209 protein-coding genes, 2 tRNA genes, 1 other RNA gene and 2 pseudogenes (2 of these 214 only partly in view) are annotated in these 230,686 nt (G+C 50.0%); 112 read left to right on the forward strand and 102 right to left on the reverse strand.

The features are described 5' to 3' along the window. The 4 genes in view from B0D95_RS00260 to B0D95_RS00275 are tightly spaced (each overlapping or abutting the next) and all read right to left on the reverse strand, a layout consistent with a single transcriptional unit that may run on beyond the window. Positions 1-37, reverse strand: partial view of a helix-turn-helix domain-containing protein gene (locus B0D95_RS00260; RefSeq protein WP_078042017.1) — the beginning only. The gene continues 278 nt to the left of window position 1, outside the view; only the first 37 of its 315 coding nucleotides appear in the window; it begins with the start codon at positions 35-37; the stop codon falls past the left edge of the window. Beyond that, positions 30-308: a hypothetical protein gene (locus B0D95_RS00265; RefSeq protein ID WP_078042018.1), complete on the reverse strand. Its 279-nt coding sequence runs from the start codon at positions 306-308 to the stop codon at positions 30-32. The genes B0D95_RS00260 and B0D95_RS00265 overlap by 8 nt, the downstream gene beginning before the upstream one ends. After that, positions 305-565 (reverse strand): hypothetical protein, encoded by a 261-nt coding sequence (locus B0D95_RS00270; RefSeq protein ID WP_078042019.1) that lies wholly within the window; start codon positions 563-565, stop codon positions 305-307. Before B0D95_RS00270 ends, B0D95_RS00265 begins: the two co-directional genes overlap by 4 nt. Then, entirely contained in the window at positions 558-1,040 is a 483-nt protein-coding gene (locus B0D95_RS00275; RefSeq protein ID WP_078042020.1) for a hypothetical protein, read from the reverse strand. The genes B0D95_RS00270 and B0D95_RS00275 overlap by 8 nt, the downstream gene beginning before the upstream one ends. A gap of 120 nt (positions 1,041-1,160) precedes the next feature. On the opposite strand from B0D95_RS00275, the gene B0D95_RS00280 reads away from it, so the two are divergent. Continuing rightward, the gene (locus tag B0D95_RS00280) at positions 1,161-1,394 is read left to right on the forward strand and encodes a hypothetical protein (protein WP_078042021.1); all 234 of its coding nucleotides are present in this window, start codon (positions 1,161-1,163) and stop codon (positions 1,392-1,394) included. Between the two features lie 240 nt (positions 1,395-1,634). Here B0D95_RS00280 and B0D95_RS00285 read toward each other — a convergent pair whose 3' ends face one another. After that, on the reverse strand, positions 1,635-1,862 hold the full coding sequence (locus B0D95_RS00285; RefSeq protein ID WP_078042022.1) for a DNA-binding protein: 228 nt from the start codon (positions 1,860-1,862) through the stop codon (positions 1,635-1,637). A gap of 28 nt (positions 1,863-1,890) precedes the next feature. On the opposite strand from B0D95_RS00285, the gene B0D95_RS00290 reads away from it, so the two are divergent. The 32 genes and pseudogenes from B0D95_RS00290 to B0D95_RS00450 all read left to right on the forward strand — a co-directional run bounded on the left by B0D95_RS00290 (position 1,891) and on the right by B0D95_RS00450 (position 29,896). Next, positions 1,891-2,349 (forward strand): helix-turn-helix domain-containing protein, encoded by a 459-nt coding sequence (locus tag B0D95_RS00290; protein ID WP_210403661.1) that lies wholly within the window; start codon positions 1,891-1,893, stop codon positions 2,347-2,349. Positions 2,350-2,426: 77 nt separating this feature from the next. Further along, positions 2,427-2,654: a hypothetical protein gene (locus B0D95_RS00295; RefSeq protein ID WP_149867830.1), complete on the forward strand. Its 228-nt coding sequence runs from the start codon at positions 2,427-2,429 to the stop codon at positions 2,652-2,654. Between the two features lie 44 nt (positions 2,655-2,698). After that, complete coding sequence (locus B0D95_RS00300) at positions 2,699-3,217, forward strand: DUF4124 domain-containing protein (protein WP_078042025.1); 519 nt, start codon at positions 2,699-2,701, stop codon at positions 3,215-3,217. A gap of 90 nt (positions 3,218-3,307) precedes the next feature. Beyond that, on the forward strand, positions 3,308-4,186 hold the full coding sequence (locus tag B0D95_RS00305) for a hypothetical protein (RefSeq protein ID WP_078042026.1): 879 nt from the start codon (positions 3,308-3,310) through the stop codon (positions 4,184-4,186). A gap of 417 nt (positions 4,187-4,603) precedes the next feature. Next, a complete protein-coding gene (locus B0D95_RS00315) occupies positions 4,604-5,035 on the forward strand; it encodes a putative holin (RefSeq protein WP_210403662.1) in 432 nt (143 codons plus the stop codon). Between the two features lie 2 nt (positions 5,036-5,037). Then, on the forward strand, positions 5,038-5,712 hold the full coding sequence (locus B0D95_RS00320; RefSeq protein ID WP_168172377.1) for a transglycosylase SLT domain-containing protein: 675 nt from the start codon (positions 5,038-5,040) through the stop codon (positions 5,710-5,712). Then, positions 5,712-6,104 carry a hypothetical protein gene (locus tag B0D95_RS00325; RefSeq protein WP_078042028.1) on the forward strand — a complete coding sequence of 131 codons (393 nt, stop codon included), beginning with the start codon at positions 5,712-5,714 and terminating at the stop codon, positions 6,102-6,104. The genes B0D95_RS00320 and B0D95_RS00325 overlap by 1 nt, the downstream gene beginning before the upstream one ends. Positions 6,105-6,200: 96 nt before the next feature. Continuing rightward, positions 6,201-6,389 (forward strand): hypothetical protein, encoded by a 189-nt coding sequence (locus B0D95_RS20315; RefSeq protein WP_149867831.1) that lies wholly within the window; start codon positions 6,201-6,203, stop codon positions 6,387-6,389. Then, positions 6,376-6,678 carry a hypothetical protein gene (locus B0D95_RS00330; RefSeq protein WP_078042029.1) on the forward strand — a complete coding sequence of 101 codons (303 nt, stop codon included), beginning with the start codon at positions 6,376-6,378 and terminating at the stop codon, positions 6,676-6,678. Before B0D95_RS20315 ends, B0D95_RS00330 begins: the two co-directional genes overlap by 14 nt. Positions 6,679-6,681: 3 nt before the next feature. After that, positions 6,682-6,975, forward strand: a complete 294-nt coding sequence (locus B0D95_RS00335; protein ID WP_078042030.1) for a hypothetical protein — start codon at positions 6,682-6,684, stop codon at positions 6,973-6,975. 1 nt (position 6,976) lies between these two features. After that, entirely contained in the window at positions 6,977-7,531 is a 555-nt protein-coding gene (locus B0D95_RS00340; RefSeq protein WP_078042031.1) for a phage protein Gp27 family protein, read from the forward strand. Then, a complete protein-coding gene (locus B0D95_RS00345) occupies positions 7,531-9,195 on the forward strand; it encodes a hypothetical protein (RefSeq protein ID WP_078042032.1) in 1,665 nt (554 codons plus the stop codon). The genes B0D95_RS00340 and B0D95_RS00345 overlap by 1 nt, the downstream gene beginning before the upstream one ends. Beyond that, entirely contained in the window at positions 9,195-10,952 is a 1,758-nt protein-coding gene (locus B0D95_RS00350) for a DUF935 domain-containing protein (protein WP_210403663.1), read from the forward strand. Before B0D95_RS00345 ends, B0D95_RS00350 begins: the two co-directional genes overlap by 1 nt. Next, positions 10,942-12,132 (forward strand): PBECR2 nuclease fold domain-containing protein, encoded by a 1,191-nt coding sequence (locus B0D95_RS00355; RefSeq protein WP_149867832.1) that lies wholly within the window; start codon positions 10,942-10,944, stop codon positions 12,130-12,132. The genes B0D95_RS00350 and B0D95_RS00355 overlap by 11 nt, the downstream gene beginning before the upstream one ends. Continuing rightward, positions 12,132-12,629 carry a phage virion morphogenesis protein gene (locus B0D95_RS00360; RefSeq protein ID WP_078042033.1) on the forward strand — a complete coding sequence of 166 codons (498 nt, stop codon included), beginning with the start codon at positions 12,132-12,134 and terminating at the stop codon, positions 12,627-12,629. The genes B0D95_RS00355 and B0D95_RS00360 overlap by 1 nt, the downstream gene beginning before the upstream one ends. 249 nt (positions 12,630-12,878) lie before the next feature. Next, positions 12,879-13,883 carry a hypothetical protein gene (locus B0D95_RS00370; protein WP_078042035.1) on the forward strand — a complete coding sequence of 335 codons (1,005 nt, stop codon included), beginning with the start codon at positions 12,879-12,881 and terminating at the stop codon, positions 13,881-13,883. A gap of 59 nt (positions 13,884-13,942) precedes the next feature. Further along, a complete protein-coding gene (locus tag B0D95_RS00375; RefSeq protein ID WP_078042036.1) occupies positions 13,943-14,293 on the forward strand; it encodes a capsid cement protein in 351 nt (116 codons plus the stop codon). A 63-nt stretch (positions 14,294-14,356) separates the two neighbouring features. Then, on the forward strand, positions 14,357-15,301 hold the full coding sequence (locus tag B0D95_RS00380) for a hypothetical protein (RefSeq protein ID WP_078042037.1): 945 nt from the start codon (positions 14,357-14,359) through the stop codon (positions 15,299-15,301). Between the two features lie 63 nt (positions 15,302-15,364). Next, positions 15,365-15,982 carry a Rho termination factor N-terminal domain-containing protein gene (locus B0D95_RS00385; RefSeq protein WP_078042038.1) on the forward strand — a complete coding sequence of 206 codons (618 nt, stop codon included), beginning with the start codon at positions 15,365-15,367 and terminating at the stop codon, positions 15,980-15,982. 95 nt (positions 15,983-16,077) lie between these two features. Next, positions 16,078-16,586: pseudogene (locus B0D95_RS00390) on the forward strand (gp436 family protein). A gap of 2 nt (positions 16,587-16,588) precedes the next feature. Then, positions 16,589-17,020 (forward strand): hypothetical protein, encoded by a 432-nt coding sequence (locus tag B0D95_RS00395; RefSeq protein WP_078042039.1) that lies wholly within the window; start codon positions 16,589-16,591, stop codon positions 17,018-17,020. Positions 17,021-17,065: 45 nt separating this feature from the next. Continuing rightward, on the forward strand, positions 17,066-17,824 hold the full coding sequence (locus B0D95_RS00400; RefSeq protein ID WP_078042040.1) for a hypothetical protein: 759 nt from the start codon (positions 17,066-17,068) through the stop codon (positions 17,822-17,824). Between the two features lie 88 nt (positions 17,825-17,912). Next, positions 17,913-20,201: a tape measure protein gene (locus B0D95_RS00405; RefSeq protein WP_078042041.1), complete on the forward strand. Its 2,289-nt coding sequence runs from the start codon at positions 17,913-17,915 to the stop codon at positions 20,199-20,201. Then, a complete protein-coding gene (locus B0D95_RS00410; protein ID WP_078042042.1) occupies positions 20,186-21,694 on the forward strand; it encodes a hypothetical protein in 1,509 nt (502 codons plus the stop codon). Before B0D95_RS00405 ends, B0D95_RS00410 begins: the two co-directional genes overlap by 16 nt. Continuing rightward, entirely contained in the window at positions 21,691-22,089 is a 399-nt protein-coding gene (locus tag B0D95_RS00415) for a hypothetical protein (protein ID WP_078042043.1), read from the forward strand. Before B0D95_RS00410 ends, B0D95_RS00415 begins: the two co-directional genes overlap by 4 nt. 2 nt (positions 22,090-22,091) lie before the next feature. After that, on the forward strand, positions 22,092-24,047 hold the full coding sequence (locus tag B0D95_RS00420) for a hypothetical protein (protein WP_078042044.1): 1,956 nt from the start codon (positions 22,092-22,094) through the stop codon (positions 24,045-24,047). Between the two features lie 7 nt (positions 24,048-24,054). Next, positions 24,055-25,608, forward strand: a complete 1,554-nt coding sequence (locus B0D95_RS00425) for a hypothetical protein (protein WP_078042045.1) — start codon at positions 24,055-24,057, stop codon at positions 25,606-25,608. Continuing rightward, complete coding sequence (locus B0D95_RS00430; protein ID WP_078042046.1) at positions 25,608-26,699, forward strand: hypothetical protein; 1,092 nt, start codon at positions 25,608-25,610, stop codon at positions 26,697-26,699. The genes B0D95_RS00425 and B0D95_RS00430 overlap by 1 nt, the downstream gene beginning before the upstream one ends. Next, positions 26,700-27,443 (forward strand): hypothetical protein, encoded by a 744-nt coding sequence (locus B0D95_RS00435; RefSeq protein ID WP_078042047.1) that lies wholly within the window; start codon positions 26,700-26,702, stop codon positions 27,441-27,443. Then, positions 27,443-29,329, forward strand: a complete 1,887-nt coding sequence (locus B0D95_RS00440; RefSeq protein ID WP_078042048.1) for a hypothetical protein — start codon at positions 27,443-27,445, stop codon at positions 29,327-29,329. The genes B0D95_RS00435 and B0D95_RS00440 overlap by 1 nt, the downstream gene beginning before the upstream one ends. Then, the gene (locus B0D95_RS00445) at positions 29,326-29,559 is read left to right on the forward strand and encodes a hypothetical protein (RefSeq protein ID WP_078042049.1); all 234 of its coding nucleotides are present in this window, start codon (positions 29,326-29,328) and stop codon (positions 29,557-29,559) included. The genes B0D95_RS00440 and B0D95_RS00445 overlap by 4 nt, the downstream gene beginning before the upstream one ends. Before the next feature lie 40 nt (positions 29,560-29,599). Beyond that, a complete protein-coding gene (locus B0D95_RS00450; RefSeq protein ID WP_078042050.1) occupies positions 29,600-29,896 on the forward strand; it encodes a hypothetical protein in 297 nt (98 codons plus the stop codon). A gap of 110 nt (positions 29,897-30,006) precedes the next feature. On the opposite strand, the gene B0D95_RS00455 is transcribed toward B0D95_RS00450, so the two are convergent. The 3 genes from B0D95_RS00455 to B0D95_RS00465 all read right to left on the reverse strand — a co-directional run bounded on the left by B0D95_RS00455 (position 30,007) and on the right by B0D95_RS00465 (position 34,198). Beyond that, on the reverse strand, positions 30,007-32,013 hold the full coding sequence (locus B0D95_RS00455) for a VWA domain-containing protein (RefSeq protein WP_246841688.1): 2,007 nt from the start codon (positions 32,011-32,013) through the stop codon (positions 30,007-30,009). Positions 32,014-32,113: 100 nt separating this feature from the next. Beyond that, the gene (locus tag B0D95_RS00460; RefSeq protein WP_149867833.1) at positions 32,114-32,671 is read right to left on the reverse strand and encodes an RNA polymerase sigma factor; all 558 of its coding nucleotides are present in this window, start codon (positions 32,669-32,671) and stop codon (positions 32,114-32,116) included. A gap of 99 nt (positions 32,672-32,770) precedes the next feature. Further along, entirely contained in the window at positions 32,771-34,198 is a 1,428-nt protein-coding gene (locus B0D95_RS00465) for an NAD(P)/FAD-dependent oxidoreductase (protein WP_078042052.1), read from the reverse strand. 329 nt (positions 34,199-34,527) lie between these two features. Here B0D95_RS00465 and B0D95_RS20500 point away from each other — a divergent pair, with 329 nt between their 5' ends. Beyond that, on the forward strand, positions 34,528-35,142 hold the full coding sequence (locus B0D95_RS20500) for a hypothetical protein (RefSeq protein ID WP_078042053.1): 615 nt from the start codon (positions 34,528-34,530) through the stop codon (positions 35,140-35,142). A gap of 126 nt (positions 35,143-35,268) precedes the next feature. On the opposite strand, the gene B0D95_RS00475 is transcribed toward B0D95_RS20500, so the two are convergent. The 7 genes from B0D95_RS00475 to B0D95_RS00505 all read right to left on the reverse strand — a co-directional run bounded on the left by B0D95_RS00475 (position 35,269) and on the right by B0D95_RS00505 (position 43,251). Further along, entirely contained in the window at positions 35,269-35,670 is a 402-nt protein-coding gene (locus tag B0D95_RS00475; RefSeq protein WP_078042054.1) for a hypothetical protein, read from the reverse strand. Between the two features lie 107 nt (positions 35,671-35,777). Then, positions 35,778-37,784: a DUF3488 and transglutaminase-like domain-containing protein gene (locus tag B0D95_RS00480; RefSeq protein ID WP_078042055.1), complete on the reverse strand. Its 2,007-nt coding sequence runs from the start codon at positions 37,782-37,784 to the stop codon at positions 35,778-35,780. After that, entirely contained in the window at positions 37,774-38,760 is a 987-nt protein-coding gene (locus tag B0D95_RS00485) for a DUF58 domain-containing protein (RefSeq protein WP_078042056.1), read from the reverse strand. The genes B0D95_RS00480 and B0D95_RS00485 overlap by 11 nt, the downstream gene beginning before the upstream one ends. Before the next feature lie 15 nt (positions 38,761-38,775). Next, complete coding sequence (locus tag B0D95_RS00490; protein ID WP_078042057.1) at positions 38,776-39,690, reverse strand: MoxR family ATPase; 915 nt, start codon at positions 39,688-39,690, stop codon at positions 38,776-38,778. A 197-nt stretch (positions 39,691-39,887) separates the two neighbouring features. After that, positions 39,888-40,874 carry a GGDEF domain-containing protein gene (locus B0D95_RS00495; RefSeq protein ID WP_246841689.1) on the reverse strand — a complete coding sequence of 329 codons (987 nt, stop codon included), beginning with the start codon at positions 40,872-40,874 and terminating at the stop codon, positions 39,888-39,890. A 104-nt stretch (positions 40,875-40,978) separates the two neighbouring features. After that, positions 40,979-42,439 (reverse strand): carboxylesterase, encoded by a 1,461-nt coding sequence (locus B0D95_RS00500; RefSeq protein ID WP_078042058.1) that lies wholly within the window; start codon positions 42,437-42,439, stop codon positions 40,979-40,981. A 23-nt stretch (positions 42,440-42,462) separates the two neighbouring features. Continuing rightward, entirely contained in the window at positions 42,463-43,251 is a 789-nt protein-coding gene (locus tag B0D95_RS00505) for an alpha/beta fold hydrolase (protein WP_078042059.1), read from the reverse strand. An 81-nt stretch (positions 43,252-43,332) separates the two neighbouring features. Here B0D95_RS00505 and B0D95_RS00510 point away from each other — a divergent pair, with 81 nt between their 5' ends. Next, positions 43,333-44,169 carry a TatD family hydrolase gene (locus tag B0D95_RS00510; RefSeq protein WP_078042060.1) on the forward strand — a complete coding sequence of 279 codons (837 nt, stop codon included), beginning with the start codon at positions 43,333-43,335 and terminating at the stop codon, positions 44,167-44,169. Positions 44,170-44,197: 28 nt separating this feature from the next. On the opposite strand, the gene B0D95_RS00515 is transcribed toward B0D95_RS00510, so the two are convergent. Continuing rightward, positions 44,198-45,487: a GGDEF domain-containing protein gene (locus B0D95_RS00515; RefSeq protein ID WP_168172378.1), complete on the reverse strand. Its 1,290-nt coding sequence runs from the start codon at positions 45,485-45,487 to the stop codon at positions 44,198-44,200. A gap of 187 nt (positions 45,488-45,674) precedes the next feature. Then, positions 45,675-46,832, reverse strand: coding sequence for a glycoside hydrolase family 18 protein (locus tag B0D95_RS00520; RefSeq protein ID WP_078042062.1), 1,158 nt, complete (start codon positions 46,830-46,832; stop codon positions 45,675-45,677). A gap of 238 nt (positions 46,833-47,070) precedes the next feature. On the opposite strand from B0D95_RS00520, the gene B0D95_RS00525 reads away from it, so the two are divergent. After that, entirely contained in the window at positions 47,071-47,487 is a 417-nt protein-coding gene (locus B0D95_RS00525; protein ID WP_078042063.1) for a SufE family protein, read from the forward strand. Positions 47,488-47,512: 25 nt separating this feature from the next. On the opposite strand, the gene tcdA is transcribed toward B0D95_RS00525, so the two are convergent. The 3 genes from tcdA to B0D95_RS00540 all read right to left on the reverse strand — a co-directional run bounded on the left by tcdA (position 47,513) and on the right by B0D95_RS00540 (position 50,265). Beyond that, positions 47,513-48,310, reverse strand: coding sequence for a tRNA cyclic N6-threonylcarbamoyladenosine(37) synthase TcdA (gene tcdA / locus B0D95_RS00530; RefSeq protein ID WP_078042064.1), 798 nt, complete (start codon positions 48,308-48,310; stop codon positions 47,513-47,515). Between the two features lie 114 nt (positions 48,311-48,424). Then, positions 48,425-49,153 carry a hypothetical protein gene (locus tag B0D95_RS00535; protein ID WP_078042065.1) on the reverse strand — a complete coding sequence of 243 codons (729 nt, stop codon included), beginning with the start codon at positions 49,151-49,153 and terminating at the stop codon, positions 48,425-48,427. Further along, positions 49,153-50,265, reverse strand: a complete 1,113-nt coding sequence (locus tag B0D95_RS00540; RefSeq protein ID WP_078045560.1) for an ATP/GTP-binding protein — start codon at positions 50,263-50,265, stop codon at positions 49,153-49,155. The genes B0D95_RS00535 and B0D95_RS00540 overlap by 1 nt, the downstream gene beginning before the upstream one ends. Before the next feature lie 227 nt (positions 50,266-50,492). Between B0D95_RS00540 and B0D95_RS00545 the strand changes: the two genes are divergently transcribed. From B0D95_RS00545 to B0D95_RS00560, 4 genes are all read left to right on the forward strand, one after another. Further along, positions 50,493-51,110 carry a response regulator transcription factor gene (locus tag B0D95_RS00545; protein ID WP_078042066.1) on the forward strand — a complete coding sequence of 206 codons (618 nt, stop codon included), beginning with the start codon at positions 50,493-50,495 and terminating at the stop codon, positions 51,108-51,110. A 118-nt stretch (positions 51,111-51,228) separates the two neighbouring features. Then, positions 51,229-52,068 carry a protein-glutamate O-methyltransferase CheR gene (locus tag B0D95_RS00550; protein WP_078042067.1) on the forward strand — a complete coding sequence of 280 codons (840 nt, stop codon included), beginning with the start codon at positions 51,229-51,231 and terminating at the stop codon, positions 52,066-52,068. A gap of 17 nt (positions 52,069-52,085) precedes the next feature. Then, complete coding sequence (locus B0D95_RS00555) at positions 52,086-53,369, forward strand: EAL domain-containing protein (protein ID WP_078042068.1); 1,284 nt, start codon at positions 52,086-52,088, stop codon at positions 53,367-53,369. Beyond that, positions 53,317-56,418, forward strand: a complete 3,102-nt coding sequence (locus B0D95_RS00560) for an ATP-binding protein (RefSeq protein WP_149867834.1) — start codon at positions 53,317-53,319, stop codon at positions 56,416-56,418. The genes B0D95_RS00555 and B0D95_RS00560 overlap by 53 nt, the downstream gene beginning before the upstream one ends. Here the strand turns inward: B0D95_RS00560 and B0D95_RS00565 are convergent. Together B0D95_RS00565 and B0D95_RS00570 are read right to left on the reverse strand one after the other, a co-directional pair. After that, on the reverse strand, positions 56,405-58,114 hold the full coding sequence (locus B0D95_RS00565; protein ID WP_168172379.1) for a diguanylate cyclase: 1,710 nt from the start codon (positions 58,112-58,114) through the stop codon (positions 56,405-56,407). The two genes, B0D95_RS00560 and B0D95_RS00565, sit on opposite strands and share 14 nt — an antisense overlap. A gap of 299 nt (positions 58,115-58,413) precedes the next feature. After that, a complete protein-coding gene (locus tag B0D95_RS00570) occupies positions 58,414-59,268 on the reverse strand; it encodes a YciI family protein (protein ID WP_078042071.1) in 855 nt (284 codons plus the stop codon). Between the two features lie 173 nt (positions 59,269-59,441). Between B0D95_RS00570 and B0D95_RS00575 the strand changes: the two genes are divergently transcribed. Next, the gene (locus tag B0D95_RS00575) at positions 59,442-60,263 is read left to right on the forward strand and encodes a sulfurtransferase (protein ID WP_078042072.1); all 822 of its coding nucleotides are present in this window, start codon (positions 59,442-59,444) and stop codon (positions 60,261-60,263) included. Here B0D95_RS00575 and B0D95_RS00580 read toward each other — a convergent pair. From B0D95_RS00580 to B0D95_RS20620, 11 genes are all read right to left on the reverse strand, one after another. Continuing rightward, the gene (locus tag B0D95_RS00580; RefSeq protein ID WP_078042073.1) at positions 60,260-60,883 is read right to left on the reverse strand and encodes a YigZ family protein; all 624 of its coding nucleotides are present in this window, start codon (positions 60,881-60,883) and stop codon (positions 60,260-60,262) included. The two genes, B0D95_RS00575 and B0D95_RS00580, sit on opposite strands and share 4 nt — an antisense overlap. 102 nt (positions 60,884-60,985) lie before the next feature. Then, the gene (locus B0D95_RS00585; protein ID WP_078042074.1) at positions 60,986-61,246 is read right to left on the reverse strand and encodes a hypothetical protein; all 261 of its coding nucleotides are present in this window, start codon (positions 61,244-61,246) and stop codon (positions 60,986-60,988) included. Between the two features lie 266 nt (positions 61,247-61,512). Continuing rightward, positions 61,513-62,247 (reverse strand): M48 family metallopeptidase, encoded by a 735-nt coding sequence (locus tag B0D95_RS00590; RefSeq protein ID WP_078042075.1) that lies wholly within the window; start codon positions 62,245-62,247, stop codon positions 61,513-61,515. Then, positions 62,244-65,339: a type I restriction endonuclease subunit R gene (locus tag B0D95_RS00595; protein WP_078042076.1), complete on the reverse strand. Its 3,096-nt coding sequence runs from the start codon at positions 65,337-65,339 to the stop codon at positions 62,244-62,246. The genes B0D95_RS00590 and B0D95_RS00595 overlap by 4 nt, the downstream gene beginning before the upstream one ends. Continuing rightward, the gene (locus B0D95_RS00600; protein ID WP_078042077.1) at positions 65,336-66,703 is read right to left on the reverse strand and encodes an ATP-binding protein; all 1,368 of its coding nucleotides are present in this window, start codon (positions 66,701-66,703) and stop codon (positions 65,336-65,338) included. The genes B0D95_RS00595 and B0D95_RS00600 overlap by 4 nt, the downstream gene beginning before the upstream one ends. Continuing rightward, positions 66,700-67,887: a restriction endonuclease subunit S gene (locus B0D95_RS00605; protein ID WP_078042078.1), complete on the reverse strand. Its 1,188-nt coding sequence runs from the start codon at positions 67,885-67,887 to the stop codon at positions 66,700-66,702. Before B0D95_RS00605 ends, B0D95_RS00600 begins: the two co-directional genes overlap by 4 nt. Next, positions 67,878-70,340 carry an N-6 DNA methylase gene (locus B0D95_RS00610; protein ID WP_078042079.1) on the reverse strand — a complete coding sequence of 821 codons (2,463 nt, stop codon included), beginning with the start codon at positions 70,338-70,340 and terminating at the stop codon, positions 67,878-67,880. Before B0D95_RS00610 ends, B0D95_RS00605 begins: the two co-directional genes overlap by 10 nt. 216 nt (positions 70,341-70,556) lie before the next feature. Further along, positions 70,557-70,911: a transfer-messenger RNA gene (ssrA, locus tag B0D95_RS00615) on the reverse strand. A gap of 81 nt (positions 70,912-70,992) precedes the next feature. After that, positions 70,993-72,009 carry a glycoside hydrolase family 43 protein gene (locus B0D95_RS00620; protein WP_078042080.1) on the reverse strand — a complete coding sequence of 339 codons (1,017 nt, stop codon included), beginning with the start codon at positions 72,007-72,009 and terminating at the stop codon, positions 70,993-70,995. A 57-nt stretch (positions 72,010-72,066) separates the two neighbouring features. Then, positions 72,067-73,569, reverse strand: coding sequence for an MFS transporter (locus tag B0D95_RS00625; RefSeq protein ID WP_078042081.1), 1,503 nt, complete (start codon positions 73,567-73,569; stop codon positions 72,067-72,069). Positions 73,570-73,894: 325 nt separating this feature from the next. After that, on the reverse strand, positions 73,895-74,269 hold the full coding sequence (locus B0D95_RS20620) for a hypothetical protein (protein ID WP_078042082.1): 375 nt from the start codon (positions 74,267-74,269) through the stop codon (positions 73,895-73,897). Here B0D95_RS20620 and B0D95_RS20505 point away from each other — a divergent pair. Continuing rightward, on the forward strand, positions 74,268-75,335 hold the full coding sequence (locus B0D95_RS20505; RefSeq protein WP_078042083.1) for a hypothetical protein: 1,068 nt from the start codon (positions 74,268-74,270) through the stop codon (positions 75,333-75,335). The two genes, B0D95_RS20620 and B0D95_RS20505, sit on opposite strands and share 2 nt — an antisense overlap. A gap of 85 nt (positions 75,336-75,420) precedes the next feature. Here the strand turns inward: B0D95_RS20505 and urtE are convergent, their stop codons facing one another. The 8 genes from urtE to atzF all read right to left on the reverse strand — a co-directional run bounded on the left by urtE (position 75,421) and on the right by atzF (position 87,992). Further along, positions 75,421-76,116, reverse strand: coding sequence for an urea ABC transporter ATP-binding subunit UrtE (gene urtE, locus B0D95_RS00640; protein WP_078042084.1), 696 nt, complete (start codon positions 76,114-76,116; stop codon positions 75,421-75,423). Positions 76,117-76,133: 17 nt separating this feature from the next. Continuing rightward, positions 76,134-76,946, reverse strand: a complete 813-nt coding sequence (urtD, locus tag B0D95_RS00645) for an urea ABC transporter ATP-binding protein UrtD (protein ID WP_078042085.1) — start codon at positions 76,944-76,946, stop codon at positions 76,134-76,136. Then, the gene (gene urtC, locus B0D95_RS00650) at positions 76,946-78,097 is read right to left on the reverse strand and encodes an urea ABC transporter permease subunit UrtC (protein WP_078042086.1); all 1,152 of its coding nucleotides are present in this window, start codon (positions 78,095-78,097) and stop codon (positions 76,946-76,948) included. Before urtC ends, urtD begins: the two co-directional genes overlap by 1 nt. A 143-nt stretch (positions 78,098-78,240) precedes the next feature. Further along, on the reverse strand, positions 78,241-79,929 hold the full coding sequence (urtB, locus tag B0D95_RS00655) for an urea ABC transporter permease subunit UrtB (protein ID WP_078045561.1): 1,689 nt from the start codon (positions 79,927-79,929) through the stop codon (positions 78,241-78,243). Positions 79,930-80,063: 134 nt separating this feature from the next. Next, a complete protein-coding gene (gene urtA, locus B0D95_RS00660) occupies positions 80,064-81,362 on the reverse strand; it encodes an urea ABC transporter substrate-binding protein (RefSeq protein WP_078042087.1) in 1,299 nt (432 codons plus the stop codon). Positions 81,363-81,565: 203 nt separating this feature from the next. Next, on the reverse strand, positions 81,566-82,288 hold the full coding sequence (locus B0D95_RS00665) for a GntR family transcriptional regulator (protein WP_078042088.1): 723 nt from the start codon (positions 82,286-82,288) through the stop codon (positions 81,566-81,568). Positions 82,289-82,405: 117 nt separating this feature from the next. Continuing rightward, on the reverse strand, positions 82,406-86,026 hold the full coding sequence (gene uca, locus B0D95_RS00670; RefSeq protein WP_078042089.1) for an urea carboxylase: 3,621 nt from the start codon (positions 86,024-86,026) through the stop codon (positions 82,406-82,408). A 163-nt stretch (positions 86,027-86,189) separates the two neighbouring features. Next, entirely contained in the window at positions 86,190-87,992 is a 1,803-nt protein-coding gene (atzF, locus tag B0D95_RS00675) for an allophanate hydrolase (RefSeq protein WP_078042090.1), read from the reverse strand. Positions 87,993-88,336: 344 nt separating this feature from the next. Here atzF and B0D95_RS00680 point away from each other — a divergent pair, with 344 nt between their 5' ends. Together B0D95_RS00680 and B0D95_RS00685 are read left to right on the forward strand one after the other, a co-directional pair. After that, on the forward strand, positions 88,337-89,749 hold the full coding sequence (locus B0D95_RS00680) for a deoxyguanosinetriphosphate triphosphohydrolase (RefSeq protein WP_244904633.1): 1,413 nt from the start codon (positions 88,337-88,339) through the stop codon (positions 89,747-89,749). A gap of 22 nt (positions 89,750-89,771) precedes the next feature. After that, on the forward strand, positions 89,772-90,728 hold the full coding sequence (locus B0D95_RS00685; RefSeq protein ID WP_078042091.1) for a hypothetical protein: 957 nt from the start codon (positions 89,772-89,774) through the stop codon (positions 90,726-90,728). A 60-nt stretch (positions 90,729-90,788) separates the two neighbouring features. Here the strand turns inward: B0D95_RS00685 and B0D95_RS00690 are convergent, their stop codons facing one another. Next, positions 90,789-90,992: a PA3496 family putative envelope integrity protein gene (locus B0D95_RS00690; RefSeq protein ID WP_078042092.1), complete on the reverse strand. Its 204-nt coding sequence runs from the start codon at positions 90,990-90,992 to the stop codon at positions 90,789-90,791. 237 nt (positions 90,993-91,229) lie between these two features. On the opposite strand from B0D95_RS00690, the gene B0D95_RS00695 reads away from it, so the two are divergent. Continuing rightward, on the forward strand, positions 91,230-91,694 hold the full coding sequence (locus tag B0D95_RS00695; protein WP_078042093.1) for an ATP-dependent zinc protease: 465 nt from the start codon (positions 91,230-91,232) through the stop codon (positions 91,692-91,694). A gap of 56 nt (positions 91,695-91,750) precedes the next feature. After that, the gene (rimK, locus tag B0D95_RS00700) at positions 91,751-92,656 is read left to right on the forward strand and encodes a 30S ribosomal protein S6--L-glutamate ligase (protein ID WP_078042094.1); all 906 of its coding nucleotides are present in this window, start codon (positions 91,751-91,753) and stop codon (positions 92,654-92,656) included. 27 nt (positions 92,657-92,683) lie between these two features. Here the strand turns inward: rimK and B0D95_RS00705 are convergent, their stop codons facing one another. Beyond that, positions 92,684-95,017, reverse strand: a complete 2,334-nt coding sequence (locus B0D95_RS00705) for a bifunctional diguanylate cyclase/phosphodiesterase (RefSeq protein ID WP_078042095.1) — start codon at positions 95,015-95,017, stop codon at positions 92,684-92,686. Between the two features lie 483 nt (positions 95,018-95,500). Here B0D95_RS00705 and B0D95_RS00710 point away from each other — a divergent pair, with 483 nt between their 5' ends. After that, complete coding sequence (locus B0D95_RS00710) at positions 95,501-96,190, forward strand: STAS domain-containing protein (protein WP_078042096.1); 690 nt, start codon at positions 95,501-95,503, stop codon at positions 96,188-96,190. Between the two features lie 112 nt (positions 96,191-96,302). Here B0D95_RS00710 and hisC read toward each other — a convergent pair whose 3' ends face one another. Together hisC and fabF are read right to left on the reverse strand one after the other, a co-directional pair. After that, positions 96,303-97,355: a histidinol-phosphate transaminase gene (gene hisC / locus B0D95_RS00715; RefSeq protein WP_078042097.1), complete on the reverse strand. Its 1,053-nt coding sequence runs from the start codon at positions 97,353-97,355 to the stop codon at positions 96,303-96,305. Positions 97,356-97,416: 61 nt separating this feature from the next. Continuing rightward, positions 97,417-98,691, reverse strand: coding sequence for a beta-ketoacyl-ACP synthase II (gene fabF / locus B0D95_RS00720; protein ID WP_078042098.1), 1,275 nt, complete (start codon positions 98,689-98,691; stop codon positions 97,417-97,419). A gap of 127 nt (positions 98,692-98,818) precedes the next feature. On the opposite strand from fabF, the gene B0D95_RS00725 reads away from it, so the two are divergent. The 3 genes from B0D95_RS00725 to katG (B0D95_RS00735) all read left to right on the forward strand — a co-directional run bounded on the left by B0D95_RS00725 (position 98,819) and on the right by katG (B0D95_RS00735) (position 102,821). Continuing rightward, positions 98,819-99,382, forward strand: coding sequence for a TetR/AcrR family transcriptional regulator (locus B0D95_RS00725; protein ID WP_078042099.1), 564 nt, complete (start codon positions 98,819-98,821; stop codon positions 99,380-99,382). Between the two features lie 43 nt (positions 99,383-99,425). After that, on the forward strand, positions 99,426-100,205 hold the full coding sequence (locus tag B0D95_RS00730) for a TIGR01458 family HAD-type hydrolase (RefSeq protein ID WP_078042100.1): 780 nt from the start codon (positions 99,426-99,428) through the stop codon (positions 100,203-100,205). A 375-nt stretch (positions 100,206-100,580) separates the two neighbouring features. Then, positions 100,581-102,821: a catalase/peroxidase HPI gene (gene katG / locus B0D95_RS00735; RefSeq protein WP_078045563.1), complete on the forward strand. Its 2,241-nt coding sequence runs from the start codon at positions 100,581-100,583 to the stop codon at positions 102,819-102,821. Positions 102,822-102,869: 48 nt separating this feature from the next. Here the strand turns inward: katG (B0D95_RS00735) and B0D95_RS00740 are convergent, their stop codons facing one another. The 5 genes from B0D95_RS00740 to cobT all read right to left on the reverse strand — a co-directional run bounded on the left by B0D95_RS00740 (position 102,870) and on the right by cobT (position 107,426). After that, on the reverse strand, positions 102,870-104,294 hold the full coding sequence (locus B0D95_RS00740; protein WP_078042101.1) for an MATE family efflux transporter: 1,425 nt from the start codon (positions 104,292-104,294) through the stop codon (positions 102,870-102,872). Positions 104,295-104,447: 153 nt separating this feature from the next. Then, complete coding sequence (gene cobC, locus B0D95_RS00745) at positions 104,448-105,068, reverse strand: alpha-ribazole phosphatase family protein (RefSeq protein WP_078042102.1); 621 nt, start codon at positions 105,066-105,068, stop codon at positions 104,448-104,450. Further along, complete coding sequence (gene cobU, locus B0D95_RS00750; protein WP_078042103.1) at positions 105,065-105,586, reverse strand: bifunctional adenosylcobinamide kinase/adenosylcobinamide-phosphate guanylyltransferase; 522 nt, start codon at positions 105,584-105,586, stop codon at positions 105,065-105,067. The genes cobC and cobU overlap by 4 nt, the downstream gene beginning before the upstream one ends. Further along, positions 105,583-106,353 (reverse strand): adenosylcobinamide-GDP ribazoletransferase, encoded by a 771-nt coding sequence (locus tag B0D95_RS00755; protein ID WP_078042104.1) that lies wholly within the window; start codon positions 106,351-106,353, stop codon positions 105,583-105,585. The genes cobU and B0D95_RS00755 overlap by 4 nt, the downstream gene beginning before the upstream one ends. Next, positions 106,350-107,426 carry a nicotinate-nucleotide--dimethylbenzimidazole phosphoribosyltransferase gene (cobT, locus tag B0D95_RS00760; RefSeq protein ID WP_246841690.1) on the reverse strand — a complete coding sequence of 359 codons (1,077 nt, stop codon included), beginning with the start codon at positions 107,424-107,426 and terminating at the stop codon, positions 106,350-106,352. Before cobT ends, B0D95_RS00755 begins: the two co-directional genes overlap by 4 nt. 132 nt (positions 107,427-107,558) lie before the next feature. On the opposite strand from cobT, the gene B0D95_RS00765 reads away from it, so the two are divergent. Further along, positions 107,559-108,749, forward strand: a complete 1,191-nt coding sequence (locus B0D95_RS00765; protein ID WP_078042105.1) for an amino acid aminotransferase — start codon at positions 107,559-107,561, stop codon at positions 108,747-108,749. A 79-nt stretch (positions 108,750-108,828) separates the two neighbouring features. Here B0D95_RS00765 and B0D95_RS00770 read toward each other — a convergent pair whose 3' ends face one another. Then, positions 108,829-109,473 carry a mechanosensitive ion channel domain-containing protein gene (locus tag B0D95_RS00770; RefSeq protein WP_078042106.1) on the reverse strand — a complete coding sequence of 215 codons (645 nt, stop codon included), beginning with the start codon at positions 109,471-109,473 and terminating at the stop codon, positions 108,829-108,831. An 84-nt stretch (positions 109,474-109,557) separates the two neighbouring features. Here B0D95_RS00770 and B0D95_RS00775 point away from each other — a divergent pair, with 84 nt between their 5' ends. Beyond that, complete coding sequence (locus B0D95_RS00775; RefSeq protein ID WP_078042107.1) at positions 109,558-110,277, forward strand: glycerophosphodiester phosphodiesterase; 720 nt, start codon at positions 109,558-109,560, stop codon at positions 110,275-110,277. 45 nt (positions 110,278-110,322) lie between these two features. Here B0D95_RS00775 and B0D95_RS00780 read toward each other — a convergent pair whose 3' ends face one another. Then, the gene (locus B0D95_RS00780; protein WP_078045565.1) at positions 110,323-111,315 is read right to left on the reverse strand and encodes an LLM class flavin-dependent oxidoreductase; all 993 of its coding nucleotides are present in this window, start codon (positions 111,313-111,315) and stop codon (positions 110,323-110,325) included. 333 nt (positions 111,316-111,648) lie between these two features. Between B0D95_RS00780 and katG (B0D95_RS00785) the strand changes: the two genes are divergently transcribed. Then, entirely contained in the window at positions 111,649-113,832 is a 2,184-nt protein-coding gene (gene katG, locus B0D95_RS00785; RefSeq protein WP_078042108.1) for a catalase/peroxidase HPI, read from the forward strand. A 133-nt stretch (positions 113,833-113,965) separates the two neighbouring features. On the opposite strand, the gene rnk is transcribed toward katG (B0D95_RS00785), so the two are convergent. Next, positions 113,966-114,355, reverse strand: a complete 390-nt coding sequence (gene rnk, locus B0D95_RS00790; RefSeq protein ID WP_078042109.1) for a nucleoside diphosphate kinase regulator — start codon at positions 114,353-114,355, stop codon at positions 113,966-113,968. Between the two features lie 255 nt (positions 114,356-114,610). Next, positions 114,611-115,207 (reverse strand): pentapeptide repeat-containing protein, encoded by a 597-nt coding sequence (locus B0D95_RS00795; protein WP_078042110.1) that lies wholly within the window; start codon positions 115,205-115,207, stop codon positions 114,611-114,613. 265 nt (positions 115,208-115,472) lie between these two features. On the opposite strand from B0D95_RS00795, the gene B0D95_RS00800 reads away from it, so the two are divergent. Next, positions 115,473-116,555, forward strand: a complete 1,083-nt coding sequence (locus B0D95_RS00800; RefSeq protein WP_078042111.1) for an SGNH/GDSL hydrolase family protein — start codon at positions 115,473-115,475, stop codon at positions 116,553-116,555. Positions 116,556-116,611: 56 nt separating this feature from the next. On the opposite strand, the gene B0D95_RS00805 is transcribed toward B0D95_RS00800, so the two are convergent. After that, the gene (locus B0D95_RS00805; protein ID WP_078042112.1) at positions 116,612-117,751 is read right to left on the reverse strand and encodes an endo-1,4-beta-xylanase; all 1,140 of its coding nucleotides are present in this window, start codon (positions 117,749-117,751) and stop codon (positions 116,612-116,614) included. Between the two features lie 164 nt (positions 117,752-117,915). Here B0D95_RS00805 and B0D95_RS00810 point away from each other — a divergent pair, with 164 nt between their 5' ends. Beyond that, positions 117,916-120,120 (forward strand): alpha-glucuronidase family glycosyl hydrolase, encoded by a 2,205-nt coding sequence (locus B0D95_RS00810; RefSeq protein WP_246841691.1) that lies wholly within the window; start codon positions 117,916-117,918, stop codon positions 120,118-120,120. A gap of 207 nt (positions 120,121-120,327) precedes the next feature. Here B0D95_RS00810 and B0D95_RS00815 read toward each other — a convergent pair whose 3' ends face one another. After that, a complete protein-coding gene (locus tag B0D95_RS00815; RefSeq protein ID WP_078042114.1) occupies positions 120,328-120,732 on the reverse strand; it encodes an NIPSNAP family protein in 405 nt (134 codons plus the stop codon). Positions 120,733-120,993: 261 nt separating this feature from the next. Here B0D95_RS00815 and B0D95_RS00820 point away from each other — a divergent pair, with 261 nt between their 5' ends. The 4 genes from B0D95_RS00820 to B0D95_RS00835 all read left to right on the forward strand — a co-directional run bounded on the left by B0D95_RS00820 (position 120,994) and on the right by B0D95_RS00835 (position 126,050). Next, positions 120,994-123,393, forward strand: coding sequence for a DNA polymerase II (locus B0D95_RS00820; RefSeq protein ID WP_078042115.1), 2,400 nt, complete (start codon positions 120,994-120,996; stop codon positions 123,391-123,393). 89 nt (positions 123,394-123,482) lie between these two features. Beyond that, complete coding sequence (locus B0D95_RS00825; RefSeq protein WP_078045566.1) at positions 123,483-123,884, forward strand: SMI1/KNR4 family protein; 402 nt, start codon at positions 123,483-123,485, stop codon at positions 123,882-123,884. A gap of 171 nt (positions 123,885-124,055) precedes the next feature. Then, positions 124,056-124,880, forward strand: a complete 825-nt coding sequence (locus B0D95_RS00830; RefSeq protein WP_078042116.1) for a lytic transglycosylase domain-containing protein — start codon at positions 124,056-124,058, stop codon at positions 124,878-124,880. 105 nt (positions 124,881-124,985) lie between these two features. Then, positions 124,986-126,050, forward strand: coding sequence for a hypothetical protein (locus B0D95_RS00835; protein WP_078042117.1), 1,065 nt, complete (start codon positions 124,986-124,988; stop codon positions 126,048-126,050). Positions 126,051-126,102: 52 nt separating this feature from the next. Here B0D95_RS00835 and argF read toward each other — a convergent pair whose 3' ends face one another. Both argF and B0D95_RS00845 read right to left on the reverse strand, forming a co-directional pair. Further along, positions 126,103-127,020, reverse strand: coding sequence for an ornithine carbamoyltransferase (gene argF, locus B0D95_RS00840; protein ID WP_078042118.1), 918 nt, complete (start codon positions 127,018-127,020; stop codon positions 126,103-126,105). Positions 127,021-127,066: 46 nt separating this feature from the next. Further along, positions 127,067-128,230: an aspartate aminotransferase family protein gene (locus tag B0D95_RS00845; protein ID WP_078042119.1), complete on the reverse strand. Its 1,164-nt coding sequence runs from the start codon at positions 128,228-128,230 to the stop codon at positions 127,067-127,069. On the opposite strand from B0D95_RS00845, the gene B0D95_RS20335 reads away from it, so the two are divergent. Next, positions 128,211-128,558 carry a hypothetical protein gene (locus B0D95_RS20335; protein ID WP_149867836.1) on the forward strand — a complete coding sequence of 116 codons (348 nt, stop codon included), beginning with the start codon at positions 128,211-128,213 and terminating at the stop codon, positions 128,556-128,558. The genes B0D95_RS00845 and B0D95_RS20335 overlap by 20 nt on opposite strands. Here the strand turns inward: B0D95_RS20335 and B0D95_RS00850 are convergent. Further along, positions 128,496-130,964 (reverse strand): response regulator, encoded by a 2,469-nt coding sequence (locus B0D95_RS00850; RefSeq protein ID WP_078042120.1) that lies wholly within the window; start codon positions 130,962-130,964, stop codon positions 128,496-128,498. The two genes, B0D95_RS20335 and B0D95_RS00850, sit on opposite strands and share 63 nt — an antisense overlap. Before the next feature lie 235 nt (positions 130,965-131,199). Here B0D95_RS00850 and B0D95_RS00855 point away from each other — a divergent pair, with 235 nt between their 5' ends. The 5 genes from B0D95_RS00855 to B0D95_RS00875 all read left to right on the forward strand — a co-directional run bounded on the left by B0D95_RS00855 (position 131,200) and on the right by B0D95_RS00875 (position 139,349). Next, positions 131,200-133,215: a TonB-dependent receptor domain-containing protein gene (locus B0D95_RS00855; RefSeq protein WP_078042121.1), complete on the forward strand. Its 2,016-nt coding sequence runs from the start codon at positions 131,200-131,202 to the stop codon at positions 133,213-133,215. A gap of 39 nt (positions 133,216-133,254) precedes the next feature. After that, positions 133,255-133,980: a DUF6445 family protein gene (locus B0D95_RS00860; RefSeq protein WP_078042122.1), complete on the forward strand. Its 726-nt coding sequence runs from the start codon at positions 133,255-133,257 to the stop codon at positions 133,978-133,980. Positions 133,981-133,983: 3 nt separating this feature from the next. Then, the gene (hrpB, locus tag B0D95_RS00865; RefSeq protein WP_078042123.1) at positions 133,984-136,422 is read left to right on the forward strand and encodes an ATP-dependent helicase HrpB; all 2,439 of its coding nucleotides are present in this window, start codon (positions 133,984-133,986) and stop codon (positions 136,420-136,422) included. A gap of 170 nt (positions 136,423-136,592) precedes the next feature. Continuing rightward, entirely contained in the window at positions 136,593-137,720 is a 1,128-nt protein-coding gene (locus B0D95_RS00870; RefSeq protein WP_078042124.1) for a carbohydrate porin, read from the forward strand. Between the two features lie 30 nt (positions 137,721-137,750). Beyond that, positions 137,751-139,349 carry a methyl-accepting chemotaxis protein gene (locus B0D95_RS00875; protein WP_078042125.1) on the forward strand — a complete coding sequence of 533 codons (1,599 nt, stop codon included), beginning with the start codon at positions 137,751-137,753 and terminating at the stop codon, positions 139,347-139,349. A 21-nt stretch (positions 139,350-139,370) separates the two neighbouring features. Here the strand turns inward: B0D95_RS00875 and B0D95_RS00880 are convergent, their stop codons facing one another. From B0D95_RS00880 to B0D95_RS00890, 3 genes are all read right to left on the reverse strand, one after another. After that, positions 139,371-140,237: a protocatechuate dioxygenase gene (locus B0D95_RS00880; protein WP_246841692.1), complete on the reverse strand. Its 867-nt coding sequence runs from the start codon at positions 140,235-140,237 to the stop codon at positions 139,371-139,373. Positions 140,238-140,493: 256 nt separating this feature from the next. Next, positions 140,494-141,156, reverse strand: coding sequence for a response regulator (locus B0D95_RS00885; RefSeq protein WP_078042126.1), 663 nt, complete (start codon positions 141,154-141,156; stop codon positions 140,494-140,496). Then, the gene (locus B0D95_RS00890) at positions 141,153-142,664 is read right to left on the reverse strand and encodes an ATP-binding protein (protein WP_246841693.1); all 1,512 of its coding nucleotides are present in this window, start codon (positions 142,662-142,664) and stop codon (positions 141,153-141,155) included. Before B0D95_RS00890 ends, B0D95_RS00885 begins: the two co-directional genes overlap by 4 nt. Positions 142,665-142,898: 234 nt before the next feature. Between B0D95_RS00890 and grxD the strand changes: the two genes are divergently transcribed. Continuing rightward, positions 142,899-143,216, forward strand: coding sequence for a Grx4 family monothiol glutaredoxin (grxD, locus tag B0D95_RS00895; protein ID WP_078042128.1), 318 nt, complete (start codon positions 142,899-142,901; stop codon positions 143,214-143,216). A gap of 55 nt (positions 143,217-143,271) precedes the next feature. Here the strand turns inward: grxD and B0D95_RS00900 are convergent, their stop codons facing one another. Next, positions 143,272-143,580, reverse strand: a complete 309-nt coding sequence (locus tag B0D95_RS00900) for a hypothetical protein (protein ID WP_078042129.1) — start codon at positions 143,578-143,580, stop codon at positions 143,272-143,274. 230 nt (positions 143,581-143,810) lie between these two features. Here B0D95_RS00900 and corA point away from each other — a divergent pair, with 230 nt between their 5' ends. Continuing rightward, positions 143,811-144,767 (forward strand): magnesium/cobalt transporter CorA, encoded by a 957-nt coding sequence (corA, locus tag B0D95_RS00905; RefSeq protein WP_078042130.1) that lies wholly within the window; start codon positions 143,811-143,813, stop codon positions 144,765-144,767. 6 nt (positions 144,768-144,773) lie between these two features. Here corA and B0D95_RS00910 read toward each other — a convergent pair whose 3' ends face one another. Then, a complete protein-coding gene (locus B0D95_RS00910; protein WP_078042131.1) occupies positions 144,774-145,091 on the reverse strand; it encodes a hypothetical protein in 318 nt (105 codons plus the stop codon). A 232-nt stretch (positions 145,092-145,323) separates the two neighbouring features. On the opposite strand from B0D95_RS00910, the gene queE reads away from it, so the two are divergent. Both queE and queC read left to right on the forward strand, forming a co-directional pair. Next, positions 145,324-145,992, forward strand: coding sequence for a 7-carboxy-7-deazaguanine synthase QueE (gene queE / locus B0D95_RS00915; protein ID WP_149867837.1), 669 nt, complete (start codon positions 145,324-145,326; stop codon positions 145,990-145,992). A 45-nt stretch (positions 145,993-146,037) separates the two neighbouring features. Further along, on the forward strand, positions 146,038-146,718 hold the full coding sequence (gene queC / locus B0D95_RS00920; RefSeq protein WP_078042132.1) for a 7-cyano-7-deazaguanine synthase QueC: 681 nt from the start codon (positions 146,038-146,040) through the stop codon (positions 146,716-146,718). 20 nt (positions 146,719-146,738) lie between these two features. Here queC and B0D95_RS00925 read toward each other — a convergent pair whose 3' ends face one another. Further along, positions 146,739-149,831 (reverse strand): EAL domain-containing protein, encoded by a 3,093-nt coding sequence (locus B0D95_RS00925; protein ID WP_078042133.1) that lies wholly within the window; start codon positions 149,829-149,831, stop codon positions 146,739-146,741. A 261-nt stretch (positions 149,832-150,092) separates the two neighbouring features. On the opposite strand from B0D95_RS00925, the gene B0D95_RS00930 reads away from it, so the two are divergent. The 8 genes from B0D95_RS00930 (at position 150,093) to B0D95_RS00965 (ending at position 155,726) form a co-directional block, all read left to right on the forward strand. Next, positions 150,093-150,168: transfer RNA gene (locus tag B0D95_RS00930), tRNA-Lys, on the forward strand. Between the two features lie 44 nt (positions 150,169-150,212). Continuing rightward, a tRNA-Lys gene (locus tag B0D95_RS00935) sits at positions 150,213-150,288 on the forward strand. A 181-nt stretch (positions 150,289-150,469) separates the two neighbouring features. Next, the gene (nadA, locus tag B0D95_RS00940) at positions 150,470-151,525 is read left to right on the forward strand and encodes a quinolinate synthase NadA (protein WP_078042134.1); all 1,056 of its coding nucleotides are present in this window, start codon (positions 150,470-150,472) and stop codon (positions 151,523-151,525) included. 142 nt (positions 151,526-151,667) lie between these two features. Continuing rightward, positions 151,668-152,540 (forward strand): 4-hydroxy-tetrahydrodipicolinate synthase, encoded by an 873-nt coding sequence (gene dapA / locus B0D95_RS00945; protein WP_078042135.1) that lies wholly within the window; start codon positions 151,668-151,670, stop codon positions 152,538-152,540. 38 nt (positions 152,541-152,578) lie between these two features. Continuing rightward, positions 152,579-153,790, forward strand: a complete 1,212-nt coding sequence (gene bamC / locus B0D95_RS00950; protein ID WP_246841694.1) for an outer membrane protein assembly factor BamC — start codon at positions 152,579-152,581, stop codon at positions 153,788-153,790. Further along, complete coding sequence (locus B0D95_RS00955; RefSeq protein ID WP_078042136.1) at positions 153,791-154,561, forward strand: MBL fold metallo-hydrolase; 771 nt, start codon at positions 153,791-153,793, stop codon at positions 154,559-154,561. Between the two features lie 43 nt (positions 154,562-154,604). After that, the gene (gene purC, locus B0D95_RS00960; RefSeq protein ID WP_078042137.1) at positions 154,605-155,315 is read left to right on the forward strand and encodes a phosphoribosylaminoimidazolesuccinocarboxamide synthase; all 711 of its coding nucleotides are present in this window, start codon (positions 154,605-154,607) and stop codon (positions 155,313-155,315) included. A gap of 141 nt (positions 155,316-155,456) precedes the next feature. After that, a complete protein-coding gene (locus tag B0D95_RS00965; RefSeq protein ID WP_078042138.1) occupies positions 155,457-155,726 on the forward strand; it encodes a PilZ domain-containing protein in 270 nt (89 codons plus the stop codon). Positions 155,727-155,766: 40 nt separating this feature from the next. On the opposite strand, the gene B0D95_RS00970 is transcribed toward B0D95_RS00965, so the two are convergent. Then, positions 155,767-156,309, reverse strand: coding sequence for a protein phosphatase 1 regulatory subunit 42 (locus tag B0D95_RS00970; RefSeq protein ID WP_244904648.1), 543 nt, complete (start codon positions 156,307-156,309; stop codon positions 155,767-155,769). A gap of 245 nt (positions 156,310-156,554) precedes the next feature. On the opposite strand from B0D95_RS00970, the gene B0D95_RS00975 reads away from it, so the two are divergent. The 5 genes from B0D95_RS00975 (at position 156,555) to B0D95_RS00995 (ending at position 161,121) form a co-directional block, all read left to right on the forward strand. After that, a complete protein-coding gene (locus B0D95_RS00975) occupies positions 156,555-157,211 on the forward strand; it encodes an OmpA family protein (protein WP_078042139.1) in 657 nt (218 codons plus the stop codon). Between the two features lie 201 nt (positions 157,212-157,412). Beyond that, positions 157,413-157,844, forward strand: coding sequence for a BlaI/MecI/CopY family transcriptional regulator (locus B0D95_RS00980; RefSeq protein ID WP_149867838.1), 432 nt, complete (start codon positions 157,413-157,415; stop codon positions 157,842-157,844). Between the two features lie 287 nt (positions 157,845-158,131). Further along, the gene (locus B0D95_RS00985; RefSeq protein ID WP_078042140.1) at positions 158,132-159,466 is read left to right on the forward strand and encodes a M56 family metallopeptidase; all 1,335 of its coding nucleotides are present in this window, start codon (positions 158,132-158,134) and stop codon (positions 159,464-159,466) included. Positions 159,467-159,568: 102 nt separating this feature from the next. Further along, on the forward strand, positions 159,569-160,219 hold the full coding sequence (locus B0D95_RS00990; RefSeq protein WP_078042141.1) for an energy transducer TonB: 651 nt from the start codon (positions 159,569-159,571) through the stop codon (positions 160,217-160,219). Between the two features lie 83 nt (positions 160,220-160,302). Then, the gene (locus B0D95_RS00995) at positions 160,303-161,121 is read left to right on the forward strand and encodes a class I SAM-dependent methyltransferase (RefSeq protein WP_078042142.1); all 819 of its coding nucleotides are present in this window, start codon (positions 160,303-160,305) and stop codon (positions 161,119-161,121) included. A gap of 11 nt (positions 161,122-161,132) precedes the next feature. Here the strand turns inward: B0D95_RS00995 and B0D95_RS01000 are convergent, their stop codons facing one another. Next, a complete protein-coding gene (locus B0D95_RS01000; protein ID WP_078042143.1) occupies positions 161,133-162,365 on the reverse strand; it encodes a sugar MFS transporter in 1,233 nt (410 codons plus the stop codon). Between the two features lie 222 nt (positions 162,366-162,587). Here B0D95_RS01000 and B0D95_RS01005 point away from each other — a divergent pair, with 222 nt between their 5' ends. The 3 genes from B0D95_RS01005 to B0D95_RS01015 all read left to right on the forward strand — a co-directional run bounded on the left by B0D95_RS01005 (position 162,588) and on the right by B0D95_RS01015 (position 165,926). Then, positions 162,588-163,808, forward strand: coding sequence for an ROK family transcriptional regulator (locus B0D95_RS01005; RefSeq protein WP_078042144.1), 1,221 nt, complete (start codon positions 162,588-162,590; stop codon positions 163,806-163,808). Between the two features lie 57 nt (positions 163,809-163,865). After that, entirely contained in the window at positions 163,866-164,834 is a 969-nt protein-coding gene (locus tag B0D95_RS01010; RefSeq protein ID WP_078042145.1) for a family 43 glycosylhydrolase, read from the forward strand. 147 nt (positions 164,835-164,981) lie between these two features. Then, positions 164,982-165,926, forward strand: a complete 945-nt coding sequence (locus B0D95_RS01015; protein WP_078042146.1) for an ROK family protein — start codon at positions 164,982-164,984, stop codon at positions 165,924-165,926. Positions 165,927-166,045: 119 nt separating this feature from the next. Here the strand turns inward: B0D95_RS01015 and hemN are convergent, their stop codons facing one another. Beyond that, complete coding sequence (gene hemN / locus B0D95_RS01020) at positions 166,046-167,449, reverse strand: oxygen-independent coproporphyrinogen III oxidase (RefSeq protein WP_078042147.1); 1,404 nt, start codon at positions 167,447-167,449, stop codon at positions 166,046-166,048. Between the two features lie 154 nt (positions 167,450-167,603). On the opposite strand from hemN, the gene B0D95_RS01025 reads away from it, so the two are divergent. From B0D95_RS01025 to B0D95_RS01035, 3 genes are all read left to right on the forward strand, one after another. After that, entirely contained in the window at positions 167,604-168,215 is a 612-nt protein-coding gene (locus B0D95_RS01025) for a 2OG-Fe(II) oxygenase (RefSeq protein ID WP_078042148.1), read from the forward strand. Positions 168,216-168,404: 189 nt separating this feature from the next. After that, a complete protein-coding gene (locus B0D95_RS01030; protein WP_078045574.1) occupies positions 168,405-169,850 on the forward strand; it encodes a circularly permuted type 2 ATP-grasp protein in 1,446 nt (481 codons plus the stop codon). A 3-nt stretch (positions 169,851-169,853) separates the two neighbouring features. Continuing rightward, the gene (locus B0D95_RS01035; RefSeq protein ID WP_078042149.1) at positions 169,854-170,831 is read left to right on the forward strand and encodes an alpha-E domain-containing protein; all 978 of its coding nucleotides are present in this window, start codon (positions 169,854-169,856) and stop codon (positions 170,829-170,831) included. A 174-nt stretch (positions 170,832-171,005) separates the two neighbouring features. Here B0D95_RS01035 and B0D95_RS01040 read toward each other — a convergent pair whose 3' ends face one another. From B0D95_RS01040 to B0D95_RS01155, 24 genes are all read right to left on the reverse strand, one after another. Further along, complete coding sequence (locus B0D95_RS01040) at positions 171,006-171,563, reverse strand: hypothetical protein (RefSeq protein WP_078042150.1); 558 nt, start codon at positions 171,561-171,563, stop codon at positions 171,006-171,008. 121 nt (positions 171,564-171,684) lie between these two features. Further along, positions 171,685-172,050, reverse strand: a complete 366-nt coding sequence (locus B0D95_RS20340) for a hypothetical protein (protein WP_149867839.1) — start codon at positions 172,048-172,050, stop codon at positions 171,685-171,687. Positions 172,051-172,201: 151 nt separating this feature from the next. Then, positions 172,202-172,585: a TIGR03067 domain-containing protein gene (locus B0D95_RS01050; protein WP_078042152.1), complete on the reverse strand. Its 384-nt coding sequence runs from the start codon at positions 172,583-172,585 to the stop codon at positions 172,202-172,204. 201 nt (positions 172,586-172,786) lie between these two features. After that, positions 172,787-173,122: a hypothetical protein gene (locus B0D95_RS01055; RefSeq protein ID WP_078042153.1), complete on the reverse strand. Its 336-nt coding sequence runs from the start codon at positions 173,120-173,122 to the stop codon at positions 172,787-172,789. A gap of 165 nt (positions 173,123-173,287) precedes the next feature. Continuing rightward, positions 173,288-173,635 (reverse strand): hypothetical protein, encoded by a 348-nt coding sequence (locus tag B0D95_RS20345; RefSeq protein WP_149867840.1) that lies wholly within the window; start codon positions 173,633-173,635, stop codon positions 173,288-173,290. Between the two features lie 50 nt (positions 173,636-173,685). Next, positions 173,686-174,105 carry an IS3 family transposase gene (locus tag B0D95_RS01065; RefSeq protein ID WP_149867841.1) on the reverse strand — a complete coding sequence of 140 codons (420 nt, stop codon included), beginning with the start codon at positions 174,103-174,105 and terminating at the stop codon, positions 173,686-173,688. A gap of 18 nt (positions 174,106-174,123) precedes the next feature. Next, the gene (locus tag B0D95_RS20350) at positions 174,124-174,552 is read right to left on the reverse strand and encodes an IS3 family transposase (protein WP_149867842.1); all 429 of its coding nucleotides are present in this window, start codon (positions 174,550-174,552) and stop codon (positions 174,124-174,126) included. Then, entirely contained in the window at positions 174,549-174,857 is a 309-nt protein-coding gene (locus B0D95_RS01070) for a transposase (protein WP_210403643.1), read from the reverse strand. The genes B0D95_RS20350 and B0D95_RS01070 overlap by 4 nt, the downstream gene beginning before the upstream one ends. 198 nt (positions 174,858-175,055) lie before the next feature. Further along, positions 175,056-175,358 carry a hypothetical protein gene (locus B0D95_RS01075; protein ID WP_078042155.1) on the reverse strand — a complete coding sequence of 101 codons (303 nt, stop codon included), beginning with the start codon at positions 175,356-175,358 and terminating at the stop codon, positions 175,056-175,058. A gap of 171 nt (positions 175,359-175,529) precedes the next feature. Then, entirely contained in the window at positions 175,530-176,021 is a 492-nt protein-coding gene (locus B0D95_RS01080; protein ID WP_078042156.1) for a DUF6438 domain-containing protein, read from the reverse strand. A 534-nt stretch (positions 176,022-176,555) separates the two neighbouring features. Continuing rightward, on the reverse strand, positions 176,556-177,479 hold the full coding sequence (locus B0D95_RS01090; protein ID WP_078042158.1) for a transglutaminase family protein: 924 nt from the start codon (positions 177,477-177,479) through the stop codon (positions 176,556-176,558). A gap of 10 nt (positions 177,480-177,489) precedes the next feature. Further along, positions 177,490-180,051, reverse strand: a complete 2,562-nt coding sequence (locus tag B0D95_RS01095) for a circularly permuted type 2 ATP-grasp protein (protein ID WP_078045575.1) — start codon at positions 180,049-180,051, stop codon at positions 177,490-177,492. Positions 180,052-180,106: 55 nt separating this feature from the next. Then, the gene (locus tag B0D95_RS01100; protein WP_078042159.1) at positions 180,107-183,523 is read right to left on the reverse strand and encodes a DUF2126 domain-containing protein; all 3,417 of its coding nucleotides are present in this window, start codon (positions 183,521-183,523) and stop codon (positions 180,107-180,109) included. A 314-nt stretch (positions 183,524-183,837) separates the two neighbouring features. Further along, on the reverse strand, positions 183,838-184,581 hold the full coding sequence (locus tag B0D95_RS01105) for a peptidase (protein ID WP_078042160.1): 744 nt from the start codon (positions 184,579-184,581) through the stop codon (positions 183,838-183,840). A gap of 187 nt (positions 184,582-184,768) precedes the next feature. After that, positions 184,769-185,599 (reverse strand): mechanosensitive ion channel family protein, encoded by an 831-nt coding sequence (locus tag B0D95_RS01110; RefSeq protein WP_078042161.1) that lies wholly within the window; start codon positions 185,597-185,599, stop codon positions 184,769-184,771. A 54-nt stretch (positions 185,600-185,653) separates the two neighbouring features. Beyond that, positions 185,654-186,373: an electron transport complex subunit E gene (locus B0D95_RS01115; protein ID WP_078042162.1), complete on the reverse strand. Its 720-nt coding sequence runs from the start codon at positions 186,371-186,373 to the stop codon at positions 185,654-185,656. Further along, positions 186,366-187,037, reverse strand: coding sequence for an electron transport complex subunit RsxG (gene rsxG / locus B0D95_RS01120; RefSeq protein ID WP_078042163.1), 672 nt, complete (start codon positions 187,035-187,037; stop codon positions 186,366-186,368). The genes B0D95_RS01115 and rsxG overlap by 8 nt, the downstream gene beginning before the upstream one ends. Continuing rightward, positions 187,037-188,113 (reverse strand): electron transport complex subunit RsxD, encoded by a 1,077-nt coding sequence (rsxD, locus tag B0D95_RS01125; RefSeq protein WP_078042164.1) that lies wholly within the window; start codon positions 188,111-188,113, stop codon positions 187,037-187,039. Before rsxD ends, rsxG begins: the two co-directional genes overlap by 1 nt. A 31-nt stretch (positions 188,114-188,144) precedes the next feature. Next, a complete protein-coding gene (gene rsxC / locus B0D95_RS01130) occupies positions 188,145-190,517 on the reverse strand; it encodes an electron transport complex subunit RsxC (protein ID WP_078042165.1) in 2,373 nt (790 codons plus the stop codon). A 31-nt stretch (positions 190,518-190,548) separates the two neighbouring features. Next, positions 190,549-191,259 (reverse strand): electron transport complex subunit RsxB, encoded by a 711-nt coding sequence (gene rsxB / locus B0D95_RS01135; protein ID WP_078042166.1) that lies wholly within the window; start codon positions 191,257-191,259, stop codon positions 190,549-190,551. Positions 191,260-191,277: 18 nt separating this feature from the next. Continuing rightward, positions 191,278-191,868: an electron transport complex subunit RsxA gene (gene rsxA / locus B0D95_RS01140; RefSeq protein ID WP_007644160.1), complete on the reverse strand. Its 591-nt coding sequence runs from the start codon at positions 191,866-191,868 to the stop codon at positions 191,278-191,280. 317 nt (positions 191,869-192,185) lie between these two features. Continuing rightward, positions 192,186-194,210, reverse strand: coding sequence for a methionine--tRNA ligase (gene metG, locus B0D95_RS01145; RefSeq protein ID WP_078042167.1), 2,025 nt, complete (start codon positions 194,208-194,210; stop codon positions 192,186-192,188). A gap of 96 nt (positions 194,211-194,306) precedes the next feature. After that, positions 194,307-194,819: a transcription elongation factor GreB gene (gene greB, locus B0D95_RS01150; protein ID WP_078042168.1), complete on the reverse strand. Its 513-nt coding sequence runs from the start codon at positions 194,817-194,819 to the stop codon at positions 194,307-194,309. After that, positions 194,819-196,699, reverse strand: coding sequence for a S9 family peptidase (locus tag B0D95_RS01155; protein WP_078042169.1), 1,881 nt, complete (start codon positions 196,697-196,699; stop codon positions 194,819-194,821). Before B0D95_RS01155 ends, greB begins: the two co-directional genes overlap by 1 nt. A 144-nt stretch (positions 196,700-196,843) precedes the next feature. On the opposite strand from B0D95_RS01155, the pseudogene tilS (B0D95_RS21080) reads away from it, so the two are divergent. Next, positions 196,844-197,403 (forward strand): annotated as a pseudogene (tilS, locus tag B0D95_RS21080) (tRNA lysidine(34) synthetase TilS); the annotation flags it as partial. Positions 197,404-197,490: 87 nt separating this feature from the next. Beyond that, positions 197,491-198,147: a tRNA lysidine(34) synthetase TilS gene (tilS, locus tag B0D95_RS21085; protein ID WP_371453608.1), complete on the forward strand. Its 657-nt coding sequence runs from the start codon at positions 197,491-197,493 to the stop codon at positions 198,145-198,147. Between the two features lie 89 nt (positions 198,148-198,236). On the opposite strand, the gene B0D95_RS01165 is transcribed toward tilS (B0D95_RS21085), so the two are convergent. Continuing rightward, positions 198,237-200,507: an FG-GAP repeat protein gene (locus B0D95_RS01165; RefSeq protein WP_078042170.1), complete on the reverse strand. Its 2,271-nt coding sequence runs from the start codon at positions 200,505-200,507 to the stop codon at positions 198,237-198,239. A 560-nt stretch (positions 200,508-201,067) separates the two neighbouring features. On the opposite strand from B0D95_RS01165, the gene B0D95_RS01170 reads away from it, so the two are divergent. Next, positions 201,068-201,448 carry a hypothetical protein gene (locus tag B0D95_RS01170; protein ID WP_078042171.1) on the forward strand — a complete coding sequence of 127 codons (381 nt, stop codon included), beginning with the start codon at positions 201,068-201,070 and terminating at the stop codon, positions 201,446-201,448. Positions 201,449-201,463: 15 nt separating this feature from the next. Here B0D95_RS01170 and B0D95_RS01175 read toward each other — a convergent pair whose 3' ends face one another. Both B0D95_RS01175 and B0D95_RS01180 read right to left on the reverse strand, forming a co-directional pair. Next, entirely contained in the window at positions 201,464-201,856 is a 393-nt protein-coding gene (locus B0D95_RS01175) for a hypothetical protein (protein ID WP_078042172.1), read from the reverse strand. Positions 201,857-201,872: 16 nt separating this feature from the next. Then, positions 201,873-203,207: a flavohemoglobin expression-modulating QEGLA motif protein gene (locus B0D95_RS01180; protein ID WP_078042173.1), complete on the reverse strand. Its 1,335-nt coding sequence runs from the start codon at positions 203,205-203,207 to the stop codon at positions 201,873-201,875. 217 nt (positions 203,208-203,424) lie between these two features. Between B0D95_RS01180 and B0D95_RS01185 the strand changes: the two genes are divergently transcribed. The 18 genes from B0D95_RS01185 to B0D95_RS01270 all read left to right on the forward strand — a co-directional run bounded on the left by B0D95_RS01185 (position 203,425) and on the right by B0D95_RS01270 (position 218,110). Then, positions 203,425-203,733: a Rieske 2Fe-2S domain-containing protein gene (locus tag B0D95_RS01185; protein WP_078042174.1), complete on the forward strand. Its 309-nt coding sequence runs from the start codon at positions 203,425-203,427 to the stop codon at positions 203,731-203,733. 68 nt (positions 203,734-203,801) lie between these two features. Further along, positions 203,802-204,287 carry a DUF4124 domain-containing protein gene (locus tag B0D95_RS01190; RefSeq protein WP_078042175.1) on the forward strand — a complete coding sequence of 162 codons (486 nt, stop codon included), beginning with the start codon at positions 203,802-203,804 and terminating at the stop codon, positions 204,285-204,287. 8 nt (positions 204,288-204,295) lie between these two features. Then, entirely contained in the window at positions 204,296-204,988 is a 693-nt protein-coding gene (gene mtgA / locus B0D95_RS01195) for a monofunctional biosynthetic peptidoglycan transglycosylase (RefSeq protein ID WP_078042176.1), read from the forward strand. A 160-nt stretch (positions 204,989-205,148) separates the two neighbouring features. Beyond that, the gene (locus B0D95_RS01200) at positions 205,149-205,394 is read left to right on the forward strand and encodes an FmdB family zinc ribbon protein (RefSeq protein ID WP_078042177.1); all 246 of its coding nucleotides are present in this window, start codon (positions 205,149-205,151) and stop codon (positions 205,392-205,394) included. Between the two features lie 66 nt (positions 205,395-205,460). Continuing rightward, positions 205,461-207,269, forward strand: coding sequence for an aspartate--tRNA ligase (gene aspS / locus B0D95_RS01205; protein WP_078042178.1), 1,809 nt, complete (start codon positions 205,461-205,463; stop codon positions 207,267-207,269). An 83-nt stretch (positions 207,270-207,352) separates the two neighbouring features. Continuing rightward, positions 207,353-208,096, forward strand: coding sequence for a YebC/PmpR family DNA-binding transcriptional regulator (locus tag B0D95_RS01210; RefSeq protein ID WP_078042179.1), 744 nt, complete (start codon positions 207,353-207,355; stop codon positions 208,094-208,096). Positions 208,097-208,202: 106 nt separating this feature from the next. Continuing rightward, positions 208,203-208,811 carry a helix-turn-helix transcriptional regulator gene (locus B0D95_RS01215; protein WP_078042180.1) on the forward strand — a complete coding sequence of 203 codons (609 nt, stop codon included), beginning with the start codon at positions 208,203-208,205 and terminating at the stop codon, positions 208,809-208,811. A gap of 144 nt (positions 208,812-208,955) precedes the next feature. Then, positions 208,956-209,477, forward strand: coding sequence for a crossover junction endodeoxyribonuclease RuvC (gene ruvC / locus B0D95_RS01220; RefSeq protein WP_078042181.1), 522 nt, complete (start codon positions 208,956-208,958; stop codon positions 209,475-209,477). A 51-nt stretch (positions 209,478-209,528) separates the two neighbouring features. Further along, a complete protein-coding gene (gene ruvA, locus B0D95_RS01225; protein ID WP_078042182.1) occupies positions 209,529-210,143 on the forward strand; it encodes a Holliday junction branch migration protein RuvA in 615 nt (204 codons plus the stop codon). A 37-nt stretch (positions 210,144-210,180) separates the two neighbouring features. Beyond that, a complete protein-coding gene (gene ruvB / locus B0D95_RS01230; RefSeq protein ID WP_078042183.1) occupies positions 210,181-211,206 on the forward strand; it encodes a Holliday junction branch migration DNA helicase RuvB in 1,026 nt (341 codons plus the stop codon). Between the two features lie 7 nt (positions 211,207-211,213). Beyond that, positions 211,214-211,636, forward strand: a complete 423-nt coding sequence (gene ybgC / locus B0D95_RS01235; RefSeq protein WP_078042184.1) for a tol-pal system-associated acyl-CoA thioesterase — start codon at positions 211,214-211,216, stop codon at positions 211,634-211,636. 8 nt (positions 211,637-211,644) lie between these two features. Next, a complete protein-coding gene (gene tolQ, locus B0D95_RS01240) occupies positions 211,645-212,331 on the forward strand; it encodes a protein TolQ (protein ID WP_078042185.1) in 687 nt (228 codons plus the stop codon). A gap of 35 nt (positions 212,332-212,366) precedes the next feature. After that, entirely contained in the window at positions 212,367-212,795 is a 429-nt protein-coding gene (gene tolR / locus B0D95_RS01245; RefSeq protein WP_078042186.1) for a protein TolR, read from the forward strand. Positions 212,796-212,802: 7 nt separating this feature from the next. After that, positions 212,803-213,651 (forward strand): cell envelope integrity protein TolA, encoded by an 849-nt coding sequence (gene tolA / locus B0D95_RS01250; RefSeq protein WP_078042187.1) that lies wholly within the window; start codon positions 212,803-212,805, stop codon positions 213,649-213,651. Beyond that, positions 213,648-214,928: a Tol-Pal system beta propeller repeat protein TolB gene (gene tolB / locus B0D95_RS01255; RefSeq protein WP_078042188.1), complete on the forward strand. Its 1,281-nt coding sequence runs from the start codon at positions 213,648-213,650 to the stop codon at positions 214,926-214,928. Before tolA ends, tolB begins: the two co-directional genes overlap by 4 nt. A gap of 45 nt (positions 214,929-214,973) precedes the next feature. Then, positions 214,974-215,438: a peptidoglycan-associated lipoprotein Pal gene (gene pal / locus B0D95_RS01260; RefSeq protein WP_078042189.1), complete on the forward strand. Its 465-nt coding sequence runs from the start codon at positions 214,974-214,976 to the stop codon at positions 215,436-215,438. Between the two features lie 14 nt (positions 215,439-215,452). After that, a complete protein-coding gene (locus B0D95_RS01265) occupies positions 215,453-216,181 on the forward strand; it encodes a YbgF trimerization domain-containing protein (protein ID WP_244904653.1) in 729 nt (242 codons plus the stop codon). Positions 216,182-216,841: 660 nt separating this feature from the next. Then, positions 216,842-218,110, forward strand: coding sequence for a hypothetical protein (locus tag B0D95_RS01270; RefSeq protein ID WP_078042191.1), 1,269 nt, complete (start codon positions 216,842-216,844; stop codon positions 218,108-218,110). 17 nt (positions 218,111-218,127) lie between these two features. Here B0D95_RS01270 and B0D95_RS01275 read toward each other — a convergent pair whose 3' ends face one another. From B0D95_RS01275 to B0D95_RS01285, 3 genes are all read right to left on the reverse strand, one after another. Next, complete coding sequence (locus B0D95_RS01275; protein WP_078042192.1) at positions 218,128-219,333, reverse strand: lipid A deacylase LpxR family protein; 1,206 nt, start codon at positions 219,331-219,333, stop codon at positions 218,128-218,130. Between the two features lie 229 nt (positions 219,334-219,562). Further along, on the reverse strand, positions 219,563-220,147 hold the full coding sequence (locus B0D95_RS01280) for a TetR/AcrR family transcriptional regulator (RefSeq protein WP_078042193.1): 585 nt from the start codon (positions 220,145-220,147) through the stop codon (positions 219,563-219,565). 167 nt (positions 220,148-220,314) lie between these two features. Further along, a complete protein-coding gene (locus B0D95_RS01285) occupies positions 220,315-221,334 on the reverse strand; it encodes a nucleoid-associated protein (RefSeq protein WP_078045576.1) in 1,020 nt (339 codons plus the stop codon). A 102-nt stretch (positions 221,335-221,436) separates the two neighbouring features. Between B0D95_RS01285 and B0D95_RS01290 the strand changes: the two genes are divergently transcribed. From B0D95_RS01290 to B0D95_RS01300, 3 genes are all read left to right on the forward strand, one after another. Continuing rightward, the gene (locus tag B0D95_RS01290) at positions 221,437-221,796 is read left to right on the forward strand and encodes a RidA family protein (protein WP_078042194.1); all 360 of its coding nucleotides are present in this window, start codon (positions 221,437-221,439) and stop codon (positions 221,794-221,796) included. 81 nt (positions 221,797-221,877) lie between these two features. Next, positions 221,878-223,053 (forward strand): PilT/PilU family type 4a pilus ATPase, encoded by a 1,176-nt coding sequence (locus B0D95_RS01295; RefSeq protein ID WP_078042195.1) that lies wholly within the window; start codon positions 221,878-221,880, stop codon positions 223,051-223,053. Then, positions 223,050-225,524 carry a bifunctional acetate--CoA ligase family protein/GNAT family N-acetyltransferase gene (locus B0D95_RS01300; RefSeq protein ID WP_078042196.1) on the forward strand — a complete coding sequence of 825 codons (2,475 nt, stop codon included), beginning with the start codon at positions 223,050-223,052 and terminating at the stop codon, positions 225,522-225,524. Before B0D95_RS01295 ends, B0D95_RS01300 begins: the two co-directional genes overlap by 4 nt. A 37-nt stretch (positions 225,525-225,561) precedes the next feature. Here B0D95_RS01300 and B0D95_RS01305 read toward each other — a convergent pair whose 3' ends face one another. The 4 genes from B0D95_RS01305 to purH all read right to left on the reverse strand — a co-directional run. After that, positions 225,562-226,512: a histone deacetylase family protein gene (locus tag B0D95_RS01305; RefSeq protein WP_168172380.1), complete on the reverse strand. Its 951-nt coding sequence runs from the start codon at positions 226,510-226,512 to the stop codon at positions 225,562-225,564. Positions 226,513-226,660: 148 nt separating this feature from the next. Beyond that, positions 226,661-228,040 carry an OmpP1/FadL family transporter gene (locus tag B0D95_RS01310; protein WP_246841695.1) on the reverse strand — a complete coding sequence of 460 codons (1,380 nt, stop codon included), beginning with the start codon at positions 228,038-228,040 and terminating at the stop codon, positions 226,661-226,663. 131 nt (positions 228,041-228,171) lie between these two features. Next, complete coding sequence (gene purD, locus B0D95_RS01315; RefSeq protein ID WP_078042197.1) at positions 228,172-229,455, reverse strand: phosphoribosylamine--glycine ligase; 1,284 nt, start codon at positions 229,453-229,455, stop codon at positions 228,172-228,174. Between the two features lie 62 nt (positions 229,456-229,517). After that, positions 229,518-230,686 carry the 3' portion of a bifunctional phosphoribosylaminoimidazolecarboxamide formyltransferase/IMP cyclohydrolase gene (gene purH, locus B0D95_RS01320; RefSeq protein WP_078042198.1) on the reverse strand. Its footprint extends 412 nt past the window's final position, so only the last 1,169 of its 1,581 coding nucleotides appear in the window; its start codon lies beyond the right edge, outside the window — the gene reads right to left on this strand; its stop codon occupies positions 229,518-229,520.

Raw genomic sequence — 230,686 nt, forward strand, 5'->3', positions numbered from 1 at the left:
CTGCACTGTCGTTTGTGCGACCTTTGTCGTTACTCATTTGTTTCCCCGTCGTAGCCGCCGGTATCAAGCAGGAATTGATCAACAGCATCCACGTGATCACCCAAGTAAATGTGCGTGCTGTCCAGCACCAAGCAGCCGTCATCAATCTCCACATGCTTGAGCGCGAACACATGGCAAATGGGATCTGCACTGCTAACCAACGAGAGGCGTGCCGAATACTTGATCGCGTCTCCACTCTTGGGGTAGTGATCACGCAGCTCCCAGTGCCCGCCAGTTACGGGAATTTTTATTAGGGATTGCTTACTCATGCCGCCACCGCCTGTAAAAACTCATCCAGCTTTTCCATGGTTGGCTCATCGATAATCACGCTGGCGTTGTCATCCAGTTCCAGCACGAATGGGTGCTGTTCGTTGGTTTCATCCATTGTGAGCACCGCTTTACTTGCCACTACGCAAACACTTGAAGCGTCAGATTCAAGAGCGAATTGGGTACCGGACATCGCAAGTGCGGTCAGCGTCCAGGCCATGCCTTTCACGTCTTTAAACGCATGTGGTTGGTTAATCATTGCTATCTCCTAAATCCAGCTGCGGCTGGTTGTGTTGCTCCACATTGCCCCTGTGCCAGGCAAGGCTTTCCAGGGCGTTAGTTACGGCGACTAGCGTTGCTGCTTGCTCGGCCTTGCCGTTGTAAAAATCCATCAGTGCACTCACGGTGCTGTGCAAGTTTTCTTGCAGGGCTGAAACATCATTCACTTTCAGCTTGCGGCCACTGGGCACCGCGATTAACAACTTGCCGCTGGTGCCAGCGAGCCAGCGCGTTACAAAATCAATTCCGCAGGCCGCCTCATAAGCCGGGATCAGCACCGCAGGAATACGCCCGGTCTGCATCCACTTGTACAGCGTCCAGTGGTCGGCTTCGCCCATACGCTCGGCAATGCGCTCAACACTCAGGTTGTGCTTTTCCTTCGCGTAGTCCTTACACAGCTCCAGCGCGTGGCGCAGGCTGTTTGGCTGTGTGCGCTTCCAATTCCGGCGGCTCATTGGTGCACCGCTCCGTGCGAGGCTTTTGCCGCTTCCAAACAAAAACCAGTTTTGCCGCTATGCAGCGCGCGGCTGGTCTGGATAATGGGCTGTGTTAAATTCACTAAACGGAGCATGGTTATGACCGATCAAACGATTGAGGAACTGAAGGACTCACTGGCTGCACTGCAAGGTGCGTATGTGGTTCTTGTTCGCTACTTGGCTGAACAGCAACAGGTGTATGCAGAGGAGCTGTGCACTGATCTGGACGTGCTATGCAATTCGCATCCGTCTCCGGGGTTTCAGCAGCAGGTAATGGCACTGTCTGAGTTGGTGCGGAGCACTTGCGCACGGTTGCCAAAAGGCGATGACTAATCTCCAAAGCCTCAGCTTCAGTCAGTGGGGTATGGGCGCGAGGCTTGTAGCCTTGACCAATAATTGGAGCAGCATCAGGAAAGCCAAAATCCCGAGGCTTAGTGTCGTAATGATCTGTAACTGGAAATTGCAAAGTTTGTCCGGCAAACTCACGAACTAATTGGGCGGCGGTTTCGGCGCCCAGTAGCTCAACTAAGCGGGCAAAAAATAAGGTGAATGGGTTCATGGCTGCTATCATCCTTATGCAACGCGATTGAGAACGTTGGCAGGGTCATTAGTGACTGTGCCGTCCTTAATGCCAAGTTTCACCGCAATGTTGTGCGCCTGACCGCGCACACACTTTTTGCGGCCACCCAAAACCTCGAACACCAGGTTGGGTGAAAATTTGTTTGCTATAGCCCACTGAGTAATAGAAACCCCAGCGTTTTTAAGCGCTTCGCGGGCTTCCTCGGGGGTACGTAGAGACATACATGGCTCCTAAGGCTTTCGCCTGTTGGTGTCTATTAAGTTGCTAACCGTGGTGGGTTGGTGTGAGTTAAATATAGTGCGGATATCCGCACTATGTCAACATTTATTTGGTGCAGATATCCGCATGATCGGAAATAGGCTGAAAGAAGAGCGTGAGAGGCTTGGCTATACACAGCCAGTATTCGCGGAATTGGCAGGGGCCAAGAAGCGCACGTTAATTGATTGGGAAAAAGGTGTTTCATCGCCAACTGCGGTGCAGTTATCTGCATTGGCTGAAGTCGGTATTGATGTGGTTTACGTGATAACAGGCTATCGAAGTGCGCAAGCTGCGCAGGCTGATCCGCTCACAAATAGGGAGCGACATTTGCTGGATAACTACCGTCATAGTAAAGAGGAGGATAAAGCGGCCATTGAGAGGGTGGCTCTAAACGCCGCGGCTGCGGAACAGGGAGGTTTAACAAACGGAAAAAAGGCGGCGAGCGGCTGATGTTCTCGGCTCGAATAGATGCCCGAGAACTGAGATTTTCTATATTGGAAATGCTCAGTCGGTCGCAAGGCTACATCTTGTCATTTGATGTGCTTAAAGGCGCAGCCAATGATGTTCTTGGCTATGGTGTAACGGGCGATAAAGTAGAGACGGAAATTCACTGGTTGTATATGCAAGAGTATTTAGATAGGGAGGATTTGAAAGTTCCCTGCGCAAAACTTACAGAGAAAGGGCTTGAGGTTGTTAAGGGAATTAATATCGTTCCCGGTGTAATGCCCCCATCGAAATGCAGGAAGTTGGGATGACGGCTTGTTGGAAATTTTGGTAATTAGAAAATAAGGAGTGAGGCGTGAAGAGATTAATTGCAAGTGCGTTGTGTGGCGGATTGATATTGGCTACGCCGCTTCATGCGGAGATCAATAAGTGCAAAGGAGCAGATGGGAAGCTTCACTACACGGATAAGCCATGCCCCAGTGCAACGAAATTAGAATCCTCCGAGTTATCCGCTGAGGACAAGCGAAAAATAGAGCGAGAGAAACAAGATCAACAACAGCGCGCTGAGTGGGAGGCATCCAAAAAAGAACTGGATGATTACCGTGCCACCCAAAGAGCAGAGCGATTTACACATCTGAAAACATTGTTGGATAGCGGGAAAATAACCCAGTTGGAATTCATCACTATTCAACAAAAAGGCATATTTATTGGAATGAGTGAATTGGCTTTGCAGGAAAGCTGGGGTAAGCCATCTTCCATAAACAAAAGCGGAGTCGGCAGTGATCAGTGGGTTTACAACATAGGTAGTACAGCAAAGGCGAACTACGCCTATGTTGAAAACGGCAAAGTTACCAATTGGCAAACGACAGAATAATTAGAAAGGCCACGGGTGTAGGGTGAGTTTTTAATAATAGAAGAGCTGAGTGCTTTCACCAATTTTTAAAATAACAAACTAGGAATTTTCATGGATACAATTTACACAATTGAAACCAGCTATCAAATCAAATACACAACAAAACAGCCGGTTCCAATCGAGGAAATAATTGACAGTTTGGTTAGTTTGGAAAAGCTGCTCAAGCGAACCCCTAAGTTTCTTGAAAAGCATTACAAAGGAATAAAAATCCTTGAAACGCAGGTTACTGTGTCGTCTATTGAATCAGGTAGTCTAATCGAAGATTTTTGCATCAAGTACATTTTCAAAGGCAAAGATAACTACGATAACGCAAAAGCGGTGATCGATAAAATGATTGAGGACAATCAAGTGGTTAAAACTATTGTTGCTATGGGGGTTGGAGGAATGATTGCCTATGGTCTAGTAGCTGCAACAGGAGAGTCCAAGCCTGCAATTGAAGCGTATAACAATACGATTATAAATATCGGGGCAGAAGTTGATTTTAAAGCCGATGATATTGCGTTGGTTCTTGATTCTTTGCCAAAGAAAGCTATCGCACGAGAAGCAGTGCAGGCAGTAAGACCGGCAAAAGGCGAGAAAGATGCAACAATTGAAATGGGTGGCAATCGACACATGACCATGCCGAAGCAATTCATTGAGCAAGCTCCGATGCACTATGAAGCACCAATGCCAAGCGAGAAGTCGACTACTTACGACAATATTGAAGTCTTTATTTTTGCAAGTGATAGAGACAACTCAGATAAAGGATGGGCGGGTGTCGTTCCCCAGCTTTTTGAGCATAGAGTTAAGTTCTCACTTAGTGACTCGCTTGATCCAAAAAAACTTCACGGTCGCACTAAAGCTAGGGCAAATGTGATTGTTCATGAGAAGTTCGTGAAAGAAAAGAAAAAGTATGAAGTAAAAATGGTTGAGATAACCGCAGTTAACTAGCTTTGAACTAAGTGTCCTCTAACGTAGAGGCACTTCATCACCTTTCGATGCTATCCATATCGTCACCATCGGTACTAAATTCACGCACAGTCGCCGGTTATACGGCGACCAGTGCGCACCAATCCAAATACTACCCCAGCGAAATAATATTCCCCATTTCATCGCTAAAACTCCAACATCGTGGCGCGGGTTAATTCCGGCTGCCAACGTTGGTTCCAATCCCAAAACTTAACTCTGCTCAACCAATCACTGCGCTTTGCGTAAATTGCCTCAATCATTGTTATGCCCTCCGCTTTAACCACGCCATCTTCGCGCGCGCGAGGTGCTTGCGTATTTTGACGGGCGTCAAAATACAAAATCGCCCGTGCTTCGTACTCTGAAGTTCCTGATGTATCACAGCGAACTGAGGAAAATGCGATGGAAAAAATCTGGTTATTAATTGTGATAGTGGCCGCATTCGCGCTGTTAGCGTGGGTTGCGTTGCTGATGTTTCCTGGTAAATCCATGGCGGAGGCTGTATGGCCGCGCTTGTTCAGTTGGATTTTATTGAGTGCGTTGCTGTTTGCCGGTTTGTATTTCGTATCGCCGCAACAGGCTGCTGTGGCGTATTACAAATTTGCGTTAGTGATCGCAGCAGCAATTGCAGGTTATTGGATTGATCGGGCGCTGTTTCCCTATGCACGGCCAGACGGATACCTCGCTGACTTTTGGCAAAAAGGCAGTGACGAACCGGTGGGCCAAGTGGATTTTGTGGTCGTGCGTGATTACAAGCGCGTGTTTGCCGCTGCCATGTTGCGCCGCGCGATCATCGTTGGCGCCACTATTCTCGGCGTGACCTTGGGGCTTTAATCATGAAATTAATCCCCACTAACAATGGCCGTTTCAGCAGTAACTATTTGATTGTCGCACTGATGCTGTCGCTCGCTTTTTTAGTTGCCATCTGTGTTCCAGCCGCAGCAGATGTAATTCCCAATGCTGCAAAACAACACCGCGCTGTGCTTGTTCGTAGCGCACATGCAGTGTGGGGATTGGATGCACCCATCGCTACATTTGCAGCGCAGGTGCACCAAGAGAGCCGCTGGCGAATTGATGCGCGCTCGCCTGTTGGTGCTGAGGGTCTTGCGCAATTTATGCCTACTACCACCGAGTGGATCGCCTCTGCATACCCTCGTACTCTCGCATCACCACAACCTTACAACCCCGGCTGGGCCATGCGCGCCCTTGTGCAGTATGACCGTTGGATATTCGAGCGCCTGCCAGCCACCGCCCAATGCGAACGCTGGGCGATGGTTCTGAGCGCCTACAACGGTGGTCTCGGTTGGGTTCAGCGTGATCGCAAATTGGCATCGGAAAAAGGCTCCGATCAGCTGATTTGGTTTAACTCTGTCGAGCGGTTCAACGCGGGCCGCTCTGCCGCCAATTTCCGCGAGAACCGACATTACCCCCGAGTGATTCTGTCGCGCTGGGAACCGCTCTACGTGGGCGCCGGTTGGGGTAATGGGGTTTGCATGGAGTTTAAATTCTGATGCTGCTCAAAAAAATCATTCTCGGATGCCTATTGCTTTGCGCAGCATGTTTATTTGGTTACATGCGTGGCGTTGCCGATGCAAAAGAGAAACACCTGAGCGATGAAATTACATCGCTAAACAACTCGCTGGGTGATTTGGCAAAGCAAACCAAAAAGGCTGGCGAACTAAATTTGAAACTCAGCAAGACCATTGCTGACCGCCAAAGAGCGGACGATCAATCAACACAGGTATTTACCCATGCGCTCGCTGCTACTAGTCACCTGCGTTTTAACTGCGTGTTTGATGACAACATCATGCAGCAGCTCCACCAATCGGCAGACCGCGCCGACCAAGCCACAACCAGCGGTATTGCTTACCCCTTGCGCTCCGGTGATCCGCCCGCTCGATAACTCATGCGATACGAGTGCAGCTGCTCTAAAGCAAATGTACGACGCTTACGGCCTATGTGCCGCCGCGCACCTGGAACTGATTAAGAAACAAAGCGAGTGACGACAGTGAAGCAATTGCGAATCATCAAATGCAGTGACCCGCAAATGTGGTACGCGGATTTGGTTGGAAAAGAAGTGCCGTTGTTACGGGAAGATGCCGACGGATATTGGAGCCGCGAACCGGCGGGACATACAAACATTGTGAAGCGCGAAGACGCTCAGGTGATAAACGATGCAGTTGAATGATTTGGGGTTTTCCTTCGCTGATGTGCAGTGGTTACTCATGGCTGCTATCGCTATTTACACATGGGTGATTGGTCGCGCCAGTGCATCTAATAAAGAAGTTGTGGAGCTACGTGAACGCGTAGTTGCACTGGAAGTGGATATGAAAAACATGCCGAGCGAAGCAACTGTGCGGGAGCTTATCGGTAGGTTAGAACGGTTGACCGCTCATAACGAAGGTACCAGTAAACAGCTGGATGCCGTGCAGCACAGTGTTAATCGTATCAACGATTTTTTGTTAAACCAGAGGTGAGTAATGAGCGAATTTGCCCAATTTCTCCGTGAAGACCAACGCCTCGTAATTTTGCGCGTGCTGGCCACTATGCCAAGTTACACCGCAAACAGTAGTGTGTTGATGACCGGGCTAAATCATGTTGGCCACAATCCGAGCCGCGATCAAGTAAAAACTGAAATTCGTTGGCTGGAGGAACAAGGCTTAGTAACCGTAGAGACTGCATATGATCTATTGATCGCACGCATCACAGAGCGTGGTAGCGATGTAGTAGCTGCTCGTACCGTCGTGCCAGGCGTTAAAAAGCCGGGGGCGTAACATGGGTCGAAAATCAGGAATCGACAAGCTGCCGGAAAATATCCGCAGCCACATTGAACGGCGGTTGCGTGAAAACGAATTGACGTTGGACGAACTCATCGACGACTTACGTTTGGCATTCCCTGAAGAGACATTGCCAAGCCGCAGTGCATTAGGCCGCAAGCGTATGGCGTTCGATGAAATGGCCAAAAGCATGCGCGAGATCGATGCCGCCAGCCGTGCATTGGTTGCAGAGATGGGTGAAAGCTTTGATGACCGCAGCGGTGCATTGCTCGCCCAAGCCGTTACCACCCTCGCTACTAATGTGGCATTTCAGCGCTTGCAAGATGAACCAGAAGAACTGGATGTTGGCGATGTATTGAAACTCGCCCGCACTGCTCGTGCCGCACAAGAGGCGCGAAACCTCAGCCTTAAAGAGCGGATGCAAATTGAGAAATTAGCCCGTGAAAAATTACTGGCTGAACAATCCGATAACTTGGAAAAAGAAGCCAAGCAACAAGGCATGACTGAAGATCAGGTGCAATTCTGGCGTGAACGTGTGCTGGGGATTAAATAATGACAGCGGCAATAAAACCTTTATCAAGCACTGTTCGTGTCGTTGAGTGGGAAGAGCTGCCGCCGCGCGCACGCGATATCCCAACCAACTTAAATGCGTTAGTGGATGGTGTGCTAATGGCGCACCAGGCACACGCACTCAAGTTGCGTAAGCAGTATTCCATTTGTGTTTTTCCTAAAGGCCGCCGTACTGGTATTACATTTGGCGTGGCACAAGACAGCGTGTTTGATGCTGCCGCTAGCAAAAGCGCAGGGGGCGATAATGTTTATTATATTGGCGACACCAAGGAAAAGGGTCTTGAGTTTATTGGCTATTGCGCAAAGCTGTCTCGTGTTGTTGGCGAAGCACAGCGCCAAGGAATCTCCGATATCGAAGAGTTCCTTTTTGAGGACGTTGATGAAAAAGGAAACTCCAAACACATCACCGCCTACCGCATTCGCTATTCATCAGGTTTTCAAATCACTGCACTTTCGTCGCGCCCGGCAAACATTCGTGGTTTGCAGGGAAAAGTTATTATCGATGAGGCGGCATTTCACCAAGATGTACAAGGCGTACTGGATGCTGCCACAGCGTTGTTGATCTGGGGTGGTTCCATCACTGTCATCAGTTCTCACAACGGCAAGAACAACGCATTCAATCAGCTGTGCAAAGACGTTGAAGCCGGTCGCTATGGCGATGATGCGATTGTTTACACCATTACATTTGACGATGCAGTGACTAATGGATTGTACGAACGCAGCTGCATGATGAAAGGCACAACACCTACCGCTGAATCAAAAGAAAAGTGGTACAAGAAAATCCGTAACGCTTATGGTCCACGCAAAGCTGCAATGCGTGAAGAGCTGGACGCAATGCCACGCGATGGTAATGGTATTTGTATTCCTGGCGTTTGGATCGAGCGTGCAATGACCGAAGAGCGTCCGATTCTGCGCCTGACTTTGGATGATGATTTTGTAGCCAAAGACCCGGATTACAGAAAGGAATGGTGTAATGAATGGATTATGCGGAACATCAACCCGGTGCTTGCAACCTTGCCAAAAGACTTACGCCATATAGCCGCGCAGGACTATGCGCGCCATCGCGACTTCTCAACAATTCCCATTGGCACTATCGAGCAAAACATGAAGCTCTCAGTGCCGTTCGCCATCGAAATGAACAAGGTTCCCGCTAAACAACAGGAACAAATTCTGTGGCACACCCTGCGAGGCCTTCCCCGCTTTAGTGGTATCTCGATGGACGCTACGGGCAATGGTGAAACGATGGCCGAATACACTGCCGATGAATTTGGATCGCAGTATGTCCATCAGATCAAATTGAATCAGGCTTGGTATGGCACATGGACCCCAAAGCTGCGCGATACATTTGAAGACGAAATGATCGACTTGCCACGCGATGAAAACATGGCGAGCGATATCCGTTGCATTGAAGAGGTCAACGGCATTCCGATGATCGTTAAGGCCCGCAAGGCGGATTTGAAGGATCCTGAATTATTCCGCCACGGTGACTTTGGTTGTGCGCTGATTCTGTTAAACCATCAGAAGTTAAACATTGCGTCTCCAATTGATTTCGCTTCTACCGGCACACAACGTGCCAGCAATGACACCGATGGCTATCGCGGTCATGGCGGCAGCAGTCGTCGCACCAATACTGGAGGGTTCCGCTAGTGAACTACGAACAAACAAAAGCAGGCATCCTGGTACCCAAAAATTCATCACGCCCGGAGATGCGCGAAGTAGCAACCACTCGCGATGGCCGCGATATTACACGCGGTTACGTTGACCCGTTCATGCTGCAGCAATCAACCGACTCAGTGTTGCAATTGCGCGGCGGTGGTGATTACAAAATTTACAAAGAGGTATTGCGTGATGACCAGGTGGCGAGTTGCTTTGGCCAGCGCCGCTTGGCTGTGGTGGAAAAAGAAGTTCAGGTAGATGCCAGTGGCACTGGTCGTGCTGACAAGAAGGCCGCTGACTTTATGCGTGAACAATTAACATCGCTGCCATTTGATCGTATTACCGACAAGATGCTGTATGGCGTTTTCTACGGGTATGCTGCATCAGAAATTATGTGGGCGCGTGATGGTGCCAATATTGTTATTGACACTATTAAGGTTCGTGATCGGGTACGGTTTGGATTTGATGGCTTTGGTAACTTGCGCTTAAAAACGTTTGCCCAGCCCGATGGTGAGCTGCTGCCTGATCGCAAGTTCTGGAGCTTCAGCACCGGTGCTGATCACGACGATGAACCCTACGGTTTAGGTCTGGCGCATTGGCTGTACTGGCCGGTGTTTTTCAAACGCGCTGGTATTCAATACTGGATGATTTTCCTTGAGCGATTCGGCCAGCCAACAACTGTGGGTAAGCACCCGACCAATGCAACAGATGCGGAGAAGCGCAAGCTGTTGGATGCGTTGGAGGCAATCGCCACCGACACCGGCATCACTGTTCCCCAGGGAATGGAAATTTCATTTCTGGAAGCGGCGCGCAGCGGCGTAGCGGATTATGTGAAGCTTTGCGAATACATGGATGCTGCCATTGCAAAAATCACCTTGGGCCAAACCGCGAGCACACAAGGCACGCCGGGCAAATTAGGCAATGACAAGCTGCAAGGCGATGTGCGGGAAGATTTGATTAGCGCTGATGCTGACTTGGTCTGTGAAAGTTTCAATCAGACCGTTGTGAGATGGTTGACCGAGTACAACTTCCCCGGTGCAAAGCCGCCTCGCGTTTATCGTGTGACTGATTCAGAAGATGATCAAAATACAAAAGCCGAGCGCGATAGCAAAATCCACTCAATGGGCTTTAAGCCAACACTTAAACATATTCAAGATGAGTATGGTGGTGATTGGGTTGAGCAAAACAACACAGTGCCACCAGGCACTGGCGACCAACCTCAGCCCAGTAAAACAACCGATGAGCCTGCAACAGATCAACTCGTTGATACAACAGGTTTGGATTCTGTACAGCAAGCAGCTTTGAATGGTGCACAAATCAAATCGCTCTCTGATGTGATTGCATTGGTGCAACAGGGGCAGCTGGATCGTGAGCGCGCTTACGCATTGATTGAAGTTGGTTTCCCTGCAATTTCAAAAACGCAGATCGAACGGTTGTTGGGTGATGCTGTAAAAAAAGCAGTACAAGTGCCAGGCAAAGCGGAATTTGCGGATCCTGATACAAGCCGTGCTACCACACTCACTGATCAGCTGGATGACACGCTGCAATCTGTTACTGATGTGTGGATTAACCGCATTCGTGACCTGGTGATGAATGCAGAGAGTTTGGAGGCGATACGTGATGGCCTTGCTGAACTGCTGCCCAACATGAGCATTGAGGAGTACTCAAGTGTCATGACTGAAGCACTGCGCCTGGCAGAATTAAATGGGCGCAGTGAAATTATGGATGAGGTGGCACGTGGAAATTAAAGCGTTCAGTTTGCCCTTCGCTGAGCAGATTGAATTCTTCCGCCGCAAGCTGAATCTGCCCACGCAAAGCTGGACTGATATTTACCGTGAGCAAAACGACTGGGCATTTGTTGTGGCCGGTGCAAACCGCAATGCCATCGTTTCTGACTTTCGCACGGCAATTGAAAACGTGATTGCGGAAGGTGGAACGCTGGAGGACTTCCGTAAGGATTTTGACCGCATCGTTACTACCCATGGCTGGAGTTACAACGGTGGCCGTAATTGGCGTAGCCGTGTGATTTATGAAACGAATTTAAACAGCAGCTATATGGCTGGCCGTTACCAGCAAATGCTAGCCGTGAGTGAGCGCCGTCCATTCTGGCGTTATGTGCACAGCGGTAGCGAAAACCCACGGCATGATCACTTAAGCTGGAATAATCTGGTATTACGTTTTGATAACCCGTGGTGGCAGACACATTACCCCCCGTGTGGCTGGGGTTGCGACTGCGGCGTGCAAGCGCTGAATGAACGCGATATGAAAAGCATGGGGTTGCAGTTGGGTGAAGCGCCGCCGATGGAATGGGAGACGCGCGAGATTGGAAAGCGCAGCCCTAACGGCCCAACAACGGTACGTGTCCCAAAAGGGGTCGATCCCGGCTTTGAGCATGTGCCAGGGCAATCACGTTTGGAAAGTGCAGTGCCGAAGCAACGCACAGCGCCGCCGTTGCCTGGCACAAGCGAGAACATTGTGCCAAATACACGCGCACGCGATGTGCTACCGCGTCCACGCCCATTGCCCAATATCAATGTGAATAGCACAGACACATTTTTGAAAGAGTTCGGCGCAACGCTGGAACAACCTGCAATATTTAAAGATGCAGGTGGTGAGCGGATTGTTGTGGGTAATGAGATGTTTGCTGCTGCGCAACGTGTGGATCCACAACAGTTGCAGCTGCTATCGCAAGCATTGAAATTGCCCGATGAGATTTGGACCTTCATTGAGTGGCATGAGCAATCAAAGAGTTCATCTGTGCGCCGCCGTTATTTAGCGCGGTTGATGTTGCCAGGCAATGCCCAACCCGTCTCTGTTGTAGTTGAATTGGGTAGCGATGGTTGGACGGCAATCACATCACTGACTGATGCTAATTTAGCGATTGACGATTTGCGGGTTGGCGTACGTTTATTTGCGCGGGGTGACTAATGGCCGGTGCCAGTTTTGAGTACGATGATGCAGCTGCCCAGGAACGATTAAACCAGCTGCAGGAAAAGCTGGGGGATTTAACTCCGGCTCTACAGGACATTGGCGAATACTTGATGAACTCGCACCAACAGCGATTTAAAGATCAAGTAGCACCAGACGGTACTCCTTGGGCGCCGCTCAGCCCAAGCTATCAACGCAACAAAGCAAGGAACAAAAACCGGATATTGGTTCTGAATGGATACTTGGAGAAAAGCTTTCGCTACCAGGTTGGTAATAACGAATTAAATTTTGGAACCAATGTGCCCTATGCTGCACACCATCATTTCGGTACCAAGCCCTACACTATAAAACCGAAAACCAAAAAGGCGTTGGCATTCGGTGGTGCGGTAGTTAAGAAAGTGAATCACCCTGGATTAAAAGCGCGGCCACTGATCGGTGTGAGCGAAGCGGATACAGAAGAAATTTTGCGGCTTCTGGATGAACATTTGGAGCTTTAACAAACCCCGCTTTAAATCGCCCCTGTTACGCGCAGGGCAAAATGGCTACGGATGCCCAACTTTGCACCTGCCCCCGTTTTATAAAACGATTCAGGGGGCTTCCTGCGCGTAAAGTTATACTCCGTTTGCTTCCCCAAGTATTTTTCTCTGCAATACCCATCTAACAGGTTTTGACCGGCGTCAAAATACAAAATCAAATCCCCCGCGTAATCTGACCTCAACACATTAAAAACGGTTGAGAGCAAACCCATGGCAACAGCCAAAAAATTATTGGAAATTTTTCGCCCAGGTACATTTGTATCCGTGGAAGGGCAGCGAATTTCATTTAGCGATGCAGACGTTGCTGCAACGGTTGCGGCTTACGATGTTGCCAAGCACAAAGCGCCGTTGGTAATCGGTCACCCCAAAATTGACGACCCGGCCTATGGTCATGCTGTTTCTCTTTCACTGGGCCGCAACAATGTTGTGCTCGCCGAACCCGCCAATGTGGATCCCAGTTTTGCCGATGCGGTTAACAACGAACGCTACGACAGCATCAGCGCATCCTTTTGGTCACCTACTAACCCGCGTAACCCAGTGCCTGGTGTTTGGTATGTCCGCCACATCGGTTTTTTGGGCGCCGTTCCCCCTGCTGTTCCGGGTTTAAAACAACCGTCGTTTGCCGATGCAGACGATGCCGATCTCATCACCATCAATTTTGCCGACTCACAGGAGCCAACCATGGGCACACCAACGCAAGCCGAACTCGATAAACAAGCGCAAAAACTAAAAGACGATCAAGCCAGCTTTGCTGATCAGCAAGCTGCACAAAAGAAACTGGCAGACGATTTGGCTGCTCGTGAAAAAGCACTTGCCGCGAAAGAACAGAAAGCCCGTGAGGACGAAATTAATTCGTTCGCTGAAGGGCTGATCAAAAGTGGAAAGCTGTTGCCGGTAGAGAAAACCGGAATGGTCGCATTGTTGGGGGCATTACCTGCTGACCAAGAAGTGAGTTTCGCAGATGGCGACGGCAAAACCGTAAGCCAGGCAAGTGCGGATGTGTTGCGTAACTTCCTGACCAACTTGCCGCCACGTGTTGACTTTGCAGAGCATTCAGCGCGTGAGGAAGGTGAGCAAGTTCACGATGCCAGTTTTGCAGCACCGGATGGCTTTACTGCCGACGCAGAGCGGATGGAATTGCACAAGAAAATTCAGGCTCATGCAGACAAGCACAAAATGAGTTACGCCGATGCAGCTCGTGTAGTGGGCCGTTAAACCCGGAACTAGATCGGGCTAATCGTTACATATTAATTTTCATTTTAACGAGGTTTTTTATGAGCACGCAAAAACTTCCTGTGCTGTCAGTCACTCGCAAGGCGACTGCTGCGCTTACCAAGTATCAGTACATCACAGCCTCTGGTGCTGTTGCCGCAGCTGGTGCTGCTGGTATCGGTTTGGTGGTTACCGATGCAGACAGTGGTGATGACATTACTGTCGATGTTCTTGGAACAAGTACCGCAATGGCAGGCGCTGCTGTAGCTAATGGTGCGCGTTTGCAGGTTGGTACCGGAGGCAAATTAATTACAGCAACCACCGGCGTTCCAGTAGCACAAGCATTAGAAGCAGGCACGACCGATCAACCATTTGAAGTGTTGCTGTTGCCAGGCCTTTCCGCTCCGGCTTAATCGCTCATTTAGTTTTTGGTGCACGTTTTCCTAACAATTTTTTAACTCAATGGAGTTACAGCTATGTCTAAAGCAGGTTCTCAAAATCGGGTTGTCGATCCCGTATTAACTAGCGTTGCAATCGGCTATACCAATGGCGCGTTTATTGGTCACTTCTTATTTCCACGCGTTCCTGTTGGCGTTCGCGGCGGCACTATTCTTGAGTTTGGTAAAGAAGCCTTTAAGCGTTTTGCCGCTCGTCGTTCACCAGGTTCAGGTACAAAGCGAATTCGCTTTGGTCACGAAGGCAAGAAGTTTGCCTTGACTCAAGATTCACTGGAAGGTGTTGTACCGCGCGAGGAGCTGCAAGATGCAGAGCAAACGCCTGGTATCAATCTTGGATCTGGAGCAGTTACTAGCACATTGGACATCATGCTCAATTTGCTGGAGGACGAACAAGCAACTATTGCGCGCAATCCTTCGAATTACAGCACTTCTAATAAGCTGGATTTAACTGCAAGTAGCTGGCGCAATCCAGATCGCAATCCGTTAGAAGATATAGCAGCAGGTCGTGTTGCTGTCGCAAACAAAATTGCCAAAAAACCTAACACGTTGGCATTAAGTGAATCTGCGTATGAAGCACTTCGCACAAACCCTCACGTATCTGGAAAATTCTCAGGTATCAAAGCCAGCGCTATTACTGAAACCGACTTGGCTGCTGTAATCGGTATTGAGCGTGTGGTAGTTGGTAGCGCATTAATTGAGCCTGTAGGTGGTGGCGAACCGGCACCAACGTGGGGCAATGACGCTGTGTTGGCTTACACCGATATTGGTAGCGTTGCAGATCGTGGTCGTCCTAGTTACGGCTACACATACACACTGAATGGCAATCCATTTGTTGAACCAACTTATTACGACAATAACGCAAAAAGTTGGATATACCCCGTCACCTATGAACGCTCACCTGAATTGACTGGTGTTGACGCTGGCTACTTGTTTATCGGTGCCGGTGCTGATTACACCGGCTAACCGAGTCAGCCATGACACCCAAGGACGGGGCTTTTAACCAATTTTTTCAAGCAGGTGAATCATATGAATCGCACGAAAATGTACGTTGCGCTCTGCGCAGTCGTAATTGGCAAGAAAATTATCGCTGCCGGTAAACCAATTCCCTCCGATGTTAGCGCAGCAAAAATTAACGCATGGCTTGGTAATAATTCCATCGAAGAAGTTGATGTTCCCGAGCCAAGCGCTGAAGCACAAGCGGCTGCAATTGCTAAAGCAAAAGCGCAGGCTGAGCGCGATGAATTAGAGCGTCGTGCAACCGAACTTGGTATTTATCAACCATATGCACTTAACGATGAAGGGTTGATTGCTGCCATCGCAAAAGCGGAAGCAGAGGCCAAGGCCAATACAGTTGCAACAAATGATTCGGTGGCTGGCACCCAAACCATCACGGGTGATGGAACTGGCCAAAGCCTGCCTGATGCTTCTAATACCGAACAGGAAGCGGAAGGTATCGCTGGCGAAAAAACAGCAATCATCAAACGCGCTGTTTTACCAGAAGAGCGCTCTGTTGAACTCGGTGCGTTAAGTGCAGCTGCACTGAAAAAAGTTGCTGGTGAATTGAAAGTTGCTGGCGCTGCTCAAATGAAAAAAGAGCAGCTCGTAGAAGCGATTATGGCAATTGAGTTTGCACCAAAAGAATAAATCACCAACGGCAATAAAAGGATTGCGACAAAGGTAATGCCCCGCAAACCAGCACCACAGGACGTGGTGCGCGGGTAAACAAATTCGGAGTTCTCATGGCTTACATCACTCACCAACAATTGCTTGATCGCCCCGGCTCCCGTGAGCTGGCCGAAGTAGCGAGCAATGAAGATGGCGACCTAGTGCCTTACGAGCTAATTGCACTCACGTTAAGTGGTGGTGACCGCAGCGCATTTGATGCAGAGCAAATTGCCGATGCCGATGCAGCACTTGCGCGCATTGACGATGCAGTAGCCGATGCCGATGGTGTGATTGATGGGTACCTGCGCAAAGCAGGCTACCAATTGCCACTCTCCCAGTGCCCCGCTTGGTTGTTGTCTGGTGCCGTGCGATCACTCGCTACTACCTGCATAAAAACCGCCGGACATTAGAGAGCGACGACATGATTGTGCGCGATTACAAAGACGCGCTGCGCCTCCTGGAGCAAACCGTTAGCGGCAAGCTTTCCCTGGGCGCGGATGATGACGTAGTAGAGACCGGTGCAGGCATGCCGCAGGTAACCAAAGGCAGTAGCCGTATGCGCGATGCTCTGCGAGATTTTTGATCATGGATTTTTTTGACTCTCAATTAATCATCGAGCATTTAAAAGATCCGGCGTTTGGATTTGAAAAAGTGGAAGGTGCTGCCGAGTATGCCGCCGTTGAAAAGATCGGTAGTTTTAGGCACAACACTTTGTATGTAGTTGTATCAAGGGAACGCAATAAAAGCCCGGGCAAATCGGCAGTTTCCAAGCGCGCTATTGCGGAAGTCAACTTTGGAATTATCTCAGTCGGTAGAAATTACCGGGACGCAACCGGCGCAGCAGCTCTACAAGATATTGGCCCCGTAATTGGCAGGGTTCGAAAAGCAATTTTAGGTTGGACTCCTGCTGGTTGCCTAGAGGCGTGTCAATGGTTAGAGGGGTACGTACAGGACTACGACAAAACCAATCTACTTTGGGTCGATGTTTTTACTACCAGTTACACCATAGGCAATTAACCCGTATTCCCCAGATTATTTTCAATCACGTAACAGGAGGCCATCATGGCTTTTGCAGTTAAACACAAAGAAATGTCTTACATCGGTGTTGGCGCCATCTATCTGGAGCTGCTCGGTAGTGCTGGCGGCTTACTCAATATTGGCAACTGTAGCCAGCTGGAATATGCATTCGATGAAGAAAAACAGGAGCTGCCGAATTACATGACGCCTGGCGGCGGTAACGCCAACGTGCAAAGTAAAATCAGTAGTTTTACTGGCAGCGTAGTACTACATGACTTTACGGCTGAAAACCTTGCTCTTGCGTTGCGTGGTGCCGTTACTGCTGTGACGGCGGGTACTGTAACGGATGAAGTTCAACAGTGCGCGGGAGTCGATGGCGAACTGATTCCTTTTGACTTTCCCATTGACCATGGCGCTGCCATCACCGTTAAAACGGCTTCCGATGTGGCTCTGTTATTAGATGAGGATTACACGATTACCTCAACCGGTATTGTTGTGATCGGCGGCGGTGCTATTACCAACGCTGGTGTGAAGGTCAGTTACACCAAAGCGGTTGGCGCAATCATGGAGGCGCTGGTTGCATCCGGTCAGGAATTTCGCCTGCACTTTGATGGTGTGAACGATGCACAGAGCGGAAAACCGGTAGCCATCACCAACCATCGTATTAAATTTTCGCCTACCAGTGGCCTCGCATTTTTGGGTTCCGAGTTTGGCGAAATCCCCTTGTCCTTCGACGTACTGAGTTCTTCCACTGTTGTTGGAACGGGCTTATCAAAATACATGCGTATCGCCCAGGCAACTTAACAATAACTGCAATCCCATCTGCTGCGGCGGATCAATCAAGGCACCGCAGGGTGCCTTTTTTGTTAGTGAATAGAATTCTGGATTAATCATGGCCGTTAAAGACTCTGTTTTAAATTTCATCATCAAAGCCAAGAACATGGCTGGTGATGTTGTTTCCAAATTTCGTGATGACGTAAAAGCATTGGATACCACCAGTGCCGATGCCAGTAAGTCTGTTGACGCACTGGGCGCAGCAGCAGAGAGCTTGGCCAAAGACGTCAGTAGTGCAAGCACCGGTACCGAATCACTTAATACCACGCTCAATGATGTCAGTGAAAATGCCAGCGATGCAGCGCAATCGCTGGATGATGCTGATAGCTCAATGAGTGAAATTGCCAGCACGGCAAAAAGCGTTGACGCTGCAAGTGCTGCCGCCAGCAAATCAGTAAATGATTTGGGTGATGCCGCACAAGAATTAGCTAACAACACCGGTAGCGCGAGCGCGGGTGCCGAGTCACTCGTGAAGGCGATTAACGATGTTGATAACGGCGATGCAGCTCAATCGCTATATGAACTGAGCGATTTCCTAGAAAAATTGGCCGAACACGCCGCCAGCGCTAGCACCGGTACAAGCAAACTGAATTCGGAACTAGATGGCGTTAGTGAGAATGCTAGCGATGCCGCCAGCGCTTTAAAAAGTGCCGACTCTTCAATTGATAGCATCACTACTGCCGCAAACCAAAGTGCCACCGCAGCGGATAAAGCTGGTACCGCTGCCACCAAATTGGCGCAGCGATATGACGCCGCAGGTAAGCCGATTGAAACTACCCGCCAGGAAATTAAAGCAACCAACGATGAGTTAAAAGATACCGAAAGCAGTACTGCAAAAGCGGGCACATCCATTGGTTCGTTCACCAAGCGTTTACTCGCATTGGCTGCTGCGGCTGTGGGCATCCACACGATTACCAATGCGTTTAAATCCATGTTTGAAACAGGCGATAAATTTGAGCGCCTGTCACTGCAAATGGAACAAACCATGGGGTCGCTCGCTGCGGGTGAGCAGGCTACCGAATGGGTAAAAGATTTTGCGAAAAATACGCCGCTGCAATTACAAGAAGTTACCGATACTTTTTTGCGGTTGAAAAACTTTGGGCTGGATCCTCAAGCGGGCGCGATGCAGGCCATCGTGGATCAATCCGCAAAACTAGGTAAAGGCTATGAAGCTGTAGAAGGTATTTCCCTGGCGCTCGGCCAGGCCTGGGCAAAGCAGAAATTACAAGGCGAAGAGATTCTGCAACTGATTGAGCGCGGTGTTCCCGTGTGGGATCTGCTGGCCACCACCACCGGCAAAACCACTGCCGAAATACAGAAAATGTCGGAAGCAGGGTTGCTGGGGCGCGATGCAATCAAAGCCATGATTGATGAAATGGGCAGGCAAAGCGCCGGTGCTGCAGCGCAAAACATGAGCCTGCTGTCTGGCTACATCTCAACCCTTAAAGATGAGTGGCAGCTGTTCTTAAATGAGATAGCCAAATCTGGTGCATTGGATTATGCAAAGGAGCAGTTGCGTCAATTAATTCAATACATCCAAGAGCTGAAGGCGAATGGCGAATTGCAGCAATGGGCGCAGCGTATTAGTGATGGTTTTATTGCTCTTGCAGAAGCCACTAAAGCGGTAGTGATTGGCATTAAAGATAATATTGGCGCCCTTGCTCTACTTGCAAAAGCGTATGCCACGGTGAAACTCATTGAATTTGCTGGTGATGCGAAAAACCTCGCTAGTGCCTTGGGTGTTTTGGCGAGCAGAAAAAAAGGGGTAACAGACCAGGCAACGCTGCTTGCTACTGCGATGCGCGCAATTCCATGGATATTCGTCGCTGATGGTGCGGCAAAGGCGATTGCAGCCTACAACGAGTTACGTGAGGCCAAAGCAAAACTGGCTGCCTCTCAAGCGATTGAAAATAAAGCCCAGGCTGAAGCCGCTGATCGCATCGCCGAGTTCAATGCACAAACCGGCCTTGCAGTTAAATCTCTTGATGAAATTATTGCGGCGCAAGACGCGGGTACTGTTGCCATTGATGAATACACTGGGAAGTGGCGTTTGGCTACAGACCAAATTACAGAGGCCGAGAAAGCAGAGCGCGCTCAAGTTGCTGCAATGAAAGATGCGCAGCAAGAGCGGCAAAGTTATCTCGCTCAAGTCGATACGCTGCTAAACAAATTCTCACAAGTCAAAACCGCCGGTGGTGATGTCAGTGAAGCGATAGCCGCTATTGCGACAGAGGCGCAGCGGGGTGGACAAGGTGGCATTCAAGCGCTGGCAACTGCGATACAAAACATCGCTTTTGAGGGCAGGCCACCAAAGAGCAACTGCAAAACGGCTTGGCTGCGTTTCTGAAAGACCTGAGCACTGAGCAATACACAGCGTTTGGCAAATACATTGAAGAAGCGCTCGCGAAAGTACAGAGCGGTGCCAGCGGTGCACATGCGAGCTTGGGTGCATTGAGTGCACTCATGAATGGCGACATGCGCGCCGCTGCACAGCGTTTAGGTGTTGATGTCGGTGAAGTACTCACCGGTATTGATAAAGAGAGCGCTGCTGCTATATCCAATTTTACTGCCCTCGCACAAAAGCTGAATGAGACCTCTGTCGCCGGTGAAGACACTAATAAAATCTTAAAAGCTGGTTTACTGGCAACACTCAAAAGCCTGGACACAAAACAGGAAATTGATGCGACCAGATCTGCACTGCAGCAGCTTGCTGCCGATGGGGTTATTACCCAAGAAGCATTGGTTGGGCTAAACGCGCAGTTGGATCAACACGCCAAAAACATTCTGACAAATGCGAATGCTCAGAAAATGGCAACCGATGCTAACAAGGAGGCCGCCAGTTCATGGGGGATGATCTCTGTCGCATCCAACGATGCTGCACAAAAAATGCAGATTGTTGGTGGTGCTGCCAAATGGTTGCAGGATGTTTATGCAGAGCTACGCGGCGAAATTGAAGCGCTGGGCCCCGCAGCATTGGCTTCATTTGAAAAGCTGCAAGGGGTACGGCCTAACACGGCTCCAATCACAGGTGATTTTGCTGAACTGAAGCAATCAATCAGTGATGCTACCAATGAAATTGATCGCTTACAAAAACTCGCCATGGGTGCTGACTTCACCGGCATCAGTCGCTACTTGCGCGATACCATGGTCAACGCTGAGATCGTCAAAAAAGAATACGCCGAGCAGCAGTTAGCTCTGCAACGTTTGCAGCAAGCCTATTCAGACGGCGCGATATCCGCCCGTGACTTTATTAACTCCGCACGCGGCGCTGCCAGCTCTACCAGTTTATTAAATCAAGCCGACCTTTCCGCACTGAAAAACCAGATCAAATCTGCCCAGGAGCAGATGGAGAGTTTTCGCGCATCCACCCAGGGCACGCTCAACAGTTTGCAAAGCGAATTAGCCAGCCTGCAGGGCAATGCGGAACGTGTTGCACAACTGGCGTATGAAGCGCGCATTGCTGACCTTAATGCAAAACTGGAAGACGCGCGGGCAACCGGTGATAAAGAGGCAATCACCAACGCTCAGCAAGCACTGAAAATTGCACAAGACATTTTCAACATCAAAAAGCAGCAAATCGCTGAAGAGAAAAAAGCCCAGGAACAAGCACAGGAAAAAGCGAGGCTTGAGGAAGCTGCACGGAAGGTGGAAGAAACAAAAACTCAACAGCAGGCATCGCAGCCCCAAACCCAACCGCAAGTGACACCACAGCCGGCCAATGTGCAGCGGATTGAAATAGCGTTGCCCAGTGGGCAAACGGCAAACCTCACTGGCTCTGCTGATGACATAAACAACTTACTGAATTTTTTAAACGAAGCCGGGTTGAGGTCAACACAATGATTTTGGGTGGCGTAGACATTACCGACAATTTTGTGTGGTCGGATGAATTTAATTACAACCAGGTTGAGCAATCGCAAGAGCGCAGCATTACCGGCGGCATGATTATTCAAGGTGGGATTAAACAATATGGCCGCCCGATTACCCTGGGTGAAAGCTGGCTCCCGCGTTTCATTGTTGACGCACTGTTCGCACTGGAAGCGACCATCGCCCCCATGCAATTAGAACTGGCAGATGGCCGCGAATTTACCGTGGTGTTTGATCGTTCACGCGGAGTGGCCGTGGATGCAAAACCCGTGGATGGCTATGTGCTGGCCGCGAACGACCCCAACTGGCAATACAAAGTCACCATCCGTTTATTGACCATTGAACCAACACCAGAACCAGAGGAACCATAACCGTGGCAATTACCAGTAATGACATAAAGTTGATGCAGTCTGAGCGACTGACCGAGGATTCTGATGGCGGTGGCCAGATGACAGGCCTGCCCGTGATTGATGGCGACATCAATAACTTGTTTGAAGATATTTCACGTGTGGATCGCACTTACGGTGATGTCAGCCTGCGTAAAGCGTTTTTAAAAGTGGATACGGCCACTGCTGATCTCTATTTGGACTCTCACGCGATTCTCAGCGCACAACCTGCTGACCCCAATGTCAGTGGATTGCTGTTCACTACCAGTGATTTTTATGACCAGCGATCATCTGCCAGGCAGCGTATTGAATCGTTTGTTGTTGCTGGCCCGGTGACTGGAATGTTTTTGCGGGGCACACAGTTACAAGGTCAGCGTGCGTTGATTGTTTATACGCCCTCGGTAAATAACTCCACTCCGCCGGAGATCGGCGAAACCTACATGCTGCAGTACAAACAGGATTTAAATACCCGCCAATTCGTTAAGGTATTAAATGTTCAGCAGTCGACAGAGCGATTCACCTACACGATTATCAATGGTGATATTCGAACCTTCACAGCGACGCAGTACATTATTGAGCTGTCGTCCGAGTTGAAGATGGACTACCCGGCAAGTGATCCACAGCCGCTGCCGAATAATGACAGCAAGCTGTACAGCACTCAGCCTGCAACATCGGCCAAGTATTACGGTACAACGGTGCTATCACAGCCTGCAGAGGCTGGTGCTACCAGTGTGCGAGTCGCTGGCACCTTTGCGCCCATTATCCCAACTGCATCCAGTGAGACGCCGGTAATTGATCAGCGCCCCGGTGGCTTCGTTAGTCAGATTGTGCCGTCTTCATCGCAAACCATTGCAATACCCGTAGTGATTGCTGCAAACACGCAAAGCGCACTACCAACACCGGTTGTGCCTGGCTCAGCATCATTCAGTGCGGGTGGCACTGCCTATGTTGATAAGGGCGGGAAGTTTGTTAACGCCAGTGGTGACGCTGGACCATTGGCCGGGTCGGCAATTGATTATCGAACCGGTGCTATCACTTGGGCCGGATCAGTATCGGCAACAGTCAGCTTTACTTATCGACCTGGCACGCTGCGTCAGCAATTACCGAATACCGGCAGTATTGAAATTGATGAAACCAATCGAAATTTTAACTATGTGCTGAGTATTGACCCGCCCCCTGCACCGACAACATTTAATGCGTCCTATCAATATCTGGGCAAATGGTACGAGCTGCAAGACGATGGCACCGGCACATTGATCGGTGATGGCTCTGGGCAAATTAATTATTCAACTGGATCAATTGTTTTAACACTGCAAGCACAGCCGGACGCTAACTCACTGATTTTTTATCGTTGGACGGATGCAGATTTGTATACCCCTGCTGCTGCCGACTCATTTGATGGCACAACACCCATCAACATTTATCTGGATAACAAAATGGTTGTGCCTGGAACGGTAACCATTAGCTGGACTAGCGGTACTGCAAAAACGGCAACTGATGCTGACGGTGTGATTAGTGGTGATGCCACTGGCCGTATTGATTACGCAACAGGAATTATTCGATTGACGGCAGCAGCAGTGCCTAATGCAGGTACCGGCTGGACGGTGCAATACTCACATAAAAATCAAAGCGAGTTAAAAACATCTAACGCGGTACCTAACAACACAACCAAAGCGGATATATCACTATCGGCGGGCGCGAATTGTGAGCCCGGATCAGTATCGTTCAGGCTCATAAAATCAATAAAGAAAACGGTAGTAAATGGTAGCGGTATTTTGCTGAGCACTACGTACTTTGATCTCTATCGCAGCATTACCGATAACGGTAATGGTTCGCTGATTGATCGCAGCTATGGGGAAAATACGGTTGTCGGCTCAATCAATTACACGACGGGGCAGATTGTAGTCAGTGGTAGTGCGTTCCTGAAAAACTACAACGAATAGGTGATTTATGACAATTAGTAACGTAGCAAAGCTATATCGATATGAGTCCGACAAAGTCGCTCAAAACAGAGCGCAATATACCCGTGAAACCGCGTTTGAGGTGATCCGTGCACACAATTGCGATGTCAGCTATCAGTTAGCTGCAGGTACATCGCAAACAGTGACAGAGGCAAAAACCATGGCTCAGTCACCATGGCGATTTGAGTTAATTGAACGCGGCCCAATTGTGCCTGGCAGCGTGATATTGCAGGTGGCGGGTGAACTGTTCTTTGATGATGGTGAAGGCAATATTGTGCGCAACTACTCGACATCAACGGGAGCCGGTACGGTAGTTGGTCTGATCGATTATGAGTCAACCAGGTGCACAATTGATAACTACACCGGCAGGCCGTTGACTGCAACGGTCACACCCATTGCGATAGTTGTGGGTGATGACTGGAGCGTACTAAATCGCACTACATTTCGCACATCCGCTGCGCCACTACGCCCAAATGGATTTAATGTGCGCGCTGATAATGTGGAGAGTGGTGTGCAGTACAACGGTCAAGCAGACAACCAGGGTGTGATAACGGGCGATGGAATTACCGGTGATGTCGATTTACAAAAAGGTCTAGCCGAAATTACGTTTCCTGCACCGGTACTTGCATCTACCGTTTTTTATAACGCGGTCTCGTACAAACAAATCCCATTGGATCCGGCCATTCTCGGTTTGGATCCAGTGCGCCTCCCGTCTGATGGCCGCGTCCCAATTCTGCGCGATGCAGATATTTTGGTTATCACTCACACCCAAAAAGATTTGGTAAATGCCCCAGCGGCAGGCTTGGTGGTTAACGCCGGGCGTGATCGTTTGCACGATGCCTGGTTTGAGGATTCGCAGGGTACTCGATTGGCACCAGCGCAATACACTCTGAATAAAGAAGTCGGTACCGCCACACTGGCCACACCGTTTATCGCGCAAGATTTGGAGAGTAATGCGCTCGTAGGTGATTTGTATTTTGTGCATCGCATCGATGACATGGCGCTCTGCACTGAAGCGCGTATTGATGGCACATTGCAGCTCGCACAACCGCTGTATCACGATTTCCCGGCGGATGATACATGGGTCGCGTCAGCGGTTTATTTGGGGAACTTGCGTGGGCGTGTTAAAGATTTCGCATGCTACGTAACAGATCCCGGTTACGGCGGCACGGGCACTCCATCCAATGGCCAATACAACCTGGTTAATTACCCAATTGCTATCGATAACCGTGGCAGCGTACCGGAGCGCTGGAAAATTATTTTCACAGGCACAACTGCATTCCGATTGCTGGGTGAACATCGCGGCCAAGTAGCGACTGGATCCACCGCTGCCGATTTTTCCCCTCTCAATCCGCAATCTGGGACACCGTTTTTTACTATCAAATCAGACGGCTGGGGTGGTGGCTGGGCAACAGGCAATACTGCAGTATTTGAAACAGAAGCCGCTGCAGCACCGCTGTGGTTAATACGCACAGTATTGCCAGGGCAAGCAACGGTGGAAGATGACTCGTTAAAAATTGAATTGCGTGGAGATCATAACTGATGACTGTAACTATTTATCGTTCCACTGATGTTGGTGCGCCTGCGCTGCCTGCAAACTCCAACTATGTAAAAGCCAGTTTTTTCATGGATATTATCAAGCAGTGCTTGGTGACGGGTTATGGTAGTAAACCAGGTGCGGGTTGGACATTGCGCTATGAAGATACTACTGCGAATAAACGCCGCTTGGCTGTGAGTAATGGTAATGGGGTGATGGAGTTTATTACGTGGGGCACAACAAGTATCGCCATGGTGATGTGGGACTCTATAACAACTCCCGGTACAGGGCGTCTATATGATGATAGTTTTGCTAGCGTGATGAGTACTGGGGTAAATGGATGGAAAAGTCCGCTAGTTGCAGCCCCAGGAACTGCAAGTGAAAACATCTTTGCTCTAAACGTGGTAAATATGCATACAGGTTTTGCTGCGAGTATTGCCTGGACGGTTTTTGCAAATGACAAATCAGTTTGGGTCTTATTTCACTATCCAGCGGGCTCTGCTGAATCAGAGGGCACCGATGCGTTATCTACGCTAAGTACTATTCATGTTCAATTATTCTTTGGCGCAGTAAAAAGTTCAGATTTAGCGCGTGATCAGGCTGGTAATTTTTTTGCTATGTCTCCGACTAGGGCACCTGCAAACGGCGCTAGCTCATCAGCGAGCGGCCTCAATCAAATTAGCTTTTATTGGGGTTTACGTACACCTCAAAATACAATTCCAGGTGTAGCAAATAATTCCATTTTTTCACTGGCTTCATGGGTTGATATTAATAATGCTGCAGTGAATCCGTATAGCTCTATACGTGTATTAATTCCTGTCGCTGTAGGCTACATAGGCACAGATGTTGTTAGGCCACCAGCCTTGGCTGGAAATAATGGTAATTATCTGTTCGGCGCTATTCCTGGATTAGCTCAATTCGCATCAGCGGGCAATCAGTTGCACTATTGGCTGTATTTAAATATAGAAAGAGGCGCTACGTGGAACATGCAGACATATACAGTCAATGGCATTGACTGGATGCCATGGACATTATCGGGCGGGTCCGCAAGTTTTGGGAATTGCGGAATTACTGATGACTACAACTGGTGGGCGTAAATGACTCTATCTGTCATACGTAGCGATGTAATTTTTAATAGTCAATTAGACTGGGTTGAACTGCCTGTCACAACATTCGACAGCGATCCAGACCCATTGCCTGTATTGCAAATTTATTCAGGCGGACTACAGCTGAATGCGCAGATGATTATTGAAACTGCCGGCGTCGTGAGAATCCCACGTAAGTTGTATCCAAGTTTTATCTCGTTCATCGGTCAAAAGCGTAACGAGTCAAAAGCATATATCGCGCTCAACGTCGATTTATTTGGTGCCGTTGTTTTTAATTTATATGCAGTTGATGAAAGCGGCAGTAGTGGTGGCGGCTCTGATGGTGATTACCGCGTAGCAGGCACTGTGAAAATAAATAGTGTTGCTGCGCAACGCGACCTCGTTGTTATCAGTGATAACCCTGGTGCGCGGGCAGTTGTCGGCGAGGGAGCGAGTGCTGGTGACGGTACATTCGATTTAACCTACAGCAACTGGGACGGCGCTGTATTCGTGGTTGCAGTGGATAATTACGGCGCTGATTTTATTGCCAGCGCAGCGCTCAATGCCGGTACTGTTGTACACCCAACTACACCCAATGGTTATGTTTATGTAGTAACCGAAGCTGGCACAACAGGAGCCGTTGAGCCAGCCTGGATCACTACCGGTTCGGTGGTGAGTGGCAGCGTAACATTCGCACCGCGTGAATATTATCGTCCTGTTGGTTGGGGGCCGCAAAAAGGCGCGCTGGTAGAGTAATGGCCTACATCATTGAACCCTGGAATGGCATTGCACTCAATTTAAGTGATGGGCCATTCACACACTCAAATCCACTGGCAATTGATTTAGATTTTGTGTGGATCAGCTATCCACCGTTCCCCTGGTTTAATCCATCCATCACCGTCGAATATTTAGCACCGATGTTTGCTGCCAGTGCTGCCAGCTCAACTAGTCATCTACAACAAACTGCCGCGATCAAAACTGATAATTCGCAATTCGTTTTGTGGGGAAACGCTGGGGCGACACAGCATAGTTCGCGCATTAGATTCAATGTGGCAAACACGAGCGACTGTGCAAGCATAGCGATGTGGACACTCGCAGATATTGCTGAAAGCCAACAAACTATGAACTGGGGTTACACCGCTACTGCTGACCAGCAACACACAGTTGTGTGGGGTGTTGCGCAACCGAGTGACCGTCGCGATTTCGTTAGCAGTTGGGTAATGAATACGCGCTACAGGGATCGCATCGCAAATATGGATTGGTTCAGTGTGAACTTGAACGGATTTGTATATGACGACAGTACAGCCATGTTGGCGCTACTCAATACCGATGCCCCGCTCGCAATCAATTTGGATTTTTCAGGTGTGCCCAACACATTAGGCAGTGCTACAAAAATCCGTTTGCAATTCGGCTACGTAAAGCCAAAACGCCCAAGTGTTCCGCACGACATCACCAGACATTTGACTGCCCGTAAAGCAACCCCACGCGATACAAGCCGACTCATTCCCTGGGGGGCAGGTACGAGTGTTTGGAACAACTGGAACCTGCCTTACCCAATTGATACGGGGCCACCAATTCCCCCCGATCCCGTCGACCCTCCCATCAGAAAAATCGTGTACTTAATTATGAACACTCTACAAATTACCGACGCTGCAACCGGCACCCCGCTCGATATCCAGGGCGTGAATATTTCAGTCGATATCGACTCATTAAGTTGGAAATTCTCTGGCACGGTTTATGGTCAAGGCACGCTGGATTTAGTGCGCCCGGACGAAAGCGGGATGAAGGATATTCGCGTCGTCATTAACACCCATGAATGGGTGTTTAGCATTGAGCGCTACACCAGTGACGAAAAGTTCCCAACAACTAAATTTTCAATCTCTGGTGTAAGCCGCACGCAATACATGGCGGCACTGTTTGCCCCAGTTCGGTCATACACCAACAGCAGTGCGACAACAGCAGCACAGGCCGCCAATGCGGAACTGGAGAACACCGGTTTTGCTCTGGTTTGGCCGACTGCGGGCGACGGCGATTTACCTGATTGGATTATTCCGGCAGGTGCGCTCAGCTACCGCGATAAAACACCTGCCCAAGTGGTTGCGCAGATAGTGACTACTGCGGGTGGGGTGATGATTCCGTCGATGAATGATGACAGCTGGATAATCCAACCGCGCTATAAATCATCGCCCTGGCAATGGGACGCGGTGACTCCCGATGCGGCCATTTATATAGGCATGGTGCGGAGCCGTTCTGCACGCTATGAGCCAGCACCAGCCTACGATTCGTGTTTTGTGAGTGGTGTTAGCCAGGGCGTATCAGTCGATGTTCAGCGTGCTGGTTCCGGCGGCCTGAATCCGATGCCTGACGTGCTGGATGATCTCATTACAGCTGCTGCACCGGCCATAAGTCGTGGCCGCAATGAGTTGGCCGCAACGGGTAATAAGGTTGTGGAGACGTTAAGCGTACTCATCCCCGAGCAAGGCGCCGCGCCTGGCATCCTGCGCCCAGGGCAGATCATCACAGTAACGCACGACAACCCGGACAGTGACTACGTTGGTTTGGTTATTGCGAATAGCATCAGCGTACAAAAGGCCGGTGGTGCTGAAATCTATCAATCAGTCACACTGGAGCGTCGCGCATGAGTACAGCAAACCCATGGGTCAAATTCAAAAGGCTGCTGCAGGGTGAAGGCCGTGCGGTGGTAACGGTCGTCAGCAATAATGGTGATGGCACCAGTACAGTGACTACGCGAGGCGGTGTTCCTATTATCGTGAAGGGCGAAGCTGTTTCATCAGGGGCAAAAGCGATGATTGAGGGCGGTGAGCTACGGTATGAGGTGCCCAACTTGCCTAGTTCTGTTGTGGAGGTGTGATAAGCTTCAGCGGCTATAACAACACTTAAGGAGTTCAATTATGGATGCAGCAGACATCAACCGCCCCAAACCCAGTAACAAGCCAAGGCTCAACCCCGGTTATACCCCTCAAAAAGTTAAGCCAGATCAAAAACCACAGGCTGCCAGGATGATCTTTTTACTGGGTGTCATCACCTTGGCCATGAGTGCGTTCCTTTCTATGTACACCTACAGGCTTTTTGACAACCCGCTGGCATTCTTATGCCTTTTCTCCGGAGTCGTGACTTTTGCCTTCTGTGCAGGGTTTTCAGCAATCATCAACCTACTTGATGAAATCCGTAAAAACACCGACAAGTAGTTTTGTATAGAGCAATTCTTTTTCAAATGGGGCAATAAGATGCCCCATTCATTTATCGCGCAAAAAGCCGCAATTTATCGCGCGCGGCATCATTTATAGCGGATGTTTGGTTATTGGGCGATTTTTGCCTTGCGCACTAACTGGATAAATTCAGTGCGGTAGCCGTAGTCATCCATGCCTTTATTGGCGCGCGCCAGTTCAATCACCTTGTCGTAAGTAAAATCACCGGCGTAAGGGTTGCCGCGCAGCAGTTGCGCAAATCCCGCGACTGCGGTGGCGAAATTGACTTCGCGTTGATGGAGCGGGCTGGTGCTGTTGTTGTTTGCGGTGATCGGCTTCTCTATCAATTGGGATTTTGGGTCGCCCGGTAATTTATAACGCAAGCGCAAGAAAGCATATTCGCTATTTTTTCCAGTAACCGGTGTGCTTTCTTTTTGATAACGGCTCTCTTCCAGTAATCCACTCTCTGCACCCACTGGGGTAATTTCATAAATCGCTGTCACCCGCTGGCCTGCGCCAATTTCTCCGGCGTCGACTTTGTCGTTGTTAAAATCCTCCTGCTTAAGTGCGCGGGTTTCGTAGCCAATCAAGCGATATTCCTTGACGGTATTGGGGTTAAATTCCACCTGGATTTTTACATCCTGTGCAATGGGAAATAACAGCGATGTTGCTTCTGTAACCAATACTTTTTGCGCCTCGCTCAGCGTGTCGATATAGGCCGCCGTGCCGTTACCGTTTTGCGCCAGGGTTTGCATTAATGCATCCTGATAATTGCCTTGACCAAAGCCGAGTACCGATAAATAAATTCCTTTTTCGCGTTTGCGTTCAACAAAATCCTGCAGGGCATCATCGTCAGTTTGGCCGACATTAAAGTCGCCATCGGTAGCGAGAATAATGCGGTTTACGCCGTCTTTATTGAAATTCGCTTCGGCCAATTGGTAGGCGAGGGCGATACCTTCGGCGCCCGCCGTACTACCACCCGCTTGCAAATTATTTAATGCGGCGAGAATTTTTTGTTTCTCGCTAACTTTTGTGGGCTCCAACACTGTGCCGGCTGCCCCCGCATAAACGGCAATGGCAATGGTGTCGTCGGGTTTTAGTGTATCCAGCAGCAAACTCATGGATTGTTTCACCAGCGGCAATTTGCCGGGTTCGTCCATCGAACCGGACACATCCAGTAAAAACACCAGATTGGAGCGCGGGATTTCACTCGCTGCCAATTGATAACCCTGAATGCCAATGTGGATTAATTTATTACCTTTCGTCCAGGGGGAATCCATGACGTTGGTGTAGGTTGCAAAGGGCGTTGTCCGATCTTTGGGTGGCGTGTAGGCATAATCAAAATAATTAATCAGTTCTTCACTGCGCACGGCATCCTTGGGTGGCAGTTGACCATTGTTGAGCATGCGTCGCACAAAACTGTAAGAGGCGGTATCCACATCGATGGAAAATGTAGACACCGGGTTGGCGCTCACGGCGATTACACCGTTTTCATCCACATCGCTAAAGCGATCGCGAAACTGTGGCGCGGGCTGCGCAAGGCTATCCTGCACTGCGTAAGCGGGTGCTGGTACGGAGAGCATCATGGGTTGCGCATCGGCCATCATTTTTGCTGCCGGTGCTGCTGCATAAGCTTGCTTGCTGCGCGCCAATTGGGCGGATTCCAGGCGTGCCATTTTTTTCGCTTGCTCTTCAGCTAATACTTGTTGTGCACCAGTGATGACAACTTCTTCAACGGCGTCGTGTTCGCTGGTGTGTGGTGTATTCAAGGGCAGGCTGGATACAGTCGCTGTCACATCGCTGAGCGATGGATCAATCATTAGCTGTTGCATAAATGTCAGCCCGGCAACAACGGCAAGGCTGGATGCTGCAATACCGGAGACAATGACCGGTTTTTGCCAGAAGGGGCGATTATCAAAACCTGTGTTATTGGTTGCGTTATTCATGGAATGAGTCCCGTGATGGTTGGTGTCACGGGTAAGACGCAAGTGCTGCAATAATCCTTGGAAACGATTCGATTTTTTTTCGGTGTTGCTGTGCTGCGCAGCGCTATTGTCCTGCGCAACGCTATGTTCTGCTGTGTGCTGCGCATTAAACGCCGCCATGGCTGCTGCCATATGACGCGCTTTAACATCGGCATCCGGTGCAGGGGGGGCTGTTGCAACAGGGCTTGCAGGTCGTGTTGGTTCATATCGCTGTCATTCATAGGCTTTTTGTTCATAGGGAAGGCTCCCAACTGCCATCGGAATCTTGTTGCCGGCGCTGAAGTTGTTTGCGAATTTCATGCAATCGCCAGGACACGGTGGACTCTTTCAGGTGCAGCACTTCAGCGGCTTCGGCATGGCTTAAACCTTCACCGTGCACCAGCAAGGCCGTCTCTTTGAAACCCTCGGCCATCTGATCGAGTAGGTGCAGCAATTGCTGCAAATAGATACTGTTTTCGGCCCGCTGATCGGGCGCTTGCTCTGGTTCTATCCAGTTGTCGATATTGTCGTATTGGTGGCGCTGCTGGCTTTTGTGCCAATCCTTGGCGCAGTTAATAACCAGTCGATAAAGCCAACTGCTAAACGCTGCTTCAAAACGAAATTGGCCGATGGACTGTGCGAGTTTTATACATGCGAGTTGAGTGATGTCTTCTGCATCGCTGCGATGACCACACCAGCGATAGGCAAAACGGAACATAGTGTCGTAATGCTGCGCCAACAATTGCGCAAAGGCCGCACCATCGCCCGCTTGCGCGTGGCGAATCAGCGTGGGGTGATCCGCATCAGTCATAGCATTTCCATGGCGGTCAAAGAGAATCGGAGAAAGAAAAAGGCTGGTCATATCCCTTGGACGAGCCTTTGGTGCAAATCCTTGGTAACGGCGAAAAAATTAATGACGCACTGATGATTCTGTGGTGGTCACGGGTTCATCTGGCGCCTGCCACGCAATCGGTGGCACCAGCGGGCGTTTTTTCTGTAGCTTGCAGATTTGTTTGAACAGCCACAAGCGCCAGCGAACAGGGAAGCCGGGTTTGAGGCTGCCTGCCAGTACCGAGTTGATGGCTTGTGGCAGGCTCAGGGTGGGGCGGGGCGACATGAAGACTTCGCAAGCGCTATTGTCGTAATAGGCATCGATCAATTGGCGCATGGTGCCAATTTGCGTTTTTAGCGAGTGGGTGTAGGCCGCGTAGAGTTTGGTTTCGCGTTGCGGCGATGGGGATTTTTTTAACGCGGCGGCGATCTGATCAGCGGCGAGCAAACCGGATTCCAGGGCGAGGTACACGCCGGAGGAAAATACCGGGTCGATAAAGCTGGCGGCATCGCCCACTAATAAGCAGCGTTCGGCAGCAAAGGTTTCGTGGGAGAAGCTGTAGTCGGATTCAATGCGGTAATCGCCCAAGGGTGTGGCCTGGGCGAGGGCTTGGGTCAGGAAGGGCGATTCTTTGACCTTGCGCCAGAAGAGTTGCTCCCAGCTTTCGTCTTTTGCGCGGCCGCCATTTTTTTGCAGCACGACGCCCACGGAGGTGACCGTTGGGGAAATCGGGATAGCCCAAAACCAGGCGTGCTCAAGGCGCAGCACAATCACATCGCCCGCTTGTTCGCCTTCATCGCGCTGCATATGTTCAAAGTGATTAAACACCGCCATGCGCCCGGGGTAAGGCAGGGCGGATTTGGCGAGCTTCATGGCGCGGCCCATTACACAGTGACGGCCACTGGCATCAATCACCCAATCGGCGTTGATCAGTTGTGCCTGGCCGGCGTGGTTAGCCTCTATTTGCCAGCCGTTAGTGGTGCGAGTGACTTTGGTGACGGGGCATTGCTCCCAGACTTGGGCGCCGCAACTGTCGGCATGGCGCAGCAGGATTTCATCAAAGCGGGCGCGTTCGACTTGATAGGTCATATCCAGCCCTTTTACCCAGCCCTGTGCAAACACATTGCGCACGGTGCGGGAGCGATCGGCGAGGGTAAATTGGGCGCCGCGTTTCTCGATAAAACCGGCAGCGGCTACCTTCTCCCACACACCAATCTCTTTCAGGATGCGGTTACCGTTGGGCAGCAGCGATTCGCCAATATGGAAGCGGGGAAACTGCTCGCGTTCCAGCACCAGAACATCTACTCCCGCTTGCGCCAGGCGAGTAGCTGCCACGCTGCCCGCCGGGCCGCCGCCAATCACTACCACTTGGTGTTTTTGGGCGCTATTACCGGGTGTCGGAATATCTTGCAGTGGCTCACCAACAAAATGTTGACGGTTGTTGGTATCGGTGAGAGTGGTGCGTGCATGAGCGCCAGAAATAGTGTTGTCCGATAGCGGGTTCATGGTGCTTCCTTCGGTGTTTGGCACACAAGCCTGGGCAGGGGGAATCTTCGCGGGCGCGAGTATAAACAGGCTGCTTTGCCAAAATCCAGTGTTTGACGCCAAGTGCCCGTTTGCCTCAATCCGGTCTGGTTTCCGGCTGAACGAAAATTCGGGTGCTCGGTGGGGTTGACGGTTTTTTTTACACTTTGCTTTGTTTGTGTGATGTGGTTATCACTATATTGCTGATTATGATGACAATTTTGCGGGTGGCTCGGTATTTGCTGATTTAAACGCCAAGCGATGAGTATTTATCAACCCCTCATCACAATAATCCACTAAAGGGCTTCATCATGTTAAAACGCATCCTTTCTGCTCCTGTGTTCGCTGTGTTGTCTGGCTTGCTGTTGGCAGCATCAGCGCAGGCTAACTTGATTGTTAATGGTGGTTTTGAAGACAACACCGTAGCGGCTGGCAACTGGTCTTATTTCTCCTCTTCTGCGGTGAATGGTTGGGACGGTAGCAACATTGAAATCTGGAACAACTTTGGTGGTGTAGTTGCACCGGAAGGCAACCAACACGCTGAGTTAAATGCGCACCCTTACACTGGTGGTGTTTTCTCTATCTACCAAAGTTTCGCCACGGTTGTGGGCCAAATCTACGACGTATCGTTTTTTTACAGTGCGCGTGAAAGTGCGAATGAATCCTTCCATTTCAGCGTAGGCACCCTGGCTACCCTGATCAACGATCACACTGTTGGCACCTGGAACCAATTTACCGGTAGCTTTGTGGCTAACAGTAATTTCAGCACCATCACCTTCACCACTACCGACAACTCTACCGTTGGTAACTTTCTGGATGCTGTCGTTGTAACCACTCGCACCAGCGTCGATGAAGCCAGTTCACTGATGATGTTGGCCATAGGTATGTTGGGACTGGTATTGGTAAGACGTAAAGTTCGCGCCTGATTGTTGCTCGGCTTGTAAGTGATGAGAAGAAAAGCACAAGTTTAATTTTTACCTTTCTTCGTCCCATAAAAAAACCGCTCGTTGAATCTGTCGCGAGCGGTTTTTTTTATGCAGCGCTAATCCGTTTTACTGGATGGTTGTCATCTGCAGGTTTTTGTTGATGTCGCTGACCAGGTTATTGACCCAGCTATTGTAGTTGCGGTGAATCAGGCGTTTGCCTTTCTTCTCTTTGTAATCCAGGTTTTCACTGGATACATAGGTGATAACCACTTGCGAGCGGTCATGGGTAATTTTGACTTGCGCGCGGTGTGAGCGTATCGACAGGGTTGCATCAATCACTCCAGGCTGTTCTTTGGCAACGGCCCAGCCACGGTTGATCATGGCGCGCTTAATTTCCGTGCTCACCTGAGCTGAAGTGAGGTTGGAGGGAACGGCGATGGGTGCTGGATCAATCAGATCAGCGGCCATCAGGTTGAGTGACAGCAACAGGCCCACAGTCAGTGCGGCTAGTCTGGACAGGTGTTTCATTGGATCTCCCTTCCTCGCAAATGAGGAAACTGAATAGATAGTAAGGTATTGCTCCAGGCTGGAGTGGGCGCAGTATAAACGCCTTGTCAGGCGCCAGTCACCTGCCCTCAAGCCTGGGGAAAGCGCCGGATTTTCTCGCGCAACAGGGCGAGTTGCTGCGGTTGTTGTTGATAGGCAATCTGCTCAAACAGCCGCGCGATAATACTGAGCGCAGCGTGCCAGCGCGGTTCGCTGTGACTGACGCGGGCGATAAAATCCCCGGCGGTTTCGCCCTGTTCGCGCACATAGCCTTGTGGTGCCAGTTTGCGCTCCAGCGATTGCAGGGCGCGAATTTCCGGGCGCAATGCAGGGCTTTGATGGCTGCGCAGCAGGGCCCAGGTGGCCAACGCGGCGCCCAGTAACCCCAGCCCGATCAGCCACAGCGTCATTCGCCAGGCCTCTGTGCCGCCGAGCAGACGGGAGAGCAATCCCTCCTGGGTTTGGCTGTCGTAATTCAATACCCAGCGCTGCCAGACAAAGGTCGCCGCATCCCAGCGCAGGCGCAGGTTGTAGAGCAGGGTGGAACCGCTCCAGTTGCTGTTGACCAGATTCTGCTCATCGGCGCTCAGGGCATTATCCAGCCCTTGTTCTATACGGTTGGGGGCGACAACGGCGGTCGGGTCGATGTTGCGCCAGCCTTCGCCCTCAATCCATACCTCCGTCCAGGCGTGGGCATCGGACTGGCTGACCAGCAGGTAGTTCTCCAGTGGATTCCAGCTCCCGCCCTGATAACCCACTACCACTCGCACTGGGATATCCGCCGCACGCAACAGTAGGCTAAAGCTGCTGGCAAAGTGCTCGCAAAAGCCTTTTTGGGTCGTGAATAAGAACTCATCCACCGAGTGCTGCCCCAATACTGGTGCTTGCAGGCTGTAGGTGAATTCGCGGTTAAACAGGTTGAGCACGCGCTCAATAATGGCCTGATCGCTCAAGCCTTCGGCGCGCCATTGGGCGGCCAGCGCCTGTGCTTGGGGGTTGCTGCCCTGAGGCAGGCGGGTGTAAGCCGCGCGCTCGCTGTTCGTCAGCGCCTGTGGGGGCGATGGCGCAAACGCCAGTGCGGAAATGACCTGGTAGCGCAAACGCTGGGCGACAGGCACGGAGTTGAAGAGCAGGTGGTCGCGGGTGATACGAATCGGGCGATAGTTACCCGGGGCGCTGGTGCTTTGCGGCGTCATCAAACTGAACAACCAGGGCTGGCCGTGGGGTTCCAGAATAATGCTGTAGGCCACCGATTCTTCCGTGAGTGGCTCCTCATCTTTCACCTTGGGCGCTATCCCCCAAGGGTCGCGCTGGCGCCAGGTGCGGCCATCAAAACTGTCCAGCACCAAGCCGCGCCAGTAGAGTTGGCTGGGCGGTGGCGGTGTGTCGCGGCCAATAAACTCCACCCGGAAAGCCGGTGCACGGCTCAGTGCTAACTGGCCAAAGTCGCCGGGGGACATGCTATCGCTAAACCCGGTTTTAGCGGCTTGCTGGTTGGGGATTGCCCACAGTGGCCCCAAGCGTGGAATCACCACAAACAGCACCAGCATGATGGGTAAGCTATGCCATAGCAGGCGCCAGCCAGCGCGCAGGCGTGGGCCATTGGCTTGGGCGCTGGTGAGGTAGAGCGAGCGCCAACTGGCGAGCAGGATGAGCAGGCAACCCAGGCTGTAGAGCGCAGCCAGTGGGCTTTGGTTGAACAGCAGTTGGCTGGCAGTGATGAAAAACCCGATAAAGATCAGTAACTGGGCATCGCGCGCGGAGTTTACTTCCAACAACTTGAGCACAAAGGTGCAGGCCAGCAGGCCTACCATGGTTTCGGTGCCGGTTTTACCGGCATAGCTGGCCAGTAGCCCCCCAGCGCACAGCAGGGTCAGCAGGGTTTTGACTGTGCCGCCGGGAGCGCCCCAGCGACCGCGAAATACCTGGGTGCGCCAGAAACCCGCCATGGCCCACACCAGCCACAGCCAGAGGGGCAGGTTGATCAGCAGTGGCAATACCAGCAGGGTTTGCATGACCAACAGCCAGGCGAGTTTGTCGCGTGCCAGATACTCCTGACGCGGGCGTGGCGCTGATCCCTTGCGTCTAGTCCACATAACCAGCCTCGCGCGCCAGGTTAAATTGAGCCAGCGCCTTGAGCACCGCTTGCAGGTGATAATCGCCCAGCGCGGGTGCCAGGGTCAGGCCGGGCAAGCTCAAGCCGTAGGGAATTTGCTGGCGCTCATAATGCAGTGCCCAGTAGCACAGGCCCGATAGGCGCAGCTCCTGCAACTGGTTCAGGTTGTGCCAGTCCAGCCATTTTTCCGCAGAAAAATAAGCCTCATATTCTTTGGTAAACAGCCCCTTGTGCTGCGCAAACTGTTTCCAGGCAATGTGTTTGATGGGATCGCCCGGCTGGTATTCGCGCAGGCCGCTAAAGTCATCGCCGCCGCGGGTGCTGGTGCCGCCTTCTTCGCGCCCGCTGCTGGCGAGGTGTTGGGGTTCATCGATGGCCACCGGCGCAGGGTAGATCAGTGCTGCCGCCTCCAGGTTCAGCCAGCTCCAGCAGCGAATAATGCCCAGTGGGAAATGGCTCTGGATTAACAGTCGCCCGGGGCGTAAATAGCCGCGCTGGCGGCTAGGCACTTGCAGGCTCACGCGCTGCGGCGTTGCCGGCGCGAGCGTCAGGGTGCGTGCTTCGCCATCGCCCCAGCGGATTTCCACATTCTCACAGCCGTACCGGTTCCGGGTGCTGAGTTCCAGCACAAAACTGGCTGCTTCTCCCGCAAAGGCCGGAGTGGCCTGCACAAAGCGCACACTGATACCTGACAGGTTGGCAAAAGTATGGTGGATGGCCACAACAAACAAACTGACCATTAAATAGCAGAGGGCGAGAATCAGGTTGTTTTGATAGTTGGTGCCCAGCAGCCAAATCAGCAGCGTCATAACCAAATACAGGAACCCGGTGCGATTGGGGAAGATGTAAAGGTTTTTGCGATTGAGGCTAATCTGGCGCGCGGGCGGAACCCGTTTATCAATCCAGCGAAAGAAGTGGCGCTGCCAGGCGGCGCGCCAGTCACTGCGAATGCTCATGGCCTTATCTCGCCCTTACGCCAGCACATTCACGCTGTCGCGCAGGTGTTTGACCAGCGGTTCACTGTCGCTACTGTGACCCGTACCGCGCACCCGGTGGCCGACCACGGCATAGAGCACGGCTTGCACATCCTCCGGCACCAGATAACTACGGTTGTGAATCAGTGCCCACGCCTTGGCGGCGCGCAGTAGCGCCAGCGCTCCCCGTGGTGATAAACCATAGCTGAAACGCGCATCGCTGCGGGTAAAGGCCACCAGTCGTTGCACGTAATCCAGCAGTGAATCACTGGCACTGACTTGCTGCACTGCTTGTTGGATGGCCGCTAATTGCTCATTGGTCACCAGCGGTTTCAAGGCGCGAATGCGCGCGCGCGGATCCACCCCTTCAAACAATAAACGCTCGGAGGCTGGGCTGGGGTAGCCGAGGGAGATGCGCATTAAAAAGCGGTCAAGCTGGGATTCCGGCAGGGGAAAGGTGCCGCTTTGCGACAGGGGGTTTTGCGTCGCGATCACAAAAAACGGGGTGGGCAGGGGGCGGCTTTTGCCTTCAATGGTGACCTGGCCTTCCTCCATGGCCTCCAGCAATGCGCTCTGGGTTTTGGGTGAGCTGCGGTTGATTTCATCGGCGAGCAGTACCTGGGTAAACACCGGCCCGGGATGAAATTTAAAGACACCTTGCTCGCGCTCAAAAATGGCGACGCCGAGAATATCGGCGGGCAGCAAATCGCTGGTGAATTGCACTCGCTCAAACTTGAGCCCCAACACTTTTGCCAGGCAGTGGGCGAGGGTGGTTTTGCCCATGCCGGGTAAATCTTCAATCAGTAAATGGCCCTCCGCAAACAGGCAGGCCAGTGCAAGGCGAACCTGTTGATCCTTGCCCAATAAGACTTGATCCACTTGGTTGATAATGCTGCTAATCAGTGAGTGCATGAAGAATCCGTATCAAAAGTGTTATTGCCCCGGGTGCGGGCGACAGAAATAGCAAAAGGTGAGTGCACCATAGCCCAGAGCGCTTGCGGGGTGAACAAGGCATATATAAAGAAACGCAAATCTGCCAAGTGGATAGCAACTGTAGCCACTTGCCTGATACGCCATAAGCGGAAAAACGGATGGGTGGCAACAGTGCATCAGGCCACACTGACTACACAATTGCGGCCGGCTTGCTTGGCTTGGTAAACGGCTTTGTCAGCGCGAACAAACCACTGTTCGGCGCTGTCACCTTGCTGTAATTGGGCGCAGCCAAACGAGGCCGATATAGGCGCGCCGTCTGGCGCTTTGAGGTTGGTAATAATCTGGTTGCGCAATTCCTCGGCGATGGTCATCGCATCGTCCAAGGCTGTGTTGCGGGCAATCACCACAAACTCTTCACCGCCAAAACGAAACAGGCGATCTGTTTTGCGCACGCGCTGCACCAGTAAATCGGCCAGTTCTACCAGCACTTTGTCGCCTGTACTGTGGCCGAATTTATCGTTAATGGTTTTAAAAAAATCCAGATCCAACAAAATAAGTGTGGCGGGAATTTGTGCGCGGGCGTGATCCTGAATGGACAGTTCCAGTTCGCTATTCATGGCGCGGCGGTTGCCGAGTTGGGTGAGGGCATCCTGTGTGGCATAACCTTGCAGCAGGGCGCGCTGGCGCTTGGTAAGCAGCGCAAAGGTGTAAGCCATACTGCCGCAGATTAATAAACTGGAAATCATCGCGAAGATTTCAGTGTTGGTATTCAGGCGTGACGCTATAGGCAAAACCGCCAGAATGGATAGTAGGTTGGCAGTCAGCGCGGCATTGGTGCTGAGCAAAAAAAAGTTGGCCAGAATCGCGGGGAATAACCAGAACACAAAAATGGGTTCGTTTAAATGGGTCACTGCCACGGCACCGGCGGAGTAGAGAATCGCCGTCACTATCGACACAGTATTTGAGGCTTGGCCGCGAATATAGGTGATGAGCGCACTGCCCAGTGCGACCACAACAATCGCCAGGTCCACCAGTGCATTGAGTAGCTCGCCATGTAAATAGCGAAGCACAATAAACGGCGCTATCCCGATACTTGCTAGAATGGCAAACAAATACACCATGCCGCGTTGGAATTTATTTTTTGAATCGTCAACCTGAGTCACCCGCACCGTCTCCCGTGATAAAGCTTTTTATACGCAGCGAGCCGTTTTTGTTATAGCTCACAGCATAGTCGGGAATCGGCAGGTTTGCTCAATACTTGAACGCTTTATTGCGGTATCTCCTGCGGCATATCAAGCCAGCTCAACATACGTTCCTCCATGTAGGAATAAAACGGATTGGCGTACAAGCGCATGCCGGTACTGGCACTGAGAATGATGGTATTGCTCTCGCCCAATAAATGCAGGCTGCCTAAACGAATACCATAAAATTCATCCGTCCTGGGGGTGAGGCCGTACACCGGATCATCCATGGGAAATGGCAAGGCCACATGGGAGAGCGAAAAGACGCCGGGGGGAAATGCCAGGTTGAGCGGGTGTTCTTGCGGTTGGCCCTGGCTACCGGCAGGGCTGCGCCACTCGCTGACATTCATAGTGGTGGTATCGCTATTGGTGATGGTTACAAAATCATAATTTCGAGGCGTGCGCGCAAAGGTAGTGGCAACAAAGTTGGCTGCTTTGGGGCGGGTGATGGGGGCGTAATTTTGGTGGCGATTAATATCAAACAGCACCAGCTCACTGTGGTTCGCCGGTAAGTAACGATAAAAATGCTGTTCAATGGCAGCGGTTTTTACTGTGGCATCCATCGCCGATTGAAAGGTCAATACCGGCGGTAATTGTTGCAGTTTTTGCTGCGCTGCCAAGCGCTGGATTTTGTGGCGTAGCTGCCGTGAAAAACGGTGCGCCTGCCATGCGCCATTCACCGGAAATGAATTGTATTTGAATGGGTTGTATTCCGGATTTTTACTGAGCCAGCGCTGCGAACTTAACAGCGGCAAGTGACCGATCAGATCCAGCGATTCGCTCAATCCGGCAAAGCGGCTGATACCAATCATTGGCGATAACAAAATAATTTTTGTCGGCGCGCGCAGCCTGGCATCGTCCAGCGCATCCAAACTGTAGTTGAGTGCCAGCGCTCCGCCATTGGAATAACCCAACAGATAAAAAGGCGCCTTATCACCCAGGTGGCGCTGCATTTCTTCGGTAGCCAGGCGCGTTGCGGCTACCCAGTCGTGCCAACTGACATTCAATAAACCCGAGGGTAAGGTGCCGTGACCTGGCAGGCGCACAGCAATCACCATAAAACCCTGTTGTGCAAACCTATGCGCTAGCTGGCGCACGGAATAGGGCGAGTCAGTCAGGCCATGCAGCATGACAATACCAGCGCGAATATTTTCCGGCTTTATGACAAAGCTGCGATTCCAGTTAGTGCTGTGCATGAGCGGATTGAACAGCGAATTGGCTTCGTAACGATAGCTTCCATGGGTATCGGCGTTGCGCAATTCTTCTTGCAATTCCGCAAAGAGTTTATCTTCCTGTTGCAGGTAATCGCTCCATAGATAGGGCGTGGCGCGCGAGCGCGATACCATGTCCGCCGAAAACTCTTGTTGTAATTCAATGCGGTGCCAGGGTTTTGCATTGCGCAGTGTGCTGCAACCACTGGTCAGAATGATGACTGTTAATAACAGCAAGGAAAAAAGTGCAGTGCGGTGTGTGAATTTCCCAATCATATTTCGCCTCTAAACACCTGCCGTTATTGTCCAGATTCCGGTGTGTGTAAAAAATATCCCTGCGCTAAAAAATGAAGTATCTGCACAATCGTGTCCTTGTCTTTCATGATGTAGGGGTGAGAAACCGGCAGCGCGATAAAATCGCGCATGCCGTCAATTTTGGTATTTTCCAGCGATACCTTGCCGTCATCAGGATTGGGCAGGTAAAGCGATAATAGTAGGTTTACGCTGGTCGTTCCCGCAATAACACCCAATTCAAAATCCACCTTGCCCAAGGTGTTTGGCAAGCTCTTCGCGGTTGTGCCCAATTCGTTACCGGCGGGGCCATTAATCCAGCCAAAGACGGGAATAGGTTTTAATTTATCGACAATCTGACTGCCTTTGTTGGGCGGCGCCAGCATAACAACGCGGTGTAATTCGGGAATGGTGTGTTGTTGCAAATACTGGCGCAACACAATCCCACCCAGTGAATGGGTCACAAAGTGAATCCTCGGTGCTGCTGTTTGATGGCACTGCGCCAGCGCCGGGGGAATCGCCTGTTCAGCCAGGTCGGCAATGGGAAAGTGGCGCGACGGATAGTCCACATTCACCACTGTGTAATGCTGCGCGTGCAGTGCGTCGCTGAGCGGCAGCATGGAATCGCTGGTTCGCGCCAAACCGTGCAGCAAAATCACACAGTCGGGTGTTGGTGTTGTGTAATCCCCATAGGTTTCAATACGCACCTCGCGCTGCGTGCTGCAGCCGAGTCCGCTCAAGGTGACAGTCATTATCAGGCAGGAGAGGGCGATCAACGAGCTAAGGGACAATTTCATGCGAGGGGTTCCGGCGATAGTCGGGCGATTATGCCACACTGTGTACCTAACTGAATTGATTCACACTGACAGTCATCTGCCATGAATAACCCCGCTTTATTTGACAGCCACTGCCATTTTGACTTTCCCGCATTTGATAGCGATCGCCTTGTGTTATGGCAACAGAGCAAGGCCTTGGGCCTCAGCGGATTGATCATGCCCGGTGTCAGCCCTGAACAGTGGCCCAGGGCGGCGCGCTGGTGCCGTGAATTGCCGGGGCTATTTTATGCGGCGGGTATTCACCCGCATTGGATTGAACACTGTATTGGGCCACAACAGCGATGGCATCCGGCATCCGATGGCCTGTTGAGTGCACAAACACGGGCGCAGATTGCGACAGTGATTGGTGATGACATTGTGCGCAATAAGGCTCAGTGTGTGGCGGTGGGTGAATGCGGTTTGGATAAATTGATTGCAGTGCCATTGGCCTTGCAGCAACAGCTATTGGGTATTCACATTGAGTTGGCGAATCAATTGCACAAACCGCTGATTATTCACAGCGTAAAAACCCACAGTGAAATCCTTGCCTGTTTTAAACAGCAGCCACCGCGTTACGGTGGTGTTATTCACGCCTTCAGTGGCAGTCTTGAAATGGCACAACAATTTATTGCGCGTGATTTTTTACTGGGCGTGGGCGGTACTATTACCTATGCGCGGGCACAGAAAACCCGCGAGGCATTGCGTCAGGTGCCGATAGAATCTGTGTTGTTAGAAACTGATGCGCCCGACATGCCCCTGTGCGGTAAACAAGGCGCGCGCAACAGTCCACACTACCTGCCGCAGATTGCCCAATGCCTGGCGGAGTTGCGCGGAATTAGCTTGGATGATGTCGCGCAGGCAACACGCCGCAATGCGCAGCGCTTATTTGGTGTGAGCTAATTTATTCTTGGTGAATCCATGTGCTGGTTTAAGGCGCGTAGCGCACACCATTGCGCCCTTGGGCTTTGGCTTCGTAGAGTGCCTGGTCGGCGCGCGCAATAAAATCCGTGGGCGATTCATGGGCGTGCATCTGCGCCACACCAAAACTGGCGGTAATGGACAGGCCTTGTGGCCAGGATGTGTGTTGAATCGCCAAACGCAATTTTTCTGCCAGCGCCGTGGCATTTTTGACATTGGTGTCAGGGCAAGCCAGCACAAATTCCTCTCCACCCCAACGGGCGAGAAAATCCTGGGCGCGGGTATTTTCGACGAGCACTTGTGCAAATAAACGGAGCACTTCATCGCCCCGATTGTGACCGTGATCGTCATTAATTTTTTTGAAGTTATCGATGTCGATAAAAATCAGCGAGAGTTGTTGGTGGTTGTGTGAATCCCACGCGTGTTCAAAAACTGGCGCAATACCATCGCGATTTAATACGCCGGTCAACGGGTCGCGGGCGAGTCGCGCTTCCAATGTTTGTTGTTGTTTGTTGAGCAGGCTGTTCAGGGCTTCCAGTTGTTGCTGCCGCTGTTGGTGAGTGCGTAATTCCCGTTTGGCCTTGCGCAAGGTGGACACAAAAAAGAGCAGCGCCATCAGTGTCCAACCCGCGAGTAAGAACAGGTAGAGCTGGTTGTCGCTCAGGTATTTTCCGCGCAGTTCAACCCCATCGATAATAATCTGGTATTTGCCCGGTTTAATGTGTTCGCCAGTGGCCACTTGTATGCCGCGAATATCGGTAAATTCCGGCCCGGCATATTCGGGGCGAATCTTGCCCAGAATGAGCCACCAGGTTGGCACCTGCATATGGCTCAGGCTGATGGTTTGGTAGGCATCAAATAATTCAAGGGCGTTGTATTTCAGTGAATTGCTATCGCGGTCATTGGCATAGGCGGGGTTGAAATTAATCAGTTGGATGCGAATGCCCACGTCTTGCGGCGTGCTGTAGCGAGCGGCAACGGTGATTTGACGATAGCCGCTCAGGTCCATACCTTTACCGCTAGCATCGGTGAGTTTGAAACTGGCAACGCAGTAAGGCCAGCGATAAGCCGACGCGATAATTTCACAGTTGAGCAGTAGTGTGTCGCCGTCGTGGACCAATGAAGCAATGGACGCGCCGCCGTTGCCGCTATCGTCCAGGCTGTTCATTTCCAGGCCAGCGTCTTTACCGATGATCAGGACTTTTTCTGGCCCGTATTTTTGCAGGGCAAGTAGTAATACCGTAATCACAATACATAAACCCAGCAATCTGGCTTTAACAATGTCTTGCTGGATGCTCATGGTGGCGTGAATAAGTAATAAGGGGCGCGCAGTAAAACACAAATCGGGAAGCGCTAAAAGTCACGCCCAATAATCGCCCTGATTTTTTTGGCGGCACATCACGCGGTTATTTTTTTACCAGCAGCATCCCGTTTTTTAAACCGGATACCGCCTGTTTTTATTGAGTGTTTTTTGATCATCCGGGTGATCAGTGTGCGTCGTTTTGGGGCATATGCAAGCGACGGTGAATAGCGTCGAGCAACCCTTTGTTGTCGGTGTCGTGGGGCAATTGCCAAAACATAATGCCGCCGAGCTGGTGCTTCCTTAGGTAATCCACTTTGGCGGCCATGGAGCGTGGGTCATCAAAGGTGGCAAAGGTTTTATGGCGGGCACTGTAATAGCTTGGCGCTTGTGCAGCCTCATCCCAGTGATATTCATAACCCTCGGCTGGGCTGAAGGCTGTGGGAAATTCGGCGTATCCATAACCGTCAATGTGTGTGCCGGGTTGATAAAGGCCGTTATTGATGGGCGCTACATCCTTCCAGACACGCGCATAAAAAGCGGCGCCTATAACAATTTTTTCCGGGGCAACACCTTGGCGCAGTAAAAATTGCACAGCGTTATCGGTGGAGTCTTTTTGTTGCGGGGTGGAATACAGGGCGCTGTGGTGACCAGTGTGTGGCGTTGCGCCGTTCACTATGTCGTAACTCATAATATTCACATTATCCAGCAGCGGCATAATGGCTGCCCAGTCCACTGCCTGTTCCAAATAGGCATCAAAACCTCCGGCTGCAAAACTTAATTCATAGCGCGAGCCAAATGCGGTGCGTAATGCCTTGACCAGCGCGCTGAAATTATCGCGATCATAGGCGGCATAGGCGTGACCGGGAAAGCCGGGTACTGTGGGGTACTCCCAATCCAGATCAATACCATCAGCCTGGTACTCTTCAATAATCGCGAGGGTGGATTGCGCAAATGCGGTGCGGTTTTCGGCGCTGTTAAAAACATCGGAGCAGGTTTCGCAACCGCCCCATCCGCCGAGTGACAACATAACTTTTAACTGTGGATAGTCTTTTTTCAGCGCGACCAAACGCGCGAGCGCTTGTTTGTCTTTATCGCTATCAAACGACAACTGATTGCCGTTTAAATGCAAAAAACTGTAGATGATGTGGGTCAATTGATTGAAATTGTAGCGCGCCAGATCGCTGCCATCGCCCATGTAATAGGCAATCACTTTTACCGGTGTGGTATCGGCTTTAGTGGTTTTGGCGGGCGAATGGCTACAGGCACTGATGCCAAGTGCAATCGCCAGGGTGGATAAACACAGCAACAAACGGCGCAAGGTGAAATGTAAAACTGTTTTCATAAATCCCTCGGTACACGAAGTGGTCGTTGATCGCGAGAGCTGTAACAGCTTGCCGTGATGGCATTGTTGGTCATGGTAACGTCTGCGATTGTTGTAGTAGGGCGTAATCCAGTGGAGCGTAAAATCGCCGGGCAGATCGTGGGTGCCATTTTACGCACAGTTATTTGCACGGGCATACGGGCTTACCGTAAAGAATCATCAAGCCTTATAATTCTGTTTTTTTGACTGGGTGTTTTCTGTGGATTATCGCGATGACCTGTCCGCTATTTCGCTGGCGCATTTGCGCGCGGCGTCGGGGTGGCAACAGCAGTACAAATTGATTATCCAGTGGGGCAAATTAATTGCACCCAAACCGGCACTGCGCATTGCCGACAACCTGATTCGCGGTTGCGAGGTGCCGGTGTGGCTGGCGCACATGCCCGCACAAGGGCGCGATTATTTTGCGCTGGATGCCGACAGCAGTGTTATCAAGGGCTTGGCATCGTTGTTATTGGTGCAGGTTAATGGCAAAACGCGCCATGAATTAATCGGGTTGGATTTGCAGCGTGAATTGCACGACCTGGGTTTGGAAAAACACCTGACGCCCTCGCGCAACAATGGTTTGAACGCGATTATTGCGCGTATCTACCAGCACTTACAGCAATCCGCCGAATGAATGACATCAGTATCGCGTTGATTGGTTACAGCACTTTTGCCAAATAACGCTCAAGCGCACGATTCGCTGCTATCAAACCAAAACTGGCAGTGACCATCATGCTGGAGCCAAAACCACCCGCGCAATCCAGCTTTACACCATCGGCCAGTGCTTGTTTATCCATGCACACTGAACCGTCGGGTTTGGGGTAGACCATCTGCTCGGTGGAGTAGACGGCATCCACGCGGAACTTGCGGTTTTTATCGCGCGCAAAATTGTGGTGGCGATACAACTGGGTGCGCACTTTGCCAAGCATGGGGTCGCAAATGCTGCGGCCCAGATCATCCACCGTGACCGCTTGCGGGTTGCGCTTGCCGCCGGAGGAACCGATGGTGATCAAGCGCACTTTAATCGCCAAACAATAAGCCACTAGCCTCGCTTTCAAGTGGGCAGCGTCAATCGCATCAATCACCACATGGTGCTGTTTGCCAATCAGCATTTTCATATTTTGATCGTCGATGAAATCCTCCACCGAATGAATAATCAGTTCGGGGTTGATATCGCGCAGGCGCTCGGAAATCACCTGGTTTTTGGATTGGCCAATGGTGGACTGCAAGGCGTGGGATTGGCGGTTGGTATTGGTGATGCACACCTCATCCATCTCGATCAGTGTCAGCTCGCCCACACCACTGCGCGCCAGCGCCTCCGCGACCCAGGTCCCCACACCGCCCAAACCAATCACCGCAAAATGCGCATTGGTCAGTGCGGGCAGGGCAGCTTGGCCGTAAAGTCGCGCGATACCACCAAAGCGTTGGAGGTAAGCGGGGGTGAGAGATCTGGTCATAGGCGCATCGCTGTAAGTTTGGGGATATCGAGTAAAAGGTTGGTGCTTGCAGTTGATGCTGTGTTATAGAAGTCTCATCGAACAGCCGGCTGTAAAACCTTATTTTTCTGATGATTATTCTTCGCTAATTAATACTTTGCTTCCGAAATAGTCCGCTAAAAATATCGGGAAGGCAGCAAGTATAGATATTTCACCCCTCGGTACAAATTGGTCAAGCTGAGCTTGTGCAATCAGTTGCTGGTCAATGACCGGAGTTTGGTCATTACTGCCGCTAATTAAATAATTGGCTTTTTGTAGATTGACGCTTATCAGACCTTGCCAGACAGGCTTGTTAATTTTACGTGCATCTTGATAGATGGGATTGCCGCGCTCTGCCGATAGCGGTTTGTAATGCTTGCCTGCACAGTCATCTAGTCTTGCTGTGCGCGTGAGGTATTCTATATGGTCGTTAATGTCTCTTATGGCTTCGATCATGGGATAACTGATAAACAGTTTGCCTTGTTCAGTCTCGTTATCGAACAGGGCAAGCATGTCTAAAAGTTTTTGTGGATCGAATTGTTGATCGTGCGGTTCCATGTCAAAAAATAGGTAAATTTGACTAATTTGATCGCGCCTTAGATTGGTGAGTAACTCCATGTTTTTGGCTAGAGGATTAAGCTCTTTTATTAGATCGAAAGGATCTAGATCATCTTCCGCATTAAGTTGTTTGTACAACTCGTAAATATCATTCTTAAAGCTCACCAGAATACGGCTCTGCTGGCCGTCAAAGAAGGCCCTCTCCAGGCTTTGGAAGTACAATTTTTCTAGGCGTTCACCTTCAAATACAAACAGTGTTCGCTCCATTAGTTGGACATCCCTTTGTAAATCTTCTCTAAGTTGTGCGCTTTGCGAAGTTCTTTGCCTGTCAGTGCTGTAATGGGTTTTATAGTTTTATCCAGAATAAAATAGCAATCTGGTCGCAGAAGGTCGTTGCTCATTACGCCAGTATTGTGAGTGGTCATAATGGTTTGGCAACTGGAATGAGCAATTTTGTTGAGGATATTAGACGCTAGTGCATGATGATAGAACGCATCGAACTCATCCATGTAGGCAAATGTGACCTCTTTGCTTTGAAAACGCAGCCACCAAAAGTAAAAAATGCCCAGCGAGAGTGTGCCGGTAGACGCGGCTGAAGCAAACTCCAGCTTCTTGTCGCCAAAGTCAAAATAAATACTTTTTTCGCCTTTGTTACTTAGGTCAACAAAGAGTGAGCATTCGATGCCTGCCTCATTAAGGAATTCTTCAAAGTCTGTTAATGATCCACTCTCAATAATGCTTTGTGATAAGCGTTTCACACCAATATTTTTCCCCACATATTCACCGGTTCGGGTGGAATCTAGTGATCTGAAAAAAACCATGCCTTCAATAAACTCAAATAGCTTGGCCAACACCTGATTGATTGGTGTTTCATCTAAAATAGCGTTGTTGCGCACATATTTAAGCAGAGAAATCTCAGAATTACCCACATCAGTTTTGAGCGATTCAGCTCCTTGCAGATGAATGACGGCATGGTGGGATTTGCGGCGGTCTATATCTAAGACTTCATTACCACCAATAATTAGATTTTCGTAAACCATTTGCACGCGAGACTTTTTGCCGTAACGGTAGGCTATGTCGACTCCGTCAATGCAAAATTCGAAGGCAAATTCAGCGAGTTCGACGCCGTGGCCACCATTGAGGTAGTTATTATCCAGCGAGCTGAGGAAGCTGGGTGAGTCGATAAGATGCAATATTGGGTCAACCATGGCCAAGCCTAGATTGGACTTTCCGCCACCGTTAGGTCCGTAAACCATGGCATGCTGAATACTCCCATCCCTTACCACATGGGAGTTAAACTCGTATTGCTGGCTTGATAGGTCAAAAATTAGCCAATCAGAGAAGTTTCGGAAATTTTTCACGGAAAATTTGCGCAACATGGTGCTTTCCTCAATAAATTCAGGGTTCAGCATAACAGACTTGAATTTGTCCGTAAAAAAACTACGGTACATGATGTGGTGTGCTGGTTGTTTACTCGGCAACGGAGATGAAGCCGGAACACAAGCCGCTACCGGTAAATCGGCAGGTCTCTGCTACACTCAGTCGGTTCGTAAAATGAAAATAACGGTGTTTAACCGTAACTTTGTAGGGAGAGTTAGGGAGAATCATGAATACCGCTGCGTTTGCCACTGCGTACCTGATCGACGATGACAGTATTACCCTGGAATTAATGGAAGGCATTATTGAACCGATCGGCGTGACACCGCTCTGTTTTAACAGTGCTGAGGCGTTTCTCAGTGCTTACAGCCCCCGCCCCTGTGAGTGTGTAATTTCCGATATGCGCATGCCCGGCGTGAGCGGCTTGCAATTGCACAAAGTCTTACAGGCACGCTACCCGGTGCCGCCCCCGCTGATTATTGTCACCGGTTATGCTGAAGTGAGTGCGGCGGTGGAGGCGATGAAGCAGGGCGCTTTTGATTTTGTAGAAAAGCCCATTCAGGGCCATCAGTTTTTGGAGAAGTTACAAGCGGCGCTGGCACTCAGCCGCGAGTTGCACCACCAGCGCTTGCAATTGGCCACCCGCGAGGCGCGCATCGCCCTGTTAACCCCCAAAGAACAGGAAGTATTGCAGGAGGTATTGGAGGGCTTATCCAGTAAGGACATTGCCGCCAAGCTCAATTTGAGTGTGCGCACGGTGGAGAATCATCGCGCGCGCATTATGGAGAAATTGCGCGTGGGTTCAGCGCTGGAATTGATGCGCGATTTTATAAGCCACGGGCGCTAGGGGTTTCTCCTTACCTGCTGTGAGTAATTTTACTCTCTCATTTTTTCCCACCAACCATCACAATAGACATCACTGCTACCGATCATTATTCGGCAACACGTTCATATTGGATGGTTAGATGAGTTTCCGCAGCGACATCAGCGCTTTTGCCCTGCACAGAATCCGCGATTTTGTACACCGCACTGCCGGCATTGTGATTGGCCCGGATAAAACCGCGCTGGTGACAGGCCGTTTATGGCGTCGGTTGGCGATTTGCGGCCTGCCCAGCTACGACGCCTATGTCGATTTCATCGCCCGCCCCGAAGGTGCCCAAGAGCGCAGCGTCATGCTCGACTTGCTCACCACCAACGAAACCTATTTTTTCCGCGAACCGGCGCATTTTGATTTTTTGCGCAATGAGATTATTCCCCAGCATGGCAATGGCACTTTGCGTGTCTGGTGTGCTGCTGCCTCCACTGGCGAAGAGCCTTACAGCCTGGCGATGGTATTGGCCGATTGTGTTGGCAACCGCTGGGACATGCTGGCGACTGATATTTCCAGTGCAGTGATTGCGCAGGCGCGCAAAGGCGTGTATCGCGCTGAACGCCTCAACCACATGCCCGCCGATTATTTAAAGCGCTTTTGTCGCCGTGGTATTGGCGAGTATGAGGGCATGTTAGCCGTGGTGCCTTCGCTGCGTGAGCAGGTCAACTTTGATTTACATAACTTGCTGAATACGCGCCCCGACAGCGAGCAGTTTGATGTGATTTTTTTGCGCAATGTGCTGATTTATTTTGATAACCCCACCAAGCAGCGTGTACTTGCCAATGTGTTGCGTGTGTTGCGCCCCGGTGGCTGGTTGATTCTCGGTCACTGCGAAAGCCTGCAAGGTTTGCAGGTGCCAGTGGATACCCTGCGCCCATCCATTTATCGCAAACCGGCGATGGATAGGCGCGCATTCACCCGAATTGCCAGTTAAGCAAAGAGGCATCACCTATGATATCGCTGCACTCATCAATCAACTTGAGCCCCGTGGACGATCTGCATGAGGATCTGTATCAGCGCGGTATATTGGTGGTGGATGACAGCAGCATGCATCGCTACAGCGCGCATTTGTGCCTGCGTGCATTTGGTATCGACAACATAGTCGAAGTGCCCAATGGCAAGCTCGCGCTGGATCATTTAACCCGGCAGGTGCCGCCCCCGGCGGTGATGATGCTGGATTTGGAAATGCCGGTGATGGATGGTATTGAAGTGCTGCAGCAAATTGCCACACTCGCACACAAACCGGCGGTTATTCTCGCCAGCAGCTCCGATGAAGTGCTGATCAGTGCCGTGGCCACCATGGCCGAAGCCCTGGGCATTACCTTGCTCGGCGCCTTTCGCAAACCGATTAATCCCGCTGATTTATCCGATGCCCTGAGCAGTTATGCCGCCGCGACGGAAGTGCCGGAACCCCAGATCAAAAACGCCTTAAACATCGACCTTGCACAACTCAAGCAAGCATTGGAACGCGCCAGTATCCAGGTGTTTTATCAACCCAAAATCGATTTAAGCACCATGAAAGTAGCGGGCGTAGAAGCGCTGGCACGCTGGAAAAACACCCAGGGTGACTGGATTCCGCCAAGCTTGTTTATCCCTTTGGCGGAAGAGCACGGCTTGATTGGCGATTTAACCCTCTCGCTGCTGGAGCAAATCCTGCAGGACATGAACACCTGGTGGGAGCAGGGCAACTACATCCCGGTGGCGATGAATCTCTCCGCCAAATCCCTCGCGGAATTTAATCTGGCCAACGAAATTATCCAGCGAGTCATTCGCCAGGGAATTCCGGCCCATTTCATCACCTTTGAAATTACCGAAAGTGCGCTGGTGGTCGACCTGCCTTCTGCACTTGCCACCATCAGCCGTTTGCGACTGAAAGGCTTTGGTATTTCTATCGATGACTACGGCACCGGTTTTTCTTCCATGCAGCAGTTATCGCGCTTTCCGTTTTCTGAATTAAAAATCGACCGCTCCTTTGTGCACGGCGCACCGGAGCGGCAGTATTTGCGCAATATTTTAAAATCGGCCATTGATACCGGTATTCGTTTGGGCATTACCACCGTTGCCGAAGGTGTGGAGACAGAAGCCGAGCTACACTTGCTCAAGAGTCTGGGTTGTAACCAGGCGCAGGGGTTCCTGCTGGCGCGACCATTACCCGGACGCGAGCTGCTGGGCTGGATTGAACGTGCCGCGCAAAGTCAAACACCATATGCCAAACACCTATACCCGGATAGCTAATCATCCTGCCTGGATGGCAAAACTGTTTCGTGTTCTCTCGCTGGTTAATCCCACCCTCTTCTCAGCAGTGCTTGCCATAGCCCTGCTGATTTTTTCTACCCTGTTTGCGTTGCGCCACGTACACAATATGCAAGAGCGCATTGTGCGCGAGCACCTGCAATCCTCACTCAATTCCTTTACCGAACTGATCAATGTCTGGCAGCAGCAAAACCTGGCGGCAATTCATATGCTGGCCAATTCCGTGCAAGGGCGCATGTTATTGAAACAAGTTTTGCAGGAGCAGGGCGATAACCCGGCTACCCATCTGGCCCTGCGCGAGTGGTTGTACCCAGTGTTGATGGTGATGGGGTTTGACGGCTATTCGGTGATGAATAACGAGCGCGTGCTTGTGGCGGCAAGCAGTGAGAGTTATCACAAACAGCCAGTGCGCATGGTAGAGACGCACGAAGTATTGGATAAAGCACTGGCGCAGCAGCCGGCTATTTCGCGCCCGGTAGCGGCAGCGCGCCCGCTCAATGGCCCGCGCGGGTCACAACCCGCCGGCACACTCATGCAAAACATGTGTATTTCGTTTGAAACAGACGTGACACGCCCCGGGTATTTCTGTTTGCGATTTAATACCCAGTCCAGTTTTTTCCCCATTTTTTACAATGGCCGCAGTGGCAGTACCGGCGAAATTTATGCAATCGATCGCCGGGGTATTTTTGTCACCCCACCGCGTTTTTCGGCTGCCAAAAATGGCGATCCGATAATGGCAGACGAGCTATCGCTGCAAGGCACCCAAAGCCCACTCACCCGGATGGTGGATTTTTTAATTAATCGCCAGGGCGGCTTTGTCAGCTTGGACTACGCGGATTATCGCGGTACTCGCGTTGCGGGTGCCGGGCGCTGGCTGGATGAAATGGAGCTGGGCATTATTGTCGAGCAGGACCTGCAGGAAGCCATGTCGCCCTACCTTGCCTCGCGCAATATTATCCTCGCGCTCAGCCTGGGGGCGAGTGTGTTAATTGTGCTGCTCACCGTCACTGCTATTATCAATCGCCGTCGCCTGGTGTCGCGCGAGGGGCGTTTTCGCTCACTGCTGGACAACCTGCCACCGCCCATTCACATGACCTCGCCCGACAACAAAATCACAGTGGTAAACCCCGCGTTTTGTGAGTTGGTTGGGTTGGATAAAGCCGATTTGCTCGGACGCGATATAGATACCTTACCGCTGCCCCCGTGGCTGCGCCCCCTGTTCGATGCCGAGCGCACACTGGGCACCGATTCCTACCGCAAGGATTTTGTTGCCGAAGTGGTCGATGCGGAAGGCATGCCGCGCTATTACCGCATTGTGCGTTTTCCGGTGGTATACAAACACAAACAGGCACCCCAGGCGATTGCCTCTGTGTGGGTGGATTCTACCGAGCGGGTTGTGGCCGGCCAGCAACTGGCACAGGTCAATCAAAACCTTGAACTGCTGGTCAATGAGCGCACCCACGAACTAATGATGGCCAAAGACGAAGCCCTGGCGGCCTCCCAAACCAAGGCCGACTTCCTCGCCAATATGAGCCATGAAATTCGTACGCCGCTCAACGCCATTATCGGGTTGGCCCACGTTGCACTCGCCAGCGGCCCAGAACCACGGTTGCGCACCTATCTGGAAAAAATGCGCGGCTCCGGCGAGCACCTGCTGCAAATCATCAACGACATTTTGAATTTCTCGCGCATGGAAGCTGGCAAACTCACCCTGGACAACAGCCCGTTTGCAATAGATCAGTTAGTGGATAAAACCCTGGACCTGGTGTTTGAAAAAGCCGCGGCCAAAGGCCTGTTGCTCAGGGCCGAGGTGGATCCCACCATCCCCAAACCGCTGTTGGGCGATGAACTGCGTTTAGGGCAGATCCTGATTAACTTCTGCGCCAATGCCGTGAAATTTACCGATCAGGGACGCGTAACCCTGCGTGTTACTTTGGTGCGCGATTGGCCGGAGCAGGTAGAACTGCTGTTTGAAGTGGAAGACACGGGCATAGGCATTGCCGCCGATGAGCAGCCCAAATTGTTCCAACCGTTTGAGCAGGTGGACACCTCCAGTGCGCGCCGCTTTGAAGGCACAGGGCTGGGTTTGTCCATTTGCAAAAACCTGGCGGAGTTGATGCAGGCGCATATCGATGTCAAAAGCACTCTGGGGCAGGGCAGCTGCTTTCGGTTGCGCGTCACGCTGGATAAACAGGTGCACATCGCCGCTATGGAAACACCGGTGGAACAACCTGCCGAACAACCGCTGCCAGAGCGCTGCCCGGTATTGGTGGTGGAGGACAACCTGCTCAACCAGGAAATTATCCAAACCATGCTCACCGCCATGGGGGTGCAAGTGACCTGTGTCGGTTCAGGGCCAGAGGCCATTGCGGCGGTACAGAAGCAAGGGTTTGCGCTGATTTTTATGGATATCCAACTGCCGGGCATGGATGGTGTGGAAGCGGCGGCGCGTATCAGGACGCTGGCGGCCGGCACCTTTATCCCGATTGTGGCCGTCACCGCCAATGCCTTGCCGGGTGATAGGGAAGCCTACCTTGCCGCCGGTATGGACGATTATCTGGCCAAGCCGATTGAACCGGCGCAATTGCAATCGGTGTTGTTGCGCTGGGGGCAGGCACAGCATCAGGTTGTGCCATTGGTCGCGGCGGCCAACCCGTTTGATATTCTGCGGCGTGGCGGTATAGATACAGCGCGCGCGCTGCACAACCTCATGCACAACGAAGCGCTCTATCGCCGCTTATTGGAGCGTTTTGCCTCTGAGCGTAGCAACCTGGTGGCGGGGTTGGCCGACTTGGTCGCGCACGACCCGGTGGATGCCCTTAATCAAGTGCATTCGCTCAAATCCCTCGCGGGCAGTTTGGGTATGAATAGGCTGGAACAAGTCGCGCAACAACTGGAGCAGTTATTGCGCGACGGCAGTGACGATCAAACAGCGTTGCCTAACGCTTGCCGCACCCTGAGTGACGAGTTGCAGGCCATGATCGAACTGGTGCGACTGGGGTTGCCCCTGGCAGTACCTAGTGCGGGTTGATGACGGGCTCGGCCTCCACATCAATATCTGTATCGCCAATAGTGCGTGTGCAATTGCGCCCGGCGTGTTTCGCTTGGTAAAGCGCACTGTCAGCGCGCTCGATTAACTGGTCGATAGACGAATCGCTCACCCGTCGCTCGGCAATCCCAAAACTGGCGCTGACATGCAGACGCTTGTCGCCATAGCGAATTTGTTGTGCCGAGAGTAACTCGCGCAAGCGCTCAGCAAAAGCCGTTGCCTCGGTGGCATTGGTTTCGGGGAGCAGCAACAAAAATTCCTCACCGCCCCAGCGCACCACCAAATCGCTCAAGCGTACCTGTTGGCGCAGCAGCACACCCACCACTTTTAAAACGTGATCGCCGCTGGCGTGGCCGTGGGAATCGTTCAGGCATTTGAAGTGATCCAAATCCAGAACAATGGCACTCAAGGGGCGCGAATAGCGCAGGCTGTTGCTCCACATTGCCGGCGAGGTGAGATAAAACGCGCGGCGGTTTTTAAGCCCGGTGAGTGGATCAGTGCTGGCGAGTTTTTCCGCATTCAAGTGATTGGTTTGTACCTCGCGGATACGCGCCGCCAGTGCCAGTGCCAATAGCGTCGCCTCCACCAGCATGCCGAACTCTGCCGCGCGAAACCCCGCTTTACTGTAAGGGATAAACCCCCACACCGACGCAGCCGTTATCGCCACACCCAGCACTCCGGTAATAGCCGCATAAATGTAATAGCGCGTTCCGGTACTGCTACTGCTAAACATGGCCATGCCCATAGTCAACATCAGCAGGGCATAAAACAACATAAACACAAAGGTCAAATACAGGACAAAAGTTTGCTGGTGCGCAGCAACGCCGTACAGCAACAACAGGGCAAACACCACAATGATTGTCATCACCAGTTGCGACAAACGTTTGCGTTCCGTATGGAGATTTAAAAAGCTGATCGCAAACACCAACCCCGCGCTGCCAAAGCAACAGATCAATACCGGGGTTGCCCAGCGCTGCCATTCGGGGGAATTGGGCCACAACCACATATACCCATGGCCGGTGTAAGCAATATTAGCGAAGGTAAAAATACTTAAAAAAATCGCATAGAGCAGATGGCGAGGGTCGCGCAATCCGAAATACAACATGCCATTAAACGCGATTAAGGCGAGCAGGTAGCCGTAGCTAAAACCGTAGCTGTAATAATGTTGGGTCGCTCTATTTTCAAAGGCGCTGGCGGTGAGCAAATACACCGGCACAACCAGTGGGTCCGGCGTAGCCACCCGCATCAAAATATCGCTGGTGCCCGGCGGCAAATGCACGCGGTACAAAAAACCGGTAGTTGCTTTGCTGCGCCCGGCAAAGGCTTTGCTATCCCCTGCATGCCAGGTGTGCTGCAGTTGCTGCTCGGCATTGAGCTGGTACACATCCACCTCGTCCAGCCAGGCAGCATCAATCAGCAAGTGACGCTCAATGGTGTGTGCCGAGTGATTGTCTAATGTCAGGCGCAGCCAGTGTGGCGGTGCGCCAATACCTGCTACCAGTACCTTGTGCGTGCTGGCAGTAGCCTCACGGTTGTTGAATTTCCGCAGCGCTTCATACCAGGGCAAGCGTGCGCCGGTCTCTGTAAATATTTGCACATAGTTGCCCAGCGGCGCGGTGCCGGCATCTATCGCATTCACGGCTACTGGTGGCGCACTTGCTGTGGCGCTGGCACTCATACACAGCATTATTATCAGTGGCCATAATTGTTTTATTCCCCGCCCTATACAGCGGGAAAAGCTCCCGCTCAGGGAGTAAAGCCTGTTTATCATCTGGGTGTGTGTTCTCTTGTTATCTATTCTCTAGCGTGCAGTTTATGAACAGATTCTAACACCCTTCTGCATGCTTGCCGGTCACCCTCCAATACTTTCCTGTGAATTGTTATTGCCCATAATAAAAACCGGTCGTGTATGCGCCGAAGGGATCAGCGCAATTCACGACCGGTTTTTTTAATTCGTATTGATTGCGGGTAAGTTGGTTATGCCGGTTCGTCGCCCGGCAACATCACCATCCAACCCACACCGAACTGATCCGTAACTTGTCCATAAAGCGGTGACCAGAAGGTTTTCATCAGCGGCATATCCACCTTGCCGCCGTTGCTGGCCAGTGCGGCAAAAATACGGCGCGCTTCATCTTCTGTCGGGACATTTAATGCAATGCGAAAACCGCTGAATGTTTCCGCATCATTACAGCCGTCGGACGCCATTATCCGTACCTTGCCCAAGCTGAATTCAGCGTGCATCACCTTGTTTTCAAAACCGGCTTGCAAGGTTCCCTCGGGAAATGTATCCGGGCTTTCGTTAAAGTGAATCAGGAATTTAATATCTGCACTTAAATGTTGCTGGTAAAACGCCAGGGCTTCATCGCAACGGCCCGAGAAGAACAAATAATTATTTACCTCTACCTGTTGCATCGCCAGCGCCTGACGCAGTGCATTATCTTTTTCCCGGGATTTGCCATCAGGGTCGGCCACCGCAAAATCGTCTATTTCATAAAAAGTGCGAATTTCAATATCGGAGGCTTCCTCTTCCATGGGGTTAGGGCACTTCTTCACCCATTCAATCGCTTCCTCCATGGAGTTCACATTCCAAATCCAATAGCCCGCAATTAATTCATTGGTCTCGGCAAAAGGGCCGGTAGTGACCAAACGTTTGCTGCCATCAAACCGCACACGCACGCCTTCGCTGGTGGGTTTAAGCCCATCACCTGACTCCATAATGCCAGCCTTTACCAGCTCTTCATTAAAATTCATCATCGCCGTCATCAGCGCTTCGCTCGGCATTTTTCCCGCTTCAGAACCCGGTGAGGCTTTAACCATTACCATGACTTTCATCGTTGTTCTCCTTCAGTGAACAGTTGTTTGGGATGTTTTAGGGTATTACTGATGAATAGTCGAATAGGGCGAAGGGAAATCGACAGCCAACCAACTATTTTTTACAAATGGGTTATGATTTTGCGCCATAGATTCAATCTCATTGAGCCTGACCGAACCCCCAAGGAGCCAACATGCTAATCGACCCCCTACAACTACAAGCATTACAGAACCAGGACAACCACTTACTGCTCTGCTGTTTGCTAAGGCCTGTGGGGGTGAGCGCGGAATCGATTAACGAGTCAGACCTTATTCCCTCATCTCAGCTATTTGATATAGACGATTTTTCCGCAACCGATGCACCTTTCCCGCACACCCTGTTATCAGCCAGCGAGTTTGAAATAAAAGCGCGGGCACTGGGTATTAATAATGACTCATCCATTGTGGTGTGCGACAACATCGGTATTTATTCCGCGCCGCGAGTGTGGTTCAACCTAACCCTCATGGGGTGCAACAATGTGTTGTTATTAAATGGTGGCATTCCCGCGTGGAAGGCGAGTGGTTATCCCATTACGCATGACAGCGTTACGGCAAGCCGTGAAGGGGATTTTAGTGCGCGCGAGCAGAGCAATCGTGTGGCAACTAAAGAGGATGTATTAGCGGCGATTGGCAAGGCGGATGTTCGTATTATCGATGTCAGAGGCGCGGCGCGTTTTTATGGTCAAGTGCCGGAGCCGCGCGCCGGTGTGCGCAGTGGTCACATTCCCGGTTCGGCCAATATTCCCTACGCCAATTTTATTCGCGATGGTCGCTTCAAACCGCGTGCTGAATTGGAAAAATTATTCCAGGATGCTGGCTGCAGTGTTGATAAAGAATTAATTTTTTCTTGCGGTTCAGGTGTGACAGCCTGTATTGGTTACCTTGCGGCGCTGTTGTGTGGCTACAAGAATATCCGCGTGTACGACGGTTCCTGGGCGGAGTGGGGCGCAATTGAATCGCTGCCGGTTGAGCGTTAATTATTAGCCTTATCTTCAAACTGAACCACCGCCTCACCAGCGGTTTCATTGGTCACCTGCTGCGCAAACTGCGCCGCTTGTGCAGCAGGCAGGCTGATATCAATCGACACCTCGCTGGCATAAGCAACATCCACAATCTGCCCCTGGTACAAGTTCACAAGGTGCCGCACTTTCGTTTCCCTGGCGAAATCCACCATGACGTTCAACTGCACGCTCGGCGTAACCTGAACTAATTGCGCACGGTTCACCGCCTCGGACACCGCCCCCGAATAGGCGCGCACCAAGCCACCCGCTCCCAACTTTACCCCGCCAAAATAGCGCACCACCACCGCGAGCGAATTACCCACATCCCGCTCAGTGAGCACATGCAGCATCGGCTTTCCCGCCGTACCGGATGGCTCACCGTCATCACTAAATGCCTGGGTTTTGGGTTGCCGCGTATTGCCAATCACATAAGCCCAGCACACATGGCTCGCATCCGGATATTGTTTGCGATACCCCTCCACATACGTCATCGCCTCCTCGCGGGACGTAACAGGGTGTAGAAACGTCAAAAAATCACTGTTCTTTTCTTCAGTGGTGGATTCAATAGCCTCGGCGAGAATAGTGTAGGTGGACATGAAATAACTCTGGGCACTCAGGTTAACGGCAAAGGCGGTAATGATAGTCCAAGTTGCGCCGCGAATCCGATCATGGTTGATCGGATTTTCATTCGGTGTGTTTTAAACTTTATTCATCAACCGCTTTAACTGCGCATCAATAGCGTCGGACTTATCCGTCACTAGTTGCGCAAAGCGTTCAATGCCTTCTGTACAGTCTGCATCCAAATCCACGGCAAAACGGCGGATTATCACGCTGCTGGATTGGCAATAAAACGCACAATAATGCTGGAACTCGCGGTAGGAATCGTACAGGTTAACCAGTTCGCGTTTGATATTTGAAGGGGGATTGTCGGTAGGTGATACATCCTGTAAATCGCTCATAAAAACCTCTTCGTACGTTTAAGTTAACGGCTTCCAGTTAGTAGCTGGAAGCCGGGTGTCAACTAGAGCCGTACGAAACGCTCCGGGCATATTTCCCTTTCGGGTTTTGTATTACGCCTCTCCACCCGGCCAAATGGCGGGCGCTACTTTTCCTACGAATGTAAAATCGCAAAAAAAGCTAACGGTTGCGGAGACCGTTCGTACGTTCTAGTGAGGAGAACCTTAATAGGTTGGGGGAGGGTTGTCAAAGGGGTATGTATGTCTACTTATTTTAATGCCCAATTTTCTGAAGCGAGTGGCAGCTCATTGAGTTCTGCTCTTGCTTCATTCCAGGTTGGAAAAAATCTATTGAGAACTGCTACGAAGCGCTCATTATGTGTAGGTTCTATCAAATGCGCCATTTCGTGAACGATTACATATTCCAGTAATTCCTTGGGTTTTTTTACCAGCTCAGTATTTAGCCGAATGTTCCCTGCTTGGTGGTTACAACTCCCCCATTTTGTTTTCATTCGCTGTAAAAAATATTCTTTTACCGTGACACCTAATTTTGTCTGCCACTTAGCAATGAGTGGGGGTACAGTTTGATGTAATAGTGATTTATGCCACTCATGGATAATCTCAGCGCGTTTTTCCATACTTGTATTAGCGCGAATGTTTAAGGTGATACGTTTATGATCCAGCTTTACAAAAGGTTTTGTATCTATTTCTTTAATGCTTAGGAGATATCGACGCCCCCACAAGTAATGGCTTTCTCGTTCAATAAACTCCCGTGGAGTTTCACGTGCTTGAGTCGTAAGTTGCTGCTGTTGCTGGCGAATCCAAGCTAATTTTGAAACGGCGTAAGCGCGGGCCACCTCAAGGCGTGTATTCATTGGTGCCGCCAAAGTTACGCGCCCAACAGGTGGATGAACACTTAAGTGGACATTTTTAATATCCTTGCGCGTGACATATATTGAAATATCGCCCAATACAATCACTTCTTCTTGCAGTACCCCTTTCATTGATAACCTGGAATATTTTTTAGTATTTCAAAGAGGGCATTTGTTGCTGCTCTGTTTTTATTCATAATAGGAAAAAGTGCATTTTGAACTTGTGCTTCTCTAGCCTCATCACCATTCCATCCCGCAGGAGCTTCTTCCCGCATCACCCTATCTATTTTCAAAGTCAGTAGCAAGCGCCTATCTCCATATTCACTTAACGGGTTTTTAATTTCGTCTGTTTCAGGCACGCTTTCTAAAATCTCGGGCAATTTGATGTAAACGGCTATAGCGCTCTGATTGCCATGCAAATCATTTGGAATTTCCTCGTCACCATGGCCTTTAGCCATTTTCTTGACTAATTCTTCTATTTTCTTTAAAAACTCTTCATAAGAGATAGTTTCTTCTCGTTTTTGCTTTATGAGGTCATCCAAGAGTTTTGACATTTCTGCATAAAAGCGAGGATCTGTCAGCTGGTCGCGAATAATTGTTTTACTGACATTATTGATGATGCCATCTGATATCGAATTGCGCGATAAATTTCCTTTAGCATTTAATTTTTTTGCGATAGCGTCATGAATGCCTGTTTCGATAATTAACTCTGTGAGTGAGAGTGAACTTAAGTTACCTAATTCTGTGGCTGAGTCTGCTTGGATGTATGTATTGATCAAGTGACGCATATCTGCTTCAAACGGTTTTATATCTAGCTCTTCGCCCGAATGTTTTTTCATTGCTGAGCGAATGTCACTGTAGAACTCGACGTCTTTTTGCAGTCGCTCAATATCTGCGGTTGAATAGCCTGCATCTGCTAAATTAGAAGCAAGGTCTGCATAGGCGCGTATAAAGCTGGCTACTGTCTTATAGAAAGTGATGCGGAGCTGCTCTGTGTCATTTAGTGCGGTAGGGGTTTGAACATCACCACAAAAATAAACCAAATATTGTTCGAGTTTTTTTGGGTGTGGAACAGGCTCACATAAGTAGAGTAATGCTTCACGAGCGGCATCTAGACGTTTTTTGCCTTCTTTTAGCCAATCTTTTAATTCGACATTGCCATCATCGCCTGTTTCATCAACATCCAATTCATCTGAGGTATATACAGCAATTGCTGTTTGAACGTTATCAATCAACTCTTTATAGTCGACAATATAACCATAATCTTTGTCTTCTCCGTCCAGTCGGTTAGTCCGGCAGATCGCCTGAAATAGATTATGGCCGCGTAATTCGTTATCAAGATAAATATAGGTACAACTTGGGGCATCAAAACCAGTAAGCAGCTTACTCACCACTATAAGTAGTTTCAGATTTGCAGGTTCCTCTATAAATTGCCGTTTTACCTCATCTTCATACTGTTTAATGGTTTTTCCTTTTGCTAAAACCCATTTGGTATAGGTATCAAACTTATAGCGCTCATCACTACCTTTTGGTTCACGAGAAATCGCATTGTGATTGGGCTCAAATGATGTGACTATGCCACAATAATCACCAAAGAGTTTACCTTTGAATAAACGAAAATAGTGGCAAGCGTCATAGATGGAGGCTGCCACTAAAATGGCGGTGCCACGGTCATTATTCAATCGTGGTTTAACGCCAAAATCATGAATAATGTCGGCAACGATACGCGCCTTGCGGTCTTCAGAACTCATCAGTTCTTCCATCGTCGCCCAGCGCTTGCGTAATACGGCTCTTTGGAAATTATTTAGCCCCAGAGTTTTTGTTGCAAACCAATCGTCGATAGCTTTTTGTGACGTTAAGCGCTGGGGAACATTGCGTGCTTCATATTTAAGGTCTAGTACAACTTTATCCGCTACTGCTTCATCAAACTTATAGGTATGGATATAGGTACCAAAAACATCTTGAGTGGTTTGTTTATCAGTAAGATATAGAGGTGTTCCGGTGAATCCAATGAATATGGCAGTTGATAACCAACGTTTCATTTGTTTATTCATGTCGCCGCCTTGTGAGCGGTGGCATTCATCAACAAATACATAAAAACGCCCGAAAACACGAGGTGGTTCACCTTTTAAATCTTTAGGGTCTATTTTATGGAGTAAGGCACATAACAGGCGGGGTGAGGTTTGGCCCAGTTTTTCTATTAGCTCTCGACGCGAAGTCACTCTCGGTGAGGGTGTGCTCTCGCCAATAACACCCGCATTGCGCATTACTCCCTCAATTTGTTTGTCCAGTTCATCGCGGTCGGTGATAACAAGAATACGCGCCTCAGGATCATGTTCTAGCAGCCATTTTGTTAACAGCACCATCAAGATGCTTTTGCCACTGCCTTGGGTGTGCCAAATCACACCGCCTTCTTGTTTTTTAATGCGTTCTTGCGCGGCTTTAATACCTTCGTATTGATGCAAACGAGGTACTTTTTTGCGGCCCGCATCAAAAATAACAAAGTTACGAATTAAATCGAGCAGGTGCTCTTTATTGCACATTTGGGCAAGTGGCTCATCCAATAAACTCCCTTCTACTAATTCACCTTTTTTGTGATGTTTCCATTCTACAAATACATTCTCTGGTGTTCCGATTGTGCCGTAACGCAAACCTTGCGAATCGTTACCTGCCAGCACCAATTGTACTGTGGCAAAAAAAGCTTCATTAAAAATTTCTTCCTGATTGGTAATCAGTTGCCGAATACCTTCAGCAATGTCATTCGAGCCTCGTTTTAACTCAATTACAACTAACGCAATGCCATTGACATACAGGACGATATCAGGGCGACGTTCATGGCCACCTTTGAGTGTAACTTCTTCTGCGAGTGCAAAATCATTGTTGTCGGGGTTTTCCCAATCAATTAGATGGACTGTTTCATGGGGAGCCGATACGGTTGGTTTTACAGAAATGCCATAACGCAATAATTGGTAGGTACTCATATTGGCTTGGTAGAGCGGCGTGGAGTTTTTTATTTCCGCCGCGTCCAACAATTTTTTTAATGCTTGATTAATATGTCTTTTCGAATAGCCCCGTGCTGTTAAATTTTCGCTCAGTAGGTCTTGCTCTATACAGTGATTGCCTGATTTTTTCGACCACTCGCCAAGGTAGGTATAACCCAGGTTGTTGCACAAATTGGCCACTACTCGGTTTTGTGTATCGCGTTCGGAGCGTACTTTACTCATTCACTGATCTCCCAATAGCCGCCTTTTTGTGGGCCTATATGCTTGAGCTTTCCTGCTTTTACCAGTTTGGCACTTGCCATTTCTACTGTGCGCACTGATTTACCAATAATGCTGGCTGCCTCTGCCAATGACATTGTTGGGGTCTCTTTTAGTAAGGCTAACAGCGCTTCTGGTGTTTTCACCGAAGTTTTCACCGAAGTTTTCACCGAAGTTTCGGTATCTGTTGTCGTGGTTGGGTTTGCGCCCAGCGCCTGCAAGTAAGACTGCGCAAAGGGAAAATCCAGCCATAACTCATTAGTTTCATAGCGTAATTGCGGTTCTGGCGTACTTGCATCACGGCAAGCTTGGAAAATGCGATGCACACCACGACCCCAGGCTTCAATTTCACCGGCGCGGAAAAAGGTATTGGCGATATCGGGATTGAATGGAATGGACGCGTGTTCGCCGCGTAGTTTATCTACCGTCCAACCTTGGGGGAGGTGGGCCGGGTTCCAGATACTCAAGCGGTCATCGTAAACACGAATTTGCACCGGTGCGGGTACAGCATAATCGCGATGTACCAATGCATTTAACAATGCTTCACGCAGCGCCGCATCGGGAACGGGGAATTGTTCAATTCGCTGAATACCCTCATAGCTAATAGCTGCTTTTAAGTATTTGGTTTGTAGTAACTCAAGGGTTTGATGTACCTGCGTAAATAAATCACCTATTACTTGATCGTGATAAACCAAATCTGACGGTGAACGAAAGAAACCGATTTTTACAAAGGCGCCGGTTACAAATTGGGTTGGTTCGGAATGGAATAACAAAAGTGCAGCACGCTTAAGATAAGCGCCTTCGGTTAATTTGAGCTTTTCAATAAGAACCGCATCGGGTTCGCTAACGAACTCACTGCTCAATCGGCCACTGCGTAATGCCTTTTTGCAAAATTTATTGAGGCTGGCAACATCCAGATCTGAAAGTGCAACGTTGGGCACTGGTACGCCGTCCCAGTGGCGGCCTTGTTTGCGTATTAAAAATTGATCCAGTGCCGCGTTTTTTAGTTCTTGTTTGGTGCTACCGGTGCGTACATAGTATTCACCTTTGTAACTGACCGGGTAAAGCGCAGCTGGTACTTGAATTTCAATCAGCGCTTTACCATTTTCTTCTCGCAGATTTACCGGCAGTATTAGCCCCAATACATCGCGGATTTTGTTCGGCAAGTCTTCCAGCAGTTTTGCAGCATTACTAACACCAATAACTTCACCCGTATCATTTTTGCCAATTACCAGCAGGCCACCCTCCGCATTGGCAAACGCGCAGATCCATTTTAAGTATTCATCGCGCCAGGTTTCCTTCCATTCCAGATTCTGGTGTTCACTCATACTAATCGTATTCTCCCGGTGAGTAATTCCTGCATCATGCCTTGTTTGAGCATGCGTGTTTTTTCGAGGCGTTTTTCCAATGCGGCGATTTCGTTTTCTATATCGGAAATAACCTTAATTATTGCTAATTGTTCCGCAGCTGTAGGAGGAAATAGCATTTCAAATGTTTGAAAGGTAGGTAAGCGCAAGGAATCAACTGTTGCTTTTACTGAGTTTTGCATAGCCCAATTGCCAAAATTTTGACTCATGTATAAATGAATATATTGCCCTAAAACCTCATTTTTGAATTGAGAGATCACATAAACTCTCTGATGAGCATCAAAACGTCCGTTAATGTAATGAAAAATATCACCAATTCGTCCTTCTCCTGGTACTAATATAGCTTCACACTCATATGAAAAGGTATTAATTCTTTCGATGGAATCAGAGCGAACAAAGAATGGATATTGTCCATCAGCAACTTTATCTTCATTATTTCTACTCCCTGTTTTAATGTGCGCGACGTCCCCCAATTGTTTTATGTCCCATTTTTCGTTGAAACCTGATAAACGAGTTTTCCCTGTGAGCAATTGCTGCATAGTGGCTTGTTTAATATTACGCTTTTTGGCGATCAGTTTTGAAAGGCCTATTACTAATTCATCAGCGTCGGATAATGATGCGGCTATAATTTTTTGTTCAGCTTTATTTGAGGGCACTGGAATCGGAATAGTACCGATTTCGCTCATATTGATCTTTTTGGGTGTTGCATTGATTAATGCTCTTCGCTCAACATCTCTAATAAATGCACTTGATTTTGTATAGCGATATAAAAATTCTGAAGCTACGTAATTGTTGGGCTTTAGTAGCGCCAAGCTAACATAAATACTGGCATTGACATCCCAATCTAAAAGTTTAGTATCTCCGATGATGCCAGCTGTAATTCGAGTCATTAAAATATCGCCACGTTCGGGCTTGCATCTTTTAATTAATAAGGCGTGCTCGGCCTCAGAAATAAATTTTGTATTGACAAAATCATTTGCGGTAATGTTTTCAACGCTGTAAAAGGGAATTCCATTGGAAACATATGTTGGTGTGAAATGTGTTCCATCGCAGATGGAGCGGCACAAATTTGATAAATGAATTGAGTCCCAATCTTGTGGAATGACGCCAATCTCTGTTTTCTGATATCCCTTTTTCAATTCCATACCATCCCCATTTTCTTCAAATGCGCATCCACTTTTTCGGCTAGGACTGCGACTTCATCAACCAATTCTGATAATGGGGTATCGTAACGCTCCGCCAATTGGCGAATGCGAGAGGTTAGGGTTTGGCTAACACGATCCAATTCTGCTTGCACTTCAGCAGCGAGCTTGGCCAGCCATTTATCATCAACAACTATATTTTTTACATCGTCTTGCGAGAGCTTGGCATATTTGTCATGGGCAAGTTGGTCTAGCGCAGCATCTTGTTCTTTGATTGACCTTTTCAATTCACTTTTTTTGTCACTCAATTTCAACCATTGTTTTAAAACGGCGATTTCTTCTTTGGCGTCTTTATCGGTTTTGATTTCCTTTAAGCGCGCGTTTATTTCTGCTTTGGCAATTTTGTCCAAGCTACTGAAATAACTTTCTTCACCATTGTGCTCTTCTTCCAATTCCTGCAATTGGTTGATAGTTGTCTCCAGCTCAGCCTGAGATTCATCTAAGGCTGCTTGTTCTGCTGCAAAGTAGCGCGCGACTATGTAATTTTTAGGAATTAAATCGCAGGCCCAGCCTTTATCTTTGGTTTTGCCTTTTTTGTCGATTTCAATAATACGTACGGGTTTGGCAAGCCAGCCATCAACGGAAATTAGATAGCAATCGTCCTGCATGGTTTCTGCCCAATAGTCCATCAGATGTTGGTAAATATCATAGGCATCCAACAATGGTTGGGTTTTGAAACGTGCAAGCAGGTCTTCCGAAATTTCTTCAATTAATTCTTTCGGGTGACCATTTTTTCCAAAGCCCTTGAGTTTGGGGGTATTGGTTTTTTTCCATTTTCCAAACACGGCGTATGCAGCCTCATTGAACGCGATAAACTCAGCGTGGTTCAGAATGGCTTGTTTGATTTGGCTAATAGGTAAACGTAATTGGCTGTAGCCTTTGCGGTCAGCTTTTTTAAACAAAGCTGTGCGTAATGCTGGCATTTTTTGCCAATAGGCCGCCAGTGGTAATTCCGCATCGTCCAAATCGCGGTTGGGAATACCACCATTTAAATGAGCATCTATATCCTGCAGATCTTCCGGTTCACTGGAATCTATATAACGCGGCAAGTTGAGGTTGAAATCATTTTTTGCGTCGGCAATTTCTGCCAGCGGCACCATGCGCGCATAGCGTGGTATATCGGTTTGCTTGTGCGTGGGATTAGATAGCTTATGAAAGCTATCCACAATTTTGTGAATATCCTGCTCACGCAAACGGTTTTTATTGCCGTCTTTAATAAAGCCTTTGCTGGCATCAATCATTAATATGCCTTTACGCGCTTGGGCATTTTCCTTATCCAGCACCAAAATACAGGCGGGAATTCCCGTACCATAAAACAAATTGGCAGGCAGGCCGATAATAGCTTTGAGTATCCCAGATTCGATTAATTTCTTGCGAATAACAGCTTCCGCATTACCACGGAAAAGCACGCCGTGCGGAAGTATGCACGCCGCTTTACCTTTGCCGGGTTTCATAGAGCGGATGATATGCAGTAGATAAGCATAGTCACCCTGCTTGGCGGGTGGTTCGCCCCAGCTAAAACGCTGATAAGGATCTTTCAATGGTGTAAGGCCGGTGCTCCAGGCTTTGTCAGAAAATGGCGGGTTAGCTACTACATAATCATAAGTACGCAGCTGTTCCCCATCTTTAAACTTTGGGTTGGCTAGTGTGTTGCCACTGAGAATATTTGCTGTCGGAAAATCGTGCAGGATCATGTTCATACGCGCAAGACCAGCGGTCGTAACATCTTTCTCCTGACCTTCTAGAGTAATACGTTTTTTTGCTCCTGCTTCAGCAGCTACCTTTAACAGTAATGAACCTGAACCACAGGTTGGGTCATAAGCCGTGGTGCGTGCGGTAGCATTTTCCGGTGATATGCCAATGACTTTTGCCAGCACACGGCTGACTTCAGACGGTGTATAAAATTGGCCTTTGCTTTTACCTGAGTCCTGCGCGAAATGACGCATGAGATATTCGTAGGCATCACCCAAAATGTCGTCGTGTTCTGCACGATTTTTTGAAAAATCCAATTCAGGCTTTTGAAAAATGGCAATCAGATTGGTGAGTTTTTCTACTTTATCCGCGCCTTCGCCAAGCTTGTTGGAATCATCGAAATCGGGAAAATCACTACGTGCCAAACGCGTATTCGCATCAATTAATGGTTGAATGACTTTTTTGTTGATCTTATCGCCTATGTCAGGTTTCCCCTTTAAAGCGACCATGTCTTTAAAGCTGGCACCTTTTGGAATTTTTACCGGCGGAGCAAATTCATCGGAGTCTGCATATTTATCAGTAATGTATTTGATAAATAGCATAAAAAGGACGTAGTCCTTATATTGGCTGGCATCCATACCACCGCGCAGCTCGTCGCATGAAGCCCAAAGGGATGAGTAAAGATCAGATTTTTTAATGGCCATGGGTAAAACAAATCCTGAGATTGCAATTTGTATTGGTGGTATTTGATTAATCCCACCATTTATTTAAGGCTTGCTCTTGGCGAAATGAATACTAATTGTAATAAGGATAAGGCGCCAATGATCTGCCTATTATTTGTTTACTTTAGGTCGAGATAACTTGAAGGGAGTTTAAAACAAAAACCCGATCATTTCTGATCGGGTTTTTTATTTGGTATTTGGTGGAGCCGGGGGGATTTGAACCCCCGTCCGCCAGCACTCCATCCTCGGCTCTACATGTTTAGGTCCGTTTATTAATTTAACGCTTATCAGCCCAACAGGCAGGACGAAAAGCGCGATCCTGTAGAGTTTTAGCAGCGCCGCACCAGGCTTACTTTGCTGCGATCCAGTTCTGTATGACGGGCTCTAACGCGGTACTGGCACCTTGTTACAGACCGTTAGCAGCGATTAAGCTGCTAAAGCGTAAGAATCGTCGTTTGCGACTATTCAAGTACAGCTTTGGATTAACGTGATTGGCTGTCATCACGACATGCACCTTGGGCTTTGTTACCAGCGTCGAATCCAAATCGACCCCAATCGCTTAACTTTTGGCCTGTTCTTGCGAACATTCCCCGTTCAAGCCAGCGAGTGGCGGCATTCTACTCCTAATCGCTACTTAACGGTAGGGATCAATCGTTTCAATACTTCCATCTGCCTTGTGAGTAAGTGGGGCCATCTTGATGGATCTCAAGTGGGTGATGCCTTGAGAGAGTACTGAGTCGTGGTAGAACAGGTACCACTGGTCCTGGTATTTGCAGACGGAGTGGTGGGTTGTCCAGCCTACTACCGGGGTGAGTATCTGCCCACGGTAGGTGAAGGGGCCGTAGGGGTTGTCGCCGGTGGCGTAGCACAAAAAGTGGGTGTTGCCGGTGGAGTAGGAGAAGTAGTACAGACCGTTGTGTTTGTGCACCCATGAGGCCTCAAAGAAGCGGCGGTCATGGTCGCCAGCGAGCAGTGGTTGGCCGTTTTCATCCAGGATCTGGATTTCACGCGGCTCTTCAGCAAACTCTTTCATGTCGTCGCTGAGGCGCGCGATGATGGGGCCGAGTGCTGGTTCGTGGTCGGCGGGTTCGCCCAGGTCGGCGTGGTATTGGTTGTTGCGGTAGTTTTGCAACTGGCCACCCCAAATGCCACCGAGGTACATGTAGTAGTTACCATCGTCGTCTTCAAATACAGCTGGGTCGATAGAGTAGCTGCCTTTGATGGCTTCGGGTTCAGCGGTGAAAGGGCCGGTAGGTGAATCGCTTACCGCCACGCCGATTTGGAAGATGTCGTCTGCGCGCTTGGCCGGGAAGTATAAGTAGTACTTGCCATTTTTATGGGCGGCGTCTGGTGCCCACATTTGGCGCTGGGCCCAGGGAACGTCTTTCACATGCAATGCAACACCGTTGTCCACGGCGGGGCTGTCGGGCGAGTCGAGGGAGATTACGTGGTAATCCTCCATGCCAAAATGGTCGCCATTGTCGTTAAACGGAATGCCCGCTTCGATATCGTGGGATGGATAAATATAAATCTTGCCATTAAACACATGGGCCGATGGGTCGGCGGTGTAGATGTGTTCTACCAAGGGTTGGGAAATGGCGCGGGCCTTGTAGTCGGCGACGACTTCGGGTGCTAGTAATTCTTCAGCCATACAATTCTCTCTACATCTGGTTCAAAACAAGTGTGTTAATAATAGGGTTGCTGCGCGTTATCTTCCGGCGGCTTGGCGACGACTATTCAGGTCAGCTTCAATTTGCGATTCCAGGGTTTTATTGATCGCATAGAAGAACATACAACCCACCGCGATAAAGAAGGGGAGCGATGCAAATACGCTCACAGCGGTTTTAATGCCTTCTATTGTTTCCGCATTTTGAACATCCAGTGCGGCATCGTAACCGTAGTGCGCAAGCAGCGCGGCACCCAGTGAGCCACCAATGGTCAAGCCGAGTTTTAAGCCGAGAATCATCGCCGAAAAAATAATGGCGGTAGCGCGGCGGTTATTTTTCCATTCGGAATAGTCCGCTACGTCGGCAATCATCGCCCAGAGTAATGGAATGGTGATGCCGTAGAAAAAGCCGTGCAGGATTTGCGAGACAAACACTATGCCGATGCTTTCGGCGGCGTAAAAATTAAACGCGAAAACAAACAGGGTAGATACAAACAGCGCAGCGGCAAACACGTTGCGCTTGCCAAATTTATCGGCAAGGTTTTTGGAGAAGCCAATGCCGATAATCATCATGATAATGCCGCAGCCGTTAAATAAGCTGAAGGTGGAGGTCGGTGCATCTTTCGGCCACTGGAATTCAGACAGGCCCATGCTGGTGAGCAGGGCGTTTAAGCCGGCGATAAAACCATTGAAGCCAATGTCATCCAAAAACTGTGCGAGGTGTGCTTCGCTCAGGTAATTTTCAAAGTAGAAAATGTACATGCCGCCTTTGAGCGCGAGGGTGACAAATACCAGGATGGTCACAATCAGCATGATGATCCAGGGAATATTTTTGAACAGGTCGGACAAGTCCTGAGCCACGCTGTTGCGTGTTTCTACGACGGGCAGGATGCGCTCTTTGGTGGTGATAAAGGCAATCAAAAAGAAAATCGTACCGGTGATGGAGAACACCAGCATGGTGTTGTGGAAGCCTACGGCTTTGTCGCCATCACCCAAAATCAACACCAGCGGCAAGAGCAGTACCTGGATAATAAATTGCGCCACCATCACCGCCACAAAGCGGTAGGCAGACAAGCTGTTGCGCTCGGCCATGTTGCCGGTGAGCACGCCGCTCAGTGCCGAGTAGGGCAGATTGTTGGCCGCGTAGATCACCAGCAACAGGATGTAAGTCGCAAAGGCGTAGATCACCTTGCCGTTTTCATCAAAATCCGGGGTGCTAAACGCCAGCAGCGCCAAGGCGCCAAAGGGAATGGATGTCCAGAGCAGCCAGGGACGGAACTTGCCCCAGCGGGTATTGGTGCGGTCGGCAATGACCCCCATCACCGGGGTGAAAAAGGCACCAAATATACCGCCGGCAGCCATGATCATCGCGGCTTTACCGGCAGAAATGCCATAAACATCGGTATAGAAGAAGGCGAGGAAGGTCACCAGGGTTTGGAAAATCAGGTTAGCGGCTAAATCGCCGAGGCTATAACCCACTTTTTCAACAACGGAAAGTTTGTGTGCAGAGGCCGGCGGAGCGGCTTGGGCAATGGCTTGCGTCATGGTGATCTCATCTTGTTATTGGTGGTTTGGTCTTGCTTGTGTACTTGTGGGCATAGCATCCCTTAAAAGTCTCTTATAGTCAATGAGCGTATAAGGGGGTTGGCGTCTGAAATAGCCAAGCTCCAGGTTCCCGGGCGGGCTCTTGGCTGGCCCAAAATATATTTCGTAAAGCGGCTCAAGCCCTGTAGCTTTTTTACTCAGGCGCTCTATATGATGCGCCAGTCTTGGCACCTGAATCACTGGTGCCGACGATCTTCTCTAGCTTACTGCCATGTAATGATGGTTAGCCAAGGAGATATGGAACTAATAATAACGGCAATTTAATTCAGGTGGATGTAATGACAATAATCAAGATGCTAATGCTGTCTGTGACAGCTTTTGTGGTAACTGCTTGCGGTGGTGGCGGCGGTAGCGGAGGCGGCAATAATGCTGGCAATGTCTCTCTATCTTCTATCTCTTCGTCAAGTTCAAGCTCTTCTTCCAGCTCAAGCTCAATTCCAGTGGTAACTCCAAGTTCGAGTTCGACTCCAGACTCAAGCTCTTCCTCCAGCTCAAGCTCAATTCCAGTAGTAACTCCAAGCTCGAGTTCAACTCCAAGCTCAAGTTCTTCTTCCAGCAGTTCCTCTTCCGTTGTGATTGCTTGTAGTGAAGAGCCTGGCGATATATTTATTGATGAAATTTGTTCGCCGTGGAATGACATGTCTGCTTACGAACAAAACTACACCGACTCCACCGACAATTACGAAAATTATATTGGCGAGGAAGGCAAGGCGGTACGTTTTGGCATAGTGCAATCAAACGATCCGGGGCGCGATAAGGTGTTGGATATTAAATATCTGGATGCGCCTGAGTATTACGGTGCAGCGCAAATACTGGCGCCTGCATCGCAGGGTAATGGCTTTGATATGAGCGAATACGCCCATGGCAAGGTTGTATTTGATATGAAAGTGATTAGCCATGGCACCAAAGGCTCGGCATTGGAATTTACCATTGAATGCACTTGGCCCTGTGCCAGCACACCAAAGTTTATTAAAGCCGATGTGTTGAACGAGTGGGAAACCTATGAATTTTCTGTTGCCGAAATGATTGAGCGAGGGCTTGATATTCAGCATCTTTCATTGGGGTTTATGGTTCTGCCAACCTGGGCAAAACAAGATGGCGTACATTTCCAGCTCGACAATATTCGCTGGGTAAAAGGTGAGTCTCCCGCTACCCAGGAAACTGTTTGCTATGCCAACTTCTTTGATGATGAGTGGGTGCAGAATTCGCAGGGTGTTGGTGTATCCATTGCCGGTGATGGTGGTATGGTCGTTCCAAATGATCAGCATCAGTATTTGACTACAAGTGTGAAGCCATGGGTAACCGCCAACCCCGATTGGAGTGTTATGAATGGCACCTGGTTTTACTGGATGTCGAGTGTGATGAATTATAATACGATGGAGTTGCTGGACCCAGATGCCCTGTCAAATTGTTCCGGCTCTGGTACTTTGTCATTGGAGATATACACTCCCGCGGCCTTGGTCGAAGATGGCAATATGACATTCACCTTGTACTTCCTCGATAAAGATAATTTTGTTCGCAGCCTGAATAGTGATGTTTTCTCTGTGTCTGATATGAAGTCGGATGATTGGAACAAGGTATCTGTGCCGCTCACCACTGCATACGCTAATTTGAAATATGTAGGAATACGGATTGATGCCACGCAGGTTTCACCGTCCCTGATATCACCTCCGTTTTATATCGATAATATTGTTATCAGAAAATAAAACAGCGAGTCTGAAACACAAAAGCCCTGGTAGTTGCCGGGGCTTTTTTATTGGGTGTGACTAGACTTTTATGGCGTTTGGGGATTTACACACTCAAATACCGCTGCACCAAATCGTCATTCAAATTGGCGATAGGTCCAGTGGCGACCACACTGCCTTTTTCCATGATAAAAAAATCATCGGCCACACGGCGGGCAAAGGGGAGTTTCTGCTCGACCAGTAATACGGTTAAATCTAATTCGCGATTTAACTTGCGAATTACCTCGCCTATATCGCGCACTACGTTAGGTTGTATGCCTTCGGTGGGTTCGTCCAGGATTAATAACTTGGGGTCTAACACCAGTGCACGGCCAATAGCTAATTGTTGTTGCTGGCCGCCAGATAAATCGCCGCCGCGGCGGTGCTTCATTTCTTTTAATACCGGAAACAATTCGTAAATCAATCCGGGGATAAAGCGGGATTTATCCTTGCGTGCCCCGAGTGATATTTTCAAGTTCTCTTCCACCGTCAGCAGTGGAAATATTTCACGGCCTTGAGGTACAAAACCTATACCACCGCGCGCACGGTTTTCCGTCGAGAGTTTGTTGATATCATAACCGTTAAGGGTAATGACGCCATCGCGCACGGGCAATAAACCGGTGATGCATTTAAGCAGGGTGGTTTTACCAACGCCGTTGCGACCAATCAAACAGCCACAGGTGCCCTGTTTCAGGTTGAGTGATAAATCCCACAGGATATGACTTTGGCCGTAATACTGATTGATGTTTTTTATTTCAAGCATGATTTTTTATCCCGATGTTATTCGCCAAGGTAGACTTCAATCACTTTAGGATCATTTTGTACCTGATCCATAGTGCCTTCCGTGAGCACCGAGCCTTGGTGTAGTACCGTGACTTTGCGCGCGATAGAGCGCACAAATTTCATGTCGTGTTCCACCACAATCACCGAGTGTTTACCTGCAAGCGATAATAAAAGTTCAGCGGTTTTTTCCGTTTCTTCACCGGTCATACCCGCGACAGGTTCATCTACCAATAAGACTCGCGGGCTTTGCATCAGCAACATGCCAATTTCCAGCCACTGCTTTTGTCCGTGGGATAAAGCGCCTGCATTTTTGTAACGATGTTCGGCCAAACCAATTTGCAGTAGCACTTCATCGATACGGTATTTTTGTGCTGAATTCAATTGTTGGGTGAGTGTCCACCACACGCGCTTATCTGCTGCTGTTGCTAGCTCCAGGTTTTCATACACGCTGAGCGCTTCAAAAATAGTGGGCTTTTGGAATTTACGGCCAATACCGCCGCGTGCAATTTGATGCTCGGATAATTCCAGTAAATTAATTTGCTGCCCAAAATATACACTGCCTGCATCAGGTTTGGTTTTGCCTGTGATCACATCCATCATGGTGGTTTTGCCAGCACCATTGGGGCCGATAATACAGCGCAATTCACCTTCATCGATATAGAGGTTTAAATTATTCAGTGCGCGAAAACCATCAAAGCTAACGGTTACACCTTCTACGTACAAAATGGTACCGTGAGTGGTATCCAGTGGGGCACCAAAGTTAGGGTCATTCTGGCCGAGGCTGCGACGAGCTTGTGAAAAAATATTCATTACACTGTCTCCTTGGTCGCTGCTGTCGGTTCAGTTTTTTCGGTATCGCTGGTTTCACTTGTGGCAGGCGCTTTTCTGAAACGGCTGAATAAACCTACCAAGCCTTTCGGTAATACCAAGGTTACAATCACGAACAGTGCGCCCAGTGCAAATAACCAGGTTTCCGGTGAGTAAGAGGTGAAAACCGTTTTTCCATAGTTAACGGTAAATGCACCGACAATTGCACCAAATAAAGTACCGCGCCCACCGGTTGCTACCCAGACCACCAACTCAATTGAATTAAGCGGTGAGAATTCACCGGGGTTAATAATGCCTACTTGCGGTACATAAAGTGCACCGGCAATACCGGCGAGCATGGCCGAAAATACAAACAACCACAGCTTGTAGGATTCCACTTTATATCCACAAAAACGGGTGCGACTTTCCGCATCGCGGATAGAGACAATAATTTTCCCCATACGCGATGTCACAATATAGCGGCAGGCTATGTAGGCAAAAATCAACATAAAACCGGAGGCTAAAAATAGCGAAATGCGGGTGCCGTTAGCTGCAATGGGAAAGCCGAGAATATCTTTAAAATCCGTCAACCCGTTATTGCCGCCAAAGCCCATTTCATTGCGGAAAAATGCAAGCATCAAGGCATAGGTTAGCGCTTGGGTGATAATGGAAAAATACACACCGGTCACGCGCGAACGAAAAGCCAACCAGCCAAAGATAAAGGCGAGTAAACCGGGAATGGCAATAACCATCAACATGGCAAACCAAAACATATCAAACCCCTGCCAGTACCACGGTAATTCTTGCCAGTTTAAGAACACCATAAAATCTGGCAGTAATGGGTCGCCGTATTGTCCGCGTGGGCCGATTTGTCGCATCAAATACATGCCCATGGCATAACCGCCGAGCGCAAAAAAAGCGCCGTGACCGAGCGACAAAATACCGCAGTAGCCCCAGATTAAATCTACCGCCAGTGCGAGCAGGGCATAACATAAAAATTTACCGAGCAAGGTGACGGTAAAGGTGGATACGTGCAGTGCCGATGTCTCAGGCACCAGGATATTGCAAATGGGCACTAGCACCATCGCTAATAAGACCAGCCCCAGCACAATCATGCCGCCGCGATCACTGAGTAATAAACGTTGGGTTAACATTTGATTCTCTCTTTTAAAATTTCTACGTCATTCGCCAATGTGCCGTTTGCAATTGCGAATGTTGGGGTTCGTTCCTCACCGCCAACCTACAAGGTGACGTTTGCTCCTCCCCTTTGCAAAAGGGGAGGCGGGGAGGGGATTGATTAATCTGCCGCCGCACGACCTTTCTGCGGGAAAATTCCCTTGGGGCGTTTTTGAATAAATAGAATCAGCAATACCAATACCAATACTTTGGCGAGCACCGCACCAGCATAGGGTTCTAAAAATTTACTGATAATGCCTAAGCCCATGGCGCCAACCAGTGTGCCCCATAAGTTGCCTACACCACCAAATACCACCACCATAAACGAGTCGATAATATAGGCTTGGCCGAGGTTGGGGCCGACGTTAGTCAGTTGTGAGAGCGCAACACCGGCGATACCGGCAATGCCAGAGCCGAGGCCAAATGTCATGGCATCAACCCAGCTTGCGCGTACACCCACGGCGCGAGCCATGGCACGGTTTTGCGAAACGGCGCGGACTTTTAATCCGAGTGAGGTTTTTTTAAGGATGGCGAGCAATGCAAAAAATACAATCAAACCAAAGATAAAAATATACAAACGATTGTAGGTAATGGAGAACACCGGATTAATAACCAGCGAACCGCTCATCCACTCAGGTAATTCCACGGCGCGATTCAGCGGAGAAAAAATACTGCGCGCTGCCTGTTGCAAAATTAAACTGATACCAAAGGTAGCGAGGAGTGTTTCCAGCGGGCGGCCGTACAAAAAGCGAATTACTCCGCGTTCTATGGCTATGCCTACCAAGCCAGCGACAATAAACGCAGCGGGAATAGCAATCATTAAACTGTAGGCAATTTGATTGGGGAAAAGCTGTTGCACCACCCAGGTTACATAAGCGCCGATCATCATTAATTCACCGTGCGCCATATTGATTACGCCCATCACACCGAAGGTAATGGCCAAGCCAATAGCCGACAGCAGCAATACCGAGCCCAAGCTCAGGCCAAAAAATACATTTTCGGCAAAACGAAAGGCGGCGATACGATCCTCAATGGATGCCAGCGCGAGCTGTGCCTGTTGCTTTACTTTTGCATCGCTGTCGTTGTTGGCAATATCCACCAGGGCGGTACGCACTTCCTGCTGCAAGCTACCGCGCAAAATTTGAATGGCATCCAGGCGAATTTGTTGTTCGCTGCTTTGTAAATTCATTAGCGCCACTGCTGCGGCAATCGCCGTGCGCACATCGTCATCGGGTTCGGTTTTTTGGCGCTCTTGCAGCAGGTTAATGATATTGTCATCAACACCATCGGCAATCATGCGGTTTACCGCATTCAAGCGCACGCTGGCTTGTTTATCATTTAAGTTCAATGCGGCGAGCAAGGTACGTAACTGGCTGCGCATGGTGTTATTAATCGGAATACGCTTAAGGTCACTGGTATCGCCGGTAATTGCTTCGCCGTTCAGGGCATTCACAAACTTGCCGGATTTAATCGCGATAGCAACCAGCGGATCAGTGGATTTAGTGGCGTAAAGTGTTCCTTGTTGCAATGCAGCGATCACACTGGCAACACGGCTATCGTTAAGCTGCGCTAATTTTTTTGCGGTTTGTGCGCGCTTGGGCAAGCTACCTTGGGTTAAGGCTTTGGTGAGCGTATCAAATTCACTTTCGGTTGTTGTGGTTGCAGCGGGCGACTCTACTGCGCTGGATGCTTCCGATGTAGTGAGGGCGGTATCGGTTTCTTGCGAAAAGACCATGGTTGAATGGCAGAGTGATAAAAGTACCAGCAGTTGCAGGTGCCATCTTCCAAGCGGCTTGAGTAGGTTTCGCATAGTCTTGTCTCTGTAAAAACACATATAAATAATGGGTAATTCTTTTTTAATTTTTTGGTTTTTATATGCAGGGTGAATAACACGGTTAATGCTATTCACCCTGCATGTCACGCAATCACGCTAAGGTTAAGGTATTAGTGAGCGGCTGCAGCGCCCAAACATTTTTTGGTTTTGGTGTTGTAGTTACCGCACTTCAGTTTGATCCAATCGGATTCCAGATCTTTTGAACCTTCAAGGTAATCAGACCATGCATCGCCTGGAACCAAGCCATCGGTTTGTGAAACAGTGAGGAATTGACCATCTTCCTGAATTTCGCCAATCAATACTGGTTTGGTGATGTGATGGTTTGGCAACATTTTGCTGATGCCGCCAGTCAGGTTGGGTGCTTCAACGCCGATGATGGCATCAACCACTTTGTCAGTGTCAGTGGTGCCGGCTTTCTCAACCGCTTTTACCCACATATTGAAACCAATGTAGTGTGCTTCCATTGGGTCGTTAGTTACACGCTTGTCATTTTTGATAAAGGCTTTCCATTGTTTGATAAACGCAGCGTTAGCAGGATTATCTTCACTCATGAAATAGTTCCATGCCGCCAAATGGCCTACCAATGGCTTGGTGTCGATACCGGAGAGTTCTTCTTCACCCACAGAGAAGGCAATAACCGGGATATCTTCAGCGGTGACTTTTTGGTTGCCGAGTTCACGGTAGAAAGGTACGTTGGCATCGCCGTTAATGGTGGAGACTACGGCTGTTTTTTTACCTGCTGAACCAAAACGTTTGATGTCAGACACAATGTTTTGCCAATCGGAATGACCGAATGGTGTGTAGTTGATCATGATGTCTTCTTTGGCAACACCTTTGGATAGCAAATAAGCTTCCAGAATTTTGTTGGTGGTGCGTGGATAAACATAGTCAGTGCCCGCCAATACCCAGCGTTTTACTTCCATGTCATTCATCAGGTAATCCACCGCAGGGATGGCTTGTTGGTTTGGTGCGGCGCCGGTGTAGAACACATTGCGTGAAGATTCTTCACCTTCGTATTGCACGGGATAAAACAGAATGCCGTTCAATTCTTCAATAACAGGCAATACAGACTTGCGTGATACTGAGGTCCAGCAACCGAAGATTGCGGCTACTTTATCTTTGGTCAACAATTCACGGGTTTTTTCTGCAAACAATGGCCAGTTGGATGCCGGGTCAACTACAACTGCTTCCAGTTTTTTACCGAGCAGGCCACCTTTTTTATTTTGCTCTTCAATCAGCATCAACATGGTGTCTTTCAGAGTGGTTTCTGAAATGGCCATAGTGCCAGAGAGCGAGTGAAGTACACCAACCTTGATTGTTTCTGCCGCCGCCGCACTAAACGAGGCGATGGTTAAGCCGCAGGCGATACCGAGTGCCCCGACATGTTTTGCTATCTTCTTCAGCTTCATGGGTCTTTCTCCTAGATGGTTTTAATGACTCAGTGGTTTTTCAATCCAAGCATTCATACAATCGTGAATGCTATTTTTTCCGGTAACGCCTTGTGTATAACGCTTATGGTGGGCGACAAGATTTTCTTCCCTGATCCGGCTTATGTGCTTCAGGCATAAATCGGTCGTCGCTCTTATAGGGAGCGGTGTTGCTAACTAAAAAACTATTCGCTATCGGCCGGGTGTTGTTGCTGTGCTTCGTACAACATATGCAAGGTGATTTTCCTCACTTCGGCCTTACTGGCTTCAATGTGTGTTTTTAAATAACTTTTTGCGTCTTCTGCACGACGTTCAATAATGGTGCGCAAAATCTTGGCGTGTTCATCGTAAGTGGCTTCAATACGATTACGCTGGGTGAAATCAATACGGCGAATAATGCGTAGCCGCTCGGTAATTTCATGGTGAATACGGGCCATTTCCATATTGCCGGTTGCTTCAATAAGTTGTTCGTGAAAACGCTCATCTAACCCGCACACGGTTGGGCCATCTTTTAAGCGATCCTCCGGCTTGACTAACCAAATGCGCTTTACATCTTCCAAATCCGGTGCGGTTTCCATTTCACACAGTTTTTTGATGGCAGCCAATTCCAAAACAATGCGAACGTCATAGAGTTGTTCAAATTTTTTGAAATCAAAGGGGTTTACTTTCCAGCCACTGCGAAAGGAAACATCCACATAACCTTCACGTTGTAGTCGCGCCAATGCTTCGCGTACCGGAGTGCGACTGGCGGCAACACGTTCAGCAATTTCATTTTCACTAAAACGATCACCTGGAACCAAACGGAAAGAAAAAATATCGTCTTTGATAATCTGGTAAATCCGCTCCGTTAAATTGGTGCGGGGTTCATCCGCTTTCTTTTTGGTTTTGTCGGTTTTGATAAGTTTCATGGGTTTCTCGTAGGTTGGTGGTGAGGAACGAACCCCAACATAAGCAACGCGTAAATGTTGAATCCTGTCATGTTGGGGTTCGCTTCGCTCACCACCAACCTACGTCCGTGTTTCAAATTAATCTGTCTCAAGCACCAACAACAAATCCCCTGCATTCACTTGCTTGCCCGGCTCGCAATGAATTGCACTGACCTTTGCGGTGCGGTCGGCGTACACGGAGAATTCCATTTTCATCGCTTCTACAATTAACAGTGGCTGATCTGCTTCCACTAATTGACCCGGTTCAACCAGAAGCTTCCAAATGTTGCCACTGATATCGGCTGTCACAGCGTGACCGTCAACTTCAATCGGATTAGTGTTTACTTTGGCTTGCAGAGCCGCATCTACATTTTTTTCTTCATCCGCTTGCCATAGCGCGACTTCTTTAGTGAAAGCCGCTTGTTGTTTTTCTTTGAATTCGGCAATGCTTGCAGCATTGTCTTGCAAGAATTGTTCGTGCTCGGCGAGGCTGAAATAATCTTCTTCGATGCGCAGGCTTAAACGGCCTTCGCGGAATGCTTCGCGTTGTGCGGTTAATTCTTCTTCGGTGACTTCGTAGTAGCGCACACGGTCAAAGAATTTTAATAGCCAAGGCTCACCATCTTTGAAGATCGGATTTTTTAGGAATTTATTCCAGATCGGCAGTGTGCGGCCAACCAATTGGTAACCGCCGGGAGAATCCATGCCGTAAATACACATGTAAACGCCGCCGATTCCCACGGTGCCTTCTGCTGTATAAGTGCGCGCTGGATTGTATTTGGAGGTGAGCAAACGATGACGCGGGTCAACCGGTACGGCGCACGGTGCACCGAGATAAACATCGCCCAAACCCAACACCATGTAGCTGGTTTCAAACAAAATTTGTTTTACTTGCTCGACGGAATCAAGGCCGTTAATACGACGCATAAATTCAGTGTTGCTCGGCAACCAAGGCGCTGTATCGCGCACCGACTGACGATAGCGGGAAACCGCATCCAGAGTTGCCGAATCTTCAAAGGCCATTGGCATATACACAATGCGACTCGGTACTTTGGTGTCACGTGCGTCGCCGAGTGTTTCTTCAATCACTAACAACTGATTGATTAATTGTTGTTGATGGATAACGCGGCTATCGTAATTAATTTGCAGTGAGCGAACCCCTGGCGATAATTCAATCACACCATTAATGGGTGATGCTTTTAATGCTTCCATCAACGCATACACACGCAAGCGCAAACTCAATTCAAGAATATTGTCGCCGTATTCGAGCAGAATATATTTGTCTCCTGCCTGACGATAACTCACCAATGGGCGGCTGCCCTGCGGTTGCAATGCTGCAACGATACAATCAGAAATGGTGTTTTCCGGTTTAACAATCGGTGCGAGTAACACTTGCGGCTGTACGCTCAGGTTTTCAATTGCACGATCGGTAGATAACTCCAACGCGAGTGCGGCATCAAAACTCAAGCGTTTAAAACGAATTTTATCGCCCGGTTTTACCTGGCCGACTTTCCACAACTCTGCTTTAACGATAGTTACCGGGCAAACAAATCCACCGAGGCTGGGGCCATCTTTGGTGAGGATTACCGGCATATCGCCAGTGAAATTAATGGAGCCAACGGCGTATTCAGTATCGTGTATGTTTGAAGGATGTAATCCTGCTTCGCCGCCGTCACTGCGAGTCCATGTGGGTTTGGGGCCATTCAAACGAATACCCAAACGGTTGGAGTTGTAGTGCACTTCCCATGCGGTTGAAAAAAACATATCAATCGCATCTTCAGTGAAAAAATCTGGCGCACCGTGTGGGCCATAAAGCACACCGATTTCCCATTCATTAGGGTAGGTTGGGATTAATTCTTTCGGCGCTGCTGCTGCTTCGTAAACTGGTGCAGGAGTTGTGCAGGCTGCGATTGCCGGATTGCTAATCGGCAACATATCAGTCGCGCGCAAGGTGCGACCTGCGTGGCCGCCGAATTGACCAAGTGCAAAGGTAGAGCGGCTGCCTAAATACACGGGGACATCAAAACCATTGCGCACTGCAAGGTATCCGCGACAACCTTGGTCGGCTTTGCCCACTTCCAGAATTTGTCCGGCTTTAATGGCAACCGGTTGCCAGAATGGAATTAATTCACCATCAATTTTTGCAGGTGATGTCGCACCCGTCAGCGCGATGGTTGCATCGCGATGGAATTTTAATTTCGGCCCGATGATGGTGTATTCAAGCGCGGCTGCACTTTCATGGTTGCCCACAATACGGTTGGCCAAACGGAATGCGTAATCATCCATCGGGCCTGAGGGTGGAACACCAATGCTCCACAAACCGACGCGACCGGGGTAATCCTGCACGCTGGTGTAAGTACCAGGCTGTAATACTTCTACAACGGGTGCTTGATATTCAAAGCTAGCTAATTTATTGGTGGCAACATTGCCGCTGCCAAAAAAATCCGTTGCGATAATTTGACGCAAGTAATCCAAATTGGTCGCAATACCTGCTGCGCGCGTTTCGTTCAACGCGGTTTTCATTTTGCTAATCGCATCAGCGCGATCTTTACCGTACACAATAATTTTGGCGATCATTGGATCGTAATAGGGCGATACTTCAGTACCGGTCGAAACCCAGGTATCGATACGTGCCGATTCGGAAAAGTGAACGTCGGTTAATACGCCCGGTGATGGTTGGAAATCGCGCACTGGATCTTCAGCATATAAACGTACCTCAATCGCAGCGCCTTTGGGATTGATTTCAATATCCAGTTTTGGCGGAGTACCGGCAGCGGTGAGGATCATCCACTCAACCAGATCTACACCAGTGCAAGCTTCAGTAATGGGGTGTTCAACTTGCAGGCGGGTATTTACTTCCAAAAAGTAAAACGCATCGCGCGCGGCATCGTAAATATATTCAATGGTACCAGCAGAGCGATAGTTAACGGCTTCGCCCAAGCTTTTGGATGCGGCCAATAATTTATCGCGGGTGGCAGCGGGTAAATTGGGTGCAGGAGTTTCTTCAACCACTTTTTGGTTGCGGCGTTGCAGGGAGCAATCGCGTTCACCCAATGCAAGTACGTTACCTTTACCATCACCAAAAATTTGTACTTCTACGTGGCGGGCGTTATCGACAAAGCGTTCGAGAAATACACCGCTGTCACTAAAAAAGTTTTGACCTAAACGTTTTACACTTTCATAGGCGGCGATTAGTTCCGCTTCGTTGTTGCAGCGCGTTAAACCAATACCACCACCACCGGCGGTGCTTTTTAACATTACTGGATATCCCAGTTGTGCTGCAGAGGCTACGGCATCATCAAGCGATGCCAATAAACCGGTTCCGGGAGTGAGCGGCACACCGGCTTTTTCTGCAATTTCACGCGAGGTGTGCTTTAAACCAAATTCGCGAATTTGTGCGGGGGTTGGACCGCAGAAGGCAATACCTTCCGCCTCACATTTTTCGCAGAAGGCAGCATTTTCGGACAGGAAGCCGTAACCTGGAATAATTGCTTGCGCGCCAGTTTCTTTGGCAGCGGCGAGTATTAAATCTGCCTTCAAATAACTTTCTGCCGCCGTATTGCCTCCAAGACAAACTGCTCTATCACATGCGGTGACGTGCGCTGAATTACGGTCTGCATCAGAATAGACTGCGACAGATTCGATGCCCATTTTTTTCAGCGTTTTGGCAATACGCACCGCGATTTCTCCGCGGTTGGCAATAAGTACGGTCTTCAACATGATTCTTCTCCGGCTGTAATTCTCTTTTGTAGGTTGGTGGTGAGCTTGCGAACCCCAACACGACATTTTTAATTTCTTGCGATACTAGTGATGCTTTGTCGGATTACTTTCTTGTAGCCTTACATGGTCATGTTGGGGTTCGTTCCTCACCCCAACCTACGCATCATTTTTGTAAGGATTTGATATAAGCCCGCCATCCACCCAAATGCGTAATATCGGTCGCGCCATTTACGGCGGCGCCTTCACAAATAAAGCCTTTTACTTCACGGCCATCGTGCAAACTCAAAGTACCTATACCCAGTGGTGCAGGAATTAATGCAACAAAACTTCCGAAGTGGTGCAGTGGGACATCCCACAATTCCACAATAATTTCGGCGCCCTCGGTTGAGCGAATCAAACCTGGCTTGGGTGGTGTGGTATTGGGTAATGCAAATAAACGGTAATTGTTGGCGGTGTAAGTGCTCTCAACAAAAATGGCATTGCGTTCTTGCAGTTGCACATTGAGCGGCATACCGGTCAAATGCGCTCCGACAACGGCGAGGCGTACATAACCTTGTGGCGGCGTGTTTTTTAGCGCGAGTGCGGGGGTGGGTTTGCCCGTAGCACCGAGTAATAAATTAACGCTGCTGTGCCATTTTTTTCCGAAGGCAGCGAGTGCGGCGTCTTGCCATGCGGGGGCAATCAAGGTGATGCCGAATGGCAAGCCGTCGGCGCGCATGGTTGCAGGCAGCGCGAGGGCAGAGCAGTCGGCGAGATTCACAAAGTTGGTGTAGGTACCCAGTTGGCTATTAACGACAATAGGATCGGCGTTGACTTCGGCAATTGTTGGATGACGCGGTGATGTCGGAACCAAAAGCGCATCAACATCTTTCATTAGCAATTGTATTCCGCGTGCGAGATCAGCACGGCGATATTCCGCTTGGTAGGCGTCAGTCGCGGAAAAATTTACTGCATTTTCAACAATGCCGCGCACGACGTCATTCATGTCCGCGGCGTGCTCTTGCATAAATTCGGCAATGGCTGCGTGACGCTCCGCCACCCAAGGGCCGCCATACAATAATTGCGCGAGGGTGAACATCGGCGTGAAATCGATGGTGACTAACTCCGCACCAAACGCAGAAATATTTTCCAGTGTTTCCAGCCATGCTGCTTCGGCTTGTACATCGCCGAACCAGTTTGGTGATGCAGGAATACCAAAACGAGGTTTGTTGGAAAAATAAGTTGCGGCGGCCGGAGCTGTGCGTGAGTAACCGTCAGTGGGATCAAATCCTTCCATCACACTGGCAACGGTTTCTGCATCTTCCACTGTGAGTGCAAATACAGATACACAATCCAGGCTGCGACATGCGGGTACAACACCTGTGGTACTGAAATGGCCTTTGGTGGGTTTTAATCCAACGATGTTATTGAAACCGGCGGGTACGCGGCCGGAGCCTGCGGTGTCTGTGCCCAAACTGAATGGCACCAGGCCTCGTGCAACTGTGGTGGCAGAGCCGGAGCTGGAGCCGCCGGACACATAATCTGCGTTAAATGAATTGGGTACGGCGCCGTAAGGCGAGCGAGTGCCAACCAAGCCAGTAGCAAACTGATCCAAATTGGTTTTGCCCAGCACAATTGCACCGGCTTGCTTCAAGCGCGCTACGCTGGTGGCATCGCTCTCGGCGATATAGGTAAATGCAGGGCAAGCGGCGGTTGTCGGCATGCCGGCAACATCAATATTGTCTTTAACCGCAAACGGAATTCCGTAAAGCGGGAGTGTGGTTGCATCGCCAAGGCTGGCCAGCGCAGTCAGTTGCGCTTCAATCTCCGCGCTGGAAACAATATAAATCCAGGCCGCATCCTCCGCCTTGAGTTGCGCGCGAAGGTTCAGCAGCGCATCGCGCGCTTGCAAGTCTCCACGGCGATAGGCATCGCGCCATTCAGGAATTGTCCAGCCAGTAGTTAGGTAATCGTGCAACAGCGTCATTGTGGTTCCTGCGTATGAATCTGAAATACAATCTTGGATACAAGATTGCTTTTCAGAGGTTTTGCAGAAACTGTGCCAAGCGAAAAAAAACCTGCTTGCAGGGTGGGAGAAAGGAATAAAACTCTATTAATTTCATTGGTTTAGTGCCATCAGTAAATTGTCGATAGCTCTGTTTTTAATCATTGTTGAGCGTTAACTGTGTGCGCTCTCTTTGTGCGCTTGAACCTGTGTTTTGAGACAAGCTGGTGCGTTTATTTATCTTGTTTTTTATAAAAACCAAGATGCTTCGATGTTATGGGCATACAGAACGCAAGGCATTGTCTAGAATGGTGGCCTATGCCTGAATGTTATTAATGCCTATTGGCTTTATTGAGAGAAAGTGGATTTTTATGGCGATGAACTGGAACCAACTGCTCTGCGCGGATCGTTTGGGTAAGCGTGTGGCAAAGCATGAGGAAGGGCGTTCGCCCTTTCACTCGGATCACGACAAAATTATTTTTTCCGGGGCTTTCCGTCGTCTCGCGCGCAAAACGCAAGTGCACCCTATGGCGACTAACGATCATATCCATAATCGCATGACACACAGTTTGGAGGTGGCTTGTGTGGGGCGCACGCTCGGTATTCGTGTTGGGCAGGCATTGAAAGACAAAGGTGATTTGCCTGCGCATATCTGGCCAACGGATATTGGCGATATAGTGCAGGCAACCTGCCTGGCACATGACATCGGCAACCCGCCGTTTGGCCATACGGGTGAAGATGCAATCCGTAACTGGTTTCAAAAGGAGGGCGCTGAATTTCTAACGGATTTGTCGCCCTCCGAGCAGGATGATATTCGGGTATTTGAAGGCAATGCGCAGGGCTTGCGTGTGTTGACTACTTCCGAGTATCACCAGTTTCATGACGGTATGCGTTTGACCTATGCAACGCTTGCGTCCTCTATTAAATACCCCTGGACATCATCACCCACGGTATTGGGGCAGCGCCCGAAAGATACCAAGTACGGAATATTTCAATCCGAGCTGGAACACTTCCATGAGATCGCGCAAAAAACCGGGCTGATTGAATTGGGGCACGATTGGTATTGCCGCCATCCGCTGGTGTATTTGATGGAGGCGGCCGATGATTTTTGTTACGGCATTATCGATTTAGAAGATGGTTTGGAGATGGGGATTCTCAACTGGGCTGAAATTTATGAATTGTTGCACCCGGTAATTGCTGATTCCCCGCAGCTTGGTGACTTGGAGCGCTTGCTGAAAAAAGTGAATGATGGTCGCAAACCGGCATTGGTGCGCGGCAAGGTAATTGATGCTTTTATCAATGCCGGCACTTCCGCGTTTATTAAACATCAAGATGCATTTTTACGCGGGGAAGTGCAGGGTGATTTAATTTCGCTGTGCGATCCGAAAGTGCGCAACGCTGTACAAGCGGCAAAAGATTTAGCCAAACGCAAAATTTTTAATCACTCGCGTCGGGTTGAGTTGGAGATTGGCGCTTATGCGGTGATTGGCACTTTGTTAAATACGGTGTGCTCTGCCGTTTATGCATCGCTCGGCGACCCGGCGCAAATGACCTACAAAGATAATCGCGTTATGGCGTTGATTGGCGAAAACAATTTTCACCCGGATGTAAGCAACAAGGCGCACAACTATAAATACCTTGCATTGATGGCGGTGATTGATTTTATCAGCGGTATGACCGACAACTATGCTACAAATCTTGCCAAGCAATTTAACGGCATGGGCCATTCAGCCTACTAAAAAAACGGATGTTAGTGCCCCTATGTTAAATGCAATTTTATCGCCAGTGGCGGCGCGCAGCGTGGTGGTATTGTGCGCGGTGTTATTGGTGTTGGCCGCGCCCTTATTTTTTGTGGGCGGGCCGGATTGGGTATCTTCAACGCTCTTAAAAAACCTGTGGAATTTTGGTCATGTGGTTTTTTTTGCGTTGCTGTTAGTGGTGGTGCAATGGTTTGTACCACTCACCCATTGGCACCAGTGGCTGGGTGTTACTTTATTGGCCTTGTTGCTGGGGGCGACAGTTGAAGTGGTGCAGCATTTTGTGGGGCGCTATGCAAGCTGGGGAGATTTATTCAATAACCTGGTGGGGGTATGGCTGGGTTTGTTTTGGGGGCAGCACCTGGGCGCGGCGCGGCACCCAAACCGGGTGCGATGCGCGCGCGTGTTGAGCCTGTTATTGATCGGCCCGGCGCTGTGGCTGGTGCTAGAGGCGGCTTGGGCCGAGTTGAGTTTGCGTCGTGCGTTTCCGCTGGTGAATAGTTTTGAATCGCGAGCGGAGTGGCAGCAGCTGGTGTTTAATCCTGAACGCATAGGCTTACAGCCAAGTACAACGGCCGTCAGTCATGGCGAGCAATCCCTACAAGTGGATCTGATGGCTGGCGGCTATTCCGGGTTGCGTTTGCGAGTGTGTTATGGTGATTGGCAGGGCTTCAATGTGGTGGCGATGGATTTGTTCAACCCTGAAGCCGACCCTATGTCGTTGGTTTTGCGCTTATCCGATGTGATCCATGATCGCGGCGATAACCATTATGATGACCGTTTTAATCGCGCGCTGCTGTTGCAGCCGGGGTGGAACAGGCTGCGTTTTGCCATCGCCGATATAGCACGCAGCCCCAAGCAGCGTAGTATGCAGTTGGATGCCTTGTGTAACTTGGGAATCTTTGCGGCAGATCTACCGCGGCCGCGCCGTTTTTATCTGGATAATATCCGGCTGGAATAACGGGCCCACAAAAACAAACCGCCGATAAATCGGCGGTTGTGTGACTGGATGCAAGAACGGCTAAAAATCCAGATCAGAAATATCGTCGTATCCGAGCTGATCCTTAATGCGACGACGCTCCAAGCGATCTTCGATTTTGCGACGCATTTCCAAGGTGTGCTGGCTGGCTTCTTTGCCAGTCAGTTTTGGTGTTGCCTCTTCATCATCGGTTTCGATGCTATCACTTATAAGATCAGTATCCGGTGACTCTACATCAACTGACATAAGACTACTCCAACATTGATAGAGAGAAGGTTTGGCGTCGTTTCCCGCAGAGGAAAAATTGACCCGCGCTATTTACCATAGCCCATTAAAAAACAAAAGAAAAATCTTGTTCGGCAAGCGAGATTTTTCTTTTTACCTTGGCGCCAATCTGGGTTACAAAGCGCGCCTGTGGCCGAGGTGTGAAGCCGGTATCAGGTGCAAGATTCAAACATCATTTTTGGGCGAGGTCGAACGACAGTGGCAAAAAAACAAGCGGAAGTCATTGGCTGGCGCGAGTGGGTTGGCCTGCCAGATTTTGGTATTGCTGCCATTAAGGCAAAAGTGGATACCGGTGCACGCACCAGCGCTTTGCACGCCTACTATGTCACGCCGTTTGAAAAGGATGGCAAGCCCTGGGTCAGGTTCGGTTTGCACCCCCTGCAACAGGACAGCCTCACCTGTATTGAATGCGAGGCACCGGTAAAAGACGTACGGCAAGTCACCGACTCTGGCGGTCACAGTGAAGAGCGGGTAGTGATTGAAACCTGCCTGCGTATTAATGGCCTGGAAATGCCCATCGAGGTCACTCTCACTGACCGCGAAAATATGCGCTTCCGTATGCTGCTGGGGCGCAGTGCACTCAAAAAAGGGTTTTGGGTGGATAGCAGCAAATCATTTTTACTCGGCGGCTCCAAAGACCAGCCGCTGATGTCTGCACTCTAGGGCGATTCATTCCCCGGGTGCCTCCCGTTACTTGATCAATATCCTTCAGGATTCCTATGAAAATCGCTATTTTGTCGCGCAATCGTCGCCTTTACTCCACGCGTCGTTTGGTGGAGGCATGTACCAAACGCGGCCATGAAGTGCGTGTAATCGACATTTTGAAATGCTACATCGACATTGCCTCTGATAGCCCTGCCATTTGGTACATGGGTGAATTGCTGGAGGACTTTGATGCGGTGATCCCACGCATTGGTGCTTCGGTAACTCACTATGGGCTGGCGGTGATTCGCCAGTTTGAAATGATGGGGGTTTACTGCCTTACCGAATCCATCGCCCTGGGGCGCTCGCGGGATAAGTTGCGCGCGCTGCAATTGCTTTCGCGCAAGGGCATAGGCTTGCCCAAAACCAGCTTTGCCTACAACGTGCACGATGCCAAGGAGCTGATCAAGCTGGTGGGCGGTACTCCGTTAGTGCTCAAACTCTGCGAAGGTACCCAGGGGCGCGGCATAGTGCTTGCCGAGACCCAGAAGGCCGCCGAGAGTGTGATTGAAGCTTTCCGCGAATTGCGCGCCGAGTTTTTGGTGCAGGAATTTATCAAAGAGGCCAACGGCAGTGACCTGCGCTGTTTTGTGATTGGCGATAAGGTCGTTGCCGCCATGGAGCGCACCGCTGCAGAGGGTGAATTCCGCTCCAACCTGCATCGCGGTGGCTCGGCCAAGCTGGCCAAATTGACCCCCACAGAGCGCCGTACAGCAATCAAGGCAGCACAGACCATGGGCTTGCAGGTCGCCGGTGTGGATTTGCTGCGCTCCTCGCGCGGGCCTTTGGTGATGGAGGTAAATTCATCGCCCGGTTTGGAGGGTATTGAAGGGGCGACGCACAAAGATATTGCCGATGCGATTGTGGCGTTTGTCGAGGAAAATGCTCGCCCCAATGCCAACAAAACCCGGGGTAAGGGTTGATCTGCGGTGAGATAAAGTCGGGGGCGATTAAGCCCCCACTTTGAGCTGCTGTTCGCGCAGGTGATTTTCCAAACGTACAACTGTGCCATCAAAATAAAAGCGACCATTGCGGAAGTGGCCTTCCAGTTGTTTGGCGGTCATGGGTTTGGCATAAAAGAATCCCTGCGCCTGATCGCAGCCATGGGTGCGCAACCATTCGGCTTGACCTTCGTTTTCAACCCCTTCAGCGATTACCCGCATCTGCATATTGTGCGCAAGGCCAATAATGGATTTGGCTATAGCGGCGTAGTTGGCATCGTCGTGAATATCGTGGATAAAACTGCGATCAATTTTCAATTTTTGCACCGGGAAACGCTGCAAATAAGCGAGCGATGAATAGCCGGTACCAAAGTCATCAATGGCGAGGTACATACCCATTTGGTTGAGCTGGTTGAGCTGGTTGATGGTTTCGCCCGCGTGCTCCATGGCACAGCTTTCGGTGATTTCCAACTCCAGGTATTTGGCGGCCAGCCCGATTTCAGCAAGTATCGCTTCCACCTTGCCGGGGAAATTCTTCTGACGGAACTGGCGCGGCGATAAATTGACTGCAATCTTGCCGATATATTTGCCTGCATCCAGCCAGAGTTTTTGTTGGCGACAGGCCTCGCGCAGTACCCACTCCCCAATCGGCACAATAAGCCCGGTCTCTTCGGCCAGTGGAATAAAATGGGCCGGCGACACTATGCCGCGCTCCGGGTGTTGCCAGCGTACCAGCGCTTCTACACCGGTCATCTCGCCGGTTTTTAAATCCACTTGTGGCTGGTAGTAGAGTGTCAGTTGTTGCTGTTCAATGGCGCGGCGCAAATCGTTTTCCAACAGCAAGTAGTTCACCGCTGTTGCGTTCATGCCCTTGGTATAAAACTGGCAATTATTTTTACCGGCTTCTTTCGCTTTATACATGGCGATGTCAGCATTTTTTAACAGCTCATCCGTGTCATCCCCGTCTTCCGGGAACAGGCTTACACCGATACTTACGGTAGTAGAAATACTGTGGCCACTGACTTCAATTGGGCGCGACAGAGTGCTGAGTAATTTGTTGGCGACAAAAATAACATCGTCAATATCGTGAATACCTTCCAGCACCACCACAAATTCATCGCCACCCAAGCGTGCGACGGTATCCATATCGCGTACGCCTTCATTGAGGCGCGTGGCGAAGGCTTTGAGCAGAATGTCACCGGCGTCGTGACCCAAACTGTCATTAATATTTTTAAAGCGGTCGATGTCGAGCAGCATCAGCGCAACGCGAGAATTGGCGCGGCGGGCGCGGGCCAAACCGTGGTAAATGCGATCGTAAAACAGTGAGCGATTGGGCAGCGAGGTCAGTGAATCGTGAAAGGCCATATAGTTGAGTCGCGATTGCTGTTCGCGCAGCGCTGTCTCGGCCAGTTTTCGTTCGGAAATATCGGTGCCGATAGTGCACACCCCAAACGCTTTTTGCTGCTTGTCGCGCAGTGGAAATTTGACCAGTAAATAGGTGTGCTGGGTACCATCTTTATGCATCAGATCCAGCTCAACTTCGTAGGTTTGCTGGGTCTTTTTGGTGGCGAGGTCTATCTCCCACATGGATTGGGCAACGTCTTTGGGGTAAACATCAAACACGTTTTTGCCCACAATACCGTCTTCACCCACATTGGCCATTTGATTGTAATGCTCGCTGGCCAAGACTATGTTGCCGTCCAGGTCTTTTACTGAAATCAGCGTGGGCGAGTAATTCAAAATCGCATTTAAATAGGTTTCGCTGGCCCAGAGTGCTTGTTCCGCCACGCGAAACCGTTCGGCTTGTTCTTCGTGGTGCCACATATCAATAACCTGACGCACCAACAGGGAACTGAATGTCCATACGGTATCCAGGTCTTGTACCGCGTGTTGCAAGCTCGCCAGGTCATCCTGGGATTCCATATAAAACACCGCGATGGTTTTCTGGTTTTCGCAAATCGGGTGCAAAAAGCAGGCGCGGGTATCAACGGGAATAGTTTTGCCAATAAGGCCGCTCATGGCACTACGGCTCAGTGCCAGTGCCTGGCCGGATTCAAATACATCGTGAATAAATGCAGAGGGTAGGTTGTTAATGCGATTGAGCGAGGTGGCGATAGCATTAATCGCAGTGTGGGTGCCTGTGCGATTGGCAATGGCTTCCACGTAGATATGATTGTCGCGGGCAATAAGTAAGGCAACGCGCTGAATGGTGTGTTTGGCAATAACCAACTTCACCAATCGCTCGGCAATTTGTTTGTGATTTAAGTTGGTAAAAAGTTGCTGGAACTTTTTAATCAACTCTACAGCCGTATGTTTCGGCTGCGCTGGGTCACTATTTGGCATATTCACTCAATTTGGGTGATGGTCTCGCAATTTAGTGTGTTCGTACATCTTATTCCCCGGTGTGAGGGGATCCGCTATCACTAAACATCTCTCTGGTGGCCACTCTTCCGGGGCCTGCATATCCCAAATTTCTAACTTGAATCAGTACTTTACAACAAAAGCGCCTAAAGCCACGCTTTTTTATGATAAATGAACACGCCCTGTAAAGCTCAAGCAAAAATTAGTGATTCGTTGGTTAATTTTGGTGTCAATGTGTTTCCAATCTTCCCAACTTTGGCGCGCATTTTGCGAAAAAGATGATGTGTGTGCCAATACTATGTTTTCATAAGAAATTGGAAAAAGCCGGTTCGCGCCGTACAGCCATTGAAATCCGGTTCTGTGCCCTGGCAGCTATTCGCTTTTACCCTGCACTGATCTAGGCTTATTTAAAGATTCATTTATAACGCTATTTGCACTGTTATCGCGTGCTGGAGTGGTTCAATCATGCGTCATCAGGTTCCTTTCGTAGGTGAGCGTAAGGTCATTCGCGCCGATGATGAACAGGCGCGCAGCAAACGTATCAGTGGCCGCGTAATTGATGATGTGGTTGGTAATGGGGTGGCGCAAAGTAGTTGGGAGGATGTGGTGCCGGAAGGCTGGGTTGATCGCTCCATTCCCAAGTCTGCCCAGAAAACACTCACGCCCGGCTCGGCGTCACGTTCACCGGCAACCCCTACGCCTCGTCCTCAGGTTCCTATTCGCTCCGGCAATACAAACAGCGCTACGCACAAGCCGGCTGCTACCAAGCCGCTTGCAAATAAATCCACCGCCAGTTCCGGCGCCATTACCTTTTCAGATTCCGCCTCCCTGGATTGGACGCCTATCAACAATGGGCGCGGTTTGCGCATTAATATCCACGGCGCTATCGACAGTGATTTGCGCAAAGAGTGGGCGCGCCTGTTGGAAGGTACGGGTGATGCGAACATTGAGGCGTTTGAATTTAATTTAAGCGACGCCCCGGCCTTGAGCTTGACGGGTTTGGGGATGTTGCTCTTGTTCAAAGAGCGTAAAGGCTCAGCGCGGGAGAGCATCAGCCTGTGCAACTGTAATAAAGAGGTGGCGCAGTTGCTGGAGTGGACAGGTATGGATCGCTATTTTGTGATTAAAACCACGCAGATTTCCGATAAATCCTGAAGCGGTTAAACGCTCTCGACACCCTATTGCCCATAACAAAAAAAACCGGTCTGCTTGGCAGTACCGGTTTTTTGTGCGGGATGTTTTTTTAATCACCTGTTTGCGCGCGGCATCAGGCTTTTTTTAACGCCTCGATCAGCGCCTGCATCTGCTCGTCGGTGCCGATGGTGATGCGCAAAAACTGGCTGATACGCGGCTTGTTAAAGTAGCGCACCAGAATCTTGTGGTCGCGCAGGTGTTGGGCAAGGTCTGCCGCATTCTTGCCCAGTGGTTCGGCAAACACAAAATTGGCTTGCGATGGCAGCACTTTGAAGCCGAGCTTTTCCAGCTCGGCCGTTGTCCAGTTGCGAGTGGCGATAATCTGGTCGCGGCAGCGGCTGAAATAAGTTTCATCCTCAAACGCCACAATCGCCGCAGCTTCTGCAATGCGGTCAAGTGGATACGAATTGAACGAGTTTTTCACCCGATCCAGCGCATCGATTAAATCCTTATGACCCACTGCCAAACCTACGCGCATCCCCGCCAGTGAGCGCGACTTGGACAGGGTTTGTACTACCAACAAATTGGGATATTTATCTACCAAGGCAATGGCCGTTTGCGCACCAAAATCCACGTAGGCTTCATCGACAACCACAACCGATTCGGTATTTTGCTGCAACAGTGCTTCGATTTCTGCCAGAGGTTTACCAATGGCCGTGGGTGCATTGGGGTTGGGGAAAATAATGCCGCCGTTAGCCTGTGCGTAATCGGCGAAATTAATGGTGTAATCCTCGCACAACGGGATGGTTTGGTAATCAATACCAAACAGTTTGCAGTACACCGGATAAAAACTGTAACTGATATCCGGAAACAGCAGCGGTTTACCCTGCTGGAAAAACGCCATAAACAGCAGTGCCAACACTTCGTCTGAACCGTTGCCAACAAATACCTGTTCCGCTGTCACGCCGTAATAATGCGCGATGGTATTTTTCAGTTTTTTGGAATTGGGATCGGGATACAGACGCAAGCGGTCGATGGTGTCATGGTTAATCACGTCGATCACCTTGGGCGAGGGCGGGTAAGGGCTCTCATTAGTGTTCAACTTGATCAAACCATCAATTTGTGGCTGCTCACCGGGCACATAAGGCTCCAATTCGCGCACCACAGGACTCCAAAACGTCGACATGCTTGCTCCTCAACCATTGCAGCAAAAAAGAGTGCGCAGTATACGCGTTGAGGCGCGCGGCTCACACCCAGCGCTTTAACAAAATACTCGCATTGACCCCGCCAAAGCCAAAGCCGTTGGAGATGGCGTAGTCGATTGCCGCTGTGCGTGCGCTGCCGTGAACTATATCAACACCCGCTGCGGCCTCGTCCTTATGTTCGAGATTCAAGGTAGGCGGGATCATTTGGTCGCGCAGTGCCAGCGCGGTAAAAATGGTTTCAATGCCGCCAGCCGCACCGAGTAAATGACCAGTGGCCGATTTGGTGGATGTCACGGCTACCGTCTCTCCATCACCAAATACGCGTTTGATCGCTGCAAGCTCACCTTTATCGCCCACAGGCGTTGAGGTTGCGTGTGCATTGAGATGTTGGATTTGTGCGGGAGTTATTCCCGCTTGTTTGATAGCAATTTCCATCGCGCGTTTGGCGCCGTCGCCGTCCTCTGGTCCTGATGTCAGGTGATAGGCATCGGCACTGGTGCCGTAGCCGACAATTTCAGCAATCGGCTGCGCGCCGCGAGCGAGCGCATGGTCGAGTGATTCAATCACCAAAATTCCCGCACCTTCACCCATCACAAAACCATCGCGGTCGCGATCAAAGGGGCGCGATGCACGGGTCGGCTCGTCATTAAAGCTTGAGGATAAAGCCCTCGCTGCCGCAAAGCCGCCCAAGCTGACTGTGTGGATGCAGGCTTCAGCACCGCCACAAATCGCCACATCAACCTCGCCCGCACGGATCATGCGCGCTGCATCACCAATGGCTTGCACACCTGCCGCACAGGCAGTAACCGGTGCTCCCAGCGGGCCTTTAAATCCGTATTTGATCGACACATGTCCCGCCGCCAAATTGACCAGGAAGGAGGGAATGGTAAAGGGTGATAACTTACGGGTGCCGCGCGTATCCGCAGTGCGCACGGCATCGGCAATCGCCGGAAAGCCGCCCACGCCGGAGGCGATAATCGTCGCCGTGCGCTCTTGCTGCTCAGTCGTTGTCGGCTGCCACTGGGCTTGTTGCAGGGCTTCATCGGTGGCGGCGAGCGCAAGCAAAATAAAGCGATCCATCTTGCGCTGGTCTTTGGGAGTGACGATTGCATCCGGATTCAAACCAGCTTCCTCATCTTCTTCGAGAGTAGGAACTACACCGCCGACTTTAGCCGGCAGGTCATTGACCATGTCATCGGGCAAGCGGCGCAGGCCGGATTTCCCCGCAAGCAAGCGCTGCCACACAGGTTCAATGCCGCAGCCGAGCGGTGAGGCTATGCCCATTCCGGTAATCACAATTCGGGTCTGCTGGCTCATGGACGCTTCCTCGATTAATTTATATATGACACTCATCATTTATAATTATATGATGCTCATCATGTATAGTGTCAAACACTATTTGGTCATAGGTCGATGACGTTTTAATTAGTGGGTGGAAATAACGATGAGAGTCAGCAGAGAGCAGGCAACAGAAAATCGCGGAAAAATTTTACATACCGCTGCACAACTATTTCGCGAGAAAGGTTTTGATGGCATAGGTATTGCCGATCTAATGAAAAAGGTAGGCTTAACCCATGGTGGTTTTTATGGCCATTTTGCCTCCAAAGAAGATTTGATGGCGCAGACCTGTGAGTATGCTGTCGATGACATCCTGGCACAAAATCGGGCAAGTTTTGGCGAAGGTGAGGGGACGTACTACCAACGGTTTATCGCCAATTATTTGTCCTGCGAGCATCGCGATAACCCCGGCAGCGGTTGTTTGATGGCGGCACTGGGTGCTGATGCTGCACGGCAATCGCCTATGATCAAACGCGCGTTTACGCAGAGCTTTAATCGCTTGCTGGCATCGCTGATGAAGATCTTGCCTGTCAAAAATGAAGCGGCAAAGCGTGAACAAGCGCTGGCGACATTAGCATCGCTGGTGGGAGCCCAAGTGATTGCGCGCGCGGTGGATGACCCTGAGCTCTCGCAAGAGGTATTGCGGGCGGTGTCTAAACGATTGCATTGAATTAGCGCTATAGTTGCCTTACCCACCCCATGGGAGTCTGCTTATGAACATCCGTCCCCGTTTGGTGTTGTTCGATCTGGATGGCACGCTCTATGTTGGCGATACCCCAATTCCCGGTGCCATAGATTGCCTTGCCGCATTGCGTGCGCAAGGAATCGCTCTGCGCTTTCTCACGAATACCACCACCAAATCCCAACAACAATTGGTTGGGCAGTTGCGTGCCATGGGGTTTACCTTAGGCGACAACGAATTGATCAGCGCCCCGGTCGCTGCACGCTTGGCGCTGGAAAAAATGCAGCAGCAAGCGGGCAGGCCGCTGCGCATTTGGCCGCTGGTGGCGGACGCCATCCAGCCTGACTTCAGCAACTTTGTGATTGATGAACAGCAACCGGATTATGTTGTGTTGGGGGATATTGGCGATCGCTGGGATTTGGCGTTAATCAATCGTTTATTTCAGGTGATGCACAGCGGTGCGGAATTAATTGCATTGCACAAAGGTCGCTTCTGGCAAACCGGAGATGGCCTGAAAGCCGACATAGGTTTTTTTGTTGCTGGCCTTGAATATGTGTGCAGCAAAAATGCCTTGGTCATGGGTAAACCCAATCGCGATTTTTTTCAATTGATTCTCGACTCTGCCGGTGTTGCAGCGAGTGATGCCTTGATGGTAGGTGATGATATCGACAGTGATGTAGGCGGCGCGCAGCAAATGGGAATAGTGGGTTGCCTGGTAAAAACGGGAAAATTTCGCGCAAGCTACTTTGCCCAGTCATCGGTATGCCCCGATATGGTATTGGATTCTGTGGCTGATCTCACTGTGAGATAATTATTGTGCAGTGCAATTGCGCCCCTCAATTTTTCATTAACAATAAGTGGCAGTTAAAACATTTTTCTGTCGCGATAATTCCTCTCTCTTCCAAAATAGATTGAAAATTTCTGCCTACTACTTACCTAAATAGTAATAAAAATTTTTTAACTGCCTCATAGTTAAAATTGAAATCATTTCTTTTCTGTTGTGTTTCTATAATCTGGTGCGGAATATTTTCTTTTTTATAAAAAAAGAAATTTTTCGCGCCTTACTAATAAAAATTTAACAGTGCGCGCATGGAGAATGCTGAACGAAGTGCCGCTTTTTTTGATGGCGGCTGTCAGCGCGGTATCGCTGGCTGCACTGTTTAACACGCCTACAGAGGAAAGTACTATGTTTAAAAAATCCATCCCTGTCATTTCAATACTTGCACTCAGTATTTCCATGGTTGTGCATTCGGGCGTCACCATGGCAGATGCGTCAGCAACCACAAATAGCCCTACAACCAATAATTTTTGGTGGCCCAATCAACTGGACTTGAGTCCACTTCGTCAACACGGCGTTGAATCCAACCCCATGGGCGCGAACTTTAATTACGCCGAAGAATTTAAAAAACTGGATTTAAATGCCGTTAAAGCCGACATCAAAACCTTAATGACAAGCTCGCAGGATTGGTGGCCTGCCGATTACGGCCATTACGGCCCCTTTTTTATTCGCATGGCCTGGCACAGTGCCGGTACTTATCGCATTTATGATGGCCGCGGCGGCGCAGCGGGTGGGCAACAGCGTTTTGAACCCTTGAACAGTTGGCCCGATAACGTCAACCTGGATAAGGCGCGCCGTTTACTGTGGCCGATTAAACAAAAATACGGCAGCAAAATTTCCTGGGCGGATTTAATGGTGTTGACCGGTAACGTTGCATTGGAATCCATGGGCTTTAAAACATTTGGTTTTGCCGGTGGCCGTTTGGATGATTGGGAGGTGGAAAACGTCAACTGGGGCAGCGAGAAAAAATGGTTGGCGGATGAGCGTCATAGCGGGCAACGCGAATTGAAAAAGCCGCTCGCCGCAGTGCAAATGGGGCTTATTTATGTAAATCCGGAAGGCCCTAACGGTGTGCCCGATCCACTGTTGGCGGCGAAAGATATTCGTCAGGCCTTTGGTGGCATGGCAATGAATGATGAAGAAACCGTGGCCTTGATTGCCGGTGGCCACACTTTTGGTAAGGCGCACGGTGCGCGTAAGCCGGAGGATTGTGTTGGCAAGGAACCCGCCGCTGCAGGTTTGGAAGAGCAGGGCTTGGGGTGGACAAATAAATGCGGTAAAGGCAATGCGGGCGATACCATTAGCAGTGGCCTGGAAGGCGCATGGTCGGTGAACCCCATTGCATGGACAACACAATATCTGGATAACCTCTTCGCATTTGAATGGGTGCAAACCAAAAGCCCCGCTGGCGCTATCCAGTGGATTCCCAAAGATGGACAAGCGGCAAATTTAGTGCCGGATGCGCACGACAATACCAAGCGCCATGCGCCGATTATGTTTACAACCGATTTAGCCCTGAAGGAAGATCCTGAGTTCCGCAAAATTTCATTGCGCTTTAAAGAAAATCCAAAAGAATTTGAACTGGCATTTGCAAAAGCCTGGTTTAAATTAACTCACCGCGATATGGGGCCTCGCGTCCGCTATATTGGCGCCGATGCACCTACTGAAGATTTAATCTGGCAAGATCCATTACCAGCGGTAAACCATGATTTGATTACAGCGGCCGATGTGGCTTCACTAAAATCAAAAATACTCGCCTCGGGCGTGAAAACATCTGCGTTGGTAAGAACAGCATGGGCCTCTGCGGCCAGCTTCCGCAGTACCGATTTGCGCGGTGGTGCTAACGGTGCGCGTATTCGTCTTGCACCGCAACGGGATTGGAAAGTTAATAATCCGAAGGAAGTGAAACGCGTGTTAAAGGTGCTGGAGAAAATCCAGGTGGCATTTAACAAATCGCAAGCGGGCAATAAAAAAGTGTCTCTGGCTGATGTGATTGTGCTGGGTGGTGTTGCGGCCATAGAGCAATCCGCAAAACAAGCGGGTCATGCGGTCGCCGTGCCTTTTACGCCGGGCCGTGTGGATGCAACCCAAGCGCAAACCGATGCACAGTCGTTTGCCGTGCTGGAGCCCAAGGCTGATGGTTTCCGCAATTACTACTCAACCGCCAGTGACTTGTCGCCAGCGGAGGCCTTGGTTGAGCGCGCACAATATTTATCGCTGACGGTGCCTGAAATGACGGTCCTGGTGGGTGGTTTGCGCGCACTGGGTGCCAACAGCGATGGTTCCAATAACGGCATCTTCACCGACAGGCCTGGCACATTGAGCAATGACTTTTTTGTGAATTTGCTTGATATGTCTACCCAGTGGAAAAAATCGGTTAAAAAAGAGGGGCTATATGAAGGCCTTGATCGCAAAACCGGAAAACTGAAATGGACTGCCACACCGGTTGATTTGGTGTTTGGCTCGCACGCCGAATTGCGCGCGATTGCTGAAGTCTATGCCGCTAATGATGGGCACGAAAAGTTCGTGCAGGACTTTGTTACGGCATGGCATAAAGTGATGCAGCTGGACCGTTTTGATGTGAAATAAAGTGTGGTTGAAAAGGTAAAACTACGGCGACTTCAAGTCGCCGTAGTTTTATGAGCGAGCCGCTTTCTGCGGGACAAAATAAAAAACACGGTGTGTCAGCAAAATAGCTGCACAGATTAATCCGACAATCAGCGCCGTCCAAAAACCGGCTGCGCCCATTGGTTCGGCGGTTAACCAATCTTTAAAGGTGAGCGCGTAGCCCAAGGGCAAACAAATACCCCAGAAGGCGAGCAACGTAATCAACATGGGGATTTTGGTATCTTTGTAGCCGCGCTGTACGTTAATCATGGTGACTTGAATAACGTCGGCAATTTGAAACAGTGCGCCCAATAAAAATAAATCGGCCGCAATTTTCTGCACCGCAAGGTCAGAGGTATAAAGGCTGGCAAACCAATCGCGTCCAAAAAATAACAAGCTGGCATTGGTACAACCAACACCCAAGGCTAATAGCAGCGCACTGCGCGCCAGCAAGCGCGCTTCACTGTAATCGTGAGCGCCCACTAAAAAACTCACCCGCAAGGTAATGGCAATGCCCAAGCTGAGTGGCAGCATAAAAAAGAGCGATACCAGGTTCAGCACAATTTGATGGGCAGCAACAGTGGTCGCACCCAAGGGCGCTAAAAACAGGGCAATCATGCAAAACATGCTGACTTCAATAAAACTGGTGAAACCAATGGGTAAACCCAGTTTTAACAAGCGTTTGATCAATGCCAGTTGCGGTGCAGCCCAACCGCTTAACAAGTGAAATGCAGCAAAGGTTTTACTGCGATTTAAATACACCAGCAGCGCCAGTGTTGCACACCAGTTGGCAATGCTGGTCGCCCAGCCGCAGCCAATACCGCCCAGTGCCGGTACTTGCACAACACCTAAATCGGCGCCGTAAATAAACATATAGTTGAGCGGTAAATTCAGCAGTGTACTCAGCAGTGAAAATGCCATGATCACGCCGGTATGACCAAGGCCATCGGTCAGGCCACGCAGCGCGGTGAGCAATAGCAAGGCAGGCACACCCCAGGCAAAGGCATCCAGATAACCTACGGCAATGCTGTTGGTTTTCTCATCCAATTGCAGAACGGTGAGCACCGGTTGCATATTGACCAACAAGGCGATCATAAACACCATTGCCACCAATGCGATGTAAATTCCCTGCCAAGTAGCGGGCATAATTTTGTCAAATTCTTGCGCCCCGCGATGGCCGGAAATCGTCGGCTGCATCGCCCCTAGCACACCGGCAAAAAATAACAGCACGGGAACCCATAGGCTGGTTCCTATACCCACACCCGCTAAATCCTCCGCACTGGCATGACCGGCCATCACCGTATCAATAACGCCGTTGGCCATTTGCGCCAGTTGCGCAATTAAAATCGGTGCACCCATCAGTGCGAGTTGTTTCCACTCATGCAGGGTGCGGGTAACCAGACTTTGGTTGTGATCGGGAAGGGGCTGGTGCTGATTGGTATCTAAAGGTTCCACTGGGTGTCCGTTGCTATAGAAGGGGAATTGCGGGTTGTATCAAGCAGGAAGCGGGGGATTTTAACGGAAATCGGTGCCGGGGGCATAATCTCTGTGTGGTAACCAGAAATATTGACGATTTTAAAACCACGGGTGTAAAAACAATCAATCCTTTCAGGTAGAAGTAAGACCCCCAATCCATTTAACAATTGGCAATGCTCCGTCATAGTGACCAATCTCAATCCGCGTGCAACTCGCGTAATCAATATGTAATTGTTTGAATAGCGCAGGGTTGCGCCAGTCCAGTTGCAGTAGGTGGGCGATAAGAATACGGATAACGCCGCCGTGACAAATAATCGCCCTGTGCCCCGGTTCTGTATTATTGATAAGCGATTCCCAGCCTGCGATTACCCGCGTTGCAAAATCGGTTAGTGATTCTCCTTGCGGTGGTTGCATGCGGTGAGGGGATTCCCAGAAGGCTTCGATATTTTTCCATTCATCGCCCAGCGCATCGAATGGAATTCCATCCCAAATACCAAAATCCATTTCTTGTAGCTTGTCTTCGGTATGCAAGGGAATTTTATGTTGTGCACAAAACGCCTGCGCGACTTGTGAGCAGCGAATTCTTGGGGAGCTGATCATTTGGTCTATGGGAGTTTGCGCGTGCAGATTATTCAGCGTGCAAGTTAAATCCCTATGGCCTGCTGCGCTGAGTGGAATATCCGTGCGGCCATAAAGCCCGGCGGGGCCATCGACTTTGCCGTGGCGTATCAAGGTGATAATAAGGTTGTTCACACTGCGGGACCTTTTAAGGTTAAGGGCAAACCGGCGGCAATAAAAAATACCTGGTCGGCGCGCTGTGCCAGTCGCTGATTTAATCGGCCTGCTTCATCCACAAATGTCCGGCTGACTTCACCAAGCGGAATGATTCCAAGCCCCACTTCATTGGCGACAAAAATAATGGTTGCCTGAGTTTGCTCCAGGGAATTGATCAACTGATCAAATAGTTGCGCGAAGTTCTGTTGCGGGTAATGAAAAAGTTGGTTGTTAAGCCAGAGGGTTAAACAATCCACCAAAATGCACTGTGGTTTTTGACTTTCGCGCGCAAGTGTTTCGACCAGTTGTAATGGGCATTCACAAGTTTGCCATTCCAGTGGGCGCTGTGTTTGGTGATGTGTAATACGCGCGGCCATTTCATCGTCCAGCGCTGTTGCCGTGGCGATATAAAGCACAGGCAGTTGGCTGTGAGTTGCGAGCTGTTCCGCAAAGCGCGATTTCCCCGAGCGCGCACCGCCCAGTACCAAGCTAATCATAATAAAAATCCTGGCGTAAATTGTGTGCTTACTATGAGCACTGCATAAATCACTAACTCGCTCACTTGCTGCGCTGCACCTAAACAGTCGCCGGTGTAGCCGCCAATCTGCCGCAAAAAATACCGGGTTATTAACTGGCGTAGAACTAACAAGGCGACAATAATGACGCAGGTGGTCTGCCAGTGCAGCAATACAAAAATGGGCGCAGCAGTGATGACCAGAATAAAAAAATCGGTGCGGGATTGATTATTGGCGAGAGGTTTACTTTTGCTACTGTCTTCATCGGCCACGTAAGGCAAGGTAAAAATTAAACTGGCGGCCAGAGTGCGCGACAGGGCGTAAGCAATCAGTAAACTCAGTGCAATCGCGCTGGTTTCTGCGAGCAACACGTATTTGCCCAGTAATGCCATGACCAGTGCAGCGGCACCATAACTGCCAATACGGCTGTCTTTCATAATCAGTAATTTTTTCTCGCGCGCAAAGGCGCCACCAAAACCATCGGCGGTATCTGCCAGCCCGTCTTCGTGGAAGACACCAGTGAGCAGTAAACTAAAAACCATGGCTAACCAAATACTGATGCTTGTGGAAAAAAGTTGACTCGCCGCGACAAATACACCCGCAACCAGTGCGCCTAATAACCAGCCCACTAATGTGTAATAACGGCTGGAGCGGTTAAGCAATTGTGGTGAGTATTCAACCCAGGCGGGCATAGGGATACGGCTAAAAAATCCCAGCGCGAGGAAAAATAAATTGAGTTGTTTTTTCACACCGTTACACCAGCACTTTCAAAGGTTGCCATTTGATTATAAAAACTGGTGGCCGCTTGAATGAGCGGCAACGCCAGTGCGGCGCCTGTGCCTTCACCCAAACGCAACCCCAAATCCAGCAGCGGATTTGCATTTAATAATTGCAGCAATAATTGATGCCCGGCTTCTTCAGACTTATGGGCAAAAATCATATAGGCGCGCGCATGCGGACTGATGTGGACTGCGAGCAATGCCGCCACGCTGACAATAAAACCATCCACCAGAATTAATTTTTGTGCCTGGGCTGTGGCGAGCATGGCACCACAGATTTGCGCGATTTCAAAACCGCCCAATTCCGCCAATATGTTCAGGGGTGATTGATCTGTAATACGGGCAACTCCCTGGCTGACCAGCGCGATTTTTTTGGCTAGCTGTTCGTCATTAATCCCAGTGCCTTTGCCGACACATTGCGTAACGGGGGCACCGCTCAGTGCGGCCAGAATAGCTGCTGCCGAACTGCTATTGGCAATACCCATTTCACCGAATGCCAGCAAATTGGAACCGGCGACTATTTCCTGTTCCGCGAGTGTTGCGCCCAGGCGCAGTGCCTGTTCGGCCTGTGCGATAGTCATCGCTGGCTCAACTGCCAGGTTGCGAGTGCCGGCGGCAATTCGTTGCACAATCAAGGCTGTCGGGGCGGGTTTGATTTCGTATTTAATCCCCGCATCGATCACCTTGAGTGGTAAATGGTTAGTGCGGCAAAAACAATTAATCGCTGCGCCGCCGGCTAAAAAATTCAACACCATCTGCTGGGTTACGCTGCTGGGCGCAATGCTTACCCCTTCCTCGGCAATGCCGTGGTCGCCGGCGAATACCAGCATCAAGGGGCGTTCAATACTGATGCGGTTTTTTTGTTGTACCAGCGCAATCTGCAGCGCCAATTGTTCCAACTGGCCAAGGGCGCCGAGAGGCTTGGTTTTCTGGTCAATGCGCGCCTGGATATCCGCTTCGGTGGTGCGATCAAGCGGGGCAATCTGCCAATTCAAGGATGCGGGGGTGGTAGCGTCGGTATGAAGAGCGGTGGGGATCGTCATGGAAAATGTTCCTGCAAGCGGGGGTGGCAAGTTATCACAGGCGCACGGGCAACTTAACCTCTTTAACCGCTTGCGCGTATAATCGCGCCCCGCAACGCTTGTCCGTTACCCCCTATTTGACTGGAGCTCGCCATGTTTGAATCCCTGCCGTTACTGCCGAATGATCCCATTTTGGGCTTGAGTATTGCCTACGCTAAGGATACCAACCCCAATAAGGTCGACTTGGGGGTTGGCGTCTACAAGAATGATGCAGGCCAAACACCGATTATGCGTGCTGTGGCGGAAGCGGAAAAACAGCGCATTGTGCGCGATACCACCAAAGCCTATACACCGCCAGCCGGCGTTCCCGGCGCTAATGAAGTGGCGACTCGCCTGGTTTTTGGTGCTGGCCACCCAGCGGTAGACGCCGGGCGCGTGCGTACCGTACAAGCTCCCGGTGGCTGCGGTGCACTGCGCGTAGCGGCTGAATTGATCCAGCGCGCCAAGCCCGGCGCCAACCTTTGGGTTAGTACGCCCACCTGGGCTAACCACATTCCCCTGCTGGGCAGTGCTGGTCTTAAGTTGCGTGAGTATCCCTATTACGACTATGCAACCCACAGCATTGATTTCACCGCCATGCTCAATACCTTTAAGGAAATTCCGCGCGGTGATCTGGTGTTATTACACGCCTGCTGCCACAACCCCAGCGGCGCTGATTTAACCCCAGCCCAGTGGGATCAAGTGGCCGATGTGCTTGAAGCGCGCGGTATTATTCCGTTTGTGGATATGGCTTATCAGGGGTTTGGTGAAGGTTTGGAGGAGGATGCCTACGGTCTGCGCATGTTGTCGGCGCGCTTGCCAGAAGTGATTATCGCCACCTCGTTTTCCAAAAACTTTGGCTTGTATCGCGAGCGGGCAGCGGCATTAAGTTTGGTATTCGCCGATTCCCAGCAGGCCGATGCCGGCTTTAGCCAGGTATTGAATGTGGCGCGGGCCATTTACTCCATGCCGCCCGCCCACGGTTCAACGATTGTCGACATTATTCTGCATAGCGATGAACTCACCCAGCTCTGGCACAGTGAACTCACCCAAATGCGTGAGCGCATTGCCGGTTTGCGGGTGCAATTGGTTGATAGCTTAAGCCGCTTGCAACAAGCGCGCGATTTCAGTTTTATCGCCCGTGAACGCGGCATGTTTTCATTCTTAGGCTTGACGGTAGAGCAAGTCCATAAACTTAAAAATGACTACAGTATTTACATGACAGATACCAGCCGTATTAGCGTGGCGGGTTTGACGGTGGAAAAAATGGATTACGTAAGCAAGGCGATTGTATCGGTGCTGTAATCGCTCTTATGATGAACATAAAAAAGGCGATACCTGAAATGAGAATCGCCTTTTTTATTGGGCTATTTTCCGTAACAGATTAATATTGTTGTTTGATTTTTTCCGGCTCACTCGCACTGAATTCCAGCTCGCGTTGCACCAGTCGCGGTTTTTCGGCGGTAGCGGGCGAGTCCAATTCAGTATCAATGCGCAAAACGGCTTTTTGCAAAATCAAGGTATTGGGATAGGTGATTAAGTTACCGTCATCGCGTTTTAAAATCACATGGAACATGGTGATTTCGATAATCACACCACTCATGTCGTCGTCCTTATCCAGAATTTTAATGCGATCATTTACCTTATAAGGGAAGCTGAAAAAGATAATCATGCTGGCGGTAATGTTGCTTAAAATCGACCACTGGGCAAACAGGGCGATACCAACCACCGCAAAAATGGACGATAGGAATACGGAGATTTCGCTGTAGCCTAAGCCCAGCACCAAACACATCACCACAATGCATAAAAATACCATGCCGATTTTCATCAGGCGGGTCATGTACAACACACGCAAATCACCTAGCGCGCGGCGCACACTCACATCGTGAATAATACGATCCAATAATTTTGAAGCGAGTGAAAACGCAATAATACAGCTGAGGATAATAATTAATTTGGAGAAGACGCCATGACTGGTCATCTCTTGTAAGAAGTTCATAAATTCCTGAAATGTTGGTAATTGATCCACTGTGGCACCTGCATTGCTGATTCAATAAACGACTGCCATACTCGTCAACACATTATACCTATCTACTGGCTGAACGAGCGCTTTATGAAACCGTTGTTGTGTATCGCCCATCGCGGCGGCCCATTAGCAGGGCCTTCACCCCTACCGGAAAATAGCCTGGCGGCGATTGCGCGCGCATTAACCCTGGGCGTATATGCGGTCGAAATTGATGTTTTTCAAATTCACGGTGAGCTTTTTGTGACTCATGACCGCCGCTTGGGGCGTGTTGTATCTGGTCAGGGAATAATCACTGCACAATCGCTGTCCTACCTCAATGCCCAGCATTTGGAAAATGGTGAACCGCTTCCACGCTTGCAGCAAGTGCTGGAATTGGTGGGCGACAAGGCGCTGCTTAATATTGAAATAAAAGGCGAAAATACCGTGCCCAAGTTAAGCCAGGTGTTGGATGATCATATTAAATCCCACCAGGGCAGTTATGAACATTATTGCGTATCCAGTTTTGATCACCAGCAATTATTCCAATGTTTGCAACAAATACCGCAAGTAAAACGCGGTGTGTTAATTGAAGGTATTCCGCTGGATTATGCCGCCTGCTGCGAACCACTTAAGGCCTATTCTTTCAACACTCATTTAAGTTTTATCACTCCGGAATTAATTCAGGATGCGCAAAAACGCGGGCTGAAAAATTGGGTCTACACCGTTAATCACGAGGATGATTGGCAAGCAATGCAACAACTGGGCGTGGATGCCGTGTTCACCGATAAGCCCGATGCATTGCTTGCGTTTACCAAAAAGACCGCGTGATGCGCGGTCTTTTTTTATGCGGATGCTGCATGCGCGATAAATCGATCAACGTAAATGCGTTTTGATTTGTGCCAGTGTCGATAAGGTTTTAATACGTAAGTCTTTATCGTAAACATCGATGGTGAACATAAATTCATCAACAGCGAGTTCGTCGCGCAATTGTTGCAAGCCATCCAGAATCTGTAGTTCATCGCCAACTTGCGCCAAGTCCAGGAATGCTTCCACGTTGTATTTTTCACTGGCTGACCAATCCAGTTGGCTCGGGTCTATGGGGGGACGCATCCACATGGGCTCGCCGCGAAACAAAGCCAGAATGCGCTGCACACTGGTAGTCGCATAGTGATGTGCCTTCGCTTCAGTTTCGCCCCACACCACCGGTAAGCCTAAAATAAAATACGGCTTCTCCAAGCGAGCGGATGGACGAAATTCACTGCGGTAGCGCTTGAGTGCGGCACGCATATGGGCCGGTGCAAAATGTCCGGCAAAAGAATAGGGCAGGCCGAGTTGCGCAGCGAGTCCGGCGCTGTAGAGGCTTGAACCTAAAATCCAAATAGGCACTTCAGTACCTTCACCGGGTACTGCGCGCAGGCGTTGTTGCGGTTGGCTGGGTTGCAGCAATTGCTGAATCACCTGGACCTCCTGCGCAAAGTTTTCCGCTGCATGTTCGTCGCGTTTAAGGGCGCGACTGGTCACGGGGTCAGTTCCGGGGGCACGCCCCAGACCCAAATCGATACGATCACCGTACAGCGAGGCCAGAGTGCCAAATTGTTCGGCCACAACAAGTGGCGAATGATTGGGCAGCATAATACCGCCTGAACCCACGCGGATCTGTTGGGTATTGCCTGCGATATGGCCAATCAGTACCGCCGTTGCTGAGCTGGCAATGCCTTGCATATTGTGGTGCTCAGCCAGCCAAAATCGTTTAAAACCCAGTGAGTCAGCGGCTTGGGCATAACTGAGGGCATGGCTGAAACTGTCGCAAGGGGTTTCATTGATTCGCACAGAGGCGAGTTCGAGCAGAGAAAATTCGACGGACATAACAACCTCATCCATATACATCAGCGCTCTATTCTACGGATCTTTGGGCAGCGCATTGATAAGAATTATAAATGTCGCCTATAGCCCGCTGGATGACTAAAAAAAGTGAATTTTTGCTGTAAGAGTCAGTCCAGTTAGAAGCTGCGCCATTTTTATATAGCTACAGGCTATCAGTCGCTTATCAATTATAAATTCGGCAAGTGCTGTGCTTTTCGTCTAAGGTAATTGGTGTGCGAAGGGCGATAGGTGATGAGTGCTATTCCATTCAGTCGCCACGTTTCATGGCCCAGTATGAACCCAGCAACCCGATGTAGAGCAGAACAGGAGAACGACATGGATAACAATCAATCAGCAGGTAAATGCCCGGTGATGCACGGCGGTAATACCGCATCGAGCAAGTCCAATACGGCCTGGTGGCCGAATGCCTTGAACCTTGACATCCTGCATCAACACGACCGCAAAACCAATCCGCTCGGCGATGATTTCAATTACGCCGAAGCCTTTAAATCCCTCGATCTGGAAACCGTCAAAAGCGACCTTAAAGCCCTGATGACTGACAGTCAGGACTGGTGGCCGGCCGATTGGGGTCATTATGGTGGCCTCTTTATTCGCATGGCTTGGCACTCTGCTGGTAGCTACCGCATCGCCGATGGCCGTGGTGGTGCAGGTACGGGCAACCAACGCTTTGCCCCTCTCAATAGCTGGCCGGATAACGGTAATCTGGACAAAGCCCGCCGCCTCTTGTGGCCGATCAAAAAGAAATACGGTAACAAACTTTCCTGGGCGGATTTGATGATCCTGGCGGGAAATATGGCCTATGAATCCATGGGGTTGAAAACCTTTGGTTTTGCGGGCGGCCGCGAAGATATTTGGCATCCTGAAAAAGATATTTACTGGGGCTCAGAGAAAGAATGGTTGGCCAAAAGTGGTAGTGAAGGCACTCGCTACTCTGGTGAGCGCGATCTGGAAAACCCATTGGCGGCGGTGATGATGGGACTGATTTACGTCAACCCCGAGGGTGTAGATGGCAATCCCGATCCACAAAAAACCGCTAACGACATTCGCATCACCTTCGCACGCATGGCGATGAACGATGAAGAAACTGTCGCCCTCACCGCCGGTGGTCACACCGTGGGTAAAGCGCACGGCAATGGCAGTGCTGCGAACCTGGGGCCAGAGCCGGAAGCGGCCGATGTGGAAGAGCAAGGTTTGGGCTGGAACAACCACAAAACCCGTGGTGTTGGCCGCGACACAGTGACCAGCGGTATTGAAGGCGCATGGACGACTAATCCGACTCAATGGGACAACGGCTACTTTGAAATGCTGTTGAATCACGAGTGGGAACTGACCAAGAGTCCGGCGGGCGCCTGGCAATGGAAACCCGTGGACATCAAAGAGGAAGACAAACCTGTTGATGTTGAAGACCCATCGGTTCGTTGCATGCCCTTGATGACCGACGCCGATATGGCAATGAAAGTGGACCCGGAATATCGCAAAATTTCTGAGCGCTTTGCTAAAGATCAGGCCTATTTTTCCGAAGTCTTTGCGCGTGCCTGGTTTAAATTAACCCATCGCGATTTGGGACCAAAAGCCCGCTATTTGGGGGCCGATGTGCCCGCTGAAGATTTGATCTGGCAAGACCCGGTTCCCGCTGTGGATTACACCTTGAGTGACGCAGAAATTGCCGATTTGAAAACAAAAATTCTCAGCAGTGGTTTGAGCATTCCAGAATTAGTGGCAACGGCTTGGGACAGTGCGCGGACGTTCCGTGGTTCGGATTACCGTGGCGGTGCCAATGGTGCGCGTATACGTCTTGCGCCGCAAAAAGATTGGGAAGGCAATGAGCCTGCACGGTTACAAAAAGTATTGAGTGCACTTGCCACAATCCAATCTGGCTTGAGCAAAAAAGTCAGCATTGCCGATTTAATTGTGCTGGGCGGAACAGCGGCAGTTGAAAAAGCCGCAAAAGATGCGGGTGTAAATATCACCGTACCTTTTGCTGCGGGTCGCGGCGATGCTACCGAAGCGCAAACCGATGCAGAATCTTTTGCCCCGCTGGAGCCCATCCATGACGGTTTCCGTAATTGGGTGAAAAAAGATTATGTGGTGCAACCAGAAGAATTATTGTTGGATCGTGCGCAACTCATGGGTTTAACGGCACCGGAAATGACTGTGCTGATTGGTGGCTTGCGTGTGCTGGGCACTAATCATGGCGGCAGCAAACACGGTGTGTTTACCGATAAAGTTGGCGTACTCAGCAATGATTTTTTTGTCAACCTCACCGACATGGGCTACCAGTGGAAACCTACCGGTAAAAACAGTTACAACATTGTCGAGCGCAATAGCGGTACGGTGAAATGGACGGCCACTCGCGTGGATTTGGTATTCGGTTCCAACTCCATCTTGCGTTCTTACGCTGAAGTTTATGCGCAAGATGATAATCGCGAGAAGTTCGTAAAAGACTTTGTAAAAGCCTGGGTAAAAGTGATGAATGCAGATCGATTTGATTTGAAATAATCACCATGCACAGGGGCAGGTTAATAGCTTAACTGGCCATTAAAGATCAAAAGGCCGATGATATTTTCATCGGCCTTTTGACTTTTTGAATATAAGCAGTGGGCGCAGAGCCAGTTGAACCAGCAGAAAATATTTATTCTGGCTGTTGTTCTACTGCAATAACTTTCAAGCGGCGAACTTTGCCCGATGGTATTGGCCATTCAATGGTGCCACCAATTTTCAAGCCAATTAACGCGCTGCCTACTGGCGATAGCACGGAAATTTTCAATTGGGTTACATCGGCATCCTGCGGGTAAACCAGTTGGATGGTCTTTTCTTCCGCGGAGTCCAAATCGCTAAAGGTGACCTTGGTGTTCATGGCGACCACATCGACGGGTAATTTGGTATCGTCTACTATTTTGGCGCGGCTGATTTCCAAATCCAGGGCGTCGGCGGCGTCTGTGCCATTCTTTTCAATCAGTTGCATAAGGCGTAAGTAGTCAGTTTTTGCAATGACCAATGCGCTGGTTTTTTTGCTGCTCATATATAGATCCAAAAAATAAAAAGCGGCCACCTGGGCTGCTTGTGCGATAAAAAATACGGATAGGTTGGGTGGTTTTCCGGCGATTAAGTAAGGGGTAACTTAATCGCCAAATACGACAAAGGCGCGAACGGAATTGCATTCCGGCGCGGAAGAAAGTATGGCTGTGTGTAATGCGGTGCTAGTGTTCATGGACAAACCATAGCAAGCCTTGTTTACTTTGGCAAGCGCTGCTTTTTTGGACGGCTAGTGCTGCTTTTAATCAACCAGTTCTATATTCAGGCTGTTCAGCAAACGGACGGCTTCGTACCGGCTAAAGCGTGCAGCACTTATCTCATTGTTAAATATATCGATATCGTAATTTTCAGCATCGCTGAAGTCTGCTTCCCTGAGGTTGGTTTTCATAAACAAGCTGTTGGTAAAGTCGCTGTAGGTAAAGTTGGCCTTGGAGAAATTGCCGTTTCTGAAATCCACATCCTGGAGCTTGCACTGTTCCAATTGCAATTCGCTCAAGCTGAGCGCAAAAAAAGACGAATCGTTCAATATGCATTGGGTAAATTTCAAGGGCGACGCAAAATGAAAACGGGGCCAGTCGGCTTTTGTCCAATCCACACCCACCAATTTGCAGGCGTGGAAATGGGTATCCAGAAACTTACTGTAATCAACTTTTATATTACTCAGGTTGGTGTTGGTAAATGCACAATCGACAAATTTACATTTGTAAAAACGCGTGTCAGAAAAGTTACTGTTTTCAAATGTACAGTTCTCAAAGAGAATGCCCGTAAAGGATTCTCCTGCGGCATCAAGCGAATTAAACGCGGTAGAAAAAAACTCGCTATTGTTTGCCAGGTTCATACTGCATCTTCCTGTGGGTTATTGGCAGTGCTCGACCAATTGCCGGTGGTGTATGTATAAATCGAATATTCGCATGTAAGTCAGGGTAAAAACAGTCTTGTATTATCGCCTGTTGTGTGAGCAATTTGGCCTTATGGATTTACGCTTCTTTGGGCATGAGCCATGGAATTTACCTCCTCCGCAGATTACTATGCCCGACTATAACAAGATCCTTATGCCGGACAGCGGAACATCAACCCCAACTCTACCTGACACGAGAACGACAATGAAATTTATTCATGGCCTTTTAATTGGCGCGCTGTGTGTTTCCAGCTTGGCTATGGCTGAGCCGGTACACACTATCAGTGCGGATCACCAGGATTACCTTTACACCGGGCGCATTGATTTTAGCGATAAAAAAGCCCCTCAGCTGTCCTGGCCGGGCTCCAGTATCAAAGCCAATTTTACCGGTACCTCGCTGGCGATTGTGCTGGATGACCAACTCGGCAAAAACTTCTTCAATGTGATTATTGATGGTGAAACCCAGCACCCTTATGTGTTGGAAGCTAAACAAGGCGAGCAAACCTATGTCATCGCCACATCATTGGCGGCTGGCAAACACAGCCTTGAAATTTATAAGCGTACAGAGGGCGAGGAAGGCGCAACCCATTTCAAAGGTTTGGTGTTGGATAAAGATGCAAGCCTGCTGAAAGCACCGGCACGTCCCAAGCGTCGCATTGAAATTTATGGTGACTCCATTACCAGTGGTATGGGCAATGAAGGTGCCGATAATGGCGCTGACCATTTGCTCTCGGAAAAAAATAACTACTGGGCCTACGGCGCTATTACAGCGCGCAATCTCAACGCGGAATTACATACTATTTCGCAAAGTGGGATTGGTATTATGATCAGCTGGTTCCCGTTTATCATGCCGCAGTTTTACGATCAGCTGAATGCAGTAGGTGATAACGACAGCCAATGGGACTTTTCACGCTGGACACCGGATGTAGTAGTGGTGAATTTATTTCAAAATGACAGTTGGTTAATTGATCGCGAAAAACGTTTGCAACCAGTACCCAACGATGCGCAGCGGGTGCAAGCCTATATTGATTTTGTGCGGACCATTCGTGCGAAATATCCAAAGGCGCAGATCATTTGCGCACTGGGTAGTATGGATGCAACGGCTAATCCCACTTGGCCCGGTTATGTAAAAGCCGCTGTAGCACGTATGCAGCAAGAAAATAATGACAAGAAGATTGATACCATTTTCTTCCCGTTTAATGGCTACGGTCATCACCCTCGCATTGCGCAGCACAAGGCGAATGCAGCCTTATTAACGGCGTTTATTAAAAAGAAAATGAAGTGGTAAATAAAACCCCCGCATCACTGGGTGATGCGGGGTTATTTTCAAATTCAGGTTTGAACTTAACGTTTTAAATCCAGCACGCGGAAGTAAGCGTCTTTAGGTTGTAGTTGGCGATCAAACAACAGCGGATAATTGGTGCGTCCAGGAATCGGGAAACCGTTGAGCCAACTAGCATCGTCAGTCACACCCCAGAAGGTTACACGGTCAATCTTATCGCTGTGTTTAATAAATACTTTGAACAAATCCTCATAGCGTTTTGCCAATTTATCCTGCATTTCTTGAGGCAAACCTTTGGTATAAGGGTCGCGTTCCGGCTTGTACTCAAAGCGGGTGGATACTTCTGCCACAGGCAGTTCCCATACAGAAGGCAGTACATCCACATCCAGCTCGGTAAAATGAACACGTAAACCCAGTTTGGCAAAAGCAATAATACTTTTTTCGATTTCGGCAACGGGCGGTGTATCAATTCCCACGTGACCTTGAATGCCCAGTCCATGAATCGGCATGCCGCGTTTTTTCAGGCGTTTGAGCATCTCAATAGTGGCTTCGCGTTTACCGGTACGCTCAATGTTGTAATCGTTGTACATCAGATGCGCTTTGGGGTCGACTTCATTGGCAATGCTAAAGGCATTGTAAATAAAGTCATCGCCCATAATCTGGTACCAGTGGCTGTCACGCATTTTCAAATCGTCGCCAACGGCTTCATTCACTACATCCCACGCGGCAAGTTTGCCCTTATAACGACCCGCGAGAGTGGTGATGTGCTCCTCCATTTTTTTCTGTAGGGCCGCTTTGCTGATATAGCTGCCATCGGCATTTTTAAACACTTCATCCTGGATCTGGCTATGCCACACCAGTGTGTGACCAACCATATGCAGTTTGTGCTTGGTGCCAAAGTTGACAAATGAATCGGCATCAGTCCAATTCCATTGGCCTTGGGCATCGCGCAGTACGCCCCATTTCATGCAGTTTTCAGGCGTAATTGAATTAAACTCCTTGGCAATCAGTGCACTCATCCGTGGGTCTTTGTCTTGTGTAAGGCCTGCATTCAAGGCGGCGCCTATCAGGAAATTATCCTGAAATGCGGCTTTGAGCCCGGTATGTTCCATGGCTTTGGTCGCGGCGGAAAGCTTACTGGCTTGAGTCATTGCAATGCCGGTACCGGTTAGCGCAAGGAGTTGCCGACGTGAAATATTCATAGGTTTGTCCCCTGAGTGTTTATTGTTGTGGATAAAACTTTACATTTTTATGGGTAAAAAGCTGTTTGGTGTTCTTGTATACCAGTGATATATTTGGGTTGACTATAAGATACGCATCAATTGCTAATACAGCAAATAAAGAAACGTTTATAAGGGGTGTGGAAGTGTTGAAATCCTATTTTAATAAATATTACTGGCTCTGTTGTTTAATACCCATGTTGGTTATAGGCAAGGCTAAGGCTGAAGATGGCTACGAAATGTGGTTGCGCTATCACGCAGTTGCCAATGAACAACAGCTTAAAACCTATCGCCAACAAATTACCCAATTGGTGGTGCAGGGCGAATCAGTGACTATGCAAAAAGCCGCCGCAGAATTGCAGCGTGGCTTAGGTGGATTGCTGGCAAAACCAATGGCCAGTGCGACACAGCATCCTGCTAAAAATGCTTTGGTTGTCGGCACCCCAAAAAACTCTGCGCTTATTGCCGCGCTCGGGCTTGAATCTGAACTCGCCGCCTTGGGGGATGAAGGTTATCTGATTGCTAACAAGCTCATTAATAAACGCCCCATACGAGTCATTGCAGCCAATACAGATATTGGTGCACTTTATGGAAGTTTTCATTTTTTGCGTTTACTGCAAACCCAGCAATCGCTCGATAAGCTGGCGATTCACAGTGCCCCTAAATTGCAACACCGTGTTGTCAACCATTGGGATAATTTAAATCGCGTCATCGAGCGCGGTTATGCGGGTTTATCCCTGTGGGATTGGGGGACATTGCCCGATTACAAATCCGAGCGTTATGAAGATTACGCGCGCATCAATGCATCGCTCGGTATCAACGGTACTGTGCTGAATAATGTGAATGCCGATCCGCGTATTTTAAGCGATCAATTTCTGGAAAAAATTGCGGCATTGGCGGATGTATTTCGCCCTTACGGCATAAAAGTGTATTTATCGATTAACTACAATTCACCGCGCGCATTCGGTGATTTGGATTTGGCCGACCCACTCGATCCGCGTGTACAACAATGGTGGAAAGAGCGCACTAAAAAAGTCTATGACTACATTCCGGATTTTGGCGGCTATTTGGTAAAAGCTAATTCTGAAGGTCAGCCCGGTCCGCAGGATTATGGTCGCAATCATGCCGATGGCGCGAATATGTTGGCAGATGCATTAAAACCATTTGGCGGCGTCGTTTTTTGGCGCGCCTTTGTATACCACCCGGATATCGGTGATCGCTTCCGTGGCGCCTACGATGAGTTTATGCCGCTTGATGGTAAATTTGCAGATAACGTTATCCTGCAAATTAAAAATGGCCCTATCGACTTCCAGCCACGTGAACCCTTTTCACCGCTGTTTGCATCCATGAAAAAAACCAACATGATGATGGAGTTTCAGGTCACGCAAGAATATTTTGGTTTTGCCACACACTTGGCCTATCAAGGCCCGCTGTTTGAAGAATCGCTGCGCACCGAAACCTATGCTAAAGGTGAAGGCTCTACCATTGGCAACATTTTGGAAGGTAAGGTATTTAATACCAAACGCACAGGCATGGCGGCGGTTATTAACCCTGGTACTGACCGCAACTGGACCGGTCATCCCTTTGTGCAATCCAGTTGGTATGCCTTTGGGCGTATGGCGTGGGATCATGAAATCAGTGCTGAGGCAGCGGCTGAAGAATGGCTACGCATGACCTTCTCTAACGAGAAAAAATTTATCGAGCCAATGAAAAACCTGATGATGATTTCACGTGAAGCGGGTGTGAATTATCGCTCGCCTTTAGGTTTAACCCATTTATATTCCCAAGGTGACCACTACGGCCCCGCGCCCTGGACTGAAAATTTGGAGCGTGCCGATTGGACTGCCATTTATTATCATCGTGCCGCGAAAGAGGGTTTAGGTTTTGATCGCACCAAAACCGGCTCTAATGCCATAGCGCAATATCCAGCACCCTTGGCAAAAATCTACGGCGATGTAAATGCTGTACCGGAAGAGCTATTGCTCTGGTTCCATCACGTCAGTTGGGATCACAAAATGAAATCTGGTCGTACATTGTGGGAAGAGTTGGTGCATAAATACTACGAGGGTGTAGAGCAGGTGCGTGCTATGCAAACAGCGTGGGATGCACAAAAAGCCTACGTCGACCCTGAACGTTTTGCGCAGGTAAAAGCCCTGTTACAAGTACAAGAGCGCGATGCCATTATCTGGCGTGACTCCTGTGTTCTCTACTTCCAAACCTACTCTGAAAAATCCATTCCCGCCGGGTATGAAAAGCCCAAGCACGATCTGGGCTACTACAAAACCTTGTCTCGCACGCGCTATGTGCCAGAACCATGGCACCCTGCAAGCTCCAGCCGTGTACTGAAATAAATTTCACCAAGCCAATAACAACATTGTATTGGTACAGAATGAACAAAGGCGGCAATTGCCGCCTTTGTTTTTATGTGGGTTCTGTTATCTCGGGATAAGAAGTGTGCATTGCAAAATAGATAAAAACAAAAAGCAGGATATATGGTTAGGGCTTTTTGAATAAACTGTTTGTGCAAGAAAATCTATGCCAATTAATCAATACGACAATTACTTGATTGCTGAAAAATCAGTTGATGTCAGGAATATAGATTCAACACCCGCAACAATTAGTCCATTTGATTCACTTTCTGTTTGAACTTTGATCCACTCCGGGTCAGCAACAAATGCTTTCCATGATGCTTCCGCCGTAGCGCGACTCTTGTGTTTTAAAATGTAATAAAGCGTATTCCCGTCTTTTTCGTCAACTGGCTGCCAATAACCGACATTGATCATGCCGTGGCGCTCAAAAATTTTGGTGGTGTGGTTTTTAAAGCGCTCTAGCAAGTTCGGCATTTTCCCAGGATGTGTAGTGTAAATGCGTAACTCAAAGACGGGTGAATCGTCAGCGGCGATGGTGGGAGTAATTGCAAACATACTGGCTAAAACAATAAACACACAGAGTAATTTTTTCATCGGAATATCGACCTGTATTGTGATGTTGGCAGAGTAATTTCATTTAAAACGCTGATCCTGACATTACGCGGTATAGGTGATGGCGTAGTACCAATCATAGTATCAATATATGCAGGTTTAGGCATAACGATGCCTTGACCATAAAAATCCAGCTAGCTATTACTGCGCTCAATGCCATACCTCGCACCATTAACCCTGATTGCATCGCCATCGCCTTATGCTGGATAATACTGGTTACTTAACCAGTTTTCCGTATTCCCTATGACTAACGCCTTTTTATTAACTCGCCAGTGGCGCGATACCCGTGAGGGTGTGGTGTTGGATTTGTGGTGGGCGACGGAGCAGGGGAGTTGCTGGACTCAGATTACCGGGCAAGAAGTGGTGTTTTTTGTTGAGCGTAGACATGCACCGGAATTGCCAACGCTGTTTTCCCGTTTGCGCGCATGGCGCATGGCAGAGGTGGGGTTAAAAACCTTTCACAATCAACCGGTTGTTGCTCTTTATTTCAAGCAGCACCGCACTGCACGCGATGCGCAGGATTTGCTGCGCCAACAGGATATTGCCTTTTGGGAAAGTGATATTCGCCCGCCCGAGCGCTATTTAATGGAGCGTTTTATTACGGCAGCAGCACAATTGGATGTGCCGGATGCCGCCCATCAGCCATTGCGCAACCCTCGCCTTGTGCCGGTTGAGGATACGCTGTGGCGACCAAACCTGCGCATGTTGTCTCTCGATATAGAAACTTCCATGGATGCGCAACAGCTCTATTCCATTGCCATTTGGTGTGAGGCCGCAAAAACTATTTTTATGGTTGGCGAGGGCGATGACACTACGGCTAATCATGATCAACCGCAGATTATTTTTTGTCGCGACGACAAAGCGTGCCTGCAACAATTTTTTGCGGCAATTGCGGCGCTTGATCCAGATATTTTAATTGGTTGGAATGTGGTGCAGTTTGATTTATTGGTGCTGGAGAAGCTCTGCCAACGATTAAATATTCCACTGCAATTGGGGCGAGCGAATCAGGTAATTCATTGGCGCCATGAAGATGCCAATGACGGTGGTCGCAGTTTTGTGGTTATTCCCGGGCGTGTGGCGCTGGATGGTATCGAATTATTAAAGGCGGCCAATTATCGTTACGAGAGTTATTCACTGCAAAATATTGCGGAAGAATTATTGGGCGAAAGCAAGCTGATCAGTGGCAATCATCGCGGTGATGATATTACCCGGTTGTTCAATACTGATAAGCGCGCTCTGGCGAAATATAACCTGCACGATTGCGAGCTGGTATGGAAAATATTTCAGCAGCAAGAGTTGCTTGCCTTTGCGCTGGAGCGCAGCCAGCTCACAGGGTTATTGCTGGATCGCATTGGCGGTTCGGTGGCGGCATTTGAGTATTTGTATTTGCCCCGCTTGCATCGGCGCGGTTATGTGGCGCCGAATTTAGGGGAGCTGGAATCTGATGTGATTAGCCCCGGCGGTTATGTGATGAACTCGCGCCCCGGTATTTATGACAATGTGCTGGTGCTGGATTTTAAAAGTCTGTACCCAAGTATTATGCGGACATTTTTAATCGATCCCTGTGCATTTTGGCTGGCGCAGCACAATCATTTGCCGGATGAAGAAACGGTGCCCGGTTTTAATGAGGCTTATTTTGCACGGGAAGGGCACATTTTACCCACTGTCATTGAGCAGTTGTCGGCAGCGCGCGACCGCGCCAAACAACATAAAAATGCACCTCTGTCCCATGCGATTAAAATTATTATGAATTCATTTTACGGTGTGCTGGGCTCCACTGGTTGCCGTTTTTTTGATCCGCGAGTGTGCAGTTCCATTACGTTACGCGGGCATGAGATTATCCAGCGCAGCCGCGATTGGATTGAGCAACAAGGCTATGCGGTTATTTATGGTGATACGGATTCGCTGTTTGTTTGGCTGGAGAATAATTGCCAGGGATATTCGCCCAAAACGCCATCGCAATGCGACCTTATTGGTAAGCGGCTCGCCAGGGAATTAAATCTGTGGTGGCAAAAAACATTGCGCGAAGAATTTAAGATCCAGAGCGCATTGGAAATTCAATACGAAACGCATTATTTACGTTTTCTGATGCCGACGATTCGCGGTTCGGAATTAGGGACTAAAAAACGCTACGCCGGTTTGATTGACGTTAATGGCGCGCGCGAGATGGTGTTTAAAGGCCTGGAAAATGTGCGCACAGATTGGACCTTGCTGGCCAAAGAATTTCAGTCTGAACTCTACCGGAAAATTTTTAACGGTGAGGATTATCTGGATTTCGTGCGCGCTACCAACGATCGTGTATTGGCTGGGCAGTGCGACATGGATTTAATTTATCGCAAGCGTTTGCGCCGGCATTTACATGAGTATCAAAAAAATGTACCTCCCCATGTGCAGGCCGCGCGCAAATATGCGCAGCTGACGGGTGAAACCTTGCGTCGTGGCGATTGGATCAGCTATCTGATTACTACCAGCGGCCCTGAACCGGTAGGCAGTTATGAGGTAGATCTGGCATTACTGCAAAGTCCCATTGATTACCGGCATTACATCGAGAAACAACTTTCGCCGGTCGCCGACAGCATTCTACATTTCCTTGATGAGTCGCTCACCCAGTTGGTCGATCAACAGCTCTCCTTGTTCGGTTGATGCTGACTGGGCGTGGCTTGTCCAGCACAGACCTTCGGGCTATAGTCCCGTTCCCTTATTGATTTTCAGGTAGTGTCATGTCCGATGATATCGATGAAGTTCTCGATTTACTGCGCGAGCACAATGAACCCGTCCCAGTACCTCTGGAATTGCCCGATGAAGACCGGTTGGTCGAGATTGAAGAAGAGCTGCTATTGCCAATCCCGCGTGAAATGCGCAGCTTTTTGTTGGAAGCCAGCGATGTGATTTACGGCTCGATTGAACCCGTCACCGCCGCCGATCCTTATTCCCACACCTATTTGCCAGAAGTCACGGCCGTTGCCTGGGAGCAGGGTGTGCCGCGTTATTTAATGCCCCTGTGCGAAGTGGATGGCAGCTATTACTGCGTGGAGCAAGATGGTGAAGTCGTATTTTGGCGCGATGGCGAGTTGACCGATGAAACCTGGCCTTCGGTATGGCATTGGGCGCGTGATGTTTGGCTTGAGTCGTGAGCCTATAGCAAGTGGTAGTAGATCACGGAAATAGATTCTGGTGCCACGTCGCGTGCCTTAGCTGAGCTACACTTAGTCTCCCGACGTGCCAGTCAGGCTAGGACTCTGGTGCGCTGAATACCGTTTAATTGAGTGGGATGAGTTCTGATCGTGCGCAAGTGTTCCTTTGTCATGGGTGTTCTGCTTCTGGGATTCTCCAGTGGCGGCCTATTGGCTGAAACTGGCACTGTGCAGCCCCTGACGCCAGAGGTAGCTACATCTTCACTCACACCGCAAGCGGAAGCCGCACCGCCTGAACAGACGCATCAGGAATCCAGCCTTGCCGATTTTGAAGCCCATGTGCGCCGCGTAGCCGAGCGCACCGCCGCTGAAGAAAAGGCACGTAAGGAGCAAGAACGTTTGGAGCAGGAAGCTGCTGCGCAGGCGAATAAATCCAAACAGCTCACTTTTTTTAAATACCGCAAGGATGGCACTGTCGCCTATTCCGATCGCCAGCCACGAAAAACGGATTATCAGGTCATTGTTTACAACTCCTGTTTCGCTTGTAACCCGCTGTCCACGGTGGATTGGCGAGTTACTCGTCTCTACCTGTCGCAATTCACTTACTCCATCACCCAGGCAGCTGCGCGCCACGGCGTAGATCCATCGCTGGTGCGCGCGGTGATTCACGCTGAGTCCAATTTCAACCCGCTTGCGCGCTCGCGCAAAGGCGCCATGGGACTGATGCAATTAATGCCCGGCACAGCCAAGGATATGGGTGTGGGTGACGCCTACAATGCCGCCCAAAATATCGACGGCGGCGTGAAGTATTTGGCGTGGCTGCTCAAGCGTTTTAATGGCGATATCACCCGCGCGACTGCCGCCTACAACGCGGGTCCCGGTGCTGTCGAAAAATACGGTGGTGTACCGCCTTTTGATGAAACCAAAACCTACGTTTTTCGCGTCAACATCCTGCATCAACGCTACAAAACCCAATTGGCATTGGCGAGCAACTGAACGCTTATAGCCATACGGTCTAATCTTTTTTGAAAATTTTGCTCAAAATCTGCGCGTTTTTGCCGCTATAGGGTTTGTATCCCTTAATCCTATGCAGGCGAGGCTATGATTATTGCCAATTCACACATTCAGATGGCTGCCCAACACGATTACCGCGAAGAACATCAATTGAGCGAGCGGCTGACGTTTTTACCGGGTGGGAGAAATGTTGCACCTGCCCCCGAGGCTGAAGCGGCGCCAGAGTCTTCATCGGTGCGAGTGGATTTATCCTCGGCGGGATCAGTATTAGCCTTGCATCGTAAACGGCAGGTACTGGATTTATCGCCCACAATGGATTCCCGGTCGCGGCTGAATTTGATGATTCTGGAGGCAATGTACAAGGCCATTACCGGTAGGGAGATGCAACTTACAGCGCCCGGGGATTTGCAGGTCTCAGCGGCGGGTGCGCAATCCCTCCCGGTTGATGGGACGCCTCCCGCACAAGTGTTGGCGCGCGCGGCTGGCCCGGGATTGATTTATCAGCGCCATGAGCGGTATGTCGAACAAGAGACCTCAAGTTTTCAGGCGGTTGGGGTGGTACACACCGCCGATGGCCGCACGATTGATTTCTCTGTTGCACTCACCATGAGCCGGCAGTTTGTAGAAGAGTCTCATTTGGAAATTCGTGCCGGCAGTGCGAACAAGATCGACCCCTTAGTGATTAATTTTGATGGTCTGGGGGTTGGTCTTAGCCAAACCCGATTTGCGTTCGATCTCGATAGCGATGGCACGGAGGAGCAAATTGCGAGCTTGCGCCCGGGCAATGGCTATCTGGCGTTGGATCGCAATGGCGATGGCCAGATCAATAACGGCAGTGAATTGTTTGGCCCAACCACCGGGCGCGGATTTGCCGAGCTGGCCGCCTATGATGAAGATGGCAACAATTTTATCGACGAGGCTGACAGCATCTATCACCAATTGCGTATTTGGATGATGAATGAGGATGGTTCGAGCCAATTGGTGGCGCTGGGCGACAAAAATATCGGAGCGATTTATCTGGGCCACGTGTCCACGCCCTTTCAATTAAAAGATCCGGGCAATCAGTCGCTGGGTGAAGTGGCAAATGCTGGCGTTTATCTCACGGAGGACGGGAAAGTCGGAGTAGTGCAGGAAGTGAATTTAACGGTGTAAAAAAGCCGCTGGTGCAATGCGCCAGCGGCTTTTTTACGCATCAAGAATAGGGTTATTGGTTAAACAAAAACTCCATTAACGCATTTTGTGCGTGCATGCGATTTTCTGCTTCTTCCCAGACTACGGCGTCGGGTGCATCAAGAATGTCGGCGCTGACTTCTTTGCCGCGATAGGCGGGCAAGCAATGCATAAATAAGGCGTCGCTATTGGCGAGACTCATCAGGTCTTTATTGACTTGATAACCGCTGAAGATTTTTTCGCGCTGTTTCTTTTCATCTTCCTGGCCCATGGATGCCCAGGTATCGGTAACAACGAGGTCTGCACCAGCAACGGCTGCACGCGGGTCATTGCTCAGGCTGACGCGGTCTTTATAGGGAGTGACAAATTCATCTTCCGGCTCAAAGCCTTTGGGAGTGGCTATGCGCAGCTCAAAGTCGCACAACTCAGCGGCTTGAATGTAGCTGTTGCACATGTTGTTGCCATCGCCAACCCAGGCTACCGTTTTACCGGCGAGTGAGCCGCGCTGTTCAACGTAGGTTTGAATGTCTGCCAGCAATTGGCAGGGATGGTATTCATCGGTCAGGCCATTGATAACCGGTACGCGAGAGTATTCGGCAAAACGTTGTACGGTGCTGTGAGCATAGGTGCGGATCATGACCATATCCACCATGCTGGCAATGCAGCGTGCGGCGTCTTCAATCGGTTCGCCGCGGCCTAATTGGGAATCCTTGGTGGACAGGAAAATGGCGTGACCGCCCAATTTGGCCATGCCGGATTCAAAAGAGACGCGGGTGCGGGTGGAGTTTTTCTCAAAAATCATCGCCAGCACTTTGTTGTTAAATGGCTCAGGGGCTGTGCCCTGGCGCAACATGGCTTTGAGTTCGATGGCGCGCGTAATAATCTGTTGCAGTTCGGCGCGGTTAATATCGTTGAGAGTCAGGAAATGTCTCGGTGCCTTTGAGGGAACCATAATCGATGCTCTTTTATTGCAGTGCGCGCTTTATTGCGCGCACTTGTTAAAACTCTGTCACTAGTTGTACCACTTTGCTGACCAGCTCGTCGGCTTCCGCATCGCTAAGGATGAAGGTCGGTAGCAGACGAATGGTGTTCATTGCAGTTACGTTGATCAGTATTCCCAAGTCGCGACCTTTTTGAACCAGTTCGGCGCAAGGGGCATTGAGCTCAATACCAATCATTAAGCCTTTGCCGCGAATATCCACTACTTTGGTGTTATGGCTCAATGCTTCTTTGAAGCCATTCAGTATTCTGTTGCCCAATACCGTGACGCGGTCAATCAGCTTGTCTGCTTGCAGGGTTTCAATAACCGCAATACCCGCACTGCACGCCAAGGGGTTGCCGCCAAAGGTGGTGCCATGGTTGCCGGGCTGAAATACTTCAGCGGCTTTGCCACGCGCCAGACAGGCGCCAATCGGCATGCCATTGCCAAGGCCTTTGGCTGTGGTGACTACGTCGGGCAGTATGCCGTTGTGTTGGTAGGCGAAGAAAGTGCCGGTACGGCCATTGCCGGTTTGGATTTCATCGGTCATCAGCAGCATATCGTGTTCATCGCACAGGTTGCGTAGATGGTTCAGGTAATCCGCTGCTGGAACCCGCACTCCGCCTTCACCCTGTACGGGTTCAACCAGAATAGCGACTATATTTTTGTGTTCGGCGATGGCTGCTTTTACGGCGGCTACATCGTCGTAAGGCACGCGGATAAAACCTTCTACCAGCGGTTCAAAACCAATTTGTACTTTGACGTTACCAGTGGCGCTCAGGGTGGCGAGGGTTCTGCCGTGGAAACTGTTGGCCATGACAATCACAGCGGGATTTTTCACACCTTTTTCGTTGCCGTATTTCCGCGCAATTTTGATCGCGGCTTCATTGGCTTCGGCGCCGGAGTTGGAGAAAAACACCTTGTCCATACCTGAGACTTGAATCAGCAAATCGCCCAAGCGCTGTTGCTGGGGAATGTTGTACAGGTTGGATACGTGCAGCAAGGTCGCTGCCTGTTCCGAAATAGCTTTGGTCAGGGCGGGATGTGAGTGACCCAAACCGCACACGGCAATACCGGCAATCGCATCGATATAGGAGTTGCCCTGATCATCCCACACGCGGCTGCCTGCGCCCTTGGTCAGGGTCAGGGTTCTTGCGCCGTAAGTGTTCATCAAACTGGACATGGTGTTCTCCACAAAACAAAGCCGAGGCTTTAAAAAAGGTCAGTTCCCGATAGCTGAAAAAACGAAACCGGCACAGCCTATCGAGCGCGGGCTGGCGGGTTATTCATTAAGGGGATTTTTCGCTAAATCAACACGGCGAGCCGGAACGGCGCAGTGGGTGCGCCAACGGCGCGCAGCAAAAATAGACGGCAAATATATAAGTTATTGCGATTATTGGCAAATTTGCCCATTTATGTGGCGCTTTAATGCCGTGCAGCGCATGAGCTTATTGGCTGCTGAAGCCATTGCCCTGCACAAACTCCTTGGCAAAGATAATATCGTTTTGTAAGTGAAACCCTTCATCGGGCGGTTGGATAAAAAAGCCTTCAAACAAACGCACACCTTGCAGCCACAGGCTGGACAGGTTGCGCGAGTTTTCAATCTGGGTGGCAATGACCTTGGCGCCGCGCTGGGTTGCGGCGCTGATCAGGCTTTCCAGCAAGGCAGCATTATTGCCGGTGTTGGTGAGGCTGGGTGATAGTCGCAGATAGTCCAGTGCCAGCTTATCCATGACATCAACAATAGCGGGGTTTTCGCCGGCGCGTGTCAGGCAAATGCCGCACTGGATATCGTGCAGTGCGCGGGCAATTTCGCGGGTTTGATGCAGGTGGTTGAGCACCCAGTTTTCCTCCAGCATAAATACCAGTCGCTCGGCACCGCGCAGGCGCGATGAGCGCAATACGTTAGCGGTGAAGGAGAAAAAGGTGCTCTGCTGCAAGGTGTCTTCGGCCAGATGGATAAAGAGGGTCGCCTGTTCCCGTGTGGCACTGTTGTTGGCAATAGCGCTGACCGCTTGCTGCAATACCCAGCGATCCAGTTCGATGCGCTGTACCGGTTTGTTGATACGGCTAAGGAATTGTTTGGCGGCAATCGCTTCGCCGCCTTCACCTTGCAGGCGCAGCAATACCGAGAAGTGTTCGATGCGGGAATCTTCCAGGCTAATGATGGGTTGGAAGGCGAGTGACAAATCGCGGCTAAATACTATATGGGAAAAATCCGGTTCGATTTTAGTGAGCACCGGAATTGCTGATTCCAGTTTGCTGTCGGGTAGGTTTTGTTGCTCTTGTGGCGCGAGGTTTCCTTCAAAGGCTTGTTCTGCACAGAGTAAGGCTTGATTGGCGCTGCCCAATAGGGGCGTTAACAAAACAATACCGGTGTTAACGGCCAGTGCAATGGGCTGATTGTGAGCAGTGTAGGGCTGTGTATTCAAATGGCGGCGCAACTGTTCGCAGCGTTGCCGGTGAAATTCTGCACTGCGTTTGCCCGCCAGGATGCAGGTCACCATGTTGGACAGGTCAATCCATTGTTCGTCGCTGCCGATGGACTCATCCAACCGCTGGCAAAATTGATCATGCAGTGTAATGAGTTCAACCATTCCCAATTGCTGGCTCAGTTCGGTCAGTTTGTCGATACTGATGTAATAGAGGGCGCTGGTATATTCACCTTGTGCGCTGCTGTTGATTTCATCTTCCAGCGCAGAAAAGAAATAGCTGCGATTAATTTTCTGCGGCAGTTGGGTATGTTGAGTGACCCGGGCGACACGACTTTTGAGTGCGGAAGTTTGGGTTAAGGCCTGCTCGCAAATACGAATAAGTTCAGTCGCTTCAAAGGGTTTGGTCAGGATTGCATTAACGCCCAGGGCTTTAATCGTGTTGTGCAACCGGGTGTCGGTATCGGCAGTGACAAACACAATGGGCAGGAGTAAAAATTGAGGGTCTTGTCGCAACAGGACAGCCAGCTCCATACCGTTTATATCGGGCATGTGTATATCCAGAATCACTAAATCCGGATTGAATTGTGCGGCCTGCTGCAAGCTTTGCAGTGGTTGATGGACGCTAATCACATCCATACCGGCGTAGCGCAATATTTCGCTCTCCAGCGCGGCCATGTCGGGGTCGTCATCCACAATCATCACTTTATAGGTGCGATTGTGTTGGGTGATGATTTGCAATAACCGGTCAATCAGCCGGTTCATGTCCAGCGGTTTGATTAAATAGTCGCTGCTGCCCGCACGCAGGGCGCGCAATTTGGCATTTACATCGGTGCGCCCGGACATGAGCACAATGGGTGTATTGGGGGGAACCAGCTCTTTAATTTGATGCAGGCTGCCCAGCGCTTGTAAGCCGGCGCGCTCAAAATCCGGGTCTAGCAAAATAGCATCGGGCGATTCCTGATACAGCCGCTGCATACATTGTTGCGGTGTCTCAAAATACTCAACGCTAAAACCAACACGGCGCAAATAGGCGCTGCACAGCGCGGCGAGTGTGCGATCCGGGTCGATTAAAAATAGTAGCTTGCCGTCTGCATCGGGGTAGGCGTGTTTTTCGATGGGGGCGGGGAGGCTATCTTTTGCCGCGATGCCTTGGGCGGTCGCCATCATCACCTGACTCAGGTGTTTGACATGCTCCTCCAGGCGGGCGTATTCCTGCCCGCCAAAACTGCGTTCCAGCTCATGCAATTCGGCGAGGAAGTCCTCCAACTGGGTCGCTGCCGCGCGCAATTCCGGCAAGCCGTAACTGGCGCCAGCTTCACCTTGTTTCTGGACGAATTGCTGCAGCGCCGCAAAGCCTTGCAGGCTCCAATTCATATGGCGCAGATAGCCCCAGATATTATCTAGATGCCGCGCACGTTCGGGCAGGCTGGTAATAAAACGCTGGCGCAGGGCTTCAAGCTGGTTACGAAATTCTTGCGTCATAAGTGAGATCCATTTTTCTTCCCTCCAGTATAGAAGCTGTTGCGCAAAGTGTGGTGTAGCGCGCCCTGTAGCAGCGCAGGTGGAGGCAGGTGTAAAAAATCGTTTTAACGGATGAGACTTGGGCGGGCTTTGCGCACAATGGCTCCCCGTTACTCAATGCGCCATACCGAGAGATTTATTGCTAATGATGGGTCGATTAAACCGCTGTTTTCCCCGCCTTGGCTACGCGAGCCTTATGTCATCTGCCCTGGTGTTATCGGCGCAAGCGCAAGAGGTATTAGAGACGCTGGTCGTGAGCGGCGAGCGTTTAGCACCGGCGTTGTCATCCCATGTGATGCTAAATCGCGCGGCAGATTTCCCGCCCGGTGCCCGGCTTGATCCCGCTGAATTATTGCAAACCCTGCCCGGGGTACAGGTGGATTCGCGCAGCAACTACGCCCAGGATACCCGCATCAGTCTGCGCGGTTTTGGCGCCCGTTCCGCATTTGGCGTGCGCGGTATTGATCTGCAAGTGGATGGCATTCCCATGTCCACGCCTGATGGTCAAGGGCAACTGGCCAGTGTCATGCTGGACAACATCGACAGCGTGCAAGTGCTGCGTGGGCCCATTGCCGCGCTTTATGGCAATGGCGCTGGTGGCGTGATTGCGCTGCAAACAACGGCGCCCCAGACGAAAAGTGTGAGTGTGGGGGTGATGGGAGGCGACCCCGGTTTGCAGCGCCAGACCTTGCAAGGCGATTGGCGCCAGGGCGCTGTGGCGGCGCGAGTGCAATTGGTCAATATGACGGTGGATGGCGAGCGGCCTCACGCCAGCGCCGAACGTCAGCAGGGCGCTGCCCAGTTTTACTACACCACCCGCCATCAGTTGGAAGTGAGCGTCAAACATGAGCGCAGTGATGACCCGCTGTTGCAGGACCCATTATCCCTGCGGCCAGACGAGTGGCGCGCTAACCCGCGCCAAACCAATCAGGCCGCCGAGGACTTCAATACCCGCAAATCCGTTGCGCATGAGCAGACCTCTATCAGTGTGCGCGACAATCACGGCGCAACCCGCTGGCAAACCGCGTTGTGGCAGGGTGAGCGCGCCATCACCCAATACCTCGGTTTTAGTGGTGATTCTTTTGTTAATGGCGTTCGCATCCCCGGCAACGGTGGCGTAGTTGACTTGATGCGTGACTTCGCTGGAGCCAGTGCAACACTCACCCGTGAATTCAATGTACTGGCTATGCCGGCGGATATCAGTGTCGGGATTGAGTTGGCGCAAACCGAAGACCGTCGCCGAGGTTTTGTAAACAACGGCGGCACGGCGGGCGATATGCGCCGTAATGAGCTGGGCAAAGTAGAAAGCCGCGATAGCTACGCCTTGCTGCAACTGGCACCTACCACTGGTTTGTCGCTCTATACCGGTGTGCGCCAAAGCCAATTGGATATGACAGTGGACGATTATTTTGTGGTTGCAGGCAACCCCGATGACAGCGGTGCGCGTGGCTATCGCGAAAACGCCTATGCGTTTGGTGCAAATTATCAGCTCAGCGATCAGTGGGAGTTATTTGCCAGCCGCGGGCGCGGTTACGAAACCCCAACGCTTACCGAAATGGCTTATCGCCGTGAGGGCGATGGATTAAATATCGCCTTGGCAGCAGCACTGAATCGCCAACAGGAGTGGGGCATTTATTATCGCCCAATGGTGGATGCTGAATGGGTGCTCACGCAATTTACAATCGACAGTGAAAACGAGTTGGTTGTTGATCAATCCATTGGTGGCCGCACCAGCTACCGCAATGCGGTGGCAACAGCGCGCGATGGCGTGGAAGTATTGGGTCGCTACTCTCTGGGCGATCAATGGCGCCTGCACGCCAGCGCACAATTTATCGAGGCGGTCTATTCCACCGGCGGGTTGGACGGTAAACAATTGCCCGGCGTAGCGCGCGAGCAATATCAACTCGGGCTACAATGGCGTCCCTTCGCCAGCGATGCCCTGATGCTGGGTGCCAGTGTCCAGCAACGGGCACGGGTATTTACGGCAGACGACAATACGATTTACGCACCGGCCTATCGCACTCTGAACCTGAGCGCCCAAGGTGATTATCTATTCAATCAACTAAACCTTGGCTGGTGGCTCAACGTCGCCAACCTCAGCGATGAAAATTATGTTGGTTCTGTGATAGTAAATCAGGCCAATGGCCGCGCATTTGAACCGGCGTTGGGGCGTAATTTGGTGGCTGGCATCCGGTTGCAGCAGATTTTTTAACGTTGGCGTTATTAGCGGATTAATAATGGATAAATCAGTATGCACGCAGAACCTGTGATAGATGACCCCCAACTGTATCTACACGAACAGTTTCGCTATCGCGTCGACTATGTTGGCGATGAGCATCAACCGGTGTTGATCGTGGAGAATTTTTTAGCCAACGCTGAGCAGCTTATTGATTATTGTGCGCACCATTGTGCATTTAATACCGCGGATCTAGCCTACCCGGGTGTGCGTATGGCCGCGCCTAAATCCTACCTGCGCGCCATGCTGCGTGATTTGGGTGAGATTATTTATTCAACCTTCGGCATCACATCCACCATGATCCATGGTTTGCGTAGTGATTATTCCATGGTCGTCACCCCGCCAACACAATTGCGCCCGCAGCAGCGTATGCCTCATGTAGATTCTACCGGCTTACACAACCTCGCCTGTGTGCATTATTTGTGCAATGAAACCATGGGAGGTACATCGTTGTATCGTCATCGTCAAACCGGCTACCAAACTATTAGCGATGCACGCAAAGCGCAGTATTTGGCGCAACTGAGCGAGCAATTGCAACAGTATGAATTACCTATGGCTTACATTAATGGTTCAACCGAACTGTTTGAACAGTTGACCAGTTACGAGGCCTGCTTTAATCGTGTGGTGATGTATCGCAGTAATCATTTGCATTCCGGCAACATCGCCTCGACATTTAATTTTGATCCCAATCCTCGTACTGGCAGGCTTACGCTCAATACCTTTGTGCATTGTCAGGAGTAATGCGTGAGCACTGTGTTAAATTCAAGCGCTGTAATTGATCTGCCTGAATTACCCCTCAGCGCATTACACAGTGACTTTCTTGCTGCACTGGCCACAACGCCGCTACTGTTAGAAGCGGAGCCGGGCGCGGGTAAATCCACGCTTGCGCCCTTGTGGGTTTTGCAGCAAGCACCTGTTGGGCAACAAGTGTGGTTGGTGCAGCCGCGTGTATTAGCCGCACAAGCACTTGCGCAACGGCTTGCGCAGTTATTGGGTGAGGCGCCGGGGCAGCAAGTGGGGTATCAGGTTCCTTACGATTCACGCATGAGTGCCGATACACGTTTGGTCTTGATGACGCCGGGAATTTTGCTGCAGCATTTATTGCAAAATTCCACGCTCGATGGTGTTGCTTGCGTGATGCTCGATGAAATTCACGAACGCAGTGTGAATCAGGATCTGGCTTGGGCATTGTTACAAGAGGTGCAAATCCTGCGTGATGATTTGCAGCTTGTTTTGATGAGCGCAACGCCCGACCCTGCGTTGCAGCAACAAATTTCCCAACGGATTTTTGCACCCGGCCGCTGTTTTCCCGTTACGGTGCAGTATCAACCCGCCAAACAAAACGCGCGCGGTTTTCCTGAAAAAGTGGATGAACAATTGCTGCGCGCGTTGCAGTCGTATCCGATGTGGCAATCCAGTTGTTGCCTGGTATTTTTGCCCGGCTGGCGCGAGATAGAAGACTGCGCGCAATTACTTGCTAAACAATTTCCCACACAAAAAATCTGTCGCTTGCACAGCCGTGTTGGTGCTGCTGAACAACTTATGGCTCTCGATCCCGCTCAAGGGCCGCGCATTATTTTGGCAACCAATATTGCGGAAACTTCACTGACCATTGCTGATGTCACCTTGGTGATTGATTCAGGGTTGGCACGCCGCGCCGATTATGAGCAACGTACTGGCATCAGTCGGTTGCGCACGGCGCGCATCAGCATGGCCAGTGCTGAACAGCGGCGCGGTCGTGCAGGGCGTGTGCAAGCAGGGCATTGCATTCGCCTCTGGTCACAGGATCAGCTGCTTGCCGCCGCCGATTTACCGGAAATTCGCGCGACGGATTATTTGCCGCTCGCGTTGCGTATTGCCCATTGGGGCAGTCCTGCGGATTCACTGCCTTGGTTGGAAGCGCCGAATAAACTCGCGCTGAATTTTGCAATGCAACAATTACAAAAAATGCAGCTGCTGGATGCACAGGGTGCAATTACTTCTGCGGGTGAAAAAGTCAGTGTGCTGGGCACCCATCCGCGCATCGCCGCTTTTTTATTGCAGCACAAAAATACCATTGCCACGCCAGCATTATTGCTGGCGCTGGCATTGCATTTTGAATTGGCGGGCGATCAGGATCTGACGCAATGGCTTGCCGGTGCCGAGCAAGAATTAAAACGCAATCGCCACTGGCAGCGACAACAAAAGCGGTGGTTGTCGGTGTTGTCGCTGCGCGAAGAAGGCATCGCTATAGATCCATTGTTGATTGCGCGCGCGTTTAGCGATCGCATCGGTTTTAAACAGGAATCGGGGCGCTATCGTTTGAATTCGGGCATGAGTGTGGAGCCCCAGGGAAAATTGGAATCCAATTGGGCGGTGTTTTTGCTCATCAATACCAAACCCAAAAGTCATTCCGGCATTGGCATGGCGTTGCAACTTGCACAAGCGCAGCAGCGTGAACTGAGTGCGCTCAGTCAAGGTCTGGTTTTCAAACAGCAGCGCTGGCAGGAACACAGTTGTTGGACTATGGGCGGCGTGGTGATTGATGAACAATTCCAGCCGATAGCCAGTGCAGCCTTGGGGGCAAAGCTGGTTGCACACATCCAGCAGATTGCTCGTGAAAAAACGGTATCGCACTTGTCCTGGAGTGACAGTGCCCGCGCCTTGCTGGAACGTGCACGGTTATTGGCAACACAGGCAGTGTTGGATTTACCTGCGCTCGATGATGCTTCGCTGATTAATACTATGCCGCAATGGCTAGCGCCATACTTAACGGAGTCCACGCAATTGGAGCACTTGCCTCTGCGTGAGGCGCTGGCATTTTATGTGGGCTATGAGCACTGCCAAAAAATAGCACAGCTCTTGCCCGATAAGATTAATTTGCCCAGCGGCCGCAGTGTTGCCATCGAATTTACCAGCGAAGGCAGTGCGCAAATCTCGGCCAAGCTGCAGGAATTTTTTGGCTGCGAACAATTGCAACTGGGCGATGGCAAGATCCCTTTAAAAATTCATTTGCTCTCACCCAATGGCAGCCCGCTGGCTATTACCACCAACTTGCAAACCTTCTGGCAACAAGCCTATCCCGAGGTGCGCAAGGAAATGCGTGGCCGTTATCCACGTCACCCCTGGCCGGAAAACCCGCTCGAACACCAAGCCACAGCGCTCACCAAAAGGAAACTCGCGCAGCAGCAATCGCCGGGTTAGGGTTTTGAATCTAAAAAAACGGTTTTACATTCCCTCATACTATTAAGCGCAGATATTTTTGCGCTTTTTTTTCACTGTTTCATTCTCTGTCTATACTCCTAGCTACGGTGTCCTCTGGCGATGGCTGTGACACGCAGTGCCGAACTTTTTTGTAGAGGGAATAAGGGTTTATGAAACCATTGCCTGCGCTTGTTGCACTTTTTGTGAGCACTTGTTATGGCGCGCATGCGCTGGCGGGTGATGAGTCGGCTGAACACAATCCTGCTTATGCCCTGGCCGGTGCCTTGACGCTGGAGTCGGTGAGGATCGTGGATGGCGGTGTTAAAAAAGGTAGCCGTGAGCTGGCCAACCTTGATCTTACCCTGGCACTGGATACAGAAGCCGCAGGCTGGTGGGCAAACGGCGAATGGTTCGTGTATGTGCTTGGTAATGCTGGTAAAAATCCGTCGGACTATACGGGCGATGTGCAGGGTATATCCAACATCGCGACGGATGAAGCGATCAAGGTATATGAATTTTGGTATCAGCATTATTTTATGGATGATCATGTGAAAGTACTGTTCGGTTTGCATGATTACAACTCGACATTTTACTCACTCGATGCTGCCGGTTTATTCACTCACCCCTCCTTTGGTATAGGGCCGGATACGTCCCAGGTTGGCCCTTCTATTTTTTCCACCACAGCAACGGCGTTGCACCTCACACTGGAAAGCGAGACACAATATTTTTTAGCCGCTATTTATGACGGCATTCCCGGTGATCCGAATAACCCGCGCGGTACCCATATTCAATTCAACAGTGGTGATGGTTTATTTGGTGCCATGGAATGGGGCTGGACCCCTGCTGCTGGCGATAAGATTGCACTGGGTGCCTGGCAACACAGTGCAGAAGTGGAAAGTGTTGTGACAGGTAACTTGATTGATAGCAACAGCGGCGTTTATCTGATTGCTGAAAAAAATATTAACGATATCGCTGCCGTCTTTTTACAACTGGGACGAGCCGACGATCAATTTAACCAGATCGAATACTACGCCGGAACCGGCATTACCTTTACCGATTTTTGGCGCAACGGCGATGGCTTGGGCATCGCCGTTGCGCAAGCGCGCAATGGCGATCCATACCTTGCAGCCAACACGGAACTACAGCGTGCAGAGACCGCATGGGAGTTAACCTACTACTCGCCATTGGTGGATTATCTCAACGCTCAAGCCAGTGTGTACTACATTCAACACCCCTCCATGGATAAAACCCTGGATGACGCGCTGGCCATAGGGGCGCGATTATTTATTGAGTTCTAAACGGTATAAAACTGTATTTGCGAGGAAGCAATGACTATTAAGCAATCCATTATGTTGGTGATCGGCGGGTTTGTTGCACTATTGGGGATAAACACCTTTGTAGGGCTGAGTGCCAGCCAAAAACTGGGTGGGCTACTGGACTATATTTCCGGCCCCGCCTGGAATGCGGCCGATGGGGCAATGGAAGGGCAGATCGGCCTGGAAGCGCAAATTATTGCGCTGCAAAAACTCTATCACGCTGAAAATTCCTTCTCGCAATTGGAGTCCCAGTTAAATGATGCTATTGCAATGGAAAATGAAGCGCTCACACGCATGAAAGCGTCCGGGTTGATGAGCGCAACCACTGTATCGACTCTGAATCAGCAACTGGAAAATTACCACCGCACGCGCACGGCGTTAATTAACAAATTGCAAACAGGCCAATCGGCTGCGGCGGAATACGCACAATTAAATAATCAGTTGGATCAATTGCTGGCGTTTATTGGCGATATGGAAGCAGAGGCCGATACAAAGGTAGAAAGTGAAACGGGCAATGTACATAGCCTGCAGACATCCGCACATGCGAAATTAGTGGGTGCATTTATCATCAGCATTTTTATGGCGATTGTATTTTTTGTTTTTGCCTCTCGTATGATCTTGCAACCCTTGGCGCGGGTGACGGATAACTTACGTGAACTGGGCTCGGGTTCTGGTGACCTTACTGCGCGCTTGTCCGGTGAAAACACGACAACCGAAGTTGGGCGCCTCGCCTTTGCGTTCAATCGATTTGTGGAAAAATTACAGTCACTGATCAATCAGGCGCAATCCAGCAATCACAACCTGACGGCTGCCAGTGTGCAAATCACCGAATCCATCGCCCAAACCGCCAAAGGGTGTGAGACACAGCTTCATGAAATATCGCAAGTAGCACGGGCTGTGGAGACTATTTCACACACGCTGGATCAGGTTGTGAATGCGGCCGTAGGTGCAAACCGTGCATCGGCAGATGCAGTGAGCACAACCGGAGCGGGTAATCGCGTTGTGGCATCCGCACAGGAAGGGGTTGATCAAGTCGTGCAGGAAGTGGACAACGCCTCGCAGGTAATTTCTGCACTGGTCGCGGACAGCCATAACATTGGTAGCATGCTGGAAGTGATTCGCAGTATTGCAGAGCAAACCAATTTGCTCGCATTAAACGCCGCGATAGAAGCGGCGCGTGCGGGTGAAACCGGACGTGGGTTTGCCGTGGTGGCGGATGAAGTGCGCAGCCTTGCCTCGCGCACACAGGAATCCACCAAGGCGATTGAAACCATCATCAACAATTTGACGCAAGGTTCTAATAAAGCCGTAGAGGTCATGGCCGGCGCGCAACAAAAAGCCCTGGTGATTAAAGAGCGAATCGCCAGCACCTCTACGGCCTTCTCCAATATTGTTACCGCCGTGAATCAAATCCAGCACATGAATTCACAAATTGAAAACGCCTCTGAAGAGGAAAAACACTCCATGCAGCAAATCACCAGCAGCATGCAAACTATTTTGCAGCACGCGCGCAACAACGTTGACGTGGGTGAACAAGCGAGTCATTCCCGTGAACACCTTGAGCGGGAAATTCATAAACTGGACTCGCTGCTCAATCAGTTCCGCACCTGACCCTGATTCAGGTGCGGCGCCTTACACGGCGATTCCCACCTCCAACTCGGCAACATAACCTTCGGCGACACTGCCAGTGACGGTTGCTAATTGATACTCCACTCCATCGCTAAATACGTTGTCAGCCGCAAAACTGGTGACCGAGGTATTTTGTCCCTTGGTGTAAAGCGATGAGTTATAAACAGCCGTTGTAACCGCCGCAGGAAATGCCATTTGTGAAATCGCAGTAGACTGTGCAGTACTGCTGTAGGTGGTCAGAAATATTTGAAAGTGAATGTGTGTGATGCGCCCTGCGTACCAACCAGGGTAAATGGTAGTGAAATGAGCAACGCCGCTTGTGTCGGTGTACTGAATACCGCGGCAATAGGTTTTACCTGCTTGTCCTGCATTATTGTTGCTGGAATAACCTGAGTACAAACCGTCTTTATCGCAGTGCCAGATATACACATACGCCGAAACCGGGCTGCAATTGTTATTGACGTTCACCAATTTTAGTTTCACCTGTAAGGGTACGCCGGTTTTATCTTCTGCGATATTTTCACGCAGTACCAATGAATTGTTTAACAGTGTTGATAACGGAAATGGTCCAATAGTTTCGGTGGGAATTAAGGTACAACTGCCCGAGCTACTTGCTGCACTGCTGACTTGAGTGGAGCTGGCGGTTGATGTAGTAGTCGCTGTGGAGCTACTGCTTGTACTGTTGTTCGCGGTGCTTGAACCTCCACCACAGCCAATTAATCCGCTTGCGCCTATCAAACTGAATAATCCAAGTGTGCCCAGTGTTTTGCGGCGTTCGCTGTCTACGGTATTTGCTTGTACCAGGGCTGATTGTTCGATTGATGGTTTGGTTGAGTGTTCTGCTGGTTGCTCAATGGGTTGCTGCTGCATAGTTATTTTCCTGTGTTGGTGAGTGGTCGCTAGTGTTAGTAGTATGACCGGACTCCCAACTAATAATTAGGCTGCAATCGTGAAAGTAGTTTGCAAAGACTGTGCAAGCTTTATGACTGTGCAAAAACTGTGGAACTTGATATTGGCAGGAAAGAATTGAGGAGGAATGAATGTTTTTTGAACGGTTTTGCGCCGTTTGAGTTTTTTATTACCCGTGGCACAGCATCATCCCTGATGCAGTTTAAGTCCGGAACTATTACGGCAGTTGCAAGCGATAACCCACACCGTACACCGAGTGAATTAAATCATCATTGCAAATGGGCGATAATTTTTTGCGCAGTTTGGTGATGTGTGAATCCATGGTTCTGTCACTCACAATACGGTGATCTGTATAGGCATTCTTAAGCAGCACATCGCGCGAAATAACACGCTGTTTATTGAGTAGCAGTGTTTCCAATATCCGAAATTCAATACTGGTTAATTCCACACACTGATCGCCCACACAAGCGTATTGGCGTTCTTTGTCCAAGCGGAATCCTGCGTCTTGTTGCTCGTCGGTTTTATTGGTGCGACGTAACACCGCCTTTACCCGCGCAATCACTTCGCGAGGGCTAAAGGGTTTGCAAATATAATCGTCCGCACCCAATTCCAATCCGAGTAAGCGATCTATTTCTTCCACCTTGGCGGTGGTCATAATAATAGGCACTTGCGATGTCTTGCGTACTTCCTGACAAATGCTCAAACCATCGCGATTGGGTAACATTACATCCAGCAATACTAAATCCCATTTTTCGCTGAGGATTTTTTGCAGTGCTAACTCGCCATCGCTAACCAAGGTGGCAGAAAAATTTTCGCTGGTTAAATAGTCTTGCAGTATTTCGCCCAGGTCAATTTCATCTTCAACAATTAATATATTCATGCGGATTCCTGCAGAGGTAAATAAACGGAAACTTTCAGCCCACCCAGTTCGCTGGTTGTAATGTCAATACGGCCTTCGTGGGCTTCACAAATATTGCGACAAATACTCAGACCTAAACCGGCACCACCAGTTTCACGGCTGCGCGATGATTCCGCGCGGTAGAGTCGCTCAAATAATTTTTCATGCAGGGCTGGGTCTACACCGGGCGCTGAATCTTCAATCATAAAGACAGCACTGGCTTTTCCTTGTTCCAACCGCAATTCCAATTGCACTCGAATCGTGCCTGGACTTTGGGTGTAATTAATGCTGTTGTTAAATAGATTTAAAAACAGTTGGTGTAAACGCTCTGGGTCAGCAAAGGCATTCATGGGGTGTTTGGGCATTTTTACTTCCAATGAAAGCCCCTGTTGCATAGCCTTATTTTGCAGCGAAACGTTGATTTCCTCGACAATTTCAACCAGATCGCAATCGCGCTTACGGTAACTCATGGCGCCAATGTCGGTGAGTGATAGCTGATACAAATCATTAACTAGACTGGCCAATCGCTCCGCATGTTTTTGCAGGCGCGCAATCGCTTTGGTATCAAATTTTCGCACGCCATCTTCCAGCGCTTCCAAGTCGGCTTTGAGCACCGCGAGTGGTGTGCGCAGTTCGTGGGAAATATCAGCAACCCAGCGTTTGCGTGCTTGTTCACTTTGCCCAAGTGTGTGCGCCAAATGATTGAGATGCTCGGCCAGTTTTGAAATTTCATCTTGCCCTTTGCTGGGCAGGCGCTGGGTATAATCGCCGCTGCTTAAACGCTGCACATGGGTGGCGAGTTTTTTTACCCGCTGGGTCAATAAATAGGAAAGTGGAATCGCGCAGGCAAGTGCAATCGCCAAGGCTACTAAGGCTGTAATTAAAAAATGGTTTTGTTGGCGTTTGGCGAATTCGTTATCGCGCAAGTCGCGCAGGGCCGGGTTCATTGGCGTGCCCAGGTAGCCAACGACTTTGCTGTCGCCATCTATGGTGAGAATGAGGTCGTTGTAAAAATAGGTTTCATTGCGCCACTCTTTGCCGCTAACGAGTGTTTTTTTAGCATCGAGTAAAATAAATCGCCGATAGGGCTGGTGCCGCAAAAAATCATCGGGACGCACAGTAGGATTGCGATCATCCCGGCGGTTTTCCTGAGTGTTGCGCCGCAAAAAAAATTGCAACTGATGGGGGTTGTTATCCTCCGGCACAAAATAAGGATTTATTTCCGGAGGGAGTGGCAGGGGAATTGGACGCTCGTTGCGTTGCCGCCAGTTAGTGGAGTATTGCCATACAAACATTGGCCAGAAATGACGATTATTTTTGAAGCTGTCCCAGTTGCCATAGAGCAGGTAGTGCTGCTCCAGCGCTGCGATTAATTTGGCATTGCGCGCCGCTTCTTTTTGCTCCATGTAGTTGTTAAAACTGTTTTCAAAACTCAAGCGCGAGTAAAGGTATAACCCGCCGGTTAACAACAACGCAAAGAGTGTAAACACTAAAAAAACCTGAACACGCAGAGTGAACTTCACAGTAAAAAATACCCTTGAAAGGTGGAGTAGGCGGCAAACAGCCTTACCACAGAATAAGCAAAAACCGCGATTTGGCAATCACCCCCGATTGGCCTGCGGCGGTCGGCTAGGGTAAAATGGCAATACTTGAGCAAAACACTCGGATATACCGACCTTGCCCTGTCGCCCCCTCATTCCCTGAAGATCATCGAGGTAGTTAAGATGGACGTGTTAGATACAATCAAGCAGCAAATCAGTGACAATGCTGTGATCCTTTATATGAAAGGTTCACCCAGCGCACCGCAATGTGGTTTTTCGATGCGCGCTTCCCAAGCCTTGATGGCCTGTGGTCAGCGTTTTGCCTATGTGGATATTTTGAGCAACCCGGATATTCGTTCCGAGCTGCCTAAGTTTGCCAACTGGCCAACCTTTCCACAGCTGTGGGTAAAAGGTGAGTTGATTGGTGGGTGTGACATCATCACCGAAATGCACGAAAAGGGTGAATTGAAGCCACTGATCGATGCCGCTGTTGCTGCCTAAGGTGTTTGGGCCTGCCTTCTTGGGGTAGGCCCGTATTGCATTTCAAGGCTGCCGCTTACTGCAGTGCAAAGTAGATCAGTAACACGGCGCCAACCACACTTATCCCGCACAAAAACAATCCCGACATGCGCTGGCGCGCGCGGCGTTGTTCATCGTTCTCGTCGCGTAATTGATGCGCCCGCCAAGCAATATCCTTGGATTTCAATAACTTGTCGCGTATTTGATGCAGCGCGGCTATATCGTTAACCAATTGTTGATCAGGGTTGTTGCCCTGTTCTTGATGCTGTTGTTCCAGTTGTTTTAGTTGTTGGTCCAACTGCGCAAGTTTTGCATCCAGCGCAGCGGAGATCTGGCGAATTTGCATAATCGAGGCTCAAAAGAGTGATCGGCTAACCTTAGCAGAATCGTGTTCGCTTTGCCGTTTTTGTAAGGCAGATTGCCCCTCACTAAAAAACCTTCAAAAAAATAATCGACTAGCGGAAAAACCTAATAAAATACTTTAACTGTATTGGCGCTGTGCTATAAAGCCGCCCTGAAACCCATCCACCATCGGGTAAGAGACCTTACACCTTGAGCTGCAGGAGATGAACAACGATGTTAAGAATGTTTAAAGTTCAAGGTAATACCCTGCGTGAAGATAAAGAGTCTGATGAAAGCCCGCGTTTGGCCTTAAACAACGCCCTTTGGATTGATGCCCACGAGCCGTCAGAAGAAGAGCGTGACGAATTAAACGGCTTCTTGCGTGCCGAGTTGCCCGAGTCAGATGATGTCGAGGAAATTGAATTCTCGGCACGTTACTTTCAGGACAGTGTAGGTATTCACGTTCACTCCCTGTTTCTGGCGCCCGGTGAATCCGGCCGCCACAGCACAGCGACCGTCGCCTTTATTTTGCAAGAGAAACGTTTGATCAGTGTGCGCGATGGCGATTTGGCGGACTTCCGCCTGCTGCGTATGCGCGCCCGTGCGGGTCAGGTGCAGGTTGCATCACCCCAGGATTTGCTGGTGACCATGTTTGAGCAAAAGGTGGAAAATCTGGCGGACGCCCTGGAGGACATTCACCGCAAACTGGAAGATGTCAGCCACATGGTATTGGAAGATGAAGATGCCGAACTGGAAGATGCGATTGATAAACTGGCCAAGCTGGAAGACAGCAATGGCAAGATTCGCTTGTGTTTGATGGATACCCAACGCTCCATTTCATTTTTGCAGCGCCACTTGCGCGAGTCATTTGAGTTGCAGGAAACCGCGCGTGAGATCAAGCGTGACGTGGATACACTCATGTCCCACACCGCATTCCTTTTCGACAAGATCAACTTCCTGATGGACTCGACCCAGGGGTTTATCAATATCGAGCAGAACCAGATTATTAAGATATTCTCCATCGCGGCCATGGTTTTCCTGCCGCCTACCGTGGTTGCCAGCGCCTACGGCATGAACTTTGAGTACATTCCCCATTCGGATTGGAAATACGGCTTTGTGGTCGCTGTGATTTTGATGCTGCTCTCGGCAGTATTGCCCTACTGGTACTTCAAGCGCAAAGACTGGCTCTGATAGGGCTTATTCCTCAACCCACTCCCAGCGCAAGGGTTGGCCAAAATCGTCGAGTATGACTTTTTTATGGGGGCGCCGTTTTTTGGGCTTTTGCGCCAAATGCGGCTTTTTGCGTGCTTCAATCGCGGCAACCACCTCGGGTAGCGGAGTGCGATCCTCCTGACCGCTGCCATCAAAAATACTGATCAGCGGCCCATTGGCATCGGCGCGGCCACTGAGGCCGCGCGGCACTTCATTGACCTGGCCACCCTGAGTCAGGTATTCCTGGATTTGCGCTTCCAGTTCCTGATGCAATTGGCGACGGGTTTTGGTTGGTTTAATCATTGAATCCAGAGTTTTTCAGTTAACAAACGCGATGGGCGGAAAAAGCGGCATCTGCCAGCATAACAGTGCGCCCGACATGAGGGCAAACCCTGTGGCGGTCTTATCCTCGCATCCATGGCAGCCTTTGGGGTAAACTGCGCGCCACATTTACCCGTTGAGCTGCCTGCTGCACCCGCGCACTGGCGTTTGGCGCCCTGATTCATCCCGCCAGCATTTCCTGCGCGCAGTCACCATGACCCAAAACAGCACCATGACCCAAGCCAGTTTAAAAATTACCGAGATTTTCTATTCGCTGCAGGGCGAGTCCAACACTGTGGGTTTGCCAACGGTGTTTGTGCGCCTGACCGGCTGCCCGCTGCGCTGTGGTTATTGCGACTCTGAATACGCATTCTATGGCGGTGAGCGATTACTGATTGACGACATTCTGGCCAAAGTCGCCAGTTTTAATCCGCGCTATATCTGTGTGACAGGCGGTGAGCCTCTGGCCCAGCGTGAATGCTTGACCCTTTTAAGTGCACTGTGTGATGCAGGTTACAGCGTTTCCCTGGAAACCAGTGGTGCCTTACCGGTGGATGATGTTGACCCGCGTGTGATTAAAGTCATGGACCTCAAAACCCCTGGCTCCGGTGAAGTCGGCCGCAATCGCTGGGAGAATATTCCGCTGTTGACCGCGCAGGATCAGATTAAATTCGTGATTTGTAGCCGTGAAGACTATGAGTGGGCTCGTTTTAAAGTGGATGAGTACCAGTTGGTCGGGCGTGTGGCGGAGGTGCTGTTTTCTCCCAGTTTTGGTCAGGTGGCACCACTTTCGCTGGCAGAGTGGATCTTGGCAGATAACTTGCCTGTGCGTTTCCAACTGCAATTGCACAAGCTGTTGTGGAACGACGTACCAGGCCATTAAACCTTCCGGCCTGGGTATTCTTTATTTGTTTTGGTTGATCGAGTTATGTCCCAGAAAAAAGCAGTAGTTCTTGTCTCCGGCGGTTTGGATTCCACCACCGTACTCGCCATTGCCCGCAGTGAGGGCTATGCCTGTTATTCCATGAGCTTTGATTACGGCCAGCGCCATCGCTCCGAGTTGTTGGCCGCCGAGCGCACAGCCAAGGCGCTTGGTGCGGTAGAGCACAAGGTGATCAAGCTGGATTTGCGCGCGATTGGTGGTTCGGCGTTGACGGACGACAGCATTGCTGTGCCGGAAGAGGAAACCGGCGGTATCCCAGTCACCTATGTGCCTGCACGCAATACCGTCTTTTTGTCGATTGCGTTGGGGTGGGCAGAAGTGCTGGGTTGCGACGATATTTTTATCGGCGTCAACGCAGTGGATTTTTCCGGCTATCCGGATTGTCGTCCGGAATACATTGCTGCCTATGAAGTGATGGCTAACCTCGCCACCCGCGCAGGTGCCGAGGGCAATAAACTGCATATTCGCACGCCGCTGATTCATTTAAGCAAGGCCGACATCATCAAGCAGGGAGTAGCCTTAGGGGTGGATTACGGCCTTACGGTATCCTGCTATCAAGCTAATGATCAAGGTGAAGCTTGCGGTAAGTGCGATAGCTGCCGTTTGCGCAAGCAGGGGTTTGTGCAGGCTGGAATCGCCGACCCGACCCATTATCAAACAGCCTAAGAGGCTCTCTTGTGCGCGCCTTAACGGCAATAGGCGCGCGCCATCAGTTCTGTCTCAAGTGCGTCAACGGGCATGGGGCGACCAAAGAAGTACCCCTGGAACAGGCGGCAGCCGTTCTGTTCCAGAAACTCCTGCTGCGCTTGCGTTTCCACACCTTCTGCAATGACCTGTAAATTCATGTTCTGCGCCATGGCGATAATCGTGCGTGCAATCACAGCATCGTTGGGGTCTATGGCTATGTCGCGTACAAAGGTTTGGTCAATTTTCAATTGATCCAGCGGTAGGCGTTTCAGGTAGGACAGCGACGAATAGCCAATGCCAAAGTCATCCATGGAAAAACCAATACCACGGTCTTTTAATTGCTGCATTTTGGCGATGCTTTGGTCGACATTTTTCAGCAGAGAGCTTTCTGTCAGTTCCAGTTTCAGCAATTTGGGATCGATGCGCGCGCTATCGATAATGGCCAGTACGTCTTCCACAAACGTGGCTTGGTTAAATTGAATCGGGCTGACATTCACTGCAATGCTCAAGCGTGCAAATGCCGGGCGTTGCTGCCAGCGCTGTAACTGCGTACAGGCTTGGCGAATCACCTCAAGGCCTATAGCCACAATTAATCCCGACTGTTCGGCAACGGGAATAAAGTCTGCGGGAGATATCATCCCTTTTTGCGGGTGTTGCCAGCGCAGCAGAAGTTCCACCCCAATGGCTTTGGTGTGTTCATCCACTTGAACTTGATAATAAGGCGTCAGTTGGTGATGGGAGTCGTGGGCCGCGCGCAGATCAGCCTCTAGTAGCGCGCGTTTTTCCAGATGGGATTGCATGTTGGGATCAAAGAAGCGAATGGTGTTGCGACCACTGTCTTTGGCTTGGTACATGGCGGCGTCGGCATGGCGCAATAAATCATCGATAGAGCGGTTGTGACTGTTAAACAGGCTCACCCCGATACTGATCGTGCAGTGGTAAATCGATTGGCGCAGCTCATAGGGTTGGCTGATCAATTGATGCAACGTTTCGGCGCGCTTTTTGGCTTCCAGTGCGGCGTCTTCCAGATTTTCCCCAAGGTTATCAAACACCACTACAAACTCGTCGCCCCCTTGGCGGGCGGCCAGATCAGAGCTGCGAATAATGCTATTAATACGTTCCGCGACCTGCACCAGCAACTGATCGCCAATGTGATGGCCGCGGGTATCGTTGAGTAGTTTGAAATGGTCAATATCGATAAATAACAGTGCGCCGTATTGGCGGCTGCGCGCGCTTTGGGAAATGACCAGTCGCAGACGATCTTGCAGCATACGGCGATTGGGCAGGCCAGTCAGTGGGTCAAAAAAGGCCAGGTTGTGTATTTTTTCCTGATCCTGCGCCCGGCGCAGCTCTCCGCCAATGCGCTCGGCAAAAATAAGCAGCAGCGAACTCAATTGTGCTGATACAGGGAGGGGCTGCTCGGCCATGGCAATTAAAATACCGATTGGCACACCTTGCGCGTTGCGAATGCCCACACCCAGATAACTTTCAATCTTGTAGGCGCGAAACATTTCATCGTCAGGATAATGTTGGATGGCATTAGCGCTGACATAACATAAGTTTTCATCCATCACATCGGCGCAGGGCGTGTGTTTGAGCGAATAGGTAAAGTTCTCCTGCAGCTCGCCGCGTTTGAGATAAGTGTGGGTGTGCGCCGTTGTCGCATCCTGGCTATCGATCAAGCTGATTAATACGTGATCGGCACCAATCGCGTCGCTCAGTGCACGCAGGATGGTGACAAAAAAATCCGGAGCTGAGGCGGCATCGGCGGCAGCCGCTGCAAGGGCCAAATCGAGCCGCTTGCGCTCGCTGATATCTTGCAGGGTGCCCTGTAGCAAAGTGCCTTCCGGTGTATTGGTTTTATCGGCCTGAAGCTGTAGCCAATAGCGGTGATGGCTTATCGCCAGGCGCACGTCCAGCGCTAAGGGTTTGTGTTGATCGCGAGCGGTTTCCAGAGCAATGCGCAACAGCAGGCGATCATCTTGGTCAATAAACCGGTTGATGAATATCTCCATGGTGCCGTCCAGGGCGTCGGAAGGTAAGCCAAATAAATCCACCATGGCATGGCTGAATTGATAGTCATCGGTGCGTGGGTTCCATTGCCAGTGGGCCAATCGCGCCATCAATTGGGCCCGCTCCAATTGCACTCGCTGCTGTTCTTGGTGCAGGTCGGATTGCACCAGGCGCGCGTAGGTCTTGGTGATTTTGAGGTGCGCGGCGGTGATCATCAGGCTGATAATCGCCATGCTGGCGGTGTACAACCAAATCAGCCAAAAGCTCAGGGGCATGTTGGACAGTACAAACGGCCCCCAGTGATTGACCGTCGACCAAATGGCCAAAAAACAAAAGCCAATGGTGGTAAATGCACCGCCAAACAAGCCAAACCATAACGCGGCCCAGGCGATGCAAATAAATGTGGTAAACACCAGTGGAAGCGCGTGGCCAGCGTCAAAATCATTAAGCGGAAAGCAGATTAATCCAACGATAAAGCTGACGCCCGCCACCAGCATAAAATCCAATTTGCGGGTATTAACCTGATCCAGGTAGTCGCGGCTCATATTGACCAGGAATGGCATTGCGAGAAAGACCCCAAGGCTATCGCCCATCCACCACGCCAGTGCGATATATGCCGATACCCTCAGCGGAAGATCGTAATACAGGCCAAGTAGTGTTGCCCCCACCAGTGCTGACACTGTCATGCCGATTGCGCTGAGCAGTAAAAAGCTGAGGGTGTTTTTACGGTCAAGGTTCGATAGGTCGCAGCTGAAGCGGCGCAACAACCAGACAGTGACCAGCGGCGATAAGGTGTTGCCGCCGGCGAGCAGCAGGTTCAGCAACTGGTTGGTGCCACTGGTCATGTTGATTAATAGTGCCGCAAGAAACACGCTGGGCCAGAGCTTGGGTGTCCAGCGATAAAACGCCGCTGCTGCTATGCCACCCGGCAGCCAGAACAGGGTGACTTTCTCATTTTCAAAGGGGACAAGCAGCCCTAGCCAACCGGTGCAAAAGTAGGCCAATAGCAGTATTAAGAAGTGACCCGGCCTGACCTGTATGGGTCGTGTGCCGTGGTCACTGGCGGGTACGAGGGGCATGCCGGTGTCTCAACAACAGTCATTCAGTGGCGCGGGGACGCCCTTGAATCATAGGTTAGAATTTGTTCGTTGGCGCGAAAAGTTTTATTTTTGATGCCTGCTTCAATCTAGCAGAAGGTTGCTACAGGTTATTTGCTCAATCGCAAAACAAATCGTTTTTTATATAACCGATTGCCAGATAAATACCTGAGTTGTTATGAAATCTTTAAAAAAACGCTTGTCTTTTTTTATCAAAACCTTATTATACGCGCCTCGCATTTAGGGTCGTTAGCTCAGTCGGTAGAGCAGTTGGCTTTTAACCAATTGGTCGCTGGTTCGAATCCAGCACGACCCACCACTTTTCAAACATGGTGGTGATATTTTCTTAAATGCGACACCTGTGGGTCGTTAGCTCAGTCGGTAGAGCAGTTGGCTTTTAACCAATTGGTCGCTGGTTCGAATCCAGCACGACCCACCACATTAAATACTGCTACAAATAGCGGTAATCTAAAAAAGGGCGCTTACAGGCGCCCTTTTTTATTGCATCGAAAACCCTGTCTGGCGCGTTTTATTTCCCCGTCAATGATTCGGCTCTGTGATAAAATTCCGCGCAAATTTGCTCCTCGCCATCGCGAGTGAGTCTCCGGTGAGGCGATTTTATGTCTGAACTTTTTAATGTGGCCAAGCGCGATGAGAATGCGCAGGATCTGGTTAAGCAGCATCTCGCTCGCGCCTGGAGTGCGCCGCAATATACTCCGGCGCAAGAGGCTGATTACAAGGCGCGTATTAAAGCCTTGCTGAAACAGCACAATGCGGTTTTGGTTGCGCATTACTACACGGATCCACTGATCCAGGCGCTTGCCGAAGAAACCGGTGGTTGCGTATCTGATTCGCTGGAAATGGCGCGCTTTGGTAAAAATCATTCGGCAGATACATTGATTGTTGCCGGCGTAAAGTTCATGGGTGAAACCGCCAAAATCCTCACGCCGGAAAAGCGGGTATTAATGCCCACCCTGGAGGCAACCTGTTCGCTTGATCTCGGTTGCCCTATCGATGAGTTTTCGGCCTTCTGTGATCAACATCCTGATCGCACAGTCGTGGTTTATGCCAATACCTCTGCCGCCGTAAAAGCGCGTGCGGATTGGGTGGTAACCTCCAGTATTGCGCTGGACGTGGTCGATTATCTGGATCGCCAGGGCAAAAAAATCCTGTGGGCACCGGATAAGCACTTGGGCGCTTATGTGCAGCAAAAAACCGGTGCCGATGTGCTGCTGTGGGACGGTGCCTGTATTGTGCATGAAGAGTTCAAGGCTAAAGGGGTAGAGGATCTGAAGTTGCTCTACCCGGATGCGGCGGTATTGGTGCATCCGGAGTCGCCCAAGGCGGTGGTTGATTTGGCGGATGTGGCTGGTTCCACCTCGCAGTTGATCAAGGCGGCGCAAACCCTGCCCAATCGCGAATTCATTGTCGCGACGGATCAGGGTATTTTTTACAAAATGCAGCAACTGAATCCGGATAAGGTATTCCATATTGCGCCTACGGCGGGCAGTGGTGCAACCTGCCGCTCTTGTGCCAATTGTCCCTGGATGGCGATGAATGTGTTGGATAATCTCGCCAATGTATTTGAGCAGGGCGATAACGAAATTTATGTTGATCCTGAACTGGGGCGGAAGGCAATGATTCCCTTGCAGCGTATGCTCGACTTTAAAAAATAAATCTTTCTGGTGATTAGGCTTGTCTTGGTGGTGTTTCGCTTGTTTCGTCAGGCCCCACTCAGTACCATGGCGCCTTTCGCTTATTGACCTGTTTGTTTCCACTTTATATCGCTACTTTTTTCGCTAGCTAACGGAGCTCCCGATGATTCAAGGCAGTATGGTTGCCCTGGTAACCCCAATGAATGCAGACAATTCCCTCGATTGGGCGAGTTTGCATAAGTTGGTGGACTGGCATCTGGAGCAGGGCACTCACGCCATAGTGGCGGTGGGGACTACCGGCGAGTCGGCTACATTGACGGTTGATGAGCATTTGGCTGTTATTAAAAAGGTGGTCGACCAGGTGCATGGCCGTATCCCGGTGATCGCGGGTACTGGTGCCAACTCAACCTCAGAAGCTGTTGAGCTGACGCAAGCGGCCAAAGATGCTGGCGCCGATGCCTGCCTGTTGGTTACGCCTTATTACAACAAACCAACCCAGGAAGGTTTGTTTTTACACCACACCCATATCGCCCAAGCAGTTGCCATACCGCAAATGCTTTACAACGTACCGGGTCGCACGGGGGTAGATATGAAACCCGAGACCGCGCTGCGCTTGGCGGCAGTGCCTAATATCATCGGTATTAAAGAGGCGACCGGTGACTTGGAGCGCGCTAAATTCCTTATCGATCAAGCACCTGCCGGCTTCGGTATCATCTCGGGTGATGATGCAACGGCAGTTGATTTAATTCTTTTAGGGGGCAAAGGGGATATTTCTGTCACGGCGAATGTCGTACCTGCTGCCATTGCTCGTATGTGTGAGTTGGCCTTGGCCGGTAATGCGGAAGACGCGCGTGCAATCAACCAGCGCCTGCTGCCTTTGCATACTGCTATGTTTGTTGAATCCAACCCCATCCCGGTCAAATGGGCAGTTGAACAATTGGGTTTGATTCAATCGGGTATTCGCCTGCCACTGACACGTTTGTCAGAGCAGTATCACCAACAGCTTAAAACAGCGATGCAGGCGGCGGGCCTCTAATTCAGCCCCCCGTTCCGCTGTTGTCGATGAGATGATTCATGAGTTTACGTAACGCAATGACGATAAAAATATCTGGTTCTTGTTTCACCCGTCCGCTACAGGCGCTTATCCTTGCCAGCTTGGGTTTTTCTCTCTCGGGCTGCGGAATCTTTTTTGGCGAAGAAGGCGTTTTTCGCAATCGCGAGAGCGATTATCTGAAGGCCGATAATATTCCGCCTCTGGTTCTACCGGCGGGCAAGCACTCGGAAGCCATGGGTGAGTTGTATCCCATTCCGCCTATCACCGCGACGGATTTTGGTTATGACCCGGATGCTATCGATAACGAAGTGCCGCGCCCTATGCCGCTGTCGGCCAACCTGGAGCAGGAAAATGTCAAAATCCAGCGCGTCGGTGGTGAGAGCTGGATCTTGCTTAACGCCGCACCTGGCGAAGTCTGGCCGCGTATTCGCAACTTTTTAAATGTGAATAATTTGGCAGTAAGCCGTGCCGATATTAGCCGCGGTATTATCGAGACCAGTTGGTTGCAGTTCAAAACAGACCTGACAACTTATGATCGCTATCGTTTGCAAATCGATCAGGGCGTGCAACCGGAAACGACAGAAGTGCACATTATCCACATGAGCGTGCCCAAGGCGGAAAAGCCAGCGGCTGATCTGGGCTGGCCGCGCAAGTCAGTTAATGCCGAGCGTGAAAAATGGCTGCTGGATGAGTTGGCCGCAACACTGGCCAGTGAAACTGCCGAAGGTGGTACATCACTCTTGGCTCAGTCTATTGGCGGTTCGGTAAAAGCCAGTTTAACCATGCTGCGTGGCGAGCCGGCAATGCAAATCAAACTGGATCGCACCCGCGCCTTTGCCACCTTGGCCTACGCCGCCAAACAAGATGGTTTCACCACCTTTGAAGCGGATGCCGACGCTGCCATTTACTACGTGAATTATTTGGATCCGGAAGATGCCAAACCAGGCTTCTTCAAGCGCTTGTTTAGAATTGGCCTCACGCCTAAAACGCCGACGACGCCATACAGTCTTGCCCAGATTAAAACCAACATGCTGACTGGCGAAGAGTTTGAAGACGCGCCGCGTTCAGAGCGCAAGAAAGAAAAAGTATTGCCTAAAGCTCCCGGGTATTTGATTGTGATTACCGGTAAAAACAACGATTTTACGGTGCGTGTGCGCGATCCTTATGGCAAGCGTTTGTCCACCAGCGAAGCGCGTCATCTGGTGACCTTGTTGCGTAAAAACCTGATTTAAATGTCGAGTCCTCTACGCTTTGCGTCATTGGGCAGTGGTAGTCGCGGCAATTCCACCCTGGTGGAGTGGGGTGCAGGCACACTGCTGATTGATTGTGGTTTTAGTGTTAAACAAGCCAATGAACGCTTGCAGCGTCTGGGCAAACGCGCAGAGGAACTGACCGCTATACTGGTGACTCACGAGCACACCGATCATATTAAGGGTGTTGCGGCCATGGCACGGCGCTATGATTTGCCGGTTTATATGACCCCCGGCACTTATCACAGTCGCAACCTGGGTGATTTGCCGGATTTGCGTTTGATTGAGGCCTACCAGCCATTTGAAATCAATCAACTGCAGGTGACACCTGTGGCAGTCCCGCACGATGCGCGTGAGCCGTCCCAATTTGTGTTTGAGTATGCCGGGTTGCGTCTTGGCGTGTTAACGGATTTGGGCAGCATTACCGCTCACGTTGAAGCGCATTATCAGGATCTGGATGCCATGGTGCTGGAGGCAAATCACGATCCGGTGATGCTCGCGTCCGGTGATTACCCTCCATCGCTCAAACAGCGTGTGGGTGGGCTTTGGGGGCACTTGAGCAATCAACAGGCCGCTGGTTTTTTGCAGCGTCTGGACTGTGCCCGCCTGCAGCATTTGGTGATTGCGCATATCAGTCAGCAAAACAATTCGCTGGAGCTGGCGCAAGCCACTTTGGCACCCGTCACGGCCGAGGTCAAACAAGTGACTTTTGCGTGTCAAAACCAGGGGTTTGACTGGTTATCTGTTTCTTAAATTCGATTTCTTACATTTTTACTTTTGAATAGCAGGCCTATCAATGGAAAAGCGCGAACAACTCTACGCTGGCAAAGCCAAATCCATCTTCAAGACAGATGATCCCGATCATTTGATTATGTTATTCCGCAACGATACCTCAGCGTTTGATGGCAAGCGTATCGAGCAGTTGGATCGTAAAGGTATGGTGAACAATAAGTTCAACGCCTTCATTATGGGCAAGTTACAAGCGGCCGGTATTCCTACCCACTTCGTTAAACTCTTGTCCGATACCGAAGTATTAGTCAAAACCATGGATATGATTCCGGTTGAATGTGTGGTGCGTAATCTGGCTGCAGGTTCACTGGTGCGTCGTTTGGGAGTACAGGAAGGCTTGGAATTGAACCCTCCTACCTTTGAATTGTTTTTGAAAAACGATGCCCTGGGTGACCCTATGGTCAACGAATCCCACGTGCAGTCCTTTGGTTGGGCCACTCCTGAGCAGTTGGCGCGCATGAAGGAGTTAACCTTTAAAATCAATGACATCCTGAAAGCGCTGTTTGCTGAAGGCAACATGTTGTTGGTGGATTTTAAGGTGGAATTTGGTTTGCACAAAGGCGAGGTGATTTTGGGTGATGAATTCTCGCCGGATGGTTGCCGTCTGTGGGACAAAGATACACGCGAGAAGCTTGATAAAGATCGCTTCCGCCAGAATCTGGGTAATGTTGTAGAGTCTTATGAGATGGTTGGAAAGCGTTTGGGGTTAACATTCTAAGTGCTTCCAAACGGTGAAAAGGGGCTGTTTGCCCCTTTTTTATTGTCGTGTATTTTAGTGATTAGTATCTATACTCAAGCGATACAATAGCCGTACCCCTGCTACTTGGCCACCAATGGAGATCGTAATGGAGACTGCACAGTGAATGAACGTCGCGTTTTTGAGCGCACCTCAACCTCGGTCAGGGTCGAAATGTCCAACCCCAGTTTTGGCACTATTGTGGGGTTTGCAAAAGATATTTCAGATGGTGGTGCCCAGGTACAAATTGAAAATCAAGTGTGCCCACCGGTAGGAACGGAAGTCATGGTGAAATTTAAAAAAGCCGTGGGTGCGATTAATGCGGAGCCAGTGCGTATGCGTGTCGTACACCAAATGCGCAACACTATTGGCTTGATGTTTGTGCGTAGTTAATAAACGGTGTGCAAATGCGCACCGCTGTCACATCTGCATATTAGTTAACGCAGTGAGCTGGCAATAAAATCCTGGTAGTGGTTTTGTTTTGGTTGGCAATCAGCTGCGCTGTGTCTTTGCAGATCAACATGGGGTTTTCTTGCAGATCAAGTTGTTTCAAGTGCAATAGTTGTAGCAAGGGTGCGGGGTTTTTAATCAAGTTCCCCTGAAGTTTCACTATTTCCAATCGCCCCAGGTTACCAATAGTACTCAGGTCTGCAATTTGGTTATCTGCTAAATTCACTTCTTTTAACGCAAAAAACTTATCCAATCCCGATAGGGATTTTATGCCTGCATTGCTGCAATTCAGCGTGGTCAGGTCTTCTGCGCGAGTGATACGCGCATCGTAAATAGTTTGTTGAACACAATCGAACAGTTGTTGATCGGCTATTTGGAAATCTTTGAAAATGGAGGGCGGTGTATACACCACATTCTCATTAACACTGACCGAATAGTTTTTACAGCTGCTTACAGACAAGCTGATGATCAGAGCACAAAATGCCCAACGAATTTTTGCGGAAATAAATAGAAGCTTGCTTTGCATAACAACTTTTCCTGGATTGCAGAGTCTGAGCGTTAAATGCTGGTTTATGGTCACTTTAATCAGATCCATGAGCCACAGCAATGATAGAATTACAAATTCAGTATTGGTTCAGTTCCTGTCGTTAAAAATCAATACCAGATCCACCATGAGCATGGATTGAATCCTGTCGCCTGCTTGGGTGATTAACCATGTCAATTCACCTGAAAGCATAAATACAGTCACTTTTGTTTTATTGGAGATACATCATGAAATATATCCTCGCGCTGTTGTTATCTGTTGGCCTGATTGGCTGTACAACAACCGATCCTTACACTGGCGAACAAAAAACCAGCAAGACAGCTAAAGGTGCCGGTATTGGTGCATTGGCTGGTGCTGTGCTCGGTGCTGCCACGGGTGACAATGCAAAAGATCGCCGCGAGCGCGCCCTGAAAGGTGCTGCAATCGGTGGTGTGATTGGTGGTGGTGTAGGTAACTACATGGATCGCCAGGAAGCCAAGCTGCGTCAGGAGCTGCAAGGCACTGGTGTTCAAGTAAGACGCGATGGCAACAACCTGTATCTGGTGATGCCAGGTAATATCACCTTTGCCACCAATAGTGCTGACATTCGTTCAGACTTCTTTTCTGTGCTGAACTCTGTTGCCAAGGTTCTGGCCGAGTTTAACCAGACCTCAATCCGCGTGACCGGCCATACTGACTCAACCGGTAGCGACAGCATTAACCAACCGCTCAGCCAGCGCCGTGCAGACAGTGTTGCCATGTATCTACGTACCCAGAAAGTGGCCAGCACACGTATCCAGTCTTACGGCTATGGTTCACGCTACCCAGTGGCGAGCAACGATACACCAGCAGGACGTGAGCAAAACCGTCGCGTAGAACTGGAATTGGTGCCTAACGAACAGTAAATTTGATTGATTGACAGAAGCCGCTCGGGAAACCGCAGCGGCTTTTTTGTTGCCCAGCGTTTTGCATAGCGCAGTGTGCTAATTTTTTAGCATCTTTTGCTTGACGCATAAGATAGGAGTGCTATTTTATTAGCATGGTGCTAAAAAAATAGCACATATGAAAATCAACAACCATAACTACATGGGGGGATGGGTAGAGAGATGACATTAGACGATATGGATAAAACCGCAGCAGCCCAGCTTAGCCGTCGCGAGCGACAAATTATGGATGCATTATTTGAAGCTGGCGAGCTATCTGCACAGGATGTACGTGCAGCTATTCCTGATGCGCCAAGCTACTCCGCCGTCAGAGCGCTGTTAGCGAAATTGGTTGAAAAACGGATTATTGATTTTCGAGAAGATGGCCCCCGGTATATTTATTTTCCATGCGTTGCTCAGGAGGAGGCGCGAGTGTCTGCGCTGCAAAAACTATTGAAAACATTTTTTGGTGGTTCAACGACGGCGGCGGTAAATGCACTGTTAGGGATGAACAAAGACAAACTCAGTGCGGACGAGATTATTCAGTTGCAGCGTGCAATTGATGATGCGGCAGCAAGTGAGACTGCAGAGTCCGGCAAATCATCAGCCAAATAATGTTCCGACAAATCCTCTAGTGTTTAGGTAAGAGGCAAGGTTATGGATACAGGTGTTGCCATTCATTTACTCGTCATGGGAATCATAAAGCCATCACTGCTCTTATTGGTAATCCTGTTGCTGTGGATATTCGTGCGCAATAGGTCGGCTGCTTTGCAGCATTTTGTCTTGAGCCTTGGTTTTGTGGGTATATTGCTGTTGCCACTACTGGCAAGTTTGACGCCTATTATTCCGCTCAGGATAGAATCATTCTGGGGAGTTCGCCGTGGTTTTTTTTCGATTTACTCGTGCAAGCGAGTGCCTGGTTGGAGTCGGAGCTCTCTTCATCGCAGTGGCTTATTGTGGCGGCGTGTTATTTGTTGCCTGCTACCAGCATGTTGTTCTATTTATTGTTGGGCGTTATAGGTCTTTGGCGGCAATTGGCTTGCGCGCAGAAGGTGACAGATGCGAAATTATTGGCACAAGTGACAGCGCTGGTGGAGTTGGTGGATGTTAATCGTCCTATTCGATTGTTTATAGCAAAAGATATTGATTCGCCTCGGACATGGGGTGTTTTTAATCCGGTGATCCTGTTGCCGCGGGCAGCATTATTATGGGATGAAGATAAACAATTAAGTGTGTTGATGCATGAATTAGGGCATATCGCCCGTTGGGATTGGTTAGTCAGTTTGGTGGTAAAAATTACCTGTGCTATTTTCTGGTTTTTATTACCTATCTGGTGGTTGGCATATCGGCTTTATCAACAGGCAGAAATTGCATGCGATGACTACATCTATAAGTTGCGCGATAAGCATCTTGTCTATGCGCAAAACTTATTGGCAATCGCAGCGGCGCAAACACACCATCCGATAGATGATGGTTCACTACAGATGCGCGGCCATTCAGCAATACATCAACGTATTATGGCGGTGCTTGATAAACAGCGTCCGCACCACCCTGTTGCACTTGAATCGGCACAATATTGGGTGTTGGTTAGTGGGCTAGTGCTGGTGGTTTTTTCCGGCTTGCAATGGATGCCACTGCAGGCGCAGATGAATGCCAGTGCCGCGCAACAATTAATTATTCAATGGCAGCAACAGCAGGAATTATTGCCAACAAGTACTGAATCGCGCAGCGAATTATTCAGCTGGGCGCTAGTGCAATCATTAAAGCCTGCCTCAACCCCGGCGCCTGAACCTATTGAGCTGATTGAGCAATTACAGGTTGTTGGCGTGAAGCCTGATAAGGCGGAGTTGGCTGCGCTTGAGCGCGTTGCTTTGACAAATAATCAGTCACTGTCAGTTCCTCGTATTCAAATAGAGGGCTATCTGCCTTTAAAACTGGTAACGCCTGAGTACCCGCAAATTGCCTTGAACCGTGGAATTGAAGGCTGGGTACAGGTTGAGTTTACGATAGATACAACAGGCTTCATTATTAATCCGCACATTGTTGCACATTCACCGTCAGGTATTTTTGATCGCAGTGTTTTGCAGGCATTAAGAAAATCCTATTACAGACCGCAATTGTTTGATGGTCAACCCATCGTTGTGCAAGGCGTAACCGAGCTCTTTCGTTTTACCTTGCAACACGATGTTCCACCACATGCCCATAGCTTTTCAGATGTCGCTCCCCGACGACGATAAGCGTTAATTCTCCCTTCGTATTGTGAATGTTTTGTTATGCCCTCAGTCGGGTAGGTTCTTGCTTTGCCTAAAAAACGAAAGTCCTAAAACTCAGAGGAAACAATGATGAACAAATTATCTGCAATGCCTGTTAGCGTTAATTACACGTCCGGTGACTCACTGCTGGTGCGTTTTTTCAGTATTGTTCCTGCCGCACTGGTAGTGACCTTATGCTTGTTGTATGCGATGCATTCGTTGGTACATAAAGATTATCTGTTGCAGCCCGCCAAGCCAACACCGCCAATCCCTGATGTAGCAATGAAACAACCCGAAATTATCGAGACAATACTTGATGAGTTACCCCAGCGCCCGGTTGAGCATTTGCCTCCCCCGATCATTGAAATACAGGAACCTGTAATTGCGCAATTAAATCCTGGTATTTTACCGGGCGAGCGCATGACTTTTGTTAAGCCGATAATGGGGGAAACCTTTAGTATTGCAGGGCAGATGGTGCCCATTATTCGCATCGCACCGCAGTATCCTCAAGCGGCTATTGCCAGGGGCGTGGAGGGATATGTGGATGTGATGTTTGATGTAACCGCCTTGGGTACGACAGAAAACATCCGTATTCTGGCGGCAGTTCCGTCTTCGATTTTTAATCGCAGTGTGATCAAGGCGGTGAGTGGATGGAAATACAAACCAAATGTTGTAGAGGGCGTAGCAGTAAAAACGCCGGATGTTAAAGACCGTGTTCGTTTCAACATGGAGCAATAGTGCCCTATTAACAAATGATTGCGGCAGTCGGGTAAGGGGCCGATAATGCCGCCATTATGGTTTGATGTTGTTTTTGGTTTTTTATGACAAATTTATTAGCGCTTTTGTGTAACTATCCTGAATTAATGCCACAGGCAGAGGCGCTGGCGGCGCAGTGGTCTCTGCCGTTATTACGCGAGCGCGATGTAACGGCAATTGATGATGTGGCGTTTGTGTTATTGATATCGCCAGACGCAATGGCGTTGCAGCAGACCGGGCGCAAGGCGCCGGGGCCCATTCTGGCAGAGTTTACGGAAGGTGCGGTTGATCATCGCCGCAAATTTGGTGGTGGTAAAGGACAAATGATTGCCAAGGCCGTTGGGATTAAGGCCGGTGTTTATCCTCATGTATTGGATGCAACGGCAGGCTTGGGGAAGGACAGTTTTGTGCTGGCAACATTGGGTAGTGCGGTGACTATGATTGAACGCTCGCCCATTGTGCATACTTTGTTGAGTGATGGCCTTCAGCGTGCACGTGAGTATGCACTGCAAGACCCGGAATTATTGGGTGTGTTGCAGCGTATGCAATTGACCGCGCAGGATAGCCGCGAGTATTTGCAATCGCTTACGCCGGAACAATTTCCAGATGTCATTTACCTTGATCCTATGTTTCCCGAGCGTCACAAAACCGCAGATGTTAAAAAAGAAATGGCGGCTTTTCATTCCGTCGTTGGTAAAGATGACGATGCCGATTCACTCTTGCCATTGGCGCTGGCTCATGTGAATTACCGTGTTGTGGTAAAACGGCCACGTAAGGCGCCCTTGCTAAATAATCAGGTGCCATCTTATCAATTGGAAGGGAAGTCGAGCCGCTACGATATTTACACCCTGAAAAAACTACCGGAGCGACTCAATAGTGAGTAAGCCGTTTGTATTTAATGGCTGCCGTATTGTGTAATTTCCAATTGCGACAATTGTTTTTCTGCTGGATTTTTTATCCAGTTGTACATCATGGCGGCGCACAGGAACCCCGCAAAACCTGTAGCCAGATAAAAGCCGTATTGCACGTGGCCAAATAAATCGCCAACGGCGCCCATCAGCAATGGGCCGAGTGCAGCGGCCACCGCCGTAAAAAATAAAATAACACCCGCGACTGAACCATGTTCTGTTTTATTAAAACAGCTGATTCCTTTTGAATTGAGCGTGGGGTAAATCATGGACATAAATAAACCGGACAACGGCAACAGAAAAACGGCGTAGTTAACACCACCCAGCATACTGCCTAAAAAACATAAAAAAATGCAGCTACTAAATACAGCCATAACGGATGTCCAACTGAATTTAGTGAGAATCCATGCACCCAGAAAACGGCCGCCAGCACGCAGGACAAAAAATACTGTTAAAGCATAAGTCGCGAACCAGGTGGCGTTGCCGGAATATTCTTTCAGGAGTGTGGGCATCCATACATAAATGGCGACCTCGGTGGCGACATAGAGTGCAATGGCACCAGAGAAGCCTGCCGCATAGGGGTTGCGAATCATTTTCAGTGTGCGTTTGATATCAATTTTTTCTTGTGTGGTACAGGGCTTGTGGCGTGGGTAATTTACCCGCGCGGCAATCACAATCAGCAGCAGGCAAATGAATCCTGCAAATATATACAAATAAATCCACGATACTTTGGCGGCTAACAAGTAGGCCACTATGGCTGGGCCAATAATTGCGCCCACTCCAAAAAAACCTTCGACTGTATTCATGGTGCGGGTGTGTTCGCGTGTTGAGGTGGATATGTCGCCAATCAAGGCCAGTGCGCCGGTTTTGAAAATACCAATCGCACAACCGGATATCAGCAGCAGGCCGACAAAAAATTCAAAGTAATCACCAAGTGCAAATAAAAAACAGGAAACCGCAAATAGCCCAAGGCCAATCAAAATGGTGTATTTGCGTCCGATGCGATCTGCCAAAAACCCAAAGGCAATGCCGCTGAAGGCGATGGCAATCATGGGCGCATAATGAAAGGCACTGGCCTGGGTGAGGTTGAGGTCAAACTCTTTAATAATCTCAGGAATGATGACGCCCACTGCATCGGTTGTCATAGCAAACATGGTGAACATTAAAAAGGTGAGCCACCGGATAAGAACCAGGTTGTGCTCCTGATGTGCAGACGTCATGGGATATACCCCTTGCGAATTTAGCCATTTATTGTGAGTTATTGGACTCTGTTATGAACAAGTTATGTGCGTATTAATGCTAGTACAGCATTTGAGTCTGGCACCTAAACGCGTATTATTGACAAACTTGTTGACTTATTTATTCACAGTGGTTTAATTAAGTCAACTCGAATACTTCATAAAAGATAATTTTAATATTCCGTTCGGGTAAAAGAGGTCGCTATGAGTAAGGGAAGTAATTCGAGTGGTTTGCGCCGTTATAACGAGCGAGTGCTAATCAGCGCATTGCGCAGCCTTGGTTTGGCGTCCAAATTTGAGCTGGCGCGCCTGTCAAACCTTACGCCACAAGCGGTCACCCGCATTATTGATGATCTGGAAAGTGCAGGGCTGGTTGAGCAGCGCGGCAAGCTGCAGCGCGGCCTGGGGCAGCCTTCCACCATGTACAGCATTAACGCCCGGGGTGCCTTTTCGATTGGCGTGAATGTAGGGCGCAATGATATCCAGATACTGTTAATGGACTTTGGTGGCGATGTGATCGGCAAGGTAGCCCATGAATTTAATGTCCCCAACCCGGATTTCCTGCTGGAGAAAGTAGAGCAGGGTGTGAGTTATTTACAAGGTTCCCTGAGTGAAGAAGAGCGCGCCCGGTTGGTGGGCGTGGGGTTGGCAATGCCCTGGTTTATGGGGGGGTGGCAGCAAGAACTGAATATGAGCGATGAGCTGGCGGCACGCTGGAACTCGCTGAAGTTTGATCAGGAGCTGGCCACGCGAATCAGTTTGCCGATCTTTTTGGAAAACGATTGCTCTGCCGCCGCCATTGCCGAATTGCAATTTGGTTTGGGGCGTCAGGTTAAAAACTTTTTATATGTATTTATTGGCACCTTTGTGGGCGGCGGAGTGGTATTGCGCGGCAATCTGGAAAGTGGCGTGCACGGCAATTCCGGGGCATTGGCGTCCATGCCGGTATCACCTTCCACCCTGGATTCGGCCCCGCCATTGACCGGACCGTTTGATGTGCTTGCCAACCGTGCCTCTATTTACGTGTTGCGCCGTCATTTAAACGCGCGCGGTTTTCCCATCAACAATATTTCAGAGTTACCGGGTGTTTTGCCGCAGGCCCAGCAGGCGGTAGATGAATGGATTGACGATTGTGCACAGGCACTGACCTTTGGCATTTTTTCGGCAACCGGGGTGCTGGATTTTGAGGCGATTGTGCTGGATGGCAATTTGCCGCGCGAAATTGTCGCGCAGTTGGTTGAGCGGTTGCGCGCCATGGTGGCGAACCTCACACCGACGGGTGTGTATTTGCCGGAAATCCTGACCGGTACGCTGGGCGTTGATGCCCGTGCGATTGGCGGCGCCATTCTGCCGTTCTATGCGAATTTTTCACCGGATACCACGGTGATGCTGACAAATCAGGCCAGTGCGGATCAGCGATCATAAATCCCTGGTCTGTGCTGCAACCTGACGTTTTATAAAGTGTGTTTGAGGAGTTTAATTGTGTTGCAGCTCAGCGATAAGTGGGTATGGGATTTCTGGTTCGCCGTGGATGGCACTGATTACCACATGTTTTATTTACAGGCCGACAAGGCGCTGCAAAACCCGGATTTGCGCCACTGGAATGTGTCGGTCGGCCATGCGGTTTCCAAAAACTTGCGCGACTGGACGCTGCTGCCTGATGCCATCGCACCCACCCAAGGCGATGACAATGCGCCGGATTCCTTCACCACCTGGACTGGCTGTGTGATTAAGGTTGGCACCCAGTGGTACATGTATTACACCGGCACCAAGCGTGCCGAGAAAGGCCTGGTGCAGCGGGTTTGTCTGGCAACTTCGCCCGATTTGATTCACTGGACCAAAAGCGATACCAATCCTGTCGTAGAGCTGGATGAGCGCTGGTATGACGGCTTGAAGCTGGAATATTGGCACGATGCCTCCTGGCGCGACCCCTGGGTGATGAAAGACCCGCAAGAAGAGCTCTATCACATGCTGGTGACCTGTCGTGTCAATCGCGGTGAGCCGGATGGTCGCGGCGCTATTGGCTATGCCTCCTCCACCAACTTGAAAGACTGGACAGTGGGTGATGCCTTTCTTGCACCGGGTTGGTTTGGTGAAATGGAAGTGCCACAAATCGAAAAAATCGGTTCCCGCTATTACCTCTTCTGTTCGGTATCGACGCGTTTTCACTCCGCCAAACACAAGGCTGAACCCGGCTGCGAACCGCAAACTGGCGTGAAATATTTTGTCGCCGACGCCATGATGGGCCCCTATAAATGCCTGGGGAACGGGTTTTTAACCGGCCCGAAACAGGATGGTCTCTACTCCGGTCGCTTGATTAAAGGCCCTGACGATGCCTGGTATCTTATGGCGTTTATGGGCAACGATACCCAGGGGCAATTTGTCGGCAATATTATCGACCCCGTCAAAGTCGCTATTGCTGAAGACGGCAGCTTGTCGCTACTGGACTAATCCTGCGCAACAAACCTCAGGGCTGCAAAAATACTTTCGTTGCCTCTTGATAATATTAAATCACAGTGATTTAATTAGTTGTAATGGCGGTGTAGAACTGCTTCCAAGAATAAGTGATGCGTGGCCGTGCGCCTTGAAGAGAGTGTTATGCAGTCTGGGGTGTTACAAGTTGATCAGCGGTTGCTCGGTGCGATTGAAGCGGGCGGAACCAAATTTAATTGTGCCCTGGCGGATATGCAGGGAAATGTGTTGGCAAAAGCCGCATTTCCCACAACAACACCGGTAGAAACCCTGGCGGCTGTGCGCGATTTTTTTAATGGCGCCGTGAGTGCTCGCGGTGCGACCTTGGCGGCAATCGGGATTGCCAGTTTTGGTCCAGTTGAATTGGATCGCCGTGCGCCTAATTATGGCTTTATCACCAAAACCCCCAAGGCAGGTTGGTCTGATACAGATATTTGCGGCTATTTTCGCGCTGCATTTCAGGTGCCGGTTGCGTTTGAAACCGATGTAAACGGCGCTGCCTGGGGTGAGTTGATTGCCGGTGCCGCACAAGGCTGTCGCCATTTTATTTATGTCACCGTGGGAACTGGAATTGGTGCTGGCATTGTGATTAACGGCCAGTTGCTGCAAGGCGTAACCCATCCGGAAGTAGGGCATATGTTAATGCCGCGGGAATTGCTGCTGGATAGTTACCAGGGTTGTTGCCCGTTTCATGTGGGGTGTTTGGAAGGGCTGGCGTCCGGCACTGCAATTGCGCAGCGTTGGGGAGTGAATGGAAAACACCTGGCTGATGATCATCCGGCGTGGGACTTGGAGGCGCATTATCTGGCGGCCATGTGTGTGAATCTCACCCAATGTTTTTCACCGCAAAAAATTATTTTAGGCGGCGGTGTGATGGAAAAGACATTATTGTTTCCATTGATTCGCCGCAAGTTTATTGAATTGATTAATGGTTATGCGCCGGAATCAATTCTGGCACAAATAGATCAGTACATTGTACCTACCGGGCTTGCGGGGCAAGCCGGTATTGTTGGCGCGCTTGATTTGGCGATGCAGCAATTGAATGCACAGGATAGCTCGCTACGCACATAGATTTTTGCTTGTCTGTTGTATCCAGCTTGTCGTGGCAGAATTTTCTGCCTTTTTATGCCCGATGCGGTTATCGCATCGGGTTTTTTTATGGTTGTTTATTTAATTGTAAGTGTGATTGGTTAAATAATTTTTGAATAGCGAATGCGGGATGAATCCTGTTTGGCTTTTTGCAGGTACTCATCAAACACCATGCATACCCGGCGAATTAACAAGCGCCCTTTATTGTGCACATAAATACCTTGGCTATTGATAGTCAATAAACCATCGGCCTGCATGGGTGCCAGTTGTGCCAACTCAGCAGAAAAATAATGTGCGGCATCGATATCAAAGCAGGTTTTTAATTCCGCAAAATCCAGGCGGCAATGGCAAATCAAACGGTTGATAATAAAGCGGCGCAATTGATCTTCTGCATTCAAGGTAAAGCCTTTGCTAATGGGCAATAAGCCCATATCCATTTTTTGCTGATAAGTATTTAACTCCTTGGCATTTTGCACGTAAACATTATCAATCATGCTGATGGATGAAACGCCCACAGCCAATAAATCACAGTCGCCGTGGGTAGAATAGCCCTGGAAATTGCGCTGTAATTTTCCAGCATCCTGAGCGCGGCTTAATTCATCCTCCGGTTTGGCGAAATGATCCATGCCTATGTAGCGATAGCCCGCTGCTTCCAGGGTGTGAATCGCATAGTGCAGCATGTCCAATTTTGCACTGGCGACAGGTAAATCCTGCTCCTTAATTAATTGCTGGCTTTTAAATAAATGAGGCATATGTGCGTAATTAAACAGCGACAAGCGATCCGGATTCAAATCGATAACTTTACTCAGGGTTTCGCGCAAGCTGGCAAGGGTTTGCAGCGGCAGACCATAAATTAAATCCATGCTAATGGATTTATAGTCTTGCGCGCGCAAGGCGTTGCTGAGTTCGCTGACTTGCTCCAGTGTGTTGTAGCGATTAACAGCGTGCTGTACGCGGCTATCAAAATCCTGCACGCCCATACTGACGCGATTAAAACCAAGGTTGCGCAAATGCGCCATGGTTTTTACGCTGACCCGTCCCGGGTGTATTTCCACAGAAAACTCACCGCTATCGTCATCGGCTAATTGAAATAATCGGCGCGTGGCGTTCATCAGTAGCGACATTTCTTCATCACTGATAAAGGTGGGGGTCCCGCCGCCCCAGTGCAGTTGTGTTACCTGTTTGTGTTGATCAAATAAATCCACATAGAGCGCCAGCTCCTGAATCATGCGCTGCAAATAGGGGCGGGCACGGCTTTTATTGTTGGTCACAATTTTATTGCAGCCACAGTAGTAACACAGGCTTTCACAAAAGGGGATGTGGAAATAGAGCGACAGCGGGCGCTGCGCGCTATTACTGCGAGTAATAGCATTGCGCAATGCAGTTTCGCTGAAGGCCTCCTGGAATTGTGGTGCAGTCGGATAGGAGGTATAGCGTGGGCCAGCCAGATCATAGCGCTGTAGCAGTGCTTGATCCCAATCCAGTGGTTCAATAAAAAGTGACATTGGCAACATTCCCCGGCGAGTCTTGCGTGCATGGTAAAAACTTGCGCGCCGCCGTGACTTGATATGGATCAAGCCTATAATGCAGGCTATCTGAATAATTGCCTTAGCCTTGCTATTGTGGCGTTACCCCCCCCGGTTACCGATGATCTGATCCATGACCCATGCCTGCCCTGATTCACTCTATGACACCATCGCCGATGCCCTTGCCGATCAAGGTTATCTGGTGTTGGAAAATCCCCTGCCAGCGGATTTGCTCGCGGGCTTATTGCTGAATTTACAGCAGCAAGAGACGGCACTCAGTCGGGCAGGTGTCGGGCGCCAGGGTGACTATCAGCTCGATAACCGTATTCGTGGTGATGCAATTCAATGGTTAGAACCTGGCGTGCCCGCTGTCACTGAATTTTTATCCTGGATGGATAAGCTGCGCGAGGCGATTAACCAGCGTTTGTTTCTGGGGTTGTTCGATTATGAAAGCCACTATGCCGTCTATGAACCTGGCGCGTTTTATCAAAAACACCGCGATGCTTTCAGAGGCAAGCCGGGACGAAAACTGTCTACCGTGCTGTATTTGAATCCCGACTGGGACACAAACAACGGCGGTGAATTGGTGCTCTATGATGAGGCAGGCGAGAATGAATTGCTGCGTCTTGCACCAGAATATGGCAGGCTGGTGTTGTTCTTAAGTGAAGATTTCCCGCATGAAGTGCTGCCCGCAGGAGCCCGGCGCCAGAGTATTGCGGGTTGGTTTCGGATAAAACCACTGTGATGCCCGCTTAAGCACCATTGAGTATGTGTTGGCAACCTTATTGCAACAGCCGAATGTAGCCTGCTGAAATTCTCCGGGGATGGGAGAAATGGATATCAGGGAGGAACTTCGGCGGGCGCTATAACAATGCTAAAAGCGCATACTCTAGAGAGCGAGGCCGCGATGTTAAAGGAAGTCACTATGAGTGAAATGAAAATAGATTGGCAGGATTACCACTCTGGCCATTTCTATGATGAACTGATTCGCGCGCCCGGCTACGCCCGTCCGGAAACCCGACATCTCGCCCAGTATCTCGCCTCCCTGACCGGCGCTGAATTGCAGGAACGAAAGCTGTCGGCGGAGCTCGCCATTAAAACCATGGGTATCTCTTTCACGGTTTACAGCGATGCAGGCAACATCGATCGTGAATGGCCCTTCGATATTATCCCGCGCATTATTCCCCAGCGTGAATGGCAAAAAACGGAACGCGGTTTAATCCAGCGCCTGACTGCCCTGAATTTATTTATTAACGACATCTATAACGATCAAAAAATTATTAAAGATCGTGTTGTGCCTGCTTACCTGTTTGAAGATTCGGTCAATTTCCGCAAAGAATGCATCGGCATGAAACCCGCTTACGGCGTGTGGTCGCATATTTGCGGCAGTGATTTAATTCGCGATGACAAAGGCGATTTTTTTGTGCTGGAAGATAACCTGCGTGTCCCTTCCGGTGTGTCCTACATGCTGGAAAATCGCAAGGTAACTAAGCGTGTATTTCCGGAGCTGTTTGAAAACCACAATATTGTGCCGGTCACAGAATACCCCAATCAATTATTTGACACGCTCGCATCGCTCTCGCCGCGGCAATCCGAACGCCCGGAAGTCGTGGTACTTACTCCCGGTATTTATAACTCCGCCTATTTTGAGCACTCCTACCTTGCCCAACAAATGGGTGTGGAATTAGTCGAAGGCAGTGATTTGGTGGTGGACAGTGATGACTGCGTTTACATGCGCAGCATCGACGGTTTAAAGCGTGTGGATGTTATTTATCGCCGTATTGATGATTTGTTTTTAGATCCGGAAATGTTTAACCCGGACTCGGTGTTAGGTGTGCGCGGTTTAATGCGTGCTTGGTTAAAAGGCAATGTTGCACTCGCCAACGCACCAGGTGCCGGCGTGGCAGATGACAAGGTCATCTACACCTTTGTGCCGGACATGATTAAATATTATTTGGGTGAGGAACCCATACTGCCCAATGTGCCCAGTTATTTGTGTGTGGATAAAAAGCAGTGCGACTACGTGCTCGCCAACCTCGACCAATTAGTCGTAAAACCCGCGAATGAATCCGGCGGTTACGGCATGATTATCGGCCCGCAGGCGAGTAAAAAAGAACTCGCGGAATTTGCCGAGCGCATTAAAGCCAATCCGCGCAATTACATGGCACAGCCATTAATTTCGTTATCCACTGCCCCCATTCTCACCAACGGCAATGCCGAACCGCGCCATATCGATTTGCGACCCTTTGTATTGCAAGGCCGCGAACATCACGTTACACCCGGCGGCTTAACCCGTGTGGCAATGCGTAAGGGTTCCTATGTGGTGAACTCATCGCAAGGTGGCGGCAGTAAAGATACCTGGATTGTGGTGGAGGACTAAACCATGTTGTCTCGTGTTGCGGAACGTATTTATTGGTTAGGTCGCTACATGGAGCGCAGTGAAAATATTGCGCGCCTTGTGAATGTCAATTCCAATTTGTTGTTGGACTTACCCTCCGGTGTGCGCGTGGGGTGGGGCTCCTTAATTGATATCAGTGGAACCGGCAGTTATTTTGAGCGTGGTGACACCCAACTGGCGGATGAAAAAACCGTTGTGAATTTTATTTTGGCGGACAAAAAGAATCCCGCCTCACTCATTAACTCTCTCAGCTTTGCCCGTGAAAATGCGCGGATTACCCGCGAAATTATGCCCATGGAAGCTTGGGAATTAATTAACGATTTATACCACTATATTCGTGAACGCGCCGACAAGGTGACCTCGCGTCGCGATCGCAATATTATTTTGTTGCATGTCATTAGCAGTGTGCAGCAGTTTACCGGTTTGTTGTCTGGTTGCATGAGCCATAACAACGCCTATGATTTAATTCGTATTGGGCGCAACCTGGAACGTGCCGACATGACCACCCGCATTGTGGATGCCGGTTTGGTGAATTTATTACCGCACCTATCTATTGGTGGCACCGAAGTCCTGGAACCTTACGACAATATTTTGTGGATGAGTGTCTTGCGTTCACTCAGTGCCTACCAAATGTATCGCCAGCAAGTCCGCGACAGGGTTAATGCCAATGCAGTTGTTAAATTTTTACTGCAAAATGAGGATTTCCCGCGCGCGGTTGCTCACTGCCTAAAACAATTGGAGCAGTGTTTATGGGCGCTGCCGAACAGCGAAAAAGTGCTCGCTTCTATTGTCAGTATTCAACACAAGCTGGATGAGGCGGATTTGGATGAACTCTTGCAATCCGGTTTACATGAATACATTGATGAACTGCAATTAGCAATTGGTAGCTTGCACTTCAGTATTGCTGAAACCTGGTTTTTGCCGGTAGTGGTAGCACAGGCACAGGAACAAAAATCCGCATAGCATGATTCTTGTATCCGTATTTAGTTGTTTTTTGTCGTTAGCGTTGAATTGCGTATAGTCCTACTTGGACAAGACCCTTCGGGGTCTTTTTTTTGCCTTTGTAAAAAAATGTTTCTTTATGTGCTCACCACCGAATGGTGAAACCCACAATACAATGGAAATAGTTGGTTCAGCTTAGAAGGTAATACCTGTGCTCACATATAAATTCCAGTAGTGCGCTTTGGTATCGCCGGGTTCACCAAATAATTGGTAATCCACACCCACGCCGATCAATAAATTCTCCTGAATCCGCAACCCCACTTCGCCATTCGCTTCAAACATCGCCTCCCAATCGTTTAAATCGGGGTCTTTGAATTTAAATTTACCAATGCCCGCGCCCACACTGCCCAGCAAATACAAACCCGAGTCATAGGCATAGGGGTCATAATTAATTCCACCAAAACCAACGGAATAGGTTTCCACTTTTACGTCTGGTATTTCTTGCTCCAGTTGCGTCACATTCCGGCTTGCAGCAATATAAACCGGTATGCGCGGCAAAATAAGTTTTATGCTCAAACTCCGCTCAAAATCCCTATCGTATTTTTCATACTCCCCATATTCAAACTCATCTTCATCCGCAATGATCGTACCCCAAGGCGCAAATTTAAATTGCACAACCATCGGTAAATCGTCCTGCGCATGGCTTAGGTTGGCAGTCAGGCCCAATAACAATATGGATAAAAAACGTTTCATTATTTTCCTTGAATAATTAATGACACATTAGGATGGAGTAGTAGGGCGGCTTCGCGAAGCAAGCCGCCGTAGGTAGTAGAGCGGCCTTGGCTGACATCAAGCACCAGCTCAGCTAATAGGCTCAATCTGCGCAGATAGAATAATGCAATTCTCCATTTTCAACTGCACTATAACAGCCAAAACGATCATGCTCACTGCGCTCACATATGGCTGTGGCTGCTGTATTTTCAGGGCTAAAGCATATACCCTCACAGTCGCTATCTGACCTGCAAGGTTTTCCTCCGTCTTGGTAGTACACCACGCAGGAGGGAATTCCAAATATACCTACTCCTTCAATTTTTCCGCCAGATCTTTTGCACGCATCAACGTCAATTTTTTTTAGTACTTCGGCGCGCATTTTCTTCACATCGTTATCCATTTTCCAGTCATCGTATGCTGCACATCCTGAAAAAAGCATTAAATGTAATGCTAAAAGTAATAGTTTCATTAGGTGGACTCAAATAGCCAGTTACAAGTAAGGATGGTGCAGCTATTCGGCCAAGAGCGGAAGCTGTCACTAAATGTAGGTTGGGCAGTAATGCCCAACATTTTTATGATTGAAACGCATTATTGGGCATGGCTGCCCAATCTACTTGCTTTTATTGGCGCGTAAAGATTCGTATGGTGTGACCTATTCTAGGCTCAAACGCTTGAGGCCTACACATGTTTTCATTTGCAGCGCAGAACGACAAGGTACTTTCACTAATTTCATATATAGCTGGGAATGTTTTTCCAGCATCATGTCCATATGTATCAGTCCAGTTTATTTCCTTTGGTGTGGTATTGGTATTCAGAGAGAAGGTTCCTTTTATTAGAATGGTGCCCTCTGTACTAGCAACCAAAAAGGTATTCTCATTAAAAGTTACGCTAGGTGCTAGACCATAAGCCTCATTTGGATTTTCAATTCCATCTGAGTTGCAGCTTGTTTGAACCCATGGCCCGGTAAATTTTTTATATTCTTCTTTTTCCGTTTCAATGCTCAATTTCTATTTTTCCTTACTTGATCACCGAGTTCAGCGGCAGTTTTTAAGTTGTGGTTTTGTGGAATGCTTTTGCGAAGCAAAACCACAAAGCCGCGACTTACAAACTGTCCAGCGCACGCGATGCGCGGGTTGCTTGTTATAGCTCTAACTTTTGATTTCACGCAGACCGATTCTGAAACAAATACAATTTAGAATATGAATTCACTTTAAAACATTAATTGAAGAAACAAAGCAGGCCTGAGTCGAATTGTCATATACAACGTGAACTTTAACGCCCGAACTATATGCAACAAGCGCCAGAGATAATAAAACTTTAACACCGTCAGAATTTAGACCATTTTGACCAGCCGCAACATAGAAATAGACACCTCCATTTGTGCACTTAGGATCCGAATTGGGCGGCAGCGTGATAATAAAATCGCCAGACGTTCCATTTTGAATACCCAGAATGACTGTATTATCAATTCTGGCTGCGAAAGAGTTAAACGATATTAAGGATAGGTAAACAAGGCACAATAGATAAATTAGGTTTTTCATTATTTCCTCATTGATGATGGTTGATATGTGGTGCTATAGCGCCGAGCTAAGCGGCAGTTTTTAAGTTGTGGTTTTGTGGAATACTTTTGCGCAGCAAAACCACAAAGCTGCGACTTAAAAACTGTCCAGCCACGAAGTGGCGATGCTTGAGCGACTTGTTAGAAATTATTTATTTAGCTGTAAACCTGTAATTTTTGGAAACCCACCCAGACAACCATCAACAAAAACGTTTAATTTTTTTCCGGTAGATTGTGCAGTTAGAATCATAGAATATAGTCTATCAACTGTTTTTGGATCTGATGACTCAAAAGCAGGATCAAATAGATACAAATATTGTGTTGGGGAAGTACTACAACCTTCCGGATCATGAAAATTTTGTTGTGTAACATAAAATCCGTGATATCCTGGCCGCCAAATTGTGGCATCAACTGCTTGGTTGCCATTTGTCCATGTCGCAGCCTCCGCACAATTAAGTATTAAAACTGACGATACGATTGCCAAAACCTTTTTCACTTCTTTAATCTCCTATTTTTGGTCCTACCCACAAAAAGTAGACACTCTAACTATGCAGCTAGCGCTGCCCTTCGTTCAAACTCAGCGGGTGCCACATAACCAATACTGGAGTGTCGGCGCAAGCGATTGTAGAACACTTCAATGTATTCAAAGATACTGGATTTAGCCTCATCAATCGAGTGAAATTGCTGGGTATAAATCAACTCTACTTTCAAGCGACTAAAGAAGGATTCCATCGGCGCATTATCCCAACAGTTGCCTTTCCTACTCATACTCGGAGTGGCTCCATGACGCACCATAAAATCAATATATTTTTGCGCCCGATATTGAACACCTCGATCAGAGTGGATGATTAGTCCAGGTTGAGTTTCCCGACGTTCAAACGCCATGCGTAATGCATTGGTGACCAGCGCCTCTGTCATACCGGTATCCAGCGACCAACCGACAATACTGCGCGAATATAGATCCATTACCGTCGCCAAATAGAGTCACTGCTTTTCAACCCAGATATACGTAATATCCGTTGTCCACTTCTCATTAGGTTTGTTCGCGCCAAAGCGACGCCAGAGTAGATTCTCTGACACGTTGTGCATCGTCAAGGCATGGCTTCCATAATTAAACGCCTTACCGTTGTGGGCCTTTAAACCCTGTAGTTTCAGCACATTGGCAACAAAGTTCACTGAACAAGGATAACCTATGGCCTGCAACTCTTTGGCGATGCGCGGCGCACCATAGCGGGCTTTGTAAGTCGCATAGGTGTCCATAATCTGACGCTCGCGGCACTCCCGCTTCTGCTGCCGCTGGCTCTTTTCCCGAACAGCCCAGCGATAAAAGCCACTGCGAGAAACGGACAATACACGGCACATTAGCGTTACCGAAAATGCCTCCAGATGCTCACGAATTAATGCGTACTTCACTCGTGCTGGTTCGCAAAGTACGCAGCTGCCTTTTTTAAGAAGGCCAACTCTTTTTCAAGCTCTGCATTTCTTCGCTTTAACTGACGCAGCTCATCACTTTCATTTTTTGAATAATCGACCCCCGCCACCGAATTGAATTGCTTTTCAGAAAGACGGGTAAACTGACGGCGCCAGTTGTAAATTTGCTGTGCACTAATACCGAGATCCCGCGCTACTGAAGCAGTGGTATTGCCCTCCTGCTCTGCGCGTTTAACGGCTTCGCGGCGAAACTCTTCGGTATAAGCTTGTGTTTTTTTACGTGCCATAGTGAGCACCTCCATATAGGGTTTTCTAACTATACAGGGTGTCTACAATTGGTGGGTAACTCGGCAGCCTAACGCCGCGTACAACGGCAGTTTGTAAGTCGTAGTTTTGTGGGTTACTTTTGCGCAGCAAAACCACAAAACTGCGACTTACAAACTGTCCAGCGCACGAAGTGCGCGAGTTGCTACGCTTTGTTATGGCTATTTTTTGCAGCAAACACACGATTTATTTCTTATTTGTGAATACGCACCACCATAGAATAACCCGCCGCAGTCACTGCATTTAAAATTTTTAACTAAGTAGTGCCACCCATAAAGAGAAACCAAAGCACCAAGTACAAAAACAATTAAATATACCTCAATCGAAATATCCGTTGTTGAGCCACCGCCTCGCCGTCTTAGCATTGGAAAGGCTGATAAAAGCCAAGTGATAGCGATGCAAACAAAGGGAATTCCGACCAGCGTGATTGCTATGAGATTGCCCTTTTCTTGTTTGTTATTCATGTTTATTCCTTATGCGATGATTTAGTGATCTTTATTCTTGCGGAGCCATAACGCCGTGCTCAACGGCAGTTTGTAAGTTGTGGTTTTGTGGAATACTTTTGCGCAGCAAAACCACAAAGCCGCGACTTACAAACTGTCCAGCGCACGAAGTGCGCGAGTTGGAGCACTTTGTTAGGGATTTTGTTTTACCCATTTAGATATTTCAGTAACTTGTTCAATATAATTCGCTAATTCAATAACTTTATCGACCTGTTCAGATTGACAGCCGGTATAGGTTGACACAGCCTTCCTTTTATTTTTTATAGATGCCTCTATTAGAATATAGCTGTGATCAGTAGCAGAATAAAAACAACCCCAATTACCGGAGTGCAGTTTCGATTGCATTTTCAGAAATTTAATGTTTGTTAGCTTTTCTTCAATTGAGGCAACAGACTCTTTAGATAAAATGGCCGATTTTGATCCTTTGACAGAAACATACTTTAGCCCTTCATAATTTAATTCACCATTCTTCTTAACAACCACAGTGTATATAGGACACTCCCCATAACAAGCACCAGTTTTCATTCTAACTAAGGTTTCGCTATCAATTGATGGGGTAATTGTGCTGCAAGACACAATAAGAAGGGCCAACAAAACAAATAATAGTTTATTTCCGTAGTTCATTTTTACTCCCTAACAGTTTATTAAATTGCACCAACTATATAACCCGTAGAACGTTATTCCAACTAATTTGGTGTGGTGCTGTATAACTCCAAAAGAAGATGAACCTTCATTCGATTTAGTCCGTGCTAAATCAAAGGGTTAATTGTCACTCCGAATTAATTATGGAGTTATACAGTACAAACAATCTCAATTAGTTACTGCGCTCATTTGGCTTACTGTCCGCCTTGGGCACACTACCGACCTTCGGTGGCTTGCTTCGCGAAGCGCGCCCTACACAGATATTATTCTTCATGAAAAGTGCTTTGGGCACACTGCCGACCTTCAATCTGTTGCGGTTCGTAAACTCACCAGCAACCTACTTTTATTGTGTCATTTATGTGAAATGGGGTTTTCTGAAAGGTAATAGGCTCGGAGGAAAAGGTCAATTACATAATATAACCAAGGGGGAGTTCGTGGGTTTTTATCTGGCTGGAGCCTACAGTTACCAAAAAATCAGAATGTGGTAACTGTAGGTGTCACTAGTGAGGCGGGTATTTAGCCTTGGCTTTGGCTTTGGCTTTGGGTTTGAAAAAAATCTTCTTCGATTCTTCTTACATCTACCGAGACAAATAATTGCGGTGAAATGCCGCCGCCGAAGATGACGCCTTTGAGTGGGGTGACATCGGAATAGTCGCGGCCCCAGGCAGTGGTGATGTGTTGTTCGCCGGTGACTTTGTTGTTGGTGGGGTCAAATTCGTACCAGCCTTCGCCGGGGGAGTAGACGGCGAACCAGGCGTGGGTGGCGTCGGCGCCGATTAATTTTTCCTGGCCGGGTGCGGGTAGGGTTTCCAAATAGCCGCTGACGTAACGCGCGGGGTAGCCGAGTGAGCGCAGGCAGCCGATGGCGAGGTGGGCGAAGTCCTGGCAGACGCCGCGTTTGTGTTTGAGCACATCGGCCAGTGGTGTGGCGACATCGGAAAATTCCGGGTCGTAGGCGAAATCGGTAAATATGCGTTGGGTTAAATCCATCACCGCTGATAAAAATGGACGGTCGTCGCTGAATGAGGCGGCGGCATAATCGGCAAGATCCTGATGCTGTTGCACCATGGGGGAGTCGAGCATAAATTCGCGCGCGCAGAGCGTGTCCCAATCCTTGCTGTGTTGCAGTAAATATTTTACGTAGCTGCAGGGGTTGCCAAAATCCAGGTTGATGCTGGTGCTGCTGTCTTTGATAGTGATTTCACTGGTGATGCTTACATCCAATTCGCTGTGCGCTTTTTCAATCGAGAATTGTAAAAACTGATTACCAAAATAATCACTGCGATTGGTACTGGTGGTTGCCGGTGGTGAGAGTTTGATATCGATAGTGTCTACACGCTGGCGATCAGTAGTGCGCGGCAATACGTAGGCAAGGTTGTAGCAGTGGCTGACTGGCAGTGCGTATTGATAGCGAGTGGTATGGCGAATGCGATATTTCATGTTGGTCTTCCTAGAGCTGCTCTTGCCACTCGGCATTTTTTACCAGGAGTTGTGGCCCTTCGGTGTGATCAAAGTAGCGCTGACCTATGGCCTTGGCCACTTGCGTCATTAAATACTGCAAGCGCGATAAGAGTTGATCCAGTTCCGTGCGAATACCATTATGTGTTTTTACCAGCGTGTTTATGTCACTTAGCTTTAATGCGGTAGTCGCTTCCAACAATAATTTATGTTCACTGCTGAGTATTTCGCGGTCATCGGGCAAGTCGGAAAAATGGTGTTCCAATTCGTTGAGTTGGTAAATAAGTGAGCGCGGATTTTTGCGATTCAGCATTAACATTTCCAGTGCTTGTTCCAAATGAATGCCATTTTGATAGCGACGGCGATAGGGAATCAGCGCTTCGCTACACAACAAGCTGGATTCGATCAGTGTTTCTTGTTCTATCTCGCCAAATTCCGTTGCCAGAAGTGAACGCAAGGTATTAATAATTTGCAGTGCGCGTTCCAGGCGGCGACCCATTTCCATAAAGTGCCAACCATTACCGCGAGTCATGCTTTCGTGAATTAATCCGGCGAAGGCAAGCAGGGTGGTAATGAGTGGGGCGAGGGCTTCTTCCGGTGCGGAAAGCGAGCTGGGTTCCAAGGCTAATTTTAATTGCTCCAGTTCATCGCCAATATCGTTAATCACGCGTTGGGTATCGCTGGAGAGCTGCTCTTTGACTTGTTCGGCGGCTTCAATCATCGCCGTTAAATTATTGGCGACACTGCCGAGGCGGCGGCTATCCAGAATGATTGCAATCATTTCCGGTTCAGGGTTCTTGAACAGCTCCGGTTGCAAACTGGTAAAGCCGGGGTAGGTGGCAGTGACGTGGGTGACGGCACTTAGCAATGTGCGACATACGGCATCGGGCAATTTTTCGGTTTTATTTAATTGAATAAATACCGTGCGCAATAAGCGCATGGCAGATTCTGCGCGCTCGGCGTAGCGGCCCATCCAAAATAAATTTTCTACCACGCGGCTGGGCAGTGCACTGCTACCTTCGGTGGATGATTGCATGTCCAGGGTGCGCAGGCTAATTTGTTTTTCCGGTTCCGAGGCGAGCACCCAGGTGTCTTTGGACACAGAGCCGCGCTGGTTGGAAATAATTTTTTTATCCGGGTCCAAGTTTACGCGCGTAAGGCCGCCGGGCATTACCGCGTAAGAACTTTCACTGGCAACCGCGAAGGTACGCAGTACCGATGCACGTGGTTGTATTTGCCCCTGATGCCAGGTGGGCGTTTGCGCGCCTGCTACATATTCTTGTGCTGCAAATTGCAGCGGGTTTTTGCGAATACGATTTTGCCAGGCTTGTAATTTTTTATCGTCCAGATCCGCGCCGTAGACTTCATACAAACCGGGGCGACGATAGGTAGGTTTAATCAGCAAACTTTTTAAATTGCTGCACACATATTCCAGATCATCGCTATTACCACACCACCAGGTTTTCACCGAAGGCATTTGTAAATCGCGCCCGAGCAGTGCTTGTGCAACGGCGGGTAAATAACGCAACAGCGCCGGGTTTTCCAATACGCTGGAGCCGAGTGGATTGGCGATAGCAACATGCCCGAGTCGCGCAACTTCCAGCAGGCCCGGTACGCCCAGACGGGAATCGCCTTTTAATTCAACTGGGTCGCAATAGACATCATCCACGCGGCGCAAAATTACATCGACCCGTTTTAAACCGTCGAGTGCTTTCATCCACACGTAACTGTTGCGCACACTTAAATCACCGCCTTGGACTAATTGGAAACCCAAATAGTTGGCGAGGTAGGCGTGCTCAAAATAGGCTTCGTTATAAATACCGGGCGTGAGTACTACAATCCGCGCAACGCCACCATTGGGGTTTAAATCCTGCAGGCGTTGGCGCAAGCGGGAAAAAAATAATGACAGGCGGTGCACATGGCTATCGCGAAATAAACTGGGGAATACGCGGTTCATGACTGTGCGATTTTCCAGCGCATAACCGGCGCCGGAGGGCGCCTGGGTGCGGTCAGCCATCACGCGCATTTGACCGTCCTGCGCGCGCACCAGATCGGCACCGTGCACAATTAATTGTTGGGCGCCGGGCAGTTTTATATGTTGGCAGGGGCGTAAAAAACCTTGGTGGGAAAATAATAATTCCGGCGGAATTACGCCGCGCCGTATCAGGTTGCGTTCGCCGTAAATATCTTGCAGCAATAAATTAAATAATTCGGCACGTTCAACCAGTGCGGTTTCTATGCTGCTCCATTCGTCGCTGTGAATTAACAGCGGGATAGGGTTGAGCTGCCAGCTTTGGTTTGCATCGGGTTCATCGTAAATTTTGTAGGTGGCGCCGTCATCGCGCAGGATGCGACGCGCTTTTTTCTGCCGTTCTTCAATGGCGTCGTGCCCGAGGGTTTGCAAACTGTGCAGCAGGTAGCGCCAATGGGGGCGAATGCCGCCCTCGGTATCATAGGCTTCATCCACCCCCGCTTGCGGGGATGGATAAGTAAATGCCGTATTACTGCTCATTGTATTGGCCTGATTGTCCATAAGCGCGGAAGAGAGGTTCATGATCATCAGTTGTTGTTATGAATATGGCCTCGATTGTAACCCTATTCACCTCGCTTTACTTGCGCAAATCCAGTGTGTGTGGATATTCATCCGCCGGTTCCGCTGGCGGTGGTGCCATAGGTCTGGGTGGATGTTTGTGTTCAAAAAATTCACGCAGGATTTTCCCCGCCGGTGTGATAGGTAATGCACCGGGTGTGTAGTTGATATCAAAAAAGCGATTGCCCCGACGGGATTCGGCTTCGTTGGCATTGACCGGAAAACGCTCATAACTGCGACCACCGGGGTGACTGACGTGATAGGTGCAGCCGCCAATGCTTTTACCGTTCCAGGTGTCGATCAAGTCGAACACCAGTGGGGCATGAATACCAATGGTGGGGTGCAGCGCCGATGGTGGCTGCCAGGCGCGATAGCGCACACCGCCGACAAATTCACCATGTTTACCGGTGGGGTTCAAACATACGCGACGACCATTACAGGCGAGCACGTAGCGGCCCGGTGTCAGGCCATTCACTTTTACTTGCAGGCGCTCCAGTGATGAATCCACATAGCGCGAGGTACCAAAGCTGCTCACTTCTTCACCCAGCACATGCCAGGGTTCAATCGCCCAGCGCAATTCAATTTGAATATCATCCAACTGCACGCGGCCATAGTGCGGGAAGCGGAATTCTTCAAAAGGCGCGAGCCATTCCAGTTGGAAGGGATATCCGTGTTCATTCAAATCGTTCACTACATCACGCAGGTCTTCCCACACATAATGCGGCAACATAAATTTATCGTGCAGCGCCGTGCCCCAGCGCACCAGCGGTTTTTTGTAGGGCTCTTTCCAGAAACGGCTGATCAGGCAGCGCAGTAGCAATACTTGTACTAGCGACATTCGTGCATGGGGCGGCATTTCAAAACCGCGAAATTCCAAAATGCCTTGGCGACCGCTGGCAGAACCCGGTGAATAAAGTTTGTCGATACAAAATTCGGCGCGATGGGTATTGCCGGTAATGTCAATTAATAAATTGCGCATCAGGCGATCCACTAACCAGGGTTGCTCTACAATGCCATCAGGCATTTGTTGGAAGGCGATTTCCAATTCGTAGAGCATTTCCGCTCGGCCTTCATCTACCCGCGGCGATTGACTGGTCGGCCCGATAAATAAACCGGAAAATAAATAGGAAAGCCCTGGGTGATGTTGCCAAAAAGTTACCAGGCTGCGCAGCAAATCCGGGCGGCGCAAAAAGGGGCTATTAGCCGGTGTTGATCCACCGAAGGTGACGTGGTTGCCGCCGCCGGTGCCGGAGTGGCGGCCATCGAGCATAAATTTCTCGGTGCCCAAACGGCATTGCCGTGCATCTTCATAGAGCGCTTCGGTGTTGTTGACTAAATCGGCCCAGGTTTCTACCGGGTGAATATTCACTTCAATCACACCTGGGTCCGGCGTAATTAAAAATTTCTTCAAGCGATAATCTTTGGGCGGCTCATAACCTTCCAGTACCACCGGCATATTGAGTGTTGCAGCGGTATCTTCAATTGCTTCTATCAACGCCACATAGTGTTCGAGGTAGGTGAGCGGCGGCAAAAATAAATGCAAACGGCCATCGCGCGCTTCAAAACACATAGCGGTGCGAATGACATAACCTGCTTCTATGTAGTTAGGTTTGGTTTTGTGCGTTGGATTTTTTTCACTGTGCTTTTCAATATTGTTGTTGCTGCCAATAGGTTGCGCGGTAATTTTTTGCGCAGCCAAATTGGCAAATTGTTGTCCGCTGGGTGCCAAAGGTGCACGCGAGCGCAAGGGGTCGCTTTCCGGTTGGTAGCGCTCGTAATCGTGTTGCGGAAATTCCAGTGAATTTAATGGCAGGCGCAGTCCAAGTGGCGAATCGCCGGGAATTAAAAACAAATTGTCATTGCGTAATTTCCAGCGGCCGGTTAACCAGCGTTGATTGACATAATTCCATTCAATGGGCAGCACATAGCCACTTTCAGTATTTAACCCGCGCGTTAATAATTTGGCGATGCGCCGACGTTCCAGGTCATCTTTTAAATCGGCTTTTAAGGGATCTATATTGGCGGGCAATTGTTGCTCTGCCCAGAGGTAATAGAGCACATCTTCATAGGCGGGAATTAAATGCTCGCTATTCACTCGAATTTTTTCACAGAGTGTCTGCGCGAATTTTTTTGCATCCAAGTGCGTGAGGCCGTAACTTTTATCGGCGCGTGCGAGTAAATCCGGGTTACTCCACAAGGCTTCACCATCGGTGCGCCAAAAACAACCTAGCGCCCAGCGCGGTACTTCCTCACCCGGATACCATTTGCCTTGCCCGTAGTGCAGCAGGCCATTAGGCGCAAAGGTGTTGCGCATGCGCAATAGTAAATCTTTGGCGAGGCGCAATTTATCCGCACCCAGCGCGCCGGTATTCCACTGCTCGGATTCCATATCGTCGATGGACACAAATGTAGGCTCACCGCCGGTGGTTAAACGTACATCCTGCTCAAGCAGTTCTTTATCAACGGAGGCACCAAGCGCATTAATGGTTTGCCATTGCTCTTCGGTATAGGGTTTGGTGACTCGCGGGTCTTCAAGGATGCGGAAGACTTCATTGCTGTAGGCAAATTCCACTTCGCATTTGCTGGTCGCGCCAGTGATGGGCGCTGCGGAAATCGGGTCGGGTGTACAGGCCAGTGGGATATGGCCTTCCGTTGCCAGCAAGCCGGAGGTGGGGTCAAGCCCAATCCAACCGGCGCCCGGAATAAATACTTCGGTCCAGGCGTGTAAATCGGTGAAGTCATTTTCCGGGCCGCTGGGGCCATCCAGCGCTTTCACGTCTGCTGTCAGTTGCACTAAATAACCCGAGGCAAAACGCGCGGCATAACCCAGGTGACGAAAAATTTGTACCAGTAACCAGGCACTGTCGCGGCAGGAGCCTTTGGCCAGTGTCAGGGTTTCCTCACAGCTTTGGATGCCTGGCTCCAAGCGCACACCGTAGCCAATATCCTGTTGCAGTTGTTGGTTTATCTGCACCAGAAAATCGTTCACATGCCAGGGTTTATCTTGTTTTTCGCGCTGCGCTATTTCCGTTTTAATCGCCGCGACGCGCGCGCTCAGCAATGGCCCTGTTTCTGTTACTTCCAAATAGGGAATTAACTCGCGCTTGAGTTGTTCGTCGTAGTCGAATGGAATTTCTTGTGCGTAGTCTTCGACAAAAAAATCAAAAGGGTTGATGGAGGTCATATCGGCAATGACCTCGACTTCAATGGTTAATTTTTTGGTTTGTTCGGGGAACACCAACCGCGCTTGAAAGTTACCAAAGGGATCTTGCTGCCAATTGAGGAAATGGTCTTCTGGCGTCACCTTGAGCGAATAACTGTGGATTTTGGTGCGGCTGTGCGGTGCCGGGCGTAAACGCAGGACGTGGGGGAACAATGTGGTCAAGCGGTCAAACTGGTATTCAGTTTTGTGGTGGATGGCAACGCGAATAGCCATAGAGTCTTCCTTCCTGCATACAAATCTTATGAGTCATGATGGTGCACGCGAGCGTGCATCAGCCATGGAAATGGGCAACCAGAGATCATGCCCGCTAACGATTACCCTTGTACTACCAGCTTTTATCTACCGCTGTTTAGCCTTTGTGCCACTTAATGGCATCTCTGTGGAGCTGTGCGGTGATAGGCGCTAGATAGAACTATAGCGCCTGCTAGAACACATTAGGCAATATCCGCACCATAAGCGCGGCATAAAAAAAGACCGGCAGTGTGATCACTGGCCGGTCTTTTGTTGTCAGGGGATGGCGGTGCGGTTTACTGGCCGACTGGCTCCGGTGTGGGGATATAGCCTACCGGTGGCAACTGCAAAAAGGCCTCCACAATCAGTCGGTCCCAGGAGCGGGTCAGTTCGCGCAGGTATTGGTTGTCTGCCTCAAATACGCTGTGTTGCATCAAGCCGCTATTGGTGGCGTAGGTCATCAACTCAATGGGTGGGCCAACGGTGAGGTTGGAGCGCATGGTTGAATCCATGGAGACCAGCGCGCAGAGTGCGGCGGTATCCAGACCGGTTTCCGGTTTGAGTATGCGATCCAGAATCGGTTTGCCGTATTTGCTCTCGCCAATCTGTAAATAAGGGGTTTGATCCGAGGTGGTGATATGGTTGCCTTGGGGGTAAATCAACATAACGGCAGGTGTTTCTGTGCCGATTTGGCCACCCAGCAAAAAGCTTGCTTCAAAGCTGACATTGCTGTTGTTGTGGGCATGTTTTTCCTGGATTGCCACACTGATTTCGCCTACATAGTCGGCGGCGTCGTGGATGTTTTCCACTGTGGCGAGGCTTACATCGGCACCGTCTTTGATGTCCTTGCGGATTTTCGCGATCACAGATTGGGTCGTAGCGAGGTTGCCGGCGGAGTTAATCACCAACTGGCGGTCGCCTTCGATACCAAAATGGTACATTTTGCTGTAGGTGCTGACCTGATCAACACCCGCATTGGTACGTGAATCTGAACAAAAAATCAGACCCGCATCGACTTTGATCGCAACGCAGTAGGTCATAACAGCAACCGGGCTCAAGAAAAAAAGGGCGCTTAGGTTAAGAGCAGGGGCGATGAGCGTCAAGGCTAATTTGGCGCATTAAATTGAACAGTGGTCTGTGCACCAAAGGCGGGCGTTAAGCGTGGGGCTTGTGTGGAGTTTTGGCGATAAAACCAGAGGGTTTTACCGCCAAATTAAGGCGTTTGGGTTATTCGCCGGGTTTGTTCCAGTGAATATCCATTTGCGGGAAGGGGATGCTGATGCCGTTTTCATCAAAGGCCAGCTTGATTTTTTCGGTCAGGTCGAATCGCACGGGCCAAAAATCATCGCTTTTTACCCAAGGGCGTACATAGAAGTTCACGCTGCTGGCGCCCAGTTCGCCCACAGCAATGAGGGGCTCCGGCTCGGGCAGGACGCGCGCGTCGGCGCTTATCACCTTGGCAATCACATCGCGCGCCAAGCGAATGTCATCGCTGTAGCCGATGCTGAAAACCATGTCGATACGGCGTGTACCGCGCGCGGAGTAGTTGATGATATTGCTGCTGTAAATAGTGCCGTTGGGGATGATGACTTGCTTGTTGTCGCCGGTGTGCATGGTGGTGGAGAAGATACCAATTTTATCAATCACCCCAGCTGTGCCCGCGGCCTCCACAAAGTCACCGCCTTTGAAGGGACGGAAAATCAGCAACATAAAACCGGCAGCAAAGTTTTGTAGTGATCCCTGCAAGGCGAGGCCAATGGCTAAACCGGCTGCACCCAATACCGCAATGACCGAGTTGGTGTTTACCCCCAATTGATCCAGCGCCGCAACCACTACAAATACCAGCAGCAGGGCATTGACCAGCGACTGGATAAACTCAACCAGAATGACATCCAGCTTGGTGCGACCCAGCACTTTCCCGATTAGCCGCGCGATCATTTTGGCGACCAGATGGCCGATGAAAAAAATCAGCAAGGCCGCGATAATTTTGATGCTCCAGGGAGCGACAAATTTATCGTAAAACGTAATCAGTTGAGCTTCATCAATATTTTTTAACATCAAACATCTCCTTGCAGGAAACTCTATTCGGGATAAATAACCAAGGTAATTAAATCAGGCGACACTGCCGGTGGTGCGCACGCGTTTGCTGCCCTTGGTGACCTGGGCTTTGCGCGCATCGGCACGTTTTTTCAATTGGGCATCTATGGTGTTTTTGGCAGCGATCAAAAAGCCCACCACGATAAATGCACCCGGTGGCAGTAATGCAAAAATCACATTGGGAAAGTTACTGCCAAAAACATTGAGTTGCCAGTTGCGTGCCGATTCACCAAACAGTAATTGCATATCGGCAAATAAATGACCGGTGCCGAGCAATTCACGCACCCCCCCGACACATACAAGTACCAGCATAAAGCCCATGCCCATCATAAAGCCGTCAACGGCGGAGGGCAGGAGTTTATTCTTGCTGGCAAAGGCATCGGCGCGGCCCAGTACAGCGCAGTTGGTGACTATGAGCGGAATAAAAATACCGAGAATTAAATAGAGTTCGTAAGTGAAGGCTTTCATCAATAATTCGGTACAGGTCACTGCCGAGGCAATAATCATCACAAAGGCGGGCAGTCGCACAGCATCGCTGACTTGATGGCGAATGAGTGACACCACCACGTTGGAAATAATAAGAACAATCAGTGTTGCCAGCCCTAATCCCAAGGCATTGACCACGGTGGAACTGACTGCCAGCAAGGGACACAGCCCGAGTAATTGCACCAGTGCTGCGTTGTTGCTCCACAGGCCTTTTTGGGTAATTTCTTTGTAGTTCACCGCATTACTCATGGTGTGCACCTGCGTCTGACGGTTGTTCGGTAAGAGTGGCGTGCTGGTCATCAAACAGCGTCTGCTGGTTAGCTGCTACAAATTCGAGTACGCGTTTGACTTGGCCGACCACGGCGCGAGGGGTAATAGTGGCGCCAGCAAATTGATCGAAAGTGCCGCCGTCTTTTTGCACTTTCCAGTCTTCAATCACGGGCACCTGCAAACTTTTGCCATTGAAGCTGAGAATCCACTGGTGTTTTTTCAGGTCGATTTTATCGCCTAAACCGGGAGTTTCTTTGTGTCTGATGATGCGCACACCGGCGACACTGCCATCGCGATTGACACCGACGATCATATCGATATCGCCTGAGTAACCATCTGGTGCCCTGGCGGGAATAATCAGCGCGGTAATTTCCCCGTTGCGACGTGCGCGATAAATATTGGCTTCGCTACCCAGGTTCAGTAATGCCTGCGCGCTCTGCGGAACGGGAGTGACATCGTTGAGCAAATCGTTGTCGTGGCTTGGCAGCGGGATAATTTCAAACAGTGCACGCTGTTGCGCCGCGCGCTCAGCGGCGGCGATACGGTCTTTGGTACCGAGATTGGTGAGCGCCAATGTACCGGCTGTCGCCAGTGCAAAGGCGGCGAGTAACAGGCTGTTTTTGCTTATGGATTGGCCGAGCATTAGTGACCTCCATCCTGTTTGCTGGCGTCGGTCGCACGGCGTGGTTTTTTGTGGCCGTAGGTGCGCGGCGTGGTGTAGTAATCAATAAACGGGGCGGCGAAATTCAGCAGTAACACGGCAAAGCCGACACCGTCCGGATAGCTGGTGCCCCAGGTGCGAATAACGTAAATCACTACCCCGATCAGCGCGCCGTACACCAGGCGACCACGGGTGCTCACCGCGGAGCTGACGGGATCAGTCACAATAAAAAATGCGCCCAGCATGGTGGCGCCAGACAGCAGGTGAAAAATCGGCGAGCCGCCGGAATTGGAGCTGCCTGAGTCGTAAAACAAGGCGGCCATCAGCGCTAGCGCCAGCAGCATGGCAACCGGTGCATGCCAGGTAAAAACCTTTTTGTAGAGCAGATACAAGCCGCCGATCAAAAAGGCGATATTCACCCACTCCCAGCCCGCACCCGCCCAGCGGCCTTCGGTAAACACCGGCTGTTGTTGGTAAAGGTCATCCAGCGTCAGGCCTGAATTTTGTTTCATGATGTCGAGTACTGTAGCCGAGCTGTAGCCATCGATTGGTGTGCCAAAAAAGATCTTATCGAGCGCGGCCACCAGACTGGGCACCGTTTGGCCATCGGCCAGCATTGGCAGTGGTGTGGCCCATTGGGTCATCTGCACTGGAAAGGAAATCAGCAGCAGTACATAAGCCACCATCGCCGGGTTGAAGGGATTAAAACCCATGCCACCGTACAACTGTTTGGCCAACACTATGGCCACGAAACTGGCGCTGATAACCAACCACCAGGGGCAATAGGGCGGCAGGGATACACCGATCAGCACACCCGTCACCAGTGCGCTGCAATCGCGCAGGTAAAACATGACCGGACGTTCGCGCAGTTTCATCACCAGCGCTTCAAAGGCGATACAGCTCACACTTGCCAGCAGCACATTAATCAACACGCCTATGCCAAAAAAATGCGTGAGGGCAGCGATACCGGGAAAAGTGGCATAGACCACCAAGCGCATAACGCGCCCGGTGCGATTGGCCCCGTGGGTATGGGGGGAGGTGATATTTAATAACGCCATTCGTTTATCTCATTAAGAATCGGTGCGGCGCTTAGGCCAGCTCTTGCAGCTTCTCTTCCAACTTGGTCACACCCGCGCGGAAGGCTTCGATATTTGCGTCGTTTTCTGCCTCGGCTTTGGCCAGCCGCTCGCGTGCTTTTTGTAAACGGGTTTGCAGGGATTGGATCTGCTCGGCACGCTTTTCTTCATCGCTCATGCTGGCCATGGCCGCTGCTTTGGCCTTGGCTTTTTCAATAGCGGCTTGCGCAGCGTTTTGTTCGGCGGTTACGGGTGCTGCGGTGACAGCTTCAGCCGTTGCAGCCGGTTCAGCGGCTGGCACATCAGTAATCCCCAAGACTGCCAGCTCGGCCAGCGCCTCGGTGATTTTTTGCTGCAATTTTTCGGCGCCTTGCTGCAGTGCATCGGCATTGGCGCTGCCTTCGGCTTTGGCGGCAGCGGCTTTCTCTTCCGCTTTGGCAAGGCGACTGCGCAGCGATTCCAAATTGGCCTTGGCCTTATCCGCCGGGGACATTGTCAGTTTGGCCTGTGCACGGGCAATCGCTGCCGCTACCGGATCATTAGGATCTACCGCTGGCGCGGCGGCGGGTGTAGCGTCGCTTGCAGCGGGCGCGGTGGTACTCGCCGTCGCCATAAACTCGGCCAGTTTTTTCTCGGCCTCGGCCACTTTCAATTCAGCTTGCTTAATGCGCGCTTTTTGTTTTTCAAGCTGCTCGTCGGTAATTACCGGGTTGGTGTTGTTGGGCACCAGTGGTTTTTGGGCGAACTCCAGGCCATTTTTGGCCGCGGCGAGCAAACGCTCCAACTTGGCTTTTTGATCATCGCTCGACACTTGGGTCGTTGCGGCTTTCACCACCGCGGCGGTGATCACATCGGTAGCCGCTGCGGGGTTGGCTGCGGCTTCTGCGGCTTTTTCCGCCAGTTTTTTCTTGGCTTCTTCGGCGGCTTTTTGGCGCGCTACACGTTTGGCCTCTTTTTCGGCCTCTTCTTTGGCGATGCGCTGTTGGCGGAATTCAAAACGCTGGCGCGAGCGGTCAGATTTTTCCTTCTCGATTTCATGCAGGCGGATGCTGCCTTTGGCGGCGCGATAGTACTGCACCAGCGGGATGGTACTGGGGCAGACATAAGAGCAGGCGCCGCACTCGATGCAATCGAACAGGTTGTGGGATTCCAGGCGATCAAAATCTTCCGCCTGCGCATACCAGAACAACTGTTGTGGCAAGAGGCTGGCCGGACAGACTTCGGCGCACATGCCGCAGCGAATACAGGCTTGCGCTGGTTGCGGTTCGGGTAATTCCCGGGTGCTGGGTGCCAGGATGCAGTTGGTGGTTTTAATCACCGGTGCGGCTAAATCCAGCAGGGTAAAGCCCATCATCGGGCCGCCCATGACCACGCGTGAGGCCTGCTGCAGATCGAAGCCATGCTGCGCGAGCACATAGTCGATAGGTGTTCCCAGCAGCAGATTCACATTGCGTTGGGTTGTCAGGGCTTCGCCCACCACAGTGGTAATACGGGAGATCAAGGGCTCGCCAAAACGCACGGCGCGCCAGGCGGCCACGGCGGTGGCCACATTGACACAAATCACCCCGATATCGGCGGAGTGGTGGCCGCTGGGAATTTCGCGTCCGGTCAGAATCTGGGTAAGTTGCTTGGCACCGCCCGAGGGATACTTGGTGGGAATCACCACCACCTGGATATTTTCCGCTTCGGCCTGCAGGGCCTTGGCGCCTGCTACCGCCGCCTTTACGGCTGCAATCGCTTTGGGTTTGTTGTCCTCAATGCCGATTAACAGGTTTTTGGGGTGGTGCAGTATGTGGCTGAGTAAGAGCGTACCGGCGACCAGTTCCTGCGCCTGGGTTTGCATCAGCATGTCATCGGCGGTGATATAAGGTTCGCACTCGGCGCCGTTGAGTATGAGGGTGTCGATCACCTGGGTGGATTTGGGCGCGAGCTTGACCGCTGTGGGGAATCCGGCGCCCCCCAGTCCTGCTACGCCTGCGGCACGGATTTTATCCAGTAGTTGCAGGCGATCCAATGCCAGATAGTCCTCACAGGGCGTTAATGGCGCCCACTCGTGTTTGCCATCCGGCTCAATAATTACCGATTCACTGGCCATACCGGAAGGATGCGGAATGGCGCGGGATTCAATCGCTATCACAGTACCCGAGGTTGAAGCGTGGGTATTTGCACTGAAGGTGCCGTCGGCCGCGCCAATCAACTGGCCCGCCAATACGCGCTCGCCCACTTGTACCACGGGTTGCGCGGGAGTGCCCATATGTTGATTAAGCGGGATTACCAATACAGGCGGCAGCGGCAAGTCGCCCAGCGGCAACTGCAGGGATTGGTTCTTGTGCTGGGGCGGGTGAACGCCGCCCGGTAGCTCCCAGACTTTAATCAAGCTTGTCATCTATGGCGATTTCTCGTTGTCAGTGCGGCGGTCAGGCGGCTTTTTCGCCGTTTGGCTGATCAGCACCGGGTGCTTGATCAGCAGAAAATGCGGTGCCACGGCCAAGGTCGGAAGCGATTAGGCTCGCATCCAAAGCCGTAACAGCGACTTCCTGGGCAACTACATGGAATACCGGTTTTTGGTTGGTAGCTGGTAGTTCCCATTTCCAGGTGTTCAGGTCGGTTTCCACCGGAATCATATCGATACAATCTACCGGGCAGGGCTCAACGCAGAGGTCACAGCCGGTACATTCATCGGCGATAACGGTGTGCATATGTTTGGCGGCACCGAGGATCGCGTCCATCGGGCAGGCCTGGATACATTTGGTGCAGCCGATACATTCGTCTTCGCGGATAAATGCGACACGTTTTACATCCAAATGCTCGCCGTGTTCAGCATCCAGCGAGGGGGCTTCTACATCGAGTAAATCGGCGAGCGCATTAATGGTGGCTTGACCGCCGGGAGGACACTTGTTGATGGCTTCGCCATTGGCAATGGCTTGGGCGTAGGGACGGCAGCCGGGGTGTCCGCATTGGCCACATTGGGTTTGCGGCAGGAGTGCATCAATTTGTTCGACGATGGGGTCGCCTTCCACTTTGAATTTGACGGCAGCAAAACCCAGCACCGCGCCAAACAGCGCCGACAACCCACCCAACGCGATCAGGGCGCTGAGAATAGGGTTGTGGAAGATAAATTCGATCATGAATGCCAGACTCGTCAGTTATTGCAGGCTTACCAGCCCACCAAAGCCCATAAATGCCAGCGCCATCAAACCAGCGGTGATCATGCCAATCGCCGCGCCTTTAAAGGGGACTGGCACATCGGCCACAGCCAAACGCTCGCGCATCGCGGAAAACAATACCAACACCATTGCAAAACCCAGTGCACCACCAAAACCGTACATGGTGGACTCAAAGAAGCTGTGGGCTTTTTGGGTATTGAGCAGGGCAACACCGAGCACGGCACAGTTCACGGTAATCAGCGGCAGAAACACGCCGAGTACGCGGTATAGCAGCGGGCTGGTCTTTTCCATAAACATTTTTACGAACTGCACCACCGCTGCAATCACCAGAATAAAGGCGATGGTGCGCAAATATTGCAGTTCCAGTGGCGCCAGTACCCAGGTATCCACCAAATAGGTACAGATAGAGGCAAGGGTCATTACAAAGGTGGTGGCGCCCGCCATACCAATGGCACTTTCCAGTTTATTGGATACACCCATAAACGGGCAGAGGCCGAGGAATTGCGCCAACACAAAGTTATTCACCAGCACGGTACTGAGCAGAATGATTGCTAATTCGCTGAAACTCATGGTGTTTGTCCAATCAAGGAGAGCCGCTGAAGTGAAAGCCCGAACGCGAGGGTTGCGTATTATCGGTAAGTAGAGAGGCATTCTCAATAAAAATGACATAAAGCCTTATTGGCTTTATTTATATCCTTATTCTATTTCCCTGATTGATGCGCTTGGCCTCACACCTTTTAAATGACCGCGCACACGTAGGTTGGGGTGAGGAACGAACCCCAACATGTCCATCTCACACCACCCGCCAGAAGCCAGATTGGATATCAACATCGCTGTTGGTTGGTGCGGCAAGATGGTCGTGTTTGGGTTCGTTCCTCACCACCAACCTACATCACGCGTTGCCCAGGCTTGGCACCGGTATGCGGTTCCAGCAAATAAATCTCTTTATCGCCGGGGCCAGCCGCCAGCACCATGCCTTCGCTCATACCGAACTTCATTTTGCGCGGTTTGAGGTTGGCTACTACGACGGTGAGCTTGCCGACCAGATCTTTCGGGTCGTAGGCGCTTTTAATGCCGGAGAACACATTGCGGGTTTCGCCACCCAAATCCAGCGTTAAACGCAGCAATTTGTCGGAACCTTCTACATGCTCTGCATTGGCGATCAGGGCTATACGTAAATCTACCTTGGCAAAATCATTAAAGTCGATTTCGGCGGCAATCGGCTCATCGACCAATGGACCTTCCGCCTTGGGCGCTGCGGCGGCGAGTGCTTCTTTACCGGCTTCAATCATGGCGTCTACCTTGTCTTTTTCTACACGGGTGAGCAGTGGTTTGAACTCGTTGATTTTCTCGCCTGCGCGGAAGCTGACAGGCGCATTCCAGCTCAGGGTTTCACCCAAAAAGACTTCCGCATCGGCAGTCAGCGCCGGTAAGACTGGTTTGAGGTAAGTCAGCAGCGCGCGGAACATATTGATGCCCAAGGTGCATACGGCTTGGGTTTGCGCTTCGGCGCCCGGCTGCTTGGCTAATTTCCACGGCTCTTGCGTAGCGATATATTCGTTGGCCGCATCGGCCAGCGCCATAATTTCGCGCATGGCTTTGCTGTAATCGCGGCTTTCGTAATAGTTGGCGATGGTTTCACCGGCATCGATAAACTTTTGCCACAGCTCGGCATCAGCAATGTCAGCGGCCAACACGCCACCGGCGTTATTAATGAACTTGGCGGTACGGCTGGCGATATTCACCACTTTGCCCACCAGATCCGAATTCACGCGCTGGATAAAATCTTCCAGGTTCAGGTCGATATCGTCCACATTGCTGGTGAGCTTGGCGGCGAAGTAATAGCGCAAATATTCCGGATTCAAATGGTCGAGGTAAGTGCGCGCATTGATAAAGGTGCCGCGCGATTTACTCATCTTGGTGCCGTTCACGGTCAGGAAGCCGTGCACGCAGATTTTGGTAGGTGTGCGCAAATTGGCCGAGTGCAGCATCGCGGGCCAGAAGAGGGCATGGAAGTTGACTATGTCTTTGCCAATAAAGTGATACACCTCGGCGGTGGAATCCGGTTTCCAGTATTCGTACCAATCTTCCCCTTTCTTATCGAGCAGGTTTTTCAAACTGGCGATATAGCCGATCGGCGCATCCAGCCACACATAAAAGTACTTGCCAGGTTCGCCGGGAATTTCAAAGCCGAAGTAGGGGGCATCGCGGGAGATATCCCAGGATTGCAAACCGGCGTCGAGCCACTCGGCCATCTTGTTGGCGACTTCATCCTGCAAATGACCGGCACGGGTCCAGCCTTTCAGGAAATCGCTGAATTCGGGCAGGGTAAAAAAGAAGTGCTCCGACTCTTTGGCAACCGGTGTTGCGCCGGAAATTGCTGATTTTGGATTGATCAAATCCATAGGCGAATAGGTCGCGCCGCACTTCTCGCAGTTATCGCCATACTGGTCTTCGGTTTTACATTTCGGGCAGGTGCCTTTGATGTAGCGGTCGGCGAGGAAGAGTTGCTTTTCCGGATCGTAAGCCTGGGTAATGCTTTTGGTCGCGATATGCCCGTTGGCTTTCAGGCGGCCATAAATCATGTTCGAGAGTTCGTGGTTCTCGGTACTGTGGGTGGAGTGATAATTATCGAAACCTATATTAAAGGCGGCAAAATCCGCCTCATGTTCGGCTTTTACGTTGGCGATTTGCTGCTCCGCCGAATGACCCAACTGCTCCGCTTTGAGCATGATCGCCGTACCGTGAGCATCGTCCGCACAGACGTAAGTGCAATCCACACCGCGCAGTTTTTGGAAGCGCACCCAAATATCCGTTTGGATGTACTCCACCAAATGACCAAGGTGGATGGAGCCATTGGCATAGGGCAGGGCGCTGGTGACCAGTATTTTACGTTGCGGCAATTGAGTCATGAATGGAAACCTGTCAAAGCTGGAATCTGAAGCTGGCTGCAGCCAGCTGAAAAAATGGGGCGCACTATAGCATTTTGCGCCGCTGCTGTGGCGCGACTAATCCTGATCGTAAGGCTTGTATTCAATCGCCGTTATATAAAACAGTTCTTCGCCCTCCGGTTTTTTTAAGACGATTTCATCATCCAGTCGCTTGCCGAGCATGGCTTTGGCGAGGGGTGAATCCATGCTGAGTTTTTGACGGGCCACATCAAATTCGTCGGGGCCGACAATTTGGTAGGTTTTTTCATCGCCGTCTTCATCTTCCAGTGTTACCCAGGCACCAAAAAAAACTTTGCTGCGATCATCGGGCAGGCGATCCACCACAGTGAGCACTTCCATGCGCTTGGATAAAAAGCGCACGCGCGAGTCGATTTCGCGCAGGCGGCGTTTGCCGTAGATGTAATCGCCGTTTTCGCTGCGGTCGCCATTTTTGGCGGCTTCGTGTACCACTTGCGTCACCTGTGGGCGTTCAACTTTCCACAATTGGGTGACTTCATCTTTCATGCGTTTAAAACCGGCAGCGGTAATGTAGGTTGAACCTTTTGCACTGGGCGGGCGCCAACGTCCCATCACGTCTCTCCAAACAGGGTTAAATAAAAGGCTAATTCTTCATTGAGTGCACGCTGGATATTGTGCGCCTGGCGGAAGCCGTGGCCTTCCTCCTCAAAGGTGATGTAGTGGGCCATTATGCCTTTTTGTTGCAGCGCGGTGACCATGGCTTCGGCCTGTGCGGGTGGCACCACTTTGTCTTGCAGGCCCTGCAAAAAAATCACCGGGCAATTGAGTTGATCTATGTGATGAATGGGGGAGCGTGCGCGATAAGTGGCTTGCTCTGCGGGATATTCGCCCACCAGCGAATCCAGGTAATGGGCTTCAAATTTGTGGGTGTCGCGCGCCAGTGCTTCCAAATCGCCAATGCCGTATAAACTGGCACCCGCTTTAAAGGTGTTGCTAAACGTCAGTGCAGCAAGCACGGTGTAACCACCGGCGCTGGAGCCGCGAATGGCGACTTTATCCTTGTCGATGCGCTGCTGCGCCACTAAATAATCCACGCCGCTGCACACATCAATCACATCGGTGATGCCCCAGTGATGCTTTAATCGGTCGCGATACTGCCTGCCATAACCGGTACTGCCGCGATAGTTCACATCCAGCACAGTAAAACCACGACTGGTCCAGAACTGGATTTTTAAATTGAGTGAGGTTTCGGTGGCGCCGGTGGGACCGCCGTGGCACATGACCAGCAACGGCGGTAACTCATCGGGCGCAACGCTATGGTTGGCATTCGTGGGGGCGTAAAAAAAGCCATGTGCTACTTCGCCATCGCGCGTGGGAAAGGTGATGGCTTGTGCCTGCGAGAGGTAGCGACTATCGAGCGCAAACCTATTCTCGTTGAGCGGCGCGCAGGTGCCTGCATGGTAGTGCCAGAGTTGTGCACCTTGAGTCGTTGTCGCCCCCAGAAACCAGGCGCGACCTTGCGCGCTTTCGCTGCCTGGGCGACACCAAAGGGAGGAGATATCGCGCAGGGGGGTCTCAATGGGTTGCAGTGTTTTGTGCTCCACATCGATTAAACCCACTTGCCATACGCCCGCCTGACTGAAGCAACAAAAGAGTGTGGTGGCCGATAAAAATCCGTAGGTGCTCATGCCGAATACCCACTGTGGGGTGGCGAACTCGGCATCAAGTGTACAAATGGCCTCTGCGGCTACGCCATTCCAGCGGTAAATGTTCCACCAGTTGCTGCGATCCGACACAAAAAATAATTCGCCTGCTGGTGACCACTGTGGTTGAAACACCGATTCCCCGCTGCCACCTGCAATCACCTTGCTGTGAACAATACTGCCTTGCGAATTCAAATCGGCAAGCACACATTCGGTATTATCCCAAGGCATATTGGGGTGATCCCAGCGCAAAAAGCTGAGCTGTTGCCCATTGGGCGACAGGCGGGGGTTGGAATAAAAATCGGCACCACTAACTAGCACCTCAAGCTGCAAACTATCCAGATCGAGGGCGATGATATCGCTTGTGGGATTATGGCTGTCGCGGCTGCAATCCTCGCGTACGGCGAGCAGGCGATTGCGCTGAGGATCCACGCAAAAATCGGCATAGCGCCAAGCGCCCTCTGCGGTTAAGGCGCGGCTGGTTTTTGTGCTCGGGTCATAGACGTAAATGCGCTGGTCGGCATCCAGCACATAAAAAATCCCGTCATGGGTCGCGAGATAAGGCGTGCCGCCATATTCCTGGATACGCGTGCGAATACTGTGGGGTGCTGGCAGTAAATCGCCGCCTTGGGCGCAGACTATTACGCTGCGGCCTTTGTCCTGCGGGCGGGTTTCCAGCCAGTAGAGTGTATCGCCCACCGCCTGCGGGTCGCTCAGGCGTACGCCCTGGGTGGTGAGCAATTCAGCGCTGATGGGGGTGGGCCAGTGGCCGCAGCGGGTGTTGGTCATAAGGGGCATCGCTGTCAGTAGTGTCCGGCCGGGCATTTTGCCCGCCCTGCGCCTTCAGGGGAAGGCGCCATTTTTTATTTGCATGGGGTTGGTTTTATTTGTATGGCCTTTGGGCTTTAATGCGCGCATCAATCAGGTAATGCTATGACGTCTTCCTCGCCCATATTTTCTCCCGCTGCGCTGCGCGCCTATCTGCCGGACTTGGCCAAATGTGCCCATGGCACAGTGTGCTGGGTCGGTTTTAGCGGCGGTCTGGATTCAACGGTATTGCTGCACGCACTGGCGCAATTGCAGCTACCGGTAACCCTGCGCGCCTTGCATATCAATCACCAGATCTCCCCCATGCCAATCAGTGGCAGGAACAGTGTGCAGCCGTTTGCGCGCAGTTGGGTGTTGAGTTGGTTGCAGAGCGCGTTGCCGTTGTTAATCGCGGCAAAGGGATAGAGGATGCGGCGCGGGAAGCGCGTTATGCGGTATTCACGCGCTATTTGCGAGCGGGCGATATGTTGCTCACGGCCCATCACGCCAATGATCAGGCTGAGACCTTGCTGCTGCGGTTGTTGCGCGGCACCGGCCCGCGTGGGCTGGCGGCCATGGCGATGCAGCGCCCACTGGGTGCGGGCACTCTGGTGCGGCCATTGCTGACTGTTTCGCGCGCTGAATTGGAAACTTATGGGCGCGAGCATCAGTTGCAGTGGGTGGAGGATGAAAGCAATCAGGACGATGCCTATGACCGCAACTTTTTGCGCAATCAGGTAATGCCTTTGCTTGCCCGACGCTGGCCGGCGTTTATGCGCAAATGGCAGCAAACGGCCGAGCTTTGTGCGGAGCAAGAGCAACTGCTTGAGGCTATCGCCCGCGAGGACTTACACACAGCGGCGACGCGACGCGAGCGCATCGGGCAGAGTATTGATCTGGCATTTCTCTGTTCCCTGTCGCCGGTACGCCAGCAAAACCTGCTGCGCTATTGGCTGCGCAGCGCCGGTTACAACACGCCCGAGCAGAGCCATTGGCGGCAAATCCAGCAGCAATTGTTGCTGGGGCGCGAGGATGCTGAAGCGAATGTGACCTGGGGTGATCTATCGCTGCGGGTATTTCGCCAGCGCTTGTATCTGTTGCCTGCAGCCTTGCCGGTATTGACGCTGGACATGGTGGAGCAGGGGGGAGTTGAGAGGAGCGACGACGGCGCAGCGCGCTTGAAAGTGGGATTGCCGGATTTACATGTTCGCTATCGCCAAGGCGGTGAACGTTGTAAGCCTGCGGGGCGCCATCACTCCCAAACCTTGAAAAAATTACTGCAGGAGTATGCCCTGGAGCCTTGGCTTCGGGATGACTTACCACTGGTGTACAGCGGCGATACGCTGGTTGCTGTGGGGGATTTATGGGTTTGTAGCGGATATACCGCCGAAGCGGGCGAGCAGGGGTTGCACTTGCGGTGGGGCGGTTAAATGGCGACAAGTGCGGTATCTGTTAATGACGACACAAACAAAAACGGGATGCTTTTGGCATCCCGTTTTTGTTGATTGCCAGGTCCAGCTTAGTAGAGGTACACCGCGCCAGACGCTTCCAGGCTGTTATCGCTCTGGTCAAGGCCTGTGCTGCTGGCTGCCGAACTGGTGCTGGCACCGCTGGAGGCCGCAACAGAGGTATAGCCACGGCCCGATTCACGGTGCGCGCCGACCAGCATGTTTTGGCCGTCGGCAGAGAGTTTGACATTCAACCCGAAGCGATCACCGGCATCAGGGTTGGATGCTTTGACATAACTCTTTTGCGACCACACCGTATTGCTGCGGGTGAATACAAAGACTGCGCCTGCATCTTCCTTACTGGTATCACCTTCATCGCCATTGATACCTGTTGCATAGCTGTTTTCGCGGAATGAACCAATCGCCAGGATATTACCATCGTGGGAGAGGCTTACGCTGCTGCCAAACTCACCGCCCAAGGTAATGGTAGATGGCTTGAGGCGCGCTTGCTGTGCCCAAGTAGAACCATTGCGGCTGTACACATAGGTTGAACCGCTGTTCACTTCTTTGACCAATTCCTGCACTTTGGCGGAGTCAATATTGTCTCTGTTGCTGATATCCACAGAGCCATTGGTTTCACCTACAGCGCCAATCGCAACAGTATTACCATCGCCTGATACATCGACATTAGAGCCAAATTGGGTCGCGATAAACGTGGACGCCGGTTTCAAATAGGCTTCTTGTGCCCAGGCGTTGTCAGTGCGGCTGAACACATAGGCAGCGCCGTTGTTGATGCCATAGTTGATATAGCTGCCTGCATCTTTACAGGCAGGATCTATGACATAGAGGCTATCGCGGTTGATGTAGTAGCAAGTATTGTCTGATTGGTCACCATTGACGCCCTGAGCCTGACTGTCCTCGCCTATAGCACCTACTACCATGGTGTTGCCATCGACAGAGAGCGCAACGCTAACCCCGAAGTTGTCGTTTTGTTGGGCATTGGATGCCTTGACATGGGACTCTTCCTGCCAGCCGTTTTCACCCAAGCGGAAGGTATAAACCGCACCTGAGCCTGAGCCGCCGCGATAACTGCTGCTGGCAGAGGAAGTGCTGGAGCTGGAGCTACTGCTGCTGGAGGAACTGCTGGTACTGCTGGTAGATGAGCTGCTTGAAGGGTAAAACACCAGGCATTCAAGTGAGGATGTGCTGCTGAAGTTGAAAACACCGCTTCTACCCATAAAGTCTTGTGTTGTGCCGACTGCCAGGGTTTTACCGTCACCGGAAAGTGCCAGTGATTCGCCAAAACGCAGGGCAACAGAGGTCTGGGCAAAGGCGTGAATGGTAGAGAAAATAGGTTTCACGTAAGCATCCTGTGACCAGGTGCCTGCACTGCGGGTGAAAATATAGACAGCGCCGACATTGTAGTCTTGGGCTGTCAGCAAATCACCGACACCGCCTGACGAGGCGGAGCTGGTGACTATTTCATAGTTGTCCTGATTGCAGTTGATGCCATAGGATGGACTGTCTTCTAATAGGGCTGATACTGCCAAGGTATTACCATCGTCAGACAATGCCACACGGTAGCCAAAACGATCATTCGGCAGCACGCGGCCACTATTTAGGTTTGGTTGTTCGGTATTGGATGCTTTGAGATAAGCCTGTTGCACCCACTGGCCATCTTCTTTGGCAAACACATAGACCGCACCGGAATTGGTACTTTCGTTGTTGGTTTGATCGCCATTGACACCGGTGGCCTTACTATCTTCTGCAGGTGCACCTACGGCCATGGTCATGCCATCGCCCGAAATAGTGATGCTCCAACCAAACCAGTCAAATGAGCCGGTGTTGGAGGCTTTGAAATAACCAATGGATTTGATCATTTCGGTGGCGGTGAATACCAGATCGGATTGGGAGCAACCGTCTGCATTACAGGCTTTCACGTAATAGTAGTTATTAACCCAGTCGTGTACGTGAACACCTATTTCATCAGTTGCTTGGGGCGTGGTCAGGTCGCCGCCAACTTGCACTACACCGCCTGTCGCCACATCGTGCTTGAACAGTTGGTAAAAGGTTGCGCCGTCAACCGGGCTCCATTGAAAATTGAGCACCTTGGGTGATTGCGCCTCCACCCTTACACTCGGCCACTCGCCGGAGCCGTTGGCGGGCACTGAGGCACTGCTGAAACTACTGCGGAGCGAGGAGCTGCTGCTAATGGATGAGCTACTGGCTGATGATTTGTTATCGCTTCCGCCGCCACAGGCAGCGAGCAAAAATGAACCAGCTGCAAGCGAGAGCAGCAGGGTGGTGCGCTGTAATAGCGGGGATAAACGATCAATATTCATTCAGCGTGTTCCTGAGGGTTAAAACTGGTCGGTGATTCTGTGTGTCGCGGCGCTTGGTGTCAATCAAATCGCCAGCATTTAGGCCTGCCTGATCTACAAATAGAAGCCGCATAGAGACCGTTAAATCAGGCAATTGGTTCAGTGTTTTTATTCCTGCAGTAATCTACGGCAGTCCGACCGGAGGAGTTGTTAGCAATTGTGCGCCCGGCAATCGGTCAATCTGCCTGTCTGTAGTCGTTAAGGAAGAGCTTGTTAAGGAACTATTCAGAATTCCAACAGCCATAGAGAAGAGCTTTATCGGCTGGTGCCCCGCCGGAGACAAAGACCATGGGGATTTGTCACTCCTGCTACCAACCATCTGGCAATAAAGTAACAAAATTCTCGTGGATGTGACCGGGGCAACGCGACAACACGCTTTTACTTGAACTGTCATAAATTGTGCGTAGACTGCCGCCTCGCCGCGTAGAGGGACTCTTTATCAGAACCGGGTGGCGAATAATCAACCTGTTTTTTGCGGCACATAGCACGCTAGAAAACAATAAAACGCAGCGGGATCTTTTATGGTGATGAACTCTTTTTTTGTTGAAACAGTATTGAGCAATCGTCTTGGGCAACCGGTAAGCCTGAGCGTTTGTCACCTGCAATTCCAGGGGCGCGATTATGTACTGGTTGTTGCACCTACCCAGCATGCATCCAGTTTCGTCGGAAAAAATGCAGAACCTTTTGCGTTTCAATTGCGCGAGCGCTTTGATCTGGATGCGCGCCGCTTTGAATTGATTGAGGTGCGTGAATCTACTGACGGTACTCAAATGTACCGCTGGCGCTTTGAGTGGGTGGGTAATTCACCGCTGTCTGCGCGCAGTGAAGAAATTACATCGCCGGTGTTGCGCACGGTGTTGTTGGATGTTGTTGAGCCCGCTGCTCCGGCGGCAATTGCCTGACCGTTTGTTCAGCGGTTATTCCTCCGCGCCCATATTGATGGGTGTTTCCTTTCGCCATAGGCGTTGGCGCAGTGGCTGCCCCAACTGTGCCAGCAGCGTCTGTTTGTGTTCTTCACTGGTGAACCAATAATAGTCTTGTGTACTTTTGGGTTTAAACCAGCCGCGCACTTCACCCATGTATTCCAGGGTTAATTTGGGCATGCCCATTTTGCGATCGAAATTAAAACTCTGGTTCCAATGTACCAATAAGTCGCGTTTGGCGATGGCCAGTGCCAACACAGGCGTCTCGGCGGTGATGGGTTTGCAGCTGATAAAACCAATCACTGGTTCGGCGCTGTCGCTATCAATGCGTGAGGCGTTTTCAAAAAAAATGTTTTCGCCAGAAAGTACAACTTTGTAGTAGGTCATGATCAACTAATCTAACTCAATCCAATTCTGCGTCGGTAGGTGGTTGGATGGGTGTTGCTGCCGGCAGTTGCCGGAACAGTTTATTAAAGTGCTGTTGCACGCGCGCAATATTCATCTCCGACAAACTGCTTGAGAATCCAAACCACACATAAAGGCCGTTCAGGTTTTTAAACATCGGTGGCAAATATTTGGGCCCGGCAATAACGCCATCCAGATAGCGCTCATAAAGTAGCGGTAAATCATCCAGCGTTACCTTGCCCACAAACAGCATGGGAATAATTTCCGGCACGCCCGACTGTATGGCGCTGCGAATAAAATTCACATTTTCCACAAAACCTTTTACGTAAGAGATGTCTTTGGTGAACACCGAGCCGCCGGTCAGGGTGCCGCCGCGAAATACCCGTTGGGTCACGCGATAACTGTCGTGTTCGCTCACGCCTCGCTCTAAAAAGTAGCGGTAGACCTCACAAAAATCAGCACCTTGTTCAGCCAGATCGACAGCAACTACCCGATCGCTAATGCGTCGTGCACGCTGCGGAAAAGAACTGAAAGTCAGGGTTTCCAGCAGCACGGCCATACCTTCCTGAATCGCCGTAATACGCGGAGAACCAACACTCAACCAGGTTGCCCAAGGTTGTTCGCGGCCATTGAGTGTAGTGCCTATGTGAACCCAGCCTTCGTGGACTTCCAACACCTGAATATCCAGCTCGGAGAAATGGGAGCGGCGATTAATTTTAATGCGGTCGCCACCGGCGGACGCGTCAGAGACAATGTCATCGCTAATTTGCACGCGCACTTCGTCCGCACCAAAATAGTCGCGCATACGCCCATCCAGCATCCTGACCGCTTCTTCGGCGTTGATGTGATTGGTGTAGGGGCGATTTAAATGCTCAACCGCTGGCAATGAAAAAATATGGCACAGGCGCTCGCCCATCTGGCGCAGGGTTTTGCGATCGCCACGAATGTTGTCGCTGGCGGAGCCGTACAGTTGCTTACTGAAATAGCCAAATTGTTGGGTGCCGCGCGCAAGCAATAGCTCAATCACAATCTGGTATTGATCGATGGTGGCCTGCAGAATTTTGCCCAACGCATCGTCGCGCCCCAATTGGCGGCGCACATCATTTTTTAGTTCTTTCAGTAATTGGCTGATATTACCCGCATCAAACGCCAGTGTTTGGCGCTGATAAAAATCGCTTTCCAGGGCGGGCAGCTCCCGACCTTCCCGGGCGCGAAAGCGCTGTTCGATTCCCGGTGGCCACTTGATGGCATCGAGAATGCGAATAGGCTTTTGCAAGGAGATCAGGCGCGTTGAAAGCTGTCTCAATCGCTCCAGGTAAAGTGAGTCGGTCATATGCGGAATGCCACAAAAGGGGGCAGCCAGGTGCTGTGCACAGATGGCTTGGAATCGGCGCGCATTCTAGCCGTTTGCTGGTGCTTTGTGGCGAGTATTTATGCATGCACAGGTCACGTCTGGCGTAGTGCTGGATAAATCGCCAGAATGTACAAGGTTTGGGTTTGCCGCTAGGTAACTATAGGTTTGAACTGATTGAGCCATGGGGGATTGGTCTATGCCATTTGTTGCGCTGGAAAAACTACATCAACTTTATGATGGTTACCGCAAAGCCTTTACACTGGGTGGCCAGCCTCTGTTGCTGTTGCAGGAAAATGGTAAAACCTTACTGATGAAAAACAGCTGCCCCCATGCGGGCGCAGCACTGACTTATGCGACCTGTGTGGGCAACGCGATTCGCTGCCCCCTGCATGGTATGGTGTTTGACTTGCACAGCGGGCGCTCAACCAACCCCGCGTGCAGTGACTCCTTGCAATTTATCCCCTTGATCTACGAGGGAAATACCTTGGGCGTGGAATGGAATTAAGTGGTTAATCTGTTGTTGTAAATATTGTTGTTGTAAATATTGTTACGAATATTGTTATAAGGACTTATATGAAGCGTTTGATAATGAAATCCCTGGTGGTGCTGGTGTTAATCGCGGGTATTGGCAATTACCTCGTCTATCTCAACACCGGTCAGATGCCACTGCTGGCCATGCGCGATCAATTAGCTGGCAAGAGCCTTGGTGATTTTTTGCCTTCAGTCTCTGCCGATAAGCTCGCAACTGAAGCGCGCTCGGCTGCAGGTAAGGTGGTCGATCAATTTTCAACTGCCGAACCAAGCACCGAAGTGAAGGTGTATAAATGGACGGATGGTGAAGGGCGCGTACATTTTAGTGATAAGCCCTTGGTACAAGAGGCGCAACAGATCGCGGTAGAGACACGCAATGCCATTTCCGCCCCTGAGACAGCTTCCCAATCCACACCCAAGGCTGCGGCAGGCGCACCGTCAGCCGCTGAGCCATCGCCTCTGGAAAAAGCCCGCGCCGCCGCAGAAGCGATGAATAACCGGACCGTGCAGCAAGAGCAGGATTATTGATCCACCCAATGAAAAAGTTCTGGCGTATTACGCGATTTTCCCTCAAGTGGTTACTGCTACTGATACTTGCCTATCAGTTGTGGATTGTGGCGCATCTGGTGTTCTGGAAATGGTCGAATCCCACAGAAACCCGCTTTATGTCACTGCGACTGGACGAGATGCGCACGCAGAATCCCAAGGCAGAACTCAAGTATCAGTGGGTGGATTACCAACACATCTCTGCACACCTCAAGCGCGCCGTCGTTGCCGCTGAGGATGATCGCTTTATGCAACATCACGGTTTCGATATGCGTGGCATAGAACTGGCACTCAAAAAGAATCAGCGCAAAGGTGCATCGGTTGCTGGCGGTTCTTCTATTACCCAGCAGTTGGCCAAAAACCTGTTTTTATCGCCATCGCGCTCTTATGTGCGCAAGGCCCAGGAGGCGGTGATTGCCCTGATGATTGAATTCCTGTGGGATAAACGCCGTATTTTGGAGGTGTATCTGAATGTGGTGGAGTGGGGCAATGGTGTCTTTGGGGCTGAGGCTGCCGCGCGCCACTACTATCGTGTTCCCGCATCGCAGATAGGCCCTTCAGCCGCGGCGCGCATGGCAGTGATGTTGCCCAACCCGCGCCAGTATGAAAAAGCCATGCCCGCATGGGTGGTACGCCATGCCTCGCGGGTGCAGGCGCGAATGCGGTACTCGCAGATTCCGTGATGGCCGCTGTGACTTTTTGTCCCCGTCCGCTTTAAATTTGCGCCGCAGTGACCATATCCTGCGGGCGTGGTTCTCGCGCCATGGCTTTTACGTTACAATCGCGACCCTTTTGGGGTCTCAGTATCCTGTAGTGGTTAATCTGTTGAACTGAGGTGCTTACATGCCTATCTATGAATACCAATGTGAATCCTGTAACCATGGGTTGGAGGCTTTGCAAAAGTTGAGTGACGCTCCCTTGGTGGATTGTCCCGCTTGTGGCAAGGCCAGCCTCAAAAAACAAATCTCGGCGGCGGGTTTTCGCCTCTCTGGCGGCGGCTGGTACGAGACCGACTTTAAATCAGGCAAGAAAAAGAATCTCGCTGGCGATACCAGTGGTTCCAGTTCAGCCTCCGGTGCGGCCAGCTAAGCTGGCCCACCTGTTTAGTCCATGCACTTTTTATAATTACATTCTTACCAATATCAGGAACCAGCTATGCGCAGCCAATATTGTGGCGCTTTAAATGCCTCGTTTATCGATCAAGAAGTGACCCTCTGTGGATGGGTTGATCGTCGTCGCGATCACGGTGGTGTGATCTTTATCGACCTGCGCGACCGCGAAGGTATTGTGCAAGTGGTGTTTGATCCGGATGCCAAAGAGAATTTTGCGCTGGCCGATAAAGTGCGCGGTGAGTACGTATTGCAACTCACCGGTAAAGTGCGCGCCCGTGCGCCATCCACTGTTAACCCGAATATGGCGACTGGCGAGATCGAAGTTTACGGTACTGCGCTGACCATTCTGAACGAAGCGGAAACCATGCCTTTCCCCTTGGATTCCTATTCCAACGTGGGTGAAGAGACGCGCTTGAAATATCGCTTCCTCGATTTGCGCCGCACTGAAATGCAGAAAAACCTGCGTTTCCGCAGCAAAGTCACCAGCGTGATTCGCAACTATCTGGATCGCAATGGTTTCCTTGATGTTGAAACCCCAATCCTGACTCGTGCGACGCCAGAAGGCGCGCGCGATTATCTGGTGCCATCACGTACCCACGACGGTAAATTCTTTGCACTGCCGCAATCACCACAGTTGTTTAAGCAATTGTTGATGGTGGCCGGTTACGACCGTTACTACCAAATCGCCAAGTGCTTCCGCGATGAAGATTTGCGTGCTGATCGTCAGCCAGAATTTACCCAAATCGACATCGAAACCTCCTTCATGTCGCAAGAACAAATCATGGAAATTACCGAAGGTATGTTCCGCGAATTGTTCAAAGATTTGCTCGGTGTCGAGTTTGCTGAAATCAAACACATGCCTTTCTCTGAGGCCATTGCCAAATACGGCTCAGACAAACCGGACATGCGTATTCCGTTGGAATTGGTTGATATCAAAGACCTGGTTACCGACGTGGATTTCAAAGTCTTCGCTGGCCCGGCTAACGATCCAAAATCCCGCGTTACCGCATTGAAAGTACCTGGCGGTAACGAAAAATTGACCCGTAAACAAATCGACGACTACACCAAGTTCGTTGGTATCTACGGCGCAAAAGGTTTGGCGTACATCAAAGTCAACGACAAGTCTGATCTGGAAGAAGGCCTGCAATCACCGATTGTTAAAAACTTGCCCGTGCCAGTGCGTGCCGCAATTCTTGAGCGCGTTGGTGCTGAGAATGGCGATCTGATTTTCTTCGGCGCTGACAAACATAAAGTCGTTACCGAAGCCTTGGGCGCATTGCGCTGCAAACTCGGTGCAGACCTTGAGTTGTACACCGCGCAATGGGCACCGCTGTGGGTTGTTGATTTCCCAATGTTTGAAGAAGATGACAAAGGCGGCTGGACTTCAATTCACCACCCATTCACTTCACCTAGCTGTACCCCGGAAGAGTTGGTTGCGAACCCGGGTGCGGCCTTGTCTCGCGCTTACGATTTGGTATTGAACGGTACTGAATTGGGTGGTGGTTCGGTGCGTATCCACTCATCGACCATGCAACAAGCGGTATTTAAAATCCTCGGTATTTCACCGGAAGAGCAACGCGAGAAATTCGGCTTCCTGCTTGACGCACTTGCCTACGGCGCACCGCCACACGGTGGTTTGGCGTTCGGTTTGGATCGTTTGATTATGTTGATGGTGGGCGCAAGTTCAATCCGCGATGTTATCGCTTTCCCCAAAACCCAAAGCGCTGCTTGTGTGATGACTGATGCACCGGGTACTGTAGATGAATTGCAATTGCGCGATTTGCACATCCGCTTGCGCAAAAAAGAAAAAGCCGTTGCAGCAACAGACGATGCACCTGAATACGGCATGTAATTTTTGTTGATTTGAAAAGGGTGGGCATTGCCCGCCCTTTTTTATTCCCCTCACGTTAATAATCTGCAAGTTGGAGCTGTGCAATGGCCGGACATTCCAAATGGGCAAACATGAAACACCGCAAGGCGCGTCAGGACGCCAAGCGCACCAAAATCTTCACCAAAATCATCCGCGAATTAACCGTCGCTGCCAAGGGTGGTGCAAACCCTGCCGATAACCCGCGCCTGCGCGCAGCGGTGGATAAAGCCTATCTCAACAATCTGAAAAAAGACGTGGTAGAGCGTGCTATTGCCCGTGGTGCCGGTACGAATGAATCCGATGCTTACGAGGAATTGACCTACGAAGGTTATGGCGTTAATGGTGTCGCCTTTATCGTGGAATGTATGACCGACAACCGCAATCGTACGGCGGGCGATGTGCGCCATGCGTTTGACAAAAAGGGTGGTAATCTCGGCACCAGTGGTTCGGTTTCTTACTTGTTTGCGCGCAAAGGTCAAATCAGCTTTGAACCCGGCTTCAATGAAGATGCACTCATGGAAGCGGCCCTTGAAGCGGGCGCCGATGATGTTGTTATCAATGATGATGGCTCCGCCGATGTGATGACCGCTTTTGAAGATTTCTTCCGCGTGAAAGATGCACTCGCCAGTGCAGGGTTAAACCCCGTCTCCGCAGAGATCGCCCTGATCCCATCACTCACTGTCAGCCTCGACAAAGACGCCGCCGAGAAAACTCTCATCTTGATTGACGCCTTGGAAGACTTGGACGATGTACAAAACGTCTACACCAATGCCGATATAGCGGACGATATTATGGAGCAGATTGGTTAACAGGATTTTTCACACCAATTTTCCTCATGTCATATTCCTGTCGTATACAAAATCACAGGAATAGATGAGTTTGGGTTCCCCCCAAACTCTTTGAGGTATAGGCAGTATGGATATGCAAATTAATAAGCACTTTCTCAGGCAAGAGCGTGAAAAGCGCGCATGGAGCCAAAGTCATTTAGCCGACGTGGCTGATTTAAGTATGCGCACGGTGCAACGTATTGAGCACAGTGGTGTTGCGTCTATGGAATCTGCAAAGGCGCTGGCAGCCGCCCTGGACTTGGAGCTTGCTGCGCTAGTGCAATCATCGCCGGCTATTACTCCACACCGGCCGATGTCTTATCGCCTATTTGCGGCTATTGGCACAGTGCTGGTAGGTGTGATTGCTGTTGGTTGGTGGACAACGGCAGCGGCGCAGCAGGTCAAGCTCAGTCTTTCGATAGAAGCGCCCAACGGTACTTACTCTGATTTCAAGCTGTTAAATACCATTGGCGAGCAGAGCGAAATGCAATTGGATAATCAGTTCCGGGTGCTGGTTAATTCTCGCCCTCAAGGTGAGTACCTGTTACTTGAAGCTGACATATACCATTTTGTGGAAGCAGAATACCAATTGATGGCATCCCCATCCCTTCTGATTGAAGATCAGGAGCCTTCATCCTTACACCTTGAATTTCCCAATGGCGACAAGGTGAAGTTGCTGGTTATGGCTGATTATTAAGCGTCACCATTTTTAGATTGGATTGGCAGTTGTTCGCAGACCCACAGCAACTGCCTCCTGCGCCTGCACATCTGTAAATCCCTCTTGCGTCACCCTGAATCACGTGCAACACTGCCGTCAATACAACTGTATATAGATACAACTATGGCACTCATTCTCGGTATCGACCCCGGTTCCCGTAAAACAGGTTTTGGCATTATCAATGTCATTGGTAGTAAGTACGAATACCTGACCAGCGGGGTGATTCGCATGAAGGATTCGGATGAGTTGCCCGCCCGTTTAAAAGTGATTTTTGATTCCCTGACCCAGATTATCGAGCAATATTGCCCTCAAGAAATGGCGATTGAGCAGGTATTTATGGCGAAAAATGCCGCCTCAGCCTTGAAGTTGGGGCAGGCGAGGGGAGCGGCAATTGTGGCCGCTACAGCGCAGGATGTACCTGTGTCCGAGTACGAAGCACGTAAGGTCAAGCAGTCGGTTGTGGGAAATGGCGCTGCCGATAAACTGCAGGTGCAACACATGGTGAAAACTCTGTTGCGCCTTCCCGCCGCACCACAGGAAGATGCGGCAGATGCTTTGGCGGTAGCGCTTTGCCATGCCAACACTCGCGACCATTTAATTCGCATGGCAGGTTCATCCAGTTTTCGTCGTGGGCGCATTGTTTAACAGTCACTGGTCAATCTGGTGAGTAAAACGAGTTATTAGAAGAGACATATTATGATTGGACGCTTGCGCGGAACATTGGTTGAAAAACAGCCACCTTATTTGGTGCTGGATGTGCAAGGTGTGGGCTATGAATTGCAAGCGCCTATGACGACGTTTTACCGTTTGCCAGCTATAGGCCAGGATGTGGTGTTGCACACCCACTTGTCGATTACTGAAAACCTGCACCAGCTTTTTGGATTTGCTGAACAGCGCGATCGCTCTTTATTTCGCACCCTGATCAAAGTGAATGGTGTTGGCCCCAAATTAGCAATATCTATATTGTCTGGCATGGAGGCGGATGATATCGCCCGCTGCGTGCGCGATGACAATATCACCGCACTCACAAAAGTCCCCGGGATAGGCAAAAAAACCGCAGAGCGTTTGGTCATTGAGTTGCGCGACCGCCTGAAAAACTGGGATATGCCGCAAAACGATTTACTTGCCCACAGTGAAATTCAGAGTATCGCCACAGATAACGATGTGTTTGCCGAGGCAGAGAGTGCCTTGATCGCCCTTGGTTACAAACCGGTTGACGCGGCGAAAATGGTTTCCCTTGCCGCCAAACAAAAACCGGATGCCTCCAGCGAAGAGTTAATTCGTATGGCACTGCGCGCTATCGCCGGATAAACAGACTGCCGGATAATTTTTACCAGGTTGAATAACAATGATTGAAACCGACCGCCTGATTGCCCCTGTCGCCAAAGAGCGTGAAGATCATCTGGATCGCACGGTGCGCCCTAAATCGCTCGCGGATTATGTTGGTCAGCCCGCCGTGCGTGAACAGATGGAGATTTTTATCGGCGCCGCCAAAAAACGCGGTGAGGCGCTGGATCACACACTGGTATTTGGCCCGCCCGGTCTGGGCAAGACAACGCTGGCCAATATTATTGCCAATGAAATGAATGTCTCGCTCAAGAGCACCTCTGGCCCGGTACTGGAAAAAGCGGGCGATTTAGCGGCACTGCTCACCAACCTTGAGCCGGGCGATGTGCTGTTTATCGATGAAATCCATCGCTTGAGCCCTGTGGTAGAGGAAATCCTCTATCCGGCAATGGAAGATTTCCAGTTAGATATCATGATTGGCGAGGGGCCAGCTGCACGTTCAATCAAACTGGATTTACCGCAATTCACACTGGTGGGCGCCACTACGCGAGCCGGATTATTGACCTCACCCTTACGCGATCGTTTTGGTATCGTTCAGCGTTTGGAGTTTTATAATGTCGCCGATCTGACACACATTGTGGCTCGCTCATCTGCGCTCCTGGGTGTGCAAATGGATATTGAAGGTGCGGCAGAAGTTGCCAAGCGTTCCCGTGGTACACCGCGTATTGCGAATCGCTTGCTGCGCCGGGTGCGCGATTTTGCAGAGATGAAGGGTGATGGCACAGTCACCGCCAAAATGGCTGACAGCGCACTCAATATGCTCAATGTCGATGAGCGCGGTTTTGACCATATGGATCGCCGCTTACTGACCGCAATGATGCACAATTTTGACGGTGGCCCTGTGGGGGTGGAAAGTCTCGCTGCCGCCATTAGCGAGGATCGTGGAACTATTGAGGATGTTATAGAGCCTTATTTAATTCAACAGGGCTTCATGGCACGCACGCCGCGCGGTCGTATTTTGACCAACAACGCTTACCTTTATTTTGGTATGCCGGTACCAAAGCGCTTACAGGACTCAACGGATTAATGATGTTATGCAGTTATTCAGTATTCCTCTGCGAGTCTACATAGAGGACACCGACGCAGGCGGTATCGTTTATTACGTCAATTATCTTAAATATATGGAGCGCAGCCGTACAGAATTCCTGCGCGCTTTAGGCTATGATAGGCCCGCTATTTTGGACGGCGGTTTACTGCTTGTTGTGCATAGCGCGCAAGTGAATTATCGTCGCCCTGCGCGTCTGGACGATCAGCTTTATATCACCGCACAGCTGCATAAACTGGCGCGCACCTATGCCGAATTTCAACAGCAAGTGATACGCGATGGTGAATTATTATGCGATGGCATAATCCGTATCGCCTGTGTGGATGCTGATACCATGAAGCCAACTGCGCTTCCTGCTGTCATGCATCAACAACTCACCCATATTTTTCACAGTTCAACCAGTAAGAGTTAACCATATCTATGTCAGAAGCTAATCAAAGTCTGTCGATTCTGCATCTCATGCTTGAAGCCAGTTTTTTAGTGCAAATGGTGATGCTGATTTTATTTTTGGCATCCGTCATTTCCTGGGTCATGATTTTCCAGCGTGAGGTATATCAGCGCAAAGCCTCTGCCGCTTTTGTGTATTTTGAAAAGCAATTCTGGTCTGGTATTGATTTGAATCAGCTCTATCGCCAAGGCAACAGTCGCAATGAAGCGGTGGAGAGTATCGAGAGCATTTTTCGTGCAGGTTTCAAAGAATTCACCCGCCTGCGCCAACAGGCTGGTGCTGATTCGGATGCAATTATGGAAGGCTCAATGCGTGCTATGCGCGTTGCCCTCGCACGTGAACATGAAAAACTGGAGGAAAATCTGCCTTTCCTTGCCAGCGTTGCCTCGGTCAGTCCTTACATCGGCCTGTTTGGTACGGTATGGGGGATCATGGTGTCCTTCCTCAATATCGCCAACGCCGGTCAACCAAGCTTGGCAACCGTTGCTCCCGGTATCGCAGAAGCCTTGATTGCTACAGCAATGGGTTTGTTTGCGGCGATTCCCGCAGTATTGGCTTACAACAAATTCTCCGCACGTGCGGAAAACCTGATGAGTAACTATCAAACCTTTGCGGAAGAGTTTTCTGCCATCCTGCATCGTCAGGTTCACAGTAAATAACGCACTGTCACGTTGATTGGTAACGGGTTAAAAAAATGTCTGGATTTGGTCCACCGGTAAAAAAGAAACTGAAAGCGGAAATCAATGTGGTTCCGCTTATCGACGTCATGCTCGTGTTGCTGATTGTATTTATGATTGCGGCGCCCATGATGACTCAGGGTATCAAAGTAGAGTTGCCACAGGCTGCATCGGAGCCAGTTGAATCAAAAGATGATGATCCTATTACTGTTTCAGTAAAGGCAGACGGTAGCTACTACATCGATTTGGGCGGAGATGCCGAGGCCGCACGTCCCCTGGCGGAAATTAAATCAATAGTCAGCAAAGTGCTGGCAGAAAAGCCGAATACGCTGGTATTTGTCCAGGGCGATAAGAAGGTTGAGTATGGTGTGATAGTTGCGCTGATGGGGGAGTTGAAGTTGGCTGGAGCCCCCTCTGTTGGTTTGATCACGGAGCCGCCGCGCTAGGTTTTTTATGAGACTGGAAAAATCATTTTCACTTCCCATATTCCTGAGTGTCTCGCTGCATACATTATTGCTGGTGTTGTTTTTAGGTGATTGGAATTTTTTTAAAAAGGAACCGGAACCCTATAAGCCACACTATGTCACAGCTACTTTGGTGGATATGAAGCCCAAAGCAAAAGCAGCACCACAGCAAACAAAAGAGCAGGTGTTAGATTCCAAGGCTTACGAAGATCTGAAAAACAACAAAAAACAGGATGAGCAGCGCCGCAAAGAAGCGGAAGCAATGGTTCAGAAGAAAAAAGAACAGGAAGCTAAAGCGGCTGCCGCTGAAGCAGAAAAAGTAAAACAGCAAAAGATTAAAGAAGAGCAAGCAAAAATCGCCAAAGCCAAAGCAGAAAAGGAAGCGGCGGAAAAAAAGCGCAAGGCGGAAGAGTTAGCCAAGCAACAAGCTGAAGCAGCTAAAAAGACCAAGCGCGAGCAAGAGGCACAGGAAGAGCAGCGTCGTATTCAGGCTGCCTTGCAAAAAGAGGCAAAACACATCAGCGATACAAACGATGATGTGAATACCAAAAGTTACGAAGAAATGTTGATTGAACGTGTTCAACAGAATTGGAGTCGCCCGCCGTCAGCGCGCAATGGCCTGGAGGTAACACTGGAAGTCAATATGCTTCCTACTGGCGTTGTGACAGGGTTGCGTGTTGTGCGCAGCAGTGGGGACCCGGCATTTGATCGATCAGCCGAGCAAGCGGTCAAGCGAGTTGACCGGTTTACTGAGGCTATGCAGATTCCGCCCGATATTTTTGAAAAATATTTTCGTGTGTTCAGATTTACATTTAGCCCAGAGGACTTAAGGTCGTGAAACGTTATCTATTGTTATGTCTTATTTTGGTGGCCGGTATGGCTCAGGCGCAGTTGAATCTGCGCGTGACCAAAGGGGTGGATAATCCCACGAAAATTGCTGTGGTTCCTTTTGCATGGCAAGGTGGAAAATTATCCGAGGACATCGCCAAAATTGTTGGTAATGACCTTGAATTCTCTGGCCAGTTTCAGGCTACCTCTCCTGATCGTATGTTGTCCTTTCCTCGCTCTGAAGCAGAAGTTCACTACCGTGACTGGAAAGCTTTGGGTTCAGAGTATTTATTGATCGGCTCTATTACTGAGCAAGCGGGGCGTTATTACGCCAGTTACGAGTTATTTGATGTGGTGCAGCAAAAGCGTGTCTTTGCCAAACTGACTGTTGATGGCTCTTCGGCGCAGCTGCGCGATATGGCACACCATATTAGCGATAAAGTGTATGAAACTATTACTGGTATCCGCGGGATTTTTTCTACCAAGCTGATTTATGTAGAGGCATTCAAGCAGCCGCAAAAGTATCGCCTTATGCTTTCGGATATCGACGGTTTCCGCTCTCGCATGTTGTTGGAGTCGCGCTTTCCACTGCTCTCACCAGTATGGTCACCAAATGGCCAACGCGTAGCTTATGTGTCTTTTGAAGCGGATAACAAACCTGCAATTTATATTCAGGACATAGCAACAGGCAGACGCCAACAAATGACTAATTTCCGTGGACTCAACGGTGCACCGGCATGGTCACCTGATGGTCAAAAGCTGGCTATGGCCTTATCAAAAGATGGTAACCCCGAAATTTATGTCATGAATGTGCTGACGCGGCAGTTAACGCGTGTCACCAACCATTTTGCTATTGATCATGAGCCAACATGGTCTGCTGATGGCGCATCGATCTTCTTTACATCCGACAGGGGCGGTAAGCCACAAATCTATCAGGTTTATTTGGCGACAATGCAGCAAGAGCGAGTAACATTTGATGGTGATTACAATGCACGTCCGCGCGTTTCTCCAGATGGCAAAAGCCTGATAATGCTGAACAGACGCCCCGGTACTACCCATCATATCGCTGCACAGGATATAAAATCTGGCAATTTACGCATTTTGTCCGAGACAAACCTTGATGAATCACCTACTATAGCGCCCAATGGCGCTATGCTAATGTATGCGACTCGTTCTGGTGGTAAAGGAGTATTGGCGGCCGTGTCTTTGGATGCGCGCGTCAAAATCCTCCAGCCTCCAAAACAGGGTGATGTGCGGGAACCCGCATGGTCGCCATTCTTTAACTAAATCCCCGTTCAAACTAGATCAAAACTTCATTGGAGTTACACACACATGATCACCAAAGCAATCAAGCAAGGTCTCACTTTGGCTGTTGTTATGTCTTTCCTGGTTGGCTGTTCAAGCAGCGACAACGCAACTACCGAAGCTCCAACCGCTGGTACTGCAGTAACTGACACCAGCGCTTCAGAAGCTACCCTGTCAAACGTTGTTTACTTTGACTTCGATCAATACTCTTTGACTGCTGAAAGCCGTGCTGTATTGTTGGCTCACGCTGACAAACTGAAAGGTGCTTCAGTAGCTGTGCGTTTGGAAGGTCACGCTGATGAGCGCGGTTCACGCGAGTACAACATGGCTCTGGGTGAAAAACGTGCTAACGCTGTTCGCGATTTCCTCGTGACTCAAGGCGTTAACGGTTCTTCTTTGGAAGTTGTAAGCTTCGGCGAAGAGCAACCAGTTGCTACCGGTAGTGATGAAGCCTCTTGGGCTCAAAACCGTCGCGTAGAAGTTAAGTACTAAGAGTCTAGACCCGTATGCTTAAAAATCTGATTGCTGTTGCTTTAATAGCTTCGGCTCCAGTCCTACAGGCGCAAGTACGGGTTGTTGAGTCTTCCCCCCAGGGCTTTGGCTCTGGGGTGGCTCAATCTGGTATGCCTGCCTCCGCTGAATCCGATGTGTATTCCCAAATTCGTTCTTTGCAAGAAGAAATAGCCACCCTGCGTGGTCTTGTTGAAGAGCAATCCTATGAGCTCAAGCAGCTCAAGCAATTACAGCTAGATAACTACATGGACTTGGATCGTCGTTTGTCCGGTGGTGCGAACTCTGTTGCACCTGCGGCCTCAGTTGAGCCTCTTCCTGCCAAGTCACCTTCTCGCGCTGTTGTTGCAGACAATGCCAGTGAAGCTGATGTCTACAAAGCTGCATATGATTTACTGAATCAAAAAGATTTTGCTGGTGCGGAAAGCGCTTTCAAAGATCATTTGACTCGTTTCCCTAGCGGTGATTTTGCCAGCAATAGCCATTATTGGCTGGGTAAGATTGCAATGCTGAAAAAGGATTATCCGCAGGCTAAAACCTGGTTTACTGATCTAATCGCTAATTTTCCTGCCGCTGCTAAAGTGCCTGATGCCCAGTTGGATTTGGGTAAGGTTTACTTCCTGATGGGCGATAAAGTAAAAGCAAAATCTTTGCTTAGTCAACTTGCGGCTGGCAACACGGATGCAGCCAGATTGGCATCAAAATTTATCAGCGATAATTTTTAATCTGCCTATACTGATTGCTTAGAGAAAGCCTCAGCGCCCAATGCGTTGGGGCTTTTTTATGGGCGAAAGATTTGCAGATATGGCGCCTTGGGGGAATTGTACTGGTGAGAAAAGAAAGGGGGCCCCTTGCGGAAGCCCCCATAGTATATCCAGTATCGAGTTGAGTAAACGCTCCATTTCGTTTACCTCAGCGTCCTGCTGAAAACTCGATTCCACCGTCCATTTGATATATCCCTATAAAACCTTCCTGAGCGACATTCCTTGTGTGGTGGATGAGTTGGTGGGTTGTCAGCTTTCTCCTTTAGCATACCCTGCGCTCAGTCTGTTACTCCCTGTGTCGACAGTGGTCCTTCATCTTCCGTGTGAGCTGATTCCATCAACTGGTAGTTTATCCTGCTGCATCCTGCAGCCATGTCCCTTTTGACCGGTGACTCCCTTCTTTCCTCCCTGTTGTTGTATTTTGCCTTTAAGGTGGTGCTGCATATAGTCATAAATCTCGCAAATGTTTGTAGGAAAATGACTACAGTGCTTAGTCGCATAACGCGATATTCAGGTAGATTCGGTCTCTGTTAAGGTTGTTTTTGTTAGGCTGTAATTTCTGATTGGGGTAGAGTGCAGTATTAGCGTGCCCCACTGTTTTAGATTGCGAGGTTTCGACGAATGACGCCACCATACATAACATTATTAAAGCCTTTTCGCTTGCTCAGTTATTTTGTGCTTTTTCTTTTGTCGGGCACGGTAGGGGCTACAAATGAAAGTGATCCTGCGCTTGCGTATAAACTGCATTACCAAGTGACATTTGAGCCGGAAAGGGAAGGTGCCTCGGTGTTGCTGAGCATTAACAAGGGGGAGTTGCTTAAGCGGATAGAATTTTCCAATAAAGAAAATATTTACTCCGATATTCGTGCTACCGGAAAGCTAACCTTAAAAGATAAGCGTGTGACTTGGGAGTTGCCACAAGGTAAGGCGCGTCTTTCATACTTTGTGAAGCTTACCAATGAGCGGAGCCCGGGCAAATATGATTCACGCATTACTAAAGATTGGGCTTTGTTTCGCGGTGATGACTTAATTCCTGCTGTTCATACTTTTGAGACGGCAGGTGCTTATGCTGTAGCAACCTTGGAGTTTATTTTGCCGGAATCCTGGGGAAGTGTTGAAACTGGATGGCCGCGTAAAAAGGGAAATGTTTTTAAAATTGATAATCCCGAGCGTCGGTTTGATCGTCCTATTGGATGGATGATTGCCGGGGATATAGGTTCACGCCGTGCCAGCATTGCCAAAACGGCGATTGCTGTGAGTGGACCCAAAGGTGAAAACTTTCGACGTATGGATGCTTTGGTGTTTTTTAATTTTGTGTGGCCTGAAGTTGCTAATGCCTTCAAGAAAACCCCGGAAAAACTGTTGGTCGTTGGTGCCGGTGATCCTATGTGGCGCGGTGGTTTATCTGCGTCCAATTCTTTATTTTTGCACGCGGATCGCCCGCTGGTTAGTGAAAATGGTACCAGTCCTTTATTGCATGAATTAACTCATATGGTGACACGCATCAGTGGTGTGGTGACTGAAACCACAAACGATGATTGGATTGCAGAAGGTTTGGCGGAATTTTATTCATTTGAGTTGCTGTATCGCGCCAATGGGATGACCAAGGCCAGACGCAGCAGGATTATTAGCGGTTTGGCCAAATGGGGTGGTGAGGTAGAGCATTTGCGTAAAACAAAATCCACTGGCCCTGTGACTGCTCGTGCTGTGGTTTTGCTTGATGAGTTGAATACAGAAATTAAAAATCGCAGTAAAAAGAAATACGATATTGACGATGTGACACGCGAATTGATGAAAAAGCGTAAGGTATCTTTGGATGATTTGCGTCAGGCAACTGAGCAGTTAATCGGCCCGGAGATTGATACGCTCAAGTCACCCTTACTCAAATAATATACTGATGCGCGCAGTTAAATACTGCGCGCAATAATGATCCCGCCCCACAGCAAGTTGCGATCTCCAGCTCCATGTTTTATCTCTGAGCTGTGCCCGCGTAATACATAGCTGATGCGATAACCTTGCTTGAAGGCAAAGGTATATCCCGCCCAGGCTTCGATCAGTAATGGCCGTAATTCATGTTGTTGGTAGGTGACTGCGCTATCGCGGAACTGGCCTTGTAAAAAGGCATTATAGGCTCGCGCTTTGATAGCAAAGCCGCTCCAGAAATAATGTTCATTAATCGCTTTGGCGCTGCTTGAATAAGAGGACTTTTCGCCATAGCTGGCCAGTTCAGGGTTAAATGAAGACCATGGGCTGTGAATTCTGCCCGCCCTCATGCTTAGGCCCCAGCTCGCTTCGGTTAAATAACCTACAGATGCCTGAATGGTGCTTTTGATCTCCACATTATCGGAGAAATGATCGAAATATTGCTGTCTGGCAATCGCATAGCGCGCGGTAATTTCTCCTCCTTCACTGATTTGATTGTCCCAACCTTCTGCCCGTGTTCCGGCAGTGTTTTTATGGGCGATATTTTGTAACTCGCCCACCAGTCCGAGCCCCAGCATCCCTACCGTCAAGGTGCTTTTCCAGGCGATATTGTTCACCAGGTCGATCTTTTCCCGTGAGTTGGAAAGGTAGAGCAGGCTGGCATAAGGTCTATCTTCGGGGTTTGCTGCGCTGATAGTGATGTCTTCAGGGGTAAAGCCAAAAGCGCCCCATTCACGGCTAAATGTTTCTATAGCACCTGCTGTGGGTTGATGGTCATTGCCCAACCAGCTATCGATGACTGTCAGTGCTGTGGAAAAAGGAAGTGATGAGTTATCAGGCGTAATGCCGCTTTGGGTAAAGTTGATGCCATAGGTATAGTCTTGATCGCGATGACCGGGTACAAGAACGTCATTATCAAATGCAAAGGCCCAGCTTGGTGCCCGACTTTTGGATTTGGCATTGTCCAGTTTGAGTTCAGGAAGGCTGGTTGGCTCTTGTGTTGATGCGAGCTGTAGCCATTCGGGTTGGGATTCTTTCAGATAGCGTTGTGGATCAGCAAGGCTGAGGCTGCTGATGCTAATCAGAACAGTGAAAATAAATAGTTGGATTGAATAGCTTTCCAGTAATAAAAGTCGCCGCTGCGAGGTGCTGGCTTTGACGGGAGATGCTATGAAGTAAGAGGTATCCATTATGTCAGTAACTCCTCAGTTACGGTGCCCCAGGTTTAATTTGTTTTCCTTTAAATAAATGACCAGTCGTCTTCTTTTGTGAGCAAAAAAATAAGCGAAATTGTCGCCTATTCAAGGTTGTACCTTGCACTAAGAAGTTGACTGGTCATTTATTTTTATAAGGAAAAGCACCCGTATAAACAGGTGTTCTTGGTGATTGTGTATCTAACACCTTTGCTATGAAAGGTGCTTATTTCTTGGTAAATATTTCTGGTAATACAGTCAAAAAGGCGTCCAATGGTTCGCGGCATTTGGATGCTTTCATCCGCATAACTGTGCCTTCCCAGGCATTGAATAGAAATTCTGCAATGATTGAAGAGGGAAGTTGGGTTTCAAGGCCGTCCCTGAGTCTGGCCTCTTCCAGCACATCTTCAATTGCCTGAGTGCTATTGCGCAGCATCTGGCGAACCTTTAAACGGATAGCCTCGCTGGATTCGGACATTTCCTGGCACATGTTGCCAAGAAAGCAGCCGCCATTGAGGTTTTCTTCGCAGCCGCCGATATTCGCAACAAAAAAACGGATTAGCCGCTCTTGGGGAGGAATACTGCGGTCACTGAGTAAGTGACGATTCTGGGCCATGCGCTCATCGGTCACTTTCTCCAAGGCTTCAATGGCAAAATCTTCTTTGCTTTTGAAGTAGGTGTAGAAGGAGCCTTTGGGCACATCGGCGGCGTTGACTATGTCCTGAATACTGGTGCCGTTATAGCCGCGGGTTGCCATGACTTTAAGGCCAGCATCCAGAAGATGATCTTTTTTCAGTTCGCGTTTGCTCATAATGTCAATATATGACCAGTCGTCTGCTTTTTCAAGCGAGAGGTTAGTTTATTAAGTTATAGGGCGATGGGTTTTGATGCTATAGCCATGTTGATCATTATTATTTGTTCTTGATATTGCCTATATCCGGCGTGTTGCCTGTATACAGCACACCGGATTAGAACTGATTAATGCGATTCTTTCAAATGTTTAATCAAGCGTGCTTTAAGGGCGGGAGGCAGGTTGCGGATAGTGAGTGTGTCCTGCTCTGGATCATATTCAATTTCACGCCCTAGACAATCCGATGCAAAACTCATACTGAGGGAGTCGTTGCGACCACTAATGCGCACATAGCTGCGAATTTGTCCCGCATGGGGGATAAACTCTGGTTTTATGTCAGGCTTAGTACTTTCTACATAGCGTACAAATCGCTCCGGTTCATAGCTCTTCACTTCTTCGGCAAGCGTGCTTGATAAGTCAGCGATGGTCACTGCCTTGCCCGCTTTGTTCTGCTCCAGGCAGTAATCGACTACTTTGGTACGTGTGATTTTGGCGGTTGTCTCATCCAGGGTGTTGCTGAAATCATCGACCACTTTTAAAAATTCGGCAGTTTCCTGTTTGATATCCTGTTTGTCGGTAAAGGCGATAAAGTGAGTAAATGCCTCGGCAATATCTTTATCGCTGCGCGCGCGCATCAGGGTCACATAGGTCGTTGAATCACCGCTGAGCCAGTCATTGAGCTGTATTTTGGCGGCGAGATTAAAGCCGGTGGTATCCAGAAACAGGGAGTCGTCCAGTACCAGATCGCCATCCAGATATAAGCCACTTTGATGCTCCACCAGATACAGGCTCAGGGTGTCTCCTACCTCCAGCTTTTCCTCTACAAAAACGATGTAGGCATCCAGTAATGATTCTGCTTTTTCCAGCGCCTGTTGGAACTGTTGCATGGCCTTGTGGCTGAAACTGAGGAAGCTCAGACGTTCATCGCGACAGTCGCGTAGCCAGGCAGGCAGAGGGAATTCGCCCAGTTCATCGGAAAAACGGCCATAACTTTTACCGCCCTTGCGGATGAACTGGGTTTTTAATTCATAGGCGAGTTCTTCCAGTTTGCCGTTTAGAGCAAGCACGTCATTGCGCAGTTGCAACTCAAATGCGCCACCGGGGCTGTGGCGATAAATACGGTGAGCAACAATCGAGGTTAGGGCCATAACAGAAATCGCTTCAATCAGTAGATTAATAGGAGTGGTTTTGCAAAGGCGGCTATTATAGGCGTCACGGTCCTTTTGCATACACAAGATTTGGGAGTTGCTATGCCGATCCAACGTTTAAACCCAACACCACGCTGGTCAGATGCCACGATTTTTAATGGCATCGCACATTTTGTGGAGGTGCCAAATAATACCCAATGTCCAATGGATGAGCAGATTGCGCAAATTCTGGCGCAAGCAGAGGCGACACTAGCCGCAATAGGCAGCGATAAATCCCGGCTTCTTTCCGCCACTATTTACCTGACCGATAAGAATAATGTTGCGACGCTCAATCGCGCTTGGGAAACCTGGTTGCCAGGAGGTTGCGCCCCGTCGCGTGCGTGTATCCTTGTGGAATTGTTAGATCCGGCAATGTTGGTGGAAATTGTATTTGTCGCTGCCGTGTCACCTGAGGTGAATTAAATCAGCGGGCTTGTTGTGCATTCGTGCCTATACTTTCCCTATTGTTCTGCGTTAGCAGCCTCACTGTGACAGGAATCTGATATGGCAACACCCATTGATCAATACTTGAATATTCTTGCGAAAAAAGACGGTTCAGATCTGTACCTCAGCACCGGTGCACCTCCCTGCGCCAAGTTTCAAGGTGTGTTAAAACCGCTTACCAATGAACCCTTTAAGCCGGGCGATATAGAACGTATTGCCAATGCCATCATGGATGATGAACAGCGCGCTATTTTTGCGCACGAATTAGAAATGAATTTGGCGATCTCCATTCATGGTGTCGGGCGCTTTCGTATTAATATTTTCAAGCAGCGCAATGAAGTGGCAATTGTGGCGCGTAACATTAAAACCGATATTCCGCAATTTGATGACCTCGGCCTGCCTGAAATTTTAAAAGAAGTCATTATGACCAAACGCGGCTTGGTGTTGTTTGTCGGCGGCACTGGCTCAGGGAAATCAACATCGTTGGCAGCCTTGATAGATCATCGCAATTCCTCCAGTGGCGGTCACATTATTACCATAGAGGACCCGGTTGAGTTTGTGCATAAACACAAGCGCAGTGTCATTAATCAGCGCGAAGTGGGTGTGGATACGCGCAGTTATAAAGCAGCTCTCAAAAATACCCTGCGCCAAGCGCCCGATGTCATTTTGATTGGTGAGATTCGCGATCGTGAAACCATGGAGCATGCCCTTGAGTTTGCTGAGACAGGGCATTTGGCAATTTCCACTTTGCATGCAAACAATGCCAATCAGGCGCTTGAGCGGATTGTTAACCTGTTTCCGGAGGAGCGCCGGCCACAATTATTAATGGGGCTCTCACAAAATTTACGTGCGTTTGTGTCCCAGCGGCTGGTGCCTACGGTCGATGGAAAGCGCTGCGCTGCTGTTGAAGTATTGCTCGGTACCAAAACTATTCAGGAGTTGATTTTTAAAAATCGCTTTACTGAAATTAAAGAGATTATGGAGAAATCGGAAAATCTCGGGATGCAAACTTTTGATGGCGCCATGTTTAAATTGTACATGGCCGGTAGAATCAGTTTTGACGATGCTATTGCCAATGCCGATTCACCCAACAACTTGCGTTTGCGTATCAAACTGGCAACGGATGGTGTCGCACCTGCAAAAGCAGAAACAGCAGCGGTGAAGCCCAGTGCAACAGCGGGTAGTTTTGGTGAATTGAGCTTGCAAAAAATTGATGAAGACGACGAAAACCAATGAGTGTAAAAACGATCGAGCAACTGCTTAAGCCCCATTCGATTGCGGTGATTGGTGCATCTAATCAACCCAACCGGCCGGGCAATGCTGTGATGCGCAATTTATTGCAGGAGCAGTTTGATGGCCCGATTATGCCAGTGACGCCGCACTATAAATCCGTTAATGGTGTATTGGCCTATCGCTCGATCGATGAATTACCCATAGTGCCCGATCTGGCGATTATTTGTACCCGCGCGACACGGGTGCCTGCCATTATTTTGCAGTTGGGGCGCAAAGGTACGCGCACGGCTATTGTGATTGCTGCGGGGTTGGATAATTTATTTACCGCGCAAGGCACTAACTTGCAGGAACAAATGTTGGCGATCGCCAAAGAGTGGGGCGTGCGAATTCTCGGCCCGGATTCACTGGGTATTCTGGTTCCTGCCTTGGGGTTAAATGCAAGTTACGCTCACATTAATGCGGCTCCGGGAAAAATTGCGGTGGTGTCACAATCATCGGCCGTGTGCGTTACCTTATTGGATTGGGCGCGCCGCCGCCGCATTGGTTTTTCACAATTTATTTCCTTGGGTGAGGGAGTTGATATTGATTTTGATGAGATATTGGATTATCTCGGGCGCGATGCACAAACCTCGGCAATTTTATTGTATATCGATGCGATTTATGATGGCCGCGCATTTATGTCAGCGGCGCGGGCCGCCTCTTTTAATAAACCGATATTGGTAATCAAGGCTGGTAGTTATACCGAAACCAGTCTATTAACCTCGCGTTTGCCCGTGGAAAAAATTGGCAATGATGCCGTGTATGATGCGGCATTTCGTCGCGCAGGTATGCTGCGCGTAGAGGACCTGCGCGAATTATTAGCCGCGGTGGAAACGCTGGCTAATGGCAAACCTATTTACAGTGAGCAATTGGTTATTATCGCTAACGGCAATGGCCCAAGTGCGATGGCAACTGATGCCTTGTTGCAGCGCGGTGGTCGCTTGGCTGTATTGGATGAAAAATTGGTCGAGCAAATTCAGCCCTTGATTCATTCGGGTGGCCGAGCAACAAATCCCATTAATTTATTGGGCGACGCCTCGCCAGAAACCTATCAAAAAGTGTTGCAGGTGATTTTGCAAAGCAATAGCGTGGATAATTTATTAATCATGCAAGCACCTTCCGCATTGACGCCCGGTGAGGTTTACGCCGATGCCATTATCAATACCTATAAACATTACACCGGCCGCAAACCCAATATTTTTTCCAACTGGATGGGTGAGGATGCGGCGCAAAATGCACGATTACGTTTTGCCGATGCGGGTATTGCATCTTTCCGTACTCCTGAAGGTGCTGTCGGTGCTTTTATGCACATGGTTCAGTACCGGCGCAACCAAAAATTATTATCAGAAACACCGGATTCCATTAGCGATAAGGTGCCTTATCAACCGCAGCAAGCGCAGCACATTGTGGCCCAGGTATTAGCGGAGGAGCGCGAGTTGTTGAAGCGTGATGAGGCGCTGCAATTCCTGGCGGATTACGGTATTAATACCGCCCCTTATTCTGTAGTAGATAAGACGGCAGCTGAATCGATACAAGGTGCGCACCCGCTGCGTATTGAAGTGCAACTTGATCCAGTATTCGGCCCGGTTATTTTATTGGGTGAGGCGGCCAGCCATTGGAGTATTCGCAGTAACGCTGTTGTTGCACTGCCGCCACTGAATATGGCACTGGCCCGTTACATGGTTATTCAGGCCTTGGCCGAGGGGAAAATTCGCGAGCGTGAAGGTTATGTGCCCTTGCATATGCCATCGCTCTGTTTATTGCTGACGCAAATCAGCCAAATAGTCATCGATCATCCTGCATTGCGCCGGTTATTAATTAATCCGGCCTTGGTTGCGGGCGAAACTATTTTGGTTGTAGATGCTGAGATTCATATCAGCGCAGAGAAAAATCCCTATCCGCTGGCGATCCGCCCCTATCCCAAGGAATTGGAAGAAGTGTTTTTGCTGCGTAATGAGCGCAGCGTGTTATTACGCCCCATTCGCCCTGAGGATGAATTAAATTTACAAGCCTTTGATAATTCGCAGAGTAAAGAGGATAGATACAAACGTTATTTTGCCGAGCTGCCGCAGTTTTCTCATGAGCAAATGGCACGATTAACGCAAATTGATTACGAGCGTGAGATGGCATTTGTCGCTGTTGCTAATAATGCGCAGGGGGATGAGGAAATTTTAGGTGTAGTGCGCGCGCAGCGTGATCCGGACAATACCTTTGCGGAGTTTGCGATGGCTATTCGCAGTGATTTGAAAGGTATAGGTTTGGGGTCGCGGATGTTGCAAAAAATGATTAATTACTCACGAGCGCAAGGCACGCAGCAATTAATCGGGTGCACTATGCTGGAAAATGCAGGCATGGCAAATTTGGCGCGCAAGCTGGGTTTTATGGTGAAGTACAATCGTGATGAAGGGCTGATTGATATGACGCTAACATTGTAAGCGTCATCGTAAAAACATCAGCAGGTTTGTAGTGGATTCAGGGTTGTAATTTTGCCAGCGCTTTAATGTGTGCAACAACACAGCGCCCCAATCCCAATAGGTCATATCCACCTTCCAGTGTCGATACTATACCGCGACATTGCTCATCCAGCGGCGTACTTTTACTCTCGTCCATGAGTGTGCGCAGTTGCTGGGTTATCCAGCCGTAATCCTGCTCTACCAAACTGATGGATGACATATCATCATCAATATAAGCATCAAAACCGGCTGAAATAAATATCATCTGTGGTTTAAATTGCGCTAACGCGGGTAGCCATTGTGTGCTGATCGCATCGCGAAACCCCTGGCTGCGGCATGTTGCAGCCAGGGGGGTATTAATAATGTGGGCAGGCACATCATCAATATTGGTGTGTGGATAAAACGGGTATTGGAAACTGGAGCAAAATAAAACGCGCGGGTCATTCATGAAAATGTCTTGCGTACCATTTCCATGGTGCACATCAAAATCAATAATAGCTACCCGTTGCAGTCCATGGTGTGCTAATGCATGGGCTGCAGCGACGGCTACATTATTAATAATACAAAAACCCATCGCGCGCGCGCGTTCTGCATGGTGACCCGGTGGGCGTACATTACAAAAGACTGCATCTGTTTTTCCATCCATGATCATATCCACACCCATAACCGCAGCACCTGCTGCATGACGTGCGGCAGTATAGGTATCGGGCGATAAATACACATCATCGGCAAAAGCATGAATACTATGCCCAGGAATTGCCGCCGCTATTTTTTGTAAATGCTCTTGTGTGTGAACACGTAATAGCTGCTCGTCAGTTGCTGCAACTGCATCGCGGTAATACAACAAACCATCAATACCGTTGGCCATGAGTTGATTGTTGATAGCATCCAAGCGCGCAGGGCACTCAGGATGATTGGTTGGCATTTGGTGTAAGTGACAACTGGGGTGACTAATCAGCGTAGCGATCATAAAAGGGATGCAATGGGTTGGTGATGTAGTGAACCGTTTTTTAGTCTAAAGCCAAACGTGTACTTTGGCGATATATTAGTAAGCCGTTCGCGCATATAAAAAGCGAAAATATTTATTTCCGCTTTTTATATTGCGATTGATGAGATGATTAGAAGGCCCAGTTAGCTTGCACACCGATAATATTGACATCCGCATCAAACGAACCTTCAACATGATGACCGGTGAGTGGATTGGTATTGTTGATATGTGCTTTATCAACTTTTATATGGCTATAACCCACATCAATCGATGTGGCTGGTGAAAAGGCGTAATTAAATCCTGCGCTAAGCCATAAGCGATCCTGATCTGGAATTCGTGGGTTTACCAGAGTGGGATTGGTTTGTGGTGCAGCATCAATCGCTGCACCAAAGCGCCAACTCCAGGGGCAATCGGATTTGTGGGTAAACCCAAGGGCGTAGCGCATAGTGTCTTTGTAATGCAATTCCAGTGTGTTAATGACGCGATTATTGTTGCTATTAATCACATCGACACTTTGGATTTTGCTCCATTCAGTCCAGGCAATATCAGCGTGAATCCACCAGTAGTCGCTCAATTGTTGTGAACCGCTGAGGGTAATGGTGTCTGGCAAGCGCAAACGTGCTTCAGCATCGCCAGCTACTGCCGCCAAAGATGCTGCACAAATAGTTCCGGTAGTAGGCGCAGGTGGTGCACCGGTAGGAAAGCCGGCATTGGGGCTGCACAAGGCATTCAATGAAAAACGTGCATCGCCTTGCAGATCAAATTCAGCGCCCTGACGCCATATGAGTCCAAGGCTTGTATGCGCTGTCGGCTTGTAATAAAGGCTCAGGTCCGCGGCAACGCTATCATCATCACCAGTAATTTTTGCACTGCTATCTGTGGCGGGCGAAGGCGCTACACCTAATGTTGAATCAAGCTTGCTTTCCAGTGTGACATCTGCGCGTTGATAGCTAACCCCCAAGCCTGCCGACCATGCATCAGTTAATACAACCCCGGCCACAGCATGAATATTAACAACTTCCAGTTTGCTGTGAGTGGCGAGGTAGCGCCCGTACCAGTCGTCGTCATAGTCACTGGCCAAACCATAGGGCGCATTTATGCCCAAGCCAAGAGTGACTCGCTCCGACAGTGGATGCACATAATAAATATTGGGCACATAGCCGACTTCATCCGTTTTTCCGGTGACGCCATTGGTGTTTGAATTTTCATTGTGGAAGGTCGATTGGGTAAAAATGGCATTGCCTGCCACCGTGAGTGCTGGCGCTTTTAATTCAACAATGCTGGCGGGATTAAAAAAAACATTGCTGGCATCAGAAACATCCGACGCAGTACCTGCAAAGGCTTTGCCCAGATGTGCTGGACTTTGTTCGAGAATTTGAAAGGACGCCGCGAATGTTGTCGCGGGAATTGACATCAGTGAAAATAATAAGGCGCTGGTAGAAAATAATGTAGCAGGTGCTGAAATAATGCGGGCCGTTGATGGTGCTTTTGGAAATATATGAATGGTCATAAATGCCTCCTGAGCTTTGCAATGATCCTCACGTAACGCAATGTAAGTGTAGACTGCAACATCAAGAGACGCTTGATAAAGACAAATTGGCTGTCACCCGCAACAAATATTGCAAGTGACAGCCAGTTTATTTATTGCTCGCGAGCAATTGCGCGATAGGCGATATCGGTGCGATAAAAAATGCCGTTCCAACTAATTTTTTGTGCCAGCTGATAAGCGCGTTGCTGTGCTTCCAATACGCTGTCACCCAATGCAGTTGCACAGAGTACGCGACCACCATTAGTCACTGTATTGCCATCTTTTATGGTGGTGCCTGCGTGGAAAACTTTTTCACCGGCGATTTCACTGGTTGGCAAACCGGAAATAATATCGCCTTTGTTATAAGCCTCCGGATAGCCACCAGCGGCGAGCACAACACCGACAGATGCACGCGAATCCCAATTAGCAGTGGTGTTATCCAAATCGCCTTTCAGTGCGGCCAAACACAGTTCAACCAAATCCGATTGCAAACGCAACATAATGGGTTGTGTTTCTGGGTCGCCAAAACGGCAGTTGTATTCAATGACTTTCGGATTGCCTGCCGCATCAATCATTAAGCCCGCATACAAAAAACCAACGTAGGTATTACCTTCTGCTGCCATACCATTGACGGTAGGATAAATGATTTCTTTCATCACACGCTCATGTACCTCTGGTGTGACTACAGGTGCTGGCGAGTAAGCGCCCATACCTCCTGTGTTGGGGCCAGTATCGCCATTGCCAACACGTTTGTGATCCTGACTGGTCGCCATTGGCAATACATGCTTGCCATCCACCATCACAATAAAGCTGGCTTCTTCACCGGCGAGGAATTCTTCAATAACTACACGGCAACCAGCATCGCCAAACGCGTTACCAGAGAGCATATCGCGCACGGCCTCTTCAGCTTGTTGCAAGGTTTCAGCAACAATGACGCCTTTACCTGCGGCAAGGCCATCGGCCTTGATAACAATCGGTGCGCCTTTCTCACGCAAGTAGGCGAGGGCAGGTTCCACTTCGATAAAGTTTTGGTAATCCGCCGTAGGAATTTTGTGGCGAGCAAGAAAATCCTTGGTGAAAGCTTTGGAGCCTTCCAGCTGAGCGGCGCCTTTGCTGGGGCCAAAGCACAACAAATTGCGCGCTTGAAAATAATCCACCACGCCTGCTACCAGCGGAACTTCTGGACCGACAATGGTTAAGCCGACATTATTATTTTCCGCAAACTGGGCGAGGGCTTCAAAATTCAAAACGTCGATAGCCACGTTTTCCAATTTGGGTTCCAGCGTTGTACCGGCATTGCCGGGCGCGACAAATACTTTTTCTACTTGTGGGCTTTGTGCGGCTTTCCAGGCGAGTGCATGTTCGCGGCCGCCGTTGCCAATAATTAATAGGTTCATAGTTCAATCCAAACAATTTACATCGCAAAATAAAAACTCCCGCAATGCGGGAGTGGCGAAAATTAATGGCGGAAGTGACGCATACCGGTAAATACCATCGCCATGCCATGTTCGTTGGCAGCGGCAATTACTTCTTCATCGCGCATTGAACCACCGGGTTGAATTACGGCGGCGATACCCACTTTAGCCGCGTTGTCGATGCCGTCGCGGAAGGGGAAGAATGCATCGGAAGCCATGACTGATCCGGCAACCTGCAGGCCAGCATGTTCCGCTTTAATGGCGGCGATACGTGCAGAGTTCACCCGGCTCATTTGGCCAGCGCCAACGCCGATAGTCTGTGAGTTTTTGGCGTAGACAATAGCATTGGATTTAACAAACTTGGCGACCTTCCAAGCGAACAATAAATCGCGCAGTTCGTCTTCCGTAGGAACGCGTTGCGTGACGATTTTTAAATCTGCAGCGGTGATCATGCCGTTATCGCGGTCTTGCACTAACAGGCCGCCGTTGACGCGTTTGTAATCCAATCCTGCAAAACGTTCGGTGCCCCATTCGCCACAAGCGAGCAGGCGTACATTTTGTTTGGCTTTTACCACCTCAATGGCTTCGGCAGAAACGCTGGGTGCAATAATCACTTCAACAAACTGACGCTCAACAATGGCTTGTGCGGTGGCCGCATCCAGCTCGCGGTTGAACGCAATAATGCCACCGAAGGCAGATTCAGTATCGGTAGCGTAGGCGAGATCGTAGGCATCTTTAATATTGGCTGCCACCGCAACACCGCAAGGGTTTGCATGCTTCACAATCACACACGCAGGTTCAGTGAAACATTTAACGGTTTCCAGTGCGGCGTCAGTATCGGCTACGTTGTTGTACGACAGCTCTTTACCTTGTAATTGTTTGGCGGTAGCAATGCTCGCTTCCTGCGGATTTTTTTCCACATAAAACGCGGCTTTTTGATGTGGGTTTTCGCCGTAACGCATTTCTTGTGCTTTGATAAATTGGCTGTTGAAGGTGCGAGGGAAATCGGCACTGCCACCTTCTACCAAACGGCCAAAATAATTGGCAATAGCACCATCATAAGCAGCGGTGTGCTCGTAGGCTTTAATTGCCAGGTTGAAACGGGTTTTTAATGAGGTGCTGCCATTGTTGGCTTGCATTTCCGCAAGAATGGTGGCGTAGTCTGATGCGTTAACAACAATGTTGACGTGGGCGTGGTTTTTAGCCGCTGCGC

This window comes from Cellvibrio sp. PSBB023 (genome assembly GCF_002007605.1).
GTDB lineage: Bacteria > Pseudomonadota > Gammaproteobacteria > Pseudomonadales > Cellvibrionaceae > Cellvibrio.

What these genes read in the sequence shown, in the direction of transcription:
- B0D95_RS00990 (WP_078042141.1), top strand. Translation starts at nt 159,569, where the DNA reads ATGATGAACAAATTATCTGCAATGCCTGTTAGCGTTAATTACACGTCC.
- urtD (WP_078042085.1), bottom strand. Translation starts at nt 76,946, where the DNA reads ATGAATATTTTTTCACAAGCTCGTCGCAGCCTCGGCCAGAATGACCCT.
- B0D95_RS00855 (WP_078042121.1), top strand. Translation starts at nt 131,200, where the DNA reads ATGTCATCTGCCCTGGTGTTATCGGCGCAAGCGCAAGAGGTATTAGAG.
- B0D95_RS01090 (WP_078042158.1), bottom strand. Translation starts at nt 177,479, where the DNA reads ATGAAATATCGCATTCGCCATACCACTCGCTATCAATACGCACTGCCA.
- B0D95_RS00805 (WP_078042112.1), bottom strand. Translation starts at nt 117,751, where the DNA reads ATGAATATTTCACGTCGGCAACTCCTTGCGCTAACCGGTACCGGCATT.
- B0D95_RS00400 (WP_078042040.1), top strand. Translation starts at nt 17,066, where the DNA reads ATGGCTTTTGCAGTTAAACACAAAGAAATGTCTTACATCGGTGTTGGC.
- B0D95_RS00775 (WP_078042107.1), top strand. Translation starts at nt 109,558, where the DNA reads ATGAAACCGTTGTTGTGTATCGCCCATCGCGGCGGCCCATTAGCAGGG.
- rsxA (WP_007644160.1), bottom strand. Translation starts at nt 191,868, where the DNA reads ATGAGTTTCAGCGAATTAGCAATCATTCTGCTCAGTACCGTGCTGGTG.
- B0D95_RS00460 (WP_149867833.1), bottom strand. Translation starts at nt 32,671, where the DNA reads ATGACTGATGCGGATCACCCCACGCTGATTCGCCACGCGCAAGCGGGC.
- B0D95_RS00465 (WP_078042052.1), bottom strand. Translation starts at nt 34,198, where the DNA reads ATGAACCCGCTATCGGACAACACTATTTCTGGCGCTCATGCACGCACC.
- B0D95_RS00925 (WP_078042133.1), bottom strand. Translation starts at nt 149,831, where the DNA reads ATGCCCCTCGTACCCGCCAGTGACCACGGCACACGACCCATACAGGTC.
- B0D95_RS00975 (WP_078042139.1), top strand. Translation starts at nt 156,555, where the DNA reads ATGAAATATATCCTCGCGCTGTTGTTATCTGTTGGCCTGATTGGCTGT.
- B0D95_RS00970 (WP_244904648.1), bottom strand. Translation starts at nt 156,309, where the DNA reads ATGCAAAGCAAGCTTCTATTTATTTCCGCAAAAATTCGTTGGGCATTT.
- B0D95_RS00680 (WP_244904633.1), top strand. Translation starts at nt 88,337, where the DNA reads ATGTTATTAATGCCTATTGGCTTTATTGAGAGAAAGTGGATTTTTATG.
- B0D95_RS01035 (WP_078042149.1), top strand. Translation starts at nt 169,854, where the DNA reads ATGTTGTCTCGTGTTGCGGAACGTATTTATTGGTTAGGTCGCTACATG.
- B0D95_RS00535 (WP_078042065.1), bottom strand. Translation starts at nt 49,153, where the DNA reads ATGGAGCGAACACTGTTTGTATTTGAAGGTGAACGCCTAGAAAAATTG.
- B0D95_RS01080 (WP_078042156.1), bottom strand. Translation starts at nt 176,021, where the DNA reads ATGAACTACGGAAATAAACTATTATTTGTTTTGTTGGCCCTTCTTATT.
- B0D95_RS00315 (WP_210403662.1), top strand. Translation starts at nt 4,604, where the DNA reads ATGGAAAAAATCTGGTTATTAATTGTGATAGTGGCCGCATTCGCGCTG.
- tilS (WP_371453608.1), top strand. Translation starts at nt 197,491, where the DNA reads ATGCGCAAATGGCAGCAAACGGCCGAGCTTTGTGCGGAGCAAGAGCAA.
- B0D95_RS00320 (WP_168172377.1), top strand. Translation starts at nt 5,038, where the DNA reads ATGAAATTAATCCCCACTAACAATGGCCGTTTCAGCAGTAACTATTTG.
- dapA (WP_078042135.1), top strand. Translation starts at nt 151,668, where the DNA reads ATGATTCAAGGCAGTATGGTTGCCCTGGTAACCCCAATGAATGCAGAC.
- bamC (WP_246841694.1), top strand. Translation starts at nt 152,579, where the DNA reads ATGAGTTTACGTAACGCAATGACGATAAAAATATCTGGTTCTTGTTTC.
- B0D95_RS01025 (WP_078042148.1), top strand. Translation starts at nt 167,604, where the DNA reads ATGACCCATGCCTGCCCTGATTCACTCTATGACACCATCGCCGATGCC.
- katG (WP_078042108.1), top strand. Translation starts at nt 111,649, where the DNA reads ATGGATAACAATCAATCAGCAGGTAAATGCCCGGTGATGCACGGCGGT.
- tolR (WP_078042186.1), top strand. Translation starts at nt 212,367, where the DNA reads ATGTCTGGATTTGGTCCACCGGTAAAAAAGAAACTGAAAGCGGAAATC.
- B0D95_RS01290 (WP_078042194.1), top strand. Translation starts at nt 221,437, where the DNA reads ATGCCGATCCAACGTTTAAACCCAACACCACGCTGGTCAGATGCCACG.
- B0D95_RS00380 (WP_078042037.1), top strand. Translation starts at nt 14,357, where the DNA reads ATGTCTAAAGCAGGTTCTCAAAATCGGGTTGTCGATCCCGTATTAACT.
- B0D95_RS00830 (WP_078042116.1), top strand. Translation starts at nt 124,056, where the DNA reads ATGGGTGTTCTGCTTCTGGGATTCTCCAGTGGCGGCCTATTGGCTGAA.
- corA (WP_078042130.1), top strand. Translation starts at nt 143,811, where the DNA reads ATGTTAAGAATGTTTAAAGTTCAAGGTAATACCCTGCGTGAAGATAAA.
- B0D95_RS00880 (WP_246841692.1), bottom strand. Translation starts at nt 140,237, where the DNA reads ATGCAGCAGCAACCCATTGAGCAACCAGCAGAACACTCAACCAAACCA.
- B0D95_RS00815 (WP_078042114.1), bottom strand. Translation starts at nt 120,732, where the DNA reads ATGAAAAAATTACTCTGTGTGTTTATTGTTTTAGCCAGTATGTTTGCA.
- hisC (WP_078042097.1), bottom strand. Translation starts at nt 97,355, where the DNA reads ATGTCGACGTTTTGGAGTCCTGTGGTGCGCGAATTGGAGCCTTATGTG.
- B0D95_RS01015 (WP_078042146.1), top strand. Translation starts at nt 164,982, where the DNA reads ATGCAGTCTGGGGTGTTACAAGTTGATCAGCGGTTGCTCGGTGCGATT.
- argF (WP_078042118.1), bottom strand. Translation starts at nt 127,020, where the DNA reads ATGGTTCCCTCAAAGGCACCGAGACATTTCCTGACTCTCAACGATATT.
- greB (WP_078042168.1), bottom strand. Translation starts at nt 194,819, where the DNA reads ATGGGACGTTGGCGCCCGCCCAGTGCAAAAGGTTCAACCTACATTACC.
- B0D95_RS01070 (WP_210403643.1), bottom strand. Translation starts at nt 174,857, where the DNA reads ATGGCACGTAAAAAAACACAAGCTTATACCGAAGAGTTTCGCCGCGAA.
- B0D95_RS01075 (WP_078042155.1), bottom strand. Translation starts at nt 175,358, where the DNA reads ATGAATAACAAACAAGAAAAGGGCAATCTCATAGCAATCACGCTGGTC.
- tolA (WP_078042187.1), top strand. Translation starts at nt 212,803, where the DNA reads ATGAGACTGGAAAAATCATTTTCACTTCCCATATTCCTGAGTGTCTCG.
- B0D95_RS01295 (WP_078042195.1), top strand. Translation starts at nt 221,878, where the DNA reads ATGGCAACACCCATTGATCAATACTTGAATATTCTTGCGAAAAAAGAC.
- pal (WP_078042189.1), top strand. Translation starts at nt 214,974, where the DNA reads ATGATCACCAAAGCAATCAAGCAAGGTCTCACTTTGGCTGTTGTTATG.
- B0D95_RS01040 (WP_078042150.1), bottom strand. Translation starts at nt 171,563, where the DNA reads ATGAAACGTTTTTTATCCATATTGTTATTGGGCCTGACTGCCAACCTA.
- B0D95_RS01175 (WP_078042172.1), bottom strand. Translation starts at nt 201,856, where the DNA reads ATGACCTACTACAAAGTTGTACTTTCTGGCGAAAACATTTTTTTTGAA.
- B0D95_RS01280 (WP_078042193.1), bottom strand. Translation starts at nt 220,147, where the DNA reads ATGAGCAAACGCGAACTGAAAAAAGATCATCTTCTGGATGCTGGCCTT.
- queC (WP_078042132.1), top strand. Translation starts at nt 146,038, where the DNA reads ATGTCCCAGAAAAAAGCAGTAGTTCTTGTCTCCGGCGGTTTGGATTCC.
- ybgC (WP_078042184.1), top strand. Translation starts at nt 211,214, where the DNA reads ATGCAGTTATTCAGTATTCCTCTGCGAGTCTACATAGAGGACACCGAC.
- B0D95_RS00480 (WP_078042055.1), bottom strand. Translation starts at nt 37,784, where the DNA reads ATGTGGACTAGACGCAAGGGATCAGCGCCACGCCCGCGTCAGGAGTAT.
- B0D95_RS00510 (WP_078042060.1), top strand. Translation starts at nt 43,333, where the DNA reads ATGAATAACCCCGCTTTATTTGACAGCCACTGCCATTTTGACTTTCCC.
- B0D95_RS00955 (WP_078042136.1), top strand. Translation starts at nt 153,791, where the DNA reads ATGTCGAGTCCTCTACGCTTTGCGTCATTGGGCAGTGGTAGTCGCGGC.
- B0D95_RS00330 (WP_078042029.1), top strand. Translation starts at nt 6,376, where the DNA reads ATGCAGTTGAATGATTTGGGGTTTTCCTTCGCTGATGTGCAGTGGTTA.
- B0D95_RS00835 (WP_078042117.1), top strand. Translation starts at nt 124,986, where the DNA reads ATGATTATTGCCAATTCACACATTCAGATGGCTGCCCAACACGATTAC.
- B0D95_RS00575 (WP_078042072.1), top strand. Translation starts at nt 59,442, where the DNA reads ATGCTAATCGACCCCCTACAACTACAAGCATTACAGAACCAGGACAAC.
- B0D95_RS00900 (WP_078042129.1), bottom strand. Translation starts at nt 143,580, where the DNA reads ATGCAAATTCGCCAGATCTCCGCTGCGCTGGATGCAAAACTTGCGCAG.
- B0D95_RS00395 (WP_078042039.1), top strand. Translation starts at nt 16,589, where the DNA reads ATGGATTTTTTTGACTCTCAATTAATCATCGAGCATTTAAAAGATCCG.
- B0D95_RS00730 (WP_078042100.1), top strand. Translation starts at nt 99,426, where the DNA reads ATGAACATCCGTCCCCGTTTGGTGTTGTTCGATCTGGATGGCACGCTC.
- B0D95_RS01110 (WP_078042161.1), bottom strand. Translation starts at nt 185,599, where the DNA reads ATGTTAAAAAATATTGATGAAGCTCAACTGATTACGTTTTACGATAAA.
- metG (WP_078042167.1), bottom strand. Translation starts at nt 194,210, where the DNA reads ATGACTCAATTGCCGCAACGTAAAATACTGGTCACCAGCGCCCTGCCC.
- B0D95_RS00845 (WP_078042119.1), bottom strand. Translation starts at nt 128,230, where the DNA reads ATGTCCAGTTTGATGAACACTTACGGCGCAAGAACCCTGACCCTGACC.
- B0D95_RS01285 (WP_078045576.1), bottom strand. Translation starts at nt 221,334, where the DNA reads ATGGCCCTAACCTCGATTGTTGCTCACCGTATTTATCGCCACAGCCCC.
- B0D95_RS00455 (WP_246841688.1), bottom strand. Translation starts at nt 32,013, where the DNA reads ATGGCAGCAGCCATGGCGGCGTTTAATGCGCAGCACACAGCAGAACAT.
- B0D95_RS01170 (WP_078042171.1), top strand. Translation starts at nt 201,068, where the DNA reads ATGGTGATGAACTCTTTTTTTGTTGAAACAGTATTGAGCAATCGTCTT.
- B0D95_RS00595 (WP_078042076.1), bottom strand. Translation starts at nt 65,339, where the DNA reads ATGAGTAAAGTACGCTCCGAACGCGATACACAAAACCGAGTAGTGGCC.
- katG (WP_078045563.1), top strand. Translation starts at nt 100,581, where the DNA reads ATGTTTAAAAAATCCATCCCTGTCATTTCAATACTTGCACTCAGTATT.
- B0D95_RS00570 (WP_078042071.1), bottom strand. Translation starts at nt 59,268, where the DNA reads ATGAAAGTCATGGTAATGGTTAAAGCCTCACCGGGTTCTGAAGCGGGA.
- B0D95_RS00340 (WP_078042031.1), top strand. Translation starts at nt 6,977, where the DNA reads ATGGGTCGAAAATCAGGAATCGACAAGCTGCCGGAAAATATCCGCAGC.
- B0D95_RS00370 (WP_078042035.1), top strand. Translation starts at nt 12,879, where the DNA reads ATGGCAACAGCCAAAAAATTATTGGAAATTTTTCGCCCAGGTACATTT.
- B0D95_RS00545 (WP_078042066.1), top strand. Translation starts at nt 50,493, where the DNA reads ATGAATACCGCTGCGTTTGCCACTGCGTACCTGATCGACGATGACAGT.
- B0D95_RS00860 (WP_078042122.1), top strand. Translation starts at nt 133,255, where the DNA reads ATGCACGCAGAACCTGTGATAGATGACCCCCAACTGTATCTACACGAA.
- B0D95_RS00515 (WP_168172378.1), bottom strand. Translation starts at nt 45,487, where the DNA reads ATGAGCATCCAGCAAGACATTGTTAAAGCCAGATTGCTGGGTTTATGT.
- B0D95_RS00605 (WP_078042078.1), bottom strand. Translation starts at nt 67,887, where the DNA reads ATGGAATTGAAAAAGGGATATCAGAAAACAGAGATTGGCGTCATTCCA.
- B0D95_RS00335 (WP_078042030.1), top strand. Translation starts at nt 6,682, where the DNA reads ATGAGCGAATTTGCCCAATTTCTCCGTGAAGACCAACGCCTCGTAATT.
- rsxG (WP_078042163.1), bottom strand. Translation starts at nt 187,037, where the DNA reads ATGCTCGGCCAATCCATAAGCAAAAACAGCCTGTTACTCGCCGCCTTT.
- B0D95_RS00610 (WP_078042079.1), bottom strand. Translation starts at nt 70,340, where the DNA reads ATGGCCATTAAAAAATCTGATCTTTACTCATCCCTTTGGGCTTCATGC.
- tcdA (WP_078042064.1), bottom strand. Translation starts at nt 48,310, where the DNA reads ATGACCAGATCTCTCACCCCCGCTTACCTCCAACGCTTTGGTGGTATC.
- B0D95_RS00625 (WP_078042081.1), bottom strand. Translation starts at nt 73,569, where the DNA reads ATGACGCAAGCCATTGCCCAAGCCGCTCCGCCGGCCTCTGCACACAAA.
- B0D95_RS01305 (WP_168172380.1), bottom strand. Translation starts at nt 226,512, where the DNA reads ATGATCGCTACGCTGATTAGTCACCCCAGTTGTCACTTACACCAAATG.
- B0D95_RS00265 (WP_078042018.1), bottom strand. Translation starts at nt 308, where the DNA reads ATGAGTAAGCAATCCCTAATAAAAATTCCCGTAACTGGCGGGCACTGG.
- B0D95_RS00280 (WP_078042021.1), top strand. Translation starts at nt 1,161, where the DNA reads ATGACCGATCAAACGATTGAGGAACTGAAGGACTCACTGGCTGCACTG.
- B0D95_RS01265 (WP_244904653.1), top strand. Translation starts at nt 215,453, where the DNA reads ATGCTTAAAAATCTGATTGCTGTTGCTTTAATAGCTTCGGCTCCAGTC.
- B0D95_RS00585 (WP_078042074.1), bottom strand. Translation starts at nt 61,246, where the DNA reads ATGAGCGATTTACAGGATGTATCACCTACCGACAATCCCCCTTCAAAT.
- B0D95_RS00795 (WP_078042110.1), bottom strand. Translation starts at nt 115,207, where the DNA reads ATGAACCTGGCAAACAATAGCGAGTTTTTTTCTACCGCGTTTAATTCG.
- B0D95_RS00360 (WP_078042033.1), top strand. Translation starts at nt 12,132, where the DNA reads ATGGCCGGTGCCAGTTTTGAGTACGATGATGCAGCTGCCCAGGAACGA.
- ruvB (WP_078042183.1), top strand. Translation starts at nt 210,181, where the DNA reads ATGATTGAAACCGACCGCCTGATTGCCCCTGTCGCCAAAGAGCGTGAA.
- urtC (WP_078042086.1), bottom strand. Translation starts at nt 78,097, where the DNA reads ATGTTAACCCAACGTTTATTACTCAGTGATCGCGGCGGCATGATTGTG.
- B0D95_RS00405 (WP_078042041.1), top strand. Translation starts at nt 17,913, where the DNA reads ATGGCCGTTAAAGACTCTGTTTTAAATTTCATCATCAAAGCCAAGAAC.
- B0D95_RS01115 (WP_078042162.1), bottom strand. Translation starts at nt 186,373, where the DNA reads ATGAGTAATGCGGTGAACTACAAAGAAATTACCCAAAAAGGCCTGTGG.
- hemN (WP_078042147.1), bottom strand. Translation starts at nt 167,449, where the DNA reads ATGTCACTTTTTATTGAACCACTGGATTGGGATCAAGCACTGCTACAG.
- urtB (WP_078045561.1), bottom strand. Translation starts at nt 79,929, where the DNA reads ATGCGAAACCTACTCAAGCCGCTTGGAAGATGGCACCTGCAACTGCTG.
- B0D95_RS01310 (WP_246841695.1), bottom strand. Translation starts at nt 228,040, where the DNA reads ATGACCATTCATATATTTCCAAAAGCACCATCAACGGCCCGCATTATT.
- B0D95_RS00590 (WP_078042075.1), bottom strand. Translation starts at nt 62,247, where the DNA reads ATGAAAGGGGTACTGCAAGAAGAAGTGATTGTATTGGGCGATATTTCA.
- B0D95_RS01000 (WP_078042143.1), bottom strand. Translation starts at nt 162,365, where the DNA reads ATGACGTCTGCACATCAGGAGCACAACCTGGTTCTTATCCGGTGGCTC.
- B0D95_RS00475 (WP_078042054.1), bottom strand. Translation starts at nt 35,670, where the DNA reads ATGAAACACCTGTCCAGACTAGCCGCACTGACTGTGGGCCTGTTGCTG.
- B0D95_RS20340 (WP_149867839.1), bottom strand. Translation starts at nt 172,050, where the DNA reads ATGAAACTATTACTTTTAGCATTACATTTAATGCTTTTTTCAGGATGT.
- B0D95_RS00820 (WP_078042115.1), top strand. Translation starts at nt 120,994, where the DNA reads ATGACTAACGCCTTTTTATTAACTCGCCAGTGGCGCGATACCCGTGAG.
- B0D95_RS00995 (WP_078042142.1), top strand. Translation starts at nt 160,303, where the DNA reads ATGACAAATTTATTAGCGCTTTTGTGTAACTATCCTGAATTAATGCCA.
- ruvC (WP_078042181.1), top strand. Translation starts at nt 208,956, where the DNA reads ATGGCACTCATTCTCGGTATCGACCCCGGTTCCCGTAAAACAGGTTTT.
- B0D95_RS00275 (WP_078042020.1), bottom strand. Translation starts at nt 1,040, where the DNA reads ATGAGCCGCCGGAATTGGAAGCGCACACAGCCAAACAGCCTGCGCCAC.
- fabF (WP_078042098.1), bottom strand. Translation starts at nt 98,691, where the DNA reads ATGAGCCAGCAGACCCGAATTGTGATTACCGGAATGGGCATAGCCTCA.
- B0D95_RS00305 (WP_078042026.1), top strand. Translation starts at nt 3,308, where the DNA reads ATGGATACAATTTACACAATTGAAACCAGCTATCAAATCAAATACACA.
- B0D95_RS01200 (WP_078042177.1), top strand. Translation starts at nt 205,149, where the DNA reads ATGCCTATCTATGAATACCAATGTGAATCCTGTAACCATGGGTTGGAG.
- B0D95_RS01185 (WP_078042174.1), top strand. Translation starts at nt 203,425, where the DNA reads ATGCCATTTGTTGCGCTGGAAAAACTACATCAACTTTATGATGGTTAC.
- B0D95_RS00500 (WP_078042058.1), bottom strand. Translation starts at nt 42,439, where the DNA reads ATGATTGGGAAATTCACACACCGCACTGCACTTTTTTCCTTGCTGTTA.
- B0D95_RS01165 (WP_078042170.1), bottom strand. Translation starts at nt 200,507, where the DNA reads ATGAATATTGATCGTTTATCCCCGCTATTACAGCGCACCACCCTGCTG.
- urtE (WP_078042084.1), bottom strand. Translation starts at nt 76,116, where the DNA reads ATGCTTGAAATAAAAAACATCAATCAGTATTACGGCCAAAGTCATATC.
- aspS (WP_078042178.1), top strand. Translation starts at nt 205,461, where the DNA reads ATGCGCAGCCAATATTGTGGCGCTTTAAATGCCTCGTTTATCGATCAA.
- rsxC (WP_078042165.1), bottom strand. Translation starts at nt 190,517, where the DNA reads ATGACAAGCTTGATTAAAGTCTGGGAGCTACCGGGCGGCGTTCACCCG.
- atzF (WP_078042090.1), bottom strand. Translation starts at nt 87,992, where the DNA reads ATGACGCTGTTGCACGATTACCTAACTACTGGCTGGACAATTCCTGAA.
- B0D95_RS00710 (WP_078042096.1), top strand. Translation starts at nt 95,501, where the DNA reads ATGCGTCATCAGGTTCCTTTCGTAGGTGAGCGTAAGGTCATTCGCGCC.
- B0D95_RS00910 (WP_078042131.1), bottom strand. Translation starts at nt 145,091, where the DNA reads ATGATTAAACCAACCAAAACCCGTCGCCAATTGCATCAGGAACTGGAA.
- B0D95_RS00540 (WP_078045560.1), bottom strand. Translation starts at nt 50,265, where the DNA reads ATGTTGCGCAAATTTTCCGTGAAAAATTTCCGAAACTTCTCTGATTGG.
- B0D95_RS00725 (WP_078042099.1), top strand. Translation starts at nt 98,819, where the DNA reads ATGAGAGTCAGCAGAGAGCAGGCAACAGAAAATCGCGGAAAAATTTTA.
- B0D95_RS01055 (WP_078042153.1), bottom strand. Translation starts at nt 173,122, where the DNA reads ATGAAAAACCTAATTTATCTATTGTGCCTTGTTTACCTATCCTTAATA.
- cobT (WP_246841690.1), bottom strand. Translation starts at nt 107,426, where the DNA reads ATGACGATCCCCACCGCTCTTCATACCGACGCTACCACCCCCGCATCC.
- B0D95_RS00885 (WP_078042126.1), bottom strand. Translation starts at nt 141,156, where the DNA reads ATGAATATATTAATTGTTGAAGATGAAATTGACCTGGGCGAAATACTG.
- B0D95_RS01190 (WP_078042175.1), top strand. Translation starts at nt 203,802, where the DNA reads ATGAAGCGTTTGATAATGAAATCCCTGGTGGTGCTGGTGTTAATCGCG.
- B0D95_RS01275 (WP_078042192.1), bottom strand. Translation starts at nt 219,333, where the DNA reads ATGGATACCTCTTACTTCATAGCATCTCCCGTCAAAGCCAGCACCTCG.
- B0D95_RS00435 (WP_078042047.1), top strand. Translation starts at nt 26,700, where the DNA reads ATGACTCTATCTGTCATACGTAGCGATGTAATTTTTAATAGTCAATTA.
- B0D95_RS00800 (WP_078042111.1), top strand. Translation starts at nt 115,473, where the DNA reads ATGAAATTTATTCATGGCCTTTTAATTGGCGCGCTGTGTGTTTCCAGC.
- B0D95_RS00620 (WP_078042080.1), bottom strand. Translation starts at nt 72,009, where the DNA reads ATGGCTGAAGAATTACTAGCACCCGAAGTCGTCGCCGACTACAAGGCC.
- rsxB (WP_078042166.1), bottom strand. Translation starts at nt 191,259, where the DNA reads ATGATCGAATTTATCTTCCACAACCCTATTCTCAGCGCCCTGATCGCG.
- B0D95_RS00690 (WP_078042092.1), bottom strand. Translation starts at nt 90,992, where the DNA reads ATGTCAGTTGATGTAGAGTCACCGGATACTGATCTTATAAGTGATAGC.
- B0D95_RS01180 (WP_078042173.1), bottom strand. Translation starts at nt 203,207, where the DNA reads ATGACCGACTCACTTTACCTGGAGCGATTGAGACAGCTTTCAACGCGC.
- B0D95_RS00450 (WP_078042050.1), top strand. Translation starts at nt 29,600, where the DNA reads ATGGATGCAGCAGACATCAACCGCCCCAAACCCAGTAACAAGCCAAGG.
- B0D95_RS00285 (WP_078042022.1), bottom strand. Translation starts at nt 1,862, where the DNA reads ATGTCTCTACGTACCCCCGAGGAAGCCCGCGAAGCGCTTAAAAACGCT.
- purC (WP_078042137.1), top strand. Translation starts at nt 154,605, where the DNA reads ATGGAAAAGCGCGAACAACTCTACGCTGGCAAAGCCAAATCCATCTTC.
- B0D95_RS01100 (WP_078042159.1), bottom strand. Translation starts at nt 183,523, where the DNA reads ATGGCTATTCGCGTTGCCATCCACCACAAAACTGAATACCAGTTTGAC.
- grxD (WP_078042128.1), top strand. Translation starts at nt 142,899, where the DNA reads ATGGACGTGTTAGATACAATCAAGCAGCAAATCAGTGACAATGCTGTG.
- B0D95_RS00445 (WP_078042049.1), top strand. Translation starts at nt 29,326, where the DNA reads ATGAGTACAGCAAACCCATGGGTCAAATTCAAAAGGCTGCTGCAGGGT.
- B0D95_RS01300 (WP_078042196.1), top strand. Translation starts at nt 223,050, where the DNA reads ATGAGTGTAAAAACGATCGAGCAACTGCTTAAGCCCCATTCGATTGCG.
- B0D95_RS00520 (WP_078042062.1), bottom strand. Translation starts at nt 46,832, where the DNA reads ATGAAAACAGTTTTACATTTCACCTTGCGCCGTTTGTTGCTGTGTTTA.
- cobU (WP_078042103.1), bottom strand. Translation starts at nt 105,586, where the DNA reads ATGATTAGCTTGGTACTGGGCGGTGCGCGCTCGGGGAAATCGCGCTTT.
- B0D95_RS00550 (WP_078042067.1), top strand. Translation starts at nt 51,229, where the DNA reads ATGAGTTTCCGCAGCGACATCAGCGCTTTTGCCCTGCACAGAATCCGC.
- mtgA (WP_078042176.1), top strand. Translation starts at nt 204,296, where the DNA reads ATGAAAAAGTTCTGGCGTATTACGCGATTTTCCCTCAAGTGGTTACTG.
- B0D95_RS00600 (WP_078042077.1), bottom strand. Translation starts at nt 66,703, where the DNA reads ATGAGTGAACACCAGAATCTGGAATGGAAGGAAACCTGGCGCGATGAA.
- rnk (WP_078042109.1), bottom strand. Translation starts at nt 114,355, where the DNA reads ATGAGCAGCAAAAAAACCAGCGCATTGGTCATTGCAAAAACTGACTAC.
- B0D95_RS00850 (WP_078042120.1), bottom strand. Translation starts at nt 130,964, where the DNA reads ATGACGCAAGAATTTCGTAACCAGCTTGAAGCCCTGCGCCAGCGTTTT.
- B0D95_RS00780 (WP_078045565.1), bottom strand. Translation starts at nt 111,315, where the DNA reads ATGTCCGTCGAATTTTCTCTGCTCGAACTCGCCTCTGTGCGAATCAAT.
- B0D95_RS01215 (WP_078042180.1), top strand. Translation starts at nt 208,203, where the DNA reads ATGGATATGCAAATTAATAAGCACTTTCTCAGGCAAGAGCGTGAAAAG.
- B0D95_RS00505 (WP_078042059.1), bottom strand. Translation starts at nt 43,251, where the DNA reads ATGAAATTGTCCCTTAGCTCGTTGATCGCCCTCTCCTGCCTGATAATG.
- queE (WP_149867837.1), top strand. Translation starts at nt 145,324, where the DNA reads ATGACCCAAAACAGCACCATGACCCAAGCCAGTTTAAAAATTACCGAG.
- B0D95_RS20620 (WP_078042082.1), bottom strand. Translation starts at nt 74,269, where the DNA reads ATGTCATTCCACGGCGAACAAATTTCATCAATAAATATATCGCCAGGC.
- B0D95_RS01030 (WP_078045574.1), top strand. Translation starts at nt 168,405, where the DNA reads ATGAAAATAGATTGGCAGGATTACCACTCTGGCCATTTCTATGATGAA.
- B0D95_RS00490 (WP_078042057.1), bottom strand. Translation starts at nt 39,690, where the DNA reads ATGCACTCACTGATTAGCAGCATTATCAACCAAGTGGATCAAGTCTTA.
- B0D95_RS00765 (WP_078042105.1), top strand. Translation starts at nt 107,559, where the DNA reads ATGTTTGAATCCCTGCCGTTACTGCCGAATGATCCCATTTTGGGCTTG.
- B0D95_RS00345 (WP_078042032.1), top strand. Translation starts at nt 7,531, where the DNA reads ATGACAGCGGCAATAAAACCTTTATCAAGCACTGTTCGTGTCGTTGAG.
- B0D95_RS00665 (WP_078042088.1), bottom strand. Translation starts at nt 82,288, where the DNA reads ATGAAACTTATCAAAACCGACAAAACCAAAAAGAAAGCGGATGAACCC.
- B0D95_RS00325 (WP_078042028.1), top strand. Translation starts at nt 5,712, where the DNA reads ATGCTGCTCAAAAAAATCATTCTCGGATGCCTATTGCTTTGCGCAGCA.
- B0D95_RS01065 (WP_149867841.1), bottom strand. Translation starts at nt 174,105, where the DNA reads ATGGATCTATATTCGCGCAGTATTGTCGGTTGGTCGCTGGATACCGGT.
- B0D95_RS00375 (WP_078042036.1), top strand. Translation starts at nt 13,943, where the DNA reads ATGAGCACGCAAAAACTTCCTGTGCTGTCAGTCACTCGCAAGGCGACT.
- B0D95_RS01155 (WP_078042169.1), bottom strand. Translation starts at nt 196,699, where the DNA reads ATGACCAACACCCGCTGCGGCCACTGGCCCACCCCCATCAGCGCTGAA.
- B0D95_RS00385 (WP_078042038.1), top strand. Translation starts at nt 15,365, where the DNA reads ATGAATCGCACGAAAATGTACGTTGCGCTCTGCGCAGTCGTAATTGGC.
- rimK (WP_078042094.1), top strand. Translation starts at nt 91,751, where the DNA reads ATGAAAATCGCTATTTTGTCGCGCAATCGTCGCCTTTACTCCACGCGT.
- B0D95_RS00875 (WP_078042125.1), top strand. Translation starts at nt 137,751, where the DNA reads ATGACTATTAAGCAATCCATTATGTTGGTGATCGGCGGGTTTGTTGCA.
- B0D95_RS01270 (WP_078042191.1), top strand. Translation starts at nt 216,842, where the DNA reads ATGACGCCACCATACATAACATTATTAAAGCCTTTTCGCTTGCTCAGT.
- tolQ (WP_078042185.1), top strand. Translation starts at nt 211,645, where the DNA reads ATGTCAGAAGCTAATCAAAGTCTGTCGATTCTGCATCTCATGCTTGAA.
- B0D95_RS00870 (WP_078042124.1), top strand. Translation starts at nt 136,593, where the DNA reads ATGAAACCATTGCCTGCGCTTGTTGCACTTTTTGTGAGCACTTGTTAT.
- urtA (WP_078042087.1), bottom strand. Translation starts at nt 81,362, where the DNA reads ATGAAGCTGAAGAAGATAGCAAAACATGTCGGGGCACTCGGTATCGCC.
- B0D95_RS20500 (WP_078042053.1), top strand. Translation starts at nt 34,528, where the DNA reads ATGTTAAAACGCATCCTTTCTGCTCCTGTGTTCGCTGTGTTGTCTGGC.
- B0D95_RS20505 (WP_078042083.1), top strand. Translation starts at nt 74,268, where the DNA reads ATGTCTGCTTACGAACAAAACTACACCGACTCCACCGACAATTACGAA.
- B0D95_RS01210 (WP_078042179.1), top strand. Translation starts at nt 207,353, where the DNA reads ATGGCCGGACATTCCAAATGGGCAAACATGAAACACCGCAAGGCGCGT.
- rsxD (WP_078042164.1), bottom strand. Translation starts at nt 188,113, where the DNA reads ATGGCGTTATTAAATATCACCTCCCCCCATACCCACGGGGCCAATCGC.
- B0D95_RS00705 (WP_078042095.1), bottom strand. Translation starts at nt 95,017, where the DNA reads ATGCCAAATAGTGACCCAGCGCAGCCGAAACATACGGCTGTAGAGTTG.
- uca (WP_078042089.1), bottom strand. Translation starts at nt 86,026, where the DNA reads ATGTTGAAGACCGTACTTATTGCCAACCGCGGAGAAATCGCGGTGCGT.
- ruvA (WP_078042182.1), top strand. Translation starts at nt 209,529, where the DNA reads ATGATTGGACGCTTGCGCGGAACATTGGTTGAAAAACAGCCACCTTAT.
- nadA (WP_078042134.1), top strand. Translation starts at nt 150,470, where the DNA reads ATGTCTGAACTTTTTAATGTGGCCAAGCGCGATGAGAATGCGCAGGAT.
- B0D95_RS00430 (WP_078042046.1), top strand. Translation starts at nt 25,608, where the DNA reads ATGACTGTAACTATTTATCGTTCCACTGATGTTGGTGCGCCTGCGCTG.
- B0D95_RS00425 (WP_078042045.1), top strand. Translation starts at nt 24,055, where the DNA reads ATGACAATTAGTAACGTAGCAAAGCTATATCGATATGAGTCCGACAAA.
- B0D95_RS00980 (WP_149867838.1), top strand. Translation starts at nt 157,413, where the DNA reads ATGACATTAGACGATATGGATAAAACCGCAGCAGCCCAGCTTAGCCGT.
- B0D95_RS00415 (WP_078042043.1), top strand. Translation starts at nt 21,691, where the DNA reads ATGATTTTGGGTGGCGTAGACATTACCGACAATTTTGTGTGGTCGGAT.
- B0D95_RS00440 (WP_078042048.1), top strand. Translation starts at nt 27,443, where the DNA reads ATGGCCTACATCATTGAACCCTGGAATGGCATTGCACTCAATTTAAGT.
- B0D95_RS00580 (WP_078042073.1), bottom strand. Translation starts at nt 60,883, where the DNA reads ATGTCCACCTACACTATTCTCGCCGAGGCTATTGAATCCACCACTGAA.
- B0D95_RS00685 (WP_078042091.1), top strand. Translation starts at nt 89,772, where the DNA reads ATGTTAAATGCAATTTTATCGCCAGTGGCGGCGCGCAGCGTGGTGGTA.
- B0D95_RS00565 (WP_168172379.1), bottom strand. Translation starts at nt 58,114, where the DNA reads ATGAGTGCCAGCGCCACAGCAAGTGCGCCACCAGTAGCCGTGAATGCG.
- B0D95_RS01095 (WP_078045575.1), bottom strand. Translation starts at nt 180,051, where the DNA reads ATGAACCTCTCTTCCGCGCTTATGGACAATCAGGCCAATACAATGAGC.
- B0D95_RS01005 (WP_078042144.1), top strand. Translation starts at nt 162,588, where the DNA reads ATGAGTAAGGGAAGTAATTCGAGTGGTTTGCGCCGTTATAACGAGCGA.
- purD (WP_078042197.1), bottom strand. Translation starts at nt 229,455, where the DNA reads ATGAACCTATTAATTATTGGCAACGGCGGCCGCGAACATGCACTCGCC.
- B0D95_RS00270 (WP_078042019.1), bottom strand. Translation starts at nt 565, where the DNA reads ATGATTAACCAACCACATGCGTTTAAAGACGTGAAAGGCATGGCCTGG.
- B0D95_RS00485 (WP_078042056.1), bottom strand. Translation starts at nt 38,760, where the DNA reads ATGAGCATTCGCAGTGACTGGCGCGCCGCCTGGCAGCGCCACTTCTTT.
- B0D95_RS01105 (WP_078042160.1), bottom strand. Translation starts at nt 184,581, where the DNA reads ATGACCTACTGCGTTGCGATCAAAGTCGATGCGGGTCTGATTTTTTGT.
- B0D95_RS00555 (WP_078042068.1), top strand. Translation starts at nt 52,086, where the DNA reads ATGATATCGCTGCACTCATCAATCAACTTGAGCCCCGTGGACGATCTG.